Below are 214229 nucleotides of genomic sequence, written 5' to 3'. Positions count from 1 at the left end.
AGCCTGATAAGGTTGACATCGAGATAATTCATAAGAAATTGTTGACGGTGATCGGTTCAGCCGAACGCCCATTTGGATATTGGACAGCCCTAGTTCACAAAAGGTTTCGATTTTAATTCGTTCAGAATAGGTTATACTAGACAAAAGATCAGCTCCTAAAAGATGGGTTTGTGGTAAACACCATTTTAAAGGAAGCTGATCTTTTTTGTCCGAACAGCGTTCGGATTAATTTTACAATCTACCACTAAGTAATAATCAACTTGCTCGAACCCTTTTGTGACCATCAAAATATTTTTAACTAATTTTTGAACCGTCTCAACTTGATTATTATATAAAACTGTTGTAATTGAAATAGCCGTCATTTTACACCCCTAAATTAGTAAGCACTATTGGGCTTCAAGAAGACTTTAACGGTTTTCAATAATACCCAGAAGTCAAACGTGATACTTCGCTTCACTATATATTCCAAATCTAACTTAACCATCCCGTCAAAGCCCACTTCATTACGCAATGTCACTTGCCACAATCCCGTGCATCCTGGTTTAACAAATAATCGTTGCCTATCATATTCGGTATATTCTGCAACTTCTCGTGGTAATGGTGGCCGCGGTCCAACTAAGCTCATTTGTCCCAATAAAACATTCATCAGCTGCGGTAATTCATCCAAGCTGTACTTACGAATGAATCTCCCAACGTTAGTCACCCGCGGATCCCTTTTGATCTTAAACATGGCCCCATCGACTTCGTTTTGATCTGCTAACTTTTTTAATAGCTTATCAGCGTTAACAATCATCGATCTAAACTTGTACATTTTAAATGGTTGTTGTTGTTTTCCTAATCTCGTTTGCGAATAAAATACCGGACCTTTCGGATCCTCTAACTTGATTGCAATTGCCACAATCAGAAATACCGGTGATAACAAAATCAGGCCCAGCAAACTTGCTACAAAATCAAATACCCGTTTTACGACACGATACATATAACGATGCCGTTCATGATCCAAGTCAATCACAATCGACTCAGCATGATCTTCTCCATGATCCATTAGAATAACCAAAACCTCTTTTTCTTATTGAGCACCGAAATCCTAGTAAATTCCGGTTTCACAATTTCCTCCCCATTGAGGATTGCTCTAGCGTCATCATTAAACCTAATCGCAACATCTTTACCAGCCTGTTGCTCTAGTTTATTAAAGGCGTCCCCCATTAAGAATCGCCGTCCCTTAAAATTATGCGCATCCGAGGAAAAGGCAAAGCCCATACCACTGCGAATAATCTTAGCGGTTAATTTCTCGACATTATCGCCGAACACTCCAAGATAACTACTACTGGTCAGCTGCGTTAAACACCCCATCTCTACAAAATCATATAACCGGTCCGGTTCCTTCTGAAACCCATGGTTCCGTTCCGGATGGGCAATCACTGGTGTAATCCCACGCGCCTGCAACTCAAAGATCATATCTTCCGTATATTCTGGAATCCCACTGTGCGGTAATTCCAATAGTAGATACTTGCCGCCCTCATCCATAAACAGGATATCGTCGTCATCTAGTGCCCTTAGGAGCTCCCCCGTCAAGTGCACCTCTTGTCCGGGAAAGACTGTTAACGGGATCTTAGCAGCGTCTAGTGCTTCTTGAAAGGCCGTTGTTTTTCTCAATACATCTACCTTATGGTTGGTATATTCGCCATCCATATGGTGCGGTGTCAGCAGAATATGACTAATCCCTTGCGCCACCGCGTCGCGTGCCATACCAAGTGCCATCGGCAAGTCTTTCGCGCCGTCATCCACACCCGGTAAAATATGACAATGTAAATCAACTAACGTCACTTTTTATCATCCGTTCCGTAATAGCCGCCGTAATAACTGCCACCATAATAATTACCACCGTAATAACCCACTGACTTTTGGGCTGTCACACGATTCATCACTGTTCCTAAAATGTTAGCGTGAACAGTCTCCAACAGTTGCTTAGCCCGACGCACCCCATTCTTGTCAGCAATACCTTGTGGCACAACTAAAACCGTCCCATCAATTTGGCTTGCCAATAACTGTGCATCCGTCACCGTATTAACCGGTGGTGCATCAACAATCACCAAATCAAATTCAGCGGTTAGTTCACTTAACAAATTTTCAATTCGTTTACTACCCAATAACTCCGCCGGGTTAGGTGGAACTGGTCCACTTGTGATTACGCTAAGGTCCTTGACCATGGTCTCGCGAACCACTGCCGATAAGTCAGCGTTTCCTGATAGATAGTTCGTCAATCCCATCCGATTACTAACATCGAACGAGCGATGAACGGCTGGTCGCCGTAAGTCAGCATCAACGAGTACAACCTTAGTGCCCTGATCCGCCCAGGTAACTGCCATATTATTACTGATCGTTGATTTTCCTTCAGAAGGTTCCGACGATGTGAACAGAATTGATTGGAGTTGCTTATCAACCGAGGAGAATTGAATATTCGTCCGAATGGTTTTGAACTGTTCTGCAATCATCCCATTGGGCTCTGTATAGCTAACTAAACCGACACCATACTTTAAACTTGTATCATCAAGTTTTTTCTTGTTTCGCTTAAACCACGCCATTGTCGTCACCTACACCCTTCTTCGGCTACGCGCTTCTACTCTGCCATCTGCACCGGTAATTAAGACGTCTGAACTGTGACGTTCACGCGTAATCCGCTTTTTAACTTCCTTATCGTCAATTTCACTAACGATACCTAAGCTGGTCAATCCCAATTCATCCGTCAAGTAACTCTCGGAAGTAACCGTTCGATCCGTAACCTCACGCAATAATGCCAATCCAATACCGAGAATCAGCCCCACAATTAATCCGATTGCCAAATTGATGGTCTTTCTCGGACTGACCGCCGAATAGTTCGGTGTCGCTTTTGACACGATTGAAACATTATGAACGCTCATCATCTTAACAACTTGCTTTTTAAATACTTTGGCGGTTTCATTCGCAATTGTTGCCGCTGTTTTAGCATCCGTTGCCTTAACCGTAATCGAGAATACCTGCGAGTTCTGCTGGTTACTAATTGAAATAGCATTTTTCAATGCACTCATTGATCCCGGATATCCAGGGTAACCGCTGGTTGTGTTATTGACTGTCTTTAAGACAGTTGGGCTAGTAATGATATCCTTATATGTACTAATCATCTGCACGTCGGCTTGTACTTGCTGATACTGTGCCGCCTGCATACTGGCCGATAGTTTTCGATTAACCAATATTTCGGTTGTCGCCTCATATTTTGGCGTCATCACAAAAAAGGTAACAAAAATTGACGCCAAAAAAACTACTAAAGTTGTGATCCAAATTGCTTTGATGTGTTTACGCAAGATACCAAAAATTTGCATCACACTAATTGTTTGCTCAGAATCCATATTTTCCTCCAGTACGGCCTACTACCATCGCGTGTAAGTTTATTTTTCGATGATAATTTTTATCAACATTAATTTTTTTATGCTTATGATAGTATAGCGGGCTTTTTATCAAAAATAAAGGCTTTTCGGGCAAAAATCTTAACATTATAACAAATTAGGTACTTTTAGTTCGTGTTTTAACGAGTTAAACAGCATGTAAAAAAGGCTCACTTATCACATGTTACATGACAAGTGAGCCTTCATTTCGTTTAGCTTTAGTATCCGCCACCTGGCCCGCCAGTATCACCAGTCCCACTGGTTGTGTCCGTAGTTGCTGTTGAACTCGTACTATCCATTTGGGCAATCGTGCCTGTTGTTTTGTGGCTCAATCCCAGAGCTTTACGAATATAGTTGGTAACGCGTTGTAGTTCGGATTTTGAAGCAACCTCCATACTTTGGCTCTCGATTGTCTCGCTAGCTCCTTGCAAATGCGTCGTCTTAATATGTTGCGTGGCCTTACGGTAGTTGGTTGCCAGTGCCGTCAGGTCATTAAAGGTCAAATCCGTCTGAGTCTGCTTCGACAGTGAACTAATAAAGTCCTCATTTAGCAGCGATGAGATTGAATTCGACTTATTCAATAAGGCCATAATGACCTTACGTTGTCGTGTCTGTCGGCCATAATCTCCTAACGGATCATCATCACGCATTCGTGAGTAGGCCAATGCCTTTTTCCCATTCATATGGGTCTTTACACCCTTCTTGAACGTGTAGCCCCCATAGCTAAAGCTCAGCGTTGGCTTCAACGTCACGCCGCCAACCTCATCAATAATCTTTTCCATCCCGCCCATGTTGATAATGGCGTAAAAGTCGATCGGGATGTTCAGCATTTTCTGCACGGTAGTAATCGCCGTCTTAGATTTACCATAAGCGTACGCGGCGTTAATCTTCGAGACACCATAGCTGGTGTAACCCGGAATATTTACTGCGGTATCTCGTGGAATACTGGTAATCGTGGTCTTATTGGTTTGGGGATTAATCGTGACCACCATCATACTATCCGTTCGACCGGCAAATGTTCGGCCCAACGCCCCTGTATCGGTCCCCATTAAGAGAATCGACACCGGTTTCTTGGCCGATAGTACTTCATTAACATTTCGCAACTTCTTGGCTCCCGAAGCCTGATACGTGGTATCCACTGCATTTTTAATACTCTGATATTTTTTCATGCCATACGCTGTGCCCCCGGCAATTAGCACCAGGACCAACAGCAAGAAAAAATTGCGCACATGATGTTTCTTTCGGCGCGGTCGTTGCCGCTTTTCCATTTCCATGGTTTGGTTAGCCACCCTTTCAGCTCGCCTGTCACACTACCAGACGCTCATTCTTATTCCCTGTGTTTCTGTGATCGACTTAACCATTATAGAGGCCCAGCCTTAACACTTCCTAATTCCCGACCAACCTTAAGAAAAAACCAAGAGTACTCACCAATCAGCGTCATTAATCGCAGTTGATTCCACCACGTCTAAGCTTGCGGCTGTTGGGTTAGCAGTTGTACAAGCTCCGGTGCCGAAATCCGGCCAAAATACGCTGGCACATCTATCTGGTCAAAAACCTTCTGAACTGCCGCTGGCGTATACGGGATTCCCGTTAATTGCGTCGTCACCGCGGCAATTGGTAATTGACCAAAGAAATCGCCATGGATTTGGATGGCTTGAATCTGCCCTTGGACAACATCCAAGTCAAACTCAACCGTTCCGCCAGCAAAATGTTGGCGCCGCGTTAATGAATACGCCGGATCCTTACCATAAATCCAGTCCCAGTTATTAAAATACTGGTCCGCTAGCGCCTGAATTCCTGCCCGATCCGTTGAACTCAACTCATAATGTTTAGCCGCGGATAAATCGTCCACTTCCAGAATTTCTTTAGCCAAGGTATCCCGAAAGTCTTCAATCGTCAGATTCTGATAGGCCGCGTCAAAGTACGGTTTCAAGTTGGTCACCCGACTACGCACCGACTTGATCCCCTTAGAGGCCAATTTATCCGCCGGCACCCGCAACGCCCGTTCAATCTGCGTCTGATCCACGTCATACATCAAGGTACCATGAGAAAACATCCGTCCCTGTTCAGCATGCATCGCGTTACCCGAGAACTTCTTGCCATCAATCGTTAAATCATTACGTCCCGTCATGGCTGCCCCAGTTGCCCCCATCCGATGAAGGGCCTTAATCACCGGGTCCGTGAAGCGTTTAAAGTTTCCCACAGCATCTCCGTCATCACGGGTGATAAAACTAAAACTCACATTGCCTAGGTCATCATAAACTGCTCCGCCACCGGACGTTCGTCGGGTCAAAATAATCTGATGGTCCTGAACGTACTGCTGATTAATCTCCGCTAAAACATTTTGGTAACGCCCCACAATAATACACGGCGAATTAATATAGAAGTATAAGATGGGCTCCGTTAAATCGGCATGTTCCATCAAATACGTTTCAATCGCTAAATTTTGCCGAATATCTAAACTTGAACTGGCTAAATAACGCATCACGTCATCCCTCTCGCAAGAATTAAACTTAGTGTACCACGAAATGGAAACGCTACCGTGATATTTTAGCCCGTACCTGACTATGCCGATAGCCGTAGCTAACGTAGACGATTAAACCCAACACTACCCACACGCCAAAAGCCGCCCAAGTAAAGGCTTGCAGTTGCGTCATCAGGTAAACACAGGCGAGAAATGAGGCAATCGGTAAATACGGGTACCACGGCACCTTGAAAGCTGTATCCAAATTTTTAAATCGTTCATCATGCCGCAAAAAGACAATCCCCAACGAAACCATCGCAAATGCTGATAACGTGCCGATATTTACCAATTCGGCAATCTTATCAATTGGGATCAACGCTGCAAAGATACTGGCTACCATGCCAAAAATCCAGGTGTTGGCCACCGGAACGTGTGTCTTGGGGTTCAAGCGTTTCAACGCTGCCGGTAAGAGACCATCTCGACTAATAGCAAATAATAACCGCGTTCCGCCATACGACATCACGATTAACACCGTTGTCATCCCCACAATGGCCCCAAATGAAATAATTCCCGAAGCCCAGTTCTGGTGCACCAACGTTAAGGCTAAAGCCACCGGATCAGCCACGTTTAATTTCGTGTAGTGTACCACCCCGACCAACACAGCAGAAAGACTAATATACAGCACCGCCGCAACCAGCAGTGAACTAATAATCCCAATTGGCATATTACGTTTGGGATTCTTGACCTCTTCACTCGCCGTCGACACCGCATCGAAACCAATATAGGCATAAAAGGCGACCGCAGCTCCTTTAAAGATCCCGCTGGTTCCAAACGGCAGAAATGGCTTATAGTTTGCCGGTTTCACATAAAAGATGGCGATTCCGATAAATAACAAAATGACTAAAATCTTCACAACCACCATAATGTTATTAATCCGCGCCGATTCCCGAATTCCCTTGGACAATAGCCACGCTACCAGCATCGTGATGATTAAAGCAACCACATCAATTCCCCCACCTTTGACGCCAGCCGTACCGGCCGCCGCTTGGAAGAAGGCTGGTAGCTTTAGACCAAACCCCGCTAAGAGATTCTGAAAGTACGACGACCAGCTCACCGCCACCGAGGAAACTGCGAACAGGTACTCGGAGATTAACGCCCACCCTAAAATCCACGCCACAAATTCACCAAAAACCGCGTACACATAGGTATACGCACTGCCCGCTAACGGAATCGTTGAAGAAAACTCCGAATAACACAACGCCGCCATCGCACAAACGACCACGGCAATCAGGTAGGATAACATCACCCCAGGACCTGTATAATTAGCCGCAATTAATCCAGGCGTGATGAAAATCCCTGACCCAACAATTGCGCCAATTCCCATCGTGGTCAGACTAAATGCTGTTAGGGTCTTTTCCAATCCAGTTTTTCGATATAAATCCGTTTGGACTTGTTTCTTAATAAAGAGTCGTTTTGGCCATTTCAAGACGCCACCGCCTTTCACGTTAAATGAGATTTTGATTAGATTAATTACAATAGTTTAATTTGGTTTCTGCTAAAAGTCAATAGATTCTCCCACAAAACTCGGCCTTTGCAACAGTTGCGTTGCCCAATTCATCTCCCAACTTTCCCAAGATGATGCCACCAATTCCAAAAAGACTAAATCATTCTTTGATCTTTTTTTACTATATAAGGCACTTAAAACTCCCAGTCAATTTTCGATAATTCGCCATGATTTTTTAATCTTAGGGTTTACAAATCTCAAAAAGGTGCTAATATTAGTGCCACAAGATAAAAAACGGAGGAAAGACAAGTACGTTTGGTCAACCTGCCAGTGAGTTGGGACTTAGTGTAAACCCAATCAGTGTGGATCTTACGGAATAACCCTTTCTTAGTTGCTACCTGAAATGACCCGGGTCATAGTAGGGCGAGCCGTCACCGATACGTTACCATCGGGGAGTATGTTTGTACTCTGATTGAGTTGGTTTATCGTTGCATAAACAACTTGGGTGGTACCGCGAAAAGTCTTTCGTCCCTAGATATCTAGGGACGGGAGACTTTTCTTTTTGTCTTAAATTTAAATTGAAAAGGAGTAAGGACGATGCATTTAATCATTCCAGATTCATACGATCCAAAATTATCAGTCAAAGACACGCAACGGGCCATTCGCTACATTCGAGAAACTTTCCAAGATGAATTCGGTGCCCAACTGAATTTATCCCGCCTATCCGCACCTATGTTTGTCGAAAAATCAACGGGTCTCAATGATAATCTGAACGGGATTGAACAACCCGTGTCCTTTACCATGCAAGACATGGGCGATTCACAGATTGAAATCGTCCACTCCTTGGCTAAATGGAAGCGCGTCGCTTTAAAACGTTATGGTTTTAACCTCCACGAAGGCCTCTACACCAACATGAACGCCATCCGTAAAGACGAAGACCTCGATAACTTCCACTCAGCGTATGTCGATCAATGGGACTGGGAAAAGGTGATCACCAAGGAAGAACGGACGCTCGATACCCTGAAACAAACCGTTCGGCAAATCTTTAAAGTTATCAAGCACATGGAACACGAGGTTTGGTACAAGTTCCCCGAAGCCGTGCATCACTTACCTGACAAAATTCATTTCATCACGACTCAGGAACTCGAAGATCGCTTCCCTGATCTGACCCCTCGGGAACGCGAAAACGCCATCACCAAGGAATTGGGCTGTGTTTTCTTAATGCAAATTGGGGGAGCCCTCAAGAGTGGTAAGCGCCATGATGGTCGGGCTCCTGACTATGACGACTGGCAATTAAACGGCGATATTCTCTTCTGGTATGAGCCATTGAAGCAGGCCATTGAAATCTCTAGTATGGGTATTCGCGTGGATGCCGAGTCCATGCAGCGTCAATTAAAGATTGCTGACGCGGAAGATCGACTGAGCCTGCCTTACCACCAAATGGTCTTACATGAAGAAGTGCCTTTTACCATCGGTGGCGGCATTGGTCAGTCGCGGCTATGTATGCTGCTATTAGGGAAGGCGCACGTGGGCGAAGTCCAAGCCGCCTTATGGCCCCAAGCCATGATCGACCAGTGCGAAGCTGCTAATATTCATTTGCTGTAAAAACCACCAACTAATCCTTTAATAATCTGGGATTAGTCTGACAATTAAACAGAAAGCCATCTAGCTTCTCTTAGTGAGAAATTAGATGGCTTTTTAATGTGTTCCTATTATTTACTAGATCAACGTAGCTCCGATAACTGTTGCTCCACGCTTAATACTTGAAGTAGTGCCTGTGCACATTCTCGACCTTTATTTCCCCCTTTTCCACCCGCACGATTCAATGCTTGATCCATATTAGCCGTCATCAGTACACCAAACATCACCGGAATAGGTCCTGTCAACGAAGCCTGAGCCAGCCCAGCGGCGCTTTGCTGACAAACATAGGTATAGTGATCCGTTTCCCCTTGAACAACCGCACCTAGGGCAATAACACCGTCAATAACCCCCGTTTCACTCAGTCGCCGCGTCACCCGCGGTAATTCCATCGCGCCCGGTACTTGGACAACTAGAATATTTTCTTCCGGTATCCCCGCCTGTCGCAACGCCTGCTGCGCACCGGCCAGTAATCTGGTGGTTACCAAGTCATTAAAATCTGCGACAACAATTCCCACCTTAACGGGTCGCGTTATCGGTAAGCCTAAAATCTCAGTCATTATTTGTCACCTCATTTAAGATATGATGGAACTTATGCTTCTTTGTTAGTAGATAATCCCGATTTGTCCGAGTAACCCCCACTTCTAGAGGCTCACGCTGAGTAATCGTGATGCCTGCTTGGGATAATTGTTTCACCTTATCAGGATTATTGGTCAGTAGGCGAACCCGTGTCAGTCCCTGAGCGTGTAAAATAGCCGCGGCCCGTTCGTAACGTCGCGCATCGGCAGGTAAGCCAAGTTGTTCATTCGCTTCTACCGTATCGGCTCCCTGGTCTTGTAAGGTATAAGCACGTAACTTATTGATTAAGCCAATGCCACGTCCTTCCTGACGTAAATACAAAATAGCACCACGACCGGCAGCCGCAATTCGCCGCATTGACTCTTGCAGCTGGGCACCACAATCACAACGTTGCGAACCAAACACATCCCCCGTCAAGCATTCACTATGAACGCGTAATAATAAGGATTTCTGCCCCGTCACATCACCATAGGTCAGTAAGAGATCTGGTTGCTCATCGCCATTCTCAAAATCCTGTAGGCTGAACTCACCATACGCTGTCGGGAGTTTCACCCGTGAGATTGGTGAAACAGTCTGAGCTACGCGATAAGCCTTAATCTCTGAAATCGTAATAAATGGAATTTTCAGTCCTTCCGCCAATGCTTTTAGATCCTTACGACGAGCCATCTGACCATTTTTCTTGAGAATCTCGCAAATATAAGCAACTGGCGTCACCCCACATAAACGAGCCAAATCAACGGCTGCTTCCGTATGTCCCTCACGTTCTAAGACGCCATTGGCTCGTGCAATCAAAGGAAAGAGATGTCCGGGGTGATAAAAATCATCCCATGTGCTGGTTGTCACCGCTAACTGATGAATTGTTGCGGCGCGGTCAATGGCAGAAATCCCCGTGCTGGTACTCCGCGCATCTAGGCTACTCGTAAATGCCGTCTGAAAAGCATCGCTACTGTGCGGCAACATTGGTAGCAACGACAACCGTTGTGCAATTTCTGGTGCCATGGGCGCGCACAATAATCCCCGAGCATGTGTCACCATTTGATTGACCGTGTCCGGTGTAACCAATTCTGCCAATCCCACTAAGTCTCCCTCAGCTTCACGATCTTCAGCATCTGCTACGATAACTAACTGACCACGCTTTAACGCCGTCAAGGCATCCTCAACTCGACTAGTCATCAGTCATCCCCCCTAACTGGTACTGGCGAACCACGTACTTCCCCAAAATATCTGTCTCTACATTCACCTGATCACCGCACTGTAGATGACCAAGACTCGTATGTTCCAACGTATAGGGAATCAGCGCTACCTGAACCGTCTGACGAGTAACTGCCGTAACCGTTAAACTAACACCATCCAAGGCCACAGCACCCTTTTCAACCAAGTAAGGAGCTTGATCAGCTGATACATCAAAGGTCAACCGGACTGCGGTCCCTTCAGTATGACTTGCTCGTAAGGTTGCTGTGGTGTCAACGTGCCCCTGAACGATATGTCCATCCAATCCTTGATCTGCTCGTAAAGCAGCTTCCAGATTGACCTGCATACCAGTCTGCCAAGTTCCCAGTGTCGTACGCTGCAAGGTTTCAGCCATTGCAACAACGGTAAATGCTTCGTCAGTCACTGCGGTTAAAGTGAGGCAGATCCCGTTCACGGCGATGCTGTCCCCGACGTGTCGTGTCTGATGAGCCCGTGTCGTTTGAATAACGAGCTGTGCTCCCGTGGCTGTTTTATTTATTTGTCGAATGTAACCTTGATCTGTAATTATTCCTGTGAACATTTACGTTGCCTCCTAGTTGTCAGCTTGACATCATTTCCTAAAAGCGTCGTTACCGGCGGTGTGTAAGCCCGTTTGGGACTGGGCCAATCAGGGGCGTACACAGCCGGTAGTCCCGCACCACCAATTAACAACGGACTGAGATAAATGACTAATTGATCCGCCAAGTCATCTCGCACGAAAGCTGCCTGTAAATGACTGCCGCCTTCAACTAAAAGTGCTTGAATTCCTTGCTGATAACACAATGCTGTAATCGCTGCTGGTGACCACGTTGTTCGGGTAAACACGCGAACCTGCTCTGGTAATTGACACGTTGCTGGGTGGGTGGTCAACAACCAAATGGGCCCCGGCGCCTTAAACAAGGGGTGATTGGTATCGATATGTTCAATGTCATGAAGCACCACCATTCGAATTGGCACTGGTTCATCTATTGTCGCATCGCGGATGGTTAATCGCGGATGATCGATAGTTAGCGTCCGCTCACCAATCAAAATAGCTTGTTGCTGTCGTCGTAGCTGTTGACTATCAGCCATCGCAGCTGCTCCTGTCAAATAGGTTCGTTGGGCTTCCGCCTGATTAACCTTACCGTCTAGTGACATAGCATACTTTACAGTCACTTGGGGTCGATGATGCTGATAATAAAAATTGTAAGCCGGGTTCAGCGCCGTGGTTGAATCCAAAACACTCACAGAAATCCCCGCTGCACGTAGCTTAGAAATGCCGCGGCCAGCAACTAATGGATTAGGATCGCGTTGTCCAATCACTACCCGACCAACTCCCACTTCAATCAAGCGATCAGCACACGGCGGTGTTTTACCAAAATGGCTACATGGCTCCAAGGTGACATATAAGGTCGCGCCTTGCGCCTGTTGCGGTCGCTGGAGCTGGGCCAACGCATCAATCTCTGCATGCTGTTGACCATACCGATGATGATAGCCCACCGATAAGATTTGCCCATGCTTAACGAACACGGCCCCCACCAATGGATTGGTCCAAGTATGCCCAGAACCCCGGCGGGCCGCTATGACGGCTTGTTGCATAAACAATTGTTCCAACAATTCTCATTCACCTCACGAAAAAAGGGCCCCGCAGTTAAACATGCGGGGCCCCAATTTAATAGTAAGCTAAATAAGATCTCATACGAGTTCACACTTAAAAAAGTGCGCACAGAAGTACGACATTAGCGTTCGTTTCTTCTCCCATCCAGACTATACTGTCGGTCCCAGACTCACACTGGGTCAACCACGTTAAACGTGGGTCACGGACTTCAACTTTAAGTTGTCACCGTCGGTCGGGAATTTCACCCTGCCCCGAAGAAATCATATTCAGTTTTCAACAACCACTGTACACCATTTTTTAATTTGCAACAACCTTGAATCACTGGCTAAGCCATTTATTTCTTCAGTGATTCATCCAATGCTTCTACATTTTCAATCGGTCCGACCACCGTTAATACGTCATGCAACCGGACAACATCGGTGGGTTGTGGGGAGATGTTGATCTTCCCTTCATGCTGAATCGCAATTACCGTCAAATCGAACCGCTGCCGCAGGTTCAAGGCAACTAGATCTTGATCGACAAAGTGCGGGTCCGTAATCACGACTTCAGCCAACGTGTACTTATCACTGAGGTCAATAAAATTCAAAATATGATTGGACAGTAGCTTACGAACAATCCCATGCCCCATATCCCGTTCTGGATAAGTCACCTGATCGGCCCCCACGCGTTGGAGCACCCGGCCATGGTCACTGGTTTCTGCCTTAGCAATCACCTTTTTAGCCCCCAACTCCTTGGCTAACATAGTAGTCAGAATGCTGGCCTCCATATTGTTACCAATTCCTACAATCACGTAGTCAAAGGTATCGATATTTAGCCCGCGTAAGACATCTTCATCCCGCGTATCTGCGATTAATGTTTGGGTAGCGATATCCATCATTTCATTGACGGGTTCTTCTTTTACGTCCACGGCTAGCACATCTTGGTGTTCTTCTGCCAGTGTCTGAACGACGCTCTGTCCAAATCGTCCGAGACCTAAGACTGCAAAACTTTTCTTCATGAATGATACCTCCTAACCAATCAAGACATTTTCTTCAGGATAACGAATCTTATTAACTGTGGTTTGCCGCTTAGACAGTGAATATAGCGATGTGAAAATGCCTACCCGACCGATGAACATCAGTAACATAATGACCAACTTACCAATCACGGTTAGATGCGGCGTCAATCCCAGACTTAAGCCCACCGTTCCAAAGGCAGATAACACTTCAAACAGGATGTACTCCAGACCAAAGCCCTTAGGAATTTTCTCAGTTTGCGTCAGAATCAACGTGGCCACGACCATGACGATGCTGGCCAAAAAGATCAATAGTAATGCGCGGTTAATATTGCTAGCACTAAAGCGCCGCCGACTAAACTCAACGTCTTTTTTCCCGCACAATTGGGCAATGCTTTGGAGCATCAACACACCGAACGTCGTGGTCTTAATCCCACCAGCAGTAGACCCAGGCGTCCCACCAACAAACATTAAGATCATAATCAGAAAAATACTCCCTGATTGCAGACTATTCGTTGGCACGGTAATCAACCCAGCCGTCCGGGGGGTCACACTCAAAAATAGCGTATTGATCGTTCGGTTAAACCATGAAGTATGCGCAGGTAGGATCGATAGATTGCGCTCCGTAACCAGTAACAACAAAAAGCCAATAACAAACAAAGCGCCGGTGGTTGTCAATGTCAGCTTAGAATTGAGCGTTAGCCGTTTGCGTTCGTGAAATAACAGCAGATCGCGCCAGACCAAGAACCCTAATCCGCCACCAATAATCAAAATAATGGTAACTAGTAGCAGATAGGAATCATTTCGAAAGCGCATTAGACTGTCCCCAAAGACATCAAAGCCGGCGTTACAAAAGGACATGACCGCATGGTAGACCGAGATGTACAGCCCCCGCACCCAGCCATAGCGGGGCACAAAGTCAACTGCTAGTAGTAGACTCCCACCAATCTGAAATAATGCCGACAAGCCGACGACATAGGTCATTACGCTTTTAGTATCACTTAAATTTTCTAAGTTTAGCGACTCTTTAACCATCAATTGCGTTGACAGGTCCAGGTTGCGCCGCATGAGATTAAATAACAATACCGCAAAGGTCATGTACCCTAAGGCACCAATTTCAGCCAATCCTAAAATGATTACCTGACCAAAAATTGACCAGTGTTCCGCCGTATTAACGACCGTTAACCCGGTAATACAGGTCGCTGAGGTCGCCGTAAAGACTGTATCAATAAAGGAAGTCCCCCGCATGCCATTGGTCGCGACCGGTAGGCTCAAAAGCACTGTACCAATCGTAATCAAGAAGACAAAGCCCCAGACCATTTTTTTAGAAAGCGTATCGAATAATTGTGACTGCTTAATTTTTTCCATGAGTCTCCGTTCCTCTTCTATTCATCTCAATTCAGCTTAAGCCAAAGATGAACGGAACACAACACTTATCCAACTGAAAATCAGATTTTAGCCCCGGTAGAAAGCGCTTGCAATATTAGTGTGAATTTTCTACACTCAAGTTGTCAGAAGCGATTAACCAAAAAAGTTAGAGGAGATGCTTTTATGCCAGCACCCTTATTACTTCAACCCGTTTTCCACGAAAAAATCTGGGGCGGTTCTCAGCTGAGATCCCGGTTTAACTATCCCATTTTCTCCGACCACACCGGTGAGTGCTGGGGAATTAGTGGTCATCCCCACGGATTATCGACGATTAAGAACGGCCGCTATCAGGGGCAAAGCCTCGCAGCCGCTTGGCACGCTCACCCCGAACTGTTCGGCCACCGCGATACGCAACAGCCTTTTCCGTTGTTGACCAAAATCCTAGATGCCCAACAGGATCTCTCGGTTCAGGTTCACCCCGATGACTCCTATGCGCGAGTGCATGAACACGAACTAGGAAAAACTGAGTGTTGGTACGTCATTCACGCTGAGCCAGACGCCCAACTCTATTACGGTCACCATGCTCAGACGCGATCACAATTGGCAGCGTGGATTCACACGGGGAACTGGCAGGCCCTATTTCGCCGGATACCAATTAAAACCGGAGATTTCTTTTATGTTCCAGCCGGAACCGTCCATGCGTTAGGCGCTGGCACCATGGTCTTGGAAACACAGCAAAGTTCAGACACAACGTATCGGCTTTACGATTTCGATCGAGTGGACACACACACTCATCATAAACGTCGGCTCCACCTGAAACGGGCTATTGACACGATTCAAGTTCCCCACCGCGATCCCATACTGACAGTGACCACAACAAGCGACCATCATTTTATGCAGACGAATTTCGTTCAAGCTCCCGCTTTTACTGTTGTTAAATGGGACTTGAACGGAACCCATACTTTTCACCAAGCCGCAACTGACTTTACGTTAGTTTCCGTTCTAAACGGTACGGGAACCCTCACCATTGCCGAACAGCCTTACCCATTACGAGCAGGAGATCATCTCATTTTACCGTCAACCGTCACTGACTGGCAGATACACGGTGATCACCTAAGTTGTATTGCGACGTTACCTGGACCGGATATTTAAATCAATTCACAAAAAAATCCCCACCATCGCTGGTGAGGATTTTGCCAATCGTAATATCGAAATATTAACGCTTGGAGAATTGTGAAGCTTTACGGGCCTTCTTAAGACCTGGCTTCTTCCGTTCTTTCATACGAGCGTCACGGGTCAACAGACCAGCGCGCTTCAATGGGCCACGGAAATCTGGGTCAACTTCGAGCAATGCCCGAGCAATCCCATGACGAGTTGCGCCGGCTTGACCGGAGAAACCGCCACCACGCACAGTAACTAATGCATCGTAGTTACCAAGCGTTTCCGTAACGTTGAATGGTTGTAAGACAACTTCACGAATACTTGCAAATGGAATGTAGTCTTCGATTGCCTTGTTGTTCATAACAATTTTACCTGAGCCGGGTACTAAACGTACACGAGCAGAGGAGTTTTTACGACGGCCAGTGCCGCGATATTGAACTTGTGCCAATTTGGTTTCCTCCTTAGATTAGGTTAGTGATGTCTAATACTTCTGGCTTTTGAGCTTCGTGCTTGTGGTCTGCACCAGCATACACGTGAAGCTTCAATGCCATTTGGTGACCTAAGGAGTTCTTAGGAAGCATGCCTTGGACAGAAGTTTCGATCAATTTTTCTGGGTTTTCATCCCGGAAGTTACCAGCAGTCCGTGACTTCAAACCACCGGCGAAGCCAGTATGGTGGTAATAAATCTTGTTAGACGCCTTACGGCCAGTTAAAGCAACTTTTTCAGCGTTGATCACGATAACGTTATCGCCAGTGTCCACGTTAGGGGTGAACGTTGGCTTGTTCTTACCACGTAAGATTGAAGCAACGACTGAAGCAAGCCGACCTAAACTAACATCGGTTGCGTCGACGATGTACCATTTGCGGTCAACGTCGTTAGGTTTTGCCATATAAGTTGTACGCACGTTAAATTCCTCCATAAATCTGTGTTTGTCTGACACCAAGTAAACTTTCCGGGGCTTATCGTGGGGCAAACAATACCAACGACTATGATACAAAGTTTTTCCCATAAAGTCAATGATTGTTTGTCCCTTGAACTTAAATTATCGCTGATGTTGCGGTAATTTTGTCGGATGTTGCGGATCTTCCCCCTGATAATAGACGTGTTTCAAGTACAGTCCGGCCGCCGGCACCGTCCGCCGCGCCTGCTTACGATCCTTGACCTCATACAAGCGTAAAACATCATGAACCGGTCGGGTGCCCGACCCAATTTCGACTAACACGCCCACCATAATCCGGACCTGGTTGTACATAAAGCCATTCCCGTAGAATTCAAAAACTAACTCATGATTGGCCTCATCAATGTGGCAAGTGGCTTCATAGATAGTCCGCACGAACGTCCGCGTTTGGGCACCCGAGGCAACAAAACTCGTATAGTCATGTTCACCTACCAGATCAGCCAAGGCAACATTGATCTTTGCCAAATCAACTGGAAACTTCCAATGACCCGTATAGTTTCGCTTAAAGGGATTACGGAATTCGCCCATGTCCATGCGGTACTGATACTGTTTACCAGAGACATCATAACGCGCGTGGAAAGTCGGGGCGACCTCCTCAACCTTTAAGACCTCCATATCCATCGGTAACATGCTGTTTAAGCCCTTGCGCATGTTATCCGCAGGGATGAGAAAGGGAAAGTCGAAATGAACCACCTGCGCCAAAGCATGGACGCCTGCGTCAGTTCGTCCAGAACCATAGATCACAATTGCCGGATCAGGTTGTTTAGCCATTTTGTTGACCACATCGGTCAGTGTACTCTCCACAGTGCGCTTATTGGGTTGCCGCTGGAACCCAGCAAAATTGGTCCCGTCATACATTAAAGTGACTTTATAACGTTGCATTTGTTCCTCCTACCAATGACGAAAAATTAAAATCGCCACAAATCCAAGTAAAAATAATAGCCAAGTGACGGTATCACGCCGTTGCCAAGTTAAGATTCGGTACTGACTCCGGTGTTCACTATCTTGATACCCTCGCGCTTCCATCGCTGTCGACAAATCCTCAGCACGATTAAACGCACTCATAAATAAAGGCACCATTAGCGGAATTAAGGACTTGGCTTGCTTGAACAAGCCCCCTTCCCCAAAATCAACGCCTCGAGCACGCTGAGCATTCATAATCTTAGTGGCTTCGTCCATTAACGTGGGTACAAATCGCAAGGCAATCGATAACATCATCGCCAAGGTATCAACGGGCACTTTCACCCACCGTAATGGTTTCATCAATGATGCCAGCCCGGTGGCAATGTCTAGTGGCTGAGTCGATAGTGTTAATAACGTCGACATCATGATAATTAAGAGAAAGCGAACAAAAATATAGCCAGCGTTAATCAATCCATCTTGCGTGACATTAATAAAGGCCCAGTGGAAATACGTGTGTCCCCCAGCTGGACTGAATAAGAGCTGTAACACGACCGTAAAGACGATTAACCAAAGCAAGGGGCGAATTCCCTTCAAGAAGAATCCAAGGCTGATTTTAGACGACAAAATAGCGCCTACTGTAAAAGCAATGAGAATCGCATAACTCCAGATATTGTTGGCCAAGAAAACAACAATAATATAGCAAAAGCTCAGCATTAATTTCGCTCGGGGATCTAATCGATGAACCACTGAATCCAACGGTAAATACCGCCCAAAGATAAAATTAGACATGATCTGCCCCCCGCTGGGCCCACTGCTGGGCTAGATAGTCGGCTAATTGATCGGCCGTTAAGGGCTGTTTAGGAAAGGTTAATCCCCGATCACGTAATCGGCGAGCAAATTGTGCCGCTTGTGGCACATCCAACTGGTGGTCTTGGAGCCACTCACGATTACTAAACACATCAGCTGGAGTTCCAAATTTCATGAGGCGACCTTCATGCATCACCGCAACCTGCTCAGCATACTGGGCAACATCCTCCATTTGATGCGTCACTAATACAATGGTTAAGCCTTGTTCTTGATGCAATCGGGCAAATAATCGCATCATTTCCTGACGACCTTGGGGGTCCAATCCAGCGGTCGGTTCATCCAAAACCAACACTTTTGGCTGCATGGCTAAGACACCAGCAATGGCCACCCGCCGCATCTGACCACCGGATAACTCAAACGGTGACCGCTCTGCATAACTCTGATCCAACCCGACAGTCGTTAACATCTCATCAGCTAACGCCAGCGCATCGGCCTCGGCCATACCGAAGTTCTTAGGACCAAAGGCAATGTCTTGTCGGACAGTCTCTTCAAACAACTGATTTTCGGGAAATTGAAAAACCATACCAACATGCTGACGCAGTGGTTTCAAGGCCGCATTGGTTGTCTCCGGGGTAATCGTAAATTCATCAATTTTGATGGTGCCACTCGTCGGCTTTAACAAGGCATTCAGTTGCTGAATTAGGGTTGATTTACCACTACCCGTATGACCGATAATTGCGAGATAGCCGCGATCGGGAACCGTCAATGAAACGTCCGTCAACGCAGTATGGGCCATTGGCGTACCCGCTTGATAAGTATAAGTTACGTGTTCGAAAGCGATTGCCACAGCCATTCCTCCATTTCCGCCGCGGTTTGATACGTCGTCGGTGGTGTAATTCCCCGCTGACGTAAAGCCGCTTTTAATTTCTCAGTAAAGGGTAGATCTAATCCCATCTCAACGAGCTGGGTACCGCGCTCAAAGATTTGTGATGGAACTGCCTCGTCTACTAGCCGACCATCATCAATCACCAAAACCCGATCGGCACTAGCCGCCTCATCAATATCGTGAGTAATCGAAATAACCGTTAAATTCTGTTGCTGACGTAGCTGGCGCACAATTGCTAGCATTTCAATACGACCCTGAGGATCTAACATGCTCGTTGCTTCGTCTAAAATTAGAATTTTGGGCGCAATTGCCACAATCCCAGCTAATGCTACCCGTTGTTTCTGGCCCCCGGATAAAGAACTGGGTTCTCGCTGGGCAAAACTGGTCATACCTACCTGGGCTAATGCAGCTTGTACTCGCGGAACCATTTCATCACGCGAAATTTGACGATTCTCAAGTCCAAAAGCCACATCGTCCTCAACCGTGGCCCCAACGAACTGATTGTCTGGATTCTGGAAAATCATGCCAATTTGCTCCCGCACCTGCCAGACAGTTTCCGGCGTTAGCGTGATTCCGCCAACGGTCACACTGCCTTGGGTAAACGGCAATAATCCATCTAATGATTTAGCCAGCGTTGACTTACCACTCCCATTATGGCCGACAATTGCCAACCACTCGCCAGCGTGAACGGTAAAACTCACATCAGTCAATGCGGGTGCCTGATTCTCATCGTATTGATAGGTTAAGTGATCCACACTAATGATATTTTCTGTCATCTTACACCGTCTCCCTCAGCAAAGTCATCAGTAATTATACCAAAGTTTTATAAAACCGCGAACCCCCGCAATCCCCACCAGGTAAAAAAGGGTATAAAAAAATCACTAACAAACTAGCGGCGCTGAGGCTTTCGCCCCCATTCAAGCTAGACTCGGGGAATTCCCATCATCATAACGCTCTATACCACATAGTCCTAGTGATTAATTTGAAACTTATTGACCGCGTTTAGGGACGCGATTACTCCCTGTAACCAATGACTGATTAGTCAACGAATTCCAAGATAGCCATAGCAGCACCATCGCCACGACGAGGCATTGTCTTCATAATCCGCGTGTAACCACCCTTACGATCAGCATACTTAGGTGCTAATTCGCTGAAGACCTTTTGCAATGCGCTGGTAACAACCACATCATCGCCGTCTTCTTTAACATCAGCAACTACGTTACGAATGAACGCAGCAGCTTGACGCCGGGCGTGCAAGTCGCCTTGCTTACCCAAGGTAATCATTTGGTCAGCCGTCTTGCGAACTTCCTTAGCGCGTGCTTCAGTCGTTTCGATGCGGCCGTTCAAGATTAAACTAGTGGTCAAATCGCGTAACAAGGCACGACGTTGAGAACTAGTCCGTTGTAATTTACGGTAACTCATAACCAGAAACCCTCCTTTGAGTGTCTAAAATTAGTCTTCCTTCCGAAGTGACAAACCTAAGTCAGCTAACTTAGCCTTAACTTCTTCAAGGGACTTGCGACCCAAGTTACGAACCTTCATCATGTCTGCTTCGGTCTTATTGTTCAATTCTTGAACCGTGTTGATACCAGCACGCTTCAAACAGTTGTAAGAACGAACGGATAAGTCGAGCTCTTCGATGGTCATCTCAAGCATCTTTTCCTTATGCGTTTCTTCTTTTTCAACCATGATTTCTGCATTCTTAGCTTCGTCCGTCAAATCAACAAACATTGCCAGATGTTCAGTCAAGATCTTAGCAGCCAGAGCAATGGCTTCGCTTGGATTAATTGAACCGTTTGTCCAAACATCCAGGGTCAATTTATCGTAGTCAGCTCGTTGGCCAACCCGTGCATTCTCTACTTGGTAGTTAACCCGTTCGATTGGGGTGTAAATAGAATCCACAGCTAAAACGCCAATTGGCATGTCAGTGTTGCGAGTTTTGTTCTCGTCAGCAGAAACATAGCCCCGGCCCTTATCAGCTGTCATCCGCATATGGAACGTTGCACCATCCGCAACTGTTGCAATGTACAGATCTGGGTTCAAGATATCAACGTCGGCTCCGGCAACAATATCACCAGCGGTGATTTGAGCAGGACCCTTAACGTTGATCTCCATCGTTTCTTCCTGATCATCAGAGCCATTAAGCTTCAACGCAATCTTCTTAACATTTAAGATGATTTGCGTGACATCTTCAACGACACCTTCGACAGTCGAAAATTCATGCAGAACCCCGTCGATTTGAATGCTGGTAACAGCTGCACCAGGTAATGAAGAAAGTAAGATCCGCCGTAAGGAATTTCCTAGCGTTGTCCCGTAACCACGTTCCAACGGTTCGACAATAAACTTACCGTAGTTGTTACTTTCGTCAATTTTATGAATGTTAGGCTTTTCAAATTCAATCATTCTTATCGTTTACCCCTTTCAAACCGCGTTGAGCTCCTATAAGTCAATCCCATCATGAAGGTTGCCCTCATTAATGAAACGCTCACGTTAAACCCGACGGCGCTTTGGAGGACGAGTCCCATTATGAGGCACTGGGGTAACGTCACGAATAGCCGTGATTTCGATCCCAGCAGCTTGGATGGCCCGAATTGCAGATTCACGTCCTGAACCAGGACCCTTAACAGCAACTTCAACGGACTTAATTCCGTGTTCTTGTGATGCTTTAGCAGCGGCTTCAGCAGCCATTTGAGCAGCAAATGGTGTTGACTTCCGACTACCCTTGAAACCTAAGGCACCGGCTGATGACCAAGCGATCGCGTTCCCTTGAACGTCAGTAATCATGACCAAAGTGTTGTTAAACGTAGCATGGATATGTGCAACCCCGGCTTCAATGTTCTTTTTCACCCGACGTTTGCGACTAGTTTTTCTAGTAGCCATAAAGTGTTAACCCTCCTTTACTTCTTCTTCCCGGCAATCGAAACAGCTTTACCCTTCCGAGTGCGGGCGTTATTCTTGGTGTGTTGACCGCGAACAGGTAAACCGCGACGGTGACGCATTCCACGGTAAGAACCAATTTCTTGCAAGTTCTTGATGTTCAGGCTAACTTCACGACGTAAGTCACCTTCGACCTTGTACTTGTCGACTTCGGCACGAACCTTGTCTTCTTGATCGGGTGTTAAATCACGAACCCGAACGTCTTCAGGAACACCGGCATCAGCAACAATCTTGTGAGCCGTGTTAATTCCAATTCCAAAAATGTAAGTCAAACCGTAAGCGATTCGCTTATCACGTGGTAAATCCACTCCAGCAATACGTGGCATTTAGGTGCACCTCCTATAATATTGAATTACTTACCCTGGCGTTGTTTATGCTTAGGGTTAGCTGAGCAAATAACCATTACTCGGCCCTTACGCTTGATAACCTTGCAGTGTTCGCACATTGGCTTAACTGATGGTCTTACTTTCATGAATATCCCTCCTACATCTGTCCCGGCCGCTACTTAAAGCGATAAGTGATCCGGCCCTTAGACAAGTCATACGGTGACATTTCAACAGTTACTCGGTCACCAGGCAGAATCCGGATGTAGTGCATCCGAATCTTACCGGAAACGTGAGCGAGAATCTCATGACCGTTTTCTAATTCGACCCGAAACATCGCGTTAGGCAATGTTTCGGTAACTTTACCTTCGACTTCGATGACATCGCTTTTCGCCACGAAAGTACCTCCCTTTTATTTGTGTGTTAACCACACGTAAAAGCGGTAGAATCCACAATTGGACCCCACCTAGCACCTGTGAATCGCGACAGCGCGCCATTTACAGGCTAAACCTGAATAAGCTTACCATAATTCATGCTTAGACGCAAGAACTAAGCGACTTCCTACAGGTTCTTCAGGATCTTTTCGATGTCGACATAGACGTCATCAATGTCACGGTCACCATCAACCGTAAATAATAAACCCTTTTTCGTGTAGTAATCAACCAGCGGCGTATTCATTTTCAGATTAACTGCTAACCGATTCTTAACTGTTTCAGGCTTATCATCTTCACGTTGATAGAAGTCATGACTACCACAGACATCACACGTACCCGCAACTTTAGGTCGCTTGTATAACTTGTGGTAAGTTGCGCCACAGTTACGGCAAATGTAACGACCAGAAAGGCGTTCTACCAAGACTTCTGGTTCGACGTGAATATTAATCACGGCGTTGATGGTCCGGTCAAGTTCAGGTCCAAACGTATCTAACGCTTCAGCCTGAACAATTGACCGGGGGAATCCATCTAACATGAACCCATCTTTGGTATCATCTTGAGCTAACCGATCATGAACGATACCGTTCGTCACTTCGTCCGGCACCAATTCACCTTTGTCGATAAATTTCTTGGCAGCCAAGCCCATTTCAGTTTCGTTCTTCATTGCCTCACGGAAGATATCTCCCGTGGAAATATGTGGCAAATGGAACTCATTGATAATCTTTTCGGCTTGGGTACCCTTACCGGCGCCCGGTAAACCCATGAGGATTAAATTCATTGCTGTCATGTTCATGCTCCTTCTTCGAAATTTTCCCGAAAAACACAAGCAGGTGTGCCAATTAGATCAACACACCCGCTGGAAACTCATTAAGCTGGTTCTGGATCTTGGATAAAGCCAACGTATTCGCGCTTCATCATCAATCCGTCAACTTGTCGCATCGTTTCAATGGCAACCCCAACCACGATTAAGAGGCTGGTACCACCTAAACCAATTGACTCATCTAAGTTCCAAAGGTTCTGGGCTAATAACGGAATTAAAGATACGAATCCTAAGAAGAGAGCCCCAACAGTGCTGAGACGCATCAACAAACTGGAAACGTACGATTGCGTTTCGTGACCAGGCCAAACACCAGGAATATAGCTCCCCTGCTTTTGCAGGTTCTCCGCTAACTTTTCTGGGTTAACTTGCACGAACGCATAGAAGAACGTGAACACAACGATCAGAACAGTGTACAAAATAGCACCATCGAGCGTCTGCATGTTAAAGACGTCCGTCAACGTTTGGTACCATGCATCTTGAGAGTGGGTGTTTTGGAACGCCATCAGAATAGTCTGTGGCGTGGCAATAAACGAACTCGCGAAGATGACGGGGATAACCCCCGCAACATTAACCTTCAACGGTAAGTAGCTACTATCTGGCGAACCAGACACGCGGCGTGTATATTGAATAGGCACCCGGCGTTCCGCTTGTTGAACCCACGTAACGAAGGTCACAATAATTAGAACTAACACGATTAACCCAAGAATAAACAGACCACTCTTCCACCAACCGCTTGACGAAACATCGACGAAATAAGTTTGATAGAGTTGATAAACAGATTTTGGTGTCCGGGCAATGATCCCCGCAAAGATGATCATTGAAATCCCGTTACCCAAGCCCCGATCGGTGATCATATCACCCATCCAAGTGGTCAACATCGTTCCACCGGTTAAGATTAACCCGATGGAAAGATATGTCTCGACACTCGGATTTTGAACTAATTTCAGTGAACTTAAAGCACTGAAACCAGCCGTGATCCCGATGGACTGAACAAATGCTAACGCAATTGCTAAGTACCGTGTTGCTTGATTCAATTTCCGTCGACCAACGTCCCCTTGCTTACTCCACTCAACGAAGCGCGGAACGATGTCCATTTGTAGCAATTGAATAACGATTTGTGCAGTGATGTAAGGCGAAACCCCCATCGCGAAGATGGAGTAGTTTGATAACCCACCACCACTGAAGGTATCTAAAATACTAACCAATCCAGAAGACGCAACGCTTTGAAGTGCCTTTGCGTTAATGCCGGGGACGGTAATATAAGTACCCAACCGAAAGACAATCAAAACCAATAGAGTAAAGAGAATCTTATTACGAATGTCTTTAATCTTAAAGGCGTTTTTCAAGCTTGATAGCATTAAATCACCTCAGTTTTACCACCAGCAGCTTCGATAGCTTCAGCAGCTGATTTAGAGAACTTAGCGGCCTTGACCGTCAACTTCTTTGATAACTCACCGTTACCCAAGATCTTAATACCGGCTTTTTCGTTTTTAACGATGCCAGCTTCAACCAAGGCAGCTGGAGTTACTTCTGCGCCATCATCGAAGACATTCAATGCGGACAAGTTTACGACAGCAAATTCCTTACGGTTAATGTTGGTAAACCCACGCTTTGGAATCCGACGGTACAATGGCATTTGGCCACCTTCAAAGCCCAAACGAGTCTTGCTACGAGCCTTTTGACCTTTTTGGCCACGACCAGCAGTCTTACCGTTACCAGAAGAATCACCACGGCCAACTCGGTTACGAACCTTCCGTGAGCCTTCAGCAGGTTTTAGTTCATTCAACTTCATGCTATTGCGCACCTCCTTATTTAATGATATGAGACTTACTTAACTTCTTCAACCTTAATCAAATGTGCGATTTGGAAAAGCGCACCGCGGGTTGCTTCGTTATCTGGTTGTAAAACAGAGCTGTTAACTCGCTTCAAACCTAAAGCTTCCACGATCTTCCGCTGTTTAGGGAGGCGGTGAGCCGCACTATGAATTAAAGTAACTTTTAATTGAGCCATTTTAATACCCCTCCTTATTCAGCTAAGTGTTGAAGAGAGACACCACGGAGAGCGGCAACTTCTTCAGCACGCTTCAACTGAGTCAAGCCATCAAAAGTGGCCCGAACTGCGTTGACTGGCGTGTTAGAACCCAAACGCTTTGAAGTAACGTCGGCAACACCGGCTAATTCCATGACGGAACGAACGGCACCACCAGCGGTTACCCCAGAACCTTCAGCAGCTGGCTTGAGCATGATCTTGCCCCCACCAAACGTACCGAGTACTTCATGAGGAATGGTCGTTCCCACGATTGGTACTTCGATCAGGTTCTTACGAGCGGCTTCAACGGCCTTACGAATAGCTTCTGGAACTTCTTGTGCTTTACCAGTACCAAAGCCAACGTGACCGTTCTTATCGCCGACGATAACAAGTGCAGCGAACCGAAGACGACGGCCACCTTTAACAACCTTAGTAATCCGGTTGATAGCAACAACATTGTCTTCAAGTTCTAACTTGTCAGGATCAATAAATTTTGCCATGTGTGGTTATTCCTCCTTACTGTTAAAATTTAAGCCCGGCTTCGCGAGCAGCTTCTGCAAGTGCTTGAACACGGCCGTGGTATAAGTAACCGCCACGATCGAACACTACATTGGTAATTTTCTTTTCAATAGCGCGCTTAGCAATCAACTCACCAACACCTTTGGCTTGGTCAGTCTTGTTATCGCCAGCTACTTCGCTATCTAACGTCGAGGCACTAACAAGCGTGACACCCGCTACGTCATCAATGACTTGAGCGTAGATGTTTTTGTTAGAGCGGAAAACGTTTAAGCGTGGGCGTTCAGCAGTCCCAGAAATTTTGTTGCGAACACGAATATGACGCTTTTGACGTGTCTTGTTCTTATCTGGTTTCGTAATCAAAATAGTCACCTCTTTGTAAAATTATCAGCATTAAGCTGCGATGTTACTTACCAGTTTTACCTTCACGAATCCGAACATATTCGTTTTCGTAACGGATACCCTTACCCTTGTAAGGTTCTGGTGAACGAACGGCACGAACTTCAGCAGCAAAGTCACCGACTTCTTGCTTGCTAATACCGGAAATGTTGATAGTCGTGTTATCAGGAACCTTAACCTCTAAGGTTTCTGGAATCACCATTTCAACAGGGTTGGAGTAACCAACACTCAAGATCAAGGTCTTACCCTTGGCTTGAACACGGTAACCAACACCGACCAACTTCAAGGTCTTCGCAAAGCCACTGACAACACCTTCAACCATGTTGTTCAAGTTAGCCCGTTGCGTCCCATGAAGGGCCCGCGTCTTGTTGTTGTTATCTGGGCGATCAAAATCAACGGCACCGTCACTAATCTTCATTGAGATGACGGATGAGAACGTCCGGGTTAATTCACCCTTAGGACCCTTAACCGTAACTTGATCACCATCACGTTTAACTTCAACGCCGGCTGGGACGTTGACAGTTTTATAACCAATACGACTCACTTAAGGCACCTCCTATCTTCTTAAAAGTTTTACCAAACGTAGGCGAGAACTTCGCCACCGATTTTCTTGGCGCGCGCTTCTTTATCAGTAACTACCCCTTCAGAGGTGGAGATAATAGCGATACCCAAACCGTTTAATACCTTTGGTACAGCATCGGCCTTAACGTATGAACGTAAGCCGGGCTTTGAAATACGCTTCAAACCACTGATAACACGTTGGTTATCCTTACCGTACTTGAGGAATACGCGGATGATACCTTGCTTGTCATCATCGATGTATTCAACGTTGCGGATGAAACCTTCGCGCTTCAGGATTTCAGCGATGTCGCGTTTAATTTTAGATGCAGGTACTTCGAGTGATTCGTGACGCACCATGTTGGCGTTACGGATCCGCGTCAAGAAGTCTGCAATAGGATCAGTCATGGACATTAACGTTTACCCTCCCTTTGTTTAAAATTCGTTTTACCAGCTAGCCTTCTTCATACCAGGAATTTGACCCTTGTGGGCAAGTTCGCGTAGGCAGATACGGCAAAGGTGGAACTTTTGATAAACAGAGTGTGGACGTCCACAACGTTCGCAACGAGTATATGCTTGTGTAGAAAACTTCGCAGGACGCTTGTTCTTAGCAATTTGTGATTTCTTAGCCAATTGTGTGAACCTCCTTTATTAGTGTGCGAACGGCATACCGAATTGAGTCAACAATTCACGTGACTCTTCATCAGTGTTAGCCGTTGTAACGATAACAATGTCCAAACCACGAACACGGTTAACGTTATCAAAGTTAATTTCTGGGAAAATCAATTGTTCACGAACACCCAGAGTGTAGTTACCGCGACCATCAAAGGCCCGAGAACTAACACCATGGAAGTCACGAACACGTGGTAATGATACGTTGATTAATTTGTCCAGGAATTCGTACATCCGGTCACCACGGAGGGTAACCTTAGCACCGATTGACATGCCTTCACGAAGACGGAAGGTTGCGATTGACTTCTTGGCCTTAGTAACCAATGGCTTTTGACCAGAAATCAACCCAAGTTCTTCAACGGCTTCGTCAAGGTTCTTAGCGTTGGAAACAGCATCACCAACACCCATGTTCAAGACGATCTTTTCGATCTTCGGCGTTTGCATAACAGAACTGTAGCTGAACTTTTCCACCAAAGCTGGTGTAATTTCACTAACGTACTTTTCTTTTAAACGAGCTGACATGAAATGATGTTCCTCCTTTCAACGATTATTTGTCGATGGTTTCGCCGGACTTCTTAGCGAAACGCACTTTGTGACCATCTTCTACTCGAACGCCAAGCCGGGTTGGTTCGTTGTTCGAAGGATCGATGAGCATAACGTTGGATGCATGAATTGGTGCTTCAATATCGATAATGCCGCCTTGAGGATTCGTTTGCGAAGCCTTTTGGTGCTTCTTAATCATATTGACACCTTGGACGATCACACGGTTCTTGGCATTCAAGACTTTGGAAACAGTTCCTTCTTTTCCTTTGTCTTTGCCGGCGATCACGCGGACCTTGTCACCAGTTTTAATAAGCATTCCTTTGGGCACCTCCTTGTTAAACGTTTCTTGATTACAGTACTTCGGGTGCTAATGAGATGATCTTCATGTAGTCGTTGTCACGTAGTTCACGAGCAACTGGGCCAAAGATCCGAGTCCCCTGTGGGCTCTTGTCGTCTTTAATCAGCACTGCAGCATTCTCATCAAAGCTGATGTATGAACCATCGTTACGACGTACACGAGACTTCGTCCGTACGACAACGGCCTTTACAACATCACCCTTTTTGACAACGCCACCTGGTGTTGCTTGTTTGACAGTAGCAACGATAATATCACCAATTCCGGCGTAGCGACGCTTGGAGCCACCCAGAACCTTGATCGTCAGGATTTCCCGGGCGCCGGAGTTATCGGCAACCTTTAAGCGACTTTCTTGTTGGATCACAGCTAGTGTCCTCCCTTCAGTTCTAGTTCAGAATACGATAAAAACGACACCTAAATGATTACTGCTTTTTCAACAATGTCGACTAAGCGGAACCGCTTGGTTGCAGACAATGGCCGAGTTTCCATAATTTCAACAATGTCACCAGTGTGGGCTTCACCATTTTCATCATGTGCCTTGTACTTCTTGGAGTACTTGACACGCTTGCCATAGCGAGCATCAGTTTTTGTCGTTTCTACGACAACCGTAATCGTCTTGTCCATCTTATCTGAAACAACGCGACCGCGGTAGACCTTACGGTTATTACGTGCATCACTCATGTATTCGTGACCTCCTTTTTATCGTATTCTACTTGTTCAGTTCTTGTTGGCGAAGAGCGGTCTTCAACCGCGCAATGTTCTTACGAACCTGCTTCAACCGTGCGGTGTTTTCCAATTGACCAGTAGCTAATTGGAAACGCAGGTTAAATAATTCGTCCTTGTAGCTCTTTTCTTTATCGAGCATTTCAGCAGTGGTTAATTCGTTGATTTCTTTAGTCTTCATTAGATTCGCCACCTACTTCCTCTCGGGATAAAACCTTCGTGCGAACGGGAAGTTTCATGGCTGCAAGGCGTAAGGCTTCGCGAGCGACTTCTTCAGAAACGCCGCCAACTTCAAACATAACCTTACCACGCTTAACTGGGGCTACCCAGCCATCTGGCGTACCTTTACCATTACCCATCCGGACCCCAACACCTTTAGCAGTGTAGGATTTGTGAGGGAAAATCTTGATCCAAACTTTCCCACCACGCTTCATGTAACGAGTGATTGCAACACGAGCAGCTTCGATTTGACGGTTAGAGATCCAATGTGAATCTAAAGCCTGCAAACCGTAGTCGCCGAAAGCAACACTCTTGCCACCCTTGGCTTCGCCACGTAGCTTACCACGGTGGACACGACGGAACTTTACTCGCTTAGGTACCAGCATGCTATTTCCCTCCTTGTCCGTTAGATTGTTTCTTTTCAGGCAGAATTTCGCCACGGTAGATCCAAGTCTTAACACCCAGAGAACCGTAAGTTGTGTGAGCTTCTACCCATGCATAATCGATGTCAGCACGTAACGTATGCAATGGAACCGTACCTTCAGCATAGCTTTCGACACGGGACATATCAGCACCGTTCAACCGACCAGCGACTTGCGTCTTGATACCCTTGGCACCAGAACGCATTGTCCGTTGCATCGTCCCACGCATAGCGCGACGGAAAGCAACACGGCCTTCCAATTGACGAGCAATGTTTTCGCCGACCAATTTGGCATCTAAATCTGGCTTCTTGATTTCCACGATGTTGATGTGGACACGCTTGCCAGTTAAGTCGTTTAATTCCTTACGGAGATTTTCGACTTCGGAACCACCCTTACCAATAACCATCCCTGGCTTAGCAGTGTGGATTGAGATGTTGACGCGGTTTGCAGCCCGTTCAATCTCAACAGTAGATACAGAAGCGTCAACCAGACGCTTTTCGATGAATTTACGGATTTGAAGGTCTTCCTTCAGGTAAGCAGCGAAATCCTTTTCAGCATACCACTTAGCTTCCCAGTCGCGAATAATACCGACCCGTAATCCGGTTGGATTTACTTTTTGACCCACGCGTTATCCCTCCTCTTTTTCAGATACAACAACCGTAATGTGACTCGTACGCTTGTTGATTGGTGAAGCAGAACCTTTGGCACGAGGACGGAACCGCTTGAGGGTTGGTCCTTCGTTCACATAGGCTTCGCTAACAACTAGATCTTGACGATCTAAGTCAAAATTATTTTCTGCGTTTGCAACTGCAGAGTTCAATACCTTTGCCACAACCGGTGAAGCACCACGCGGTGTGAACTGCAAAATAGCTAGTGCTTCAGCGACGCTCTTGCCGCGGATAAGATCGATGACAAGGCGGACTTTGCGAGCAGCAATCCGAACTGTTTTAGCAGTCGCTTGTGCTGATGTAACTTGTTCAGCCATTAGTTAATCCTCCTTATCAACGAGTTTTTTTATCGTCGCCACCATGACCACGGAAAGTCCGGGTTGGTACGAATTCGCCAAGCTTGTGGCCTACCATGTCTTCTTGAACGTAAACTGGTACGTGCTTCCGTCCATCATAAACAGCAATGGTGTAACCAATAAAGCTAGGGAAAATAGTCGACCGACGGGACCAAGTCTTAATGACGGTCTTCTTTTCGGAATCCTTTTGCGCATCAATCTTCTTCAGCAAGTGCGCATCGGCGAAAGGTCCTTTTTTCAAACTACGACCCATTATGAAACCTCCTCTACTTGTGGCGCATCGCTAAACACGATGATCACCTGGTCTCTTGACTTCCGGATAACCGGAAGCTTACATCTTAGAACCTTTACGATGACGAACAATGAACTTCTCAGTCTTATTCTTCTTCGAACGGGTCTTCTTACCAACTGTCTTCTTACCCCATGGAGAAAGAGGAGATGGTAACCCAACAGGTGCTTTACCTTCACCACCACCATGTGGGTGATCGTTAGGGTTCATAACTGAACCACGAACGTGAGGACGTTGACCAGCCCAACGAGTACGGCCGGCTTTACCAACGTTAACCAATTCATGTTCTTCGTTACCAACAGCACCGATTGTCGCACGGTTAACGCTCAAAACCATCCGAACTTCACCGGAAGATAAACGAACTAACACGTACTTTTCATCGTTAGCTTTACCTAACAATTGAGCTGAAGTACCAGCAGAACGGACCAATTGGCCACCCTTACCAGGCTTCAATTCGATGTTGTGAATAACTGTCCCAAATGGGATGTTCTTCAATGGTAATGCATTACCAGTCTTGATATCAGCTTCGGGACCAGATTGAACCTTGTCGCCAACCTTTAAGCCCTTAGGAGCAATGATGTAAGACTTAACACCGTCAGCATAAACTAACAATGCGATGTTTGCTGTCCGGTTAGGATCATATTCGATTGCCTTAACCGTTGCAGGAACGTCATCCTTGATCCGCTTGAAATCGATGATCCGGTATTGACGCTTGTTACCACCGCCACGGTGACGGACAGTCATCTTACCAGCGTTGTTACGGCCAGCGGAATGGCTTTGTGAATCAAGCAATGACTTTTCAGGAGTCGTCTTAGTGATGACGTCTTTGTAAACCAAGCTCGTCATGTTACGACGACCATTGCTTGTTGGTTTGTATTTCTTAATCGCCACGTTATTTCCCTCCTATATCTGAGATTTTATTCTTCGTTGAATAACTTGATTTCTTTTGAGTCGGCAGATAAGCTGACAATGGCCTTACGACGCTTCTTAGTGTAGCCTTCGTAACGTCCTTGACGCTTCTTCTTACCTTTCAAATTCATAACATTGACCTTAACGACCTTAACATCAAAGATGTCTTCAATGGCATGCTTGACTTGTGTCTTGGTTGCTCGTACATCAACGTCAAAGGTGTAACGCTTGTCGTCCATAGTTGCCATCGTTGCTTCGGTAACAACTGGGCGTAAAATAATGTCACGTGATTCCATTATGCGAGCACCTCCTCTACTTGAGAAAGAGCTGGTTGGGTAATCACTAACTTGTCCGCATCAGCGATGTCAAGAACATTTAAGCCCTTGGCAGGGATAACCTTAACGTTTGTTAAGTTACGGGCTGCTAAAGCAGCAGTAACGTTGTCGTCTTCAAGGACAACCAACGTCTTCGTTGTGACGTTCAAACCAGCCAACACTGCAGCAAATTCTTTAGTCTTAGGTGCGTCGAATGCTAAACCGTCAACGACGACAAAGCTTTCGTCTAGAACCTTTTGAGAAAGAACTGACTTAAGTGCTAAACGGCTAACCTTCTTAGGAAGGCGGTAACTGTATGAGCGAGGGGTAGGGCCAAAGACGACACCACCACCAACCCATTGTGGTGAACGGATGGAACCTTGACGGGCACGACCAGTACCTTTTTGACGCCATGGCTTCTTACCACCACCACGAACAGCACTCCGGTTCTTAACGGCGTGTGTTCCTTGGCGTAAGGAAGCTCGTTGCATCAAAATCGTGTCGAATACGACATTTTCGTTAGGTTCAACGCCGAAGATATCAGCGTTCAATTCAACGTTGCCGTTTTGGCTACCATCTTGTTTGTATAATGCTACGCTTGTCATTTAATTATCCTCCCTTCCGTTTTATTTTTCAGATTGCTTAGGACGTGGTGGGCGAACAGCACTCTTAACAGTAACGAGTGACTTGTTAGCACCTGGCACGTTACCCTTGATCAACAGCACGTTGTTTTCAACGTCAGCCTTAACGATCACGAGGTTTTGGATAGTCACTTGCTTGTTACCCATCCGGCCTGGAAGCTTCATACCAGGGAATACCCGGTTAATGATGGCACCCAGAGAACCTGGACGACGGTGGTAACGAGAACCATGGGCCATAGGGCCACGGCTTTGACCATCTTTATGAATGTTACCTTGGTATCCATGACCTTTAGTGACACCAGTGACATCCACGATGTCGCCTGCTTGGAAGGTATCAACCTTAACTTCGTCTGCTACCTTGTAATCTCCCAGCTCAACATCTGTGAATTCACGAATGAAGCGCTTAGGAGTCGTGTTTGCTTTTGCTACATGACCTTGTTCGGGCTTGTTGCTGAGTACTTCACGCTTGTCTTGGTAACCAAGTTGAATGGCATTGTAACCGTCGTTTTCCATTGTCTTAACTTGCAACACAACGTTTGGCGTTGCTTCGACAACAGTCACGGGGATCAATTCGCCAGCATCAGTGAAGACTTGCGTCATCCCGACCTTTTTCCCTAAGATTCCTTTTGTGGTCATGAGTACACCTCCGATTTTAATGTATTATTTTGTTGCTAGAAATTATAACTTGATTTCGATGTCAACACCACTAGGCAAGTCAAGCTTCATTAATGAGTCGACTGTCTTTGGCGTTGGGTTAACGATATCAATTAAACGCTTGTGCGTCCGCATTTCGAATTGTTCACGTGAGTCCTTGAACTTATGTGGTGAACGCAGAACCGTGTAGATCGTCCGTTCAGTTGGTAATGGGATTGGGCCTGAGATGCCGGCACCAGTTCTCTTTGCCGTTTCAACGATCTTGTCCGCTGATTGATCGAGGATACGATGTTCGTATGCCTTCAACCGGATCCGAATTTTTTGTTTTGCCATTGTGTTCCCTCCTTCGTCTATTTTAAAAATAAGACTAACTCCGTGGAAATTTACCGCCATACCCTCGTGGCAAAGCAGCCGGGTGTGTCGCAACCTTCCACATCATCGCTTAAACTTTCGGCGCGACCCCCCTGGGCACAAAAAAACACAGGGAAATACAGCACTTGACTATCATACTAAATAAAGTGGCGCCTGACAAGGGATTTCACGGAATTCCTTGAATTTTTTTGGAAGTAGTGGACGAGATTTGACCTAAATCAATTTTAGTTCTGGCAAATAAGGTTAATTAGCGGATGATTTCCTATTTAATAGTAGCTTTGTCAGTAACCACACTAGACCACAGGTTAGAACATCCGCCACTGGTTGGGCCCAGATCACGCCATGATAGCCAAATAAATGGGCTCCTAGGACCACCATTACGTAAAAAACAACACCTTGCCGGGCGATAGACATGATAAAGGCCCCACTAGCCTTCCCCGTACTCTGAAAGACCGTTGTGTATACGAGGACGGCTCCAACAAAAGGCGTTGTTACTAGAAAAGCACGTAACATGTAAGTCCCAGTCTGAATGACTGCTGGATTATGGAGGAATAATGCCATTAGTTGCGGCGCAAAGATTATCAGAATGACGGCAAATACTAAGGCATAGACGACCTCGACCAGCAAGTCAAAGTGCAGAATTTGTTTAAACCGCGCCCTATTCTTCGCACCAAATGTGTATCCAATCAAGGGTTGTGTTCCGAATGCAAAGCCCACCATCACTAACATAATAATCATGTAGACCTTCAAAACAATCCCCATAGCAGCGACCCGGGTTGGACCGTAATCTACAAGGTAGCGATTTAAAACAGCTGTGCCAAAAGCTTGCATGAGGTTGGTAATGGCGCCTGGAATCCCGATGAATAGAACCTGACGAAGTAAGTGCCCATCAATGCGGCTTAACCGCACATCTACTGAAACAACCTGACAATAGCGCCAAGTTAAGTAGACCAAGACACCAGCGGAAATCGTATAACCGATTACTGTGGCTAAGGCTGCCCCGGCTGCTCCCATGCCAAGTGAGAAGATGAGAATTGGGTCTAGGATAATCGTTATTACAGTTCCTACCATCGTTCCGATCATCGATTGTGTGGCAAATCCTTCCGTGCGAATCAAATTACCCGGAACAATCGACACAATAATCGGCATAGCTCCCAACGCCATAATCCGATAAAACTGTGCGGCATATACGTAAGTCACCGCTGTTGCACCTAATAAATGAAGAATTGGTCGTTCAAACGCCAATAATAAGATAGTTGTCACTAGACCAAAGACCACCGCTCCATAAAGGCAAAAACTACTAACTCGTCTTCCAGTCTGAAAGGCCTTTTCACCTAGCAACCGGGATATCAACGAGCTGCCGCCCAAGCCAAAGATATCGCCAATAGCGATCAATAATGAGAACAACGGCGTACATAGCGCAACCCCTGCCACTAGATTCGTATTCTGGGTTTGCGAAACAAAAAACGTATCAGCAAGATTATAGATCATGCTGGCAACCATGCTCAGCACGACCGGCAATGCCAACTTAAAGTAGGCTCTTGGAATCGGCGCACGTTCAAATAAGTCTTCCATAGCTCACTCTCCAATCTAAATCGTGCACACCACATTTATTATACGACATTACACCACGCTCTGTTAACTCGTCATTTTTATATTACTTTTTCCTTTTTGATGCCGACAAAAAAGCGTCCTACCAAATTGGTAGGACGCTTTTACGAATGCACAAGACTCTAGTCTTCGACTGGAGTACCGCCATTCTTCTTGATAATATCAGCTTGAACACTCTTAGGCGTTGGTTCGTAGTGATCAAACGTCATGGTAAATGTCCCACGACCTTGTGATGCAGAACGTAACGTCGTTGCGTAACCAAACATTTCTGAAAGTGGTACGTAAGAGTGGATCATTTGTGCGTTACCACGTGCTTCCATACCATCGACCTTACCACGACGTGCGGTAACTTGGCCCATGATATCGCCCATGTATTCTTCAGGAACCAAGATATCAACTTTCATGATTGGTTCCAAGATAACAGGACCGGCAGACTTAACAGCATTCCGTAAAGCCAATGAAGCGGCAACCTTGAAGGCTGCTTCACTAGAATCGACATCATGGTAACTACCATCATACAGCTTAGCCTTAACGTCAACTAATGGGTAGCCAGCTAAGACACCATTTGCCATGGCTTCTTGCAAACCTTGGTCAACTGAAGGGATAAATTCACGAGGAACAACCCCACCAACGATGGCGTCTTCGAATTCGTAACCCTTACCACGTTCGTTAGGGGTGAATTCAATCCAAACATCACCATATTGACCTTTACCACCAGACTGGCGAACAAACTTACCTTGAACGCTCGTTGACTTCGTGAAGGCTTCACGGTAAGCAACTTGTGGGGCACCAATGTTGGCTTCAACCTTGAATTCACGCTTCATCCGGTCAATGATGATGTCCAAATGCAACTCACCCATCCCGGCAATCAGCGTTTCACCAGTTTCAGGGTTAGTTTCAGCCTTGAAAGTAGGATCTTCTTCAGAGAGTTTTTGTAAAGCCGTGTTCATCTTATCTTGGTCAGCCTTCGTCTTTGGTTCTACAGCAACTTGGATAACTGGATCTGGGAAGTCCATAGATTCCAAATGCAATGGGTGATCTGGGTCGGTTAATGAATCACCAGTTGTGGTGTTCTTCAAACCAATGGCCCCAGCGATATCACCGGAGAAGACTTCTGGAATTTCTTGACGGTGATTAGAATGCATTTGCAGCAAACGACCAACCCGTTCACGCTTGTCCTTCGTCGAGTTCAAGACGTAAGAACCAGCTTCCAGCGTACCGGAGTAAACCCGGATGTAAGTCAAACGACCAACGAATGGGTCAGTTGCCACCTTAAATGCCAAGGCAGCAAATGGCGCATCATCATCAGCACGTAATTGGATAGCTTCATCAGTATCAGGATCAGTAGCGTTGTATGGCTTAACATCCAATGGGGATGGTAAGTAGTCCACAACGGCATCCATCAACATCTGAACACCTTTATCCTTGAAGGCAGAACCAGCGAAGACTGGGAACAAGTCCAGCTTCAAAGTTGCCCGCCGGATAGCAGCCTTTAATTCGTCCTTGGTGATTTCTTCACCTTCAAGGTACTTTTCCATGATTTCATCGTCAACGTCAGCAACGCTTTCGATCATGGCTTCATGACGCTTTTCGGCTTCTTCCTTCATATCAGCAGGAATTTCAACCGTATCCCATGAAGAACCTAAGTCATCTTTATCATAAACGTAGGCTTTCATTTCAACTAAGTCGACAACCCCTTCGAATTCGTCTTCAGCACCAATGGCCATTTGTAAAGCCAAGGCGTTAGCTTGTAGACGTTCGTGGATAGAGTTAACTGAGAAGTCGAAGTCGGCACCCAGCTTATCCATCTTGTTAACGAACACGATACGAGGAACATCAAAATCAGAAGCTTGACGCCAAACCGTTTCAGTTTGAGGTTCAACCCCTGCTTGACCATCCAAGACGGCTACGGCACCATCAAGCACCCGTAAGGAACGTTCAACTTCAACAGTGAAGTCCACGTGTCCTGGGGTATCGATGATGTTGATCCGGTGACCCTTCCATTCAGCCGTAGTGGCAGCGGAAGTGATCGTGATCCCCCGTTCTTGTTCTTGTTCCATCCAGTCCATTTGTGAAGCCCCATCATGGGTTTCACCAATCTTGTGGATTTTACCAGTATAATACAGGATACGCTCAGTTGTCGTCGTCTTCCCGGCATCGATGTGGGCCATGATACCGATGTTACGCGTCTTCTCAAGCGGAAATTCACGAGTATTAGCCATGATTAATGTGTAACTCCTCTCAATTTGATCGTAGATTGTGGCAAAAGGTGGCTACTATCATCACACTGATTTAGTAGCCACCTCTCGATTAAAGGATTATCTCCCTTAAGCTAGAGACGAGCTGTTTGCACAGATCGCTCTAACATTTTATCACACTGCTAGTAGCGCAGGGCGATGGTTGCTCCTACCAGCGGTAGTGTGCGAAGGCACGGTTAGCATCAGCCATCCGGTGCGTATCTTCACGCTTCTTAACAGCAGCACCCGTGTTGTTAGCGGCATCCATGATTTCACGTGCAAGACGTTCAACCATCGTGTGTTCACCACGTAAACGGGAGTATTGGACTAACCAACGAAGACCTAAAGTCGTCCGACGATCTGGACGAACTTCGATTGGGACTTGGTAGTTTGATCCACCAACCCGGCGAGCCTTGACTTCCAAGACTGGCATGATGTTCTTCATTGCTTCTTCGAAAGTTTCAACTGGATCGTTACCAGTTTCATTCTTAATGATGTCGAAGGCACCATAAATGATTTTAGTTGAAGTTCCACGTTTCCCATCCATCATCGTGTGGTTGATCAGACGAGTGACCAACTTTGAATTGTAAATTGGATCAGGAAGGACTTCACGCTTTTGTACGTTTCCTTTTCTAGGCATTGTTCATATCCTCCTTGAAATGCTGTTACCAGCTAGCTGACGGCAACCGTGCAACTAGCTGAAAATAATCTTGGTCTAGCCCTTAGGCTTCTTAGTCCCATACTTGGAACGACCTTGACGACGGTCAGTAACCCCGGCAGTATCGAGCGCACCACGGATGATGTGGTAACGAACCCCAGGTAAATCCTTAACCCGGCCGCCCCGGATAAGCACAACACTATGTTCTTGTAAGTTGTGACCAATACCAGGAATGTAAGCAGTCACTTCAATTAAGTTTGACAACCGCACACGTGCATATTTCCGTAAAGCTGAGTTAGGCTTCTTTGGTGTCATGGTACCGACACGAGTAGCAACCCCACGCTTTTGAGGAGCTGGATTCTTAACTTGAGCTTTTTTGAAACTGTTATACCCGTAGTTTAAAGCTGGGGCATCTGATTTAGAACTTTTAGATTTACGACCTTTACGCACCAATTGGTTGATAGTAGGCATCTAAATAGTCCTCCTTTCCTTATACTTTCTAGAGTTTTAAGTCCACACATCCAGGTGGTTCATTTTCAAATAAAAGAAAAAGCCACCTAGACGGGCAGGTTAATTGAAGTGTCCCTCCCGCCGTCAGTCAGCATGTCCGGTAGTGTGTACCCGAGACCTGTCTGCGAAAAGCACCTTGAATAGAATACCATGCCAGAAATGCTGTGTCAATCATCCCACCGTCAATTTCTCGCAAACTTTCCGACGCTTTTCACGGAATTACCCCTGAGGTGATCACCCATGCAAATTATCTTGTTCTGCTATGGCAGTTGTCTAGGCTCTTTTGGTACCGCTTGGGCCTACCGGCGAATGCGGCAAGAGTCCCTTTTATATCCCAACTCCCACTGCGAAACGTGTCAAACACCACTGAAGCCTTGGCAATTGATCCCAATTTGGAGTTATTTAATATTACGCGGGCGCTGCACCACTTGTCAAACACCAATCATTCCGGTAACGTTCGTGGCTGAGGTATTAGGCGGCACCCTCCTCACCACACTGAATACGGCCACGTGGCTACCGATCAGTTGGTTAGCCTGCTGGGGATTAGCCGCCCTTCACGACTGGCACACGCAAACATTTCCGGCTTGGTTAAGTTGGATCGGCCTGAGTCTCGCACTCTGGGGACACTCCCCAGTCGTTTGGTTGATTGTGGTCTTCATTAATGGCTTGATGAATTGGTTATGGTCTCGTTGGTCTGTACCAACGATTGGTAATGGCGATCTCGAGTTTTTTCTTAGTTATGGTCTCATGTGGGGACTAACTGCCATGGCCCACTGGTTATTATTAGCCGCTAGTTTAGCTTTAATTATCAACCGGCGAACAACTCAACTGGCATTCATTCCCTACTTGTTAATCAGTGCATTGTTCTGGTGGCTGATGGCGTCATAACAATGCTATGTAAAAAAGGACCCTCGCCACTGACGAGAGTCCTTTTTCTTAGGCTTAGTTGTCACTAAGCTTGTGAGTCTTCTTGCATTTGCTTTTCTAAGTCGCTGATGGAATAAACACCTTCGGTTGACGTGCCGCCAACTTCTTTGGGCTTGATCTGACGGTAATCTGGCATCCCAGTCCCGGCAGGAATAATCTTCCCAATGATGACATTTTCCTTCAAACCAACTAATGGATCGTTCTTGCCCCGAATAGCAGCATCGGTCAAGACCCGAGTCGTTTCTTGGAAAGAAGCAGCTGATAAGAAACTGTTAGTTTCCAAAGCCGCCTTTGTAATCCCCAAGATAACTGGACGGGCGGTAGCCGCAATGCCACCATCGATCAACGTCTGATAGTTAGCCCGACGGAAGTCTTGGATATCCATCAAAGTCCCAGGTAAGACATCGGTATCGCCCGGATCCATGATCCGAACTTTACGTAACATCTGACGAACCATGATTTCCACGTGCTTATCACTGATGGCCACACCTTGCATCCGGTAAACCCGTTGCACTTCACCCAAGATGTACGTCTCAGTTGACAAGACATCACGAACCCGCAACAATTCCTTAGGATCAACAGACCCATAGTTCAAAGCGCCACCACGGTGAATGAAGTCTCCTTCACTGACCCGCATCCGTGCCGTAATTGGCAACGTGTAGCTCCGCGTATCAGCTTCACCCTTAATGGTGATTTCCTTAGTCCGTTCAGCTGGGTTTTCTTCGATTGATTCAACCGTCCCAGTAACTTCAGTAATCTCAGCTTTACCTTTAGGGTTCCGAGATTCAAATAATTCTTGAACCCGGGGAAGCCCTTGGGTAATATCTTCGTTCCCGGCAACACCACCGGTATGGAAGTTCCGCATGGTCAATTGAGTCCCTGGTTCACCGATAGATTGGGCAGCAACCGTTCCGACTGCTTCACCAACTTCGACTTCATCACCAGTCGCCATGTTCCGACCGTAACAGTGTTCACAAACACCATGTTCCGTGTTACAAGTGAAGGCTGAACGAATCGTCACTTCTTCAACACCAGCATCAACAATCTGTTGTGCCGTATCTTCAACGATCATTTGGTTCTTCGGTACGATGACATCGCCAGTTTGTGGATCGTAAACCGTCTTTTGAGTATAACGCCCTAGAATCCGGTCATACAATGGTTCGATCATTTCGTTACCATCAGTGATGGCCCGAATCTTCAAACCACGATCAGTTCCACAATCCTTTTCCCGAATAATAACATCTTGCGCCACATCAACCAACCGCCGCGTCAGGTAACCTGAGTTGGCAGTCTTCAAGGCTGTATCGGTCATCCCTTTACGAGCCCCATGGGTTGAAATGAACATTTCCATCACAGTCAGCCCTTCACGGAAGTTAGACGTGATTGGCAATTCCATGATATCCCCACTAGGAGCAGCCATCAGGCCACGCATCCCAGCCAATTGGGTAAAGTTAGAAATGTTCCCCCGGGCACCAGAATCACTCATCATAAAGATTGGGTTCTGTTGGTCGAAACTGTGAATCAAGGCGTTTTGAATTTCGTCCTTAGCATCGTTCCAGATACCAATAACCCGTTCGTAACGTTCATGATCCGTAATCAACCCACGCCGGAATTGCTTTGTCACTGTGCTGACTTGTTTATGAGCAGCCGCAATGATTTCTGGCTTTTCTTTCAAGTCGGTCACATCGACCATCCCAACCGTTAACCCAGACTTCGTTGACTCGTTGTAACCCAAGTCCTTAATCCGGTCCAACAGTTCGGACGTTGCCGTCACCTTGTATTGTTGGTAAACGGCCGCAATGATGTCACTCAAGAAGCCCTTCTTAAATGGTGGAATGATTTCTGCATTTTGCAGATAATCATGAATATCCTCGCCCGGTTCCAAGAAGTACTTGTCAGGGACGTAACCATTCAAGTTCGTGCTCGTTGGTTCGTTCAAGTATGGGAAAGACTTTGGCAGGATGTTGTTGAAGATTAACTTCCCAACGGTCGTCACCATAATCTTACTACGTTGTTCATCGGTAAATGGCTTATCTGGCATCGAGGTCACTTGGACACCGACCCGAGTATGCCAATGCACAATCCCGTTACGGTAAGCTAACGTTGCTTCGTCAAGATCCGTAAAGATCATGCCTTCACCTTCACGGTTAGCTTCTTCCATTGTCAGGTAGTAGTTCCCAATAACCATATCTTGAGAAGGCGCAACAACTGGCTTACCACTAGCAGGGGCCAAGATATGGTGCGCAGCAAGCATCAGCAAACGAGCTTCTGCTTGTGCTTCATCAGATAATGGCACATGGATAGCCATTTGGTCCCCATCGAAATCGGCATTGTAAGCTTCACAAGCCAATGGATGCAACCGCATTGCTTTACCACTAACCAAGACCGGTTCAAACGCTTGAATCCCTAAACGGTGAAGCGTAGGGGCCCGGTTCAACAGAACTGGGTGTTCCTTGATGACATCTTCCAATACGTTAAAGACATCATCATCTTCACGGTCAATTTGTCGCTTAGCATTCTTAATGTTAGAAGCCAAGCCACGAGCAACCAATTCCTTCATAATGAATGGCCGGAATAATTCCAAAGCCATCGGAACTGGCAGACCCATTTGGTTAAACTTCAGGGAAGGACCAACGTCAATAACGGAACGACCAGAGTAGTCAACCCGCTTCCCTAACAAGTTTTGCCGGAAACGACCTTGCTTCCCTTTCAACATGTGTGAAAGAGACTTCAGTGGCCGGTTACCTGGGCCAGCAACTGGTCGGCCACGACGACCGTTATCGATCAACGCATCAACGGCTTCTTGTAACATCCGCTTTTCGTTTTGAACGATAATACCAGGTGCATTCAAATCCAACAACCGCTTCAACCGACTGTTCCGGTTGATAACCCGCCGGTACAAGTCGTTCAGGTCAGACGTTGCGAACCGTCCACCTTCAAGTTGTACCATTGGCCGTAAGTCAGGTGGAATAACCGGAATGGCATCCATAACCATCCATTCAGGACGGTTACCCGACATCACAAAGGCTTCCAAAATGTCCAAACGACGAACGGCTCGCGTCCGTTTTTGACCAGTGGCTTCCTTCAATTCTTCTTTTAACTCTGTGACTTCTTTATCTAGGTCTACGCTCATCAATAACTTCTTGATGGCTTCCGCACCCATTTCAGCCTTAAAGGCATCACTGCCGTATTCCAGCAGCTTGTCACGGTAATCACGTTCGGAAAGCAATTGCTTCTTTTCGAGTGGCGTGTTACCTGGATCTAAGACTACGTAAGATGCAAAGTAAATAATTTCTTCCAGTGCTCGAGGGCTCATGTCGAGAACCAAGCCCATTCGACTTGGAATTCCCTTAAAGTACCAGATGTGGGTCACTGGGGCTGCGAGTTCGATATGACCCATTCGTTCACGGCGAACTTTAGAACGGGTAACTTCGACCCCACAACGGTCACAAACGACACCCTTGTAACGGATTCGCTTGTACTTTCCACAGGCACATTCCCAGTCCTTGGTAGGACCAAAGATACGTTCGTCGAACAGCCCATCTTTTTCAGGCTTTAATGTCCGGTAGTTGATGGTTTCAGGCTTTTTAACTTCCCCGTAAGACCAGCTACGGATCTTATCAGGTGAAGCCAGCCCGATCTGCATGCTTTCGAACTTATTGACATCGACCAAAGAAGCGACCTCCCTTATAAATTAGTCTTGTGTATTCGGTTGACTTTCATTTTTTGTTGCTGGCGCGGTCTTGGATTCATCAGTCTGAGCAGCGGCTTTCCGTTGTTCTTCCTGTTGTTGCGCGTACTTGCTCAACGCATCCACATTAACAACATCGTCGTCTTCGTCGTCCATATCACGGAGTTCGATTTCTTCTTTGTCGCCATTTAAGACCTTCATGTCCAGCCCTAAGGATTGGAGTTCCTTCACTAACACGCGGAAGGATTCAGGAACACCTGGCTTTGGAATTGGATCGCCCTTAACAATGGCTTCGTAGGTCTTAACCCGACCAACCACGTCATCAGACTTGTACGTCAAGATTTCTTGCAACGTATAAGCGGCACCATAAGCTTCCAAAGCCCAAACTTCCATTTCACCGAAACGCTGACCACCAAATTGCGCTTTCCCACCAAGGGGTTGTTGCGTAACCAGTGAGTAAGGTCCGATAGAACGGGCGTGCATCTTGTCATCAACCATGTGGGCCAACTTCAGGTAGTGCATGACCCCAACGGCAACCCGCTTATCAAACGGTTCACCAGTTCGACCATCATATAAGACAGTCTTGGCGTCAGCAGCCATCCCGGCTTCCTTAACAGCGTCCGCAATATCTGTATCTTGGGCACCATCAAAGACTGGGGTTGCCATGTGCACACCGAGCTTGCGAGCAGCCATCCCCAAATGCAATTCGAGCACTTGCCCGATGTTCATCCGGGAAGGCACACCCATGGGACTCAACATAATGTCGATTGGGGTACCATCTGGCATGTACGGCATATCTTCTTCAGGGATAACCACTGAAACCGTCCCCTTGTTACCGTGACGTCCAGACATCTTGTCCCCAACTTGGATCTTCCGCTTTTGCGCGATGTAGACCCGAACCATCATGTTGACACCTGGTGACAATTCGTCCCCATTTTCACGGGTAAAGATCTTCACATCTTGGATGATCCCGCCACCACCATGCGGTACCTTCAGAGAAGTATCCCGAACTTCACGGGCCTTTTCACCAAAGATGGCATGAAGGAGTCGTTCCTCAGCGGATAATTCAGTAACACCCTTAGGCGTTACCTTACCAACTAAGATATCCCCATCTTGAACTTCGGCACCAACACGGATAATCCCGTCTTCGTCCAAGTTCTTCAAGGCATCTTCCCCAACGTTAGGAATTTCACGCGTCATTTCTTCAGGTCCAAGCTTCGTATCACGCGCTTCTGATTCGTATTCTTCAATATGAATCGACGTGTAAACGTCATCGCGAACCAACCGCTCGTTGATCCCAATGGCATCTTCGAAGTTGTACCCTTGCCAAGTCATGAAGGCAACTAATGGGTTTTGACCCAAAGCCAATTCCCCATTTTCCATGGAAGGACCATCAGCCAAGACTTCATCGTTATCGACATGGTCGCCGACCTTAACGATTGGGCGTTGGTTGTAGTTCTTCCCACCGTTTGACCGGCGGAACTTCATGAGCTTGTAAGTGTCTAAGGCACCATCTTCACGCCGAACACGAATTTCACGTGCATCAACGTATTCAACAGTCCCATCATGTTGACTGATCAAAGCAACCCCTGAGTCATGGGCCGCTTTGTATTCAATCCCAGTACCAATTAATGGCGCATGTGGGTTCAACAATGGCACAGCTTGCCGTTGCATGTTGGCACCCATCAGGGCCCGGTTGGAGTCATCGTTTTCCAAGAAAGGAATACATGCCGTGGCAACCGCAACAACTTGCTTAGGCGAAACATCCATGTAGTCAATCCGGTCAGCACTGGTTTCAATGTTTTCAGATTGGGCACGGGCCATGATCGTATCCGTATTGAAGGAACCATCATCATTTAATGGCGTGTTGGCCTGAGCAACAACATAGTTATCTTCTTCATCAGCTGTCAGGTAATCGATCTTATCGGTAACCTTATGCGTATCCCAAGAAACACGACGGTATGGCGTCTCGATGAACCCATACTTGTTAACCCGGGCATAGCTGGACAAACTGTTGATCAACCCAATGTTAGGCCCTTCAGGCGTTTCAATTGGGCACATCCGACCATAATGGGTATAGTGCACGTCCCGGACTTCATAACCGGCCCGGTCACGCGTTAACCCACCAGGTCCCAAAGCAGACAGACGCCGTTTATGCGTTAATTCACCTAACGGGTTAGTCTGATCCATGAATTGAGACAACTGTGAAGACCCAAAGAATTCTTTAATTGAGGCCACGACAGGACGAATGTTAATCAATTGTTGTGGCGTTACCGTCGCAGCATCTTGAATGGACATCCGTTCACGAACAACCCGTTCCATCCGGGATAACCCGATCCGGAATTGGTTTTGGAGTAATTCACCAACGGAACGAATCCGTCGGTTCCCCAAGTGGTCAATATCATCAGTGTTACCAATCCCCAGTTGTAAGTCAAAGAAGTAGTTCATGGATGCAATAATATCGGCTGGACGAATGTGCTTCAGCTTGATATCGATGTTCCCATTCCCAATCACAGGAACTTCTTGTTCTGGATCATCTGGTGATTGTACTTTGATAATTTGTAATTTTAGTGGTTCCGTGACAACGGCTTCGTCAGAAGGTTGGAAAGTCACCATCTTGAAATCATCTTGATCCAAGAATGGTGCTAAGCTCTTCATCACGTCCTTGTCAACGACCGTTCCTTTAGCGGCAATAATTTCACCGGTATCAGGATCAGCCAACGTTTCAGCTAAGGTCAAGCCCAGCAAACGGGTCTTTAAACTCAGCTTCTTGTTAGTCTTGTAACGACCAACTGGTGCCATGTCATAGCGTTTAGGATCGAAGAACCGAGCAGTCAGCAAACTCCGTGAAGAGTCCGCCGTCTTAGGTTCACCTGGACGCAAGCGTTCGTAGATATCCTTCAAGGACTCTTCGACACGTGAGTCATCGGTGTTCTTATGGATATCCTTTTCCAACGTCTGCATCAAGCTTTCGTTGTCACCTAAGATATCTAAGATTTCATCGTCAGAACCAAACCCTAAGGCCCGAACTAATTCGGTCATTGGGATCTTCCGCGTCCGGTCAATCCGAACGTAAGAAACGTTCTTCGCATCAGTTTCAAATTCTAGCCATGCACCCCGGTTAGGGATCACAGTGGCACCGTAAACTGTCCGACCGTTCTTATCCGTATCTTCATTGAAGTAAACCCCTGGTGAACGGACTAATTGAGAAACAATAACCCGTTCCGCCCCGTTAATAATGAAGGTCCCTTGGGCCGTCATTAATGGAAAGTCACCAAAGAAGACGTCTTGTGATTTGATTTCACCCGTTTCGTGGTTGGTTAACCGCAGGGTGACGTGTAGCGGTGCCGAGTAGTTGGCATCATGTTCCCGTGCTTCATCCACGCTGTATTTGGGTTCTAGTAACTGATAATCAACAAACTCTAACGAAAGGTTTCCTTGAAAATCTTCGATTGGCATGATGTCGTCGAACATATCGCGTAAACCTTCGTCAAGGAACCAATTATAGGAATTGGTTTGAATCTCAATCAAGTTAGGTAAATCAAGAACTTCCTTGATTCGCGAATAGCTCCGGCGCGTACGGTGTTTCCCGTATTTCACTAAGTGTCCTGCCAAGTTGTTCACCTCTCCTATTTATTCTGTGACTGGCCTCACCGAAATATTACATTTTGATTACAAATGCACTTTTCTTCGGATTTTTGGCAAAAAAAATCCAAAAACAAATCACTCAATTTGCTTTTGGCTTCTTATAACAAACGTCACCGGACAATATATCGGCACGTTCAATTTCAGTTCACAGTTGCATACAAATGATATAATACTAAATCCATTACTAAATGTCAATAATTGACGCTCACTTTTTGGTAGCAACACCAAATAATATTAATTTAATCAGGGCGATAGTCTGATCATGCTGTGTGGCATCCGCTGGCCCCACGTGATGAAAGGTATTGAATAAAGGACTCAAACTCGTCAGGTAAAATGACGCCGCATCCTTAGCCGCCAACCCAGGCTGCAAGGTTACAACACCCAGTTCAAAGAAATGCTGCAACGGTTGCAGGTAATCTTGCATGAAGATCATCCCTAGTTGACGCTGATTGGCCGGTTTAAGAAACCGGAAGCTGCTGTGAATCACCGTGAAGACATCACGCGGATGTACAGCAGTCAAAACCTCCGTCACCGCCGTCAATGCTGCCACTGGGTCTTTCGTTAAATCCGTTTGCAATTGTTCATTAACTGCGGTTAATCCTTGTTGCACCTCAGAACCAACCAGCTTAATAACCTCTAAAAAAATGACTTCTTTATCACTAAAGTGATGATATAACGCCGGTTGCGTAATTCCAACAATACGGGCAATTTCTCGCGTTGACGTTGCCTGATATCCTTGCGTTAAAAATTGTTCTCTAGCAGCTTTTAAGATGGCCGCCCGTGTGTGGTTTAACTGTTCTTCTCTTCTCATATCTTTACCCTTTCATCCCGCTTATTAAAGTAAGTGTACCACAGTCACCTATCACCAGCTAGGCGGGAGTTCCACCGATAAGCGCCTTTTATTTATCCCAACTTATTTGATTTCTTCTATTATATTGGCCCTACTCGATTAACTTAATCGGCCGAATGTAGAACTTGGCATAGATTGCTCCTAGTTAACGGCACAAAAACGGGTTACCAAGAATCTGAATCATTCTTAGTAACCCGCTGTGCTTTTTATTAACTAATTGCTCGATTTTAGCAGTTAAGCATTAATAACGGCTTTAGGACCATCAGTTGTTTTAACATTAACCGTCACTTCACCTTTGGTTGCCCCAATGGTGACTTGATCACCCGTTTTAACCTCACCATTAAGTAAGGCTTCACTCAGCTTATCTTCAACCTGCGTTTGTAATGCCCGCCGAATTGGCCGCGCACCATATTCAGGATCAAAGCCAGCTTTGGCTACCACATCAATCGCTGCTGGTGTAATCTTCAGCTTGATGTTTTGTTCTGCAACCCGAGCCACAATCTGTTGTGCCATCAGCTTCACAATTGCGTGAAGTTCATCCTTTTGTAAGGAATGGAAGATAACCGTTTCATCAATCCGGTTTAGGAATTCCGGCCGGAATGATTGCTTCAACGTTTCCCGGATAGTTCCAGCCATCGCCCGATAATCATTCGCCATGTCTTCAGCACCAAATCCAACCGTCTTTTCATCCCGTAACTTAGTTGCACCCAAGTTAGAGGTCATAATCAGGATGGTATTTCGGAAATCAACCTTACGACCCTTAGAATCGGTTAAATAGCCATCGTCCAAGACTTGCAATAAAATGTTAAAGACATCTGGATGGGCCTTTTCAACTTCATCAAAGAGAACCACAGAATATGGCTTTTGCCGAACCTTTTCGGTTAACTGACCGCCTTCGTCATACCCCACGTAACCGGGAGCTGAACCAATCAGCCGACTAGTTGAGTACTTTTCCATATACTCACTCATGTCTACCCGGATCATATTATCTTCGGACCCAAACATGGCTTCAGCTAACGCCTTGGCAAGCTCGGTCTTCCCAACACCGGTTGGTCCTAAGAACATGAACGACCCAATTGGCCGATTTGGATCCTTTAAGCCTGACCGTGCTCGGCGAATTGCGCGAGACACTGCCGAAACAGCCTCGGATTGACCAATGACCCGCTGATGCAAGATCTTTTCCAGGTTAACCAATCGATCGGCATCCGTCTGCTTCAACTGTGTTACGGGAACTCCCGTCCACTCAGCAACCACATCGGCCACGTCTTCACCCGTCACGTCTAAGGCATAATGCCGAGTTTCTTCCTCACTCGCTGCTTTAGCCTTAGCCTCACGCGCAGCCACTTTTTCTCGAAGCTTCATTTCTTCCGCTCGGAGTTTAGCCGCTCGTTCAAAGTCCTGCGCCTCAATAGCGGTTTCCTTTTCCGCCGCCAGGTCTTTTAACTCTTGAACCTGCTTAGAGGCTGCAGTTGGTCGATCCATCTGATCAATCCGAACCTTGGCAGAGGCTTCGTCCATCAAATCAATCGCCTTATCTGGCAAGAAACGATCACTGATGTAGCGACCCGAAAGCTTCACCGCTTGTTCCAGAGCCGTGTCCGTAATATTCACATGGTGATGATCTTCGTAACGCGAACGCAACCCTTTCAAGATCTGTAGGGCTTCACTAGGTGTTGGTTCATTGACTTGTACCGTTGCAAATCGACGTTCCAAAGCCGCATCGGATTCAATATACTTTTGATATTCATCCAGTGTCGTTGCCCCAATGGTTTGTAGTTCACCACGGGCCAAGGCTGGCTTTAAAATGTTCGACGCATCAATGGCACCTTCAGCACCACCAGCACCAATCAAAGTGTGTAATTCATCAATAAAGAGAATAACTTGCCCATCGTTATAAATTTCTTCGATGACCTTCTTTAATCGATCTTCAAATTCACCACGATATTTCGTCCCGGCCACCAATGATCCCATGTCTAGCATCATTAATCGCTTCTGTTGCATATCTTCTGGCACATCGCCAGCTACGATACGTTGGGCTAAGCCTTCCGCAATCGCCGTTTTCCCAACACCGGGTTCGCCAATTAAGACAGGGTTGTTCTTCGTCCGTCGACTCAGAATTTGAATCACCCGTTTAACTTCTTTATCGCGGCCGACAGTTGGATCCATCCGCCCCTCTTTAGCAGCGTCCGTTAGATTTCGGGCTAATGAGTCCAGCGTTGGGGTGCCACCTTGGGGTGCTCGCCGCGTCCGGCTGTCATTACGCCGCTTGGGCGTATCCGCAATCCCGAGCTTCCGCAACACGACCTTGCGTGCATCTGGTAATTCAACGTTTAAATTCTTCAAAATACGAGAAGACAAAATGGTTTCGTCACTCAATAACGCCAATAATAGGTGTTCCGTACCAATCTTAGCAGCACCTAAGCGTTTAGCTTCATCACCAGCTAAAGCCAACAATGTCTTAGCCTTAGGCGAGTAGGGTAAATAACTATCCTTATCTGTGTTGGCTAATGTGCCGTAGCCCGTGAAACGTTCAATCTCTTCACGCACGTCGTCCTCACTAACCGAGAACTGTTGCAACACCTTATTAGCAATGCCATTCTTTTCAATTGTCAGTGCGAGTAGCAAATGTTCTGTACCAACTGCTTGGTGCTTAAAATACTTCGCTTGTTCCTGTGCCAAAACGAGCACGCTCTTAGCACTTGGGGTAAATAAATTGTCCATTGCGACTCCTCACTTTCTTAGCTCTCATAGCGCAAGTGATTCAAAATTGAAATTAAAATTTGCGCCCGTATTCGTTCATTTAGGGCGCGGTCACCGGTGTCAACAGCGGCCTTATCAATCGCCGCCAAGATAATATTGGCTTCCCGCCGATTGATCGTACCAGCTTCAAAGAGGCTACGAACCACTGCTAGGCTGTCATGACGGGTAATCTGATCACCCACCGCCGTCACTAAGGAATCGATGAAATCAAGATTATCTAATAGCTTAACCTTTTCAATTCGGATGTAGCCACCGCCACCACGTTTACTTTGAACCACATAACCGTCTTGAATCGTAAAACGGGTCTTAATCACATAATTAATCTGGGATGGGACTACATTGAATTGATCGGCAATCTCGGCCCGGCGAATCTCAACTTGCTGTGACTCAGCCAAGATTTGCTTCAAGTAAGACTCGATAATATCCGAAATATTTTGATTCTCCATTACCGTCCCCCCTTCAGCGAAACTTATTTGACTAATGCTGACTAATATTATACGAAGTTTCCATCAAAATGCAACGGATTAGACTGCACCCGGACCAAATAAGTTCTGGTAAACTATCATAACAAAAAAACGACCGACATCCAAACAATTACGTAAGGAGTCGATCGTTTCAGCACTTCTGTTGGGGACGGTCGCAATAAAAAATCGGGAAGACAAGATTTGAACTTGCGACCCCCACGTCCCGAACGTGGTGCTCTACCAAGCTGAGCTACTTCCCGAGATAGCTCGCTGACAGTTAGTCAGTTATCGGGAAGACAGGATTCGAACCTGCGACCCCCTGGTCCCAAACCAGGTGCTCTACCAAGCTGAGCTACTTCCCGATGATGTCATGAACCTAATCATGAGCAACAAAAATGCACCCAGTAGGAGTCGAACCTACAACCTTCTGATTCGTAGTCAGACACTCTATCCAGTTGCGCTATGGGTGCATAATAAATATTTAATTAAATGCCGAGGACCGGGATCGAACCGGTACGGTCATCACTGACCGCAGGATTTTAAGTCCTGTGCGTCTGCCAATTCCGCCACCCCGGCAAAAGGGCAAAGCGGAAGACGGGATTCGAACCCGCGACCCCCACCATGGCAAGGTGATGTTCTACCACTGAACTACTTCCGCATATTGGCAATTAAATTGTGTTACCATGCCGACTAGAGGATTCGAACCTCCGACCTCCTCATTACTAGTGAGATGCTCTGCCAACTGAGCTAAGTCGGCAAAATACTTTTTCAAATATTTTGCAATATTGAGTTAATGCAGGTGAAGGGACTCGAACCCCCACGTCATAAGACACTAGAACCTAAATCTAGCGCGTCTGCCAGTTCCGCCACACCTGCAACGTTGGCGAACTAACGCCAAGGACCTAAGTCCCGATGGAGGATACAGGGCTCGAACCTGTGACCCTCTGCTTGTAAGGCAGACGCTCTCCCAACTGAGCTAATCCTCCATAGTCCTTCAGAAAACGTTAACCGCTCTCGTTCGAAACAACTATTATAATTTACCATGCCGTTGAAAACTTGTCAACCAGAAATTTGAAATATTTTGAATAAATATTCGTGGACTGAATAACTACTCTCTCAACAACATTTAATATTGTAGCGTACCAGCGAAAAAAAAGCTAGTCCTTTTTTGCATTTTTTTGCAAAAAAATTTGTATATCGTGAAATTATCGATCACTCACCTTTCTTAGCACACAAAAATTGCCATGACGCAGCCTATTTAACGACGTCATGACAATTATTTTGATCCGTTTAGCTATCTTTATTACTTGGTGATCTTAGTTAAGCCACCCATATAAGGCACTAAAACATCCGGAATAGTGACGGAACCATCAGCATTTTGATAATTTTCCAAAATCGCAGCAACTGCCCGGCCAACCGCCAAACCGGAACCGTTCAACGCATGCACGTATTGTAATTTACCATTCTCATCACGATATTGAATGTGGGCGCGCCGTGCTTGGAAGTCCGTGGTGTTCGAACAACTTGAAATTTCACGATAAGTCTGTTGTTCAGGGAACCAGACTTCCAGATCGTGCGTCATCGCCGCGGTAAAGCTCATATCACTAGTCGTCAAGGTAATAACATGGTAAGCCAAGCCTAACTTCTGTAAGAGGCTCTCAGCATGCTTGGTTAAGGCCTCCAACTCAGCCCACGAATTTTCAGGTTTACAGAACTTCACCATCTCAACCTTATTGAATTGGTGCAGCCGAATTAGTCCGCGCGTATCTCGACCGGCACTACCGGCTTCAGACCGGAAAGCTGGGGTCAAGGCCGTAAACCAAACTGGCAGTTCTTCTTCAGGAATAACTTCGTCACGATAGTAGTTCACTAAGGGGACTTCGGCCGTTGGAATCAAGGTCATGGCTTCATCCTTTAATTGGTAAACATCTTCCTTGAACTTAGGAAATTGGCCCGTACCATACATCGAATCGTCATTCACGATATAAGGTGGCAGGACTTCCTTAAATCCAGCCTTGGTATTCTCATCCAAGAAAAAGTTGTACACGGCCCGTTCCAACCGCGCACCGGCACCCAGATAATACAGATACCGACTACCCGAAACTTTAGCGCCAGCTTCAAAGTCTAAGATGCCAAGATCTTCCCCAATTTCGTAGTGTGCTTTAGGCGTGAAGTCCATATTTGGCTTCTCGCCCCATTGGCGGAGTTCAACACTCCCATCCTCAGTTAATCCAACTGGAACATTATCGTTGGGAATATTAGGTAAATGCGCGGCAGCATCTTGGACTTGATCCTTTAATGTATCCAATTGCGCATCAATATCTTTGATATCAGCACTCACCTGACGCATTTCCTTAATCTTGTCGTCAGCATCTTCTTTATTCCGCTTCAATTGTGAAATTTCATCAGACACCGTGTTTCGTTGGGCTTTCATCGTTTCACTCTTAACAATTAGTTCCCGACGTTTGGCATCAAGTTCCAATAGTGCATCAATATCAGCTGGGTCAACGCCTCGAGTTGCCAACTTTTCTTTGATGAAGTCTGGTTCTTGGCGAATCAACTTTAAATCTAACATCTGAAATAACTCCTCTCTAATTTGCGGATGATACAAAAAAGGTCTCCGTCACATGGGACGAAGACCTTCGCGGTACCACCCAAGTTCGTCATTGCACGCAATGACACCCTTGAACATGATAACGGTCTGCACCGTGCGGCATTACCCGCCCACTTTTTTAGTGCTGGAATTTTCGACGTTGCGGCTTTCAGCTTTCCCCGCTTCTCTGGCCGTCTACTGGATAGGCACCTCGTGTTTATTAATTGACGTTATCATACCGCATTTTGGTAACAAAGACAACGACTAAAGTGAAGCAATCTTTTCGTCAATCAGGTGTAAGACCTGTTGCCGGGCTGCTGGATCCTCTACGAAGTCTAATTGGTCGCCATCAATTTGCATCTTAGGTGACTTATCATAGGCGTTATACCAATCAACGTATCGTTGATCCAATTGTTGGTAATATTCATACAGACTCGGATCATGATCGATCTGTTCAAAAGAACGACCCCGCTTCTTAATCCGTTCTAACATCGTTTCAAACGAAATATTGATATGGATCAACAAGTCTGGGTTCTTTTTATGCGTCGCTTCTGGCAATTCCTGCATCATATTGGCCAGCAAGGAGTCATAGATATCAACTTCCGTAGACGTTGCTCGACCCAGGTCAGCGTTCAAGTGAAACAACAAGGAGTCCTCGAAGATCGACCGATCCAAAACTGTCTCATCATCCGCATTGGCTGCCTTAATGCTATCCAACCGCTTGTTAAGAAAGTAAATTTGTAATAGAAAGGCATACTTCTGAGGGTTCTGGTAGAACAGTGGCAAGATTTTGTTGTCATCCACTGATTCATAAAAGGCTGGTTTGTGTAAATGTTCGGCTAACAACGTAGTTAGACTCGTTTTGCCGGCTCCGATAGTTCCCGATAATACAAGCATGCAATCTCTCTCCTTTAAATAACGACGCGCCGATTTCTCGGCCAAAATTTCAACACCACATATTGTACCAACCTACTTCGTAAAAGACAATATATCGTGGCCATTTTTTCATTACCCAATTCATTAAAAACGGCACCTCGTAGGCCATAAGCCTAACGAGACGCCGTTAATATTATTTCATTTTATCTGCCCACGCATTATTATTCTTAATCTTTAGTTGACGATTCCTTTAAAGTTCCGTCCTTATGAACGGGTGACACATCAACCTGATCCAATGGAATCAGCTTAGTGTGCTTCTTAAACTTGTAGCCCAAGTACAGTACCAAAACCAATGGTACGCTGATGTAAGTTACCAGTACTTGTTCCCAATGACCCGAGAAGAATGATTGTGGGTCCTGACCGACAATCACGGCCACACACAGGATCAACGCCAGAATTGGTCCAATTGGGAACCACTTTGCGTGATAGCTCAGTTCAGACAACTTATGGCCTTGCTTCATGAATGCGCGGCGGAAACGGAAGTGCGATAAGGCAATCCCGAACCATGCAATAAACCCAGTCAACCCACTTGCAGCCACCAACCACAGATAAATCTGTGGACCGGCAATACTACTGATAAAAGTCAAAGCCGCAACAATGGTTGTGGCAAATAGTGCCGGGTAAGGAATTCCATTCTTTCCTGTCCGTTCAAACAACTTCGGTGCATAACCTTCCTTAGACAAGGAATACAGCATCCGAGTTGAAGCATACATCCCCGAATTAGCGGCTGAAAGCACTGAGGTCAAAATGACCGCGTTCATAACACCCGCAGCGGCTGCCAAACCAGCCCGCTGGAAAACTAATGTAAAGGGACTAATGGCAACATCACTCGCAGAAGAACCGAGTAAGTCAGGGCTGGTGTAAGGCAAAACGGCGGCAATAACAAAGATAGCTAAAATGTAGAATAGAATAATCCGCCAGAATACCTGATTAATCGCCTTAGGCACACTGTGAGCTGGGTCTTTTGACTCGCCAGCTGTGATTCCTACCAGTTCAGTTCCTTGAAAGGAGAACCCAGCAACTACGAAAACACTCAAGATAGCCGGAAAACCACCAACAAATGGGGCCTTTTTGTACGTAAAGTTCTCAAGGCCAGTTGCATGACCACCCATGATACCGACAATCGTCATCAAGCCAACTGCCAAGAAGACAAAAATGGTGACAACTTTAATCAATGACATCCAGAATTCAGTTTCCCCAAACGCCTGAACCGATAGGGCATTAATCACGAAAATAATTACTAGCGCAATCAAGCTCCAAATCCAGCCGGGAATTCCTGGTAACCAGAACTTCATCACCAGAGCTGCCGTAGAAATATCAACTGCAACCGTAATCGCCCAGTTGAACCAATAGTTCCAGCCCATGGCAAACCCTAACGCAGGATCAACATACTTGGCGGAATAAGCTGCAAATGACCCGGAGATTGGCATATTAGTTGCCATTTCTCCTAGACTGGTCATTAAGAAATACACCATTAATCCCATCGCCACATATGCGACGAGTGCACCGCCAGGTCCGGCGGTTGAGATTGCTGACCCACTGGCGACGAAAAGGCCAGTTCCAATACACCCACCTAAAGCAATCATCGAAACATGACGGGTCTTTAACCCCCGCTTTACCTGATCAGATGCTTCACTGGTCGTGGCATTTGTCGTACTTTGTTCCATATTGTTTCCTCCTTCTTGATTAGAAGGACCTTCTCGAAACGACTTGCAATAAAAAACTCTCTTCCACAAAAGTTGCTTTGCGAAAGAGAGTTGGACAGATTACTATTCCAAGTCAATATCGTTGAAAGCGCCCCGCAGCCGATTATTTGACTGCGACAGTCCCTGACTTGTTCAACCAGGACCCAACCCACGCATCCGGTCAAAATGCGTAAATTTCGGCGACCGCCCCTTTAACCTTCCATCAGCAATGTGACCCATCTCCGGAAAGCGACTCTTGTTGGTCGCGCCTCTTCTATTCGATAGTTTGTAGTATACCATCCCTGTGTGACATTGCAAGATGAAATAACGATTAGAATTCACTTTTTTCATTTCCTGGCAAATCCAAGCGCCACAATAGTTCCGGTTGTGCCGCCTCACCTGGTAGTCCCACTGGAACAAAGGGAGCCGTCACCGTTTGGAAGCCCAATTTGGTCAACACCCCTTGTGAACGCCGATTAGTTACCAAACACGTGGCCCACACCGTCTGTGTCACCACCGTTGCCCGTTCTACAAGATGCAAGCTAGATTTTAGGGCTTCCGGCATGATACCTTGCCCCCAATCAACTGGATCAAGGAAATAGCCGACGTCGTACTGCGGATTGCCACTTTTCTCCTCAGGATCGTCATGCCGATAGAATAAAATGACTCCCATAAACCGGGCTGTGGTTAAGTCAGTTACTGCAAACGCAAAGGGGCTCTGCCGATCTGCCGCAAACCAGCGCGCCATCACAGCACGATCTACATCGCTGGGCGACCCATTAGCCGCAGCAACCGCTGGCAAGGCTAATAGCCGTCGATAATCTTCAAAATCACTTTCCGTTAATGGCCGCACACGTAAACGCGACGTTGTTGCTATTCTTTCCATACGTTACCTGCTTTCCGATCGACCAAACGATGCGTTATAATTGATTGTATCCTTATCATGACTTATTTTAGGAGGTTTCGCAATTGAAAATATTGACCCAGTCACTACCTAACAGTTCCGCAGCTTATCTACAAGGCTACTTGCGGGAAAATACCGATTCCTCGGTAACTTACCCGACCGTAATCATCGTCCCTGGCGGTTCCTATACCCACATTCCAGAGCAACAGGCTGAGGATTTGGCCTTGGCATGGGTCGCTCGCGGCTATCAAGCATTCTTCCTCCGTTACAGCTTCATTAGTGAAAAGACGCCCCTCTTGCCCAATCCCGTGATTGAATTGGCACAAAGTGTTGCCGCTATTCACGCCCACGCTACTACCTGGCATGTGGACCTTCGCCGACTGGCGGTCGCCGGTTTTTCCGTTGGTGGCCACATCACCGCTCTCTTTAATGACTGGTGGTCTGAAGCTGACTTTAATCAACAGGCTCACACCACTCCAGAACAATTAAAGGTTCAGGCTGTTATTCTCGGCTACCCGGTCATTTCACCCGACTTAGGTTTTCCAACTGATGCAGCCACGTTAGCGACATGGTCCACTACTCCGAAAAAAATTGCTGCAGACCAACACGTTACCGCCGCAAATGCACCGACATTTATTTGGGTAACGGCCAATGACCCACTGGTGCCCGTTCAAAACGCATTAGCTTATGCCCAAGCCTCACTTACCCACGGAGTAGATACTGAACTACACGTTTTCCACAATGGCCCCCACGGCCTAGCATTAGCCAATTCGGTGACAGCTTGGAAACCTGGTACTGATTTGCCCCACGTAGCACATTGGCTAGACCTAGCGACAGAATGGTTACAAGACCTTAAATAAGCCTCAAAACCATCTTACCTTTTAGATGATTTAACCGCAAAAAATAGAGCTGTCCGGAATCATTCAGATTCTGGGCAGCTCTATTGGTGTTTAATTCTATACTTTAAATTTCAGACTTCTTTAGCAACGGCCATTTTTTCATAACAGGTGCTAACCGAATATACAACCCTTCAGCAACCTGTAACCACAAATAGGCTAACAGCGCTGCACCAATCGTATCTGTTGGGAAATGGGCATTCAAGTAAACCCGGGAAATCATGACCAGTAACAACCAAATGATCAGGACAATGCGTACCAACCACGCTTTCCAGCTCGTCGAAATCATTGGGATTAAAATCACCCAAATCATCGCTACTAACAAAAAGGTGCCAAATACATGTCCGCTGGGAAAACTATAACCATCGTCAATTGCTAAGTGAGCCGTGGGCCGGCTGCGTTGAACAACATTTTTAACGAGGCTAGCAATGACATCGCCACCCGCCAACGTTGCTAAACACCACAGTGCTGGCACCTTGAACTTAAAGCCCCACAGTAAAAATGCCAAGATGAACACCCAAACAATATCTAGCTTTGGTTCTGCCAAGCTCGTCACACCGCGATAAAACAGTGTCTTCCACCCCGGTTGGTTTTTTTGAATGACATCAACGATCGATGAATCTAAAAATTCAACGTAAGCATTCTGTGCCTTTATGTAAACAGCCACGATCAGAAACAATACGGTTGCCAGCGTGAATTTCCACGGCCGGTCCCGATCCCGATTAAATAACATCATGTGCAACTATTCCTTTCATCCTACCTGATTCTGGGAAACCCCTAGCAATGAGTATACCACCCCACCACTAGATTTCTAGGCTAGACCGTTTTATTAAGAATTTCCTAATCGCTAACGGTGATGCCGAAGCAGTCGTTGCTGAACCCGATTAACCAACTCCGACAGCAAAAAGCCAAACGCAATGGCGCCCGAAATCATCACAACCTGCAGTAGAAAGCTTACCGCCGTGTCGTTATGTCCCAAAGCAAAATTCTTAATCATTTGGTAGGCTTGACCGCCGGGAACCAGCGGCACCAACGCTGGAATGTTAAAGAGAATCATCGGCATCTTCTTCAATCGGGCAGCTTGTAGCGAGGCCACCCCGATCGCCACAGCCCCTAATAAGTTACCAATGACATAACCGCCACCAGCCAGCACCGTGAACCGGTATAGGAGATAGCCCAATACGCCAATCCAACCGCCAAAATTCAATGCGCGCCGGGGAATATTAATCAAAATACCAAAAGCGATCGTGGCGACATACGTTCCCACTACTTCAATAACGAATTGAACAACCGTCATGGGGCACCCTCCTGACTTACAAGAATTGTAAAACCATTGCAATACCAAATCCAATTGCTGCGGCACTCACCAAAGCCTCTACGCCCCGCGCCGGTCCACTCACTAAATTGCCTGCTAAAATATCCCGTACCGAATTGGTAATAGGAACACCGGGAACTAACGGCATCACGCTACCAATAATAATGTCGTCAACGCTGTTACCCAATCCCAAATGCACCACCAAAACAGCTAACAGACCAATTGCTGCTGATGCCGTAAACTCGGATAAAAATCGAATTTGAATAAATTTATTTAGTACATAATAAACCCACCAGCCTAGCAACCCGACCACACAGGTAATCCAGAAGTCCGGCAGGTTGTGCCGAAAGACCACCTCTAAAGGCCCGCTGACCAACGCAGCCGCCAGTAACTGTAACCAAAACGGGAAGTAACGACTAATGCTATCGAGATGATCTAGTTGATCGGCAAATTGTTGAAGGGTAATGCGGCGATCAGCAAATCGCCGCGACAGGTCGTTTACGACGGCAATCTTTTCCAAGTCAAATGTTCGCCGTTTAACCGGTTCAATCTGTGCGCCAACCTCACCATTGATTGCCATCAAAATTCCCGTGATCATCACAAAAAGTTGACTAGTTTGTGCGCCTGCGTTTCTGGCAATGCGCGTCATCGTGTCTTCGACTCGTTCAATCTCAGAGCCATTTTCAATCATGATGCGTCCAGCCGTCAAGGCCGTATGCAAGATTAACTGATCTCGTTTCTTTTGACTAGCCACTGCCATCCCAACCTTCCTCATACGATTTATATTATACGGCACACCGAGTGGTTGCGAAATAAAAAGTTCACCATCGATGACCGGCTAAATTGACAGCAAAAAAGCCTGAACACCGTCAGGCTTTTAAAAGTTATTTAACAAAAATGTAGTGCGCCGCTTTATAGCTAACGATCAGTTCGGCATTATCCGTTAAATTTTGCACGGTCACGGGTCCCTCAAAAGGATCATGCTTTAACACCTTAAGCTGATCACCAATGTCCAGCTTCAGGTCTCCCAAATACGTTAACAGATCATGATTGTCAATGAAACGATCAACGGTCACAATCTCACCATCGGCAGCATCGTTTAAAACGGTATGACTGTCTTCATGATAATGCCCCTGTCGATCTGGAATAACCCCACCATGCGGACAATGCGTGGGATTCCCCAACATGTCGTCTAAGGCATCGATCAACTTAGGACTCGTGACGTGTTCCAAGACCTCAGCTTCATCATGAACGTCTGGCAAGGCATAGCCCAGCTTCTCCACCAAAAAGTCTTCCCAAATCCGATGCTTGCGGACCAAGTCTTCAGCTAACCGAATGCCTCGGTTCGTCAAGGAAATACCAGCGTAAGGCGTATGTTCTGCCAAGCCCTCAGCCGCCATCTTATTAACCATTTCCGTTACAGAACCTGCCGCAATATTCAAACTAATCGCAATTTGCTTATTGGACACCTTTTTCTGGCGACCGCCTAGCTCAAAAATAATTTTTAAATAATCCTCCTTCATCGGAGTCATCATTGTTCACCTCATCTAGATAGTGTTTCCTTTATACCGCGAAACAGCTTGGCATGCAAGTCTATTCGTGCCGCCAGTCATTTTGATCATAAAATAACGACTCGTCTTTTCCCCGTCGACACTCCGCTTGGATCGTCACGTGGTTTACCCCATATTTACGACAGAGCAAGGCCTCGATTTGCCGATAAATCGGCTCAATATTTGATAGCGGCAAGTTTTCCATATTGATGTGAACGGAAAAAACCACGTTGTTTTCATCAATTAACCAAGCGTGCAAATGATGGACACCGTCCACCTCTGGTAACTGACAAATATCTTGGGCAATCGCTTCATAGTCCAAATCTGGTGACCCTTCCATTAAGATATCAAATGTTTGCTTAATGATCGGCCAAGACTCATAAATAATGTAGAGGGCCACTAAAACCGTAATTAAGGGGTCCACCCAACTGATCTGCCAAATGGTAATCAAAATAGCCCCAATGATCACCCCAACTGACGCCAGCGCGTCACTCAGTAAATGTAGATAAGTGGCCCGAATATTTAAGTTATGCTGAGCCCCGTGATTCAGTAAGATCGTTGAAAACAGGTTGGCCAGGAAACTGACGACCGCGACCAACAACATAATGTCGCCCTTCACGGGTTCTGGGTGAAGTAGTCGGCGAACCGCTTCGACCGCCAATAACAAAGAGACTAAGATGAGTACGGCTGCATTCAGTAACGCCGCCAAAATTTCTGCTCGCCGATACCCAAATGTATTTTGCCGTGTCTGTTGCCGGCCGCCGACTCGATGAGCCACGTAACTCATCACAACGGACAGGGCATCCCCCAAATTATGAAAGGCATCTGATAGCAGTGATAGACTTCCAGACAACAGGCCACCTAACAATTCAAAAATCGTAATAACGACGTTCAAGATGGTGACGAGTAAAAATCGGCCACCAGTCAAACTCTTTTCCAACTAAACCGCCCCCCATGACTTACTACCTTCTATTATCGCAGAATTTAGGTCAAAAGAACAGGCTCGTTTCGGCTCCCCTCACAAAAGGTTTATGAGTTGATTCCACAAAAAAGGGCTTAGTCAGCACGCCAACTAAGCCCTAGTTATATCTAATAATATAGGAAGCCTTTATTTACTTGACTGTAGCGGTTGCCACCACGTGCGCTGGGTTAGCGTTGACCGTCAACCGTTCGTACGCAAAGTCTTTTGTTCCTGGCAAGCCAGCCGCTGTTAAATCAATTGTCCCTGTTTCACTAAAACCATTCTTTTTAATAACGTGTTGCATGGCCATGTTCTGGGGATGTGTATCAATCCGAACACTTTCAATGTTTGCGGCATGATCAATTTGATCGAATAACCGTTGGAACAATTCACCGGCTAAGCCACGACCATGATGGTGACTAGATACTGCTACGCGATGAATTGCCAAGTATGGCGCTTGCTTGGTCAGCCACTGACCTTCAATTTCCTGATAGGTGGGATCTTCTCCCGGAATAATGGCCGCGGTCCCCAAAATTTCGTTGTTTTCTTCCAAGACAACCGTCCACCCTTGGTGGATGTCGTCAACTAAGATTGACGTGTTGGGATATGAGCCCTGCCATTGATCAATCGCTTGGGCCGCCAATAACTCACGGCCATCACGGATAATCGATTCAATTTGTGGTAAGTCAGCCATCGTCGCTTGTCGTAACAGCATGTATAACACCATCCTTCTGGTTTTTGTTTTTTGCGATTTTGTTATCTTAACACGTTGGCTTCAAAATACAATGAAATAGATAACTTTTTTGCCCCTAAATTTTCATTGGTGGCCTAAAAACTGAATTACCAGTCTTTTTAGTCGATCAATCTTCTAATTTTTTCTTCATTTTCTTAAATATTTTTCATAAAATAGTGCACAAAAAAAACCGTTCAAGAACTTTCAAAACTTGAACGGTTCACGGAAGCAGTGACTGGCGAGAGAAAAATCAAAGAACTTAATTTTCCAAAAACACGTCGTTTTAGGTTTACGATCGCTTACGCTGACATTTGGTCAACGTAGTCCATGCGCAAGATAACGCGCTACTACTCATGGTTATTCGCCTGGTTTCACAACACGTCAACAACATGATTAAACCACCAATCCAGCCAGAAGATCGATTGGTCTCGAAAGTTTTTGTCTGCCAACCACAACTTGCTCTTCCGTAACTTCAGATTACCATTGTTACCCCTGAGAAACAAATAAACCGTCCTATTCTAAAGGAACCAATCGAAACTGCCAGTGATCTCCAACCTGATCTGCCACTAGTCGTTGATCTGGTTGTGGATCAAATACCCCTAAATCAATCTCAACTGCATCATCGGCCAATTCCAAATGTTCAAAGCGACTGGTAAAAAAGTCTCGTAGTTTGTCAAAATAATCGCGCCGCCGCTTGGCCTGTTTAACGGCCCCAACCAATGTATAACCATCATCCAGGAAGAATTTTATCTGCTGAACCTGAATCAGTGTCTTATAGGTAAACTTTCGATTACCACCATCATTGACTGCCTGACTTTGAATGTAGCCTTTGCGTTCCCAATAACGTAATTGGCTTTGAGAGACGCCTGTTGCTGCCGCAACGTCACCAATTCCGAGAACTAAACTATCTGTCGGCAGCTTCTTAAATAGTTTCTTTTGTTCATCATCCACTTACTAGCACCTGCCTTAGATTCTATCGGTCATCCCGATAGTAATCGCGATGGCCATAACAATGAAAGCGTTTGTGAAAAATATAAAATTATTTTAGAAACATGTTCGCTTTTCTCTAAACAGTATATATATTCTAAAAAGTATGTCAAGCTAGTTGACAAAGAGGTTCAATGTGCGTATATTTATTCCAGAAATAATTTTTGAGTAAAAGAGGGAATTAACTTTGGGAAATGCTATTGATACCAACGGTAAGTCCTATAATCGCGGATTGCTCGTTGCACTTCTGCTGATTGGGACCTTTTGTACCGTTCTGAACCAAACTATTTTAAGTACTGCCTTTCCAACATTGATGAAGGCTTTCGATGTTTCCACATCAACTGTTCAGTGGCTAACCACTGGTTTCTTACTGGTTAACGGGATCATGATCCCCATCAGTGCTTGGCTGATCACGACCATCAGTTCCAAGGTACTTTACATGTCTGCTATGAGTATCTTCTTAATTGGGACTGTTATCTGCTGGTCGGCAGTAAACTTCCCGATGCTATTAATCGGGCGGCTAATCCAAGCCGTTGGGGTTGGGGTCTCCATGCCATTACTTCAGACCATGATGCTCACCATCTTCCCTGCTAACAAACGGGGAACGGCCATGGGGCTAGCCGGTATCGTTATCGGTTTAGCACCAGCCATTGGTCCCACGCTGTCAGGGTGGGTCATTGATAACCTAACTTGGCGGGATTTGTTCGGCATGATTATTCCAATTGTTGCCATCGTCATCATCGCCAGTTTTTGGGTCATGCGTAGCGTGCTCGAGACTAAGAAAGCACCGCTGGACATCTGGTCCGTACTGCTTTCAACGATTGGTTTCGGGAGCATGCTTTACGGCTTCTCTTCTGTTGGTGATGATGGTTGGGGCAGTGCCAAAGTGCTATCAACCTTAATCATTGGCTTTGTCTTTGTGGCGCTCTTTGTTTGGCGTCAATTAACGATGGACGATCCATTCCTGAACTTCCGGGTTTACAAGTCTAAAGAGTTTACGGTTTCTGCGATCTTAAGTTCTGTCGTTATGATGGCCATGGTGGGCGTTGAAATGGTCATTCCTTTATACCTGCAAATCGTCAAGGGCATGTCCGCGTTTCACTCTGGCTTAACCCTACTGGCCGGTGCTCTGATGATGGGGGTTATGAGCCCGATCACTGGACGGGCATTTGACCGTTTTGGTGCTAAGCGCTTAGCAATCATGGGGATGTTCCTCTTAACCATTGGTACTTTACCATTCGCTTGGATTACTAAGGATACCTCGACGTTATACATCGTCATCTTGTATGCGGTTCGGATGTTCGGGATTGCCATGGTCATGATGCCAGCCACAACTGCTGGGATGAATGCCTTACCAATGAATCTGATTAGTCACGGGACTGCTGTTAACAACACCCAACGACAAGTTGCTAGTTCCGTTGGGACCGCCATTCTAGTGAGTGTCTTGACCAACGTCACTAAGAATAATATCCCTGCCAAACACGTCTTAACCACTAACCCATTAAGCTACGCGGATAAGGCCATTAATGCCACGCTAACCGGTTATCATGCCGCTTTCTGGGTGGCTATCGGCTTTAGTTTCGTTGCTTTAATCGTGGCTTTCTTCTTAAAGGGGAGCAACCGTTCAACGCACGTAACCGATCAAAGTACCGATGAAGCTGCAACTAAGGGAGGTGCCGCCTAATGATTATCGTTACACTTGTCATTTGCGCGATTCTCGCATTTTACTTCTATGTTTATCTCAGTAACCGCGTGGTTGCGAATACCTTGACTATTCTGGCAGTCGCAGGGGTTGTGGCTAGTATCTTCTTCATTGTTAAGAACGACCATGACCACTACGGTATGCACAACGTCACTGAAACTAAAACGCAACGGATTTACTCAGCCTCACCATCCAAGAATCTACCGATGATGCTGTATCAATCGATTGGAACAGCCGATAAGCACCGCGTTTACGTCTACAAGACTAGCGCTTCGGCTAAGAAAACGAATCATACTCGAGCTAAGGTCACGACCAGTAACACGGTCAAACGGACAACGGGTCATAACCGAATTGTCACGATTAAGACCTATCGCGAATACAAAAATAGTACAGCGAAGTTCTGGTTTGGTTTGGCTGACAACGGCCACCAATACGTGAAGGAACACAATATCATTTACATCAACAAGAACTGGACCGTATTAAGTGCCCCACAAGCTAAGAAATTGCAGAAGCTAGCTAGTTCTAAGAGTTATCAAGCCAAACAAAAGGCCGCTGCAACCGCTTATGTTAAAAAAGCCGTAATGGCAGCGATGATGAAGAACCCATCAATGACTGCTGCGCAACAGAAACAAGTTACCCAGCAAGCCGCCGCTGCTTATCAAGCACAAGCCATGCAACAACTGATTAAACAAGTTAAAGCAGAATAGACTAAAAGGCCGATCGAGGATTTCTTCTCGACCGGCCTTTTTAGTTATCCCACAGTACGCATACAAAAAACGACCGGGACTCATCATCACCGGCCGTTCTCTTCACCCATTTTACTCATTCATTACCTTAATTACTGTACCTGGGTTAACTGCGATTGGCCCTTGCGGCATCGTGGCATTAATCCGGATAAGTCGTCTAAAGACGTCCCATTATCCTGAAAACATTGAATCATGTCGATCCAGTATAAATCTGAATCATCGAACTCCGTCGTCGAATGTTCCTTACCTAATAGCCCACTCTTTACGTAGTCCTCAATGCGGCTAGCATCAACGTGTGCTGAAGCTGCTAGTTCAGTTAAGTTCATCTTCATCGCCCATACCCTCACTTTCGTTCGTTATCAATGAAAGTATCATACAACCCTCTTTACCGAAATGCAACCTTTTCCCTCAACTTTTTTCAGCCAGCATATTTACAAATAAATTACAGGTTTACAGGGCCCGGAGACACGGCTAAACTAAAGGTTAGACTTTAATTAGAAAACGGAAATAAGGCTTATTTATGGGTCCAGACCTAACCTTTCGAGCGGGCATTCGTGACGTTCTTCCCACTGTCTTTGGCTACATTGGTGTGGGCTTAGCGTTCGGAATTGTTGCCCACACGAGTCACTTGAGTTTACTGATGGTTGCTGGCCTGTCATTTATTGTGTACGCTGGCTCCGCCCAATTCATCATCACCAGCATGCTCTTAATTCATGACCCCCTGTCAGCAATCTTCATTTCTACCTTCCTTGTGAATTCACGGATGATCCTGATGAGTACCAGCTTGGCCCAGTATTTTCGCCATGAATCCTTAATTCGTAATGTACTGATTGGTACGCTGGTAACTAATGAAACCTTTGCTTTAGCCATGAATAAACAAAATAAAACCCATGGACAATTAAGCTTTGCTTGGCAATCGGCAGCTAATCTTGTTGCCTATTTAGTCTGGGGACTAGCAACCCTAGTTGGGGCTATTCTAGGCGGACTCATTGCCAATCCAAGCCGCTTTGGGTTTGACTTCGCCTTGACGGCTATGTTTATTGGTCTCGTCTATCTCCAGTTGATTAGTGACAAACACCTAGGAATACGCCTGCAATTATTCGTCATGGGGGTTGTTGCTCTCATTTATTACTTGATGATTGGACTCATGAGCGCCAACTTTGCCCTATTAGTCGCCACAGTTGCCGGATGTCTATTTGGAATGGAGATGAAAAAATGTCAATCAGCCTAACCGAATTGTGGGTGATCCTGGGATGCGGACTCGTCACGATTCTTTCGCGAACGCTCCCCTTTATTTTTGTCAAACAACTGACGATGCCGGGCTGGCTGGTGAGCTTTTTGTCATTTGTTCCCATCACGATCATGACGGCCCTATGCTGTCAAAGCCTGTTCATCGCCCACACTGGTCAGTTAGCCACGCTAAATGTTGCCAACTGCTTAGCCGCCATTCCCGCGACCATCGCTGGAGTCCTCACCAAGAGCTTACTCATGGTCGTCGTCATTGGCATCATGGCAATGGCCCTTCTCCGCTATTGGCAAATTGGCTAATTCCAATATCCGAAAAGTCCCCGCACAGTAGCGAGGACTTTTTTTATTTGTGAGCTGCTTGGGGCAATACTAGATTTAAGATAATGCCTAAGACAGCCGCCACGGCTAGGCCTGAAAATTGATATTGACCGATTTTGAGGTAAGCGTCCCCAATCCCAATGACCAAAATTGCCGAGGCAATCATCAGATTACGTTTTTGATTAAAATCGACCTGTTTCTCAATCAGAATTCGCAGACCACTTGACGCAATAACACCAAATAGAAGAAAGCTAATTCCCCCAATTACCGGATTAGGAATACTTTCGATCAAGGCACTCAACTTGCCAACAAAACTGAAGATGACGGCAAACGTCGCCGCGCCAATCAGGACATACACACTGTGTACGCGGGTGATGGCAAGGACACCCACATTTTCGCCATATGACGTGACAGGCGGCCCACCAACAAAACTCGCAATAATTGAAGCCACACCGTCGCCAGCTAACGTGTGTGTCAACCCAGGATCACGGAAGAAGTTACGATGGGTCAACTCGTTAAGCACGGTAATGTGGCCAATATGTTCCGTCATGGTGACAAAGGCAATGGGCGCCAAACTTAGCACCGCACCCCAATAAAAATGTAAGGAATAGCTGACCCCCGGAATTTCAAATTTAGGTAACTGAAACCACTCTGCCTGCAACACTGGTGTAAAGTTTACTAGGCCAAATGCCACTGCCACCAGGTAGCCACACACAATCCCTAGCAGAATGGGGACTAAAGCTAAAAATCCCCGCAAGAATAAGTTAAACCCAATCGTCAGGAGCAAGGTGATGATGGCAACCGCAAAGAACTGCCAATGATACGTGCCTTGACTATCAACCGTAGCCTTTTGCGCTGCACTCCCGGCTAGTGATAGTCCGATGACCATCACCATCGGGCCAACGACAATCGGTGGTAGAACGCGATCAATCCAGTCCGGACCGACAGCCGCCACGACTAAAGCAACGATCAGATAAACTAGTCCCACCGCCAACGTTCCCTGAGCAATCCCCGGATAACCCGTGTTTTTCATCAGGGCAATCATGGGCATGATAAACGAAAAACTAGAGCCCATGTACGCTGGAATCTTTCCTCGCGTAATTAAGATATACATGAGGGTGCCCACCCCTGAGCTAAACAGCGCAATGCCTGGATTTAACCCCACCAAAATGGGCACCAACACGGTGGAACCAAACATTGAAAATAAATGTTGCAGTGATAGTCCCAACCATTGGCCCCATCCGGGCCGCTCGTCGATATCAATCAACGCATCGGGATTACGATAATGTGACGGCTGCTGCATAATCAATTCCTCCTTGTCCATGAAAAAAGCGCACCCGTCCCGTAAGGAAACGTGTACGCCAATTAAGCCCAGCTTGCGCCAGAAACGTCGTACCTTCATTGCCTCACGGGACAATGTTAAAGGACTATATTAATAGAGATTATAGCGAGACTCACGCCTGCTTGTCAAGACCATTTAATAATCATCGTGACCGCCGGGCAAGCCGTTGATAGCCTTGATAAATGCCCACTAAACCGATTAGGAAACAACTACCGACTAACAGTAAGGTCGCATTCCCCAACTCATCCGTCACAAACCCAAAAATAAAACTGCCCAAGGGTTGAAACGCATCCATTGCTAAAAATAAAAGGCCAAACATTCGACCCAAGTAAGCCGGATCAGTTAGCTCCTGTGTAATCGTCAACGCTCGGATATCAAAACACGTATAGCAAAAGCCAATGACCACACTACTTCCCAGTAACATCCAATAATTAGGAAAAGCACCAGCCAGTAAGAGCATGCCAGCTAACAGGCCCAAATCCCCATAATTCTGCTGGTGTCGCGGTAATCGTTTAGCTAAAGTCAACCGCAGGCCACCTAAAATTCCGCCCACCGCCATGGCAATCAATAAATAACTGTAACGGGCTGACTGTCCCCCATAGATGTGTTGAACATCATACGGGAGCACGAGTTTAAAGGCCGCGTACATCACATTTAACAACCCACCCAGAGCAATCGTTTCAATTAGAATTGGCCGTTGCCAGACATACCGCCAACCGGTCAGCAGGCTCGCTTTAATTCCCAGTGTCGCCTGCGTTGAGTGGTGCGGAGGATAACGAATACTGAGATATAACCCCAATGATAGGAGAAAAGATAGGCCATTAATAAGTAAAAAGCCCCGCAAATTTAACCAGTGGAGGGTCAGTAAAAAGCCACCTAATAACGGGGCCAAAATATTGGCAAGGTCAAGTAAGGTATTACTAATGGCATTAAATCGCTGGCGAGCGGCTAGAACGATCAATTCGGGAATCATTGACTTAGCTGCTGGCAGGCTAAAGGCTAATCCAATATCTAAAATAACCGTTAGCGTTAGTAATGGGCCGGCAGTTAGATGAAGAGGGTCTAACCAGAGGGCCACCCCAATGCAGCCCAACACACTCACGAGTTCGGCCAATACCACGACCCATTTACGATTAAAGTTATCTACGACGACGCCACAGAAGAGATCGCCTAAAAATAAGACAACCCCGCCAACCGCTTGAATAATGCCCAGCAAAGCCGCATTACCAGTGGCCTGTACGACAAACCAATTTAATCCAAATAAGTAGAGGGCATCGCCCATTCGTGAAATAAACGGTGCCAGTAACAGGGGGACGTTTATCTTTTTCGTACTCACTACCGTATCGCCCCCTCATGTTGAAAGTATGTTAGTCTTCAACCATCCGCCAGTTACCTTCGTCAGCTCGCGAAATATCATTTAGAAACTTCAACACGCGTTTTGCCCGATCTGGTTGGTGTTCAAATAAGGTATTGACCCCAGCACCCGTGACCATGGGTCCACTCAAGCGAAAGTCACCATCCGCTTGTTCACCCGTGGCAAAGGTAACGACCGTTTCACCTGACGCTAATTTTGTTGTCAAGAAGAACATCGTAAACTCGTCGTCGGCCGTCATGTAAGCTGGCATTGCCCAAATATCGGGAGCAATCTCTTGCATCTCACCATCTAAGAATTTGAACTCTTTATGGTTAGCCTGAGTAACGGGCTCTTTCAATACCAATAGCATTTGATTGAATTCTGCGTCACCTAATTGTAAATTATCTTTCACGTTGGTTAGCCTCCTAAAATTGTCATAGCTCACATTATACCAGCGTCTTACGCAAAATTAAATCACGCTGAGTGGAATGTCCTAACTGGAAAACATGCTCACCAACAACGACAAATCCCATCTGTTGATAAAAAGCACGGGCCGAATCATTATGTTCCCAGACGCCCAGCCAAATCGCCGTTTTTCCCAATTGCTCGGCCGTTTGCCGCGCTAATTGGAACAATTGACGGCCCAATCCTTGTCGCTTAAACGCAGGGAGTACGTAAATCCGTTGAATTTCGAGACAGTCATCCCCCTGCGCTTCTGACTGTGTCGCTCCCCAATTTAATTTTAAATACCCCGCCAGCTGCTCATCTTGATAAATAAAGGTAAACGTACTGGTCGGCTCAGCCAGTTCGCGGGCTAATTGCGGTAAGTTATAGGCCCACTCTAAATAATCTGCCAAATCGGCGGCCGTATTCACCGCCCCAAACGTGTCACTAAAAGTTGTTCGACTAAGTTGCTGTAAGGCTGGCAAATCAGCTTCAGTAACGGCTCTTAATTTTGTCGCCATCAGGTCACCCTCCTCGCTCATAACTGATTAAGTTCTAGCATAAGCTCGTTTAAGTGTATTTGCAACAATAAATTTCAAAACGGCCGTATGCGCTGAAAGTCCGCTAATTTGCAATCGTGACCACTAAAAAAGGAGTTCAGGACACACACCCCAAACTCCACATTATTATTGTTTAGTTAGTCACACGAACTGGATCACCAATCTCCAGTTGCATGTGGTAGTACTCATGGTCCCCAATCATTTGGGTCCCCGTCACCTCGTAGCCCATGCGTTCATATAAACGCATGGCCCCCGGGTTCTCTAAGTCGACGTTTAACCCAATCACGGCTTGCTGATCACGACGTGCATAAACCGGTAAGGCCCGCAACAACTGGCGACCGATTCCCTGCCCTTGATGATCCGGCGAGACCGCCAGTGAATCCAAATACCATTCGCCAGCCGCTGTCTCGGATTCTAAATCAAATGGTTCATCAAACGCATCGCTTTTCGCTGCTAATCGCGTCATCACATCATCGACAATGTCTTCCCTTTCGCCGGGATAACCAAACGCTACCCCAACCACTTGGCCATTGGCCTCGGCCACCACCGTAGTTGCCGCACCGGATAAATACGTCCTGGTGCGGTAAGCTGCCGTGATGACCTTCAGTAAGTCGGGGCCTGGAACGTCTTCCAGGTCAGTTAAAGCCATTTCATCGTAGATCAAGTTCATCAACGGGGCTATCTGAGGCGCATCCGTTGGTCGAGCTTCACGAATTATCACAAAAAATCCTCCATTTCTAGTTCTTTAACCAGACTAACGGAGGATTACAGGTTTGTCAAAGGATTTGCCGGGCACTCTATGAATGAACCCGTCCAGCTACCCGCTGACCAAAGATGAGGCCAACGAGGAACAAGACACTAGCGGTGATCCATGTCCTCATGGTGAGACTCCCTTCGTGTCGCTGTGGTTGCGGCCGATTTTTCTGTCCGCAACTCAGCGAGTTCTTGGCGAATTTCGCCTAAAATTTCCAGTTGAAATCTTTCGACTTCCATGGTGTGCGGCACCTGATTCTGCGCTAGATGATCAACCTTAGCATGCAGTAACCGCAACTCATGTTCAGATTTCAGGTTCACGTGATAGTCATTCTCAGCCATCATGCGATCCCGGTCAGCAGACCGGTTCTGACTCATCATGATGATGGGTGCCTGAATCGCCGCGACACAACTCAGAACTAAATTTAACAGAATAAAGGGGTAATTGTCAAAGTCGACACCAAATAAATGCAGCCCATTGACGATCATCCATCCCAGTAAAACAAACATAAAAATGAAAATGAAGCCCCAAGACCCGCCAAAGCGCGCAACTTCATCCGACACCTTCTGACCAAACGTTAAGCTATTAGTGAGACTTTCGTTAACATCGATGATGTCATAGTCGTCACTTTGCAGGGCTTTAGTCAATTTATGATTGATCTTCTTCGTTTGCTTTAAATCGGCATTGATCATGGCATCAACGTGATCCAACCGATATTTTAGAAGATGGTGACCACAGATATAATCTGTCACCTTACTTTGGGGATAGTCACGCTTAATGCGATTCCGCAATCCCGCTTCCAACTCTGCTAACTGTAGACTCGTTTCCAGTGAGATTGGCTCACCATCCACTAAACACGTCACCTGTTCTTTTTCTGTCATTCCTGTGTCACTCCTCCGATAACTGGTGTATTAGGGCATGCCAATCTGCCGGTAATTCACTGGTAAAATGCCGCTGTTCATCTGTAAAAGGATCTTTGAACGTCAGTGAAAGAGCCTGCAATGCTTGACGGTTGATACCAGTCACAGGCCCATCGTATAAGGCATCGCCAAGTAAGGGATGGCCTAATGACGCAAAATGAGCCCGAATCTGATGGGTTCTACCTGTATGTAATTTAACAGCCACCACGGTTGCCGTTGCAAAACGCTGTTGTACCCAATACTCGGTCCGTGCCGGCTTACCAGTCGGTGACACCATCTGATTATAACCAGTCGGATCACTCGCTAGTGGCGCATCAATCACCGCATGATCTGCTTCAAGTCGTCCACTGACAACCGCCAAGTAGCGTTTATCAATTTGATGAGCCGCCTGTAATTGACTAGCTAGACTGTTGGCTAACCGGTGCCGAGCAACCCACACAACACCACTGGTAAATCGATCTAAGCGCGTTAAAATATGAGGCACTAAATTCTCGGCGTGTTCCGCTTCCCAGTATCCTTTGATCCGATTAACCAAGGTATCTGTTCGATTGGCTGGTCCTGGTACCACGTTTAACCCAGCTGGTTTATCCACCACGAGCCAATCTCGATTTTCAAACAGAACGGTAATCGGCTCGTGACTGACAGCAACCGCCTCATCGGCAGTCTCCGGCGGAAACGTCACCGCAACGTGATCGCCCACTGCCAAAGTGACTGCCGGTGTGGTCACCTGCCCATTAACACGAATTGTTCCCTGTTGTTTCAAATCGCTAAAGACCCGATGACTAATGCCCTGATTAGTCAAAAATTGCTTCAAACTGGTTACGGGTTCTTTCACCTGCCAGTCGAGTTCCATAGGCTGTTATCTCCTTTTCTATTCATCAATTAATTCGAGTAACCAGGCAATTGAATCATCCCGATGATTCAATTGTTCAGGTTGCTGATTCAGCTGAGTATTCAGTTTTGTCACGCGTCCACTAAAGGGTAAGCGTAACGTCAAAGATTCCTGTTCACCGCGAATAATCATAAATGGCGTTCCCAATTTAACTGGACCTAGCGCAATCAGCCACTCAATTGCCGTCACCGGTCCCACCAATTGACGCCCGTTATCGGCAAACCCAATTTTCATGGCACCAGTCTCATCCGGTGTGACCCATAGGGCATCTGCACTAGCTTCAATTCGATCAATCATTTCGGTCACCTCTCACATTATCTTAACGGTCTAATTAGATTATATTTTACCATAGCACCCGAATCCACGGGAATTATTTCCCCTTTCACCACAAAACTGGTTATAATAAAGTTGTAAAGGGGGAGATATAAATGTTCACTGGTACAGAATTAACGGGGATCTTAATTCTCGCAACCGGAATCGCCTTGATTCTATTGATGTTGGTCAAATTTTGGCCACGAATTAAGCAACTGGATACGGATACCTCAACACTCGTCGGTATTTTCACGCTGCTGGCCATTGGCCTGTTGGGACTAGGCGGCTGGCTGAGTTTTAGTGGCCTGCTCCACTAATCATTCGGCAATCAACCTGTACACGAAAAAGTTGTGACCCTTTAAGGGTGGTCACAACTTTTTAATTTCCACCATTATTAAACTGCCAATTCGAGTGTTTGAGGTGCTTAACTTGCTAAAGTCTAGTGCTAAGCATGCCCCATGGCCGTACATAGCTTATACTGTTGTCATTCTCATAGCCAGATCACACTGATTCAATGAGGAGAACAACAACGATGACCGTCTATAAACCTATCTTGCCCACCAAACATCCCACACCGTCGGCTCCCAAGCCCAAGCTAAACGTCGTCATCCCTCCGCACCATCAAGCGGCATTTTTACGAAAGCACGCCCAACGACCTGCGCCACATGCACGTCGATGGCACTCTTTTAGAAACACTTATTGATTATTCAAAAGGCCTAACCACTTCAGTACCTCATACGCTGAAGTGGCTAGGTCTTTCTTAATGTCCGTATTCGTTTACCCTTACTTTAATGGCTTAATGACCCGCGCGGGATTGCCGCCCAACACAACGTTACTCCCAAATGACTTCGTCACAACCGCACCAGCGGCCACAATGACGTTATCTCCCAAAGTTACGCCGGGACAAATAATGGCACCACCACCGACCCACACATCGTCACCTAAAGTCACCGGTTTGCCGATTCCCATCGCGCCATTTCGGCGCAGTTCCGGTTCAGCGGGATGGTTAACTGAATAGATTTGCACCTTGGGACCCAATAAGCAATGCTTGCCAATCCGAATGGGAGCAACATCTAATATCGTACAATCGTAGTTGGCAAAAAAATTTTCTCCTACATAAATGTTATAACCATAGTCACAGCGAAACGTTGCGTGAACCTCAACCTGATCGCCGGTTGCCCCAAATAGGCGTTTAACCAGTTGCTGACTTTTTTCGGGGTCCTGTTCACCCAATTCATTTAAGGCTTCAACCTGTTGTCGAGCCGCTCCCCGCTCTGCAACTAACTCAGGGTCGTAGACGTTAAATAGCTCGCCAGTAATCATCTTTTCTTTTTCACTCTTGTCCATTTTAGTTAAACCACCTTTCGTTAAAAAAATGGCTGTGATTGCTCGCCGGCAACCACAACCATTTTAAATGTTTAGCTTACTTGATGAACGCCTTTGTCATACCAACCATGGTAGCAAAGTCTTCCATTTGTTCTTCCGTTAAGGAGAAGGAAAGCATGGTGTGGTGACCACCGCCGGCCTTCATCCATTCCAAGGCACCAGTCTTCAAACCAACCTTAGGTGTCCAAAGTTGCTTAGCAACTGGCAAATTAGGTGTTTCGCCTTCAGGCTTGTTCGCATCAACAGCATAGCCAATCATCTTGAAGCCATCACGGAAGTCCGCAACGGTGACGTCAATGGCGTCGCCTTCAGAACCAGTGAAGACCAAACGAGCTGGGTCAGCTTTACCACCAATATCCAATGGGTGAACTTCAACCCGTGGCTTGTCGGAAGCAATCGTTGGGTCGACTTCCAACATGTGAGAACCAAGAATAGCTTCGTGGCCCTTACGTAGATCCAAGGTGTAGTCTTCCATGAAGGCTGTCCGATCATTGTGAGACATGATCTTCATCACACGGCCCAAGGCAGCGGTCTTCCAATCACCTTCAGCACCGAAGCCGTAACCGTCACGAATTAATAATTGAGCGGCCAAGCCAGGTAATTGTTCCATTCCCCAGAGATCTTCGAAGTTCGTGGTGAAGGCAGTGTAACCACCCTTTTCCAAGAAACGCTTGATTCCAAGGTATTGTTGTAATTGAACGCGAACGGAATGCTTATAAGTTTCAGCATCATTGTCCCCTTGAACCATAGTGTACTTGGATTCAAGATCGGCATATTCTTTATCAACGTCGGCATCAGAAACCTTGTTGATTTCTTCAACTAAATCGCCGATACCGTAGTAATCAACTGTCCAGCCCATCTTGATTTGTGCTTCAACTTTGTCACCTTCAGTAACGGCAACATTACGCATGGTATCACCAAAACGAGCAACTTTAACTTTAAAGCTTTCGTTGTAAGCAACCGCAACATCTTCCCAACGTGCGATTTGGTCTTGAACGTCTTCATCACCCCAGTAGCCGTAAACAATCTTGTTGTTGACGTTTAGACGGGCATTGATGTAAGCATATTCACGGTCACCATGAGCACTTTGGTTCAAGTTCATGTAATCAAAGTCAATGTCAGCATAAGGAATGTTGTTCAAGTATTGCGTTGCCAAGTGCAGCAATGGCTTTTGCAATAATTCTGTCCCACGAATCCAGTTCTTGGCTGGGGAGAACGTGTGCATCCACGTAATCACACCGGCAACATTGTCGTTATAGTTAACTTCTTTCATGAAGTTAGTGATGCTTTCGGCCGTTGTCATAACATCCTTGAAGACAACTTTGTAAGGCAACTTGCCGCTGGCGTTTAACTTGTCAGCAATATCTTGGGCGTCCTTAGCAACGGACTTTAATTGTTCTTCACCATAAAGGTGTTGTGAACCGGTAACAAACCAAAATTCATAATCTGGAACTGATAACATAATTGAGCACTCCTTTAGTATAATTTGGTTTTAAAATGGATAACAAATTTATTGACGGGCCGCGTGATCTTGGGAATGGGCATTATTTTGACCATAATAAGCGTTGGCCCCATGCTTACGCAGATAATGCTTGTCCAACAGATACTGTGGCAATTCCCGATTAGCACGCGTCATTTGAGCGGTGTGATAGTCTTCTTCGGCAACCACTTCCAAAACCTTGGCGTTGTAAACTGCTTTGGCTGGAGTTGGCCCCCAAGCGAAGGGACCGTGTTGACTAACCAAAGAAGCGGGAACGGCTTCGTAATCAATGCCGCGTTCCTTGAAGGTCTTCACGATAGTCTTACCCGTGTTGCCTTCGTAATCTTCTTCAATTTCTTCCTTAGTCAAAGCATCAGCAGCTGGTACATCGCCATAGAATGTGTCCGCATGCGTCGTGTTCATTGCGGGAATATCCATCTTAGCAGCGGCAAATGACACTGCCCAAGGTGAATGCGTATGAACAATTCCCCCAATATTAGGGAATTCATTGTAAAGTACTGTATGCGTTGGGGTGTCACTGGAAGGATTCATGTCCCCTTCAACAACTTCACCCTTTAAGTTAACAACAACCATGTCGCTAGGCTTCAAGTCATTGTAATCAACCCCAGAAGGTTTGATGACAAACAGGCCTTTGTCCCGATCAATACCGGAAACGTTACCCCAAGTAAAGGTAACCAATCCCAATTCAGGCAACTGCATGTTGGCGTCGTAGACTTCTTGCTTTAAATCTTCTAACATTCAATTAACCTCTCTTCTCTTAATCGCTAATAGCTTCGCCAGCGGCAGCTTCCACTGGCAAGCCAGCTTGATAATTCTTGATAAACTCTTGATAACCAGCAACCCCAGCAGGTTCAGGACTCAACGTCATACTTTCAGGATTCTTGAAGACCTCTTGATCCAAGAAGTCTTCAAGGTTCTCACTCGTTTGACGTTGGGCATAAGCCGCCAAGACAGCCATCCCCCAAGGGCCACCCTCACCAGCCGTACTCATAACCGTAATGGGGATATTTAAAGCGTTAGCCAGTACTTGTTGACCAATTACTGGTGTCCGGAATAAACCACCCTGCGCAATCATCACGTCAGTTTGTACGTGTTCTTCGTTGACCAAAATATCCATCCCGATTTGCAGTGGTGCAAACGCAGCATAGAGCTGAGTCAGCATAAAGTTTGGCAGAGAAAACTTGCTGTTAGGTGTTCGAACAAATAATGGCCGGCCGGCTTGAATCTTAGTAATGTTTTCACCAGATTGATAACTATAATTGACCAATCCACCCGCATTGGCATCTGCTTTAGTTGATTCCAAGAAAAGCGTTTCATACAGTCGATCCGGTTTCAGATCAACACCTAGCCGAGCAGCAAATTCACTGAAAATGCTTGCCCAAGCGTTAATATCAGATGAACAGTTGTTAACGTGGACCATGGCAACTGGTGAACCATCTGGGGTCATCACGATATCAATATCGCGATAAACCTTCGACAATGGTTTATCCAAGACATTCATGGAGAAAGCTGATGTCCCAACGGAAATATTACCAGTCCGCTTACGAACACTGTTCGTTCCAACCATCCCTGTACCAGCATCCCCTTCAGGTGGTGCCATAACACTACCTGCTTCAAGGTTGCCACTGGCATCCAATAAGCTAGCCCCTCCAGCGGTTAGCTTACCAGCAATTTTACCGGCTGGTAAGATGTTGGGTAGAATATTCTCAATCTGCCATGGATACCGCTTAACATTATCTAAACTGCTAAACTTATCTAGCATTGCTTGGTCATAACTACCAGTTTTTTCATCAATTGGGAAGACACCTGAAGCGTCTCCAACACCCAAGACTTTCTCGCCAGACAATTTCCAAGTAACATAACCGGCTAACGTCGTAATGAAATCAACCTTGGCAACATGGTCCTCATCATTCAAGACTGCTTGGTATAAGTGAGCAATACTCCACCGTTGTGGAATATTGAAATCAAAGAGCTTGGTTAATTCATCAGCCGATTGGCCCGTAATATTGTTCCGCCAAGTTCGGAAAGGCACTAACAACTCATTGTTCTTATCGAACGCCAAGTAGCCGTGCATCATTGCACTAACACCAATCGCATTAATATGCTTCAAGCTAGCATGATATTTGCTTTGAACATCCGCCGCCATTTGTGTATAGCTCTGCTGGATACCGGACCAAACCTCTTCAAGTGGATAGGTCCAAACACCATCCTCAAACCGATTTTCCCAAACGTAACTACCGGAAGCAATCGTATTGAAGTCATCGGTGACTAATACCGCTTTAATTCGAGTTGAGCCTAATTCAATCCCTAAGGAAACCTGCCCCGCCTCAATGGCTTGCGCCGTTTCGACTAAGTTCATTTCGTTATGCCTCCTAAATCATTCAAAAATACTAGTTGTTTTGCGCCGTTTCAGCTTTCTTACCACGGTTAGTACCAGCAGCTTCGATTTCTTCAAGTGAGTGACCACGGGTTTCTGGAACACAGAAACGAACGAAGAGCACACCCAAGACACAGATAACACCGAAGACAGCAAACACCGCTTCTTGTGACATTGAAGCCGTCATGATTGGGAAGAGCAACCCAACGGCCCATGAACCAATCCAGTTAAAGGATGATGCTAAACCAGATGCCCGGCCCCGAACGGCCAACGGGAAGACTTCACCAACCAGCACCCAAGTTAATGGCGCCCAAGTGAAGGAGTAAAAGGCCACGTAAATTGATAAGAAGACCACAATCATCATTGGACTTGCATTTGGTACCAAACTGTTAATTACAGCTGGTAGCAGGAAGGATAAAGCCATCACTGTACCACCTAAAGTCAACAAGGTCCGCCGATTGAATTTTTCAGCAATCCAGATATATAAGAGTGAACCAAGAACTAACAGAACCCCTTGAACAATTGGCCACATCAATGCAGAACTAGCAGCACTACCAGTTGCCTTTTCAACAATTAATGGAATATAGTAGAAGATTGCGTTGGCGCCTTGGAATTGCTGGAAAGCTGCCACACCAACCCCAGCAATAACTAAGTAACGATATTTGCTATTGAATAAGGTTGCCCATGATGTTTTAGCCATGTTACTTGATTCATTTTGTGCCGTTGCTTGAATTGACTTAACTTCAGGTTCAACTTCTTCTGGTTTACGAACAAATGATAAAACCTGCCGTGCTTCATCTAAACGGTTAGCCTTGATTAAGAAGCGAGGTGATTCAGGCAGCTTAAGAACCCCAGCAAATAAGATAATTGCAGGAACAGCAGCTAGCCCTAACATTAAACGCCAAGAAATATTTTCTGGTAAATCCTTTAAAACAAAGTCAATAATGTATGAGATCAACATCCCAGAGACAATCATCGTTTGATTAATCCCAGACAAACTCCCACGTAATCGTGCCGGTGCCATTTCTGACATATAGGCTGGTACCAAAGCAGAGGCCGCACCAACAGCCAGTCCTAAAAATATTCTCATGCCAATCAGGTAAAACGTCCCGTTGTTAGGTGAAAATCCACATAGAATTGAACCAATAGCGAAAACCAAAGACGACATTAGAATCATTCGTCGCCGACCAAGTCGATCAGCTAGCTGCCCAGCAATTGCAGCACCAAAGATGGCACCGAACATCACAGCAGAAGTAACCCAACCAACTAATGACGCATTTGTTAAATTCCAGTCAGTCTTCAGAAAAGGTAGTGCTCCGGTCATAACACCAATGTCATAACCGAACAAGATACCACCAAATGAACCGAAGAAGAAAATAAACTTACTGGAAACATTCTTTTTCTTATCCAATTTTATTCCTCCTAAATTAAGGGGTTTATCAAAAATAATTGCTTACCCAAGTATTCATCATCTATCGAAAGCCCTTTCAATAATTCGTGACTCCCTGCGCCGGCATGCTTTAGGAATCACAATCTTATGAACCGCTTTCATTTATTGAACAAATACAGTTTATAATATTTGTACGCATAAATCAACTTGTTTTTTTGTTGTTCGGACTAATTAATTCGTTAGATGCTGTTATCTCGGCGTTTATTTGGTATATTTTTTTGTAAGCGATACCGTTATTCCTATCACTTATGTTTGAATCCTTAGTATGCGCACACAAAAAGGAGCCTGTACACTGCGTTTCTACAGTGTATAGGCTCCTTTAATTAATTATCCTAATAATTTTGGAGATGCAACAGATTCCCGTACAATTAGCTGAGGATCGTACATAATTGATGTGACAGGCTTCTTTTGTAAAAGATTGAGCATCATCTTCCCAGTATCTTCCCCCATAACTTCCTTTTCGTGATTTAAGGTTGTGATTCCTGGACTCATATATTGTGCCATTTGATAGTTATCAAAACCCACAACAGAAATATCCTGTGGTACTAGAAATCCATTACTCTTCAAATAATCTAAGACTTGGATCGCTAATTGATCATTATAGCAGGCAATTGCCGTTGGCCGATCCGGTGTTTCTAACGCCGACGCTACCCGCTGAGTAATCTTATCAAAACTATCTCCTGATTGATACATCACCAAATTACCTTTATAGGAAATCTCTGGATGCTGTTGATATGCCTTAACGAATCCATCCATCCGATGAACCCCCTGCATGTCATCAACCTGAAAAATCCCCAGAATACTCTCATGGCCCATGTCTAGTAAATAATCAATTATTTTACGCTCTGCGCCAGCATCATCAGTCGTCACTGTTGGAAACTCCAACTCCGGGTAACTAGCATTGATAAACAATACTGGAATTTCATCATCTTTAATCTCTTGATAAAGATCCATATTAGGATTTGGTAGCGCACTTTGTGTCGGTTCAATAATCAGCCCGGCCACCTTACTATTCAGCATGTTGATAAGGTTTTTCCGTTCTTTTTGATGATTATTGTGCGTATTGCCCAGCAGTAGCGAATATCCCCCCTCAGAGATCATCTGATCAATGCCATAAATGATTTGAGGAAAAATATAGTCCGCAATATGAGTCGTGATGACGCCTATCATTTTACTATCGCTATCGATTGACCAGTCTTTATGCCAATCCTGAACAAACATGCCACCACCCTGAATTCGGTAAATATAATGTTCTGATTCTAAGTCCCCGACGGCCCGACGAATCGTGTACCGTGAAACGTTAAATTGATTCATTAATTCCGTTTCGGTTGGCAATTTTTCATCAATCGGATACTTACCTGAAAGAATAGCTTCTTTCAAGGTATCTTTGACTCTTTGATATTTATTTTCCATAACTTTCTCCAATTATATTTCGTAACCTGAATTACCCCACGGTTGCTTATATTTATAACGTCTACCCTATAGGATAGCAAATTTAAGTGTTCCTTACCAATCATAACAGGTACTTGGTAAAACGTTATTTTTAACTAGAGTAAGTTAACAATTTAATATCCCATTTTTTGCCGATGGTATGTTTCTCCTTATCCTTTTAAGTGCTTGATCACTCGGGCCGGATTTCCCGCAATTACGACATTATGGCCAAAGGACTTCGTGACGACGGCACCGCCGCCAACAATAACATTATTTCCCAAATGCACACCTGGTAAAACAACAGCATTGCCCCCTAGCCAACAATTATTGCCAATTGAAACTGCCTTGCCACAACCCAGCCATGATGTGCGTTTCTGTATGTCCAAAGGATGTGCGGCTGTATAAATTTGCACACGCGGTGCTAACAAAACATTATCACCAATTGTAATTGGGCAAGTATCTAATAAAATACAATCAAAATTGGCAAAAAAATTATTACCAACGTGGATATTATAACCATAATCGCAAATAAACCGCGGCCGTACTTCACTTCCCGTCCCAACTGTTCCAAACAACTGTTTAATCAATTGCTGTAACTTTTCTTTATCATGAAAGGAAGTTTGATTAAGTGTTTCATATAAATCCCGCGCATGTGAACGATCATCAACCAGTTGACGGTCATTCACATCATATAAGTTTTCTGCCATCATTTTATCGTATTCCGTTTGTGCCATCTACTCTCAGTCCATTCTTCTAGTTTAGAACTCATATTAGCATGTTAAGTAAGCGATTTCAAAAAATATCCGAATAACTCTTTTAGTATAAAAGTTATTCGGATATTTCTATCAACTGTAGTAGGCTAGCAACTCGATATTTTGATCATGATTACCAAATCCTTGTCCAAAGATTGTGCAACCTCCAGCCTTTTCGGCCTCTTCTTTAACTTCGAATCGTACTGTCCAGGTCTCATGGTCAGTTGGCAAATCTTGCAAACAAATATCCGTAAATGGTTGCCCGTCTAAATAAGTACCGTGATCTGTCACCCGTAACGTTTTCAACACGCCATATTGGTTAACATTATCTGGTACCCATTTAGGCGTGTATTTCCCGCGAATATCAGAAAAATCGCCTAGACTACGCCATGTCCCAATTTCTTTACCGTTGATGAAAAAAGTAATATCCGATGGCCATGTGTTATTTGAAAAAGGAAATTCTGAACCGAGTTCCGCCGTCAAATCCAACATCTCTAAGTGTTCATGTCCTTGAAGAAAGTTAGGCGTCTGATACTCAACATAACCGTTATTAAACCAAATCATTCCGGCATTCATCCGTTCTGGCGACATAAAATATCGGGGATTGTCCACTTTACCAATATAGCCATTCTTTCCTGCCAAGCCACATGACGGCTGTACGCGGTATTCTGTGTAATGTCCAACCGGAATACTTGTTTGATGCACTTGAAACGTCGGATAGATTTCGCGCGGAAACTTTACCTCAATCGTATCAACCCGAAGCTCCGTCATTTTTGACCGTCCCACTCGTTTACTCGTGACTAACTCGGCGGCGGCCAATTTATCTAAATGTTTCGTCACAATTGCACTACTTAAGCCCAATTCTTGCGCTAACTCCTTAACACTCATCGGCTTTTCCGAAATCAATCGAATAATGTGCAGACGAACCTCACTACTTAATGCTTCATAAACTGGCAACGAAGCACTGCTCATATCTAATTGCATGTTGTCGCCTTCTTTTCATTAACTTTTATATTAATTAAGATTAACCATGCTTTTATATTACCACTTAATGATTAACTTTTATATTAATTCAGACGATTTTTCGAAAATAAATTAGCAAAAATATTAATTTTAATGTTGACAGCGTTTTCAACCGGCTGTATATTTCAAGTGTACTAATTTATTAGGACTTATTTTCTTAAAGCAATTTAAGTCCTTACAAATTTCAAAAGGAGAGATTGACTAATGGTCCAAGCTCAAGACTATATCAACCCACTGATTGTCCAGCGGGCTGACCCCTATATTTATAAACATACTGATGGCTATTATTATTTCACAGCCTCCGTACCGGCGTACAACTTAATTGAAATTCGTCGGGCCAAGACCTTAAATGGATTGGCTAATGCTGCTCCTCGAACCATCTGGCGTAAGCATCCCGATGGTAGCGGTGCCATGAGCCAACTCATCTGGGCACCAGAGCTTCATTACATTGATGGCAAATGGTTCATCTACTTTGCCGCTTCACATACCAAAGAGTTCGACCATAATGGGATGTTCCAACACCGGATGTACTGCATTGAGTGTGACAACCCCGATCCCATGCGCGATGAAGCCGATTGGACTGAACACGGCCAAATTGAAACACCATTAGACACATTTGCCTTAGATGCGACAGTTTTCGAAGCACAAAACAAATTGTACTATGTTTGGGCCCAAAAGGATCCCGCTATCAAGGGTAATTCCAACATCTACATCGCGGAAATGGCTAATCCATGGACGTTAAAGACCAAGCCGGTCATGCTAACAAAACCAGAATACGATTGGGAAACCAAAATTTTCTGGGTAAATGAAGGTCCGGCCGTCTTACACCGAAATGGTCGCTTCTTCTTGACCTATTCTGCAAGCGCTACCGACGAGAACTATGCCATGGGGATGCTAACCGTTGCCGAAGATGCCGACCTCTTAGATCCCGCTAGTTGGTCCAAATCTGAAACACCCGTTTTCCAAAGCAACATGCCAATCAAACAATTCGGTCCTGGTCATAACTCATTTACAGTTGCCGAAGACGGTGAAACTGACATGCTGGTTTACCACTGCCGGAATTACACCGATATCAAAGGTGATCCATTATATGATCCTAACCGTCACACAATGGTGCAACCGTTTACTTGGAATGACGATGGTACGCCTAACTTTGGCAAGCCGGTTCCTTACAATTATAAATAGAGGCGAATAAATCATGGATAGTGCAAAAACTGAATCGAAACATTTCTGGGGATTTCCCCTATCTCACTTTAGCTACTTCTTCATTTGGGCCGTTGTTAACGGTTATTTAACCCTCTGGATGGAACAAGTTGCCCACTTAAACGGGACCGAATCTGGTGCCGTCTTCTCAATGATGGCGGGTATTTCCTTGATCTTCCAACCTATCTTTGGGGTTGTTTCTGATAAATTACTCTTCAAGAAAAACTTAATCTTAACGATTGCGATCGTCGGGATCTTCATCGGTCCTTACTTCCAATGGGTCTTCATGCCCATCTTACACATTAGCGCCTTCTTAGTAGCCATCGTTACTGGGACTTTTCTGAGTTTCATCCTAAACGGTGGGGTGTCCGTCATTGAACAATACGTACAGCGGGCTAGTTTGGCTAACGGCTTCGAATATGCCCACTCCCGGGTCGGTGGTTCCGTCGCCGGTGTCGTTGCTTCATTAGTTGCCGGGCGAATCTTCCTCTGGAAGCCTAACTCCATCTTCTGGGCATGTACCATTGCCGCTATTATCTTAACTTTCTTATTACTCTTCTCTGACAAGGTTAACTTAGATAACGCTGCCGCTGCTGGTGACACGTCCGATTCACTTGATATGAAGACGGTTCTGTCTGTCTTCAAACTTAAGAACCTCTGGGTTTTAGCTATTTTCTACATGGGCGCTTCTGCCTTATTCGATGTATTTGATCAACAGTTTATCATCTTCTTTAAGACTTTCTTTGATACCGCTGCTCAGGGGACCCTGGTTTACTCTTACATGAGTTCTGCTCAAACAGCTATCGAATTTTGTTTAATGTTCCCAATGCCATGGATTATCAACAAAATTGGTTCTCGTAATGGTTTGTTAATTTACGGTTTCATTACCTGCATCCGGATCTTAGGTTCTGCTTTATCTCCTAACTGGATCTGGGTTGTTGGTTTCCGTTTGTTAGCTGGTTTGGAAATGCCATTGCTATTAACTTCCATCATGAAATACATTGCTGGTGCCTTTGATATTCGGTTATACGCCACGGTTTACGCATTGGCGTCAAACTTTGCTAAACAGGTATCCGTCTTCATCTTCTCCACAGTTGCTGGTCGGATGTATGACGTTATCGGGTATCAACACACGTACATCATCATGGGGATCGTGGTCTTCTTCATTACCTTGTTTGCCGTCTTCTTCCTGAAGAAAGAAGATCCGATTCAAGCCGGTGAAGTCGAGGATCCTAATGTTAAAGCTAAAGTGGAAGCGGCTTCTTCAACTGATAGTCGTGAATGAGTGAATTGCGACACTCATTAAGGAGTCCTCTCAGTAGGGCTCCTTTTTCTAAAGGAGGAAAAATCATGCAAGGAAAACTAACCGTTGACCCAGCCAGCCAAATCGCCAAAATTGATGACCGTGTTTACAGTGCGCTCATCGAGCATCTCGGTCGATCCGTCTATGATGGTCTCTATCAACCCAATCATCCCCAGTCAGACCAGGACGGCTTTCGTCAGGACGTTATCGACGCCGTTAAATCGCTAAATATCGACCTCATCCGATATCCTGGTGGTAACTTTGTCTCTGGTTTTAATTGGGAAGACAGTATTGGGCCTAAAAGCACCCGCCCCACTCGTTTGGATCTGGCATGGCGGAGCATTGAAACTAATCAATTTGGTCTTCATGAATTTATGAAATGGACGCAAAAAACTGGCACACGGCCTGACATGGCTGTTAACCTTGGTAGTCGAGGGATCGATGCTGCTCGTAATTTAGTCGAATACTGTAACTTTTCCGGCGGCACTTACTGGAGTGACCTGCGAAAACAAAATGGCGCTGAGGAACCCTTTAATATCAAAACCTGGTGTCTGGGCAATGAAATGGATGGCGATTGGCAAATTGGTCATAAAACAGCCGATGAATACGGCCGTCTAGCCCACGAAACAGCCAAAGTCATGCGACTCGTTGATCCCAGCATTGATCTAGTTATCAGTGGCAGTTCCACTCGTGAAATGGCTACCTTTGGCAGTTGGGAAGAAACGGTGCTGGACCATACCTACGACGATGTCGACTACCTTTCCCTTCACCGTTACTATGACAATGAAGAAAATGATCTCGCTAACTTTTTAGCCAAATCCATTGATTTTGACGAGTTCATCAGTGGAATTGTCGCAGTCTGTGATGCTGTCAAAGCACGCAAACACAGCCACAAAACCCTCAATTTAGCCCTAGATGAATGGAATGTCTGGTACCATTCTCACAAACAAGATGATGAGACGGCTCCCTGGCAACAGGCCCCACACTTGCTAGAAGACCACTATAACTTTGAAGATGCCTTGATGGTCGGCACCATGCTAATCACACTACTCAAACATGCTGATCGCGTCAAGATTGCTTGCCTTGCCCAACTAGTCAACGTGATTGCGCCAATTATGACGGACGAGCATGGTATCTGGCTGCAATCCATTTTCTTCCCCTTCCTGCAAATTTCCAAATACGGCCGGGGAATTGCGCTTACGCCACAGCAAACCGCTACAACCTACGATAGCAAAGATTTTAAAGATGTCCCTTACTTGGATAGCCTAGCCGTTTACAATTCCGAAAACCACGAAATCGTAATTTTTGCCGAAAATAAAGGTAACACGACGATGGACTTTCAAACTGATCTGCACGATCTCAACGCCCAAACGGTGATTGAGGCCACGCAATTCTGTGGTTATGACATCAAGCAAACCAATGAGAACCAACAAATGGCGTTGCATCCCAATTCAAACGTTCATTTGTCCGACAACACCCTAACGGCGTCACTACAACCACTATCCTGGAACATGTTTCGTTTACACGTTACTCATTAATTCAAAACACGCGACCGACTATCGATCGCGTGTTTTTTAGTCCATATCTTGATTCTCTCGAATCACCGCCATAAATGCTTCCCCATAACGGTCCAGCTTACTCTGTCCGACACCTTTCACTGCAAGAAAACTCTCATCGTCTGTTGGTAAGGCTTCACACATCGCGTGTAAGGCCTTATCCGAAAAAATCACAAATGGTGGCACATGCTGTTCCTCTGCCAATTCACGCCGCAAATCGCGTAGCTTGCCAAACAACGCCGTATCTTCCGGTACCAATCGCTTCACCCGTTGCGCCATCTTGCGGTGGACCTGTTCTTGCCCCTTTAACACAGCGACACCATTAGCCGTCACCTGCAGCGTCGGGTATTGACCACCCACGCTCTGCAAATAACCAGCTGCCGTTAAGAAGTCAATGAGTTCACCCACGGTCTTTTGCTTTTGATTAGCCATCAAACCATAGGTTGGCAACATCGTCAGATTGTTTTCACGGATCCGTTGATTTCGTGCCCCCGTCAACACCTGCGCGACCACGCCCTTACCAAATCGTGACCGCAACCGCACGACACACGACAACACCTGTTGGGCCGCTGTCGTAACATCTTGGGATTCCCGTTCGTCCAAGCAATTACTACACCGACCACACGCCGGTGATACTTCCCCAAAATATTGGAGAATAAACTGCTGCAAACATCCCTCCGTATTCGCATAATGATTCATCACCTGTAGCTTTTGATAGGCACGTTGCCGATGCTCTTCGTCCATTTCCGATTGATCAATGAAAAACCGTTGAATCTGTAAGTCCTGAGCGTGATAGACCAAGATTGCTTCACACGGCAACCCATCTCGACCTGCTCGCCCGGCTTCTTGATAGTAGGCCTCTAATGTTCCCGGTACCTGCGCATGGATCACAAACCGGACATTACTCTTATCAATACCCATTCCAAACGCATTCGTCGCCACCATGACCTGAATCCGATCATATAAGAAATCTTCTTGATTTTGCTGTCGCTGTTCGTCACTCAAGCCCGCGTGATAGGCCGCTGCAGTGACGTGCTGTTTCGTAAGTAATTTTGTCAGTCGTTCGACTTCCTTACGGGTACTGGCGTAAATAATGCCCGCCTCCCCTTGATTGACTTGCAAATAATCCAAAATATAGCGATCCGTATCTTGATCCTTGACGACCGTTAGATTCAAATTATCCCGAGCAAATCCAGTATTCACTTCATTTTGCGGATCAATCCATAACTGCTGACAGATATCATGAGCAACTTGGGTGGTTGCCGTCGCCGTCAGTGCCAACACCTGTGGCTGACTTGGTAACTGTTCAATGGCATGACTCAACGTCAAATAGCTCGGTCGAAAATCGTGGCCCCATTGGGAAATACAGTGGGCCTCATCAACCGCCAACAGATCAATTGGCAACCGGGCCAATGCTTGAACAAAGGCTTCTGAATCTAACCGTTCTGGCGCAATATACACCAATTTGTAGTCCCCATTGTGCAGTGCTGCTAACCGTTGTTGAATTTCCGGCCAGTCCACCGAACTGTTAATGAAGGTTGCTGGAATCCCACTATCATTTAGCGCATCAACCTGATCTTTCATTAATGAGATGAGTGGGGATACCACCACCGTGATACCAGAAAATAACATAGCCGGTATTTGATAGCAAAGTGATTTTCCCCCGCCCGTTGGCATAATCGCCAAGCTACTATCGCCCGCCAGCACGTGTTCAATGACGGCCTTTTGACCTGGTCGAAACTCGTCGTATCCGAAGACTGTTTTTAACACCTGTTGTGCTGCCGCCAAATCCATTCTATTTACCCCTCACTTATTCAATGCTTCCATTCTACTGGCATTTCGTTCCGGACACAACCAAACATCCCTTTTCAGCGATCATTAACGTCGTAAGTCGGATATTCTCTGACTTACGGGGTCTCGCGTTTCAACACCACATATTTGAAGACATGAAAAGGAGTCTGGGAGTTTTATCCCCGACTCCGTTCTTCACATATTTGGTAGCGAAATCCGCTGACTGCCCGCCATTTGCACCACTTACCTAACGATCATTTTGTAACGCAATATCAGCTAGGATATCTTGCAGGGTAATGCGCGCCATTCGGTCCTCAGCCGCAGCTTGGATTTCCGCATAGTAGCGGTTTAATGCCACCGGAACCGCCGCCCCCACTGGACAGTCTTCGTTTGTTTTGGTATCAACATTTAACAATGGCCCCCGATCTGGTAATGTTCGATAGATATCTCGCATCGTGATCTCTGCGGCTGGTTTTGCTAAGCTGACGTGGGTGGTTGCCTGCCCCGGACAAACTAGTCCTCCTCGTTTCAAATTCGCTAGAATCTTCCGCACTAGACTAGGTGATGTCTGTAAGCTGCTCGCCATCGCCTGACTCGTAATCTTCTGATCCTTAAAGTAGGCAATGTACGTCAATACGTGAATTGTATCACTGAGCCGCGTGTTGGCCATCTTACTCACTCCCTTTTTGTATTTGATTATAAGACAAAATATTATAATAAACAATCAAATGATTTAATTTGACAGAATCGCAGAAACAGGTTAAAGTATATTTGTACTTAAAAAAAGAACAAGTTTTGGAGGGATTTATGATGGCAGCAATTACAATTTTTGGAAATGGTAATATGGGACAGGCTTTGGACAGTGTCTTTACCGCTGGTGGCAACACCGTGACGCACATCGATCGTGACGATGCAGTGGAAAATCTGGGTGATATCGTGGTTTTGGCTGTGCCTTATCCAGTAGCCGTGTCAATCGCTAAAGCACAAGCCGCTCAGTTGGCCGGAAAGGTTGTCATCGACATCAGCAACCCCTTGAATTTCGATACTTGGGATGAACTGGTTGTCCCCGCCGACAGTTCCGCAACCGCTGAACTGGCTAAGTTGTTGCCCGACAGCCAAGTCATCAAAGCTTTCAATACGACGTTCGCCGCTACTTTGGCTAGCAAACAAGTTAGTGGCAAAGAAGTCACTACAGTTCTAGCTGCCGGCGATGACGCCGCTGCTAAACAAATGCTAGCAGATGCGCTTAAAACCAGTGGCGTGAAAGTCATTGATGCCGGCGCGCTTAAGTGGGCTCGTGAATTAGAGGCCATGGGCTTCTTACAAATGACGTTAGCGGCCAGTGAAAAGATTGGCTGGACCGGTGGCTTTGCGATTCTCAACTAAACGCACATTTAAAATCCCCAAGACCCGGTTCTTTTAGCAAGCATTCCTGTTAAAGGGAGCGGGTTTTTATTTAGTCATCTGCTCAAGACACTACCACTAGTCGCTGATATCTCGTTTTTGCGGCTGATAATCCCTTCAACTTCTCTAGCCATCAATGCTATAATACGGGATAAAAGGAGTGCTGCATTTATGACAAAACGTATTAAAGGTTCTTGTACCACTATTCTTGTAGGTAAGAAGGCCTCGTTGGACGGCTCCACCATTATTTCTCGAAACGATGATGGTCACGAAGCGCTCGACCCCGAAAAATTCGTCGTCGTTAATCCTGCCGACCAGCCCACTGATTACCAAGCCGTTATCAGTGGCGTCAACATTAAATTACCTGATAACCCGCTCCGGTATACGTCGATTCCCAACTCTATCTTGACAAACGGAATCTGGCCCGCTGCCGGTATTAACAGTGACAATGTAGCCATGTCCGCCACAGAAACCATCACGACGAATGCTCGGGTCTTGGGTATCGATCCATACGTTGCCGGTGGCATTGGTGAAGAAGATTTGGTCACTCTCGTTCTCCCTTATATTCACAGTGCTCGTGAAGGGGTTGAACGCCTCGGTCAGTTACTGGCAGAATTTGGGACGTACGAACCCAACGGGATTGCCTTTTCTGATAACGATGAAATCTGGTGGTTGGAAACCATTGGCGGTCATCATTGGGCTGCCAAGCGGATTCCAGACGACGCTTACGTCGTTGCCCCCAACCGAATGAACATTGACGACTTTGATTTTGCTGCCGATGATACCATGGCCTCCGCTGATTTGGCTGACCTCATTGAAACGTATCATTTGAATCCTGATTTCGATCGAATAAACCTCCGCCACATCTTCGGTAGCGCAACGGATAAGGATACCGTCTATAACAATCCTCGGGCTTGGTTTGGTCAAAAGTACTTTACACCAGACGTTGACCAAGACCCTCAAGGCCAAGACCTACCCTTCATCTGCCATGCTAACCGCAAGATTTCCATTGAAGATGTTAAGTACGTCTTGAGCTCACACTACCAAAACACCCAATACGATGTTTATGGTGATGGGACTGAAAGTGACAAGACCAAGTTCCGCCCAATCGGTATCAACCGGAATCACGACGTACACATCCTCCAAATTCGTAACGATGTCCCCGCCAGCATTGCCGGGATTCACTGGCTAGCCTTTGGCGCGAATACGTTCAATACGGTCGTTCCGTTCTACGCGAATGTCGACGACACCCCCGCCGCTTATAAAGATGCTGATGGTACCTTTAACCTGAATCATATGTACTGGTTAAGCTGCACCACGGCATTACTTGGTGACACGGACTTCGACTTATATGAAGACTTCCGTAATACCTTCGCTTTAGAAGCCATGGGAGCCTACCGGAAGATTCAAAACGATACTGACGCAGCCATCAAGAACGGCGCCGATGTGTCAATTTTGAAATCTGCTAACGAACAGCTTTCCAATGAATCCTTCACGCGTCAAACCAAATTATTGGGTGACATGGTGACCTTTGGTTCTGAACACATGAAGTTACGCTACAATTTAAACGACTAATGCTCTAGTCAACTCTATTTTAAATACAAAGCGTCCAGGACTTATGCCCTGGGCGCTTTGTATTTTCGTGTATTTGGTACGTACTTTTTCCTAAATCACTAATTTTCCCGCAATGACTAACCCAATCGCTACAAGTGCACAGATGACGACACTCGCCACGTACAGCCGTTCTAATGGCGACTGGAACCACCGTCGCTCACTTTCTTTGCGCGCCATCAGATATAAAATACTTCCTGGAATGTAGGCAATCGTGCAGAGAATAAGGTACTTGAACCCGGAAAAGTAAATGGCGGTTCCTTCAAATAACAGCGCCCCAATCCCAATGGCTAACTGCCAACGACTACCGGACTCACGCAAATGTTGCCATGAGTACTTAATCTGGTAAGCCGCCACTAAAATATAACAAATTGTCACGGCCGCCGTACACATCGAATAGGCAATTTGATAAGCCTGATCCGTAAAAATCAGCGTGACCAAAAAGAACTGAACCAAGACACTACTGGTAACCAACGAGACCGTGGGCGCTCCCTGCTTATTTTTTCGACTAAAGACCCGTGGTAATAGTTTCTGGTCAGCCATCAACCGAATCGTTTCCGCCGGTAACATGGTCCATGATAGCCAAGACCCCAACGTTGAAATGATTAAACCCAGGCTAATCAAGGCCCCACCCCATGGCCCGACCATCTCTTTAAATAGGTAAACCATCGCCGGTTGATGAATAGTTGCTAATGCCTGACGACTGAAGTAACCATAGGGCAAGACTGACGCCAAAACATAAATCGTTAATAAACCAACTAAACCAATCAGTGTCGCTTTCCCCGCATCGGCGGTCTTTTTGGCCCGTGACGACAGCATGGTGGCCCCTTCAATTCCGACAAACACCCACATCATAATAATGAAGCACCGTTTGATTTGGCTCGCAATTGTTTCAGTCCCTTGTAAATTACTACCAACATTGGTCCAAAAATGAGCCGTAAAAACTTGGCCCTTAAATAGGAAAATGGCAAAAACAATAAAGACAAAGAGTGGAATTAACTTGCAAACCGTAATCATCGCGTTTAGGAGCGCGGCACTTTCAATCCCATGATTCACTAATAAGGTTAGTAACCACAGGATCACACTGGCAACAATAACCGAGGGAATTTGACTGCGACCATTAAATACCGGGAGAAAATAGCCCACAGCACTCATCATCACCGTCGCAAATGCCACATTTCCCATCCACGCCGAGATCCAGTATCCCCACCCACTGATAAAGCCGGTATACTTGCCAAAACCCTCTTCTGCATAGGAAAAGATTCCCTCCAAGTCAGGCCGCTTGAGGACTAAATTGTTCAACGATAAGGCTAACATCAGGGTTCCCAACCCCACGATGCCCCAAGCAATCAGCGCGGGACCAGGTGACGCTGCAATCGCTAAATCTGAGGTGAGGGCAAAAATTCCCCCACCAATTGATGACGTAATAACTGTTGAAATCAGTGCCAACAACCCGAGGCCGTGACTTTTATCAGGTGATGAAGTGGCCTTTTTCATGAGTAAAGATCCTTTCGAGCAACGTCAATTTTAAAGCGCTTTGGATGATAGACAGATTGGCAAACAATATAAGCGCTTACATGTTCAAATAAAATAACCATTGGCACACTACTGCCAGCCAACACATCCGTCAATATGTCAGAATTATACACCCTCACACGATAAATATACATGAACTTTTTCGCATTTTATTGACCAACAAACCATAGCAATCACAACTTATACGCTGATTTTGCACTGAACGAATGTGTATAAAATAACAGCTGGGAATTCAGACTATTTATGCATTTTAACTTTTTTGTTCAGTTTTTCGCAAATGAAACGCAAAAAAGAACCTAGACCATCGTCTAGGTTCTTCGTCACTTACATAAATTATTGGACGACTTGTGCCACCGCAGCATTCACTGCGGCTTTTTCATCTTCAACTAAGGCCACGCGACTTGCGATAACCTTGGTATCCATCTTGATTTCACGTCCTAAACCAGGCGTCGGAATCTTTGGTTCAAAGAATTCCTTGAACTCAGCTAACCGTTCAGGTGTGTGGAAGATCGCCGCAGTTACCGTAATAAATGTGGTGAATTCCATATCACCACCCACAGTTGCTTCCAACCAAGCCCAGTCTTGACGGATCCAGTCCCAAGCTGCCTGCTGCCCCTTGGCATTGGCCAAGACACCACGGTACCAAGCCCGTAAGTCTTGTGGTTTAACCGTGGCTGCGTCTTCAAAGACTGCGATCAACTTCGCAATCAACTTGGCATCTGGTGTGGTCGTCAATGCGGCACACAGATCAGCCTTGTAGCTGGCATCCGTTGCTTGCCGGTAATCTGTCAGCAACTGATCAAAGACCGTTGCGTCACTAAAGTTCGTGACTTCGTTTGCCAAAACATAGTAACGCGTTGCAGCTGGCAAGCCTGCTAAATTGTCGCGATTGGCCGTGAACAGTTCATGCGCAGCGGCGACCGATTGGGCATTTTTAGCATAAAGGGCCGCGCTTAATACATATGGCCGGGTTAACTGGTCATCATTAGATTCGCCAGCTTTGGGGGTCCACCCCAACCGGTCAACTTGTGCCGCACTTAACCGATCAAAGAATTGTTGCAGTTGCTTTTCGGCATCAGAATCTGGCGTGACGAACTTCTTCAAGTTACCAGCGACCTGATACAACGCATCGTTAACCACCGTAGCTTCACTAGCCGCAAATCGTGGCAACAAGGCGACGACATCCGCATAAGAAATCTGCCGACCTTCAGCCAATAGTCGTTGATCTTGTAGCAATTGGAGTTGATCAATCGCTGTTAACTCAGTGATGTGATCTAAAATATCTGCTAGTAAGGTATCATCGTACTTCACAATCGCATGTGAATTATTGCCGACATTTAGCCGGAACGGCTGTCCATTAGCCTGCCGTAAATCCGCATAAGTTCCTAACGTCACTTGTGGCGCCGTCAACAATTCTGGGACTTCAGCATAGTTACTGCTCAATGGCACTTGCCATTGACGTTTGGCGTCTGTGCCATCGCCAATAAAGAATTGTTGCTGGGTCACTGTCAACTGACCATCGACCACCGCAGCCGTTAATACTGGGTAACCAGGTTGTTCCAGCCACGAATTCATTACGCTCTTCAAATCCATATTGGCAGCAGTCCCTAAAGCAGACCACAAGTCAGCCCCAGTTGCATTGCCAAACTTATGGGCGTCAAAGTAAGCCTTTAGGCCCGTTCGCAGAGCATCATCGCCAATTAAAGCCCGCACCATGACTAACATCCGGGCACCCTTGGCGTAAACAATGGCACTATCAAAGAGCGCATCAATTTCAGCTGGATCTTCTACTTGCACGTGGACAGATTGTACACCGTCCGTTGCGTCCCGTTGTAAGGCCATTGGGGCTTCAGTTGTTTGGAAGACTTCCCAAATGTGCCAGTCAGGTTCGATGGCATCAATGGCAACGTATTCCATCATGTTGGCAAAACTTTCGTTCAACCAAAGATCATCCCACCACTTCATCGTAACCAAATCACCAAACCATTGGTGGGCCAGTTCATGAGCAATGACGGTGGCAACCCGTTGCTTCGTTTCAAACGACGTATTGTCGGGGTCCAAAACGAGGTAAGCTTCCCGGTAAGTAACCAATCCCCAGTTTTCCATGGCACCAGCGGAAAAGTCAGGTAAGGCTAACTGCCAGGAATGTGGTAGTGGATAAGGTGTCTGATAGAAGTCTTCGTAAAATTCAATTGAGCGCTTGGCAATGTCTAACGCAAAGTCCAATTCATTGGCTTGATGCGCCTTGGTAGCAAACACCCCAACCTGAACCCCACTCTTAGTAGTCGTCATCTTACTTTGCAAATCACCAAAGGCAAAGGCAATCAGGTACGTGGACATCTTAACCGTGGTGTCAAAGTAGTGCACGCCGGCTTCGACCTTGGTCTCAGGCATGTTACTGATAACCGTTTCACCAGGCTGTTCATCGAACTTAATCGCTAGGTCAAAGGTTGCTTTGGCCTCCGGTTCATCGATACTTGGGAAAGCTTGGCGCGCAGCGGTCGTTTCAAACTGGGTTCCAATGATTTGCTTTTGTTCGCCGTTAACGTCGTAGTAGGATGGGTAAATCCCCATCATGCTATCAGTTAATGGCGCCGTGTAATCAATGGCTAACGTCACGTTACCCGTCTGTGGGACCGGAATCCGAATGGCTTCGGCCGCAGGATCATCCGTAACCGTCACGGCTTTGCCGTCAACCGTTACCTGTTGGATCTTTAAGAACTTCTGGTGAATGCCAATCGTCGTAGCTAAAGCGTCACCGGTAATGGTCGTCTTCCCGCTAATTTGCTTCGTTTCGCGGTTAATGTCGAGATAAATATCGTAGTGTGCCGGGTGGAACAGGTCATACAAGTGCGTTGATTCTGTCATGAGTTCCCCTCCAGATTAAATAGAATATCTACATTATACGACAAACTAGGGTAAATATGAGAATGGTTTGCCATTTTCTCATATTTACCCTAGTTTGGTAGCTTATTTTAAAAATTGTATCATTATTCTCACTCTATGGAGCGTATCAAAAAGACTTTTAACATCCACCATTACTTAGCTTAACCCCAGCCTGAAAAGCAGCTAGAACATCGGCCCCCTTAACCAGCTGAACAGTGCCATCCAACATCATATGGGCATCATCAGTAATGGCAATGCTTCCGTGACGATAGTCTAACTTTAACCCCGTTCCACAGAAAACCAGATCATAGTTAGAGGTCCAGAGCCGGACACCTTGCGTATTCGTCAGCAAAATGGGGTAGTCAGCGTCTGGCTCATCAACGTCAATGATGCTAAAGTTCGTGCCAATACTACAAGCACCGCCTTGTAGCGAGTACTTGCCGCCACCATCATCCACTAATAAAATCAGGTTGTGGTCCGTCAGGTGTTTTTGCTGAAGATAGTGGTAAAAATCGGGTGTTAGGGTAATTTCGGGCATAGTGGGAACCTCCTTGGGTTAGCTGTGATATTCTTACTAATTGTAAGGATATCACATTTTCAATAAATTCTCGCCTAAATTGCCGTCACCACAAACAACTGGGTATAAAAGTCTTTAGACTCTTGGCCGTCCGCCAAAATGGTTGGGACAAAATAACCAGCATTCATTAATTCATCCCCATAATAGGTTGATGGGTCATCATTAATTTGATAGCGCTGATTAGGACGTAATCCCTTGAAATAGAAGCGGGTATAAGGCGCATTGGGATGATTCAACAGTTGGTACCGGGCGGCAATCGCTTGTTTCTGGTCGTCACTCACAACCTGCCAACTAGTGACATTGCCGTCCTCCACAAAGGGACTGTCGATTCGGTAAAACTTTCCAAATTGGAAAAGCTGGCGATAACATTTATAAAAGGCCACTTGTTTTTTGACTTGGTCCAATTCCGTTGGCGCCATCTTGGTAATATCGAGTTCATACCCCAAATCACCGAAGAACGCTACGGCCCCTCTGGTCTTTAGCGACGTGATCCGCCCCATCTGGTCATTTGGAACCGCAGAGACGTGGGCTCCCATCATGGCTTGTGGATACCCATAGGACGTCCCGAATTGAATCAGCAGGCGTTCTGCCGCATCAGTATCATCACTCGTCCACGCTTGCGGCGCATAATACATCATCCCCAGATCGAACCGGCCCCCACCGGACGCACAGGATTCAAACAAAACATTCGGATAGGCCTGCGTTAATCGGGCATACAACTGATAAACGCCTAGAATATATCGATGCGGCAGTTCTAATTGCTGATCACTAGTTAACCTTGAACTAAACATTTCCGTCGCATAGCGGTTCATATCCCACTTGATGTAGTCCAAGTTCGCCGATTCAATCATCTGACTCATCAGCTTAAATAGGTAATCGACCACTTCTGGCCGCGCCATATCCAAAACGAACTGGTGGCGACCAGGCGTTGGCGTCGATTTGGGTGCATGAATCAACCAGTCGGGATGCTGTTGGTAAAGGTCACTATCAACAGAAACCATTTCCGGTTCAAACCACAAACCAAACTTCATCCCTTGCTGATGAACTGCTTGACTGAAGTGTTCGATGCCATCCGGAAACTTCCTCTGATCGACAAACCAGTCCCCTAAGGAGGTGGTGTCGCCATCCCGGTGGCCAAACCAGCCATCATCCAGCACAAACATCTCAATTCCCAGTCGCTTAGCCTGGTTAACAATCGTCATCAACTTCGCTTCGTTAAAGTCAAAGTAAGTGGCCTCCCAATTATTAATCAGCACCGGCCGTTCCTCATGAGCAAATCGCGGATTAACCAAATGCTGCTGATAAAAACTGGCCATTTGCTGTGACAGTTGGTTCATTCCGGCTGAGGTATAACTCAAAATTGCCTCGGGAGTCTGAAATGTCGCTTGCGGGGCCAGATTCCAACCAAATTCGTCTGGATTGATTCCGGTCAGAATCCGGCTGGTACTGTATTGGTCAACTTCAATGGCATCCAAAAAATTACCGGAATAAACTAAATTGAAGCCAAAGACCGCCCCTTGCTCGTCGGTCGTCTGTGGGCGGGCCAACATCATGAAGGGGTTTTGTTGGTGACTTGAGGCCATCCGTAGGCTACTAATACTCTGCATTCCCGGTCGTAATGGATGACGGTACAGATGCCGTTCACGCGCCCACGTACCAGAAAATTGGATTAGGTCATAATTGGCATCCGGCAAATCTAACTGAGAACTGAGCGCCCGATTCAGAACTAATTTTTCGGAACTTGGATTGGTAAACTTCGCACTTTTTACAATGACATCTTGGTGTGGAAAAATACTGTAATTAAGGTCAAGTGCCAACCCGGTAATCCGATCGTTAAAGGACACGACTAATGTTTGGGCATCGTCATCGGTATCATCAAACGTTGATGGCAAGTTGGCTAATCGCTGTTTCCCTGTTAGTAGTTGGTAATGATCATAAGTCAACTCGGTAATCCGGCTCCCATTTGCTTGGGTCACTTGAAAAGCCGGTTGCCGGAAATCGCCCTTGCCCAAGCTCGCATACTCGGCCTTGATCGTAGCTGGCTGAAAATTCGGGTTTTCTTCGTTCAATGACGGTGTCGCGTCACGCCATTCCTGTGACATGAGATTTTGATAGGTCGGTTGCACGTGGATTCTTGGTCCATAATAAATCTGACCAGCCTCGCCATTTTTCATAATTTGAAAAATATAACTCGTGTGATCGGTTTGTAGATGAAACGTAAGATTAGCTTCATTGACATGGATTGACATAGCATCGATTCCTTTCAAAAATGATATCGATTACATTGTTTATCATACAACAGTTACATTCGGGATTCATCGAGATAGCTCAACTGTTGGCATTTGTATAGTTGGTTAACGCCGCATACTACAAAAAAAGCCACCTAAACTAAATTGCTTAGATGGCTTCTTTACATGAATTCTACTAACCATTATTCCCACTCAATAGTCGAAGGCGGCTTACTCGTCACATCATATAAGATGCGGTTAACATGTTCCACTTCATTAACAATCCGCACAGAAATATCTTGCAAGACATCCCATGGAATATGCGCGAAGTCAGCCGTCATACCATCAATCGAAGTGACAGCGCGAATACCCACGGCGTAATCATACGTCCGGCCATCGCCCATTACCCCGACACTCTTGATGTTGGGCAGCACCGTAAAGTATTGCCAAATGTCTCGGTCGAGACCGGCCTTCTTGATTTCCTCACGGAGAATCAAATCGCTATCGCGGACAATTTGGAGCTTTTCTGGTGTAATTTCACCCAATACCCGAATCCCTAAACCAGGACCAGGAAATGGTTGCCGCCACACTAACTCGCTTGGCATTCCCAGCTTTTCACCCAATTCACGGGCTTCATCCTTGAACAGCGAACGTAAGGGTTCAATCAATTGGAAATGCATATCTTCTGGCAAGCCACCAACGTTATGGTGTGACTTGATTGTTTGGGCCGTATCCGTCCCACTTTCAATCACGTCAGTGTACAGCGTTCCTTGGGCTAAGAAGTCGATACCATCCAGCTTCTGGGCCTCATCATTGAAGACTTGAATAAACTCATTTCCAATAATCTTACGTTTCTTTTCGGGTTCCGTAACGCCTGCCAACTTACTCAAGAAGCGATCTTGCGCGTTGACCTGCACGATGTTCAACCCAAATTTACCTTCTAGGCTGTCCATTACTTGCTTGGCTTCACCCTTACGTAATAGACCATGATCGACGAAGATACTGGTCAATTGTGAGCCGATTGCTTTATGCAATAACACGCCCACAACGGATGAATCAACCCCACCAGACAGACCCAACAGGACCTTCTTGTCGCCAACGGTTTCCCGAATTTGAGCAATTTGTAAATCAATGAAATCATCCATTGACCAGTTAGCCTGTGCTTGGCAGACATCAAAAGCAAAGTGCTTTAAGATATCGTTACCGTATTCTGTGTTCCGGACTTCCGCATGGAATTGAATCCCATAGAAATTACGGGTCGTATCCTGCATCGCTGAAATTGGACAGTTTTCACTGGTTGCTACCCGTTCAAAACCATCAGGCACTTGAGTGACTAAGTCCCCATGGCTCATCCACACCGTTTGTTCCTTAGGGGTGTCGTGGAATAGCTTTGCGTCGTCGCTCAGAACCGTAATATCGGCCCGACCGTATTCTCGGTTATCAGCGGATTCAACCTTGCCACCCGTCAAACTGTGGGCCATCAGTTGCATCCCGTAACAAATTCCTAAAATTGGAATACCGAGGTTAAAAATCTCTGGGTCCACATTAAATGCACTACTGTCGTAGACACTATTTGGTCCACCAGAGAAGATAATTCCCTTGGGGCCCCAAGCCTTAATCTCAGCCGCAGTCATCGTATGGGCCTTTAATTCGGAGTAAACTCCGAGGTCACGAATCCGGCGGGTGATCAATTGGTTGTATTGACTCCCAAAGTCTAAGACGATGATCTTGTCGAATTTAGACATATCAACGTTTGCCAAGCCATTCACCCTTTCTTCTTTTTCAACATTGCTTATATCATACCGATTTCTGAAACGCGGGTCAATCTAAAACAACGTTCAATCTATCACGAATTAGTTTATCCGGTAACGCAGATGAAGGTATGGTTGCCGATCCAAGCGCCGGCGTTCGGTGGTCACACACCCAAACATGGCTGCTAGCTGGGCCAAACGACTCCCGGGCCGCACATCTAATCCCAAGAAGGCCTGACCACTCAAACGGGCCTGATGAATGGCATCCCCAAATAACCACTCGTCAAACCACTTTTGTTGATAAGTTTTGTGTTGCGAACGGTTACGTACCGTGAGCAAGTCCAAGTACCACTCATCAGGCAACGCGCGCGGTGAGACCACTGACTGCTGCGGTGGTGTCACCTGCAAGCGTTCAAACAGGGGCGTCCACTCATTATCCAATGTCATTTCAACGGCTGCTGGGTACCCGTAAGCTACCCCGACGGCCACGCCCTGATTTTGATAAACGCGCGCTTGTGGAAAACCATATCGAAACGCTGACTGGTGATACCCGACAAACAATAGCTGCGATAATTGCTCTTTACTAAGGCGCCGCAATCGGCGTAACTGGCGGCGTTCCAGTTCGTGTAAGACCAACATGCTCACCGCATCCGCATCAACAATGGTCGCATCACGTAGCACTCCCATCGCCCCCTAATATTTCCGTAACAGCAATCGATCAATCCGGTGGCCGAATGTTTTATGAATAATCATATCGGCCCGGTTGCGAGTTGGTAAAATATACTCTTCCAGGTTTTTTAAATCAATATCACGCCACACCCGTTTACTCTTAGCAATGGCTTCATCATGATCGCCAATCGCGTAAGGATAATAGTAATTGGTCGGGTCCTGAAAAGCCGTCGCTAGCAGCAATTCAAACCGTTCCAAGAACCAGCTTTCAATCAGCGTGGGGTCGGCATCTACATAAATTGAAAAATCGGTGAAATCACTGACATAAATTTGCTCGTTAGTCGGCAACTGTAAGGTGTTGATGCCTTCAACGATCAGCACATCTGGATGCATGATGTAGTCAAACTGATCGGGAACGATGTCATACACTTTGTGCGAATAGACTGGGGCCTTAATCAGTTCCTTTCCCGCCTTAACGTCATTGAGAAATTGAATCAGTGCCGTCATATCATAGCTTTCTGGAAACCCTTTACGTGCCATTAAATTACGTTTTTTAAGTTCCTCATTGCTATATAAAAAACCATCGGTCGTAATAAGCTGAATCCGTTGATCCGTAAAATAGTGATTAAGCAACACTTCCAATAACCGCGCAGCCGTACTCTTGCCCACCGCCACGCTACCGGCAATTCCAATAATAAATGGAACTCGCTGTTGTGGTTGCTTTAAAAAGGTTGCTTTATCGCGTTGTAACTGCCGATAATGATCAAACTCCAAGTGTACCAAGTGCACTAGTGGAATATAAATATCCTGCACATCTTGCAACGAAATACGGTCGTTGAACGCCTTAATCTGCCGCAAGCTTTCTTGCGTTAGCGGTAAGGTAGCGTCCGCCGAGAATTGTTGCCACTGCTCACGGGTAAACGCGTTGTAATTAATGGGATCACGCAATCGAGACACCTCAACTTCTACAAAATAATTACTGCCTATTATACCGCAGAACTTGGTCAGGCTGACAATATTCTCGGTGAAAATCCAGCAGCCACGTCCTGGCTTTATCCCGCTGCCAGACATGTATGCTACTACCCTGCCTTCCAGGCGCGTGTCTCATGTAAGTCGCTATGGGCCCGACTTCGAGCCTTGCAAGCTCACAAGTCTCGAAGCTAGGCTTGTTCAAGCTGGATTTAACCAAGTGGTATCAAGCCACACAACACTAGCCCGGCGGGAAGCGGCAAATGGGCTCAGTATCGTCGTTATTCTTAGGGCGCGTCCTTGGCGCTCTTAGGATAAGACCGAGCTTTAAGACAAGTGCCTTGCTTGGCTTAAAGTCGTGTCCGGTACGTTCCAGCCCATTTGCTGCGACCAGAGGGCGGGCAGTAGCCGACCGTATGACCACGCCACAACACATTTGTTGCGACCCAAAGGCAGGCAGCCTCGAAAAATGTTGCTTTAATAAAAAACTAGGATAGCCAGAACACAAACCGTTCTGATTACCCTAGTTTTAATCACCTAAATCACTGTATATTCTTCGGCTGGCACGTCACTTAATAAGGGTGAGACTTCCCCCACCGCCACTAAGCTTAGACAGTGCATCGCTCGTGAGCAAATCGTGTAAAGCAACTGCCGTTCATCTTCAGCCGCATAACGACTAGCTGAAGCCTGCCAAACAATTATGGCATCAAACTCTAGGCCCTTTGCCAAGAAAGACGGTACCACAATGGTCCCCGGCGCTAGCCGCTGATTTTCTGACTGAATCAAAGTCACACTAGCACCCGCTGCTTTGAGTTGATCGGTTAAAGCTCGGCAATCAGCTAAGTCTTTTCCAATGATCGCCGTCGTTTCTTGATCCGCTTCATTTTTCTGGACCTGCGCAATCACTTTCTTTAGCGCACCGGCTTCATCATTAGCCACCGTCACCGTTGGCAATTCCCCTTCACGGGCAAATGCTGTGACCGCCTCCCCATTTTTGAGGATATGCTTGGTAAAGTCCGTGACCTGCTGCGTCGACCGATACGACTGCGTCAATTGAACAACCCGGGTCTTATCGGGATCGAACATCGTACTCAGCTCTTGTAACAATGTCCGACTGTTTTCTTTGGTGAAAATCGCTTGGTTTAAGTCCCCCAGCATTGTGAACCGCGCTCGTGGAAAGCTAAACTTCAAAAAGGCTAACTGGAAGGCATTATAATCTTGAATTTCATCAATGAAGACGTACCGCATGTCTCTCTCACCGTCTTTACCCGTCATTTTGTCATACAAGTACAGGTACGGTGTGGTATCAACCAGCTGCATACGATGATCCTTCAACTTAGTAATAGACTCTTCCACGCTGGCCTGCCAATCAGCCATCGAGATACCATAATCACGTAGTTCCAAACGATTGGGTATATCCCGTAGCATGTGGACATACTGGTTATTGATACTCAAGAAACGCGCCCGCACAATCGCCTTACGAATTGGTTCAAAGGCCTTCATCACCACTTTACGTGATAAGAACTGCATTTCCTTTTCAGAGGATTCGAACTCTCGTGGCTCATCGCCATACAGCGAATCTAGCTCCTGCTTGCTCAAATCCTGAATGGTTTCTTCAACCCACTTTGTCTTCATTTCACTAGAAATCCGGCGATTCAAAATGCGAATCAAGGCTTCCTTAGTCGCTTGCAGTCGATTCCCTAAATGATAATTACGATTGAAACTGTAATAAATATCTTGGATTTTTGCTTTATCAATGAACACTTGGCCCTTAAACTTGATGTTTCTAAAGACCATGTCGGCACTTTCCAAATGATCGGCATACCCCGTCACAGCATCGAAAAAGGCCAGGCTCCCCTTTAGCTGATTAATCTTCTTTTGGGCGGGCGTATTACTTTCATCAAATCGTTGGGCCAAAGTCTCCACATCAATCTTAGGCAACCGTCTGCCAGCATATTGGTAATAGGTCATCTGCACCATATTGTGCTCCCCTAATTCTGGCAACACCTGATCAATGTAATCATTAAAGAGTTGGTTTGGCGAGAACAACATGACTTGTCCCGCATTCAAATGGCCCCGGTACCGATACAACAGGAACGCCACGCGTTGTAAAATGGCGGCCGTTTTCCCGGACCCGGCCGCCCCTTGGACGAACAACAGATCTGATTTGGTATCCCGGATAATTTGGTTTTGTTCCTTTTGAATGGTCGTCACAATGCTCTTCATCTTGGTATCTGAGTGTTCACTCAGCGCCGATAACAGCATCTGATCCGTCACCGTTTGATCAGTGTCGTAGAGTGTGACAATCGTTCCATCTTCAATCTGAAATTGTCGTTTTAACTGAACGTTGACGGTCTGTTCCCCATCCGGCGTTTGATAGCTGACATCGCCCAGTTCACCATCGTAATAGATACTGGAAATTGGAGCCCGCCAATCATAAATCAAAAAATGATCCGGCGTGTCCGAAAACGAGCCTAATCCAATATAAATTGACTCAGTCTTAGCGGTCGGCCCTTCTTGAAAATCGATTCGGGCAAAATAGGCCTTTTTCTCAAGCCGCTGTAACGTGCTCAACTCAGTTGTGGCATGTTGCCAACTGTTCTGACGTTCTGCCAACATTTGCTGCTGTTGCCGCACAGACAGTGCCGTTTCCAACAAGCCCTCATAACTATCCGTTTTAATCCGTAAGTCATTAACAAAATTTTTGCGGATACCGGCTTCATCATTTTCCGCAACATCAATTCGTTGCTTGGCGTCTTCTTCTGCCACCTTAACCTTGGCGACCACGTCATCCAAATGTTTTTGCTCGTAAGCTTTAATTGAATCTGGCAAGCCGATCCCTCCTCAGTGAACTGGATTGTTAAAATAAACTAATAATTCGCCTAACTATTCTACACGTCTTCCGGGTATAAATAAAGCAAACTGACCGCTACGGAATCCGTTAGCTTTTCACACTCCTACTCGTCTAACCATCAGTCTTGACCGATAGTTTTCTGCTAAACTGGGGCACCTTCAAACTAACACTATCCAACTTTTCTGCAGTAGAGACCATAATTGGCTTAAAGTCGTGTCCGGTACGTTCCAGCCCATTTACCGCGACCAGAGGGCGAACAACCCCTAATCAGACCAGTTTTGCTATAATGAAAGTTGTGTACCATAACTTCTGGGGGTGACTTTATGGATCAACTTTCCTTATTAATCATTTTAGCCGCTGCACTGATTACCCCGCTCACTATGGCTTGGTTTCGGTTAACTGCCTTACCAACTGCCGTCGTGGAAATTCTCGTGGGTATCTTGCTCGGTCCGAGTGTCTTCAATCTCGTACAATCTAATAGTACGTTGACACTGTTGTCCAATACTGGGGTCATTTTCCTGCTATTTCTTAGCGGGATGGAAATTGATTTCAGTCTGTTCAATCGACGCAAACAGCCACAGACGCCACTAGCCGCTAAAGTTGCCGGCAGCGCGCCCCGCTATTCACCCGTCTTCTTAGCCATTAGTGCCTACGTTGGTGTAGTTGTCAGCTCACTTTTCTTGGGATTTTTATGTCAGTGGACCGGTCTCTTCAAGGACCCATGGCTAGCAGCCATTATCTTCATGACCATTTCCTTAGGGATTGTCATCGCAACACTAAAAGAAAAGGAATTGCTCAGCAAACCATTTGGTCAAACTATCCTACTGATTGCTGCGCTCGGTGAAATTGTCCCACTCTTTGCGCTTACGCTATATGCCTCAGTCTTTGGCAACAACAGTCAGTCCTTATGGCTGTTACTACTAGTTTTCTTTGCCGCAGCTCTACTCTTCTTACGATTTAAGCCCTTCTTTAATTTCTACGAACGGATTAATAAGTCCACGACCCAGCTGGATATTCGCTTGGCCTTCTTCTTAATCTTTAGTCTCGTGATTGTGGCGGAATCGGTTGGCGCAGAAGGGATTCTGGGCGCCTTTGTGGCCGGTATCGTTATGAAACTTCTTCAACCACATGAAGACACTCGCGTTCGTCTTGATGCCATCGGGTATGGCTTCTTCATCCCCATTTTCTTTATGATGAGTGGCATCAATCTCAATTTGCGCACGCTATTAGCCGATCCAGCAACCCTATTGCTAATCCCCGCCTTTTTTGCCGCTTACTTATTCTCTAAAGCCATTATTTATGGTATCTTACGTCTCCGTTTCAAACGGGGCAACGCCTTTGCTGGTACTGCTATCTCCGCAGCCACCATTACGATGGTCTTAGCCGTTCTACAAGTTGCGAAAACCATGAAGGTGGTTACGTCCCAACAATCCGGCGCTTTCCTATTAGCGGCCATTCTAACGTGTGTCTTGGGTCCCTTGTTGTTCAACACGAGCTACTCAGCCGAAGCCGAAGACCTTAAGAAGACCACCGTACATTTCATTGGGACTAATCTGCTGACCGTTCCCGTTGCCCAACAATTAGCTGGCTGGTATGACATTTCAATGTATACCGACAAGGCCGCTAACTATAAAACATACAATTCAGAAGTTAATGTTCACTTACTGGACTCTTTAGAAACGACTTACGTGCGGGAACAAGGCGTGTTCGATGCGGATACCGTGGTTCTCGGTCATTTTAACGCGACTAAAAACTATGAACTCGCTAAGGCTGCTAAGGCGTACGGGGTTAGCCGGGTAATCGTCAGGTTTGAAGACCGCAATGTATTAGACGAACGAGAAGACGAGCTCACCAGTCTTGGTATTGAGGTCTACGACACGCCTAACGTCAATATTGCTATGCTTCGTAGCCTAATTGAGGCGCCCACGACGCTACGTCTACTCACCTCATCAACGACTGCCGTCTATGAAGTTGCCCTCAAAAACCGGCGATACACAGACCAAGAAATTCGTAGTCTCCCCTTCGTGGGCGATATTACCATCAGTCAGGTTTTCCGTGATGGTCAGTTCATTCGGCCCACAGGTACGACACTCTTAAAACTTAACGACCGGTTGATCTTTACCAGCAGTCCCGACACCGCTCGTGAAATTCGGCGCGAACTAGGCATTCTCAATTAGAACTGTTAAACTAATAGCAGTCAATGCTAAAGGAGAGAGTAAGAGATGGCAGTTGAACTTTATTTGGTGCGGCACGGCCAAACCTATTTAAACAAGTACCACCGGATTCAAGGATGGTCCGACTCACCACTGACGGACAAGGGAATCGCAGATGCCAAGCGCGCCGGTCAACGACTGGCACAAGTGACATTTGCGGCCGCCTATGCGAGTGACACCACCCGGGCACAGAATACGGCTAAGCGGATTCTAGCCGCTAATGCGCAACCCGTCACACTGACGACGGAGCCCGCCTTCCGTGAAGAAAACTTTGGTTACTTTGAAGGCCTAGATACAGGTCTCACGTGGCACACCTTGGGAACACCACTAGGGTTAGATTCCTTTGATGCCATGATTGCCAACCTCACCATCGAAAAAACTAAGGACATGTTCCACGCTCAAGATCCCTTCGGTGACGCTGAAGACAATGCGCGTTTCTGGGATCGCGTACAGCCTGGCTTAGATCACGCCATTGCAGCAGCGAACGATGGTGATCGTTTATTGATTGCCACTCACAGCACAACGATTCGTAGTATTGTTTCAAAATACTCGGACATTGATGTTTCCGTACCCGTCGATAACGGCAGTATCACCAAGCTATCAGTCAATGATGGTCATTACCACGTTGACTACTACAACAACACTGATGGTAAAATTTAATTCTAGCCGCCATTAACTCGCCTAATTCTTGACGGTTGGTTGTGAGCAAATAAAAACAGTCATTGCCCAATCGGACGATGACTGTTTTTGGATTACTTCTTAATCAATGACGCCTCATGAGCTCGCTGCGTGTACATATCAATTTCATCATCAGCTGCTCGTACCCAGTGACGCGGTGAAATTTCAACCAAATGACGTTCCTTACCATCATTTTCGCCGCTACCATCATAGGCAATCTCTTGCCGGGCCCGTTCAAACTCAGGATCAGGAACCGGCACAGCCGACAACAGACTCTTCGTGTAATCATGTAATGGGTGGGCATAGATTTCGTCAGAATCAGCGATCTCTAACATCCGCCCGTAATGCATAACCCCAATTCGATCGGAGATGTACTTCACCATCGACAAGTCATGGGCAATGAACAGGTACGTTAAGCCCTGTTCGCGTTGGAGCTTCTTCATCAAGTTAACCACTTGGGCTTGAATTGACACATCCAACGCAGAAATTGGTTCATCAGCAATGACAAACTTAGGGTCCACGGCTAATGCCCGGGCAATCCCAATCCGTTGCCGCTGGCCACCAGAGAATTCGTGCGGATAACGGCTAGAATGGTCCTTGTTCAACCCCACGGTCTCCAATAGATCTTCGACCTTTTTCGTCCGGTCAGCATCGTCTTTCGCCAAGTGATTGATGTCAATCCCTTCAGCCACGATGTCTTTAACTTTCATCCGTGGATTCAGTGACGCGTAAGGGTCTTGGAAAATCATCTGCATATCCTGACGAAATTCACGTTGATCAGCTTTACTGGTAAAACTATCCACGTTCTTACCGTCAAACAAGATTTCTCCAGAGGTGGGCTCATACAAGTGAATAATGGCCCGCCCGGTCGTTGTTTTCCCTGAACCGGATTCACCAACTAAGCCAAAGGTTTCACCTTTATAGATGTCAAAGGAAATATCATCCACGGCCCGAACTTCATCAGCCTTACCCACATTGAAGTATTGTTTGAGGTGTTTAACCTCGAGGATTTTTTCGGCATTTTCGTAATCCATTATTGCTGTTCCTCCTCTTCTTCAACTGGACCGGCAGTCCGTTGCTTGGCTAACAGTTCCTGATTCATTTCAGCATATTGCTGTTGCCGCGCCACGATTTGTGCTGGTGGCGTAACCTTAGGGGCATCCGGATGCAGCAACCAGGTTGCCGCATAATGCGTATCAGAAATCTTAAAGAACGGTGGTTCCTGTTGCGTATCAATCTTTAGTGCATAGGCATTCCGGGCAGCAAAGGCGTCCCCAGTTGGTGGATCCAATAAATCTGGTGGCGTACCGGGAATCGATGGTAATTCATCACCACCGGTATCCAAGGTTGGCATTGAGCTAAGCAACCCCCACGTATAAGGGTGCTTTGGATTATAGAAGATTTCATCAACCGTGCCGTACTCAACGATTTTACCCGCGTACATCACGGCAACTCGATCAGCCATACCAGCCACCACACCCAAATCATGGGTGATAAAGATAATTGAGGTTGAAATCTTATCCTGCAATTCCTTCATTAAATTCAGAATTTGGGCTTGAATGGTCACATCCAACGCCGTGGTTGGTTCATCAGCAATTAAAACGTCTGGATAGTTAATCAGCGCAATCGCAATCACAATCCGTTGCCGCATCCCACCAGAAAATTGGTGAGGGTAGTCGTTAATCCGATTTTCAGCGTCGGTAATCCCAACTAACTTCATCATTTCCAAAGCTTGCGCCCAAGCCTTGTCTTTCTTCATCCCCTTGTGCACCATGAGGGGTTCAGCAATTTGCCGACCAATCTTCATCGTTGGGTCAAGGGAGGTCATTGGGTCCTGGAAGATTTCAGCGATATCTTGGCCCCGAATGGCTTCCATATCTTTATCGCTCTTCTTTAGAAGATCCTCGCCCTTGTACATAATCGAACCACTGGCAATATCGGCGTTGCGGGCATTTAGGCCCATGATGGTCCGCGTCGTAACGGACTTACCGGAACCAGATTCCCCAACAATTGCCAAGGTTTCGCCTTTTCGCAAATCGAAGCTAACGTTTCTGATGGCCTTCACGTCACCAGCATAGGTTTTGAAGTTAACTTGGAGATTGCGTACTTCTAACACATTATTTTCATTTTCCATACTGTCCGGTCACCTACTCTTTCGTCCGCGGATCAAAGGCATCCCGCAAGCCATCACCCAAAAGGTTAAAGGCTAACATGATGATACATAGGACCAGTGCTGGCCACCACATCTGGTATGGCAGGAACTGGAAGTTCTTTTGCCCATCATTTAGCAATGTCCCCAAAGAAGCTTGTGGTGAAGAAATCCCGATCCCAATATAGGACAAGGTTGCTTCAAAGAAGATGGCGTTGGGAATTGTGAACATCGTATTGATGATAATGACACTGGATAAGTTAGGTAACAAATGCTTGAAGGCAATCTTCAACGGACTCTCACCCAGTGTTTTCGCAGCTAGAATAAATTCTTGCTCCTTTAATTCCAACGTCTGCGCTCGAACCAGCCGGGCCATATTGGTCCATGAGGTTAACGCAATCGCAATAATAATTGAGGTCATCCCGGGTTTCAGAATCAAAATCAACAGCACGATCACAACCAAGTTTGGAATTGACAGGATAATTTCGATGACCCGTTGCATGAAGGTATCAATACGGCCACCTTTCCACCCCGAGAACATCCCATAAGTTACCCCGATCGTTAAATCAAATAGCGTGGCAACCAAAGCAATAATCAAGGAAATCCGTGTTCCGTAAAGGACCCGTGAGAACAAGTCCCGACCTAAATAGTCAGTTCCCATGATGTAGGCCTTACCAGAAGCCCCGGCTTGTTGATAAGCATCAATTCGTTGGCCCGCTTGAACCAGCGTTCCATTGAATCCGTTAATCCCCACACCGGGAATCTTTGACGGTAAGTTCGCATACGATGGGTGCACCGCATTGGGATCATGAGGTGACACGAAGAGTGAACCAAAGGCCATGATGAAAATAATCGCCAAGATAATCAGGGACACCCAAGCCCCTTTATTTTTCTTTAACCGCCGCCAAGCATCTTGGGTAAACGTCAAGGATGGCGCGGCAATCTTTTCACTGTCAAGCGATGCCCGGTCATCGGCCGTCATCGGTTTAAAGCTATCTTCAGGGAGTTTTACTGTATCTGCCATTTATTTACCTCCTAGTTAGCCTTTCCTGTGAGCCGAATCCGTGGATCAACAACACCATATAAGATGTCAGTGAACAACAGAACCACACACAACATGAATGAGTACACGATGGTCAAGCCCATAATCGTTGGGTAATCATTGGTCAAGACGGACTTAACAAATTGTTCCCCAATACCAGGAATGGAGAAGATGTTTTCCACCACCATCGACCCAGTCATAATGTTCACGGCTAATGGACCCACAATCGTAATCAACGGAATCAAACTGTTCCGCAGCGCATGGTGGTAAATAACCCCCGTACGACTTAATCCCTTGGCCTTAGCTAGCTCAATATAATCCGAACTCAGCACATCGACCATTTCGGTTCGCACAAACCGAGCGGACTCGGCTAATGGTGTTGCGGCCAGCGCTAAGGTTGGTAGCACCGTATAACTAAAACCACCCCATTCAGCAATTGGGAACCAGCCCAGCTTCAGTCCTAAGTAATACTGAAGTAACACCGCTAAAACGAAAGACGGGATTGAAATTCCCAGAATCGAAACGATCGTTGAGGTCGTATCAACCCAAGAGTTTTGTCGCATCGCACCAAAGGCACCGATGATAACACCTACGAGCACGCCAAGGATGATGGCTTGCAGCCCAATCTGCAAGGATGGTGCAATACGACTTGAAATCAAGTAGGAAACGGGTTGATCACTAAACTGGAACGAGGTCCCAAAGTTTCCTTTAACCGCCCCAGCAATGTACAACAGGTACTGTTGCCATACAGGCTTATCCAAACCATATTGCTGATAAATCAACGCAATTTGGCTCTTGGATAGCTTAGCTTGGTTGGTCAGTGGCGTCCCAGGTAATAACTTCATTAGGAAGAACGTCACGGTAATCACAATGAATAAAGTCAGGATCAGGTAGAAGATCCGCTTTGCTAGGTACTTTGCCATTTGTTTACCTCTCAATCAGTAGACTTATTCGTTACCGTTAAGTTACGAAACTTAACAAGAACTCCACGAAAACAACAAGATGATAAAAAGCCTGCAATAACATCGAAAAGTAAGGACCAACTCCCGTTAATCCTTACTCCCCGGTAAGACTTATTTAGTCGGTCACCCGACGAAAACAATTACTTAAGTGATGAGCTTACTTGGAAATATATGCTGTACTGAAGTCCCAGTTAGCGCCAGTTGGGAAGTAAGTCAATCCCTTGACGTTTGACTTAACCAATTGTGCTTTCCCTTGTTGGTAAATTGGGATAATTCCTTGGTCATTCAGGATCGTCTTTTGTGCGTTAACCATGTCACTCCAACGAGCGGCCGTGTTGTTGGCATCCTTACCAGTTGCGGCTGCGATATACTTATCGTATGCCTTAGATGACCAACGACCATTGTTGTACGAATTACCAGAAGTGAACAGTGACAAGAAGGAAATTGGATCTGGGAAGTCAGCACCCCAAGCAGAGACCACAGCATCGAAGTCACCACTTTGAGAACGAGCTAACCGGGTCTTAAATGGTAAGTTACTGTTTGTCACCTTCAAGCCAGGTAACTTAGCCCATTGACTTTGAACGAATTCAGTAATGTTCTTACCAGCTGGTGTATCATCAGCCATTAAGGTTAATGAGTAGCTTGAACGGCCCGTTTCCTTTAAGGCTTCCTTCCATAGCTTCTTAGCCTTCGTTAAGTCTTGGCTCGTCGCTGATGGAACCGCAGCATCCGTGTTGAAGTCCTTACCCTTGTAAGAAGCTAAACCAGTTGAAACTAGACCCTTAGCAGTGGTTGAACCATCTTGTAAGACCTTGTTCACAAATTGGTTCCGGTTAACTGCCAATGATAAGGCTTGACGAGCCTTCTTGTTCTTCATCATTGAATCTTTCTTTTCGTTCAATTCAATGTAGAAGGTTGAAGCACTCTTCCGTTCAATATATTGCTTACTGTTCTTGTAGTTCTTAGGTTGTTGCCCACTCAAGTAAGTCGCATCCAACTTACCGCTCTGGTATTGACTCAAAGCCGTTTGCGGATCTTTCATCGTCTTGAAGTTAATCTTCTTTAGTTTAACATTCTTGGCGTTCCAGTAGCTAGAGTTTTTGCTCATGCTCCAATTATCAGACGTCCCGGTCCAGTACGTTAACTTAAATGGTCCATTATAGACGTTGTCTTGAGCATTAGTGGCGTACTTCTTGCCGTACTTTTGAACCACTGACTTGTTTTGTGGGAAGAACATTGGACTAGCAGCCAATGAAGGGAAGTAACTAGTGGCCTTAGTTAAGGTGACGACCACCTTATAGTTGCCCTCTGCCTTAATCCCTAATGTCGAAACAGCCTTCTTCTTATTGATGATGGCGTTAGCGTTCTTCACTGGCGCATACATGTAAGCGTATTGTGAAGCAGTCTTGGGATTAACTGTCCGTTGCCAGGCATAAACGAAATCTTTAGCTGTAACTTGGTCCCCGTTACTCCACTTAGACTTCCGTAAATTGAAGGTGTAAGTTTTCCCATCCTTGGAAACCTTGTAGCTCTTGGCAACCCCAGGATACGTCTTACTGTTCTTGCCAATTCGTAAGAGACCTTCACCAGTGTTGTTAATGGTTTCCCCGGAAACGACATCGGTGGCGGTGGAAGCATCCATCGACGGTAATGCTGAATTTTCCATCCAGTTTAACGTCTGCTTGCTGGCGGTGCTAGAACTGCCGTTTGATCCACACGCTGCCAGTAGCACAGCAGCGAAAGTTGCAACTGTTCCCAGTTTAACTGCCGAATTGATTTTCATTATAATTCCAACCCCTCTTAGTTGTGTGTGAAATAAATTGACAACCTCAAATTTGATGTTTCCAATTGTATATTAGAAAACAATTAAAATCAATGGTAAAAGCTAATTTTATTTAAAAAAGTTTCAACAATCCTTATATATCAAGGAATTAAAATGAAAAATTAAAATTCGATGTCACATTTTTCTGAGGATAAACATGCTTTTTTTGTATACCATATACAGAAAAATGGCGAACATTCACCTTATCCACTCATTTTCTATTCAGACAGACATCGTCATTAATAAAAAGATCCGAGACACCTTGTCTCGAATCTTTTTATCAGCGCTTCGTTGAACGTGCCCACACGTTTGTTACCCATCAACGAACACAATTTACTTAGCAATGTAAGCTTTACTGAAGTCCCAATTTGAACTAACCGGGAAGTAAACGACGCCCTTAACCTTAGATTTCATCAATTGAGGTTTGCCTGCTTGGTAGACTGGAATAATCCCTTGATCGTTTAATAGGATCTTCTGCGCATCGATTAGATTCTGCCACCGGGCCGCCGGTTTGTTCGCGTTAGTGGTGGTCGCGGCCTTAATTAACTGATCATACTGCTTGTTGGACCACTTACCATTATTGTATGAGTTATCTGATGTAAATAGCGATAGATCCGTAATTGGATCTGGGAAGTCCGCACCCCAGAGTGTCACAACTGCATCAAATTGGCCTGCTGCGGATCGCGCTAATCGCGTCTTGTAAGGTAGATTTGAATTAGTCACCTTGAAATTGGGTAACTTGGACCACTGGCTCTGAACATATTCAGTCGTACTCTTGCCTTCAGGAGTATCGTCAGCCATTAAGGTCAACGAGTAGCTGGAACGACCCGTTTCCTTTAGGGCTTCTTTCCATAGCTTCTTCGCCTTAGCAATATTGTGCTCCGTTGCGCTAGCCGTGCTAGCTTCACTCGCAAAGTCCTTACCATTACGGATTGCCAGTCCACTTGTAACAATCCCATTAGCGATCTTAGAACCATTATCTAAAACTTTATTGACAAATTGCTTACGGTCAATAATCAATGATAAGGCCTGACGCGCCTTTTTATTACGTAACATTGAGTCCTTCTTTTGATTCAATTCAAGATAAGCCACTCGTGACCCATTCCGAGCGTGGTAATCCTTACTGTTCTTGTAGTTCTTGGGTTGTTGTCCACTCAAGTAAATGGCATCTAGCTTGCCACTCTGGTACTGACTCAACGCCGTCTGCGGATCCTTTACCGCACTAAACTTAACGTGCTTTAATTTGACAGACTTGGCATTCCAATAACTTGGATTCTTAGTCAGCGTCCAATTATCAGATGTTCCTGTCCAATAAGTGAGCTTGAAAGCTCCGTTATAGACATTGTCCTTAGCATTTGTGGCATACTTCTTGCCGTACTTTTCAACAACAGATTTATTTTGTGGGAAGAAGGCTGTTTGGGCAACCAAAGTTGGGAAATAACTAACCGCGTGGGTTAACGTTACAACCACTTTGTACTTGCCAACTGCCTTGATGCCTAGCGTTGAAACCGGCTTTTTCCCTTTCATAATGGCATTGGCATTCTTGACATCAGCATACAGGTAAGCGTATTGCGAGCCGGTCTTCGGGTTCACTGTCCGTTGCCAACCATAGACAAAGTCTTTGGCCGTTACTTGATCCCCGTTACTCCACTTGGACTTCCGGAGATTAAACGTATAGGTCTTCCCATCCTTCGACTTACTGTAGCTTTTGGCTACCCCCGGATGGGTACTACTATTCTTTCCAAACTTCAACAAGCCCTCACCTGTGTTATTCAGGGTCTCGCCAGAAACAACATCCGTTGCCAACGAATTATCCATGGTTGGTAGCGACGACGTCTCCATCCACGTTAAGGTTTGATTCTGTGACTGCTTAGATGACGTGCCACACGCCGCTAACGAAATCGCCGTTAGCGCGGCCACCGTGCCTAACTTGATCATTGCTCTAACCTGCATACTCATTCCAACTCCTCAGTGGTTCTTGTGTATGCAGTCTACTATAAATTAAAATTAGATTAGAATCAATACCGAATTTTAATTTAAGGCATTTATTCTATCTGCTCCCCTGTTTAATACTGATTAAAGCTAGATTTTGGGCTTCCACCGCTAATCCTTACTGGAATCCCATTCGGCATGGTATACTCAACACATAGACATTTATAAGGAGGGTGATCTCTTGGAAGAAACCCCACGAACACCGGTCATCACAATTGGGTTAAATGCTGGTCAAGCGACATTTGATTACGCAATGGCTGAATTAAAGAACCTGGTGGAAGCAAATCACATGACCGTCGTTGAAGAGGTGCAGCAGGCCCTGTCACGGCCTCAACCCGGGACATACTTTGGTACCGGAAAAGTTGAAGAGCTGGCAACGATTGTCGCTGACGATGGCGTCGATACCGTTGTGGTTAACGATGAACTTACGCCTAGTCAGATCCGTAATTTGGAAAAGGTAACCAAAGCTCGGATCATCGACCGCACTGGCCTCATTTTGGAAATTTTTGCCAATCGAGCCCAGTCTCGCGAAGCCAAACTTCAAGTACAACTGGCAAAATTACAGTACCAGCTACCGCGGCTACACACCAGTGCTTCACAACGTCTGGATCAACAGACTGGGAGTGGCGGCGGTGGGGGCTTTACCAACCGTGGTGCTGGTGAATCACAGACTGAAATCAGTCGACGAACCCTGCAACGCGCCATCACCCACGTTAATCATGAGCTAAAAGAAATTAATCAAGCGGCAGCGACGCAACGGCAACAACGTGAGCGTAACCAACTGCCTTCCGTGGCTTTGGTTGGTTACACCAACGCCGGCAAATCAACGCTCATGAATGCATTAGTTCGTGAATTTGGTAAAAGTGACGAAAAACAAGTCTTCGTTAAAAATATGCTATTCGCAACGTTGGATACTAGCGTCCGGCAGCTAACGTTCCCCGATCAAAAGAAACTGCTCTTAAGTGATACGGTTGGGTTTGTCAGTCAATTACCCACACAATTGGTCAAAGCCTTCCGCTCAACACTGGCCGAAGCCGCCAATGCCGATCTTTTGGTTCAAGTTGTTGACTACGCCGATCCTAACAAGGAAGCTATGATGGCTACAACCGAACAAACCTTGCACGACATTGGGGTTACCGATGTGCCCATGGTCACGGTCTTCAATAAGGCTGATTTGACTGAAGCCACCTATCCCAGTCGAGCGGGTGACCAGTTAATCCTTTCGGCACAAGATCCCGCCTCAATTGCATTACTGGTTCAGACGCTCAAAGAAAAGGTCTTTCACAACTATGTCACAGCAGATTTCTTAATTCCCTTCGCTGATGGTGATGTGGTCGCCTACTTGAACGATCACGCTAATGTCTTATCAACGGGTTATGAAGCGACAGGAACCGCCCTAAAAGTGGAACTCCAAGATACCGACTTCAATCGATTCAAGCAGTATGTTGTCACCCCTTAGCCCCAACGAAAAAGCACGTCAGAAATTAACTTCTGACGTGCTTTTTGTCTTAAACCAATTCAACTTAAGCTTGGCGCTTTTCTAAGTACCGAGCTAGTACTGATAACAAGTAACAAACGATAAAGTACATAACCGCAATGGCCACAAACATTGGAATAATGTAGTTGGTATTTTGCCCATAGATAATCTGGGAGCGGAAGAGCATTTCTGGCAGCAAGATAATCGTTGCCAATGACGTATCCTTAACCAGGGAAATAAATTGACTCACTAGCGCTGGAATCATCTTAACTAGCGCTTGTGGCAGAACAATGTACCACAGTGCTTGCCAATACGTTAACCCGTTAGCCCGGGCCCCTTCCATCTGGCCTGGATCAACCGCTTGAATCCCGGAACGCACAATCTCGGCTAACATCGTTGATTCAAAGATGGTCATGGCCAAAATCGCTGCCGGAATGACATCGGGCTTCACCCCTAAGTTGGGGAGTCCAAAGTACGTAAAGAACAGAATCAAAATCAATGGCAGGTTCCGAATCACATCAATGATAAACCCAACGATGGCTGATACATACTTGATTTTGACATAACGAATGACCCCTAGAATCGAGCCGATAATAAAACTACCGATAATTGAAATCACCGATACTAAAATGGTAATGCCTAGTCCACCGAACAGGTAGCGTAAGTTATCCGGAGAGTAAGCCGCGATAAAGTTTTGCAACATAATATGTCCCCTCCCCTTAAGCTAAGCGCTTTTCTAAGTAGCGCATGTAGTAACTGATCGGCATCGTGATCACCAGGTAAAGCACCCCAACGGCTGAATACGCCGCGATAGTCTCTAGAGAACTCGAGGCAATGACATTCCCTTGGTACATCAGATCAAACCCACCCACAAAGGCTAAGGTTGATGAGTTTTTAACCAAGTTCACGAATTGATTTCCCAGTGGTGGAATCACGTAACGGAAAGCCTGCGGTAAAACAATGTAGCGCATAGCTTGCCAGAAAGATAGCCCGTTAGCCCGGGCCCCTTCCATCTGGCCTGGATCAACTGATTGAATCCCAGCCCGCACCGTTTCAGCAATAAAGGCTGACGTGTACAGGGTCAAACCAATCGTCCCAGCTGTAAATCCGTTCATTTTGATCACATACAGCGGGAAAACCACGTAAAAGAACATGGTGATAACCAGTAGCGGAATATTCCGGAAAATTTCAATATAAACTCGTGCAACACCACGGCCAAATTTGCTAGGTGATTCTTCCAGCAAGGCAAAGAATGTCCCAATAATCAAGCTAAAGATGAGTGCTAACAGGCTACATAACAACGTCTGACCTAAACCATAAAGGAGTGTGCCTCCATATGTTTGAAAGATATGAATCATTCTTTAGCCGCCTCCTCATAGTCAAAGCCCTTCACGTTGTGGAACCACTTGTGAAGAAGTTTGTTGTATTCGCCGTTATCCCGAACTTCCTTTAAAGCCTGATTGACGGCTGCTTCAAATTGTTGTTGGTTCTTATCCATAGCAATCCCATAAGGTTCAGAGACGAAGGTACCACCGGTGACTACATAGCCCGGGTTCTGTACTGACATCCCGTAAAGGATCCCATTATCAGTCGTCAACGCTTGCCCTTGACCAGACTTCAATGCAGTCATTGCTTGCGCATAGTCGGTTAACTGCAAGACCGTTGCATTTGGCGCAACCTTTTGAACATTTTCAACGGAATCCGATCCAACAACCCCTAGAACCGTTCCCTTTTGCTTGTTCAGATCTTTGACATTCTTAATGCTGCTGCCTTGCTTTACCAATAATGACTGGCCGGCATAGAAATAAGTATTCGAGAAATCAACTTGTTTGCGTCGTTCTGCTGTATTGGTCATCGTGGCAATAATGGCATCGATATTGCCGTTTTTAAGCATCGGCATCCGCGTCGAACTGGTTACTTGGATAAACTTGGCCTTGGCATTTTTCCCCAGCATCTGCTTGGTTAATGCTTTAGCTAAATCTACTTCAAATCCCTTGATTTTACCGTCCTTGGTGTCTAGCAACCCGAATAATCGCGTATCCGCTTTAACCCCCCAAGTAATGGTTTTCGACTTTTGATCCGTCTTCCAAACATTTCGTGAAGACAACGCCGTACTCCCACACCCACTAATAACGGCCGTTAAAGCAACCAATGACAGTAGGAGGCTCAAACTACGAATCCATTTTTTCATACGAGCTTTCCTCCCCTGATTAGTGTGTAATAATCTTGCTTAAGAATTGACGAGCCCGTTCATTACTTGGTTCACCGTCGAAGAACTTCTCTTTGGAATCATCTTCCAAGATCCGTCCATCCGCCATGAAGATTACTCGGTTAGCCACTTCTCGAGCGAAGCCCATTTCGTGAGTAACGACAAGCGACGTCATACTGGAGTCTTGCGCAATCGTCTTCATAACATTCAGCACATCATCAATCATTTCGGGATCAAGCGCACTGGTTGGCTCATCGAATAACAGACACTTAGGCTTCATTGCCAGTGAGCGGGCAATCGCAATACGTTGCTGTTGGCCCCCAGAAAGTTGTGATGGCATCTTCGGTGCTTGGTCAGCTAAGCCAACCCGATCTAACATTTCCATCGCAACTTTTTTATTCTCTTCTTCACCACGGTGCAAAACAATTCGTGGTGACAACATGATGTTTTCCAGAATTGTCTTGTTAGCGTATAAATTAAAGTGTTGGAATACCATTCCCACGTTCTTACGAATCCGGTTCATATCCGTCTTGGGGTTGGCAAGATCCTGACCATTGACAATCAATTGCCCATGCCGAATTTCTTCCAAACCATTAACTGTTCGAATTAACGTTGACTTCCCAGAACCAGAAGGACCGATTAGAACAACCGTCTCCCCTGCCTCAATTGTTAAATTAATATTGTGTAGCGCGTGAAAATCACCGTAATACTTTTCCACGTTGTGAAATTCAATCATTGACATAAGTATTCCCTCCACTAGTTAAAGTTTACCGTTCGGTCGGTGGACTAGCGCTCCATACCAATCCCGTAGGACTGGTTTTTAGTTGCTAAATTAAAGTTTAAACCAAAAAAATTACCCGGTCAAAGTAAACAACCTTAAGATACAACTCACTACTGATGTTTTGAGGGGGTAAAAGTTAGGTATACCACGGACTTAACACCTTTCAAAAAAAATTATGTTCAAGAAAGCACCTGACAGTTTAATGTTATAAATTCTAACACTTATTATTTTTGACGCTGTTCCCAGCAAAAAAGGCCGAGAACTAAGTCTCAGCCTTTCTGTATTATTCAAGTATTGAAATTCTGGATCGGCAAATCACTGCTTGCCATTAATCGCAGAATGCCTTAATGATGATACCGAGACGTCCGTGTCATCGGTTCATCAGTCGCTGATGATTCAGTGCTATCGGTCGAATAACGGGCCCGACGCCTGCCTTCACCAGCTGTCGACTTCCGATCGCCTGTGGCGCGATCCCGCTGATGCTTATACGCCAACTGAACGGCCACTTCAAAATCGTTAGCCTGTTCAATCATTGATGTCCGGCCTAACACCTTAAAGGGACCACCTACTAACGTCGCGTTAGCTAGGTACAATTCAAATTGATCACGCACATCGGCCACGCTCTGCAATCCCACCGTGCTGACCGTACCAACCCGCTGCTTATCAGCTTGATTGATTCCGGCATAAACCACCAATTGGTTACCTTCCGGCTGCATCTCAAAGTAAGGAATCAGTGTTCCCGGTCCTGACGCATAAACCGGCTTGCCCGTTTTAGTCGTTTGCTCCATAATCTCACGATCACCCAAGCCAGAATAATCCAGCTTTAAGAGCCGAGCTTGTTGCAATTGCGTAGCCAAATTTTGAATATTTTGCACATCACTTGGCGTTGACGCTAATTTTCCTGGCAAGATTTTCTTTTCATCAAAGTAGCCATTAGCCGGGATATTCCGGCCATGAATAGTCTGCTGCCCGGTTGTCTCCTCTTCTTTAGGCTTAATGTGCAGCCATTTTTCAATTTTCGGAGAAATATCGAAGGGCGCCTTTTTTTCTGTGAAGTAATACATGCCATTCAAGTACACAAAGTACAAGAGCAGTAAGGCCACCAGCAAGATTAGTAACCCCCAAAATGGATGACCATTTTGCAGATAACGAATGGCGATATAAAACAAATAGAGGTCACCCAAGGCCCCTAGAATCACATAAACCCGATTCTTAATCTTGGCATTCACATTGATATAACCTAAGTAATGGTTGACCATATCAAGAAAGCTTAGCATTACCGATCCCCCTTTCGTTATTATTGATCAGTCGTATTGGTGCCATTAGTCGTTGCACTATACGTATTGTGGCTGTACGTACCCGATCCAGTATCATCAGTCGTATCATTCGTTGTATTATCAGTCGTATCGTCCGTTGTATCATTCGTCGTCCCATCTGATGAACTAGCCGCACTGGATGACGTCTTCTTTTTGGACGTGGTTCCCGTAGATCCAGTATTCCCAGTCGTCCCATTAGAAGACTCCTTCTCAGAAGTCGTATTAGCCGATGAGCTTTGTGTATCCGTCGTCGATGACTCACTACTACTGTCTTTTGAAGAGGAGTCACTACTATCTGAAGATTTCTTTGATGAATCTGAATCCTTTTTCTTGCTGTCATCGCTGGCTTTTTTCTTCGAATCATTAGATGACATGCCGCTGACCAGAGACGAGCTAGTAGAAGAAACGCGTGCGGCCCCTTCATTCGTCTTGGTCACCGTATTGGTTACCACATTCGTTGCCCCGAGCGCTAGTGCCATCGAGACAATGGCAAATGGCGTGATAAAGGGTGGTGTTCGATACGCCATACACAATTCCTCCTTACGATTTACCTACTTCTATTATTGTGCCACAAGAAGCTCAAGTTTTTTTCAAAATTACCTTAATTTTTAACTAAAGTGGTCTCTTTTACGCCTGCCGCCTGACAGGTTCCACAAATCCCATAAAGTTCAAAGCTGTGTCCCGTTATCTTGCAGTCTGGTAATTGAGCCGTAAAAAAGTCCATGGGACACATCTGTAATTCAATCACCTTGCCACAATTTTGGCAGATGAAATGATGGTGATGCTGATGATGAAAGTCACACTGATACTTCACGCGAGTCCGTTCCTGTTCGGTATTCTGTTCAACGATTCCCACTTCTTCGAACTCTTTCAAGTTACGATAAACCGTATTGTGACTCATCCCAGGAAATTCCGTTCGCATGTAAGCATCAACTGTAACCACATCCGTGTAATGTGCCTGATTCGTTAATAGGAACTCTAGTAAGGCGTGACGCTGCTTGGTTATTTTTAATTTATTCTGCCGTAAAATCGTCATTGCGGCGGTTAGCGATTCTGCCATTTTTGGGTGCCTCCTTGTTAGACCTAACCCTGTCGGTAACCCGTTCGGTTGAAACCCGAATTCCTTGTTAGTTTAGCATATTTATCGCGAAACTCAACTATCAACTGCTTGGTCTTGCTCAAGCGTCGTCATGAGCGCATCCAACTTGAGTTGTGTCTGTTGCCAATGATCATTGTTTAGTTGAACAGCCCGGCCCTTTAAGGCTAAGGGCATCTTTAAATCACGGCGATACTCTGGACTAGCCAACCGCTGAGCCATCATCGATTTGTCATCACCCCGTTGGCTTAATCGACCCGCTAACTGCTCTGAATCACTAACTGTTAGGAAAATAATCACGGCCTGATCGCCTAACTCTTGGGCGTAAGTGATCGCGCCTTTGGTATCCAAAACAATCGCAGCAAACGGCGCCCGTTCAAATCCTGCCGCAATTCCTTCGCGCGACGACCCGTAATGATAACCGGCATATACGACCGATTCCAAGTAGTGCTTTTGTTGGAAGCTTACCTCATCTTCAAAGTAATAATCGACACCATCAACTTCTCCCTGACGTGGTGGCCGGGTTGTATGGGTCACAATTTTTGTCACAGGGTAGTTTTTAACCAAGTAATCTTGGACGGTGGTTTTTCCCGTTCCCGTTGCGCCGGTAATCACCAGTACCTTATGCATGATGATAATCCTCCAAATAGGTATTAGCTTGATCCAGCAAGCCCTTTAAGTTGTCGTAACTCAGTGTGTCACGTGCCGTCGCGTAATCAAACCAGTCAAACGCACTGATTTCAACTGTTTGTCGCTCAATGACACTGTCCGCTGGCACTAACGCTGTATACAAGACCACATGCTTATGGTGGCCATTAACCATGTCATAATCCAAATCTGCATGAAAGTCTGGATTGATGGCTACATCTAATTGGGTTTCTTCCCTTATCTCACGTACGGCCGTTTGCAGATCACTTTCGTCCCCTTCGACATGGCCTTTAGGGAAACCCCAGAAATTACTGGTGGCACTTTTTAACAATAAATATTCAAGCCGCCCATCTACCAGCCGGTACACGACAGCCCCACTTGCTCTTTCGGTAATCATGCGTCATTGCCTCCTCAGAATTGACTAAACTCCTTTCATTTTAAATCGAAATGGTCTGTAATGGGAGTCCTTTACCTGACTTTTGTTAAAACAAGTCCCAACTCTCATTGACTTTTAATTTAACTCTAGGGTACACTATCCGAGATATCACCATTTATTAAGGAGGGTTTTTATGGGACTTGCGCGCATCTTTCGCCGCGAAAATTTAGATAATTACTTAAAAAGTGACCAGCATTTTGCCAAGACCATGTCAGCAAAAGATTTGATGTCACTCGGGATTGGTGCCGTGATTGGTACTGGGATTTTCATTCTTCCGGGGACAATTGCTGCCCAGTATAGTGGCCCCGGGATCGTTTTATCCTTTCTCCTAGCCGCTGTGGTCTGTTCAACGGCCGCCATGTGTTACGCCGAATTCGCTTCGGTTTTACCAGTGGCCGGATCGGCTTACTCTTACGGTAATCTCGTCTTCGGGGAAATCATCGGTTGGATTCTTGGTTGGGCACTGATTTTGGAATATGTGCTAGCTGTGGCAGCCGTGGCCAACGCTTTTGGCGCTTACTTTAAATCTTTTCTAGCTGGGTTTGGGGTCAACCTACCGACTGCCATCACAGGACCTTATGATCCCAGTCATGGCACCTATGGCAATATCATTGCCATTTTAGTCGTCTTCCTCATCAGCTGGCTACTGAATCGTGGTATGCGCGAATCCATGCGGATTAACAACGCGATTGTCATTGTTAAAATTGCTATTATTATTTTATTTGTGGTGGTCGGCATTTTTTATGTTAAACCCGCTAATTGGCAACCATTTGCGCCATTCGGTTCCAAGGGAATTCTTCGGGGGGCCTCGACCGTTTTCTTCGCATATCTCGGTTTTGACGTCGTCTCAGCTTCAGCTGCCGAAGTCAAGAACCCCAAGCGAAACATGCCCATCGGGATTATCGGAACATTGATTGTCGCTACCGTCCTCTACATGATGGTGGCCATCGTTTTAACCGGTATGGTGCATTACACCAAGCTTAACGTTGCCGATCCCGTAGCCCTTGCCCTAACGCTGGTTCATCAAAACTGGACTTCCGGCATTATCTCATTGGGTGCGCTGGCCGGCATGTTTACCATGATGGTCACCATGATCTATAGTTCTTCACGGCTCATCTATTCCGTTGGTCGCGATGGCTTATTGCCTAAGTTCTTGGGAAAAATCGATCACCAAACCGGAACACCTAAACACAGTTTAGCCGTCATTACCGTGGTCATCGCTGTTTTAGGTGGCTTCGTCCCCTTAGCTCAATTGACCAATCTGGTTAATATTGGGACGTTGGTTGCTTTCCTCTTTGTTTCCTTTGGGATTATCCGGCTCCGACATCTCGATAACTTGCCGCATAATACGGGATTCCAAGTTCCCTTTTATCCCGTTTTACCCATTGTCTCTGGACTCTTATGTTTCTACATGATGCTCCAGCTTCCCGCGGAAACGTGGATTGCCTCTAGTATTTGGTTTGCATTAGGACTCATTATTTACTTTAGTTATGGTCTGCGCCACAGTCGTTTAAACGACCAGGCCTAGTCACTCGTTTCTAACTTAAAAGGTAGGCGAAGATTTATGCGCAATCAACAATTTGCAATTCGACCAACCACGCTGGATCAAGCGCGCGTGGAACTTCAACAGATTCACTTCTTAGATGACACCAATCTGTCATTTACGACGCCAAGCGACCTTCTACGGGATTTCTACGACCGGAGTTGGCCCGAGTACACCACCAGCAGCGTGGTTGCTCAACAGCTCAGTAACCTCATGGCAACGCCTGAAACTGATGGCCTAACCTATTTGACCACCCATGAGCAGGTCCCGGTTGATGTCTTCTATAATCTGGCCCTGCAACGACTCGGCTTTGCGGTAGATTTAGACTTTCAGCTCACCGATCCATTAGCAGCCATGACTAAGATTCAATTACCCGTGGCTGACCATGAAGGAACGACCTTTACTTTAAATGAATTAATGAATGCGTGGTACGTCTTACTCACCACGCACAACAAAACTGGTCAGACTTTCTTAGATCAATTGACCACACACGGTTATTTTGCACCACTCATTCATGATAACAGCGTGCCTAAGCCCCTCATCTTCAATGGTAAGGCCCAGGCCGTCTTTGATACGACCCAATTAATTCATGAAGTGGTTTACGTTGAAAGCCCGCAGGATACGGATCATGACGGCCACCGTGACTTGCTCAAAGCCGAAGTCATCCGACCTGCTGAAACGGCTAACGGACTCAAGGTTCCGGTCCTGTATACGGCTAGTCCTTACAATCAGGGGACTAACGACGAGGCAGGAGAAGCCCTGACACACAACGTCAACGTTCCGCTCACTGCCAAGCAGCCAGCGGCCACAACCTTAGCCGACGTCACGGCTGAGCCAGTGACCACCCCGCTGCCAGATGCACGGCCAGTGACAGCGACAACCCACACTGCGGCAGAAACGTTTGCTCGTGAGCAATCATACACCCTCAACGACTATTTCTTACCCCGGGGGTTTGCCGTCGTCTACGCGGCCGGTATTGGAACCAAAGACTCAGACGGGTTACGGACCACTGGCGATCCGGAAGAGACCACCTCAACAATTGCCATCATTGAATGGCTAGCTGGCAACCGCACTGCCTTTACTACCCGCAATGCAACTCAGGCCATTCCGGCTTGGTGGAGTAACCATCAAGTTGCCATGACCGGCCGGTCGTACCTTGGCACCTTAGCAACGGCAGCCGCAACAACTGGGGTAGCTGGTCTTAAAACCGTTATCAGTGAAGCAGCCATTTCCAACTGGTACGATTATTACCGTGATGGCGGTTTGGTCGTTGCCCCAGGGGGCTTTCCCGGTGAAGACGCCGACGTGTTGGCCGAAGAAACCTTTAGTCGGCAACTTCTAGCCGGTGATTATCACCGGATTCAAGAAAAATGGCAACATCAGTTAGCCGCCATCACTCAGAATCAAGACCGAGTGACCGGCAATTACAACCGCTTCTGGGATGCCCGCAACTATCTCAAAAATGCCAAAAATATTAAAGCTGATCTGTTGCTCGTCCACGGGTTAAACGACTGGAATGTAAAACCACGAAATGTCAATAATCTTTGGCGGGCTGTGCGCGACTTGCCCGTGACTAAGAAACTGATCTTGCATCAAGGCCAGCATATTTATATCAATGCCTTTCGGTCGATTGACTACACGGATATCGTAAACCTATGGCTGACGCATGAACTGTTAGGCGTTGACAATCACGCTGAAACTTTATTGCCTAATGTCATCATCCAAGATAATGTGACGCCAGAAACCTGGCAAGCGTACCCTGATTGGGATGCCCCTAGCAATCCGGTTCAGCACTTTAACCTTCAAGCTGACGAGTTAGTCGCCCCCAGTGATCACACCCCTGCGGCGGCCACCAGCTTTAACGATCAATTACCAGTCGATCAATTTAATCATTACACGCACCACATTGACGAGTGGCAAGCCGATTTACTCGGCGATAAACATAACGCGATGTTTAAGCACCGGCTGCTGTTCAAATCGGCCGTTTTGACCGACGACTTGGTCTTAGACGGTCGGCCCACCATTGACTTGCAAGTCGCGGTTAACCAGCCACTGGGACTGCTCAGTTTCCAATTAGTCGATTATGGTGATGCTAAACGATTAGGCGTCAGTCCAACACCTTTACGGATCCGCTTGGATGAAGGCTATCGCTGGCGTGAAGACAATCTGCGCGAATTTACTGTGGCTGCAACCACGCCATGGAAAATGATTACCAAAGGTCACCGGAATCTGCAAAATCGAACCAACGCCTATCAAGTGGATGAACTCAAACCCAATACCTTCTATGATTTGAGTGTCACCTTACAGCCCACCCACTACCGGTTACTAGCCGGTCATCAATTGGGGCTCGTTATTTATGCGACCGACTTTGGGATGACCGTCCGTGGTAATCAGGATTTGCAGTACTCCATTCAGTTAGGCCAGTCGGCGCTTCACGTACCATTCATCACCGATTAAGCCACCACAGTTTGGAATTCACGCGAATAGTGATAGACTAATAATTAACTTCATTGACAGAAACGGAGGAATTTTTCATGAAACAAGGGACCACAATTATCACACTTGATAACGGCTACCATCTTTGGACCAATACCCAAGGCACTGGCGACATTCATTTACTCGCTTTACACGGTGGCCCTGGTGGCAACCATGAATACTGGGAAGACACGGCTAAGCAGTTGGCCGCCCAAGGATTGAACGTTCAAGTTCACATGTACGATCAATTAGGTTCTTGGTATTCTGATCAACCTGACTACAGTGACCCAGAAATTGCTAAGAAGTATCTCACGTATGATTACTACTTGGACGAAGTTGAAGAAGTTCGGCAAAAGCTGGGCATTGATGACTTCTATCTGATTGGTCAATCATGGGGTGGCGCACTGGTTCAAATGTACGCAGCTAAGTATGGTCAACACTTAAAGGGCGCCATTATTTCCTCCATGGTCGATAACATTGACGAATACGTGGAAAGTATTAACCATATTCGGGAAACGGCTTTAACGGCAGACCAAGTCGCTTACATGAAACAAATCGAGGCTGAAGGTAACTACGACGATGCCAAGTACCAGAGCTATGTTGACATCTTAAATGACGGTTACGTTGACCGGAAAAAGCCAGCCGCTATTTCTCACCTCATCAGTACGATGGCAACTGACGTCTATGGTGCCTTCCAAGGTGACAATGAATTTGTCATCAAGGGAAAGCTGGCTGAATGGAACTTCCGTGATCATTTGAAGGATATTCAAGTGCCAACCCTCTTGACGTTTGGGGAACATGAAACCATGCCATTGGCAACTGGTCAGAAAATGGCAGAGCTTATCCCTCACTCTCGCTTTGTGACTACCCCTGAAGGTGGCCACCACCACATGATCGATAATGCCCCTGTGTATTACGATCACTTGGCAACGTTTATTCGCGACGTGGAAGCCAATAATTTTAACGATTAATCTAAAAAGCCAACCGACGCTGAAAGGCGATGGTTGGCTTTTTATTTTTGACACAATTTAAGGTTTAAGCTTAACAATCCTTTTTTAGTTACTTATAGTAAAAAAATCGCCACAACTTTCGCTGTAGCGATCCCGCTGATTTCTAATCGTGAATAACAACTTTCATCCCATAAGGGACGTGATTATAAACCCATTTGGCATCGGCAACTGACAGGCGCACGCATCCATGAGAAGCGGCAGTCTTCCCTAGTTCCTCAGCCTCTTTCTTGATGTAATTACCGTCGGCATCCGTTGGCACGCTGTGGAACAAGTAAATTCCATGGTCTTTCCAAGAGACCCAATAACGGGCCCCTTCACCAGAACCTTGGTTATAGAAGAACTTGCCGCGTTCCGCTTGAATATGGTACGTTCCATGCGGCGTCTTGTTCTTACCAACCCCCGTTGAGCAATACATCGTGTATAGAATCTGTTGGCCATCCCGAATATAGACCCGTTGTTTGCTGGTATTAACATCCAGCCAAGCATCCGGATGTTGCTTCAAGTTCGGATAGGCTTTGTTTTCTGACGGCTGACGCCAGTTAATGGTCTTAGCCTTCGTGGTGGTTGTTTTTTTCTTGGTCGTGGGTTGTGCGGTCGACTGGGTCGCATCATCCGCCGAACTCTTTTGAATCACACGATTAATCCCCGCTGCCACAGCAACAATTAATACGACAATTACCAATAACCGTCTAAAACGTCTCATGCTCTTCCGTCCTTTATCGATTTTTTCATCTCTAGCGTTAACTCTAACGGATTTTTCTGAAAAAGGGAATGCTTTTTACCAAAACGTAATCTCAGTGACATCTAGTTGGTTGAGCCATTACGCAAACTCAACTTTTCCACGTTTAAAATCTTATCGACTAACCCGGTATAGAAGCTGGCCTCATGGCTAACAATGATGGCATTGCCAGGAAAGTCATTAATCGCCTGTTTTAAAGCTTGCTTCGTTTCATCGTCCAAATGGTTAGTCGGTTCATCCATAATCAGGAAGTTGGCTGGCTCAAATTCCATTAAGGCCAATTTAACCTTGGTCTGTTCGCCCCCTGAGAGCTCACCAATGGGTTTCATCGCGTTAGCGGAATCCAAACCACATTTGGATAACTTCGTGCGAATCGCCTTTTGAGGTAACTTCTCGTATTTGGCTTGGATAATTTGTAGCGGTGTTTGCTGGTTATTATCCCACACTAAATCTTGGCTGAAGTAGCTAATCCGTGCGGACGGTGAGAAGTGCGCCTCGCCACCCTTAGCTTTGATAATCCCCAGAATTGACTTAATCAATGTCGACTTCCCGACACCATTAAATCCGGTCAACCCGACCTTTTGATCGGTCGTGACGGAGAAGGTTACCGGTTTAAGTAATGGTCGATCATATCCCACGGATAACTCGTCAACGACTAAAGCATTTTGCGAACCCGTTTCTTGATAAGGAAAATCAAAATGGGCTTGCACATTGGTCGAAGGTGGATCGACCCGGTCCAATCGATTAAGCATCTTTTCCCGCGATTTGGCCATTGTTGATTTTGAACCAGCCTTATTCTTTCGAATAAAGCGTTCCGCCTTTTCGATCACAACCTGTTGCTTATCAAACTCCCGTTGCTGGGCCTTTTCACGTTCACCCCGTTGGCGCATGGCTTGCTTAAAGCTGCCCCGATACTTGGTAATTTGGCCGAAAGCCACGTTGATGATACAATTCGTCACATTCTGTAAAAAATCATAATCATGAGAAATGATGAGTGCTGCTCCGTCAAAATTATTCAGATAATCTTCCAACCACGCAATGTGGGCCACATCTAAGTAGTTGGTCGGTTCATCAAGTAAAATAACGTCAGGATTTTCCAATAATAACTTAGCCAAAATAATCTTCGACCGCTGGCCCCCAGACATCTTAGCGACGGCGTGATCCCGACCAATATCGTCCAGGCCCAACCCTGAGATCACCCGTTCGATCTCAGTTTCAACGTCATAGAAATTCCGGGCGTCTAGTTCTTCTTGAATCCGGCCCGCGCGTTCTAAGAGCTTGTCGTTCATCGTTTCAGCGTATTCCGTATACATGGCCGTCATGCGGTCATTCATGGCATACAAATCAGCATAGGCCGTATGAAGAAAATCAATTAATGTCATTCCATCAGGAATATCGGCATACTGGTCCAAATAACCAATGTGCGTCTTTTTTTGCCATCTAACTGTCCCAGTTAGGGGGAGTTCCTGTTCCGTAATAATCTTAATTAAGGTTGACTTTCCAACCCCGTTTTGCCCGACGACACCCATGTGTTCGCCCTTTTCGAGGGTAAAACTGGCATTCTCGTAGAGTTTCTTATCAGCGAAGCTCATACTGAGATCGTCAACTTCTAATAGTGGCACGTGTATCCTTCCCTTCTTCTCTTACGCAGAAAAAAGCCCGACAGCGTCAGGCTTTAATCCTAAAACTTATATAGGTAGTAACTTACCACGAAATACGGGGGTTCGTCAACTTCATGGCCTAGGAGGCTACCTATCATCTGTGATATAATAGGTGAAATTTACTGCTTAAGGACTGACTGACTATGAATATTCGTAATATTGACCATTTAACCCTGACCGTGAGTGATATTGAACGGTCTATTCGCTGGTACCATGAAGTCTTTGACCTCCCCATCATTGAATTTGACGATGGTCGTCAAGGCGTTAAGGTGGGTAAACAAAAGCTTAACTTCCAACAAAGCGATACTCCGCATCTCCCCGTGGCTAATCATCCCACGATTGGCGCAGCTGACTTTGCCATTATTGCCACCGATCCGCTAGCTAATATCTTATCGCATTTAACCAATTATGCCGTTGAAATCGTGGACGGTCCGGTTACGAAACAGGGGGCTCTGGGACCCATGACCTCAGTCTACGTCCGTGATCCTGATGAAAACCTCATCGAAATCGGCAAATACGAGAAATAGGAGGCTTCGCCGTGAATCGTTTCAACCAAATCTTTGATTGGATTGCCCGTTGCTTCAGATGGGTGGGCTTCTTGTTGATTTATCTCGTGGACTCTGCCCTCTTAACGTTTGCAACGATGCAAGTTAACCACCCCACCGTGGTGAACCGTTCGATTGGGCTGATGCTGATCTATTCAGCCTTTGTCTTGGCTTTCATTACCTGGCGGTACCAAAAACAATTACAAAGTAACAATCCCCGCCATTTCGGTCGTACCAAATTAACGGGGACCCGGTTTGGCCAGCTGATGGCATTCTTCTTTCTCATGTATGGTATTCAAATGGTGTGGAGCCTTTTGATTAGCGCGCATATTTTGGGAACACCCGCTAACCAGACGGCCGTCAATAGCCAGATTGTTCAATTACCATTCTGGAATCTGGCCTATTCGATTCTTTTTGCACCGGTGATTGAGGAACTGATCTTTCGCGGCATTTTTCTGAATTACTTTTTTCGGCAAAATTCTCGCGTCATGAATGTCTTAGGCGTTCTGTTCTCTGGCATGATCTTCGGCTACATGCATGTTACCAGTCTGTCTACCACGTGGATCATGTATTCATTACTCGGTTGCATCTTAGGTTGGGCTTATCTTCATTTCCGGGATATTCGATACAACACAACCTTACATTTTATGAATAACGCGTTGTCGTTATTAGCATATATCTGAAAAAAGTCGCTTAGAAAATCACATGCTGATTTTCTAAGCGACTTTTATATTTAATTAATCCTTTGATGTTAGGCGCCAGGTTCTCCCTAATCAGTTGCCGTAAATAACGTCAGCAAATCCTCCGCACGTAGATTGGCTTTCTCCGCGCCGCGGACGTCCAATTTAATCTGACCGTCTTGAACCATCACCAACCGGTTACCATAAGTTAATGCGTCACTCATCTTATGCGTAATCATCATGGTTGTTAGGTGATGACTCGTCACGATCTTTTGCGTCAAGTCCATCACTTTTTGACTGGTCTGCGGGTCTAAAGCGGCCGTGTGCTCATCCAACAATAATAATTCTGGCTGACTGAGGGTTGCCATCAGCAACGATAATGCTTGGCGTTGCCCCCCCGACAGATATTTAACTTGCGTCGTCAAGCGATCCTCTAAGCCCATTTCAAGTGGCCGCAAAAGTTCCTGATAAGCCGCCAGCTGGTCTGCCCGACGGTAACGTCGTAAGCTCATACTCCCCGTGTGCTCTTGTGCTAACGTGAGATTCTGGGCCACGCTGAGCTCACCAGCCGTCCCCATCTTGGGATCTTGGAACACACGCGATAACCATTTAGCCCGATAAGCCACTGACTTCTTGGTGACCCGATGGCCGGCTAATGTCATCTCACCCGCATCGACTGGCAAGGTGCCAGCAATCGTATTCAACAGTGTCGACTTGCCCGCCCCATTGTTACCAATGACAGCAACAAAGTCTCCGGGCGTAATCTCTAAGCTAACGTTTTTTAACACATGACGCTCATTTGCTGTCCCGGGAAAGAAGACCTTCTGGAGATGCTTGACGCTTAAGACTGCTGGTTGTTGCATGTTCATCGACTCCAATCTGTTTGAGATAACGGTTCAACTGTTGCCGGGTCCGGTACTTATTACGAAGAATCGGCAGGCAAATGACCACGACTAAGATTCCTGCAGATAAAATTTTGAGATCATCGACTGGGAATCCAAGTCCCATCGCTACGGTCAATAAATAACGATAAATCACAGCGCCCAACGCCATCGCGGTTAATCGTAACCACATCTGGCGACCGTGTAGGAAGATTTCACCCACTAAGACAGAGGCTAATCCAATAACGATCGTGCCAATTCCCATACCAATATCCGCGTAACCATTGCTTTGAGCAATCAGCGCTCCGGACAAGGCGATACACCCGTTGGAGACCATGTAACCAATAATCACCATTCGGTCAGTATGAATCCCATTGGCCGCACTCATCGCCGGATTATCACCAGTTGCCATCAACGATAATCCCAGTCGCGTCTTGAATAACCAGATGAGTAGCACAATGACTAATCCCGTCACCACTGCTCCAATAACAATCGTTTGCAGGTCTAATGACCAACTCGCCGGTAAAACATTCATCAATACTTTTTGATTTAATAGTGGCACGTTGGATTTTCCCATGATGTGCATGTTCACCGAATATAATCCGGTCATCGTCAGAATACCGGCGAGTAAGGAAGGCATATGAAGCTTCGTATCCAAGACCCCCGTCACCCAGCCAGCGATACACCCTGCCAAGAAACCCAACAGACTGGCAACGATAGCTGACTGCCCACTTAACATCGCGCTAACCGTTACTGCCGCCCCCAAGGGGAAGCTTCCTTCAGTGGTTAAATCAGGAATATCTAAAATTCTAAATGTGATAAAGACCCCGATGACAAGCGGCGTCCAGAGGAGACCTTGACCGATACTGGTGATTAACATAGAACCGAACCCCTTTCTTAAGGTTGCTTGATTTGATTTGTGGCTAATCCAATGGATTTAGCATTAGCTTTATTGACGTACAGATGTAGCTTCTTAGAGGTTTCAACCGCCATAGATTGTGGCTTCTTGTGGTTAACTAAGACATCATAAGCCATCTTCCCGGTTTGCTTGCCCAAATCGTAGTAGTTAATCCCATAGGTTGCCGTCCCACCATCTTCGGCCATTTCAATTGACCCGGTAACAACGGGAAGCTTGGCGGTCTTAGCCTTTTGACCAATTGTCTTCATGGCACTAGCCATCAAATTATCCGTTGGCAGATACAGCCCTGAAACTTTCCCGGTTAATCCGGCCAATACACTCGTCACATCGTTGGTGCTCGTCGCACTGACCACCTTTAGCTTTAAGTTATGTTTCTTCGCATAGGCCTTAGCCAAGTTTACTTGCAAGACAGAATTTCTTCAGATGAGTTGTACATAATTCCCAATGGTTTGTTGCCTTTGGACATGCTAGCCAACAGTTTTAATTGCAAGCCAACCGGCGTTAAATCACTCGTCCCACTGACATTCGTATTGGGCTGTTGATTAGACTTTACCAGTCCGGCTGATTTCAAATCAGTCACAGCAGTCACCAGCGTTGGCGTCGTGGTCGTCTTCTTAGCCAATGCTTGCGCAGCTGGCGTGGCAATTCCAACCAACAGGTCATTCTTTTGCTGGACCAACTGTTGGCTCATGGTGTTCAAGTTAGCTTGATCGCCCTGCGCATTTAAGTAGTGATACGTGACCTTGGTTGATTTATCGTGGGCTTTCAATTGCTGATTCAGGCCAGCCTTGAATCCTTGCCGTGCCTCATCGAGTGAGCCATGTTGCACCACCTGTAAGATACCAACTGACAATGATTTACTGTTAGACGATGATGAATAACTGGAACAACCGGCTAAGACTAATCCTAAGAGTGCGATGCTACTGATTAATAATTTTTTCATAATGAGACCCCTCAATTTTAATTTAATAAACAAAAACACCAGATAGATTCAAAGTAGAATCTACCTGGTGTTTTTATCGGGCCCGATATTATTTCTCCAGATAGATTATACCCGTATCTATCTGGCGCTAAGTCATGTTGAAAAACTTTAGCTAATCGATAGATACAAACGCAGTTGTGCGGTGCGTTCGTATCCAGCGAGCTGAACACAAACGCTATCTAAAGAAAAAGCTAAAGGCAAATTGGCTATTTAAATGTTGGAGGTATGATGATTGCATAATGGCAAGTTCCCTTTCATTTATCAATTTACAAGTATTAGTAAACCATTTAAAAATGAGGCTGTCAACCCCAACTTTTAATTTACTTCTCATTTTCAACGGATATTAGACTCTGATAATCTTGGCTCCAGGCCAACCCCATGGCACCATCACCAACATGTACCCCAAAGCTTGGCCCAATTTCAGCGACATCAAATTTAACCGACGGAAACCGTTTCTGAGCAGTTGCTAACCACTGTGCCGTCGTTTCTGGCTGATCGGCATTCAGAATAGTCGCTTTTACTGGGACTGCTTCGGCCAATGCCGCCGCCAAATCATCCAAGAAGTCACTCATTGCACCCTTTAACCGCAACGCACTACCGGCAACCCGCATTTTCCCAGAGGATTCAAAAACTAGGATTGGCTTTCCGGGCAATAGTGGTGCATTGCCCGGACCATGCCCATTCACTTCACCCGTTCGCAAAAGTGGTTTGATGGAATCCACGACAAAGGCACTATGGGTCGTGTCCCGTAATCGTTTCAGTTGTTCAAGAATCTCTCTTGGGGTGGTCCCTTGCACAGCTAGCATTGCCGCTAATCGCGCCTGGTCACCCATAGTTGTCAGAATGCCGCGAGAATCCCACGGCCATACGTGGAGACTGGTAATATTCTCAGCATAGGCCGCTAACGTATTCACAAATCCAGAAATACCTAGTGACGGTCCAATTACAATCACATCAGTAACCCCCGTAGCCGCTAGCTCATCACAGGTCTGGTGCACCATCTTCATTGAAATCTGTGGAGCGGTTGGTACCAACTTTTTAGACTTAGCCAGTCGCAATAACCGATAATAATCGGCCGTCGGCAAATCTTGATATTCATGATATTGCCGATTACCAAACATAATCGGTGCAGCCAATAGGGTTATTTGCTGTTGCTTAGCTTCGACAAATTCAATCCCAGCTGACGTATCCGTTAACACTGCAACTTTCATATCACAACCTCCTTCAAACTATTCTTCAATTAGATTCATTTTCAAACGGAAATGGGACAAGACCATCCTCCCGCCGTGGGTTCTTACTGACCTTGGCGCGCGTTTTTAGCGCGCTTAGGATAAGACCGAGCTTTAAGACAAGTGGGTTGCTTGGCTTAAAGCCGTGTCCGGTACAATTTACCGCGACCAGAGGGCGGGCTTAGCCTCACGGACAGGCTTAGTTACGCTCAAGTATACCAAAAAACTACAAAAGATGGTTGACGGTTTTTCAGCAATGCCGTACACTATATCTATTCGAAACGGAAAGGAAGGAAAGTGAAATGCAAATGTCTGCCTTTGAACTTAATGGACGTTGGCAAAGCCGGTAATCAAGTCGTCATCATGTAGATGCGACTTGAGCTCCCAGAGCGATTTTCGCATCTGCGCCGGCTAACTTTCTGATGGGCCTGCACGGATGTTTTATCCGGTGTTGCGGGTCCTTTTTCTTTGGGGCACCCAGCCGGTCTGGGTGCCCTTTTTGTCGCGATAAGCAAAAAATCAAGTGAGGTTGATGCGCTATGAAACGCCTGTATGGATTAATTGGAATTATTGTTATTTTTCTCTGTTTTGCCTTTGTTCAAGAGAGCCGTCCCCAGTCAGCTACCCGGCAAAAGGTCCCCACAGTTGGCATCTTACAGCTGCTATCTCACCCTGCCCTTGACACAATTCATAAGGGGATTATTCATGGCTTGGCTGAGGAAGGCTACCATGTGGGTAAAAACATCAAAATTGATTATCAAAATGCCCAAAATGACCAAAGTAATCTAAAAACGATGAGTGCCCGGTTCGTCAATGAAGACGCCGATGCCATGATTGGTATTGCGACACCAGCTGCGCAAGCGTTAGCGAACGCTAGCAGCAAAACCCCCATCGTCTTAGGAGCTATCACTGATCCCAAAGGAGCAGACTTGGTCAAGAGTAACCGTCACCCCGGAAATAATGTTACGGGGGTCTCTGATCAAGCACCACTCAAATCACAGTTACACCTGATCAAAAAAATTATGCCGAAGATGAAGACGCTGGGAATTATCTACACGTCATCTGATTCTTCCGCCACCGCGCAATACCATCAATTCGTTGCTTTATGTAAGAAAGAACACGTTCGCTTAAAGTCCTATTCAATCGCTAATACCAACGACTTGAATCAGGTTGCCGAAGAAATGGTCACCCAAGTTGATGCTGTCTACGTGCCAACTGATAATACCATTGCCAGTGCGATGCAAACATTAGTTGCGGCTGCCAATGCTCAGAAGGTGCCTGTCTTTCCGGCCGTAGATACCATGGTTAAGTCTGGTGGCCTTGCAACTCTCAGCGTTAACCAGTACCAATTGGGAGTTGAAACGGGTAAAATGACGGCCGCCATTTTACGAGGTAAGAACCCGGCAACCATGCCAATCAAGTTTGAACGCCAAGGTGAAATGGCGATTAACTTATCAGCAGCTAAAAAGCTGGGTATCACCTTACCAACATCTGTCGTTAAAGAAGCGCAAACCCACGGGGAGGTTTTTAAATGAGTTTAATGGTATCTGCAATCGGACAAGGCCTCCTTTGGGCCGTCCTCGGGGTAGGATTATTCCTGACCTTTAGAATTTTAGACTTTGCCGATATGACGGTTGAGGGCACTTTCCCATTAGGTGCCGCCACCGCCGTCGCGGCTATTAGTAACGGCATGAATCCAATTCTGGCAACCTTGCTGGCGTTTATCGCCGGGGCCGCAGCCGGGTTAATTACCGGATTGCTCTATACGAAAGGGCATATTCCCATTCTATTAGCGGGAATCTTAGTGATGACCGCCTGCTACTCAGTCAATTTACGAGTTATGAGCGGTCGTTCTAACGTCTCACTCTTAGGAAAAGAAACGTTGTTTAAATCCCACTTTCTAGCCTCTCTACCACACTACTTCGATAGCGTCGTCCTCGGCGCCGGTGTCATGATTATCGTCACCACTCTCGTCATTTATTTCTTACAAACCGAACTGGGGCAAGGCTTCATTGCCACTGGCGATAATCAAACCATGGCTCGCTCTTTGGGAATCAATACCGATAACATGAAGATCATGGGATTAATGGTCTCTAACGGTCTGATTGCTTTTGGCGGCGCCTTAGTCGCGCAGAACAACGGTTATGCCGATGTTAACATGGGCATTGGGATCATCGTTATTGCTCTAGCTTCCATCATTATTGGTGAAGTGGCCTTTGGTGATTTAACATTAAATCAACGGCTCGTGGCTGTAACTTTAGGTAGTATCCTCTACCGATTCGTCTTGTTAATCGTGCTAAAACTAGGCTTCAACGCCACCGATTTGAACTTGGTTTCTTCGGTCGTCTTAGCACTCTGCATGATGTTGCCCGTCTTCAAGAACGTTCTCAACTTCAAGCATATTTTGAAACGGGGGTTAGATACCAATGACTAAACCACTCCTTGAATTAAAAGACGTTGTCCTCAAGGTCAACCGGAACACACCCGAAGAAATCATGATTTTAGATCATCTCAACCTGACCATTAACGCCGGAGATTTCATCACCGTGCTGGGTTCTAATGGTGCTGGGAAATCAACCTTATTTAACGCCATCGGTGGTGATCTCAGTATTGATAGCGGTCAAATCCTCCTCAATGGCAAGGACATTGCCCACGAATCTGTCGAGAAACGTACGCGTTTTTTAGCCCGGGTTTTTCAGGATCCAAAATTAGGCACGGCTCCCCGAATGAACGTGGCCGAGAATCTGCTATTAGCTGAGCGCCGCGGGCAGCACCGCGGATTACGGCCCCGGCACCTTAATAAACAACTCGACCGCTACCGTGAACTAACTGCTACCATGCATAATGGTCTTGATAGTCGCTTAACTACGGCTACGGGGAACTTGTCTGGTGGTCAACGTCAGGCCTTAAGCTTTCTGATGGCAACGCTCAAACGCCCGGAAATCCTACTGCTGGATGAGCATACAGCCGCCTTAGATCCACAGACCAGTCAAGATCTCATGCACTTGACGAATGAACGGGTTCAACAAGAGAAGCTAACTTGTTTAATGATCACCCATCACTTGGAGGATGCCCTAACCTATGGTAATCGCCTCATTGTCTTACATCACGGGCAGGTAACTTTCGACGTAGCCGGAGAAGCCAAAGCTGCTTTGACCACCGAAAAGCTTTATAGTTTCTTTGCTGATATTGAATAAGCCCTTCAAAAAATGCATGTCTCGCCACCAATTGGCAAGACACGCATTTTTAACTGTTTTGATTTCACTTATCGACCTTCGCACGAACCAGTGAGGTTAATAGACTAACTGTCCCTAGAGACACTAGCAAAATACGCCAAGTGCCCTGCCATAATGGTTCATTTGGTTCTAACCACAACATTCTTGTGGCTGGTAATACTAACGCCCAGCCTAACCAAAACGTCGCCATTCGATAGAAATGTCGTTCAAATTTTGCTGGCATCATCATCCCCCTTTAGGAGGAATTGTATTATACCCGCGATCCCTACGTTAAGCGACCGATTTGCCCCACATTCTATCAATCACCAACACCTTAATGTTGTTCATAAGTCTTGATTAACCCCTGAGTGCCATCATTACCCAAATCATAGTCATCCACCATGGCTTCATACAGTAGCTTTGCTTGTTTCGTTGCTGGCAAATCTAGGCCCATTCGATCAGCTTCCTGTAAGGCAATCCGTAAATCCTTTAAGAAGTGCTTAGCAAAAAAGCCTGGCGTGTAATCGCCCTTTAAGATTCGTGGCACGTAGTTATCCATACTCCAGTTATCAGCGCCACCACTGCTAAGCGTTGCTAACACATCTGACAAATTAAGGCCGGCTGCTTTCGCATAAACCAACATCTCGGTTAACCCGGTCATTGTCCCGGCAATCATAATTTGATTGGCCATCTTCGTATGTTGCCCTTTCCCAGCGTCACCAAAATAATGTACACGTTGCCCCAACTGCTGAAAGACTGGTAAGACACGCTCGTAGGCATCCTGGTCACCACCAACCATGATCGTCAGTGTCGCCTGCTTGGCCCCAACATCGCCACCTGACACGGGCGCATCTAAGTCCAGCAATTGATGATCGTGCGCCAATTGTGCCAATTTAACAGCCAACGCCGGTGTACTTGTTGTCATATCCACGACGATACTTCCTGGTCGAGCCCCCGCAAAGATACCGTCCTCTCGGGTATAGACGTCTTCAACATCTTGCGGATAGCCAACCATGGTCATGATGATATCCGCTTTAGCAGCGACCGCTTGTGGTGTTTCCGCCCAAGTAGCACCCGCATCCAGAACGGCCTGAGCATGCGCTTTGGTTCGGTTATACACAACAACCTTTTGTCCGGCATTCAACAAGTTCCCGACAATCCCTGTTCCCATAACACCCGTTCCAATAAATCCGATTTGCATAAGCACTGCCTCCCGTTTTTGATTGCCTCCATCATACCATGAACCGGCCACTAACTCGTTACCGGGACGACGAAAAAATGGACTACGAACAACTCGTAGTCCATCAGTTTAATTTTTTTTAGTTGTTGTGCGCCGGCGGATAACATGAATAATCAGGGTCACAATAATTGCCCCCACTACCAGCAACCCAAACAAGGTGGCTGGAATCTCAATATCAATCGCTGGAATTGAAATAAAGAGCTTCACAGCAATCAAGGCAATTAAGATGTAGGCCATTGGTTCCAACTCCGGAATCTTCTGCATGAGGCGCATAATAACTTCGGCGACTCCCCGCATGGCTAGAATACCAATCAATCCCCCGATTAGCACAATGACTGGATTAGACGAAATAGCTAACGATGCTAAGACTGAATCCACCGAGAAAATAATATCCATCATTTCAATTTGAAGCACGACGGCCCAAAACAAGGGCAACCATCGGTGCTTCTTCTCTGAAGCTAACTTACGGGTATGCTTGACTCGGGTCCGGGTAAAGAATTGAAAGACCAAGTACAATAGGTATAATGCACCAATGACTTTAATTTCCCAGAAATGAATCAAATACGTTCCCAATCCAATGATAACAAACCGGAAAAAATAAGCCCCCCAAATACCGTAGAACAACGACTTTTCCTGCTGCTCACGAGTAGGTAACGACTGTGTCTGTGCGGCTAGAACCACGGCATTATCAACTGACAAAAGGCACTCAATTAAGACCAATGAAAAAATAATCAGCCAATCGTCGCCTGAGGTAATCACAGTTTCCCAATTATGGAGATCAAAGAACGGTCCGTACAATTGACCCAAAAAGTGTAACAATGCTTGCTTCAGCTCCTTCAGATATTAATTTTTGCTGGATTTAGTGTACCATATTCCCCATTAACTTGCGATTGATTCTACTAATTTTCCGTAAGTCAGGCGCGGGGCAGTCGGTGTTATTTCACACCATTTTTCCCAAGTTATTAAAAAAGTTACCAAAACGCTACGCTTCTGTTACCTGTTCGCAACTAAGCCGCGTTACCATGAGGACATTAAAAAGAGGGAAAGGGATTTTATGAAGAAGCTATGGTTTATTTTAGGCGGGCTCTGTGTTGCTGGTGGTCTATTATCCACCCAACCGGCCGAAGCCAAAAGTTATTTGACAATTACCAGTACGCAAAACACCAGCTACAATGCGCGATTTAACAACCAAGGAACGCGTAATGATGGGATCTATTACTATGCGCCCTATTATACCCAACGTTCAGCCAAGACCCGCGACGCTAGTGGAAAGGATTGGCAACATCGTTTCGTTAAAGTCACTAAGGTGGCCAAGCTCTCCAATGGCTCAAGCTTTGCGCAGTTCTCTTGGTATGGCAAAGCAATTGGGTGGGTCGATCAAGCGGCCCTGCAAAAATATAGTCGTTCCCAAAACGCCGCTGCCTTGCTGAAAAAGTCACATTTTCAAGGTAACGCCATGCTATTTAACAACTACGCCACCGGGGCAAGCCACGTTAGTGTGGGCAGTGCCGATGCAACGGCCAAGCTTGCCAATACTAACACGACACTCTTCCCATTGGCTTCTTTACAAAAAGTCATGACAGGGGCCATCATTGAACAATTGGCTGCCAGCAAAAAATTGTCACTAAATGACAAGCTGAGTCGTTACTACCCGAGTGTCACCAATAGTAAAAACATTACGCTACGCCAGTTATTGAATCATCGTTCTGGCATTGACATGGATGAAACCGCGCCGTCTGCCGTACTCAACACACAATCGGCTGAGCTCAACTACACCTTGGCCCAGTTGAAAGTTTCTGGCGATACCTCTTTCACGTATACCAATGCCAATTACACATTATTGGCCGCCGTAGCCTCGAAGGTTACCGGACAAAACTATGACACGCTGATTCAAAATCGGATCATTAAACCCTTAAAGTTAACCCATACGTACGCTTGGAATAAGCTCCCCAGTACCAGTACCGTTGCCAACGGCTATCGTTACAGCAATGGTCAGGATAATGTCGCCCAAAACGTTTCCCAAAAATTGATGTCATCCCTATTAGGAGCCGGTAATTATTACGCCACGCCGAGTGACTATTACACCATCCAAAAAGGCCTACGCAATGGTAAGATTCTAACTAAGTCACAGTACTACGACTTGGCGAATGACTACAAACTCAGTTATGCCGGCGGGCTGTATCATTACAGTGGTGGTATCAAGCGGGTTCGCGGCGCCTTATCTGGTGCCGGTTATAACAACATTCTTTATGGTTCAGAAGGCAACAAAACCGGTGTCATCTTATTCGCTAACCAAAGTCCTACCCGCTCCATTGATTCTTTAGCCAAAACCCTCTATGATTTGGCACGCTACTACAACGAAAACTAACATTGGTTGTCTTCAAGTCGAGTGAGCGTTACTCTCAATTTCTCAGAATTACCTAGCGACAAATAACCCCCAGCTCGCTGATTAGTCTAGCGAGCTGGGGGTTTGTGTTTATGTGTCATACTGATTTAGGTTATAGGTTGCAATCACATTTTCCAGCTTTTTGGCATACTTGGGATCTGTCGCATAACCATTACTTTGTAAGAGTTTAGCTGCCGTTTTATAATCCGTAACGGTCTGCTTAAAATAACTCTTCTTCAACAACGCATCATGATCCAAAATGGCCGCCGTTAGATTTGGATAGTTACGAAAATTAGCCTGAACTGTAATTTTTTTACCATTTACGTATTCTGTTGTTGGGAAGGACTTCGAGCTTCCTTGATAGGCGCCCTTCACCCCAAACGGATTATTGGCTTGTAAGAATAGTCCCGACGTTCCCCAGCTAGATTCTAGGATTGCCTGAGCAATCACGATGCTGGGTAATACCTGGCCATTTTGCTGATAAACGCGGACTGCAGGGGCTGCCATTTTCTTAATAAACTTTTGTTGGGCCGCCGTTTCACCATCAGTAGTTTGGCTACTGGTCTGATTAATTCGTGTTGATTGAATCTCTGTTTTTATTTTTCCCCGAATCAATAAGCCACCGCCTAGCACCAACAGGACAATAACAAAAATCCACGTGGCCGTGACGGGGCTGTTGGTTTTTTTACGTGACTTTCTTCGATGTTTAGGCACCCAAGTCCCTCCGTTTTCCGTTATAATAGACTTATTATACCGAGTTTCTGACCGCATAGGTTCAATTGATGAAACTCTCAAAAAAACTTAACTTTTATGAAAGGAGGACCCGACATGCTGATTAGTGCGAGTCTATTCTTACTCTGCCTCTCAATTCTGCTGACCTTTTGGCAACCACGCGGACTAACTAGTGCCGTAGTCACGTGTCTCAGTGGTGGATTGCTAATCCTACTAGCCAGTTTCTCTCATCATGCAGCGTGGCAATGGGTGGCCCACATCGGCTGGGTCCTCATTGGTGTCGTTGCTTTCAGTGGGCTAGACCTGTTGCTGTTGATTTTACTGGCTCCACAGAAAGTTCTTCGCAAACGCGAACGCCTCACGCCCATTTTACTAGGTGGCATCTGGTTATGGCTACTCCTAGACCTTGGCTGGATAATTGCCCTTCTTCGGGAATCAAACTTCGCCGACAGCTTTTGGCCCTGGCTCAGCTTCATCCCCATTTTCAGCATTTACCTGGGTATTCTTTTTGGCGCAAGTATTATTGGCTATTTACGAGCAAATGTTTGGCGTGCACGGCGGGCTGACACAATCGTCATTCTCGGTGCCGGCCTTCGCCACGGCAGTCAGATTGGCCGTACGTTAGCCAACCGACTAGATGCGGCACTAAAATTAGCGCACCGCCAGTCAACGCCCACTACGCTAATTGTCACCGGCGGTCAGGGGCCCGATGAACACCTTACCGAAGCTGAAGCAATGACCACCTACTTAGTTAACCACGGTTGGCCACAGGAGCGTATTATTCAGGAAAATCACGCAACCAGTACGTTAACTAACTTACTTTACAGTCAACGTTTATGGAGTCAACTCCCCCACCAAGGTGGCCGGGTCGTCATTGTCACCAATAATTACCATCTCTTCCGTGCGGAGCACCTAGCAAGTCAGTTGGGCTTACGCTTGGGTGGCTATCCGGCCCCAACGCGCCGGGGCTACCTGCCGGCTGCATGGGCACGCGAGTTTTTGGCAATTATCATGCTTCATCCACGCCTACATCGCGGGATACTAGTCGGCTTAATCACGGCCAACATTCTCTGGTACTTGCTTTAATTTAGGACTGTCGTCTGTAAGTCATTGGCAACTGGATAAAATTTAGGGGCCGTCCACGATAACATTTCCGGCGTTAAAGTCAACTGAACCAGATCTAACCGATTATAAGGTTGAAAATAATACGTCAGCGATTCACAAACGGTCGCTGCTCGGTACACGGAATACGTCGGTCGATACTGATGACTCTGTGGCACCGTCACACTATCTAACAAATGCCACGCGCTGATAATTCCGGTCGTTTCATCAACCGGAATGTCGGCGCGTTCTTTGTAGTAGGCTGCGCGAACAAACCGCCCGCCCGGGGTAAAGGAACCGGATGGTACTGGCTTACCAGAGAACTTTCCTGTAGTCACGCGTGGCGTATTAAGGGGGACCTTTCCCTGTTTAAACGCCTCGGTAAAGTTAACGTATTGTCCCAAACGCTCTAACTGTAAATCAAAATCTTTACTATTAGTAACAACCCCCAAGGGATTCTCCCGTACCCGTAGTGGAAAATGCGTGGGTTCAATCACAACTGTACGACCCGTTCGATCGACCACCGCAAAGTGTAACTCAGCGTGACCAATGTCGTTAACGGCGTACCGGTTGGTCATCAATTGAATCTCATCCAAATGCCCTTCAATATCTGCCACTGACGCGTAATGACCCAGTAAATAGAAAGAAAATTCATAGGGCGCCAACTGAACTCGCCCCGGTGTCGGCTCGTCCACCAACTGTGATCCATTGGCAAAGGTTAACTTCTGGACGCTCAGTCCCATCTCATTAACCCCATCGGACACGTCAATCTCATGATGGTGGGCCCCACCGCCACCAATCATGGCATAACGGTTTGTGTGCACCCGATTATCATACACACTCTCCCATTGGTAGCCACGCGGTACAAACAGTGGTTGCACCGCCAAGACGTGCCAATCCATCGTGCGCGCCAAAATATGACTCCCATCTTTGGCTATTTGTAAAATACTTGTACACACAGTTACCATCCTCCTAGGTTAACGTAAAAGTCAAAAGAGCGGGCACCGCATCGCGATGACCGCCCCGATCTTTATCCGGTTAATCTATTCTAAGCGAAATTAATCCCACCATCAACAATGATGGCTTGTCCGGTGATGTAATCAGACTTCTTGTCAGCTAAGAATGACACTAAATTGGCAACGTCAGCAGGTTCTTCACCTCGTCCTAACGCAATGCTGTCAATATTCTTCTGCAAGGTTTCCCCTTCTGGCACATTGTAAATTTTCGCCATCTTTTGGTCAATTTCGTCCCACATTGGGGTCAAGACAATCCCTGGACAATAAGCATTCACAGTAATGTGATCTTTGGCTAGTTCTTTAGCTGCCGCCTGCGTTAATCCTCGAACCGCAAACTTGGTTGCTGAATAAGCCCCCAACATTTCAAAGCCTTCGTGGCCGGCAATCGACGATGCACTGATAATCTTACCGCCCGTTCCTTGGGCTTTGAATTGCGCTGCCGCTGCTTGAATCCCAAAGAAAGCCCCCTTAACATTAACGTCCAGAATCTGACTAAGATCTTCTTCCGTGGTTTCAGTAACCGGTGCAATCTTGGCAATCCCAGCATTGTTGACCATCACATCCAAGTGGCCCATATCCGCCACAACGGCCTTAACTAAATCAAAGACCGTTTGCTTTTTAGAAACGTCGACAAAATACCCTTGGGCACCATTACCAACTTCCTCAGCCACTTGTTTCGCGTGTTCTTCATTCAAATCAGCGACAGCAACCTGTAACCCATCTGCTGCTAATTGCTTAACGATACCTGCGCCAATTCCTTGGCCACCACCTGTAACGATTGCAACTCTGGTCATCTTAACCACTCCTTTGATTAGATCGGAAACATCAAGAACAGCTCCATTAAACCATATAAATGTAAGCGTTTCAACAGTTAATGATTAGCGGCTTGGGCATCCGTTAAAAAAGCCTGAAAGCGGCGGTCAATTTCTTTTTGTCGTGGTAACACTGGTAATGTCGTCGGAACAGCCGCGGTTATCTGTAAGTAACCAAACATAATTTGACTTGGATCTAGGCCCGTTTGGTCGGCCAACTGATTCGCAAAGGCGTAACGTTGTTCAGTTAACATTGCTGCGTAGGGACTATGATAACGCTGATGATGCTTTGCCATTTTGGTTCTCTCCCTTTTTGTGGAATACAAATAAGTTCTACTGTAGCAGTTTCAGCATTTATGGCAACTAAAGAGTTTCTTAAACTTTCTTAAATCGGGCACAAAACGGCCCCAAGTCGCCTCAATATGGTAGAATTGAGAGTGGATTGTACCCTGCTTGCACGGCGGGAGATTTGATACATAGAGAGGACTCAGATTACTTATGCGAGAACGGATTAGTAAGCTTCACCATAATCGAATTTTTGCACTCGTATTCTGGTTGATCGTGATTTTTGCGGCGATTGTAACCTTACCAAACGTCAACACTATCATTCAATACGATAGTCAACCACAATTGGCGAATACGAGTCAACCCGTTAAAGCATCCCAAATTCGCAACACTTGGGGTCACAATTTAAACGGAACGTACACGGTCAACGCGGTCTATAACAACCCTGACGGTGCCTTAACCAACAAACAGTTGGCGGCCATTAATAAGTCAGTGGCCCAATTGCAGAAACGCTCCAGCTATTATGGGATTCAAAAGATCACCACGATGACTAACACGCCCACCAGCAAACCGCAATTATTTTCTAAGGACAAATCAACCGAGATTGTCCAGTTAGCTGTTAGCCATAACCAAGGTACAGTGCGGCAAATTACGTCTCAATTGAAAGATCAGATTGCGACAATTGGACTAAACACTTACGTTACCAGTCCAGAAATTGTGAGTGATGCAGCTAACGAGCACATTTCGTCATTTACTTTAATCGTCATTCTAATGACGCTACTCGTTGCTTTAGTTGCCATGGGCATTTTATTTGCCTCAATCATCGCGCCAATTATTACCTTCTTAGCCATCTTAATTAGTTATATCTCTACATTGAGTTTGGCAACTAACTTAGCCTATCACTGGAATTTTGCGTACTCTGAGTACACCCCCATTTTCCTATTATTAGGGATTAGCCTCTTTACCTTGCTGACCAGTTTCTGGTTCTATCGTGACTTACGTAATCACATCGATGATGGAATGGAAAGTCAGGCGGCAACGAGTCAGGTTATCCAAAATCTAGGCTATCGGGTGCTCATTAGTACGTTGAGCCTGACTCTCGCCTTTGGTAGTCTCATGCTCTTTGATTTCTCCACGATTCGGGCTTACGGGCTATTGGGAATTGGCTTTGCCATCACTGGGATTGCCAGTGTCACTTTAGTTCCCGTCTTTGCCGGTATGCTGGGTAATAGCCTCTTCTGGCCCAAGAAAACACGGCCACAGTTGCGTGATCACAAGATGTGGCATACACTGGCCCGCTTCGGGATGTGGCAACCATGGGTCGCTATCTTGGTAGTTGCTTACTTGATTGGCCCATTTGCCTATAGTTATCGTAGCCAACTCAGCTATGATAATGCGACCGATATTTCAAATAACCAAGCCGTGCAGGGTGCTCGGGTTCTCAGTGCTCATTTTGGTCAAGGTAAAGCGACACCTGTGACACTTTATCTTCAGACTAGTCAACGTTTAGATAATCAAAACCAACTGTTCCAGTTGGATAATTTAACCAAGAAACTGCGGGCACAACCGGGAGTTGCTTCGGTAACTTCTGTCACCCAGCCTGGTGGTCAACCCATCACGCAATACTATGTCTCCAGCCAACTCAGTTCGATTGATAATGAACTGACCGGTGTGTCTGGTCAGTTACAGACTGTCCGTAATGACTTGAAGTCTGATAGTGTTAATCTTCGTCAAAAAGCACTTAAGGCCGAAATTAAACGACTCCAGAAATTGACGAGCAAGACTAATAGTCTGGTAAGCGATAGCAGCACATTACAAAGCTCGATTCAAAGTGCTTCTAGTAAATCATCAGCTTCTGGTTCCAGTTCATCCAAGGCAGCCAAGAGTTACATTAAACAGTTAAATCAAGTGAACACCGAATTGTCCACCGCACTCAGTACGTTAACCAGCCTATCTAATGGTATTGATACAGCGAATACGAGTGCTACCGCGGCACATTCCAACTTGAGTAACTACGCGACTGGCTTGAAGGCAGTTAACGATAGCCTCAACAACTCACGTAAGCAAGTCATCAACATGCAAAAAACCACGAATAAGATCTACTTGTATTTAGATGGCTTACAAAGTTCTGAAGCAGCGAAGTCACTCTACCTCTCACCGACCCAAATTGCTAGCGGCGATTTCCAACAATCCCTGACTAACTTCACGGATGAGAAGGTTAAGTCCACTTACCTGACCATTACGCTCAAGCAAGCCCCTAATGCACAAACAACGGCTAAGACCTTGACGCAACTACGCCAAGTGGCCAAGGCTCAACTGCGGGGAACCGTCCTAAAGAATGCAACGCTAACCTTTGCCGGTCAACCCGTTGTCACTGCCACTATTCAAAACCAGTATCAACATGACTTACCACGCGTCTTATTGCTAGTCTTTGGCATCACGCTGCTACTGGTCATCCTCTTCAGCCGTTCGCTTCTCCAGGCTGGCTACTGGTTCTTGACCTTCCTAGCTTCGGTTGCCGCTAGTTACCAATTAACTCACCTCATCATGAAATGGTTAACTGGAAACGGCGACTTCAACTGGCAGGTGCCCCTGTTGGCCTTTGTTCCGGTTACCGTTCTCGGTGTCGTTGAACTCACGCAATTAGCCCTGAGTTTCCGTCTGAATGAAGCACCGTTAATGGACTGGTTATTGCCTGGCTTGAAGGATGTTGGTCAAACGATGCGCCACTCTCTCTTCATTATCATTGCTGGCGTATTGGGCCTGTTAGCTGCTGAATCCCAAACGTTAACCGCCGTCACGTTGATTACCATCTTCACGGCAATCATCTTTAATTTGACGTTACCAATCATGGCCGCGGCTTTCGGCAAGCTGTCCGTTGTTATTCCGGCGCAAAAGCCTTATCGCTTCCGCCGTCAACGTCGTGCTGATCGTTCATTGAAATCAACTGATGACACGACACATGATGAAAAATAATAGGTAAAAAGATCCCGATTCGACAATATCTCGAATCGGGATCTTTTTTGTGTCCATTAAGCTTGAGTTGCGTGCTTTAAGAGCCGCCACCCAGTGATTATCGTGGCTACTAAACAGATACTTAGCGAGACTAAAAAGGCCACGTGCATCCCGGTAATAAAAATGGCCGGGTGAGCTGGTAAATAAGCTGTCACTTGGCGCTTAGCAGCCCGGCTCATCGCCGCAAACAAAACGGTGGTTGCCACCGAAATACCGATCACCATTCCGAGCTCGCGCGCTAATGCATTCACCCCACCAGCCACGCCTAAATCCTTAACAGGAACCGAACTCATAACAATCGAATTGTTGGGGGCCATGAAGATACCATTGCCCAACCCCACGAGTCCAATAAAGAACATGAAAAGCCACAAAGGAGTCGCTAATGTCGTCAACATATAGCCCACCTGACTGATCGCAATCAAGATTAATCCCATAAAGGTAAGCAACTCCGGACCAATCTTATCGGAAATACTCCCAGCGATTGGTGCGACCACAACTTGGACAATGGGAAATGTCATTAATGCATAGCCCGCATAGTTAGCTGCCATCCCCCGCGCATTTTCTAAGTAAAATGGTGCGATAACATTAAAAAAGAAGTTAACCACAAAAATCAGAAAGGCACAGAGTACACTGACACTAAACCGGGTATTCTTGAACAAATGTAAGGCCAATATGGGGTCGCTCACCTGCAACTCTAAGCGAATAAAGCTAACCATTGTGACAATACCAACCACAAATAATCCCCAAATAATCGGTCGGTTGAATCCAATCTCTTGACCCATGAAAACCGCGGCAAAGAGGCTCACCATCATCACTGCAAACAGACTGGCACCAGCAATATCAACGGAAGCATGTGTCAGCGTAATATCCTGCGGTAAGATCCGTTGACCAACCATGAATGCCACAATACCGACGGGCACATTAATCCAGAAGATATATCCCCAGCTTAGATGGGCTAAAATTAATCCACCGATTCCGGGACCAGCAATGCTCCCCAAGGCCACGAAAGATCCGATCGTACCCAATGCTCGCCCTCGTTCATTGAATGGAAAAACCTCCGTAATGATACCGTTACTAGTCGCCATCGTCATCGCCGCACCAACAGCCTGAACTGAGCGGGCGACCAGAAGTAACGGCAAGCCTACACTAAAACCACATAACAATGATCCCAATATAAACAAGACTGAGCCTATTTTGAAGATTCGAATTTTGCCCCGGGTATCCCCTAATTTACCGAACAAAAGTAACAGGGCACAGATAACAATTAAATAAATGGAAACGATCCATTCGGCTTGATTCATAGGTATTCTCAAATCCGTACTCATAACGGGTAACGCAATATTAACAATACTGGCATCTAACGTTGACATGAACGTAAAGAGACAGACTGCCACTAGAATCCACCACCGTCGTTTTTGAATCCGTGGATCATCTGCAAAGGTTTTAGGTGCCATGTTCATTCCTCCTCAGTTAGCTGTGCCAGTTGCTCAGCAATCCAATCATCCTGAACTTGAGCTCGCATCAACTGCAACGTATTAAGCCGGTCAGCATCAATCACGTCTTCCGCCACCATTCGGGGACTATCCGTTAAGTAGCGCTGTGTTTCTTCTAAATTTGCCAATTGAAATTGGCTAAACTGTTGAAAGTCTTTCAATACGCGTTGCTGCTCATCACCCGTTAATAAATGTAAAAAACGGCATTTGATTTGAAAAGTGAGCTGTGTCTGCTTATTAATGGTCACGGGCTCTAAGACCAAATCGTGGAACTGTTGTCGCCCGGCCGCTGTGATTTCTGCTTGTTTCTGGGATCGAGTTGCATTAGCTGTTGCATTTTGCTTAATTAGCTGCTGCTGTTTTAACTTATCTAGTAGCGGATACAAAACACCGTAGCTAACCGTCTGCTCTTCCCCAACAATAAATTTTAAGGCCTTGCGTAGCTGATAGCCTGTCATTGGCTGATCCATTAGCTGACCTAGTACAAAAAGTTCATACATCCTGACCCCTCCTTACGACATTAACCAGTCTAATGTATCTAACAGATATATTCAAGCAAAATTTATCACAATTGTACGAAACGTTATTCAAAGCTCTGACCAACATAAAAGCGAGACAAGCCGTTTGCTTATCTCGCTTACTCATAGCATTCAGTTAGGTGCCGCCTGCGTCATTCGTTGCGCCTCATCATTGGGAAAGAGGCGATATTGCGTGGGTCCTGATTCCGGCAAGATAGCCATCAGCGTCTGGTCTGCGTCAAATGCTCCCAGGTTAATGGCCATTTGCCCATCAACTGTTGCAAACCCTTGTAAGCCTGATGAAATAAATCGATGAATGTACTTCATCCGATCTTGGCGACTCCGTGCTTGGTGGCTGGCCGCTTCCAGCGTATACCCTTCATCTAGGAAATATTTAATCATCGACACCTGCACAAACGTTTTAAACGTATATACGCGAGCCTGCTGGCCATCTTCGCGCGCCTGAGACGCAATCAACCCCTTCTTCTCCCAGTAGCGTAACTGTCGTGCGGATACATCCGTCATTGCTGACAGTTCCCCGATACGAAAAACTAGGCGTTGAATATCAAAGAATTTTCGCATTTCATTTGTAAATTCAGCCATGGTCGTCTCCCCCTCCAATCACTTATTTGTTAACTAAGTTACCAACTATGTTAGATAATAGCAATTATTCTACCCCACATGCAAGACATTGGGCAAAAGTAACGTTTTGTTTAAGACATTTAACGCCATTGAAACTGGCTTGTTACACTTTTGTCATATTACATTGGTACGCTAGTACTTGTAAAATTCATGAGGGGTGTTTATTAGGATGAAGAAAGTTAGTAAAGTAATCGCATCGATGATTTTAGTTTTTGTTGGGTTTATCGCATTTAACGCTAGCAACACAACCACTGCTTCAGCTGCCAGCACAACATCATTTAGCTCTGTATACAAGGTTGCTAAATCTCATTTAGGTGCTAGCTATGTGTATGGCGCAACTGGTCCTTACGCTTTTGACTGTTCTGGTTTTACCGGCTACATCTACAAGAAAGGTGCTAGCGTTAGCCTTCCTCGTACTGCCCAAGCACAATACAATGCTTTAGATCATGTTAGCTACAAGAACATCAAGAAGGGTGACTTAGTCTTCTTTGGTGGTAGCAAAGCGTCCATCTCTCACGTTGGTATGTACATTGGTAACGGTAAAATGATCGATGCCCAAAACCGCGGTGTTGTTCGCGAAGCCGTTCACGCACCTTGGTGGCATGCTGTTGGTTATGCACGGGTTGCTGACGCTGACTAATTATGACATCGTTCAGTTAACACCTCATGAATTCATCTGAACGTTAAAATTAATCCGTTGCGGATAAGCATAGTGGCTTATCGTAACGGATTTTCTTTTGTCTCCAAATATTCTAAAAAAGGTGATCCCGGAATTATAACAATTCTGAGATCACCTTTTTTAGAATTGACTCTTTGATCATACTTACCCGCGATATTCAACGGTTCTATGCTGAATACCAGCTTCTTCAAAGGGTTCACCCACCGGGACAAAACCCAGTTCTTGATAAAACGGGAGCGCCGTCAACTGCGCATCCAACTCGATATGGGCCACTTCAGAACGCTGACCATCCGCAATGATACTTTTAATCAGCTCACCGGCATAGCCATGCTGTCGAGCACTCGCGACGGTTGCCACCCGTTGAATTTTGACCCGGTTGCCTGCCAGCATATCAATCCGGGCGGTCGTTACTGGCTGGCCATCTACGTAGCCAACGTAATGCATCTTATCTTCATCCGTCCCATCAAGCTCCAGGCGCGGATCAATCCCTTGCTCGCCAATAAAGACTGCCTTACGAATTGCCAAGGCGTCCTCATAGCATGCATCTTTCTTACCCCAAGTCCATTTAATATCCATCAACATTTCCTCGTCTCTAATCTTTTTGATTGTAGCGAACAACCTGAATATCATCCGGTGTCAGCAACAATTGGGTCAAACTACCATTGGCTGGTCGTTCGCTCAAATCATATTTCCCTTGGCCATAGCGTTCCATTAAGCTAAGTAAGGTATTGCCATGACTAACCATTAAGACATTATCCCCATCTTGCAACGCCGGATTTTGACGAATCAGATCAAACCCTTGGTCCACCCGTTGCCAATACTCAGCATTGTTTTCAGCTTGGTGAAAGGGATCGGCTTCCTTTAAGAAATCCTTCGCCTTACCAATCGAATACCGGGCCTCAATGGCCTTAAAAGTTGGCACCCCATGTGGCGCGCCAGCAACGTACCAAGCCTGAGCCATATCCGTTCCCTCATAGTACCCATAAAATTCTTCTCGAAAGAACGGGGCCGTAACCAACTGTGGTGCCGGTTGGGTCTGGGCCGCCAAAATTGTTTTAGCCGTTTGTTCGGCACGGGTGGTATCACTACAATAAGCCGCGGCAAACGGAATCGCTTTTAGTCGTTCCCCCGCCGCTTGGGCATCTGCAATTCCAGCTTCTGTCAGTGGTGAGTTACTCCATCCTTGTAATTTATTATAAATGTTAAAATACGTTTGACCATGACGCACCACATATAAGTTCAGTTGCTTTGCCATTGCTTGTCACACCTTTCTCATCTAAATTACCTCTAGTGTACCAAAGTTTCAGTGGATAGCGGTTACAATTCGCTATCGGGCCTTAAAGTTTTCCTAAACTTGTCAGTCTCTAACGCTGACGCGCCCTGAGTTTGTTAGGATAGATAGCATGTTATTATGATGGACTAGTCGGTTTCTAGTAAAACACTATGGTAAAATGAGACTACTTAACCGTATATGAAGGAGCGAAAACACGTGGAACGTTTCAAAAAATTATGGGCGCGGACCGGGACCCGAATGGGCTTTGTCATGCTTATGGTCTTTTTATTCTGGGCCAAAACGCTGGTCGCCTATTTCGTCGACTTCAATCTAAATCTCAGTGACCCGTTTCAATTCTTGATTATTCTCATCAATCCGATTGCGACGACGTTATTGTTATTTGGATTGGCGTTATATTTCAAACGGGCCCGGTTCTTTTACCCGTTCCTGTTTCTCATTGATATTCTTAATACCTTACTCCTCTACATAAATGTCATTTATTTCCGGGAGTTTACTGACTTTATGACCGTCAGCACGGTGCTCGGCTATTCCAAGGTTGATCAGGGCCTCTCTGGTAGTTCACTCGCCTTAACGTCGCCACACGATATCTTATACTGGTTGGACTTAGTGATCGTGTTAATTCTGATGGCGACTCGTCGTATCTACATTGATCCTCGTCCAGTTAATAAACGGGTTGGCTTTGCGGTCACCTCATCAGCCTTACTCCTATTCACCGTTAACTTGACTATGGGCGAGATGGATCGGCCCCAGTTGCTGACTCGGACCTTTGACCGGACCTATGTCGTCAAATACTTAGGCCTAGACGCCTTTACCGTTTACGATGGGATTAAGTCCCAGCACACCAGTGAATTGCGCTCTCACGCCAAAAAATCAGAGTTAAGCGGTATTCTCAAATATGTCCACAAGAACTATGCCGCCCCGAACAAACAACTCTTCGGCGTTGCTAAAAAGAAAAATGTCATTGTCATTCACTTGGAAAGTTTCCAACAGTTCCTGATTAACAAAAAGGTCAACGGTCAAGAAGTCACACCTTTCCTAAATAAACTCTATAAGAGTAAGGCCACCTACAGCTTCGATAACTTCTTCCATGAAGTTGGTCAGGGGAAGACCTCGGATGCTGAAACCATGCTTGAAACGGGCACCTATGGTCTCTCACAAGGTTCATTATTTACCCAACTGGGAAATGACAATACCTTCCAAGCGGCCCCCGCAATCTTCGATCAATCTGGATACACGACCGCTGTCTTCCACGGAAATGTCGCGAGTTTCTGGAATCGGAGTAACACTTACAAAAACCTGGGTTATCAGTACTTCTTCGACGCCAGTTACTTCGATACATCAGGCGACAAAGCTTTGGGTTACGGGCTAAAAGACAAGCTACTATTTAGTGATTCCGTCAAATACCTGCAACATCTCCAGCAGCCATTCTACGTGAAGTATTTAACGGTCACCAACCATTTCCCGTTTACTTTAGATAAGGAAGATTCCAGCTTTAAAACACCGAATACTGGTGATAAGACGGTTGATAATTACTTTAAGACCGCTCATTACTTGGATCAATCCATCAAGGAATTCTACCACTATCTTGATAAATCCGGCCTCGCCAAGAATTCTTTAGTCATGATTTATGGGGATCATTATGGGATCTCTAACTCATCAAATAAGAGTTTAGCAAAGTTGCTGGGTGTCAATCCCGATGATTGGAATGATTATGATAACGCCCAACTTCAACGCGTGCCACTGATGTTCAATATGCCTGGCTATACGAAGGGTAAAGTTGAGCATACCTATGGTGGCGAGATCGACGTGTTACCAACACTGCTCCATCTGATGGGCATTAATTCCAAGAAGTACATTCAATTTGGAACTGATCTTTTCTCCAGCGAACATAATCCCGTAGTTGCCTTTCGAAATCGGGATTGGGTCAGCCCGGGCTATACGTCCATTGATGACACCATTTACAGTAATCGCACCAAACAAGAGATTCACCCGACTGGAAAACTAGCAAAGAAGATCGCGGCTATTCAGAAACACGTTAACCAAGGTCTCAACGATTCCGATTCACTGAACCAAAAGAATCTGCTACGATTCTACCATCCTAGTGGCTTCAAAACCGTAGATGCCTCAGATTATAACTACTCTGACGGCCTACAAAAAGCCGAAAAATTGGAGAAAAAGTTGGGACTAAAGTCAACTAGTCTGTTCTCCCGTAATGGTGATAAATCAACACAGTCTCTTTACCAAACTGATGCGCCAGAATTGAATCATAAAGAAACGGATTCCAACCGGATCAAGATTACCAATCAAGACGATACCAGTGGCAAATAGACATGACCATTAATAAAGAAGCTGTTCGCTCGATCTCATGATCTGGCGAACAGCTTCTTTGAGTTTTTAACACTTTGTTTTATGATTGAGGTGTCAGCGACGTACTGTGCATGGGTCCCCGCCGATCTGGGAAGAACTGTGTCATAATTGACTGAACGGCCACTGGCGCTTCGCCATAGCCCGTCGCAATTAAGGGTTGCTTACCAGGATAGGTGACGCCATCCCCAATTGCATAAATGCCGGGAACGCTGGTCTCCATGGTTTGTGACACATTAATCAGGTTACGGGTTTCCGCTAAGTCAATATCCCAGCCAGCTAAGGCGTGATGATCTGACGTATAGCCATAGCTCACGACAAGCTTATCCACAATTTGTTCGGCGGTGGCTGTCTGTGAACCAACCTCCTTCAAGGTCACCTTGAGTTGCCCCGTCGCCGTTGGTGCGACCTCACGAATCAAGTATGGTGTTTTAACTGCTACCGTCGAGGCGTACAATAAATCTACCATATGTGCCAATCCTCGAAATTGGGCACGACGATGGAGTAACGTCACCGACTTGGCGACCGGTTCCAGCATCAAGGCCTGATCAATCGCCGCATCACCACCACCGGCAATCATCACCGTCTGATCTTGAAAATCGGCCAGTCGGGGAACGCTGTAGACCAATTGTTTTCCCGTTGCGGCTTCGGCACCGGGAACAGTTAAGGGACGTGGTGCAAATGCGCCATTACCAATGGCCACAATAATCGCTGTAGTCTGCGTGGTCCCGGCATCTGTGGTCACGGTAAATCCGACCTCATTAGCGGTCACATTAGTTACTTCCTGCCCCGTCTTAATTGTCAGGGGGAACTGGGTCAGTTGTTCACGCTGAGCCTTAATCAAATCGCGTCCATTGATAGCCGGTAGCCCCGCCACATCTAAAATTGTCTTCTCTGGATAGAGGGCATTAACCTGCCCGCCCAGTTCACTTAGGCTTTCTAACAGTTGGGTCTTGGCGTTATGCATGCCCGCGTAAAAGGCCGCAAACATTCCCGCTGGGCCGCCACCAATAATGGTTATATCGTATGTTTCTGTCATTCTCATTTACTCCATTCTATTCTGTCCTTAAGGAGGTGTTTGCCATGGCTCATCGACGTCGCTTAACGGTTCTCTTGACCACCATCGTAGTTCTCTTAGGTCTCTGTACTTGGTGGAACCACCGTTGGTCGGTCTTAACTCACGTTCGCGTTCCCCAAACCACCACCGCAACAATTTTTTTACCCGGAAGCAGTGGCAGATGGCTGTCACTTCGGAGCATGGTCACCAGTCTTAACCGGCCTCATCTGGCCACCTTTGCGCTCACAGCCCACGTTTCTTTTGCCGGCCGCGTCTCTTGGCAACAACGGCACGCTATTCGGGCAAATAATCCATTGGTTCCGATCATCTTTAAAGATAACACACATCCCCAACGACAAGCGCGCCAGTTGCTCGTTGTCTTAAACCAACTCCACCGCCGTTATGGGATTAATCACATTAACGTTGTCGGTCACTCTTCGGGCGGCACCATTATCTATGACTATCTCAATAACCGGTCACAAGCCCCGGTAACCGTTCGCCGAATTGTGACAATTGGCGCTGACTTTCCGGAGCGAACACCTTTACGCCGCGTTACCCCTAGCTGTAATTGGCTTAATCTAGCCGGCACGATTGGTGCTTTGGATAATGATAGCGAGGTTCCTGTAGCGACCGTGACCCCACTTGCACACTTGGTTGCCCAACGCGGCGTCCATTACCATTTCCGGCGTTATGCCGGTCCCGTTTGGAACACACAACATTCCCTGCTACATGAGAATCCCGCGTTAGACGCACTGATTATTCGGGCCCTTTACCCACCTAACTGAGTATTCTTTAAAATCCGCTGGCCTTGTAAAGTGCGTGCTTCCCGTAACCCCGCATTGACCAACACAAAGATGGCCATCCAGCCAATAGCAATTAATACCCATTGCTGGAGATAAAGAATATCTAACAAGGCAAAGGGGGCATTCCAATCCCAAATAGCATGCAGTGCGACCGCCAATAAATAGAAACGTAAAAATTTCGGTGCCACCATGTTGCTCCCCGTGACGGGCTGATGCCGATCTTTGGCCAAAATAATTGCAGCACCCATAATGGCGGACCAAATCGTGTGAGTCCCTATTGCTTGCCAGCTGCGCATTAATAGTGTCACTAGTCCGTATTGACCCGTGTAGCCGGCCGTTTCAAATACGGCAAAACCTGCGCCAATTGCGGCGCCGACTAATAATCCATTAAAAATATAATTCAAATGAAATTGATTGATAAAATAAGCAATTACTAACATTTTGGCAGTTTCTTCAATAAAGCCCACAATTAGGGCCGATTCCCATGAAACGCCATTGCCAGAGGGAATTAATGAGTACAAAATCATCGTCGCAACCAGCGATAAGATCCCACCGACCAAAAATACGGTCATCAGTTGGTAAACCGAAATATTCTGGAAAACATTCATTTCGAAAAACATGACCAGTAACGAAAATGGCACAGTTAATGAGCCAATGAAAATCATCCCTGGAACCGCATTATTACTCCGAAAGACTAAGAAGAGCATCGCTAGTAAGAAGAAACTAGCACCCAACAATGCAAACACACGGGAAAATAGCCATGGCTTGACTGGTGCAGCCGATACTGCCTCTAAAGACGGCGTCGTTTCTCGAGTTCCAACAATGAAAAGCGCTTCAGCCTCGTCATGATCGTGGTGCTTAAAGACGGATGAGAACATCTGGAATAGGTGGATTTCAACCACCTTATTCTCCCCGGTCCACTCATTCATCTCTTTGGTGGCATCGTCTAATAAGTGGTTATGGTAGTGAAATCGTTTTTTTAGTGGTTTAATGGCTTCCTTATCGGTCATGGTGTCGTCCCTTTCCTGCTATCAACGGATTAATTCGGTTCCTATCTTACCCTGAACGGTCAAATGCTTCAACTTGGTGACGGGGTGAGCTTGCTAAATGTAACCCGTTACATTATAGTAGAGAGAGGCTTTTAACTAATTCTGGATTAAAGGGGAGACAAGATTATCATGGCAAAACGCAAAATGATTTTAGACTTAGATACTGGGATTGACGATTCTCTCGCAATCGCTTACGCACTGGGTGCACCTGATGTAGATTTGATTGGGATTATCGGTTCTTACGGTAACGTGGTTATCGAAGAAGGTGGCAAGAACGCACTAAAGATTTTGGAACTGTTAGGTCACACTGACATCCCCGTCTATCTAGGTGAAAGTCATTCTTCAACCTCCGATCATTTTGATCGGATGGAAGTCAGTGCCAACATTCACGGTCAAAATGGGATTGGTGAAGTTGACCTGCCTGAACCAACGCGTGCTATCGAAAGTGAATCCGGTGTTGACTTCTTAATCGATGCCGTTCACCAATATGGTAAAGACCTAACGTTGGTTCCAACCGGCCCAATGACTAACTTAGCTGCTGCTTTGAAGAAGGCCCCAGAAATTGCCACAGAAATGGGCAACATGACCTTCATGGGCGGCGCTTTAACCATGCCAGGTAACGTAACCCGTTTCGCCGAAGCAAACATTAACCAAGATGCCGAAGCCGCTAACGCCGTCCTCACTAGCCCACTCCACTCAACGATGGTTGGCCTAGATGTTACGCTACGGACTTTGTTGACTAAGAAAGAAACCCAACAATGGCGTGATTTAGGTACGACGTCTGGTGAAAAGTTTGCTGACATCGTGGACTACTACATCGAAGCCTACAAGCAATTTAACGACAACTTGGGTGGCTGTGCACTGCACGATCCATTAGCCGTTGGGGTAGCGTTAGACCCTAGCTTTGTGACAACGATTGATCTCAATATGGTCGTCAACACCAATAAGGAAACTTATGGCCGAACTATCGGTGATGACAACCGTTTGAACGAACCAACTAACGTCAAGGTCGCTGTAATGGTCGACAAAGATCGTTACCTGAAAGTCTTCATGGACTACCTGACCAACTTATTCAAAGAAAACTAACTCATTATCAAAAACCATTGCTCTGCTATTTAAAGTCGAGCAATGGTTTTTAATATTCTGTCAGTCTAATCGTTTTTCTTTACGCCCACGCTGAAATCCCGTAAACTTAACTTATTAACTTTACGCAAGGGGGGACCACTATGCAACCACAAGTTCAGTCCGAACATCGGGTCATCAATGGTTTAAGTTATTTGAGCGTTATCTTTATGCCAGTCGGCTTTCCATTATTGGTGTTAATCACGGCAGCTTTCACCCAATTGGCACCCGACGTGACCCGCTCAGCACGGCACGCATTGATCTTGCAATTACTGCCATTCATTTGTTTCATCGTCTTAGCCTTTAGCATCGGTGGCATATCACTCTTCACCTCTGTTAACGGTCGCTTCTTAGCCGGTAGCGGCTTAATCATTGGCGCGGCTTTGGTGCTACTATCTGTCGTGCTCTATCTATATAACATTTACCGAGCAATTCGTATTTTTGCCGCTTAGGCCCACTAAAAAACACGACCCGTTAAAGGTCGTGTTTTTATTATGCCTTGTAATTGAAATTACTAATCATCGTTTTTACAGCCGTGTTAGTATACTCAGTTGCATAGGCCTTCTTTTGTGCTGCCGTTAATGTTGAAGCACTGTTAAAAGCCTCCGTGTACTTCTTCAACATTACTGGCTTCACATACTTCTTAGCATAGGCAGAAGCTGGACTCGTCTTAGTCTTGGTATACGTATAGCTCTTACCCGATGTCGCTAATCGACGGTTAAGCTTCGTGCCATAAACCTTCGTACTAAACGTCGTACTGGTCTTCTTGGCCAACTTAAACGTATAGTTTTTCTTAGACAAGGACGTCGTTGTCTTATTATCTTTTGTTTTAAATTCAATCAGCTTGTACTTAGTCGTTAACGTCCGCTTATTTTTACTTAATTTAATAGAACTTGGCACGCCATACTTCACATTCGCGTTAGCACCATTAAAATCGCCGAAGATCAACAATGTCCCGGTCTTGCCAGATGACTTGTAGGTCTTAAAGTAAAAAGCGGTCTTCGATTTGGCGCTCTTGTAATAACGCTTTAAATCGGTATTGGTAAACGTTGGTTTGGCTTTTGTCTTAGCACTAGCAACACTTGGTGCGGCAATTCCTCCCAAAGTTCCTGCTGCCAGTACCAATAATCCCATCTTCACCATTAAACGTTTCATGACCATAATCCTCCTTAAGATTCATGCTGTACACTTTTTATACTAGCATTTCACAAGCCTAATTACCAGCTCTATCCCAGTAATTCTGGAAACACGTGTTGTAAATAAGCCGCCACACCAGCGTGATTATTATCCACTGGTGTCTGATGGTTAGCTGCCGCCTTCACTGCTGGTTGACCATTTTGCATCGCCACACCATCACCGGCTGCCTTAATCATGCCCAGATCATTTTCAGCATCGCCAAACGCCATTAAATCGCTGAAATCCCAGCCAAAATGCGTTAATAACTGGCCCAATCCAACGGCCTTATCCATATCCGCAGCCAAAAATTCCAAAATCTTGGGTTGTGACCGGACAACGTGGTAAAGCTTTGTAAGCTCTGGTGTCAACTTAGCCACGACCTGATCCAAGATGGCAGCATCGGTCGCCATCACGGCTTTACTAAATAATTGGTCTGGCAAATCAGCAAAGGCCGTTGGGATAAACTTCATTGGCGCTTTAAGCATTTGCTCATAAACCGATGGTGTTAGATCCGCAATCGGATAAACCTGATCAAAATCAAGCACATCCATCGGATAATGGTTAGCCGCGGCAAAAGCATGCAACGGTTCAAAATCATTCCGGCTCAGTCCACTTTGTGCCAACGCTTCTTTAGTTGAATTCTGAATCACTAACGCTCCGTTAAACGTGATTGTGTAGTCATCGTCTGTTGTCAATCCCAGCTGCTCCAAGTAATGCCAAATCGCATTGATGGGCCGGCCGGTGCACAAAACAATTTTAATACCGGCCTCATGCAATTGGCGCAAGGCGGTTGCATTTTCTTCGCTGATCGTCTTATCCGTATTGAGTAGCGTCTCATCTAAATCGAGCGCAATCATTTTTATCATTCGTCAACGTCCTCCGTTTTATTCCCTAATACCCTCAGTTTACACGTTATGCCGCTCGAAATAAACCTTCAGTTACGTCAGGAGGTCTTGGCGAATGAGGCCGACAATTTGTTTGTTCTCAGGCAGATCTGCATGATTGGCGTTAGCGCCCGTCACCGTGATCTGCGTAAAGTTTTTCACGCGCCCCTGAAAAATAAATTTTCCACGGTTCACGCTATCAAACGGCACAATGCCATCGCCAGCAAAGGTTTGACTACCCGCAATCGAGTAGACCAATAGGCGCTTGGGGAGCTGGTCACGCTTAGCCACCAATTGTTTAAATAACGGTGTATCAACTTCTGCATCGGACTCCTCTAAATTGAATGGCGAGGCAATCGTCATTAACCGGTCGGCCTTAGCCTTAGTCGCCGCTAGGTCTTGTTCCATAAATAGCGTCAAAATCAACCCACCATTAGAATGCCCCATCGCCGAAAAGTGATTAAATTGATACGTTTTCTGCAGTTCCTTAAAGGCGATCGTAAACCATTGCGCTTGCTTTAAAATATTGGCATACCCGTCATGATGATTTTCAAACCCCACCACAATAAAGGGACAATTATCACCGTGGCGCAAATGACCACTATAGTGTAAATGCCCATTCGTTAATACTTCCACGCGAATCAGGCTATGGGGCTTAGGCGTTTCGTGATTCAGTTCTTTCACTAAGGCGTTGAATCGATTCTGCGTGGCACTCGATCCCGGTACCAAGAACACGGGGGCTAAGGCACTTTGGTAATGCGCACGGACACTCGCTGCTTGGTGAGGTTGCCACCAAAAGCCTGGTATGCACAATAGGACCAACAACCCAACGATTAGAAGAACGGGTGACCCCTGCAATCGTCGCTTCATTTCTCATCGCCTCCCTGTGCTTCAGCCAGCCATAACCATTTCAAGAAAGGCCAATAGATGGCGGTACTAATCGCCAAATCGACTAATGCTAACGCGAACGCTCGCCAATTACCACCGGTCCCTAAATAGGCTAACAGTGGTGCCGGTGTCCCAGCAGCCAATGGATAAGCAACTGCCGGAACCCAGTTTAAACGTAAACATATCCAGCTCACTGTAATCGTCGCTAATGGTGCTAATAAAAAAGGAATGCCTAATAATGGATCTAAAATTACCGGTAGCCCCGTCATCAATGGTGCATTTAAATTGCCTAACGTCGGCAACACACTTAACCAGCCAATTCGCCGTTGTGCTCGCGGCGGCCGCGTCAGGAACAAAGCCAATAATAACCCTAGCACCATCCCTGAACCGCCAAAATTCGCATAAACACTGATTACCATATGGACTGTCAGTGGATAAGGCAGCTGCCAACCATGATGTAATAACACCGCCGCCAAATTTTGGGCCGTCTCAACGGTTTGACCGGTGGTCGCTAATGGCCCCAGCATGCCTAACCACGCAAACACTCCGGTAAGGGCACTGAACCCCCACAGTCCAACAATAAAATGTGACAGTCTAAAAGGCCAACGCAGTAATCCGATAAGGGTCGCATTAAAACTCACCGTCTGCGCACTAACCCACAACAATCCCACCGCGGCCGTTCCTAGGGTCCAAATACTGGTTAGCCACAACGACTGGGTTAACGGTTCTTCTTGCGTGGTCCGCCGTTGAACCACCCAACGAAAACTATTGCCGACTAAGACCCCCATTAAGATTCCCAATAAAATCCCCGATAAGCCTAAGTTGTTAGCCGACCACTTGATGGATTGTACCTGTAAGACGGTTCCGCGATCGACATTAAAAAATTTCATCCCAATCACCGCCGTCACCCCGGCTAATAACCGGTCAGTCGAATGCGCCGTTTTGTCTGCGACTAAATAATAGCTGACCGCAAACGCCACCATGATTCCTGAAAACCCTAAGGTACCCGCACTAACTAGCCGAACATAACGCTTCAATAACGTTAATTGCAACAACCAATGATTAACGTGAAGGGTTTGATAATAGTAGCCCGTTGTTTGTAGCCACGCCTGGTCAATGAACGTGGCAAGACTCCCCAAGAAAACGAGTGGAAAGGTTAATCGTAACGCGTGCCGAATTGCCCGAACTTGTTGGTGTCGTTGCCAAGCCAGCTCAAATTTTACAAGCCGCTGGCCCCAAACTGTTAAACTTGGCATGACTCTCGCCCCCTATTTCCCACCATTGTAAGCCCAACGGCCACCAGAACAGGTCTAAACTATTCGGTTGGAAAGACCATTGCTCAAACCAGCCAAGTGGCAATCTGTGTCAAAACGCCACTCATCATATCTACCGGCATCATCTAGCAGTGTTCCATCCAAATCAATCGCAAGTAGTTGTAGTATCACTTGCCATCCCCCACTCTGCTTAACTGGTCTCATCATACTTGGCGTCACTTAGACAGACAACGAATTTGACTTACAAATTTTTAAATGAAAAATGTTTATTTTATAGAGACACTAAAAAAATAATGTTGACTGTTTCAGTAAACAAATGTACACTGTTGCTATTGGAGGTTATCCCATGACGCAAATTGATCTAACACTTACCGAATTAGAGCAAGGCTGGCATCAATCAGCCGACTACTTTAGCTGTAATTACTGCGATGCGCACTTTGCTTGCGATCAAGTCTTTCCAGTAGACGACGCTTTTTATCCAGCTGAGCGGATGATTCAACACCACTTACAAACGGCCCATCCTGATGCTACTCATTTATTAATCCAAACTAAAAGTAAATATAACACCCTCACGGCCAAACAACAGGATTTACTTGCGGCATTCAGTCAAGGAACCAAAGATGCTGAGATTGCCAAACAAATGGGAGTCGCCGCTGCAACCATCCGCCATCAAAAATTTACATTTCGCGAAAAGGCTAAACAGGCCAAACTTTATCTGGCCATTTACAACCGTGTCTTCCAGACGACACCCGCTGCAGAGACGTTTATTTCTTTACCTGAACAGACCGGGGCAGTCGATGATCGTTTTGCCATCACGACTCGGGACTACCAACAACTAACTGCCAAATATTTCACCAGTACGACCCCCTTACGACTGGCCCGTTGGCCTAAGCAACAAAAAGCCATTTTAGTAGTTCTAAAGCAAGTTGCCACGATCTTACCTGCCGATCAACACTTCGATGAGACTACATTAACCCAATATCTCAAGCCAATCTATACCGATTTTCCGCGCTTGCGCCGCTATCTTGTGGACTATGGCTTCCTAAACCGCACAGCCGATGGTCGTGACTACTGGCGCAACCCCAACTATAAGGAGCTCTCATGAACAAAAAGGATCTCATTCAACAATACAAACTAACGCCAACATTCTATGGCGTGATTCAAATTAAAAATGACCAAACTGGTCAACTATTTATCGATGCCGTTCCCAATATTCACAATCGTTGGGGGTATTATCAGACGAACTTGAACAATCATTTTTATCATGATACCGCCCCGCAAGCTGATTGGGATCGTTTAGGTGCTGATGCTTTTAGTTACCGTGTTCTCTGGAAAAAGGACGCCACTGATGTCATCAACCTGCGCCATAAACTCAAAGATTTAAAACAAGAATGGTTGGAAAAATGCCATCCCGCTTATAACCAAAATTAGGAGAATAAAATGACTGAATTAAATACCCACGCCACACCAATTGATCAAACAACTTGGGCTCGGCGTGAATACTTTTACTACTTTACAAAAATGATGCCCACTGGCTTTACTCTAAATGTCGACATGGATATTACCGCTACTAAAGCGTGGCTCACGAAACACGACCGCAAATTTAACCCGGCCTACTTATATCTGGTCACTAAACTGATAACCAAACATCCCGAATTTCGGGTGGGACAGGTGGACGGTCAACTAGTCGAATACGATGTTTTGCATCCGTCGTATTCAACTTTCCATGGTGATGATTTAACCATCTCTAACTTATGGACAGCCTATGATCCTAGCTTCGAGCAGTTTCATCAAAACTACCTCGCTGATCAGGCAACTTATGGCGACCAACATACCCCCATGCCCAAGGCCCCACAAGGTGCCAACACCTACATGATTGGGAGCATTCCGTGGACGCATTTTAACAGCTACACGCCACTGCCCTTTACGCCATTGAATACATTTTTTCCCGTGATTCAAGCTGGACGTTTTACCTTTAAGGATGGTCAATGGCTCATGCCCCTATCCTTTACCATTCACCACGCGGTAGCAGACGGCTATCACGTCAGTCAGTTTTTTAACGAACTTCAGCGGGTCTTTGACCACCCTGAATTGTGGTTGACTGCTTAAGGCTAAGTAAAAAGGCTCGCCGCTTAATTGCGACGAGCCTTTTACTTAGTTGTTCATACTGCTGTAAGTGTACGCGTGATTCATTAATGAACGGGTTTCCGTGAATTCATTAATATCATGTAAGACCACCGTGATGACCCGATGCTTACCTGACTTTTGCCCAGTCCCGACGAAGCAGTACCCGGCTAGTGGCGTATAACCGGTCTTCAAACCATCAACCTTCAAGGATGACTGATAGTACTTCCGGCCCTTCAACAGGTTATTGTAGTTATAGCATAGCTGACCGTCCACGTTCTTAGAACCAACGGCACCATCAGTCAGAATTCGAGGATAATCCTTGATCAAATGGCGGGCAATCAAGGCAACATCTTTAGCCGATACCATGTTGGCATTTTTACTCCCGTAGGCGTAGCCGAACGCTTTTAGATCATCATTTTCGAGTCCGGACGCCGAAACAAAGCTGGCCTTACCTAAGTTCCAACTCTTAGCCTGCGCATTCATCTGCTTAATAAATTTCGCATTACTACCGGCTACCCACTTACCCAATGCAATGGCCGCGTTATTTGAGGAGTCTAGCAAGGCGGCATCATAAAGTTCCTTGACCGTGTACTTGTGTCCGGTCTTAAACAGGAAGCCACCACAAGCTGAACTCTTGCCCATCGCAATTAAGCCCTTACTACTGGTATCAACGACCTGATTCCATTTCGTAGCGCTCCCATCAACCTTCTTCAATACGAGGTATAGCGTCATCAGCTTTGAAACGGACGCAATTGGTCGCACAGTATTCGCGCTCTTTGACCACACGGCTTTACCCGTTGTATAATCCAACGCAATCGCATTCTTCGCATACTTCAACCCAAATGGCGCTTTCCCCTTTTTCAGGTAGCCATGCCAAATCCAGCCCTTGACCGAGCCTGACTTATTCTTAACGTAATAGTAAATGCCCTTTGAGTTACTATGCTTTAATGTCGCTTGCTTGGTCGCATACCAGGTGGTGTTGGGGTAAGTTTTTAGTGCGGCCACCTTCTTGGTATGTGTCTGATTATAAAGCGCACCAGCCGTACTCTTTTTGTGATAAGCGGTCTTCGTCAACGTCTTCGTGGAAACTGTTTTGTATGCCGTTGCCGCCTGTGCCGTAGCTTGTGTGCCAACCAACACGCCACTACCAATCGCCGCCGTCAATGCCACCGCCATGATTGCGCGTTTGGCTTTCTTCAATCCCATAATTACATTGTCCTCTTTTCTCAGATTAAATCTTCCAAGGATTACCCTAACACGGACAACAATGACCAAACAAGGATAGCCATCGTTTTGTAACTTGCTTGTTGGGGACGTAACGGTATCGTAATCCATCGTTTCTAGGCTTAACTAACTTGCTGACGAAGGACAATTTCCACAAAAAAAGACGCCACTAACCCGTATTCGTTAGTGACGACCTCGATTCATTAAGCATCCATACCGGCTAACTGATAGGCATAATTCATCAGAGAACGCGTCTCCGTAAATTCATCCTCATCATGCAAGACAACTGTGATGATCCAGTGTTTACCCGCCATCTGACCGGTTCCAACAAAACAGTAACCGGCTAATGGTGTATAACCGGTTTTCAAGCCATCCACATTCAAGCTAGCCTGATAATACTTCCGGCCGGCCAAGAGGTTGTTGTAGTTGTAACACAACTGACCATCAACCTTTTTCGATCCTGCTTGTCCATCCGTTAAAACCCGGGGATAGTCCGTGATTAAGTGCCGGGCAATCAACGCGACATCCTTGGCAGAAACCATATTGGCATTCGCCGTACCATAGCGATAACCGTAATATTGCAAGTCGCTATTTTCAAGACCCGAGGCAGAAACAAAATGGGCTTTCCCCAATTTCCACGCTTTAGCTTGGGCGTTCATTTTCTTAATGAACTTCGCATTGCTGCCACTAACCCATTGACCTAAAGCGATCGCGGCATTATTCGATGAATCTAAGAAAGCTGCATCATACAACTGTTTAACCGTGTATTTATGACCCAGCTTAAACTTAAATCCGCCGCAGGCTGCACTTCGGCTCATTGAGACCAACCCGCGGCTAGTGATCTTAACCTTATGGTTCCAGTTACTTTGCTTCCCATTAACCTTAGCTAAGGTTAGATAAAGGGTCATAATCTTGCTCACAGAGGCAATCGGTCGGGCCGTATTTCCAGCCTTAGACCACACCACTTTCCCCGTATCTGCATTCATGGCAACTGCTGCTTTGGCCTTAGCCAATTTAAACGTTGCTGCGTGTGCCTGTACTGGCGCAGTAACCGCAGTTGTCACACCGCTTAGTGAGATCGCCGCCATCACCAGCAGGCCCCACCGTTTTAACTTCATTTTTTTCATTCCGCCGCTTCTTTCTACATAATTAAAATAACCTATGAATTTTAGCATAGGTGATCCCCACTGGTCAAAATTATCTGGTTACTGATTAACCCGTCTTTCCCCTGAATGGTTGTGCCCCGTGACCGGTCATCCTTTGGTTACGATTATTCTCGGTAACGGTTGCAATTTCTGAACAAATTGGTTAGGCTAAAGTTAATCACATATGACTGGGGTGCCACTATGGCTGAGATTAAACCCATTGAACCTGCTCTGGTTAGGACCAGCGAAGGGAACGCGTCTAATTTAGACTTATCAATGAACCCCACTAGGCATGACTTAGTGGGGATTTTTTTGTCATTTGGTCGCCACAGTTAATGAATTTTTAGGAGGTTTCATCTCATGAAAAACTGGCATTTACGCGATATTATCTTGGTTACCATTCTGGCAATCTTTATGGGCGTTATTTTCTGGGCCCTGAACCCGGTCTATACCCTGTTAGCAGCAGCATTGGCCCCCCTTGGCTTACAACCGCTCGCCAATGAAATCCTACTGGGAGTTTGGGTGATGGCCGGTCCCTTAGCGGGGTTCATCATTCGAATTCCTGGTGCCGCAACCCTTGGGGAATTTCTCGGCGCCGTCGTCGAAATGTTTCTCGGCGGCATCTGGGGAGCTAGTACGTTAATTTCCGGAGCGATCCAGGGACTTGGGGCTGAAATTGGCTTTGCAGCGACTGGTTATAAGCGTTTTGGTTGGGGAACATTAGCCCTCAGTACTTTAACCACCACCATCGTTACTTTCGCTTGGGACTTACTACGTAGTGGTTATGCCACTTATCACCTTAACTTCTTATTGCTATTATTTGTCGTTCGCTTGCTATCCGTCTTCTTCTTTGGCGGTGTCTTAACCAAGCTGATTGCCAATTTATTAATCCGGGCCCACGTCTTACCTACAACTAACCGTTAACCTTAACTGTTTGGAGGAATTTGCTTGACCACCGCTATTCGCAATTTAACTTTTACCTATCCCAACCAAGAGCACCCGGTCTTAGCTGACTTGTCAGCGACTTTTCCCGATGGCAGTTTTAACTTACTAACCGGACCCTCCGGTGGTGGAAAATCAACGTTATTAAAACTCATTGCTGGACTGTTGCCTTTGCCAACCGGTTCCCAGATAACACTCGCCGGCCAAGCATTACAGGAGTTACCAGCTACCCAACGTGCCAGTCAAGTCGCTATGCTATTTCAGGAACCCAGTACGCAATTTACCATGGATACCGTCCTTGACGAACTGCGCTTTGCTTTAGAAAATCAGCAGATTCCGGCAGCCGAGATGCCAGCTAAAATAGCGGCTGCCTTGGACTTTGTGGGCATTACCAGCCTTAAGAATCGCCATCTCACGCACCTCTCCGGTGGTGAACAACAAAAAGTTGCCTTGGCTGTGATTGTGGCAATGGATAGTAAGGTGATTCTATTGGATGAACCCTTTGCTAGCATTGATCCGGCTGCTCGTTTGGACCTATTGCAGAACTTGGTTCAGCTCAGTCAGGCTCATAGTAAAACGATCATTCTAGCAGACCATGACCTGAGCTTTTATGAGCGGTGGATTGATCATCTCTCCGTCCTTGAAGCCGGTCATCTGACCACGTTGTCTCCAGAAGCGACTCAACAACGCTTGGCGATCTTTAGCGCACCACAACGCCAACTGACTCACGTTACCTTACCCGACCGTCAGCTCCCCGTTATTCTCCAGGGACAAGACCTCGGCTTACGACAAGGCACGCGACAACTCATCAATCCGCAAGATTTAAGTCTCTTTGCCCATCAAATAACCTTGATTACGGGCCCTAATGGGAGTGGCAAATCCACTCTCTTACGCGCGCTCGTCCGGCTAACCGATTATCAAGGCACCCTGACTTATGACGGCATTAACATTCAAAAACGCCGGCGCAAAGCTTATGCGCGCCAAGTTGCCCTCATGTTTCAATCGGCCAGTGCACAATTTCTCAACGTTACCGTTGCTGAAGAGATTGCTTTATCCCATAAGTACGGTCGGCAGACGTACTTTACGCCTGAACGTGTGGATCAGTTACTCGCGCAACTTAACCTTACCCAACAGCGTGATCAAATTATTTACACGCTGAGTGGCGGTCAACAAAAAAAGGTCCAGCTCCTGTGTATGCTAATGATGGCTCCGCAAGTCTTACTGTTAGATGAGCCTCTAAAAGGCTTAGATTATGACTCAATCCAAACTGTGCTGTCGATTCTCAAAACCGTTCAGCACGACTTGCAGTTAACGTTAATCATGATTAGTCACCAACTCAGTGGTCTCGATGGGTTCGTTACCCTACATTTGCAGTTAGCCGATTGCCAATTACGTTATCAGGAGGCCGATCAATGAATCCCACGATAAAGCTCAGTCTCGTTATTCTAATTGCTTTTGAAATTTCATTTACACAGGTGTGGACGGTCAATCTGGCCTTATTGATCGTGAGCTTGCTATTAATGATTTATGCCCATGTCTCTCTCAAGCGATTGCTTTGGCTGACGGCAGTACCACTCTTTTTCGCCAGTGCCTTAGTCTGGTCACTAAAACTCCAGGGAAGCACCACACCCCACTTCTTAGGCGTCATTTTCACGCGAATCTTTGTGTACGTCTACCTTGGTGGCTGGTTTAGCCAGACCACACAACCACTCGCTCTCGCACGTTCGTTAGAACAAAACGCTAAGTTACCGGCTAAATTTGCTTATGGTTTTCTAGCCGCCTTCAACCTCATGCCCAAAATTCAAGCGGAAGTTGCAACTATCAAAGCGGCGGCCTTAATGCGCGGCCAAGTACTCCATATTTGGTCACCCCAGCTTTATTTTAAAGTTATCCTTGCCGCTATGAACTGGTCAGACCAGTTGGCCGCTGCCATGACGTCTCACGGTTTCGTAGAAGGGGCCCCACGAACTTATGCCACCACTATTCCACTCCGCCACCGCGACTGGTGGTTACTTGGGCTTAGCCTACTGCTAGTCCAATTGGGACTGTTCTGTGGGTTGCCTTAGCTCAATTTGAAGGGAGTTTCACTGATGTTCACCGATCAAGCACACACAGCCACTCAAAAAAGTTGGGCGGCCTCTAAACACCATCCATTTATCCAACAGCTCCAAGCGGGAACTCTTCCGTTAGCAACATTCCGTTACTACCTGATTCAGGATCACTATTATTTACAAGAATTCGCTAAAGTTCATGACCTCGCCGCCGATCAAAGTCAACAACCCCAAGTCATTGCGCAACTACGGGCTAACGCTGCACAACTACGAGCCGGTGAGATGGCTGTCCGGCAAGGGTTCTTTCAAGAATTAGCCATTACCGATGACGATCTTGCGGCAACCCCCATGGCGCCTAGTGCTTATGCTTATACGAGCCATCTATATCGTGCACTGATGACGGCAGGATCAGCCGGTGCCATTGCTGGTTTACTCCCCTGCTATTGGCTATATGCTGAGATTGGGGCAATGCTGGCACAGGTTGGTTCACCCGTTCCGATTTACCAGGCTTGGATTGATAGCTATAACGCCGATGATTATACCGACGAAATGACCGATCAACTGGCCCTCGCTAATCTGGTGGCCACGCCACAAAACACGTCTGAGCTGTTAGCCATCTTCAAAAAAAGCAGCTGGTATGAACTTAATTTCTGGCAAATGGCATTAGACCACGAAGATTGGTCTGTCAACTAACGCGGCCAGTGATCACTTCTCCAATGCTAGTGTTGTGCGTTATAATAAGGCTAGTATTTGGGGAAAGTAGGTGGCAAGATGCAACGAATACAACGCTTGACGTTTGTCCAATTTTTTGGCTGGTTAGCCTTGGCGCTAGGTCTGCTGATTGAGGGGTATGCCCTATGGGGGAATTTTGGTAGTCGTGCTAGTGGCGATGACATGTTTGGTGGCGCCGTTGTTTTAGCGCTGGCCGCTATCTTCATTCACAGCCAACACTTATTGATTAGCCTTGCCGTCATTTTATTAAGCACTTTAGGTTTTGCCTATTTTACCTTTATCTATACCCAAAGTTGGTTCTGGACAGGAATCATCGCTATCGCCCTGATTGCCTTTCTAATTGCCATTTTGGGGATTCGGACTGATATTCATGACCGCAAGAGTGACTGGCACCATGTTCATTAATCTTTATTAGAGTCCGGGGCTTGTGCCTCGGACTCTTTGTGTTTTAGTTAACTGAAATAGACGCCAATGGATACGGGCCCACACTTTTGGCAAAAAGAAACGGGCCAACCCGAAGGCCGACCCGTTTCCCTGCTTGATAAACTACAAGTGACTGTAGTCATGTAATCATTATGATTACCGTTGATTAAAGTGAAACAACTGGGCAAACCCAGCTTCGGGGCGAACATCCTCATCCTGTTCGCAGTTATTTAAGCGTCGTACGAAAAGCGCGCACACGCGAGGAATCAACCATTGCTGGTTGCGACCTTACTTGAGTGGTTGTCCGCTTTCCCATCATAAACCAGGAAAGCCCACTAACAAGTGCCAACACAACCACTGCCGTGATGAGCCAATAGATTGTTCGTCTTAAGTTCATCAGGTCACCTCACTAGTCGCCGTCTATGACTATCCACCGACTAGCTTAATCAAGAAGTGTTGCAAGACTGTGACGGCCATGCAAAAATCCGCTAACAAATCAGTAACACATCCCATTAGCATGTTAAGAAACATCGTATTGGGTATAAGTTTACGCAATTTTGCGCCGTTCATCAAGTAGAATCCAAAAAAATTTCCAGATATTGAGACTTATCCTGCCGCTTTTGCCAAACTTTAGTATAATGAACCTAAGCAGTCATTACGATTATCATTTGGAGGGGTTATGAATGAGTCAAGAATTAACCGATTTGGCCGAAGCAATCATCACCTACCAAAAGAAATACGATAAAACAGATGGTGAAATGGCTTTCGGCTCAAGAATTTCAGTCGAACGGTTCCATGCTATTAAGACTGGCGAACTACAACCGACTAGCGATGAACAGCGTTCTTTGCAAAGTTTCATCACAACTAAGCCATAGTTAGCTTACTTTTTGAACTTAAAGCTAAAAGATCCGCGTCAGCTTAACTTAACTGACACGGATCTTTTTTTGCCATTAATTTATTTGGACCATGGCCAATGCCACTTTCTGGGCTTATCCGGCGTCACTTCTCGCTTACGTAACCGTTTCATTCCCTCACGGTAAGGATTGGCATATAGCGCGCCCAGATTCAGCTTCTGTGACGACGCCACTGGATCATTCGTTCGATAGGGACGCAGATCCGTCTGACACTTCGGGCAACTATCATCTGTAGCTGTCACCGGAGCGCCACAATGCGGACAAAACTTTAAATCAGCTGCCATTCAACTGCCTCCCCTCTACTCGTGACGGCGCTGCTGGTGAGCCTGATTACGCGCCAAATTGCGTTGACGAGCAACCGCCGCCTCTTTAGCCGCCAACGCTTGTTGTTCTTGTCGCTGTTGTTGACGCTTCTCAGCGGCCGCTTTCTTCTGTGCCTCCGCCAATTGACGTTTTTGCTGACTCCGGTAACTGAAAAAACTCCAGACGCCCACCGCTAGAAAGGCGACGACAATCTGTAAGGGCACTAACGCCCAATTAACGTGCTTAGCGAAAAAGGCATCGTAAATCACTAATAACACCGACATCGCTACAACGACTGAAATTGTATCGCGTAGCCAACGCGGAATTTGTTTCCATTTCATCCTAAAAACTCCTTATGTAGCGCAACGGGAGATAACCCTCCCGTTCCGTAATCGTTACAGATCGCCTTCTACTCGCAATTGGCGCTCTACCAGATACGCATCCAAGTAGCCAAAGGCCACCTCATCGACATCGGCTAACCGATAAACTTGACCAACTTGGTCGACCTGCTGGTCATCAATCTCATGGAAGATAAATCGTTGACCACCTACCTGGCTTGGGAAACCGAGCAAATCCGTGCCATCATGCAGTTTTAAACGAATAATCGTGCGAAAGGCGGCTGCCTGGCTAATTCGGGCACCAAACTGGTCAACCGTAGCATCGAAGAGTCGCTCATCATTAAGCACCGGCTGAATCGGTTGTTGCCGCGCACGATTGAGTAACGCAAACAACCGCATAGTTTGCAAATAATCAGACTTCAAAACAATCTCGTGTAGCTCGCTAAGTCGCATCAGTGTATAGCCGCCAAATTGGCCGGTCATATCTAGTAGATTCATGATCACCCCATCAGCGGTCACCGTATTAATTCGTCCTACGAAGAATAGCTCGCGATTATGCTTTGGTACCAAGGCCACCAACGGTTCTTTACCGACTAGCTGTTGCAAGGTCGGCGCAAACTGATCAGCATCAGTAACCGTCGTTGGCGCAACGTGACTTAACTTTTGCAGATGCGGTAACGCGATCCCTTGCAAGGTCAACTCTTGTCCCTGAAATTCAATGACCTCAATGTCTTTGGGCGTCAGCGTTAATAACGGTTGATCCGTATAGTCAAACTTGTTAAGCAACTGTAAGCTCACCTGTTCGGCGGCAACGCTGGTCACGATTCCCTCGTAAAAGTGTTCGTCATCTTTCAACACCAACATCAACACGAGATGGTCCACCCACGCATGACTGAGTACCTGCCGTTTCAAGTCCCGGTGCCCGTCAAATTGTAGGGTCAACCCACCAGCTTGAACAAACTGCTCATCTTGAGCCGTTTGAATTCGAAAGGCCATATTATCTAAATCATCACTTGAAAACTCAACTTCATCAATGGCGGTTAAGTCCAGGAACACCGCACCATCTGGAATCCCATAATCATCATAGGTTGCCAGAATAATCCCAGTGTCACTGACTGTCGTCACGTAGCCGGTATAAACGACCTCTTGATTCGTTTGGTAAACGTTGACCAGCAGGTGCTGGGCCAAGGCCCGGTTTAAATCATTCACAATTGAATTCACATGACGACCCCCTTGTCTATTTATTTGAAAATCTTACCATATATTGCCTAAAATAGCCCGTCAAGTCGGTTGCCATTTTACTTAAGAAACGGCTGTGCTTAAAAACTGACGGAGTGCGTCACCTTGCAAACCAGCGCTCAAACCAACTAATAGCTTAATGCGGGCCTTTTGTCCGTTTAGGCCTTGACACAGCGTTAAGCCCATCTTGCGTAGTTCAATACCGCCGCCTTGATAATCGTAAATATCCTCGGCGACCCCATTGTAACACCGTGAGACTAAGACAATTGGAATCTTGCGGTCGAGTAGTCGTTGAATTGCCGGTAACGTTTGGGGTGGTAAATTACCGGCGCCTAACCCTTCGATGACTAGACCAGCCGTCTCATCGTTATCAAGGAAGTCAAACAAACTACCGTCCATCCCCGCGTACGCTTTAATCAAGTAAACGTGATCGACTACATGGTCAATATCACACGTATCTTGGCGAATGAGCTTTTGGAAGTAAGCTGCATGATCCTTAGCAACAATCCCAATTGGACCAAAGGTTGGTGTCCGGAAAGTGGCCACATTGGTCGTGTGCGTCTTGGTCACATAACGGGCCGTATGAATCTCATCATTCATCACGACCATCGCCCCATTCCCTCGTGAGGCATCATCTGCGGCTACTTCAATCGCCGATTGGAAATTATACAAGCCATCAGATCCTACTTCGTTAGAGGACCGCATCGCGCCAGTAACGACGACTGGAATGGTGCTGGGTAATGTCAGGTCTAGGAAGTAGGCAGTCTCTTCTAACGTATCCGTCCCATGAGTAATCACGACACCATCAATTCCGTCTCGTTCGGCCTGATCAATTCGTTGCTTAATTTGTAACATTTGAACCGGTGTCATGTGGGGTGAAGGCAGGTTAAACATTTCATCCGTAAACAACTCCACTCGTCCGGCCAAAATAGTTTCTTGTTGGGCAATTGGATTCTGCGCGTTAGGGACCACTTCCCCCTTGTCATTTTGCGACATGGAAATCGTGCCGCCAGTGTGGATGGCTAAAATCTTCTTCACTCGTGTCAACTTCTTTCGAAAAATATTGGTATCCACATTGTACCCTACTTGCAGTAAAATTAAGTTAGAATTCGGAGAGGATGATCATCAAATGGCGAAAAAAGATGAAACTGATCCATACTACCACCCGGGGCCACACGTCCATCCCAAAAAGTATAGTTCTTCGGGTGGTTTAGCTGATTGGGGGCCGTTGTTGAGCTGGTTCAGTGACGGTATCAAAAAACTCTGGCATCGTTTCAAAAAATGACTTGTCGTGTTGTTTTTTTCATTTTGCCGTGGTAAAGTAAGGAACATTCAACCAATTAAAATAAGTGATTGCCTATATAATGCCATAATAAGGTTGGCGAGTTTCTACCCAGGACCGTAAATTCTGGACTATAAGCAAATTGAGATGAACTCTTTTTGCCGATGAAAAGTGTTCATCGGTCTAAGTTTTCAGTGGCTCTCTTTTTGCAAGGGAGCTTTTTTGTTTTCAAAAAAACCTATTAGGCGGCGTATGGACAATCGCGAGAAGGAGGAACTTTTCTTGCAGTCCACAAAATCCGCAACATCTTCGTCTTCAGAAAATGGTCAATCACTTTCCACTTGGAAAGCCGCCATTCTAGGTTTTCAACACTTACTAGCCATGTATTCTGGTGACGTCTTAGTCCCCTTACTGATCGGGGGCGCTTTACATTTCAATGCCATGCAAATGGCTTACTTAATCAGCGCGGATATCTTTATGTGTGGGATTGCAACGCTCCTACAATTGAAACGCACCCCACTGACTGGAATCGGCCTCCCCGTCGTCTTGGGATGTGCTGTTCAGGCTGTTACCCCGCTCGAAGCCATCGGTAGTAACTATGGTGTCGGGGCCATGTACGGGGCCATCATTAGTGCCGGAATCTTTGTTTTTCTCAGCGCCGGCTGGTTTTCTCGGATTAAGAACTTCTTTCCGCCAGTAGTCACGGGGTCGCTCATCACCATTATCGGGTTCACCTTAATTCCCGTGGGCTTTCAAGACCTCGGTGGTGGGAGTGCCACGGCTAAAAATTTTGGGGATCCCAAATTCCTGTTAATTGGGTTTTTGACCATGGCCATCATTCTCGGTCTAAATGCATTTGCCAAAGGGTTCATGAAATCCCTCGCTATTTTAGCGGGTATTCTGATCGGTACCTTGATTGCTGGTGGGATGGGAATGGTCTCACTGGCTCCCGTTGCTCAAGCTAGTTGGTTCCACTTACCACAGTTCTTCTACTTCGGCACACCCAAGTTTGAATGGTCATCAATTCTCACCATGATTCTGGTATCCCTTACGACAATGGTCGAATCAACTGGCGTATTCTTCGCCTTGGCCGATATCACGGGTAAAAAGTTAGAAGAAAATGATCTGAAGCGCGGCTACCGGGCAGAAGGTATTGCCGTTATCTTAGGCGGGCTATTTAACACCTTCCCCTATTCGACATTTTCTGAAAACGTTGGGGTTGTCCAACTATCCGGTGTTAAAACTCGTAAACCACTGTACTTTTCCGCAGCATTTCTGATCTTATTGGGTATGTTACCTAAAATTGGCGCATTAGCGACTGTTATTCCCAACCCCGTATTAGGTGGCGCGATGATCGTAATGTTTGGAATGGTCGGCGTTCAAGGCATCCGGATGCTTCAACAAGTCGATTTTAAAGATAATAATAACTTATTGGTCTCCGCCATTTCGATTGGTTTAGGGCTAGGCGTTACCGTTTACCCTCAAATCTTCCAAGCATTTCCCCAATCGCTCCAAATTATTTTAAACAATGGCGTTGTTATTGGGAGCTTCTCCGCTGTGATCTTGAACATCATCTTCAATATGCGGCCACATCGGGCTATTTCACCAGCTCAGGCCCAAGTCAACAGTAACGCGCAATCGCAGAATAGAAATTAAATTCATCAACCAACCGCGAGTTATCAGGTTCCTTTGCCTTGATAACTCGCGATTTTTTTGGCTTCAACGCGTGCTTCGCGTATAATAAAGTCATCAATTTATAGGGGAGCGTACATGATGCTTAGCATTCAGCACATTAGCAAGGTTTTTGGCCCCGTCAAAGCGCTAAATGACATTTCATTTGACGTCCCACAAGGCCAAATTTTGGGCCTCATCGGGTAAAACGGTGCCGGTAAGTCCACAACCTTTCACAGCATTTTAAACTTCATTCACTACGAGGGACAGATTCAGTGGCAGGGTCACGCCATCACAGCGACCGACTTCGATCAAATTGGCTATCTACCCGAAGAACGCAGTCTGATGACCAAGCTCACCATCGAACAGCAGATACTTTACTTGGCCCGTCTCAAAGGTCAATCTGCCAAAATCATTCGGCCACAGATTGATGACTGGTTGGCCCGCTTCGCCGTTAAGGGTACCCGGCGTAGTAAAATTAAAGACCTGTCTAAGGGGAATCAACAAAAGGTGCAGTTAATCTGTACCTTGATCCATCACCCCCAACTGCTAATCTTGGATGAGCCCTTCAGTGGGTTAGATCCCGTCAACGCTGATTTATTAAAACAGGCGATTCTCACCGCCAAACAGGCTGGCGCAGCGATTATTTTCTCTAGCCACGATATGGAAAATGTCACGGCTCTATGTGATCAATTGGTGATGTTACGTAAGGGCAATATCGTCTTGCATGGAACGCTAGAAGACGTCCGTAACCAATTCGGCAAGACCGAACTGTATGTCACGACGGACTGGACCTCTGAACGTTTAGCAACACTCCCACACGTTACACAGGTCACTTCACGACACGCCAACCACTATCTTCTACATCTAGATGACGCTAATGCTGGCCCCGCCATCTTTGACGCTTTGACACAAGGTCATTATATTGAAGAATTTAGCCAACAGCCGCCAACCCTTGATGAAATTTTCCGTTTGAAAGTGGGGGAAGATCAATGAAAAAGACATGGATTGTGACCCTCGAAACCTACTTACGCCAAATTAAATCCTGGAGCTTTTTCTTCATGGTAATTAGCCCCTTCTTGATGATCGCTCTAACGGTAGGCATTAGCTACGTCAGTGCCGATAGCGCTGCCAGCAGTAAGCAAATCGCTGTGATTAGTGATTCGGCTACCCTACGTCAGAGTTACTTGAAGCAGCATGCCACTGGCGTCAACCGTAAAATCACCCAACCAACGCAGGCAAAAAAAGCCATGCGGGAAAATCATTTGGCGGGTTACTTGACCCTTTCCACTACTACTGATCGGATTCGCGCCGACTACCACGGCAACAATTCTCTTTCCAGTGGGACACAAGCTCAAGTACAAAACTTTCTCAGTCAGTACCAACAGGCGCAAAACTATCAAGATGCCAAATTGACGGCCAAGCAACAACGTTTGTTAGCTCGAACACCTGTCTTTAAGCAACATATTGCCACTAAGGCTGGCACGACTAACTTAACTCGAACCATCTCTTTTTGGATTTTAATTACCATGATCTACATCATCCTTATCACCTATTCGTCGATCACGGCCCAGGAGATTGCTTCCGAAAAAGGTACGAAGATTATGGAAATCATCTTCTCCAGCACCACGGCAACGAGTTATTTTGTGGGTAAAATTGCTGGGATCATGTTGGTGATTTTGACCCAAATTGGCATCTACCTACTAGGTGGTTGGGCCGGCTATTCCATTGCCGTGAACAATGCCGCATTGAAGCCACTGTTGGCCGATAACCAGGCCCTCATTAACGGCGTTATCCATAACCTCTTTAATATCAACCTGCTCTTCTTGTTCTTAGGCGTTGTGATTTATACCATTCTCGCCGCTTATAGTGGCGCACTGGTCGCCAAAGCAGAAGATGCTTCCAAGGCTGCCCAACCGGTCGTTATGCTGAGTATGCTAGCTTTCTTTGCAGCCTTCCCTTTTCAAAATAACTTGGACGCCTTGGCGGTTAAGATTCTGTCGTACATTCCTTTCTTTTCGTCCTATTTCATGCCCATGCGGATTATTAACAACACGGCCAATTGGGGCGAACAATTCATTTCACTGACTATCTTATTGGCTACGATCGGTCTCTTTGCCTTGTACGTGGGCCGTCAATATCAACGGCTCATGCTGCAAACGGATAGTCAAAATTTATGGCAACACTTACTCAAGCGACTTCGGCATCAGTAAGCTGCCGATTTACCCATTAACATTTAGCAGTAAAGTGCTATACTTAATGGGTAAGTTTTGGGCCCTTAGCTCAGTTGGGAGAGCGCCTGCTTCGCATGCAGGAGGTCGTCGGTTCAAATCCGGTAGGGTCCATTGGTGATATATCATAGAATAAGCCTATCAAATCAATTTTTTTATTTTTCTCACACAAGGCCATAAAATGACTTTTACTTTGGGTTCAAAAATAAATAGCGGTGATGGCATTGAACTGTTAGCTTTCTGGCTAGCAGTTTTTATTTTATCTTTTTCCTCACAAAAAGGGACGCCTATAATAGACATCCCTTGATGATTGAACTATTTTTTTGCTATTAATATTCTAGTGCAGGGAAATATCTTTGACTGAATATCAAAAACATTCCTTTAAGTAGCATAAGCCCTTTTGCTATACCAATCTTAATCAAAGTGGCGCCACTCGCGATCCAAAATAGCACGTGCGACAAACAAGCCAATTGGCAAAAACATAATAATCAATCCGGCCTTCGTTAGCCATAAGGCTCCCGTTCCAATTTCGTTGATGCCGATATTATAGATACCGCGATAGATATATAATCCTGGCACCATAATCACAATTGAAGGCACCGTCAAGGTTATTCGGGGAAACCCATTGTAGTGATTGACCACTGAAGCAATCAGGCCGGCTAGCAGCGCGCCAAAGAAAGCTGCCGCGGCTGGTGGCATCGTCGTTAACTGTACCAGTTCAAGTCGCAAGGTGTTAGCAACCGCCCCAATACAGCCGGCAACAATCGCCATTTTCTGTGAACTATTAAACATCAACGAGAAGCCATATACCCCACAAAAGCTAGCGGGTAATCGTAATAATAACAGTAATAATGGCGATAATCCCAACGGAATGAAATTCTCAGGGTGATAATTGAAGAGTAACGCAACGAGCCAGCCGACTAAAGTCGCAACCGTGGTAATCGTTATCGCATAAGCTAGCCGCTCCAGCCCTGAGCGCATATCTAGCTTAGAAATATCCAACATGCTGGTGATAAAGGGAAAGCCTGGAATAACGAAGAGCATGGCACCAATATATCCAGCTTCATGTTGGGCCGAAACTTGAAAAGCCACCTCTAAGATCCTAAAGCACGCCATGTACGTTAAACAAGCAATGGCGACCCCCACAGCAGTACTGGCCAGTGTCGTGATTTTTTGTTTGCCCATTTTGGCCCGAGTGAAGTTACCCAAGCCTGCGCCAACAAACGAGCATATCATCTCCGGCCAACCCCCGCCTAAGAGAAAAATAAAGGCGCCACAGGCCAATGCCGCAGCTGCGCCAGAAACAAAGGCCGAGTATTTTTTCGGTCGACTCTCAATCTTATCAATCAACTCATAGATCTCATCGACGGTTAGAAAGGAAAAGTCTTTTTGAAAGTTCCCAACTAATTCTTCTAAAATATTTAATTTATCTGTATTAACCCCCGTATTGGGTAGCGACAAGACCTGCGAATAACTGCCTTGCCGGCTAAAACACGTAAAGGATAGTGAAATCAGACCTATATCGGCGGAACACGTTAAATTTAAACTCCGCGACACCTTATCCATCGCATCACGAACTCGCCAAGCACCGGTTCCACATGAGAGCATGAGAATACCAATTCTTCCCACAATTGAGGCACGATCCTGCAAGGATGCCTCTCGCGCTGGGACCTGTTCATCTTTTACAAATGCCTCCCAAGGAATCTTCATATGATGTTGATTCGATAAATGAAAATCTAGGGCTTTTTCATCATTTTTCGTCATCTATGCCTTCTCCATTCGTTAAATATACCAAATATAGATTTATTATAGCCCAATTTTTATAGGCTAACCGAAGCTCATCTTGATTACTAGAATTATCTGAGCCTATTGCCGCGGTGTCTTTCCCATAGTGAAGACGCCTAAGCAACCATAACCAGTATGACTCGCAATTGTTGGCCCAATTGGCGTCACCATGAGTTTAAGTTTGGGAGAGGCCCCCTGAATTTGCTTTCGGACCATCTCGGCGGCTTCCCAGTCCCCACTGGTTGAGATTAGAACCGTCTGATCATCGGCCTGAATATCCGCTAGAATCATATCGGCTAATGTTTTAACCGCCCGAGAACTCGTTCTGACTTTCTTAATCACGCGTAGTTTGCCCTGGGCATCCACATCTAAAATAGGTTTTATATGCAACATATCACCCAAGATGGCATCCCGCTTAGATAGGCGCCCGCCTTGATACAAGAATTTAAGATTGGCCACCGTAAAGAAATGGTGCACCTGCAAGCGACAAGCATTGAGCTGGGTCACCGCCTCGTCTAGTGACATCCCCGCCTGACGCAATTGGACGGCTTTAATGACTAATAAACCTTCCCCAGCACAAGCTGCCAAAGTATCCACTATCATTAACTTAGCATCCGGATACTTTTCTAACAGAATATCTCGAGCTTGATTGGCACTATTAAATGACCCACTTAACCCCTTCGACATGCCGATAAAGATAATCGGTGTGTGCTGTGCAATAATATTCTCAAAAGCCGCGACGTACTCGCCGATGCTGACTTGTGACGTAATCGGATGCTCCCCGCGCTTTAACGTGTCGTAAAAGGCCGCCATATTCTGTTGATTATAAAAATAGTCGCCAAACTGGTGGTCTTCCAGCTGCACAAAAGATCTGACAACCCCCACCTCATGCTGATTTAAAAAGGCCTTCGGTAATCCGCATTCAGAATCCGTCATAATTTTATACATATCGCTCGCCTTCCTATCTGCTAGTGACGCCCAGCGTCCCCTAGCTTTCAATATCCTTATTTAGTACGCAGGGCTTCTTAACTAAAACTATACACCCTCCCCCTAACTATTCGCCACCTCTTCACAATGAAGCACCATCCATGAAACTCCCGGCGCACTGGTGTATCATGAACTTATGTCATGGAATTCAAAATATTGAAAGAGCGAGGTAATTACATGGAAACGACACAATTAAGCAACGGCGTTACCATCCCAATGTTAGGCTTCGGTACTTACTTAATTGACAGCAAGGACGTTCCAGCAGCAATAAAGACGGCCTTAGATGCCGGCTACCGGCATCTCGATTGCGCACACATTTACGGCAATGAACCAGCTGTTGGTGAAGCAATCAAGGCCTCTGGGATTGACCGATCTGATCTGTTTATCACCTCCAAAGTTTGGAATGCCGATCAAGGATACGATAAGACCCTAGCCGCTTTTGACCAAACACTTAGCGACTTACAATTGGACTATCTGGACTTATACCTGATTCACTGGCCAAATGAAGACGACTTCGAGTTAACTTTAGATACGTGGCGGGCGCTAGAAACTCTGTATCAACAAAAGAAAGTTCGCGCTATCGGTGTCTCTAACTTCTCTGAAGATCAACTAAAACAGGTCTTTGAGATGGCAACCGTCAAACCTATGGTCAATCAAATCGAACGTCACCCATACAAAGTTCAGGCTGATTTAGGTCAATTTGATACGGATAACGATATCGTTAACGAGGGGTACTCACCAATTGGTCACGGTCATTTAATCCTCGAAGATCCCGTGATTACTAAGCTCGCAGAAAAGTACGGTAAGTCACCGGCACAAATTGTTTTGCGGTGGCAAATTGATACCGGGTTTGTCGTTTTTCCTAAGTCCTCAAAACCAGCTCGCGTTAAGGAAAACTTCGAAATCTCCGGCTTTAGCTTAACCGCTGATGAAATTGCTGAAATTAACGGTCTAGATCAAGATAAACATTTAAACTACGATTAAAGTTGATCGGCATTAACCGCAACTAAAACTAGCAAGGACTTCCGATTAATTGGTTCGGAAGTCCTTATTTTGATATCACCAGTTGGGGGCTTTTCTTCAGTTGCAGAGTCGCTAACTTCCCCCAACTATGATTTAATACAACTAGCCATTTAACTGAGGAGATGACGGCCATTGACAACCTGGCAAACCACTTGGGCGATCAATAAATATTGGCTGATGGCTCGATCACAGCATCTATATAATCAAGGCCGAGCCTTAGCTAAAAATAACGCTTGGAACGCCGATAAACAACAGGCGTTCTCGCAATTGCTTGCGACTGCTAACACATTAACGCCCACAAAACAGACGCTGACCACGGCCTACCAACATGTCTGGGGGTATTTCAAGAAACGCTGTACCCCAGCAGAACGGGCCACCTATCTCCAATTACTTGCAACTTTAACACCTGATAACGACCAGTTAGGGCCCTTTCTGAAACAACTTGCGCACACCTACCAAGTTGACTACCTGTTAAACTCTCGACTCATTCAAGAACTCTAAGGAGGCCGACTATGCGTCTGTGGCATGAATACTTAATTCCCCAATTACCGCGCCAACAACTATTGGGGCAACACCGTGAACTCGCAGCATTGCGCGGCAATGGTTGGGGCCGGAAACACGCGACCGTCGATTACGTCTTCGACCACTCTCCCTACAAATTATATCAATTTCACTTACTCGTCTTGCATACCATGCAAGAACGCGGCTATACCCCAGATCATCACTGGTTTGATCCCACCTATCGCGGCAAACACTGTGCACCGTACACCGATCTTACTCCGATCCCCTTGACTACCCCCATTTATCCAGAACACGATGACGCCTACCTCCAAGTCTGCCGCTCTAATTTACAGGCTAAAGGCATCATCCTTTAATAGCTTAATGCCTGACTAATTAATCGCCAATCGATTTACCCCCATTGCCAACCATGCTATACTCGCTCTAAAGAAAGGGTGACTGACTATGGCTATGTTGTATGGAAAACACACGCATGAAACAGATGAGACGCTCAAACCAATCTTCGGGGCCAGCGCTGAACGCCACGACCTCCCCAAATATAAATTGGCAAAGCACGCGCTCGAGCCCCGTGAAGCCGATCGATTGGTTCGCGATCAACTATTGGATGAAGGAAACTCGCGGCTGAATCTCGCCACGTTCTGTCAGACTTACATGGAACCGGAAGCGGTTGAACTCATGAAAGATACACTGGAGAAAAACGCCATCGATAAATCCGAGTATCCTCGGACCGCTGAAATTGAAAATCGTTGCGTTAATATCATTGCCAACCTCTGGCATGCTCCAGAAGCTGAGTCGTTCACTGGCACCTCGACGATTGGTTCCTCCGAGGCCTGCATGCTGGCCGGTTTGGCGATGAAGTTTGCTTGGCGTAAGCGCGCCAAAGCGAACGGTCTTGACTTAACTGCCCATCAACCTAATATTGTCATCTCAGCCGGTTATCAAGTTTGTTGGGAAAAATTCTGTGTCTATTGGGACATCGACATGCATGTCGTTCCCATGGACGATGACCACATGTCCTTGAATGTCGATCACGTGTTAGATTACGTGGATGACTACACCATTGGTATCGTTGGCATTATGGGCATCACTTATACTGGACAATACGACGATTTAGCCCGATTAGATGCCGTTGTAGAGCGGTACAATCGGACGACTAAGTTCCCGGTATATATCCATGTCGATGCCGCTTCCGGCGGATTTTACACGCCGTTTATTGAACCCGAGCTCAAGTGGGACTTCCGTTTAAACAACGTGATTTCCATCAATGCCTCCGGCCACAAATATGGCTTGGTTTATCCCGGAGTCGGCTGGGTAATCTGGCGTGACCAACAGTATCTACCAAAAGAGCTGGTCTTTAAGGTCAGCTACTTGGGTGGTGAACTACCTACGATGGCCATCAACTTCTCCCACAGTGCCTCCCAATTAATCGGTCAGTATTACAACTTTATTCGCTTTGGTTTTGATGGCTATCGTGAAATTCAAGAAAAAACTCACGACGTTGCCCGCTATCTCGCGAAATCGCTCACTAAATTAGGGGGCTTTTCCCTCATTAATGACGGCCACGAGTTACCGCTGATCTGTTATGAACTCACTGCCGATTCTGATCGCGAATGGACCCTCTACGATTTATCCGATCGGTTATTAATGAAGGGCTGGCAGGTTCCCACCTATCCCTTACCAAAAAACATGACGGACCGCGTTATTCAACGGATCGTGGTTCGGGCTGACTTTGGTATGAGTATGGCCCACGACTTTATTGATGATCTAACCCAAGCCATTCACGATCTCGACCAAGCACACATCGTTTTCCATAGTGATCCGCAACCTAAAAAATACGGGTTCACGCACTAATCATCAATCGTTCATTTCATCACAAAAAAGGCTACCGTAACCATCCATGTCAATCGACGTGAATGGTTGTGGTAGCTTTTTTTACCAAAATTAATAGGCAATGTAGTCGTCTAATTTTTTCATATTGGTAATGATAATTCGGCGTTTGCCATCATTGCTCATGCCAAAGTCAATGATATCTTCAAGCTTAAGTTTACGCATCATACGGCTAACACTGGTTTGATTAGCAATGCCACAGAACCCAGCAATATCTTCATTCGTCACGTTAAAGTCAATCAACACGCCGGCCTCATCGGGAAGATCCCGACCAAACTTCTCAGCAATGTCATGTAAGAAATTAGCCAGTGCCCCCATCTTACCGTTCATGGTGAGTCGTTGAATCCGGGCAAAGGTTTCTGATAATCGGTGTCGATAATACTGTTTAACGTAGTTCTGTAACTCTGACTTGGCATTCACGTACTGCCAAAATTCTACCCGATTAACCTGATAAAAGGTCGCCGTCTCCGATTCAATGCGGACGTTAAAAGGTTGCTCATCATATTGCAAAGCTTCGTCATGTAACAGTGAAATAACGTCAGGTTGGTTGATATAAGAAATGTTAAATTCACGTCCGTCTTGCAAGATAACGGACGTCTTAATGATGCCTTCTTTCAAAATAAAGACATTAGCGGCCTTCAGACCGTGGAAGGTTAAATAACTGTGATACTTCTTCGTAATCGTCGAAATCTGTTTGTCCTTTAAGAAGCGGACCAGATCATCAATATCTTTATTCGGCAAAAGCGGTACTCCTTCCAAAATTAATTATCGTTAGCAAAGTCCTATCTTAGCGAAAAAGGATACCCCTTCGCCTTAACATTTGGTAATGACACTGGCTATTGATATCCGATTATTCACTTTCATAGTGAGGATTGTCAATGAAAACGAAAATGAAACGTTTATGATTGCTAACTGTACCTTTGAAAGAAAGAAGATTGATTAGATTATGGCAGACATTAAGCTCCCTTATGACCACGGATCGGTTACGGCACACATCAACGATGCCAACCTAGCCGGCACCTTGGTATCCAAAGCAGCGACCTATCAAGCCAGCCTCTCTGAAAAAGACTTGGTTGAACAGTCGTTAGACAACCCTATCGGTAGTCCTTCCCTAGAAGAATTGGCTACGGGAAAGAAAAATATTGTGATTATCAGCTCTGATCACACCCGGCCCGTTCCTTCACACATCATCACGCCAATCTTACTTCGGCGCTTGCGCTCAGTAGCACCAGAGGCGCGGATTCGCATTCTCGTAGCAACTGGATTCCACCGACCTTCAACGCATGCCGAATTAATCGCCAAATATGGCGAAGAGATTGTGGCCAACGAAGAAATTGTTATGCATAAATCTCAAGTTGATGAAGACATGGTGAAAATTGGTAAGCTTCCTTCTGGCGGTGACCTCATTATCAACAAGGTGGCCGAAGAAGCCGATCTATTGATCTCCGAAGGCTTCATTGAATCCCACTTTTTCGCTGGGTTCTCTGGTGGGCGCAAGTCCGTCTTGCCGGGTATTTCTTCTTACAAGACGATCATGGCTAACCACTCCGGTGAGTTTATCAACGACAAGCACTCTCGAACCGGGAACCTTCACCACAACATGGTGCACCATGATATGGTCTACGCCGCCAGAAAAGCAGGTTTACAGTTTATTTTGAACGTGGTTTTGGATGAAGACAAGCACATCATTGGCTCCTTTGCCGGCGACCTTGAAGCGGCTCATAAACAGGGAACGGATTTTGTTGGTGAGTTAGCTGGTGTTAAGGCCATTAAGAGCGACATTGCCATCACCACTAATGGTGGTTATCCACTCGATCAAAATATCTATCAAGCAGTTAAGGGCATGACGGCCGCTGAAGCCACTAATAAGCAAAACGGGACGATTATCATCGTAGCTGGCTGTCGTGATGGTCATGGTGGTGACGGCTTTTACCACAACATTGCTGACGTCGCCGATCCCCAAGAATTCTTGGATAAGGCGATTAACACACCGCGCTTAGAAACGGTACCGGACCAATGGACTTCACAAATTCTGGCCCGGATCTTGGTTAACCACCACGTGATTGTGGTTTCTGACTTGGTTGAACCCAGTCTCATCACAAACATGCATATGGAACTGGCAACCTCAATCGATGACGCACTCGCCAGCGCCTTCAACCGTGAAGGAACTGCGGCCCGAGTGACGGTCATTCCCGATGGTCTTGGCGTAATCGTAAAGGATGAATAATAATGGCATCAACTGATTTATTAACTTGTCTCCAACAAGTTGCTAACCACCAACTCACACCGCAGCAAGCTGCCAAACAGGTCAGCGATACCGGGTTTGATGACCTAGCCTACGCCAAGATTGATACGGCGCGGACACAACGAACTGGTTACCCTGAAGTGATCTATGGCGCTGGCAAAACCGCGCAACAGATTGTGGGCATTGTTCAAGCTATGGAGAAACGCCAACAACCCATCCTCGTGACACGAGTCGATCTTGAAAAGTCAGCGGCGGTCCAAGAAATACTACCTGAATTGGCCTATGACCAAACCTCACAGACGTTAGTCCGAACCGCCCACGCCTTACCTGCGGTCGGAAATATTGCCATTGTCACGGCCGGCACTTCCGACATGCGAGTGGCTGAAGAAGCTGCTGTGACTGCAGAACTTTTCGGCAACCAGGTAACACGTGTCTATGATGTTGGCGTAGCCGGAATTCATCGGTTATTTGCCAAATTACCCCTCATTCGCCAAGCCAACGTTGTGATCGTCATCGCCGGCATGGAGGGCGCTTTAACTAGTGTCGTCGGTGGCCTAGTCGATCGGCCAGTGATTGCCGTGCCAACCAGTGTCGGTTATGGCACCCATCTGAACGGTCTCACACCACTTTTGTCAATGCTCAATAGCTGTTCGGCTGGTATCAGTGTTGTTAACATCGATAATGGCTTCGGCGCGGCTTACAATGCCAGTATGATTAACCATCTCGTGAAGGAGGAGCGGCCATGAAAACATTAGTGTTAGATGCTTTTTCGGGCATCAGTGGTGACATGTTCCTAGGGGCGCTATTTGATCTCGGATTATCTCAAACAGACTTTGAAACCGAATTGAAGAAACTACCAGTGACCGGTTACCATTTGACCGTCACCCCTAGTAGCCGCTCAAGCATTCAAGGCACTGACTTCGATGTCATCTTAGACGACCACCAGGTTAAAGACAATGGCATTACAGAACATGGTCACCATCACGGCCGGAGCTTTGCAACAATCAAGCAGCTCATTGCGCAAAGTACATTAACCCCCGCCGTTAAACGGCGGGCCACTGCGCTGTTTGAGCAGGTCGCAATTGCTGAAGGCCACGTTCACCATAAGTCTTTAGAAGACGTTCATTTTCATGAGGTGGGCGCTATTGATTCCATCGTCGATATGGTCGGCGCGGCGATCGCCTTGGAATTGATGGGCATTGACCGCGTCATTGTGAATAATCTAGCTGACGGGAGCGGCACCATCAAGATTGCTCACGGCACCGTTCCCGTCCCAGTACCGGCTGTCATGCAGATGCGGATTGGAACTGCCATTCCGATTCATCAACGTTTCGATGCGCATACGGAGCTGATTACCCCCACCGGCATGGCCATTGTCAAATGCTGTGCCACGGCCTTTGACACGACCAGTGACGGCGTTATTGAACGGACCGGCTACGGTTTTGGTAAACGTGAGACTGGCAGCCTAAATGCGTTACGGGCCACACTGGTAAATTCCCAGTTAAGCCAGCAAACGGTCAATCAAGAACAGGATCACGTCACGCTGTTAGCAACTAACCTTGACGATATCACCGGCCAACAACTAGCCGATACGATTGCGGGACTGTTAGATCGCGGTGCAAAGGATGCTTGGAGTGAACCCATTGTCATGAAAAAAGGACGCCCGGCTTACAAACTTTGTTGTTTGATTACTCCCCAACAACAAGCCGCCATTGTGACCTATCTGCTAACAACCACCCCAGCGATCGGAATTCGTTACCACCACGTTCACCGTGCCATCATGAATCGCCAGATCAAGTTAGTCACGACTAGCTACGGACCGATTCATGTCAAATATCTGCGCTACCATAACACAACCAAGCGTACCTTAGAACATGATGATTTGCGACAATTGGCAACCACTCATCAACTGACTATGGCTGACTTACAGGCCAAGATTTTAAATGAACTTACCACTATGGAACAGAAAGGATAATCAATTATGATGACTTTAGCTGATAAAGAAACAACTTTACAAAATACCTTAAAAACTTACAACCGGGTCGTAGTCGGTTTCTCTGGCGGAATTGACTCGACCGTTGTTTTGAAAGAGGCTTTAGATGTTTTAGGCCGCGATAATGTCCTCGCAGTCGTTGCCAACTCCGAACTCTTCTTAGATGCAGAATACGAAATGGCTGGTCAACTAGCCAAGGGCATGGGCGCACAAGTTACCGGTATTCAATTAGACTACTTGGCTAATGATCAGATCAAGCACAACACCCCTGAATCTTGGTACGCCATGAAGCAGATGTTCTACCAAGCCATGACACAAGTAGCGACCCAATTCAATGCTGATGCCGTATTAGATGGCATGATTATGGATGATAATGCTGACTTCCGGCCCGGTCTGCGTGCACGTGACGAAGCCGGTGCCGTCTCCGTACTTCAAACAGCCGACCTCTATAAACGCGAGGTTCGCGAATTGGCTCAAAGCTTAGGACTAACTAATTGGAACAAAGTAGCCTCTTGCTCTGTTTCTTCTCGCTTCCCATACAACACAGACTTAACGAGTGAAAAGCTCCAACGCGTCATGGCCGCTGAAACTTATTTACGTAGCTTAGGCTTTGCTACCGTTCGGGTTCGGGTCCACGATCAAATTGCCCGTATTGAAGTCCCAGTTAACCAACTTTCACAATTAGTTGCTCAAAATGAAAAAGTTTCTGAAAACTTGCGCCAGTTGGGGTATGATTATATTACTGTTGATTTACAAGGGTTCTCCAGTGGTCGGATGAATCAAACGCTTTCGGCAGCACAAAAAGAGAAAGTTTTAGTGGGGTAGAATTTACATGCATTATTCTTTATTGGTTCGTTGTATCGCAGAATTTATTGGGACGGCTATCATGGTTGCCTTGGGTAACGGTTCCGTCGCTAACGTTGAGTTAAAGGGTACCAAAGGTTATCACGGTGGTTGGGTCTTAATTGGCTTTGGCTACGGTATTGGGGTCATGATCCCTGCCTTAATGTTTGCCACCGTATCGGGTGCGCAAATTAATCCTGCCATGACGCTGGCTATGGCCGTTACGGGTAATTTCCCTTGGGGCGAAGTAGCGCCCTACATCGTGGCACAAGTCTTGGGGGCCATCATTGGTCAACTCACTTTGGTATTGGCTTACAAGCCTTACTACGACAAAACAACCGACGCAGAAGCCATCCTGGGAACCTTTTCCACGATTGATGCCGCTGACAGCAAGTTAAATGGGTTCATTAACGAATTTATTGGAACCTTTTTACTTGTGTTGGGGGCCATCAGTATGACGGCAGATAAACTTGATCCACGGGCGGATTTTATCGGCTTAGGCTTCTTAGTCATGTGTTTAGTCATTTCCTTTGGGGGGCCAACTGGTCCAGCGTTGAACCCCGCCAGAGATATTGGCCCACGGTTACTCCACGCCATTTGGCCATTTGCGCATAAAGGCAGCTCCCAATTTGGGTATAGCTGGGTGCCAATCGTCGCGCCAATTGCTGGTGCGATTGCGGCAGCCGTCCTCTATCAGGGCGTCTTCCAATAAGCTCTAACTCGTTATTTTTGAAAAAGTAGGTCGCCCGGCTTTATCAGGCAACCTGCTTTTTATTTTTAGAAAGGACGTTTCTTTCAATGAAAAAGCTGATCTTTACCGCAGCGCTTCCCTACTATCTTCTCTCTTTTTTGCTACATGCCATCGCGCTTCTTTGTCTTTGGCTCGCCGCTAGCCAACAGCCAACTTTCTGGGGACTCGGCTTACTGGCTTACACACTGGGCCTCCGTCACGCCTTTGACGCCGATCACATTGCCGCCATTGACAATACCGTTCGCAAGCTGGTGAATCAGCGCCAACCCGCAACGGGAGTGGGCTTTTACTTCTCGCTGGGCCATTCCACGGTAGTGTGTCTCTTAATCTTAGTCGTCAGCATCTCGATGCCTTTAGTTAAACAACACCTACCGATTTTAGAAAGTCTGGGCGGTCGAATCGGTGGCTTGGTATCTGGGAGCTTTTTGTTAATCTTAGCTTTTGCGAACTTGTTAATCTTTATCAACTTGTATCGAACAACTCGTCAATCAGCTACCACCACGGACGAGCTCTTACAACAACGGGGCTTCCTAACGCGAATTTTAGCGCCACTCCTTCGCTTGATTAATCATAGCTGGCAAATGTATCCGATTGGCTTTCTTTTTGGCCTCGGCTTTGATACGGCCACGGAGATTGCCTTGATTGCCCTCTCGGCAGGCCATGCGCAAACGGCGGTTGGTTGGGGCGTGGCTGCCTTTCCGCTGCTCTTCGCTGCCGGAATGAACCTCATGGATACCACGGACTCTGTTATGATGACTGGTGCTTACCAGTGGGCATTTGCCACACCGGAACGCAAACGACATTATAACTTGACCGTTACCGCGATTTCGGTCATTGCCGCCTTTATGATTGGCAATATTGAATTGCTCCAAGTGGGCGTCAGCCTCATGAAGAAAGCCAGTGGGATGTGGCTATGGCTGGGAAACTTGGAATTCAGTCAGGTGGGCTATTATCTGGTCGCCCTACTGCTGATCGTGTGGGCCGCAGCCTACTTGAATTGGCATCGTAAAACGCATAAACTAGCAGAATAGAACTGGAAGACGCCACTCGGTAAGTTAAGATTGGGTGGCGTTTTTTGGTATTTTCAACTATAAAATAAATGTCATTTAGACTAACTTCGGTTATGCTGATCCTATTCATACAGCTCGTCCAATTAAGAAAGGATCTTGAATATGGAGTTTAACGTCCAACGTGACGGTCTCACTTTGGCTGGCATTTACGAACCGGCTACTCAGCCTAATGGCACCATTGCTATCTTAATGCATGGGTTTACTGGGAATCGCGGCTATGCCCCAACATCCTTGTTAAATCAATTGGCTAACCGGCTACAAACCGTGGGGATTAGCACCGTACGGTTTGACTTTAACGGTCATGGTCAAAGCGATGGGGACTTTGCGCATATGACCGTTCTCAACGAAATCGCCGATGCCCAAGCCGTGCTCACCGCGGTTCACCACCGATTAGAACCTAAGCACATTGACTTACTAGGCCACTCTTAGGGCGGCGTAGTGGCAAGCATGCTCGTTGGGTACTATCCTGACTGGATTCATCGACTGGTATTGTTAGCACCAGCAGCTACGCTTAAAACCGACGCTTTAGCTGGTCAAACGCGTGGCCTCGCCTACGATCCCGATCATATCCCGGAAAAACTGCCATTAGATACCACCCACGTGCTCGGCGGATTCTATCTGCGTACGGCACAGGCCTTACCGATTTACGAAACGGCCCAACGATTCACCGGTCCCGTTTGTCTGATTCACGGGACTAATGATTAAGTTGTCAGTGATACTGCCACTAAACGTTATCATGCTAGTTATTCACAAAGCGACTTACATTTGATTCCTGGTGCTAGTCACGGCTTAGACGGCGCTGCTCGTCAATCGGTGTTGGCACTAACGACGAAATTTCTATTGGAATAAAGCACAACGATCATCCTAGCTTACAATAGCCGTCACGTTTCCTCATCTTATTTTAATTTTTTGTTGTTTCATCTGTAACCCGCGTGTATACTAGGGCATCAAAGAGATGATAGCTGATGACAAAAAAACGTTTTGATCCTTTCTGCTGAGTTAATGCCAAGGAAAGGTTAAAATAAAATGATAAAATACACGCAATCACGTCCCACCGAAGTAACGAATGATGACCTCCTAGCACTTTACCGAAGTGTCGGTTGGTCGGCTTATCTACAACACCCAGCCAATACCTTAGCGGCCTTTGACCATTCGACTGTCCTCTGGGCGACCGAACAAGGTCACTTAATCGGGCTGATTCGCGGAATCACTGATAATCACACCATTCTTTACATTCAAGATATTCTGGTGATGCCGGCTAAACAGCGCCAACAAGTTGGTACGACCCTAGTTCACCGTTTCTTAAACCAACATGCAGCGATTGGTCAAACCGTACTAATCACTGATTCTGAACCACGAACACAGGCTTTCTATGCGTCATTAGGTTTTCGAGAAGTCCTACCGCAAGATTACGGACGCGCATTTGTCTTGGATCGCCGTTATTAACTGACTAGTAAAAAGGACGAGAAAATCGGATTTTCTCGTCCTTTTATATGGCATTATTCACCCCACCTAGTCATGAACGCTACCAATTAACGTGCTGAAGGCTTGGCCACCAACCGTATATCGACTATAGTATTCAATTGGCATATCATCATCCGTTTTCTCGGAAAAGATGAACGGTTTGTGCTGGTTGACGATGCTTTTCCTGAATACCACAGTTGCTACCAGACTGGTGGCAAACAATTCTTTACCAAGATTAACCTTCTCGAATTGTAGCAGGCTACACTCAACCATCATTACCTATTATAAAAATGGACGCGGCCCTCATACCAGGACCGTGTCCATTTTTAATTGATACGCTCTTCTTACTCTTCCGATTTCTAAACGTATCCGGCACATTGTCTATTTCTTTAGCGCTACTTGATTTTCTATAATTGGGCCGTTTGCCATGCCCCTTAATTATCTCGATCCTTAGCATCTTTTTTCGTTCCTTTTTCCCGGTAAACCCGCTATAATCAGTAGGGTTATCATCGTTTCATCCCACACTATTTAATCATCTAAAGGAGGCGCCTGATGACTCAACCAATCATTGAACTTCATCAAGTTACAAAACGTTATGCTGACAACACCATTTTGAGTAACATTAATCTAACGCTCGAATCTGGTAAATTTTATACGTTGCTTGGGCCGTCGGGCTGTGGTAAAACCACCATTCTACGGACCATCGCCGGCTTCACTGATGCGACCACCGGTGACATTTTATTTGCCGGGAAACGAATCAATGATGTACCTGCGAACAAGCGCAATGTCAATACGGTCTTTCAAGACTACGCCCTCTTTCCGCACATGACTGTCGCCGAAAATGTGGCCTTTGGACTCACCTTACAGAAACGGCCCAAATCAGAGATTGCCGAACGGGTTAATCAGGCACTCCGTCTCGTCCAACTGGCCGACTATGGAGATCGCACTATTAGTGCACTGTCTGGCGGCCAGCAGCAGCGAATTGCCATTGCCCGAGCCATTGTCATGCAGCCACAGGTTCTGTTGCTTGACGAACCCCTGTCTGCTCTGGATGCTAAATTGCGGCGGCAAATGCAATATGAACTCCGCGACCTTCAGCAACGACTGGGTATTACCTTTCTCTTCGTCACCCACGACCAAGAGGAAGCGCTCGCGATGAGTGATGAAATCTTTGTCATGAATCAGGGCGAAATCCTCCAAAGTGGCTCGCCAGTGGATATTTATGACGAACCCATCAATCACTTTGTGGCAGACTTCATTGGTGAGAGTAACATCTTACCCGGTAAAATGATTGATGACTTTCAAGTTGCCTTTGGAGGCCATCAGTTTGAATGCGCGGATGCCGGAATTCCGGTCAATGAACCCGTCGAGATTGTCATTCGACCAGAGGACTTAACTCTGACGGACTTGGCCCACGCCAAGTTGACGGTAACCATCAATACCCAGCTTTTCCGTGGGGACTACTATGAAATTGCCGCTACCGATGGCCTAGGAAATGATTGGCTCATTCATTCAGTCAATCCCGCCGAAGACGGCGACCAAATCGGCCTAACCTTCCGACCACAAGACCTCCATGTCATGCGCTTTGGTGAAAAGGAAGCTGAGTTTGATGCCCGACTTGAGACTTATGAAGGAACGGAGGATGATCGCTTTGACGAAACGTAAAACCTGGCTGTATTTCATCCCCTACGATCTGTGGCTGGCGCTCTTTGTGATTGCGCCAGTCGCGTTAATCATTTACCAGTCTTTCTTTGATCTGGGTCATCACTTCACTCTAGCCAATTACAGCACTTATTTTGCTTCAGCGACTTATCTTAAAATGACGGTGAATTCAGTCTGGTACGCCCTGCTAATTACCCTATTTACTGGTCTCATTAGCTATCCAACTGCCTATTTTCTCCATCAATTAAAACACCGCCAATTCTGGTTATTATTGGTTATCTTGCCCACTTGGATTAACATCTTGCTCAAGGCCTATGCGTTTATCGGTATTTTTAGCCAAGCTGGATTAGCCAATCAATTTCTAACCTTCATCGGCATTGGCCCGCAACAGATTCTGTTTACCAATGCCAGCTTTATCTTTGTGGCAACTTACATTCAGATCCCGTTCATGATTCTGCCCATTTTTAATGCCTTAGATGACCTCAACCCCGCGTTTATCAACGCCAGTCGGGACCTCGGCGCCAGCAACTGGCAAACTTTCCGACGTGTGATTTTTCCATTAACACTGCCAGGGGTCAAAGCTGGCGTTCAGGCTGTCTTTATTCCCTCTTTATCACTTTTCATGTTGACAAGATTAATCGGCGGCAATAAAGTCATTACGCTCGGAACAGCGATTGAAGAACATTTTCTAACCACGATGAACTGGGGAATGGGCTCAACGATTGGGGTCGTCTTAATTATTGCCATGATTATCGTCATGACAATAACTGGTGATCAGAAGCCGAAAGGGGGCGCTCCCCGATGAAACAAAAATTCACCCGACTTTACCTCATCGTGGTCTTTGCCATTTTGTATGCCCCCATCGTCTTCTTAATCGCCTACTCCTTTAGCCAAGGCGATACCATGACCAACTATCACGGCTTTACGTGGCGACACTATCAAACGTTATTTAGCGATTCCCGAATGCTAGCAATTGTTGCCAACACCTTACTAGTCGCTCTGCTCTCCTCGCTAATTGCGACGTTAATTGGAACGCTGGGCGCCCTGGGGATCAACCGCACCACCAAACGGGTTACTCGTGAATCTCTACTGACCCTCAACAACGTCCTCATGGTCTCTCCCGATGTTATTATTGGGGCTAGTTTCTTAATCTTCTTCACGATGCTTAAGATTCCATTGGGGTTTGGGTCGGTACTGCTAAGCCATATCGCCTTTGAAATTCCCATTGTTGTCCTAATGGTCTTGCCGCGTCTCAGAGAAATGTCCGCCTCGATGCTTGATGCCGCTCAGGACCTTGGCGCAACGACCCGCCAATTACTTTCACAGGTCATCATTCCCTTTATTTCTCCCGGAATTTTTGCCGGATTCTTTATGGCACTAACTTATTCACTAGATGATTTTGCCGTGACCTTCTTTGTCACGGGCAATGGCTTTTCCACCCTATCAGTTGAAATCTATTCCCGTGCCCGTCAAGGCATTAACTTGGAAATCAATGCCTTATCGGGCGTTATGTTTCTCTTTTCTCTGCTACTTGTCGGTGGTTATTACTGGATGCAGCAGGTCAGTCAAAAGCGCAAACAACGTAAACGGGGGGCGATCTCATGAAACGACTACTCAGTTTAGCAATTGCCCTAATCGCCATTTGTGGTCTGCTCGCCTATTCGAGTCAGTCGTTGGAACGCTCTAGTGGGAGCACTGGAAGTAAGGTGCTTAATCTTTATAATTGGGGCGACTACATTGATCCCAGCCTACTGACAAAGTTCCAAAAGGAAACTGGCTACCACGTCAATGTCGAAACCTTTGATAGTAACGAAGCAATGTACACTAAGATTCAACAGGGCGGCACGCATTATGATCTGGCCGTCCCTAGTGAATACATGGTTGCTAAGATGAAACGCGCTCATCTTCTTCGACCATTGGATAAGTCGAAACTCACCGGGTGGGCAAACTACGATCAACGCTTTTTAAATCAGTCATTTGACCGCGGTAACCGTTACTCCATCCCCTACTTCTGGGGCACATTAGGCATTATCTACAATGATAAGTACGTCAAGGCTAGCGAGGTGCAACACTGGCAAGATTTGTGGTCACCCAAGTGGAAAAAACAAATTATGTTAATTGATTCAGCACGCGATATCATGGGGATGGCTCTAGTCACACTGGGAAAGTCCATGAACTCGACCAATCCACAAACATTGCTAGCGGCTCAAAAAAAATTGGATCAATTATCACCTAACGTCAAAGCCATTGTCGCCGATGAAATTAAAATGTACATGATTCAAGATGAAGCACCACTGGCCGTCGACTGGTCCGGTGAAGCAGCCGAAATGCTGGCCGGTAATTCACATTTACACTACGTGGTCCCACGTGAAGGCAGCAATTTGTGGTTTGACAATCTAGTTATTCCCAAGACGGCCCAACACACTAAGGCCATCTACGCATTCTTAAACTTTATGAGCCAACCGGATAATGCCGCCCAAAACGCGACCTATATTGGTTACGCGACACCGAACAAGCGGGCTAAAGCACGCTTACCACGGGCCATTCGCAATGACCGCCAATTTTATCCCGACGAGCAAACACTCCGACACCTACAAGTCTATCGTGATCTGTCACCCACTAAGGTTGAGTTATATAACGATCGCTATCTTGAATTTAAAATGCATCATTAAATACACGAAAAAGGCTGTGGGCGCTGCCCACAGCCTTTTTGACTAACCAAAACTTCCAGCCACGTAATCCTGTGTTACTGGAATCTGTGGATTACTAAACATCGTTGTCGTCGGTGCGTATTCCATGACGTGTCCCAAGTGGAAGAACGCACACTGGCTACTAATTCGCGATGCTTGCTGCATGTTGTGCGTCACAATCACAATCGAGTATTTTTTCTGCAACTCTAATAGTGTCTCTTCAACTTTAACGGTTGAAATCGGATCTAACGCGCTACACGGTTCATCTAGGAGTAAAACATCCGGCGCCATCGCAATCGAGCGGGCGATACACAACCGCTGTTGCTGCCCACCAGATAGCGACAGGGCACTCTTGTCCAGATTATCCTTAACCTCATCCCACAAAGCGGCCCCACGCAAGCTTTGTTCAACCCGCTCATTCAATTCGGCCTTACGCTTAATCCCGTTGGCCCGTAGTGCATACACAATGTTCTCACGAATTGACTTAGCAAACGGGTTCGGCCGCTGGAAGACCATCCCAATGTGTCGCCGTATCTCATAAATGTTCACATCTGGTTCGTTGATATCAACGCCATGGTACCAAATCTTTCCAGTGACCGTCGCAATTCCATCGTTCATCCGATTCAGTGACCGTAAATAAGTTGACTTCCCCGAACCAGAAGCCCCAATCAATGCCGTAATCTGATTTTTAGGAAAAGCCAGATCCGCGTCGTGCATGGCATGGTTGGCACCATAGAACACCTGTAAATCTTCGGTTCGTAATGCTAACGGTGTGTTGGCCGCAAAGGATTGAACCGCCGTTTTTTCAAATGAATACTGTTTTAACATTGCCGTCCCCTCCTACTTATTGCTAGCCGTCACACGCCGATATAGATACGTTCCCAGCACCCGCGCCCCCAGATTAAAGATCAGTACCGCAATAATCAGTACTGCTGAGGCTGCTGCCGATAACTGTGCGGCATTGCTGGCTAAACCTTCTGTGTTCACCTTCCAGATATGGACGGCTAACGTTTCGGCTGGTCGTAATGGATTCAATGGACTAGCTGCATCCATTGGATTCCAATCCGCAAAATTCGTAACGGGTGCACTTTGCCCCGCTGTATAAATCAAAGCCGCGGCTTCACCAAAGACCCGGCCGGCACTCAATACCACACCAGTAACAATTCCCGGTAGTGCTACTGGTAAAATAATCCCAATCTCAGTCTTCCACTTAGATAATCCTAGTGAAAGCCCGGCCTCACGTTGACTACGAGACACCGCACTCAACGACTCTTCAATGTTTCGGGTGAGCAATGGTAGATTGAAAAAGGTCAACGCAATCGCCCCTGAAATCACTGAGAAACCAATCTTGAATTGCACAACGAATAGCAGAAAGCCAAACAGCCCGACGACAACTGAAGGCAACGAGCTTAACACTTCAATGGCTGACCGAATCAGACTCGTTCGCCAATTATCTTTCGCATACTCGGCCAGATAGATTCCGGCTCCTAATGAAATGGGGATAGAAATAACCATGGTTAAGACCAATAGATAAAAGGAATTAAACAGTTGGACCCCAATTCCGCCAGCACCACTAAACGCATCTGTCGTTCCAGTTAAGAATGACCAACTAACGTGTGGCAAGCCAGAAATCAAGATATAGGCCAATAGGAAGACCAAAATCCCAACGACAACCGCTACAATCAAATTAATCATAATCGTAGCCAGAAAGTCTTTCCGTTTAGCGTTCATGCTTTAACTGCCCCCTTTTAGCAATGATCCGAACTAATGCATTAAAGACCAATGACATCAGTAATAAAATAAGTGCTAACGACCATAAGGCGTTGTTAGGTAAGGTTCCATCAATCGTATCGCCAATTCCAGAAGTCAACTGACTGGTCAGTGTAGACGCCGGTGAAATTAAATTCTTAGGCATGATGGCTGCATTACCAATGACCATTTGAACGGCCAAGGCTTCCCCAAAAGCCCGCGCCATTCCAAAAATCACCGCCGTTAAGATTCCTGGTGTCGCTGACCGGAGAATTACCCGCGAAACAGTTTGCCAGCGGGTCGCTCCCAGTGCCAGTGACGCTTCCTTGTAATAGCGCGGTACTGACCGTAAACTATCAACGGTCATCGACGTAATGGTTGGTAAGACCATGACGAATAAGACGAAAGTCGCTGAGATAATCCCAAATCCTGAACCGCCGACTAAATGGCGCATAAAGGGCACTACCACCGCTAAGCCAATGAAGCCATAAACGACGGAGGGAATCCCCACCAACAGCTCAATGACTGGTTGCAATAATTTTCGTCCTCGATTTGGTGAAATTTCAGTCATAAAAATGGCGGTTCCTACTGCAAACGGTGTCGCCACGAGTGCGGCGGCAAAGGTCACCGCAAACGAGCCGACAATCATGGGCAGCGCGCCGATTTGACCTTGGTCAGGCGCCCAGTTCGTTCCCGTTAAAAACTTGCCTAAGCTGACGTGATTTTGCGTGAACGTTGCAATCCCCTTAGATGTAATGAACCAGAGCATTGACGCCACCACCAAAATAATCACGCCAATACATAAGTAACTAATGGCTTTCCCCAACCAATCTTCCCGAGTTGCCCGGGTGGCATGGTGTAAGCGCACAGCCCATTCGTTAGGCTGGGCATCTGGTTTACGTAATTGTGAATGTGTTTGTTCCATCAGGTTGACCCCCCTTTAAAAAAAGTGAAGATGCGCTAATTGCACCTCCACCCGTTGCCTACTAGAAAATTAGTTTTGGGTAACAACACCCTTGGCGTTCTTAGTTACTTTCATGTCATGAATACTAATGTAACCCATGTCTTTAACTAAGCCATTTTGCACCGTCTTGGAATTCATGTAAGACAAGAATGCGGCGGTTGCTTTGTCCGGTGTTCCCTTGGTATACATGTGTTCGTATGACCAAACTTTCCATTTGTTCGTTTCAACATTGTTGTCCGTTGGCGTCACGTTATCAATCGAAACGGCTTGTAGCTTGTTGGTGAAGTATGAAAAAGCAAGGTAGCTAATGGCGCCTGGTGTCGTTGCCACAATCTTTTGAACGGCTCCGTTAGAATCTTGTTCTTGGGATTTAACGGCGGTAGCGCCCTTCAAGACAGCATTTTCAAAAGTTGCCCGGGTGCCACTACCTTGCGCGCGGTTGATGATGACAATCTTTTGGTTCTTACCACCGACTTCTTTCCAGTTAGTAATCTTCCCCATGAAGATCTGCTTTAACTGCGCCATCTTCAAGTTCTTAACACCCGTATCTTTGTTCACGACAGGTGCCATCCCCACAACAGCGACCTTATGATCCGTTAGCTTGTCGGCCTTGATACCGTCTTTTTCCTCAGCGAAGATATCAGAGTTACCGATTGATACCGCGCCAGATTGCACTTGGCTCAATCCCGTACCTGAGCCGCCCCCCTGGACTGTCAGATTAACTTTGCCGTTCTTAGTCATAAAGTTCGACCCCGCTTTAGCTGCTAGTGGTTGTAAAGCGGTCGACCCCACTGCGGTAACTTTCCCCGAGAGTGCTGCACTGCTACTCTTACTACTCGTGGAGCTCGTAGCTTTCCCACAACCTACTAATAACAAACTAATTGCTGCAATCCCCATTGCTAACTTTGATCCCTTATTCATCTCTGTCACTCCATGTCTTTTAAAATAGTTGAACCACCACAATGTAAGCTAAGTGCTAGGCTCGTGGTGCTTCCCCTTAACTTACAATCCCGATTCTAAGGGATGAATATGTATTCTTCGTCGCATTCGTGTAAATTTTCGGTAAATGTTACCAAAATGGCAAAATACGGATTGATCCCTAGTTAGTTAATCTCCAAACACGATTATTTTATAAACGGTCGGTCGATTAATTGCGTCATTTGCCGAAAGTGGCTAGAATGAAACTAAGGAGTGACTAATTATGGCAAAGAAGAATGAACGCGCGGCTCGCCACGCAATTATTGTTGATATGAATGACTTTCTGATGGATTATGCGGCAGCTAAATTGGGGGCTCAACCTGATCTCGCCCAACAAGTAGTCGCGGCTGCCCAACCCGATTTAACGGGATTAGACACCTTATTAAAAGACGATGGCGTTGGTCGTCGCACCAAATATCTCGATGTTGCCGCCGGCTTTTTACGTGATGAAGCGGATGCTGATGAGGCGGATACCCCCCATGACTTCACTGCTGCTAGTGAAGCATTGGCTCACGAAGCAATAACGTACCTCGCCCAACATGCCAAAGACTTCGATCGGTGGGAAGAAGCTTAACAGACAAACACAAAAAAGACGTGAGGGCAGCCCTCACGTCTTTTTCGTTTCACTATTTATTGCCACTGCCACAAATCGGCTTTCATTTGAGTTGCAATAATTTTGGCCAACAAATCAACAAACTGATCCGGCATATATTTGCTCGTATCAAAGGTTGTCGATTGTTGGTTAATCTTAGTAATAATCAGGCCGTCATGCGCTAACGTTAACCCATATTTCGGCGCGATAGCGCACAATCGGGCAACCTGCTCTTCATTCATCTACGTTGCGCCTCCCCACTAGTTTCTCATTAAGTCGAGCATAGCGAACTAGTTGAAAAGCGTCAAGCAGCTAATAACAATACTTATCTTTCACAAGTTGTTGGTGAATGGCTGCTACCAATTGCGCCTCATCTGGGCCGTCAGCCACGATTCGGATAAAGTCGCCCCCGTGCTCACCTAATTGGGCAACCTCGGCCGCCAACTGCGGATTCAGTTCAGTATCACGCACAACAATCTTAGCCGTTCCCGTATAGCGTTGACAGATCTGCTGCAGTGCATTTGTCTCATCAATCTTCGGGGTTGTACCATATAAGGGAATACCAATCGTCTTCATCTAAATCACCTCTGGCTTCATTGTAAGCGATTACACAAGCTTTGCCAATCCCTAACAACCACTTTGCCAAAATTGGCTAACTTCGAACACGCGTTCAATCTCCTAATGAAATATGGTATGATATTGCCATAATATGGAGGCGTTAGTGGCTTATGACAATTAAACTTGGGGTCCGTGAGTTAGTCGAATTTACTCTACGTACCGGCGATCTCAGTGCCACATCTGGCAGTCAAAATACGGCTCAACTAGGGGCCCGGATTCATCGACGACTACAAAAGCAGCGAGACAGTAACTATCAAAAAGAATACTATCTTGAGCTGCCCTTGACCCTCAACAATCAAGACTATCTCCTTCATGGTCGCGCAGATGGCGTTACTTTAAGCGACACGCACGCCACCATCGAAGAAATTAAAACATCCGAAACGGTCTTTGACCAACTTAAGGACAATACGTTGACCTTGTACTGGGCCCAAGTAAAGCTCTATGCCCACCTCTTAATGCAAAAGTTCCCAGCGCTAAAACAAGTGACCTTGACGTTAACTTATTTTCAAACCAACACGGAGACCACAACACAAACAGAACAGGTCCTCACCAAAGAAGCTGCTAAGACCTTCTTTGACGAAGTCATTGCTGAGTACGTCACTTGGTTAAAATTTCGTGCCGATCTACAAGAACGCCGCGACCCGACCATTCGACAACTCACCTTTCCCTTCGATCACTACCGTCCCGGGCAGCGCGAACTAGCCGTCGCTGTCTACAAAACCATCGTTACTAGTAAACGGCTCTTTGCCGAAGCCCCAACTGGCACGGGAAAAACCATCTCCACGCTTTTCCCCACCATTAAAGCAATCGGCGAAGGCCTGATCCAACGGATTTTTTATTTAACTGCCAAACAAAGTACGCGGCGGGTGGCCGAAGAAGCTATTACACTTATGGCTTCTCAGGGCCTCAAACTGAAAAGTATTACGCTCACCGCCAAGGATAAAATCAAGTTTCCCGAAGAAGCAGACCTAGCACCCGAAGATAACCCCTACATGCTGGGTTATTATGACCGTTTAAAGCCGGCATTGCTCGATTTATTGGAACATCATGACCAACTAACACGACCGGTTATTGAGCAAGTCGCCCGCAAACATACCTTAGACCCCTTTGAATTTCAGCTCGATGCCAGTCTGTTCTGTGATGTTATCATTGGGGACTACAACTACTTGTTCGATCCCCAAGTTCATTTGCAACGGTTCTTTGCCACTAGAGATCCCGATAATTTCTTCTTAATTGACGAAGCCCACAACTTGGTCAGTCGATCACGTGACATGTACTCCGCTGCGATGAGTAGTCATCCCTTAGATCATCTCATCACCCTCAGTCGTGATACTGATCAGGCTACGCCTAAGCTTCGTCGCCGGTTGCAGGACTTACGGGCAACATTTGACGATATTTGTGCGCCCTTAATTGACGCCGGCCAAACCGACAGTACTTTCATGACCCCACCCGAAAATTTTGAACACGATCTGGGACGGCTAGTTGAAGCCGTCCACGACTGGTTAGTGGACCAACCACAGACACCGTTCACGCAAGCCATTCTCGACTACTACTTCATGGCCATTAGCTATCAACGGATTGCCGATTATTATGATGACACCTACCGCATGCGCCTAACCATTGATGACGGTCAAATCACCTTAAAACAGCTCTGTCTAGACCCCAGTGCTTTTTTAGCTGATAGTCTGGCTCTAGGACACGGTGCCGTCTTGTTTTCAGCGACCTTATCACCACTTGATTATTACCAAACCGTTCTGGGTGGTGACCAGGATAGTCTGGCCTATCAATTACGATCACCATTTAAGCCGACCAATCAAGCAATTCTTGTCACGAACTATATTCAAACCACCTACAATAAACGCGATGCCAATTTGGCTAACATTCTATTAGCGATCAAAACATTGGTCGATGGCAAGACAGGCAACTACCTCATCTTTTTGCCATCTTACAGCTATCTCCTCACTGTCAGCCAAGCCTTTCAATTGGCCTACCCCCAAATTCAAACCGTTTGTCAGCAAGCTCAAATGGCCGAAGCAGATCGCAGTCGTTTTCTCGCTAGCTTTACGGCCAACCCGACAACCACACTGGTGGGCTTTGCTTTACTGGGGGGCATTTTTTCCGAAGGGATCGATCTAAAAGCTGACCGGCTAATCGGCGTCGGCATCGTCAGTGTTGGCCTTCCCGGCATCAATCCGGAAACCAACCTCTTGCGTGATTACTTTGATGAACGCTCACATCAGGGCTTTGCCTTTGCTTATCAACTTCCGGGACTCAATAACGTCTTTCAAGCTGCTGGACGACTGATTCGTGGATCACACGACGTCGGCGTTATCTTACTTATGGATCAACGCTTTGCGAGTCCCCGCTACACCCAGCTTTATCCAAGTCACTGGCAGCACTTCCAGCGGCTCTATCGTCCTGAACAATTAAGCTCTGCTATCCATGATTTCTGGCACCAGGAGGCCCTATCTGAATGAAAACCAAACTAACGCTGGCTTTAGAACGTACCCTTTACGATTACTGTCGTGAGGCTGGTACGATGGCCGTCGAAGAGGTCACCATGCCTAACGATGCTGGTATTGTCGACACCCTCAGTTATCAAGAACTACCTAGCGGCGATATCGAGTGGCGCTGTTACGAACTGAAAGTGACCAAAAGCGACTTTCATTCTAAAGCCAAACTCTCCTTTGTTGGCCACTATAATTACTTCGTCTTGCCCTTAAAGCTGTATCAAGCTGTTGCCACTGAAATTCCCGCGGGGATCGGTGTGCTGATCTATCGGCCGTTTACCAAAGAATTGCTAGCGACTGCGACTGAAACACCCACGGCACCGGGCTATCTAACCGTTATGCGGCCACCACGTCGTCGCGAACTGTCAGTACCAGCTAGTCAACTCACCACCCGGTTCATTGCAGCACAAGCTCGAGAAGTCCACAAGGCCAAGCAGATGGCAACTGGGCTCAAAACGTTCAGTACTGAACGCTTGTATCAGGAACTCAAAAAACGCCATCAACACTATGACGTCTATGATCCAGAAGCCAATTTTTATGACCAGTTTATTGCGGACACCCAAACAACAGCAGTAACCGCCCTGCAAGACGAATTAGACGCCCTTAATCTAGAACACCACCAGTTACTTGAACAGTTAAGGAGTCAGCGCTCATGATGTATTTTCCTTATTTTCGCGGCCGTCAGTACGATTTACTCGCCCTCAAAGACATTGCTGAACAACGCTGCCTACCGCCTAATATTATTCCCATCATTGAGCCTGTCCGAGATATTCGGGCATTGCCGCAAACCGTTGCGGCTTTCATGGCAGCTAACCATCCGCTCGTTGTCATCGCCAACCCGACCGTTAGCGACTATGCCTTAACCCAACAAAAGCTCCACGACTGGCATGAGTGGGCCAATGATCCCCACTTGATTGTCGGACATATTCTCACGCCCACAACCCTTCCTGACGATGTCACGCCTAGTCCTGATCAACCAACCTTGCTTATCGCACACCACTATGATGAACTAGTCGCCGTGCAACATGCTGGGTGGCTGGAATCCCCCACCTATCTGCTGGTTCCGCCCGAGGCTCGCGTACGTCAGTTAGTATCCCGGTCGAGTATCAGCCTCTTCGATCATGCGTGGTTACCCGATCATGACCAAACCTACGCGAACCTCGTTGATGGCTTCTTCAGTGATGACTGGGTTCTCGCGGATCTTTTGGCCTATCAAGGGGTCAGTGACTACACCATTGGCGGTCACTATTATAGTGAACATGGCTATCCCGCTAAAGCCGTCACCTTACATCTCACTTACTTTGCCGGTGAACAACTACGTATCCATCGGTTTGTGTCTGACGACCGCACTGATTTTAGCCACCCCAAGGAAAAATTCTTTCAGGCTGTTGCGAAACTCGCCGCTTGGCTACCGCAACAGCCAACAGCCGTTCAAACACCGGCGGCAAAGCAACTAGCAGCTTATCACGAACAACAACATTTTCCGGGTCTCGGCGTCGTTAAACGTCTAAGTCTCGTTCATCATTTACAAACGATGGCGGCCTATTTTAGCCAGCATTATCCCACTTAAACAACAAAACATGATTCACCAACGCACAACGGCATCCCATGTGAACCACTAAGCCACTTTAGAGCTAACCGGTAAGGCGGATAACTTCCAGATTCTGACCTTGATTAAACGATTATTTACGTGTTTTACGCTTCCTCATCACACATAACAATACAGAGATCTCAGCCGATATTTGCAAATACGTTAAATTCTGATCCGTGGCGACTTACATTGAGTCTTTAGCCTTTAAAATCTTTAACTAAATCTGACTCAAGTCGATACATTTATCAAATCTTTTCGCTGTATCGCTATCAATATGATGGGCGACTTCAATGAGAGAATAGGCCCCCCAAAGTAATAAATCGTGAATACTTAAACTTGTCTTTTCATCTAAGGCACTAGTTACTTCGTCAGCTAGCAAAACGGGACGTTTCCTTATCAGTGCCCTAGCAATTTCTATTCGCTGGGCTTGACCACCGGAAATATTGGCGCCATTTTCTCCGACAATGTAGTCAAGACCCTTTTGTGTTACAAGCGTCGTCAGTTTAGCTTCGTGTACGACTTCTTCAATCAATTCCTGCGAGAAACGCTGTCCGAGTGTAATATTAAAAATAATCGTATCGTTAAAAATAAAGGGGTTCTGGTGAACGAATCCAAAATATTGTTTCAATTCGACTTTGCTTATTTGACTAACAGAAAGATCATTCAATCGGTATTCTCCTGAATGTACCGATACATCGCCAATTAGTGCTCTTAATAGCGTTGTTTTCCCAAATCCAGATGGTGCCTTTATTAGTATCTTTTCACCTGAAGTTAGGTCCAATGAAATATCATTCAATATTGTTTTTTGATTAATCTGTATGCTAACCTCTTTGAGCGCTAATGATTTAAAAGCTTTGCGTTTGTCATTAATTAAGACTACCCGCCCTGATTCAGTGATGGGTAATTCATCCAATCTATTTTTGATGCTACGTGTTGTTTGAATGACGTTTCCTTCTGAAATCATGCTTATAAGTGGATTGCTAATGCTATTGGAAATTTGGACAATGCCCATAAATGCGGCTAAGGTTAGCACGCCTGTAATCGTCTGATATATCCCAAACCCAAAGGGAATTGTTACTCCAAAAATCAAAGCTGCTAGAGTTGTATAGACGTTAGCATGGCCTGTTGTGTTATTCATTCTATTTAGCGCATATTCCAAACTTTCGGCAGATTTATCCGCTCTGTTAAGCGCCTCGCGCTTGGCTAAATACAGTCTAATGGTATCACTTCCAGAGAATATATCTTTCAAAAACTGTGTGTACGTTGTGTTATTCCTTGACCAGTTTTGAGAAGACCTCTGTATACCAGATTGGGAAAACCTGGATATTAGAACCGGAATTAAACTTCCCAGCACGAATATAAAAGTCGTTAAGAAATTAAAATATATTCCGCCAATAACAGCAGCGACAACTGTAAATGCCTGCTCGATCATCAGTAGTTCATTGGAAATGCCGTTTGTTTCTAGCATTTTTAAATCACCCGTCATAGTCGCTATCCCATTAGCAGAATCAACTCTATTAATTCCATCAATGATGTTTTTGGTAAAGATGTGCTTTATTGGTAGATTGCAAATTTAATCCGAATTTTTGGACAAATTTGTCAGCATAACCTGATACGGTGTTTGCCAGTCGAGTATTTTAAGCGGTCGCTGGTTAATTTGGAGTAACGTCGTCGTTAAATCTTGAGCACTAATGTGCTCAAAACGAGTCCCTTTAGGATAAAAATA

General features: G+C 46.1%; 214 protein-coding genes, 9 tRNA genes, 4 pseudogenes and 4 riboswitches. Of the genes and pseudogenes, 67 read left to right on the top strand and 160 right to left on the bottom strand.

The genetic code is table 11. The features are described from left to right. The 8 genes from ACP4IT_RS03575 to ACP4IT_RS03540 all read right to left on the bottom strand — a co-directional run. Positions 1–144 (bottom strand): helix-turn-helix domain-containing protein (locus ACP4IT_RS03575; protein WP_141707575.1); only part of this gene is annotated, 144 nt, incomplete at its 3' end. A 232-nt stretch (positions 145–376) separates the two neighbouring features. Next, the gene (locus ACP4IT_RS03570) at positions 377–1045 is read right to left on the bottom strand and encodes a sugar transferase (RefSeq protein ID WP_323373110.1); all 669 of its coding nucleotides are present in this window, start codon (positions 1043–1045) and stop codon (positions 377–379) included. Then, positions 1045–1827 (bottom strand): tyrosine-protein phosphatase, encoded by a 783-nt coding sequence (locus tag ACP4IT_RS03565; protein WP_407337163.1) that lies wholly within the window; start codon positions 1825–1827, stop codon positions 1045–1047. Before ACP4IT_RS03565 ends, ACP4IT_RS03570 begins: the two co-directional genes overlap by 1 nt. Continuing rightward, entirely contained in the window at positions 1824–2585 is a 762-nt protein-coding gene (locus ACP4IT_RS03560) for a CpsD/CapB family tyrosine-protein kinase (RefSeq protein ID WP_179136654.1), read from the bottom strand. Before ACP4IT_RS03560 ends, ACP4IT_RS03565 begins: the two co-directional genes overlap by 4 nt. Positions 2586–2594: 9 nt before the next feature. Next, positions 2595–3386 carry a YveK family protein gene (locus ACP4IT_RS03555; protein WP_015474013.1) on the bottom strand — a complete coding sequence of 264 codons (792 nt, stop codon included), beginning with the start codon at positions 3384–3386 and terminating at the stop codon, positions 2595–2597. Positions 3387–3640: 254 nt separating this feature from the next. Further along, positions 3641–4696, bottom strand: a complete 1056-nt coding sequence (locus ACP4IT_RS03550; RefSeq protein ID WP_267160837.1) for an LCP family protein — start codon at positions 4694–4696, stop codon at positions 3641–3643. A gap of 191 nt (positions 4697–4887) precedes the next feature. Further along, positions 4888–5907: a lipoate--protein ligase gene (locus ACP4IT_RS03545; RefSeq protein ID WP_128491971.1), complete on the bottom strand. Its 1020-nt coding sequence runs from the start codon at positions 5905–5907 to the stop codon at positions 4888–4890. Positions 5908–5959: 52 nt separating this feature from the next. Then, positions 5960–7372: an APC family permease gene (locus tag ACP4IT_RS03540; RefSeq protein WP_024855526.1), complete on the bottom strand. Its 1413-nt coding sequence runs from the start codon at positions 7370–7372 to the stop codon at positions 5960–5962. 615 nt (positions 7373–7987) lie between these two features. Between ACP4IT_RS03540 and asnA the strand changes: the two genes are divergently transcribed. Next, positions 7988–8995, top strand: a complete 1008-nt coding sequence (asnA, locus tag ACP4IT_RS03535; RefSeq protein WP_011668348.1) for an aspartate--ammonia ligase — start codon at positions 7988–7990, stop codon at positions 8993–8995. A 119-nt stretch (positions 8996–9114) separates the two neighbouring features. On the opposite strand, the gene ribH is transcribed toward asnA, so the two are convergent. The 6 genes from ribH to ACP4IT_RS03505 all read right to left on the bottom strand — a co-directional run bounded on the left by ribH (position 9115) and on the right by ACP4IT_RS03505 (position 14796). Next, positions 9115–9588, bottom strand: coding sequence for a 6,7-dimethyl-8-ribityllumazine synthase (ribH, locus tag ACP4IT_RS03530; protein WP_011668349.1), 474 nt, complete (start codon positions 9586–9588; stop codon positions 9115–9117). Then, entirely contained in the window at positions 9581–10780 is a 1200-nt protein-coding gene (gene ribA / locus ACP4IT_RS03525; protein WP_086231667.1) for a GTP cyclohydrolase II, read from the bottom strand. Before ribA ends, ribH begins: the two co-directional genes overlap by 8 nt. Continuing rightward, positions 10773–11378 (bottom strand): riboflavin synthase, encoded by a 606-nt coding sequence (locus ACP4IT_RS03520; protein ID WP_226769660.1) that lies wholly within the window; start codon positions 11376–11378, stop codon positions 10773–10775. Before ACP4IT_RS03520 ends, ribA begins: the two co-directional genes overlap by 8 nt. Then, on the bottom strand, positions 11363–12433 hold the full coding sequence (gene ribD, locus ACP4IT_RS03515) for a bifunctional diaminohydroxyphosphoribosylaminopyrimidine deaminase/5-amino-6-(5-phosphoribosylamino)uracil reductase RibD (protein ID WP_024855524.1): 1071 nt from the start codon (positions 12431–12433) through the stop codon (positions 11363–11365). The genes ACP4IT_RS03520 and ribD overlap by 16 nt, the downstream gene beginning before the upstream one ends. Before the next feature lie 129 nt (positions 12434–12562). Further along, positions 12563–12697: riboswitch (FMN riboswitch) on the bottom strand. 71 nt (positions 12698–12768) lie between these two features. Next, complete coding sequence (locus ACP4IT_RS03510; RefSeq protein WP_015474022.1) at positions 12769–13431, bottom strand: potassium channel family protein; 663 nt, start codon at positions 13429–13431, stop codon at positions 12769–12771. Between the two features lie 12 nt (positions 13432–13443). After that, positions 13444–14796 (bottom strand): TrkH family potassium uptake protein, encoded by a 1353-nt coding sequence (locus ACP4IT_RS03505; RefSeq protein WP_226769661.1) that lies wholly within the window; start codon positions 14794–14796, stop codon positions 13444–13446. A 183-nt stretch (positions 14797–14979) separates the two neighbouring features. On the opposite strand from ACP4IT_RS03505, the gene manA reads away from it, so the two are divergent. Continuing rightward, positions 14980–15948, top strand: coding sequence for a mannose-6-phosphate isomerase, class I (manA, locus tag ACP4IT_RS03500; protein WP_011668465.1), 969 nt, complete (start codon positions 14980–14982; stop codon positions 15946–15948). Between the two features lie 64 nt (positions 15949–16012). Here the strand turns inward: manA and rpsI are convergent, their stop codons facing one another. The 39 genes from rpsI to rpsL all read right to left on the bottom strand — a co-directional run bounded on the left by rpsI (position 16013) and on the right by rpsL (position 39641). Further along, entirely contained in the window at positions 16013–16405 is a 393-nt protein-coding gene (rpsI, locus tag ACP4IT_RS03495) for a 30S ribosomal protein S9 (protein WP_011668466.1), read from the bottom strand. 13 nt (positions 16406–16418) lie between these two features. Continuing rightward, a complete protein-coding gene (gene rplM / locus ACP4IT_RS03490) occupies positions 16419–16862 on the bottom strand; it encodes a 50S ribosomal protein L13 (RefSeq protein ID WP_011668467.1) in 444 nt (147 codons plus the stop codon). A 138-nt stretch (positions 16863–17000) separates the two neighbouring features. Continuing rightward, on the bottom strand, positions 17001–17798 hold the full coding sequence (gene truA / locus ACP4IT_RS03485; RefSeq protein ID WP_011668468.1) for a tRNA pseudouridine(38-40) synthase TruA: 798 nt from the start codon (positions 17796–17798) through the stop codon (positions 17001–17003). 9 nt (positions 17799–17807) lie between these two features. Then, complete coding sequence (locus ACP4IT_RS03480; RefSeq protein WP_011668469.1) at positions 17808–18608, bottom strand: energy-coupling factor transporter transmembrane component T family protein; 801 nt, start codon at positions 18606–18608, stop codon at positions 17808–17810. Beyond that, positions 18601–19473 (bottom strand): energy-coupling factor ABC transporter ATP-binding protein, encoded by an 873-nt coding sequence (locus tag ACP4IT_RS03475; protein WP_024526565.1) that lies wholly within the window; start codon positions 19471–19473, stop codon positions 18601–18603. The genes ACP4IT_RS03480 and ACP4IT_RS03475 overlap by 8 nt, the downstream gene beginning before the upstream one ends. Beyond that, complete coding sequence (locus ACP4IT_RS03470) at positions 19449–20288, bottom strand: energy-coupling factor ABC transporter ATP-binding protein (RefSeq protein ID WP_011668471.1); 840 nt, start codon at positions 20286–20288, stop codon at positions 19449–19451. Before ACP4IT_RS03470 ends, ACP4IT_RS03475 begins: the two co-directional genes overlap by 25 nt. Positions 20289–20550: 262 nt before the next feature. Continuing rightward, entirely contained in the window at positions 20551–20934 is a 384-nt protein-coding gene (gene rplQ / locus ACP4IT_RS03465) for a 50S ribosomal protein L17 (RefSeq protein WP_011668472.1), read from the bottom strand. Between the two features lie 30 nt (positions 20935–20964). Further along, entirely contained in the window at positions 20965–21915 is a 951-nt protein-coding gene (locus tag ACP4IT_RS03460; RefSeq protein ID WP_011668473.1) for a DNA-directed RNA polymerase subunit alpha, read from the bottom strand. A gap of 87 nt (positions 21916–22002) precedes the next feature. Continuing rightward, positions 22003–22392 carry a 30S ribosomal protein S11 gene (rpsK, locus tag ACP4IT_RS03455; RefSeq protein WP_011668474.1) on the bottom strand — a complete coding sequence of 130 codons (390 nt, stop codon included), beginning with the start codon at positions 22390–22392 and terminating at the stop codon, positions 22003–22005. Between the two features lie 17 nt (positions 22393–22409). Then, positions 22410–22775 (bottom strand): 30S ribosomal protein S13, encoded by a 366-nt coding sequence (rpsM, locus tag ACP4IT_RS03450; protein ID WP_011668475.1) that lies wholly within the window; start codon positions 22773–22775, stop codon positions 22410–22412. Positions 22776–22801: 26 nt separating this feature from the next. Further along, positions 22802–22921 carry a 50S ribosomal protein L36 gene (rpmJ, locus tag ACP4IT_RS03445; protein WP_011668476.1) on the bottom strand — a complete coding sequence of 40 codons (120 nt, stop codon included), beginning with the start codon at positions 22919–22921 and terminating at the stop codon, positions 22802–22804. Positions 22922–22950: 29 nt separating this feature from the next. Continuing rightward, entirely contained in the window at positions 22951–23169 is a 219-nt protein-coding gene (gene infA / locus ACP4IT_RS03440) for a translation initiation factor IF-1 (protein ID WP_011668477.1), read from the bottom strand. A 164-nt stretch (positions 23170–23333) separates the two neighbouring features. Then, positions 23334–23993, bottom strand: coding sequence for an adenylate kinase (locus ACP4IT_RS03435; RefSeq protein ID WP_011668478.1), 660 nt, complete (start codon positions 23991–23993; stop codon positions 23334–23336). An 80-nt stretch (positions 23994–24073) separates the two neighbouring features. Next, positions 24074–25384, bottom strand: a complete 1311-nt coding sequence (secY, locus tag ACP4IT_RS03430) for a preprotein translocase subunit SecY (RefSeq protein WP_011668479.1) — start codon at positions 25382–25384, stop codon at positions 24074–24076. After that, positions 25384–25818, bottom strand: coding sequence for a 50S ribosomal protein L15 (rplO, locus tag ACP4IT_RS03425; protein ID WP_011668480.1), 435 nt, complete (start codon positions 25816–25818; stop codon positions 25384–25386). Before rplO ends, secY begins: the two co-directional genes overlap by 1 nt. Positions 25819–25853: 35 nt before the next feature. Then, positions 25854–26036 carry a 50S ribosomal protein L30 gene (rpmD, locus tag ACP4IT_RS03420; RefSeq protein ID WP_011668481.1) on the bottom strand — a complete coding sequence of 61 codons (183 nt, stop codon included), beginning with the start codon at positions 26034–26036 and terminating at the stop codon, positions 25854–25856. A 14-nt stretch (positions 26037–26050) separates the two neighbouring features. Then, complete coding sequence (rpsE, locus tag ACP4IT_RS03415; RefSeq protein ID WP_011668482.1) at positions 26051–26554, bottom strand: 30S ribosomal protein S5; 504 nt, start codon at positions 26552–26554, stop codon at positions 26051–26053. 22 nt (positions 26555–26576) lie between these two features. Then, positions 26577–26942, bottom strand: a complete 366-nt coding sequence (gene rplR / locus ACP4IT_RS03410; protein WP_015474029.1) for a 50S ribosomal protein L18 — start codon at positions 26940–26942, stop codon at positions 26577–26579. A 34-nt stretch (positions 26943–26976) separates the two neighbouring features. After that, positions 26977–27513, bottom strand: coding sequence for a 50S ribosomal protein L6 (gene rplF / locus ACP4IT_RS03405; RefSeq protein ID WP_087128898.1), 537 nt, complete (start codon positions 27511–27513; stop codon positions 26977–26979). A 29-nt stretch (positions 27514–27542) separates the two neighbouring features. Continuing rightward, a complete protein-coding gene (rpsH, locus tag ACP4IT_RS03400; protein WP_011668485.1) occupies positions 27543–27941 on the bottom strand; it encodes a 30S ribosomal protein S8 in 399 nt (132 codons plus the stop codon). 33 nt (positions 27942–27974) lie between these two features. Continuing rightward, a complete protein-coding gene (locus ACP4IT_RS03395) occupies positions 27975–28160 on the bottom strand; it encodes a type Z 30S ribosomal protein S14 (RefSeq protein WP_011668486.1) in 186 nt (61 codons plus the stop codon). An 18-nt stretch (positions 28161–28178) separates the two neighbouring features. Next, positions 28179–28721 carry a 50S ribosomal protein L5 gene (gene rplE / locus ACP4IT_RS03390; RefSeq protein WP_011668487.1) on the bottom strand — a complete coding sequence of 181 codons (543 nt, stop codon included), beginning with the start codon at positions 28719–28721 and terminating at the stop codon, positions 28179–28181. A 25-nt stretch (positions 28722–28746) separates the two neighbouring features. Next, entirely contained in the window at positions 28747–29058 is a 312-nt protein-coding gene (gene rplX / locus ACP4IT_RS03385; RefSeq protein WP_011668488.1) for a 50S ribosomal protein L24, read from the bottom strand. A gap of 34 nt (positions 29059–29092) precedes the next feature. Then, the gene (gene rplN / locus ACP4IT_RS03380; protein ID WP_011668489.1) at positions 29093–29461 is read right to left on the bottom strand and encodes a 50S ribosomal protein L14; all 369 of its coding nucleotides are present in this window, start codon (positions 29459–29461) and stop codon (positions 29093–29095) included. 50 nt (positions 29462–29511) lie between these two features. After that, the gene (gene rpsQ / locus ACP4IT_RS03375; protein WP_011668490.1) at positions 29512–29778 is read right to left on the bottom strand and encodes a 30S ribosomal protein S17; all 267 of its coding nucleotides are present in this window, start codon (positions 29776–29778) and stop codon (positions 29512–29514) included. A gap of 28 nt (positions 29779–29806) precedes the next feature. Then, complete coding sequence (gene rpmC, locus ACP4IT_RS03370) at positions 29807–30001, bottom strand: 50S ribosomal protein L29 (protein ID WP_011668491.1); 195 nt, start codon at positions 29999–30001, stop codon at positions 29807–29809. Then, positions 29991–30425: a 50S ribosomal protein L16 gene (gene rplP, locus ACP4IT_RS03365; protein ID WP_011668492.1), complete on the bottom strand. Its 435-nt coding sequence runs from the start codon at positions 30423–30425 to the stop codon at positions 29991–29993. The genes rpmC and rplP overlap by 11 nt, the downstream gene beginning before the upstream one ends. Before the next feature lies 1 nt (position 30426). Then, positions 30427–31086, bottom strand: a complete 660-nt coding sequence (rpsC, locus tag ACP4IT_RS03360; protein ID WP_011668493.1) for a 30S ribosomal protein S3 — start codon at positions 31084–31086, stop codon at positions 30427–30429. A 3-nt stretch (positions 31087–31089) separates the two neighbouring features. After that, positions 31090–31446: a 50S ribosomal protein L22 gene (gene rplV / locus ACP4IT_RS03355; RefSeq protein ID WP_011668494.1), complete on the bottom strand. Its 357-nt coding sequence runs from the start codon at positions 31444–31446 to the stop codon at positions 31090–31092. A gap of 16 nt (positions 31447–31462) precedes the next feature. After that, on the bottom strand, positions 31463–31738 hold the full coding sequence (rpsS, locus tag ACP4IT_RS03350) for a 30S ribosomal protein S19 (protein ID WP_011668495.1): 276 nt from the start codon (positions 31736–31738) through the stop codon (positions 31463–31465). Positions 31739–31816: 78 nt separating this feature from the next. Then, a complete protein-coding gene (rplB, locus tag ACP4IT_RS03345) occupies positions 31817–32665 on the bottom strand; it encodes a 50S ribosomal protein L2 (RefSeq protein WP_011668496.1) in 849 nt (282 codons plus the stop codon). Between the two features lie 26 nt (positions 32666–32691). Then, positions 32692–32979: a 50S ribosomal protein L23 gene (gene rplW, locus ACP4IT_RS03340; RefSeq protein ID WP_011668497.1), complete on the bottom strand. Its 288-nt coding sequence runs from the start codon at positions 32977–32979 to the stop codon at positions 32692–32694. Then, on the bottom strand, positions 32979–33602 hold the full coding sequence (rplD, locus tag ACP4IT_RS03335) for a 50S ribosomal protein L4 (RefSeq protein ID WP_011668498.1): 624 nt from the start codon (positions 33600–33602) through the stop codon (positions 32979–32981). The genes rplW and rplD overlap by 1 nt, the downstream gene beginning before the upstream one ends. A 21-nt stretch (positions 33603–33623) precedes the next feature. Beyond that, positions 33624–34274: a 50S ribosomal protein L3 gene (rplC, locus tag ACP4IT_RS03330; RefSeq protein ID WP_011668499.1), complete on the bottom strand. Its 651-nt coding sequence runs from the start codon at positions 34272–34274 to the stop codon at positions 33624–33626. Positions 34275–34316: 42 nt separating this feature from the next. Beyond that, a complete protein-coding gene (gene rpsJ / locus ACP4IT_RS03325) occupies positions 34317–34625 on the bottom strand; it encodes a 30S ribosomal protein S10 (RefSeq protein ID WP_011668500.1) in 309 nt (102 codons plus the stop codon). 282 nt (positions 34626–34907) lie between these two features. Continuing rightward, on the bottom strand, positions 34908–36239 hold the full coding sequence (locus tag ACP4IT_RS03320) for an MATE family efflux transporter (RefSeq protein ID WP_226769662.1): 1332 nt from the start codon (positions 36237–36239) through the stop codon (positions 34908–34910). 158 nt (positions 36240–36397) lie between these two features. Next, the gene (gene fusA, locus ACP4IT_RS03315; protein ID WP_043022653.1) at positions 36398–38497 is read right to left on the bottom strand and encodes an elongation factor G; all 2100 of its coding nucleotides are present in this window, start codon (positions 38495–38497) and stop codon (positions 36398–36400) included. 184 nt (positions 38498–38681) lie between these two features. Continuing rightward, positions 38682–39152, bottom strand: a complete 471-nt coding sequence (gene rpsG, locus ACP4IT_RS03310; protein ID WP_021742677.1) for a 30S ribosomal protein S7 — start codon at positions 39150–39152, stop codon at positions 38682–38684. A gap of 75 nt (positions 39153–39227) precedes the next feature. Further along, complete coding sequence (rpsL, locus tag ACP4IT_RS03305; protein ID WP_011668504.1) at positions 39228–39641, bottom strand: 30S ribosomal protein S12; 414 nt, start codon at positions 39639–39641, stop codon at positions 39228–39230. Between the two features lie 279 nt (positions 39642–39920). Between rpsL and ACP4IT_RS03300 the strand changes: the two genes are divergently transcribed. Then, a complete protein-coding gene (locus ACP4IT_RS03300; protein ID WP_011668505.1) occupies positions 39921–40568 on the top strand; it encodes a prepilin peptidase in 648 nt (215 codons plus the stop codon). A 64-nt stretch (positions 40569–40632) separates the two neighbouring features. Here the strand turns inward: ACP4IT_RS03300 and rpoC are convergent, their stop codons facing one another. The 17 genes from rpoC to ACP4IT_RS03215 form a co-directional block, all read right to left on the bottom strand. Next, on the bottom strand, positions 40633–44280 hold the full coding sequence (gene rpoC, locus ACP4IT_RS03295) for a DNA-directed RNA polymerase subunit beta' (RefSeq protein WP_011668506.1): 3648 nt from the start codon (positions 44278–44280) through the stop codon (positions 40633–40635). Between the two features lie 21 nt (positions 44281–44301). Further along, a complete protein-coding gene (locus ACP4IT_RS03290) occupies positions 44302–47913 on the bottom strand; it encodes a DNA-directed RNA polymerase subunit beta (RefSeq protein ID WP_011668507.1) in 3612 nt (1203 codons plus the stop codon). Between the two features lie 238 nt (positions 47914–48151). After that, complete coding sequence (locus ACP4IT_RS03285; RefSeq protein WP_015474034.1) at positions 48152–48757, bottom strand: TetR/AcrR family transcriptional regulator; 606 nt, start codon at positions 48755–48757, stop codon at positions 48152–48154. A gap of 273 nt (positions 48758–49030) precedes the next feature. Next, entirely contained in the window at positions 49031–51517 is a 2487-nt protein-coding gene (locus ACP4IT_RS03280; protein ID WP_011668509.1) for an ATP-dependent Clp protease ATP-binding subunit, read from the bottom strand. 17 nt (positions 51518–51534) lie between these two features. Then, a complete protein-coding gene (locus ACP4IT_RS03275) occupies positions 51535–52002 on the bottom strand; it encodes a CtsR family transcriptional regulator (RefSeq protein ID WP_011668510.1) in 468 nt (155 codons plus the stop codon). Between the two features lie 204 nt (positions 52003–52206). Next, a tRNA-Pro gene (locus ACP4IT_RS03270) sits at positions 52207–52280 on the bottom strand. Positions 52281–52308: 28 nt separating this feature from the next. Next, a tRNA-Pro gene (locus ACP4IT_RS03265) sits at positions 52309–52382 on the bottom strand. Between the two features lie 34 nt (positions 52383–52416). Next, positions 52417–52490 (bottom strand) — tRNA-Arg (locus ACP4IT_RS03260). Positions 52491–52510: 20 nt separating this feature from the next. Next, a tRNA-Leu gene (locus ACP4IT_RS03255) sits at positions 52511–52596 on the bottom strand. Between the two features lie 10 nt (positions 52597–52606). Next, positions 52607–52678, bottom strand: a tRNA-Gly gene (locus ACP4IT_RS03250). 26 nt (positions 52679–52704) lie between these two features. After that, a tRNA-Thr gene (locus tag ACP4IT_RS03245) sits at positions 52705–52777 on the bottom strand. A 37-nt stretch (positions 52778–52814) separates the two neighbouring features. Beyond that, positions 52815–52896 (bottom strand) — tRNA-Leu (locus tag ACP4IT_RS03240). Between the two features lie 37 nt (positions 52897–52933). Continuing rightward, positions 52934–53006: transfer RNA gene (locus ACP4IT_RS03235), tRNA-Val, on the bottom strand. A 317-nt stretch (positions 53007–53323) separates the two neighbouring features. Continuing rightward, complete coding sequence (gene serS / locus ACP4IT_RS03230) at positions 53324–54595, bottom strand: serine--tRNA ligase (RefSeq protein ID WP_011668511.1); 1272 nt, start codon at positions 54593–54595, stop codon at positions 53324–53326. Between the two features lie 282 nt (positions 54596–54877). Next, a complete protein-coding gene (locus ACP4IT_RS03225; protein ID WP_011668512.1) occupies positions 54878–55510 on the bottom strand; it encodes a deoxynucleoside kinase in 633 nt (210 codons plus the stop codon). Positions 55511–55716: 206 nt separating this feature from the next. Then, complete coding sequence (locus tag ACP4IT_RS03220) at positions 55717–57216, bottom strand: amino acid permease (protein ID WP_011668513.1); 1500 nt, start codon at positions 57214–57216, stop codon at positions 55717–55719. A 117-nt stretch (positions 57217–57333) separates the two neighbouring features. Next, positions 57334–57516: riboswitch (Lysine riboswitch) on the bottom strand. Positions 57517–57565: 49 nt separating this feature from the next. Beyond that, the gene (locus ACP4IT_RS03215) at positions 57566–58120 is read right to left on the bottom strand and encodes a GNAT family N-acetyltransferase (RefSeq protein ID WP_226769663.1); all 555 of its coding nucleotides are present in this window, start codon (positions 58118–58120) and stop codon (positions 57566–57568) included. Between the two features lie 83 nt (positions 58121–58203). Between ACP4IT_RS03215 and ACP4IT_RS03210 the strand changes: the two genes are divergently transcribed. Continuing rightward, positions 58204–58998, top strand: coding sequence for an alpha/beta hydrolase (locus tag ACP4IT_RS03210; RefSeq protein WP_042254877.1), 795 nt, complete (start codon positions 58204–58206; stop codon positions 58996–58998). 103 nt (positions 58999–59101) lie between these two features. Here the strand turns inward: ACP4IT_RS03210 and ACP4IT_RS03205 are convergent, their stop codons facing one another. From ACP4IT_RS03205 to ACP4IT_RS03175, 7 genes are all read right to left on the bottom strand, one after another. Further along, a complete protein-coding gene (locus ACP4IT_RS03205; protein ID WP_035465418.1) occupies positions 59102–59770 on the bottom strand; it encodes a phosphatase PAP2 family protein in 669 nt (222 codons plus the stop codon). 111 nt (positions 59771–59881) lie between these two features. Next, positions 59882–60331: a threonine/serine exporter family protein gene (locus tag ACP4IT_RS03200; RefSeq protein WP_021741305.1), complete on the bottom strand. Its 450-nt coding sequence runs from the start codon at positions 60329–60331 to the stop codon at positions 59882–59884. Positions 60332–60347: 16 nt separating this feature from the next. Further along, on the bottom strand, positions 60348–61109 hold the full coding sequence (locus ACP4IT_RS03195; protein WP_226769664.1) for a threonine/serine exporter family protein: 762 nt from the start codon (positions 61107–61109) through the stop codon (positions 60348–60350). Positions 61110–61233: 124 nt separating this feature from the next. After that, the gene (locus ACP4IT_RS03190) at positions 61234–61881 is read right to left on the bottom strand and encodes a metal-dependent transcriptional regulator (RefSeq protein ID WP_011668519.1); all 648 of its coding nucleotides are present in this window, start codon (positions 61879–61881) and stop codon (positions 61234–61236) included. 61 nt (positions 61882–61942) lie between these two features. Further along, entirely contained in the window at positions 61943–62839 is an 897-nt protein-coding gene (locus ACP4IT_RS03185; RefSeq protein WP_128491896.1) for a cation diffusion facilitator family transporter, read from the bottom strand. Between the two features lie 172 nt (positions 62840–63011). Further along, the gene (locus tag ACP4IT_RS03180) at positions 63012–63575 is read right to left on the bottom strand and encodes a GNAT family N-acetyltransferase (protein ID WP_011668521.1); all 564 of its coding nucleotides are present in this window, start codon (positions 63573–63575) and stop codon (positions 63012–63014) included. Between the two features lie 531 nt (positions 63576–64106). Continuing rightward, on the bottom strand, positions 64107–64544 hold the full coding sequence (locus ACP4IT_RS03175) for a MerR family transcriptional regulator (protein WP_011668526.1): 438 nt from the start codon (positions 64542–64544) through the stop codon (positions 64107–64109). Between the two features lie 223 nt (positions 64545–64767). Between ACP4IT_RS03175 and ACP4IT_RS03170 the strand changes: the two genes are divergently transcribed. After that, positions 64768–66264 carry an MDR family MFS transporter gene (locus tag ACP4IT_RS03170; protein WP_086231671.1) on the top strand — a complete coding sequence of 499 codons (1497 nt, stop codon included), beginning with the start codon at positions 64768–64770 and terminating at the stop codon, positions 66262–66264. Beyond that, complete coding sequence (locus ACP4IT_RS03165) at positions 66264–66989, top strand: DUF4811 domain-containing protein (protein WP_172757520.1); 726 nt, start codon at positions 66264–66266, stop codon at positions 66987–66989. Before ACP4IT_RS03170 ends, ACP4IT_RS03165 begins: the two co-directional genes overlap by 1 nt. A gap of 131 nt (positions 66990–67120) precedes the next feature. Here the strand turns inward: ACP4IT_RS03165 and ACP4IT_RS03160 are convergent, their stop codons facing one another. Continuing rightward, positions 67121–67360: a helix-turn-helix domain-containing protein gene (locus ACP4IT_RS03160; protein ID WP_021741297.1), complete on the bottom strand. Its 240-nt coding sequence runs from the start codon at positions 67358–67360 to the stop codon at positions 67121–67123. Between the two features lie 188 nt (positions 67361–67548). On the opposite strand from ACP4IT_RS03160, the gene ACP4IT_RS03155 reads away from it, so the two are divergent. Together ACP4IT_RS03155 and ACP4IT_RS03150 are read left to right on the top strand one after the other, a co-directional pair. Further along, entirely contained in the window at positions 67549–68259 is a 711-nt protein-coding gene (locus ACP4IT_RS03155; RefSeq protein ID WP_172757519.1) for an AzlC family ABC transporter permease, read from the top strand. Continuing rightward, positions 68244–68576, top strand: a complete 333-nt coding sequence (locus tag ACP4IT_RS03150) for an AzlD domain-containing protein (protein WP_021741295.1) — start codon at positions 68244–68246, stop codon at positions 68574–68576. The genes ACP4IT_RS03155 and ACP4IT_RS03150 overlap by 16 nt, the downstream gene beginning before the upstream one ends. Before the next feature lie 43 nt (positions 68577–68619). Here ACP4IT_RS03150 and ACP4IT_RS03145 read toward each other — a convergent pair whose 3' ends face one another. The 8 genes from ACP4IT_RS03145 to ACP4IT_RS03110 form a co-directional block, all read right to left on the bottom strand. Further along, a complete protein-coding gene (locus ACP4IT_RS03145) occupies positions 68620–69897 on the bottom strand; it encodes a uracil-xanthine permease family protein (RefSeq protein ID WP_143453519.1) in 1278 nt (425 codons plus the stop codon). Between the two features lie 181 nt (positions 69898–70078). After that, a complete protein-coding gene (locus ACP4IT_RS03140) occupies positions 70079–71272 on the bottom strand; it encodes an MFS transporter (RefSeq protein ID WP_226769665.1) in 1194 nt (397 codons plus the stop codon). Positions 71273–71303: 31 nt separating this feature from the next. Further along, positions 71304–71702: a hypothetical protein gene (locus ACP4IT_RS03135; RefSeq protein WP_226769666.1), complete on the bottom strand. Its 399-nt coding sequence runs from the start codon at positions 71700–71702 to the stop codon at positions 71304–71306. 34 nt (positions 71703–71736) lie between these two features. Then, a complete protein-coding gene (locus tag ACP4IT_RS03130) occupies positions 71737–72255 on the bottom strand; it encodes a GNAT family N-acetyltransferase (protein WP_226769667.1) in 519 nt (172 codons plus the stop codon). A 172-nt stretch (positions 72256–72427) separates the two neighbouring features. Next, the gene (locus ACP4IT_RS03125; RefSeq protein ID WP_021741289.1) at positions 72428–73015 is read right to left on the bottom strand and encodes a GNAT family N-acetyltransferase; all 588 of its coding nucleotides are present in this window, start codon (positions 73013–73015) and stop codon (positions 72428–72430) included. A 137-nt stretch (positions 73016–73152) separates the two neighbouring features. Continuing rightward, positions 73153–73929: a DUF1003 domain-containing protein gene (locus tag ACP4IT_RS03120; protein WP_087612911.1), complete on the bottom strand. Its 777-nt coding sequence runs from the start codon at positions 73927–73929 to the stop codon at positions 73153–73155. Positions 73930–73936: 7 nt separating this feature from the next. Next, complete coding sequence (locus tag ACP4IT_RS03115; RefSeq protein ID WP_226769668.1) at positions 73937–74821, bottom strand: RluA family pseudouridine synthase; 885 nt, start codon at positions 74819–74821, stop codon at positions 73937–73939. Between the two features lie 18 nt (positions 74822–74839). Beyond that, positions 74840–75157 carry a glycine cleavage system protein H (lipoate-binding) gene (locus tag ACP4IT_RS03110; protein WP_011668356.1) on the bottom strand — a complete coding sequence of 106 codons (318 nt, stop codon included), beginning with the start codon at positions 75155–75157 and terminating at the stop codon, positions 74840–74842. 131 nt (positions 75158–75288) lie between these two features. Between ACP4IT_RS03110 and ACP4IT_RS03105 the strand changes: the two genes are divergently transcribed. Continuing rightward, on the top strand, positions 75289–75489 hold the full coding sequence (locus ACP4IT_RS03105) for a hypothetical protein (RefSeq protein WP_011668357.1): 201 nt from the start codon (positions 75289–75291) through the stop codon (positions 75487–75489). 466 nt (positions 75490–75955) lie between these two features. Here ACP4IT_RS03105 and ACP4IT_RS03100 read toward each other — a convergent pair whose 3' ends face one another. The 8 genes from ACP4IT_RS03100 to ACP4IT_RS03065 all read right to left on the bottom strand — a co-directional run bounded on the left by ACP4IT_RS03100 (position 75956) and on the right by ACP4IT_RS03065 (position 85053). After that, the gene (locus tag ACP4IT_RS03100) at positions 75956–76519 is read right to left on the bottom strand and encodes a sugar O-acetyltransferase (protein ID WP_011668358.1); all 564 of its coding nucleotides are present in this window, start codon (positions 76517–76519) and stop codon (positions 75956–75958) included. 76 nt (positions 76520–76595) lie between these two features. Beyond that, positions 76596–78020: an L-arabinose isomerase gene (gene araA, locus ACP4IT_RS03095; protein WP_011668359.1), complete on the bottom strand. Its 1425-nt coding sequence runs from the start codon at positions 78018–78020 to the stop codon at positions 76596–76598. A 48-nt stretch (positions 78021–78068) separates the two neighbouring features. Further along, complete coding sequence (locus tag ACP4IT_RS03090) at positions 78069–78797, bottom strand: L-ribulose-5-phosphate 4-epimerase (RefSeq protein WP_011668360.1); 729 nt, start codon at positions 78795–78797, stop codon at positions 78069–78071. 19 nt (positions 78798–78816) lie between these two features. Beyond that, the gene (locus tag ACP4IT_RS03085; RefSeq protein WP_015474062.1) at positions 78817–80418 is read right to left on the bottom strand and encodes a xylulokinase; all 1602 of its coding nucleotides are present in this window, start codon (positions 80416–80418) and stop codon (positions 78817–78819) included. A gap of 31 nt (positions 80419–80449) precedes the next feature. Next, positions 80450–81847 carry a sugar porter family MFS transporter gene (locus ACP4IT_RS03080; RefSeq protein ID WP_015474063.1) on the bottom strand — a complete coding sequence of 466 codons (1398 nt, stop codon included), beginning with the start codon at positions 81845–81847 and terminating at the stop codon, positions 80450–80452. A 366-nt stretch (positions 81848–82213) separates the two neighbouring features. Continuing rightward, on the bottom strand, positions 82214–83299 hold the full coding sequence (locus ACP4IT_RS03075) for a GntR family transcriptional regulator (RefSeq protein WP_041815476.1): 1086 nt from the start codon (positions 83297–83299) through the stop codon (positions 82214–82216). Positions 83300–83487: 188 nt separating this feature from the next. Beyond that, positions 83488–84051 (bottom strand): sugar O-acetyltransferase, encoded by a 564-nt coding sequence (locus ACP4IT_RS03070; protein ID WP_015474066.1) that lies wholly within the window; start codon positions 84049–84051, stop codon positions 83488–83490. A 111-nt stretch (positions 84052–84162) separates the two neighbouring features. Continuing rightward, entirely contained in the window at positions 84163–85053 is an 891-nt protein-coding gene (locus ACP4IT_RS03065; RefSeq protein WP_011668365.1) for an ArsR/SmtB family transcription factor, read from the bottom strand. A 243-nt stretch (positions 85054–85296) separates the two neighbouring features. On the opposite strand from ACP4IT_RS03065, the gene ACP4IT_RS03060 reads away from it, so the two are divergent. The 3 genes from ACP4IT_RS03060 (at position 85297) to ACP4IT_RS03050 (ending at position 89136) form a co-directional block, all read left to right on the top strand. Further along, complete coding sequence (locus ACP4IT_RS03060) at positions 85297–86277, top strand: glycoside hydrolase family 43 protein (RefSeq protein WP_011668366.1); 981 nt, start codon at positions 85297–85299, stop codon at positions 86275–86277. 13 nt (positions 86278–86290) lie between these two features. Continuing rightward, the gene (locus ACP4IT_RS03055) at positions 86291–87580 is read left to right on the top strand and encodes an oligosaccharide MFS transporter (RefSeq protein WP_011668367.1); all 1290 of its coding nucleotides are present in this window, start codon (positions 86291–86293) and stop codon (positions 87578–87580) included. Positions 87581–87645: 65 nt separating this feature from the next. Then, positions 87646–89136, top strand: coding sequence for an alpha-N-arabinofuranosidase (locus ACP4IT_RS03050; protein ID WP_426855165.1), 1491 nt, complete (start codon positions 87646–87648; stop codon positions 89134–89136). A gap of 36 nt (positions 89137–89172) precedes the next feature. Here the strand turns inward: ACP4IT_RS03050 and recQ are convergent, their stop codons facing one another. Continuing rightward, positions 89173–90948, bottom strand: coding sequence for a DNA helicase RecQ (gene recQ, locus ACP4IT_RS03045; RefSeq protein ID WP_015474071.1), 1776 nt, complete (start codon positions 90946–90948; stop codon positions 89173–89175). A 244-nt stretch (positions 90949–91192) separates the two neighbouring features. After that, complete coding sequence (locus ACP4IT_RS03040) at positions 91193–91615, bottom strand: Rrf2 family transcriptional regulator (protein WP_011668370.1); 423 nt, start codon at positions 91613–91615, stop codon at positions 91193–91195. 140 nt (positions 91616–91755) lie between these two features. Here ACP4IT_RS03040 and ACP4IT_RS03035 point away from each other — a divergent pair, with 140 nt between their 5' ends. Further along, positions 91756–92331 carry an NADPH-dependent F420 reductase gene (locus ACP4IT_RS03035; protein WP_087609558.1) on the top strand — a complete coding sequence of 192 codons (576 nt, stop codon included), beginning with the start codon at positions 91756–91758 and terminating at the stop codon, positions 92329–92331. Positions 92332–92520: 189 nt separating this feature from the next. Continuing rightward, positions 92521–93924 carry a C69 family dipeptidase gene (locus ACP4IT_RS03030; protein WP_087609559.1) on the top strand — a complete coding sequence of 468 codons (1404 nt, stop codon included), beginning with the start codon at positions 92521–92523 and terminating at the stop codon, positions 93922–93924. 90 nt (positions 93925–94014) lie between these two features. Here ACP4IT_RS03030 and arcD read toward each other — a convergent pair whose 3' ends face one another. The 8 genes from arcD to helD all read right to left on the bottom strand — a co-directional run bounded on the left by arcD (position 94015) and on the right by helD (position 107408). Continuing rightward, positions 94015–95457, bottom strand: coding sequence for an arginine-ornithine antiporter (gene arcD, locus ACP4IT_RS03025; protein ID WP_011668373.1), 1443 nt, complete (start codon positions 95455–95457; stop codon positions 94015–94017). 372 nt (positions 95458–95829) lie between these two features. Further along, complete coding sequence (locus ACP4IT_RS03020; RefSeq protein WP_011668374.1) at positions 95830–98364, bottom strand: M1 family metallopeptidase; 2535 nt, start codon at positions 98362–98364, stop codon at positions 95830–95832. 157 nt (positions 98365–98521) lie between these two features. Beyond that, the gene (locus ACP4IT_RS03015) at positions 98522–98920 is read right to left on the bottom strand and encodes an iron-sulfur cluster biosynthesis family protein (protein ID WP_011668375.1); all 399 of its coding nucleotides are present in this window, start codon (positions 98918–98920) and stop codon (positions 98522–98524) included. A 74-nt stretch (positions 98921–98994) separates the two neighbouring features. Next, complete coding sequence (locus ACP4IT_RS03010) at positions 98995–101208, bottom strand: alpha-galactosidase (RefSeq protein WP_156646297.1); 2214 nt, start codon at positions 101206–101208, stop codon at positions 98995–98997. A gap of 182 nt (positions 101209–101390) precedes the next feature. Beyond that, entirely contained in the window at positions 101391–102932 is a 1542-nt protein-coding gene (gene guaA, locus ACP4IT_RS03005; RefSeq protein ID WP_172757523.1) for a glutamine-hydrolyzing GMP synthase, read from the bottom strand. Positions 102933–103040: 108 nt separating this feature from the next. Next, positions 103041–103625 (bottom strand): hypothetical protein, encoded by a 585-nt coding sequence (locus tag ACP4IT_RS03000; protein ID WP_035465414.1) that lies wholly within the window; start codon positions 103623–103625, stop codon positions 103041–103043. Between the two features lie 6 nt (positions 103626–103631). Beyond that, on the bottom strand, positions 103632–104555 hold the full coding sequence (gene coaA / locus ACP4IT_RS02995; RefSeq protein ID WP_011668379.1) for a type I pantothenate kinase: 924 nt from the start codon (positions 104553–104555) through the stop codon (positions 103632–103634). Between the two features lie 558 nt (positions 104556–105113). After that, the gene (gene helD, locus ACP4IT_RS02990; protein ID WP_426855164.1) at positions 105114–107408 is read right to left on the bottom strand and encodes an RNA polymerase recycling motor HelD; all 2295 of its coding nucleotides are present in this window, start codon (positions 107406–107408) and stop codon (positions 105114–105116) included. A 345-nt stretch (positions 107409–107753) separates the two neighbouring features. Here helD and ACP4IT_RS02985 point away from each other — a divergent pair, with 345 nt between their 5' ends. Both ACP4IT_RS02985 and ACP4IT_RS02980 read left to right on the top strand, forming a co-directional pair. Continuing rightward, positions 107754–109607, top strand: coding sequence for a cation:proton antiporter (locus tag ACP4IT_RS02985; protein WP_114684522.1), 1854 nt, complete (start codon positions 107754–107756; stop codon positions 109605–109607). Positions 109608–109652: 45 nt separating this feature from the next. Then, positions 109653–110303, top strand: coding sequence for a histidine phosphatase family protein (locus ACP4IT_RS02980; RefSeq protein WP_011668381.1), 651 nt, complete (start codon positions 109653–109655; stop codon positions 110301–110303). Between the two features lie 92 nt (positions 110304–110395). Here the strand turns inward: ACP4IT_RS02980 and ACP4IT_RS02975 are convergent, their stop codons facing one another. The 6 genes from ACP4IT_RS02975 to ACP4IT_RS02950 form a co-directional block, all read right to left on the bottom strand. Continuing rightward, a complete protein-coding gene (locus ACP4IT_RS02975) occupies positions 110396–111355 on the bottom strand; it encodes an ABC transporter ATP-binding protein (protein ID WP_011668382.1) in 960 nt (319 codons plus the stop codon). Continuing rightward, a complete protein-coding gene (locus tag ACP4IT_RS02970) occupies positions 111355–112455 on the bottom strand; it encodes an ABC transporter ATP-binding protein (protein WP_011668383.1) in 1101 nt (366 codons plus the stop codon). Before ACP4IT_RS02970 ends, ACP4IT_RS02975 begins: the two co-directional genes overlap by 1 nt. Positions 112456–112468: 13 nt before the next feature. After that, entirely contained in the window at positions 112469–113494 is a 1026-nt protein-coding gene (locus tag ACP4IT_RS02965; RefSeq protein WP_011668384.1) for an ABC transporter permease, read from the bottom strand. A gap of 11 nt (positions 113495–113505) precedes the next feature. Next, entirely contained in the window at positions 113506–114435 is a 930-nt protein-coding gene (gene opp3b, locus ACP4IT_RS02960; RefSeq protein WP_011668385.1) for an oligopeptide ABC transporter permease, read from the bottom strand. 196 nt (positions 114436–114631) lie between these two features. Beyond that, positions 114632–116257: a peptide ABC transporter substrate-binding protein gene (locus ACP4IT_RS02955; RefSeq protein ID WP_011668386.1), complete on the bottom strand. Its 1626-nt coding sequence runs from the start codon at positions 116255–116257 to the stop codon at positions 114632–114634. 372 nt (positions 116258–116629) lie between these two features. After that, positions 116630–118249 (bottom strand): peptide ABC transporter substrate-binding protein, encoded by a 1620-nt coding sequence (locus tag ACP4IT_RS02950; protein ID WP_011668387.1) that lies wholly within the window; start codon positions 118247–118249, stop codon positions 116630–116632. A 220-nt stretch (positions 118250–118469) separates the two neighbouring features. On the opposite strand from ACP4IT_RS02950, the gene hflX reads away from it, so the two are divergent. Further along, on the top strand, positions 118470–119747 hold the full coding sequence (hflX, locus tag ACP4IT_RS02945) for a GTPase HflX (protein ID WP_085762919.1): 1278 nt from the start codon (positions 118470–118472) through the stop codon (positions 119745–119747). Between the two features lie 64 nt (positions 119748–119811). On the opposite strand, the gene ACP4IT_RS02940 is transcribed toward hflX, so the two are convergent. The 9 genes from ACP4IT_RS02940 to ACP4IT_RS02900 form a co-directional block, all read right to left on the bottom strand. Next, a complete protein-coding gene (locus ACP4IT_RS02940) occupies positions 119812–120465 on the bottom strand; it encodes an amino acid ABC transporter permease (RefSeq protein WP_024526509.1) in 654 nt (217 codons plus the stop codon). Between the two features lie 19 nt (positions 120466–120484). Beyond that, entirely contained in the window at positions 120485–121123 is a 639-nt protein-coding gene (locus tag ACP4IT_RS02935; protein ID WP_011668390.1) for an amino acid ABC transporter permease, read from the bottom strand. After that, the gene (locus ACP4IT_RS02930; protein WP_128491905.1) at positions 121120–121956 is read right to left on the bottom strand and encodes a transporter substrate-binding domain-containing protein; all 837 of its coding nucleotides are present in this window, start codon (positions 121954–121956) and stop codon (positions 121120–121122) included. The genes ACP4IT_RS02935 and ACP4IT_RS02930 overlap by 4 nt, the downstream gene beginning before the upstream one ends. A 19-nt stretch (positions 121957–121975) precedes the next feature. Then, entirely contained in the window at positions 121976–122716 is a 741-nt protein-coding gene (locus ACP4IT_RS02925; protein WP_011668392.1) for an amino acid ABC transporter ATP-binding protein, read from the bottom strand. Between the two features lie 383 nt (positions 122717–123099). Then, on the bottom strand, positions 123100–124032 hold the full coding sequence (locus ACP4IT_RS02920) for a DUF6681 family protein (protein ID WP_087612919.1): 933 nt from the start codon (positions 124030–124032) through the stop codon (positions 123100–123102). 20 nt (positions 124033–124052) lie between these two features. Beyond that, the gene (locus ACP4IT_RS02915) at positions 124053–124598 is read right to left on the bottom strand and encodes a hypothetical protein (RefSeq protein ID WP_011668394.1); all 546 of its coding nucleotides are present in this window, start codon (positions 124596–124598) and stop codon (positions 124053–124055) included. A gap of 74 nt (positions 124599–124672) precedes the next feature. After that, on the bottom strand, positions 124673–125131 hold the full coding sequence (locus ACP4IT_RS02910) for a Fur family transcriptional regulator (protein ID WP_011668395.1): 459 nt from the start codon (positions 125129–125131) through the stop codon (positions 124673–124675). Between the two features lie 93 nt (positions 125132–125224). Beyond that, positions 125225–125797 carry a guanylate kinase gene (locus tag ACP4IT_RS02905; RefSeq protein WP_015474139.1) on the bottom strand — a complete coding sequence of 191 codons (573 nt, stop codon included), beginning with the start codon at positions 125795–125797 and terminating at the stop codon, positions 125225–125227. Continuing rightward, positions 125790–126212 carry a bis(5'-nucleosyl)-tetraphosphatase gene (locus ACP4IT_RS02900; RefSeq protein ID WP_015474140.1) on the bottom strand — a complete coding sequence of 141 codons (423 nt, stop codon included), beginning with the start codon at positions 126210–126212 and terminating at the stop codon, positions 125790–125792. Before ACP4IT_RS02900 ends, ACP4IT_RS02905 begins: the two co-directional genes overlap by 8 nt. Before the next feature lie 172 nt (positions 126213–126384). Between ACP4IT_RS02900 and ACP4IT_RS02895 the strand changes: the two genes are divergently transcribed. The 3 genes from ACP4IT_RS02895 (at position 126385) to ACP4IT_RS02885 (ending at position 131240) form a co-directional block, all read left to right on the top strand. Continuing rightward, positions 126385–127779 carry an APC family permease gene (locus ACP4IT_RS02895; RefSeq protein ID WP_011668397.1) on the top strand — a complete coding sequence of 465 codons (1395 nt, stop codon included), beginning with the start codon at positions 126385–126387 and terminating at the stop codon, positions 127777–127779. 36 nt (positions 127780–127815) lie between these two features. Continuing rightward, on the top strand, positions 127816–130251 hold the full coding sequence (locus ACP4IT_RS02890; protein ID WP_087609564.1) for a Xaa-Pro dipeptidyl-peptidase: 2436 nt from the start codon (positions 127816–127818) through the stop codon (positions 130249–130251). Positions 130252–130328: 77 nt separating this feature from the next. Beyond that, positions 130329–131240, top strand: a complete 912-nt coding sequence (locus ACP4IT_RS02885; protein ID WP_021741567.1) for a proline-specific peptidase family protein — start codon at positions 130329–130331, stop codon at positions 131238–131240. A gap of 142 nt (positions 131241–131382) precedes the next feature. On the opposite strand, the gene ACP4IT_RS02880 is transcribed toward ACP4IT_RS02885, so the two are convergent. Continuing rightward, entirely contained in the window at positions 131383–131982 is a 600-nt protein-coding gene (locus ACP4IT_RS02880) for a L,D-transpeptidase (RefSeq protein WP_011668400.1), read from the bottom strand. A 101-nt stretch (positions 131983–132083) separates the two neighbouring features. Further along, a complete protein-coding gene (locus tag ACP4IT_RS02875) occupies positions 132084–133610 on the bottom strand; it encodes an ABC-F family ATP-binding cassette domain-containing protein (RefSeq protein WP_041815913.1) in 1527 nt (508 codons plus the stop codon). A gap of 212 nt (positions 133611–133822) precedes the next feature. On the opposite strand from ACP4IT_RS02875, the gene ACP4IT_RS02870 reads away from it, so the two are divergent. Both ACP4IT_RS02870 and ACP4IT_RS02865 read left to right on the top strand, forming a co-directional pair. Next, positions 133823–134206, top strand: a complete 384-nt coding sequence (locus tag ACP4IT_RS02870; RefSeq protein ID WP_011668402.1) for a VOC family protein — start codon at positions 133823–133825, stop codon at positions 134204–134206. An 11-nt stretch (positions 134207–134217) separates the two neighbouring features. Continuing rightward, on the top strand, positions 134218–134907 hold the full coding sequence (locus ACP4IT_RS02865; protein WP_082265373.1) for a CPBP family intramembrane glutamic endopeptidase: 690 nt from the start codon (positions 134218–134220) through the stop codon (positions 134905–134907). An 86-nt stretch (positions 134908–134993) separates the two neighbouring features. Here ACP4IT_RS02865 and ACP4IT_RS02860 read toward each other — a convergent pair whose 3' ends face one another. The 4 genes and pseudogenes from ACP4IT_RS02860 to ACP4IT_RS02845 all read right to left on the bottom strand — a co-directional run bounded on the left by ACP4IT_RS02860 (position 134994) and on the right by ACP4IT_RS02845 (position 138897). Further along, the gene (locus ACP4IT_RS02860) at positions 134994–135767 is read right to left on the bottom strand and encodes an ABC transporter ATP-binding protein (protein WP_024526500.1); all 774 of its coding nucleotides are present in this window, start codon (positions 135765–135767) and stop codon (positions 134994–134996) included. Further along, entirely contained in the window at positions 135700–136665 is a 966-nt protein-coding gene (locus ACP4IT_RS02855; RefSeq protein ID WP_015474145.1) for an ABC transporter permease, read from the bottom strand. The genes ACP4IT_RS02860 and ACP4IT_RS02855 overlap by 68 nt, the downstream gene beginning before the upstream one ends. Before the next feature lie 17 nt (positions 136666–136682). After that, positions 136683–137647: pseudogene (locus ACP4IT_RS02850) on the bottom strand (ABC transporter substrate binding protein). 359 nt (positions 137648–138006) lie between these two features. Next, positions 138007–138897, bottom strand: a complete 891-nt coding sequence (locus ACP4IT_RS02845; protein ID WP_015474147.1) for a DegV family protein — start codon at positions 138895–138897, stop codon at positions 138007–138009. A gap of 557 nt (positions 138898–139454) precedes the next feature. On the opposite strand from ACP4IT_RS02845, the gene trpX reads away from it, so the two are divergent. The 3 genes from trpX to ACP4IT_RS02830 are packed head-to-tail and all read left to right on the top strand — an operon-like array spanning position 139455 to position 142112. Beyond that, positions 139455–140450 (top strand): tryptophan ABC transporter substrate-binding protein, encoded by a 996-nt coding sequence (gene trpX / locus ACP4IT_RS02840; protein WP_015474148.1) that lies wholly within the window; start codon positions 139455–139457, stop codon positions 140448–140450. After that, positions 140447–141349 (top strand): ABC transporter permease, encoded by a 903-nt coding sequence (locus tag ACP4IT_RS02835; RefSeq protein ID WP_011668409.1) that lies wholly within the window; start codon positions 140447–140449, stop codon positions 141347–141349. The genes trpX and ACP4IT_RS02835 overlap by 4 nt, the downstream gene beginning before the upstream one ends. Continuing rightward, on the top strand, positions 141342–142112 hold the full coding sequence (locus tag ACP4IT_RS02830; protein WP_011668410.1) for an ABC transporter ATP-binding protein: 771 nt from the start codon (positions 141342–141344) through the stop codon (positions 142110–142112). The genes ACP4IT_RS02835 and ACP4IT_RS02830 overlap by 8 nt, the downstream gene beginning before the upstream one ends. Positions 142113–142176: 64 nt before the next feature. Here ACP4IT_RS02830 and ACP4IT_RS02825 read toward each other — a convergent pair whose 3' ends face one another. The 3 genes from ACP4IT_RS02825 to ACP4IT_RS02815 form a co-directional block, all read right to left on the bottom strand. After that, positions 142177–142374 (bottom strand): hypothetical protein, encoded by a 198-nt coding sequence (locus ACP4IT_RS02825; RefSeq protein ID WP_011668411.1) that lies wholly within the window; start codon positions 142372–142374, stop codon positions 142177–142179. Positions 142375–142464: 90 nt separating this feature from the next. Further along, a complete protein-coding gene (locus ACP4IT_RS02820) occupies positions 142465–143382 on the bottom strand; it encodes an NAD(P)-dependent oxidoreductase (protein WP_015474150.1) in 918 nt (305 codons plus the stop codon). A gap of 57 nt (positions 143383–143439) precedes the next feature. Further along, a complete protein-coding gene (locus ACP4IT_RS02815) occupies positions 143440–144189 on the bottom strand; it encodes a TerC family protein (RefSeq protein ID WP_015474151.1) in 750 nt (249 codons plus the stop codon). A 235-nt stretch (positions 144190–144424) separates the two neighbouring features. Between ACP4IT_RS02815 and ACP4IT_RS02810 the strand changes: the two genes are divergently transcribed. After that, a complete protein-coding gene (locus ACP4IT_RS02810) occupies positions 144425–145738 on the top strand; it encodes a serine hydrolase (protein ID WP_015474152.1) in 1314 nt (437 codons plus the stop codon). Positions 145739–145846: 108 nt separating this feature from the next. Here the strand turns inward: ACP4IT_RS02810 and ACP4IT_RS02805 are convergent, their stop codons facing one another. Further along, positions 145847–146470 carry a glycoside hydrolase family 73 protein gene (locus ACP4IT_RS02805; RefSeq protein WP_011668415.1) on the bottom strand — a complete coding sequence of 208 codons (624 nt, stop codon included), beginning with the start codon at positions 146468–146470 and terminating at the stop codon, positions 145847–145849. A 114-nt stretch (positions 146471–146584) separates the two neighbouring features. Here ACP4IT_RS02805 and ACP4IT_RS02800 point away from each other — a divergent pair, with 114 nt between their 5' ends. Then, a complete protein-coding gene (locus ACP4IT_RS02800; RefSeq protein ID WP_181406912.1) occupies positions 146585–147574 on the top strand; it encodes a YdcF family protein in 990 nt (329 codons plus the stop codon). On the opposite strand, the gene ACP4IT_RS02795 is transcribed toward ACP4IT_RS02800, so the two are convergent. The 3 genes from ACP4IT_RS02795 to ACP4IT_RS02785 form a co-directional block, all read right to left on the bottom strand. Then, entirely contained in the window at positions 147571–148548 is a 978-nt protein-coding gene (locus ACP4IT_RS02795) for a linear amide C-N hydrolase (RefSeq protein WP_141268054.1), read from the bottom strand. The two genes, ACP4IT_RS02800 and ACP4IT_RS02795, sit on opposite strands and share 4 nt — an antisense overlap. An 89-nt stretch (positions 148549–148637) precedes the next feature. Further along, a complete protein-coding gene (locus ACP4IT_RS02790; RefSeq protein ID WP_011668418.1) occupies positions 148638–149399 on the bottom strand; it encodes an acetoin reductase in 762 nt (253 codons plus the stop codon). 77 nt (positions 149400–149476) lie between these two features. Then, entirely contained in the window at positions 149477–149713 is a 237-nt protein-coding gene (locus ACP4IT_RS02785; RefSeq protein WP_011668419.1) for a hypothetical protein, read from the bottom strand. A gap of 202 nt (positions 149714–149915) precedes the next feature. Here ACP4IT_RS02785 and ACP4IT_RS02780 point away from each other — a divergent pair, with 202 nt between their 5' ends. Further along, complete coding sequence (locus tag ACP4IT_RS02780; RefSeq protein WP_426855163.1) at positions 149916–152678, top strand: MMPL family transporter; 2763 nt, start codon at positions 149916–149918, stop codon at positions 152676–152678. Between the two features lie 56 nt (positions 152679–152734). Here the strand turns inward: ACP4IT_RS02780 and ACP4IT_RS02775 are convergent, their stop codons facing one another. The 3 genes from ACP4IT_RS02775 to ACP4IT_RS02765 all read right to left on the bottom strand — a co-directional run bounded on the left by ACP4IT_RS02775 (position 152735) and on the right by ACP4IT_RS02765 (position 155331). Continuing rightward, the gene (locus tag ACP4IT_RS02775) at positions 152735–154171 is read right to left on the bottom strand and encodes an MFS transporter (protein ID WP_426855162.1); all 1437 of its coding nucleotides are present in this window, start codon (positions 154169–154171) and stop codon (positions 152735–152737) included. Between the two features lie 2 nt (positions 154172–154173). Then, positions 154174–154710, bottom strand: coding sequence for a PadR family transcriptional regulator (locus ACP4IT_RS02770; protein WP_011668423.1), 537 nt, complete (start codon positions 154708–154710; stop codon positions 154174–154176). Positions 154711–154860: 150 nt separating this feature from the next. Then, a complete protein-coding gene (locus ACP4IT_RS02765) occupies positions 154861–155331 on the bottom strand; it encodes a MerR family transcriptional regulator (RefSeq protein WP_011668424.1) in 471 nt (156 codons plus the stop codon). A 208-nt stretch (positions 155332–155539) separates the two neighbouring features. Between ACP4IT_RS02765 and ACP4IT_RS02760 the strand changes: the two genes are divergently transcribed. Further along, positions 155540–156010 (top strand): C40 family peptidase, encoded by a 471-nt coding sequence (locus tag ACP4IT_RS02760; protein WP_011668425.1) that lies wholly within the window; start codon positions 155540–155542, stop codon positions 156008–156010. Positions 156011–156193: 183 nt separating this feature from the next. Here ACP4IT_RS02760 and ACP4IT_RS02755 read toward each other — a convergent pair whose 3' ends face one another. Both ACP4IT_RS02755 and ACP4IT_RS02750 read right to left on the bottom strand, forming a co-directional pair. Next, on the bottom strand, positions 156194–156625 hold the full coding sequence (locus ACP4IT_RS02755; RefSeq protein ID WP_011668426.1) for a GNAT family N-acetyltransferase: 432 nt from the start codon (positions 156623–156625) through the stop codon (positions 156194–156196). Between the two features lie 16 nt (positions 156626–156641). Next, positions 156642–157304 (bottom strand): histidine phosphatase family protein, encoded by a 663-nt coding sequence (locus ACP4IT_RS02750; protein WP_011668427.1) that lies wholly within the window; start codon positions 157302–157304, stop codon positions 156642–156644. Between the two features lie 276 nt (positions 157305–157580). Here ACP4IT_RS02750 and ACP4IT_RS02745 point away from each other — a divergent pair, with 276 nt between their 5' ends. After that, positions 157581–159671, top strand: coding sequence for an LTA synthase family protein (locus ACP4IT_RS02745; protein ID WP_286012387.1), 2091 nt, complete (start codon positions 157581–157583; stop codon positions 159669–159671). Between the two features lie 79 nt (positions 159672–159750). On the opposite strand, the gene ACP4IT_RS02740 is transcribed toward ACP4IT_RS02745, so the two are convergent. Next, entirely contained in the window at positions 159751–160746 is a 996-nt protein-coding gene (locus tag ACP4IT_RS02740) for an NAD(P)/FAD-dependent oxidoreductase (RefSeq protein ID WP_156646289.1), read from the bottom strand. Positions 160747–160790: 44 nt separating this feature from the next. Between ACP4IT_RS02740 and ACP4IT_RS02735 the strand changes: the two genes are divergently transcribed. After that, positions 160791–161549 (top strand): alpha/beta hydrolase, encoded by a 759-nt coding sequence (locus ACP4IT_RS02735; protein ID WP_011668430.1) that lies wholly within the window; start codon positions 160791–160793, stop codon positions 161547–161549. Here ACP4IT_RS02735 and ACP4IT_RS02730 read toward each other — a convergent pair. Further along, positions 161534–162577, bottom strand: coding sequence for a PrsW family intramembrane metalloprotease (locus tag ACP4IT_RS02730; RefSeq protein ID WP_011668431.1), 1044 nt, complete (start codon positions 162575–162577; stop codon positions 161534–161536). The genes ACP4IT_RS02735 and ACP4IT_RS02730 overlap by 16 nt on opposite strands. Positions 162578–162745: 168 nt before the next feature. On the opposite strand from ACP4IT_RS02730, the gene ACP4IT_RS02725 reads away from it, so the two are divergent. Together ACP4IT_RS02725 and ACP4IT_RS02720 are read left to right on the top strand one after the other, a co-directional pair. Next, a complete protein-coding gene (locus ACP4IT_RS02725; RefSeq protein ID WP_021741534.1) occupies positions 162746–163702 on the top strand; it encodes a nucleoside hydrolase in 957 nt (318 codons plus the stop codon). 140 nt (positions 163703–163842) lie between these two features. Beyond that, on the top strand, positions 163843–164190 hold the full coding sequence (locus ACP4IT_RS02720) for a hypothetical protein (RefSeq protein ID WP_011668433.1): 348 nt from the start codon (positions 163843–163845) through the stop codon (positions 164188–164190). Positions 164191–164230: 40 nt separating this feature from the next. Here the strand turns inward: ACP4IT_RS02720 and ACP4IT_RS02715 are convergent, their stop codons facing one another. The 4 genes from ACP4IT_RS02715 to ACP4IT_RS02700 form a co-directional block, all read right to left on the bottom strand. Then, the gene (locus ACP4IT_RS02715) at positions 164231–164893 is read right to left on the bottom strand and encodes a hypothetical protein (RefSeq protein ID WP_047020926.1); all 663 of its coding nucleotides are present in this window, start codon (positions 164891–164893) and stop codon (positions 164231–164233) included. Between the two features lie 71 nt (positions 164894–164964). Then, positions 164965–165780: a Cof-type HAD-IIB family hydrolase gene (locus ACP4IT_RS02710; protein WP_011668435.1), complete on the bottom strand. Its 816-nt coding sequence runs from the start codon at positions 165778–165780 to the stop codon at positions 164965–164967. 72 nt (positions 165781–165852) lie between these two features. Next, positions 165853–166668, bottom strand: a complete 816-nt coding sequence (locus ACP4IT_RS02705) for an alpha/beta hydrolase (RefSeq protein WP_015474170.1) — start codon at positions 166666–166668, stop codon at positions 165853–165855. Then, positions 166665–167942: a PTS transporter subunit EIIC gene (locus ACP4IT_RS02700; protein ID WP_011668437.1), complete on the bottom strand. Its 1278-nt coding sequence runs from the start codon at positions 167940–167942 to the stop codon at positions 166665–166667. The genes ACP4IT_RS02705 and ACP4IT_RS02700 overlap by 4 nt, the downstream gene beginning before the upstream one ends. Positions 167943–168306: 364 nt before the next feature. Here ACP4IT_RS02700 and ACP4IT_RS02695 point away from each other — a divergent pair, with 364 nt between their 5' ends. The 3 genes from ACP4IT_RS02695 to ACP4IT_RS02685 are packed head-to-tail and all read left to right on the top strand — an operon-like array spanning position 168307 to position 170069. Beyond that, entirely contained in the window at positions 168307–169065 is a 759-nt protein-coding gene (locus tag ACP4IT_RS02695; protein ID WP_011668438.1) for a DUF2087 domain-containing protein, read from the top strand. Beyond that, positions 169062–169391 (top strand): GIY-YIG nuclease family protein, encoded by a 330-nt coding sequence (locus ACP4IT_RS02690; protein ID WP_015474172.1) that lies wholly within the window; start codon positions 169062–169064, stop codon positions 169389–169391. Before ACP4IT_RS02695 ends, ACP4IT_RS02690 begins: the two co-directional genes overlap by 4 nt. Positions 169392–169400: 9 nt before the next feature. Continuing rightward, positions 169401–170069, top strand: a complete 669-nt coding sequence (locus ACP4IT_RS02685; RefSeq protein ID WP_011668440.1) for a chloramphenicol acetyltransferase — start codon at positions 169401–169403, stop codon at positions 170067–170069. 45 nt (positions 170070–170114) lie between these two features. Here the strand turns inward: ACP4IT_RS02685 and ACP4IT_RS02680 are convergent, their stop codons facing one another. Both ACP4IT_RS02680 and ACP4IT_RS02675 read right to left on the bottom strand, forming a co-directional pair. Then, entirely contained in the window at positions 170115–171293 is a 1179-nt protein-coding gene (locus ACP4IT_RS02680) for a serine hydrolase (RefSeq protein ID WP_011668441.1), read from the bottom strand. A gap of 221 nt (positions 171294–171514) precedes the next feature. Then, positions 171515–172438, bottom strand: coding sequence for a serine hydrolase (locus tag ACP4IT_RS02675; protein WP_426855161.1), 924 nt, complete (start codon positions 172436–172438; stop codon positions 171515–171517). A 197-nt stretch (positions 172439–172635) separates the two neighbouring features. Next, a riboswitch (TPP riboswitch) is annotated at positions 172636–172727 on the top strand. 89 nt (positions 172728–172816) lie between these two features. Between ACP4IT_RS02675 and ACP4IT_RS02670 the strand changes: the two genes are divergently transcribed. The 6 genes from ACP4IT_RS02670 (at position 172817) to ACP4IT_RS02645 (ending at position 177479) form a co-directional block, all read left to right on the top strand. Further along, a complete protein-coding gene (locus ACP4IT_RS02670) occupies positions 172817–173380 on the top strand; it encodes an ECF transporter S component (RefSeq protein ID WP_011668443.1) in 564 nt (187 codons plus the stop codon). Between the two features lie 24 nt (positions 173381–173404). Next, on the top strand, positions 173405–174814 hold the full coding sequence (locus tag ACP4IT_RS02665; protein ID WP_011668444.1) for an ABC transporter ATP-binding protein: 1410 nt from the start codon (positions 173405–173407) through the stop codon (positions 174812–174814). After that, positions 174811–175464 (top strand): energy-coupling factor transporter transmembrane component T family protein, encoded by a 654-nt coding sequence (locus tag ACP4IT_RS02660; RefSeq protein WP_011668445.1) that lies wholly within the window; start codon positions 174811–174813, stop codon positions 175462–175464. The genes ACP4IT_RS02665 and ACP4IT_RS02660 overlap by 4 nt, the downstream gene beginning before the upstream one ends. Before the next feature lie 24 nt (positions 175465–175488). Beyond that, entirely contained in the window at positions 175489–176142 is a 654-nt protein-coding gene (gene tenA, locus ACP4IT_RS02655; protein ID WP_047020930.1) for a thiaminase II, read from the top strand. Between the two features lie 78 nt (positions 176143–176220). Further along, positions 176221–176586, top strand: coding sequence for a hypothetical protein (locus tag ACP4IT_RS02650; protein ID WP_011668447.1), 366 nt, complete (start codon positions 176221–176223; stop codon positions 176584–176586). Between the two features lie 701 nt (positions 176587–177287). Next, a complete protein-coding gene (locus ACP4IT_RS02645; RefSeq protein ID WP_011668448.1) occupies positions 177288–177479 on the top strand; it encodes an LBP_cg2779 family protein in 192 nt (63 codons plus the stop codon). An 80-nt stretch (positions 177480–177559) separates the two neighbouring features. On the opposite strand, the gene ACP4IT_RS02640 is transcribed toward ACP4IT_RS02645, so the two are convergent. The 4 genes from ACP4IT_RS02640 to ACP4IT_RS02625 all read right to left on the bottom strand — a co-directional run bounded on the left by ACP4IT_RS02640 (position 177560) and on the right by ACP4IT_RS02625 (position 180445). Beyond that, on the bottom strand, positions 177560–177802 hold the full coding sequence (locus ACP4IT_RS02640; RefSeq protein WP_024855481.1) for a zinc-ribbon domain-containing protein: 243 nt from the start codon (positions 177800–177802) through the stop codon (positions 177560–177562). A gap of 15 nt (positions 177803–177817) precedes the next feature. Next, positions 177818–178162, bottom strand: coding sequence for a hypothetical protein (locus ACP4IT_RS02635; protein ID WP_024855480.1), 345 nt, complete (start codon positions 178160–178162; stop codon positions 177818–177820). Positions 178163–178216: 54 nt separating this feature from the next. Further along, positions 178217–179380, bottom strand: coding sequence for a hypothetical protein (locus tag ACP4IT_RS02630; protein WP_035464402.1), 1164 nt, complete (start codon positions 179378–179380; stop codon positions 178217–178219). Between the two features lie 81 nt (positions 179381–179461). After that, on the bottom strand, positions 179462–180445 hold the full coding sequence (locus ACP4IT_RS02625; RefSeq protein ID WP_191991399.1) for an asparaginase: 984 nt from the start codon (positions 180443–180445) through the stop codon (positions 179462–179464). An 82-nt stretch (positions 180446–180527) separates the two neighbouring features. On the opposite strand from ACP4IT_RS02625, the gene ACP4IT_RS02620 reads away from it, so the two are divergent. The 5 genes and pseudogenes from ACP4IT_RS02620 (at position 180528) to ACP4IT_RS02600 (ending at position 184696) form a co-directional block, all read left to right on the top strand. After that, entirely contained in the window at positions 180528–180683 is a 156-nt protein-coding gene (locus ACP4IT_RS02620) for a hypothetical protein (RefSeq protein ID WP_011668452.1), read from the top strand. Between the two features lie 52 nt (positions 180684–180735). Continuing rightward, positions 180736–180834, top strand: a riboswitch (purine riboswitch). Between the two features lie 200 nt (positions 180835–181034). Further along, positions 181035–182336, top strand: a complete 1302-nt coding sequence (locus ACP4IT_RS02615; protein WP_087609695.1) for a nucleobase:cation symporter-2 family protein — start codon at positions 181035–181037, stop codon at positions 182334–182336. Between the two features lie 117 nt (positions 182337–182453). Continuing rightward, a pseudogene (locus tag ACP4IT_RS02610) lies at positions 182454–183347 on the top strand (ABC transporter ATP-binding protein). Next, positions 183344–184564: an ABC transporter permease gene (locus ACP4IT_RS02605; protein ID WP_024855478.1), complete on the top strand. Its 1221-nt coding sequence runs from the start codon at positions 183344–183346 to the stop codon at positions 184562–184564. Before ACP4IT_RS02610 ends, ACP4IT_RS02605 begins: the two are co-directional and overlap by 4 nt. Positions 184565–184623: 59 nt before the next feature. Beyond that, positions 184624–184696 (top strand) — tRNA-Ala (locus ACP4IT_RS02600). 300 nt (positions 184697–184996) lie between these two features. Here the strand turns inward: ACP4IT_RS02600 and ACP4IT_RS02595 are convergent. Then, positions 184997–186346: a threonine/serine ThrE exporter family protein gene (locus ACP4IT_RS02595; RefSeq protein ID WP_024855477.1), complete on the bottom strand. Its 1350-nt coding sequence runs from the start codon at positions 186344–186346 to the stop codon at positions 184997–184999. Between the two features lie 102 nt (positions 186347–186448). Continuing rightward, a complete protein-coding gene (locus ACP4IT_RS02590) occupies positions 186449–187315 on the bottom strand; it encodes a DegV family protein (protein WP_011668457.1) in 867 nt (288 codons plus the stop codon). Positions 187316–187531: 216 nt separating this feature from the next. Here ACP4IT_RS02590 and ACP4IT_RS02585 point away from each other — a divergent pair, with 216 nt between their 5' ends. From ACP4IT_RS02585 to ACP4IT_RS02570, 4 genes are all read left to right on the top strand, one after another. Then, positions 187532–188338, top strand: a complete 807-nt coding sequence (locus ACP4IT_RS02585) for an aldo/keto reductase (RefSeq protein ID WP_024526463.1) — start codon at positions 187532–187534, stop codon at positions 188336–188338. Between the two features lie 171 nt (positions 188339–188509). Continuing rightward, the gene (locus ACP4IT_RS02580) at positions 188510–188878 is read left to right on the top strand and encodes a YbgA family protein (protein ID WP_011668459.1); all 369 of its coding nucleotides are present in this window, start codon (positions 188510–188512) and stop codon (positions 188876–188878) included. An 11-nt stretch (positions 188879–188889) separates the two neighbouring features. After that, positions 188890–189252 (top strand): TIGR02328 family protein, encoded by a 363-nt coding sequence (locus tag ACP4IT_RS02575; RefSeq protein WP_024855476.1) that lies wholly within the window; start codon positions 188890–188892, stop codon positions 189250–189252. Positions 189253–189346: 94 nt separating this feature from the next. Further along, positions 189347–190747, top strand: a complete 1401-nt coding sequence (locus tag ACP4IT_RS02570) for a glutamate decarboxylase (protein WP_024855475.1) — start codon at positions 189347–189349, stop codon at positions 190745–190747. A gap of 90 nt (positions 190748–190837) precedes the next feature. Here the strand turns inward: ACP4IT_RS02570 and ACP4IT_RS02565 are convergent, their stop codons facing one another. After that, positions 190838–191524 carry a Crp/Fnr family transcriptional regulator gene (locus ACP4IT_RS02565; protein WP_011668533.1) on the bottom strand — a complete coding sequence of 229 codons (687 nt, stop codon included), beginning with the start codon at positions 191522–191524 and terminating at the stop codon, positions 190838–190840. A 205-nt stretch (positions 191525–191729) separates the two neighbouring features. Here ACP4IT_RS02565 and larA point away from each other — a divergent pair, with 205 nt between their 5' ends. From larA to ACP4IT_RS02505, 12 genes and pseudogenes are all read left to right on the top strand, one after another. Then, complete coding sequence (gene larA, locus ACP4IT_RS02560) at positions 191730–193010, top strand: nickel-dependent lactate racemase (RefSeq protein ID WP_141267978.1); 1281 nt, start codon at positions 191730–191732, stop codon at positions 193008–193010. A gap of 2 nt (positions 193011–193012) precedes the next feature. Continuing rightward, a complete protein-coding gene (larB, locus tag ACP4IT_RS02555) occupies positions 193013–193774 on the top strand; it encodes a nickel pincer cofactor biosynthesis protein LarB (RefSeq protein WP_011668535.1) in 762 nt (253 codons plus the stop codon). Next, entirely contained in the window at positions 193771–195003 is a 1233-nt protein-coding gene (gene larC, locus ACP4IT_RS02550) for a nickel pincer cofactor biosynthesis protein LarC (protein ID WP_011668536.1), read from the top strand. The genes larB and larC overlap by 4 nt, the downstream gene beginning before the upstream one ends. 6 nt (positions 195004–195009) lie before the next feature. Beyond that, the gene (larE, locus tag ACP4IT_RS02545; protein ID WP_011668537.1) at positions 195010–195846 is read left to right on the top strand and encodes an ATP-dependent sacrificial sulfur transferase LarE; all 837 of its coding nucleotides are present in this window, start codon (positions 195010–195012) and stop codon (positions 195844–195846) included. Between the two features lie 7 nt (positions 195847–195853). Next, positions 195854–196576, top strand: a complete 723-nt coding sequence (locus ACP4IT_RS02540; RefSeq protein WP_011668538.1) for an MIP/aquaporin family protein — start codon at positions 195854–195856, stop codon at positions 196574–196576. An 86-nt stretch (positions 196577–196662) separates the two neighbouring features. Continuing rightward, on the top strand, positions 196663–197646 hold the full coding sequence (locus ACP4IT_RS02535) for a HoxN/HupN/NixA family nickel/cobalt transporter (RefSeq protein WP_024855473.1): 984 nt from the start codon (positions 196663–196665) through the stop codon (positions 197644–197646). A gap of 141 nt (positions 197647–197787) precedes the next feature. After that, positions 197788–198534, top strand: a pseudogene (locus ACP4IT_RS02530) (alpha/beta hydrolase). 177 nt (positions 198535–198711) lie between these two features. Beyond that, a complete protein-coding gene (locus tag ACP4IT_RS02525; protein WP_024855472.1) occupies positions 198712–199131 on the top strand; it encodes a GNAT family N-acetyltransferase in 420 nt (139 codons plus the stop codon). A 570-nt stretch (positions 199132–199701) separates the two neighbouring features. Further along, on the top strand, positions 199702–200814 hold the full coding sequence (locus ACP4IT_RS02520; RefSeq protein WP_024855469.1) for an ABC transporter ATP-binding protein: 1113 nt from the start codon (positions 199702–199704) through the stop codon (positions 200812–200814). Beyond that, the gene (locus ACP4IT_RS02515; protein WP_035465409.1) at positions 200792–201616 is read left to right on the top strand and encodes an ABC transporter permease; all 825 of its coding nucleotides are present in this window, start codon (positions 200792–200794) and stop codon (positions 201614–201616) included. Before ACP4IT_RS02520 ends, ACP4IT_RS02515 begins: the two co-directional genes overlap by 23 nt. Further along, complete coding sequence (locus ACP4IT_RS02510; RefSeq protein WP_047021637.1) at positions 201613–202416, top strand: ABC transporter permease; 804 nt, start codon at positions 201613–201615, stop codon at positions 202414–202416. Before ACP4IT_RS02515 ends, ACP4IT_RS02510 begins: the two co-directional genes overlap by 4 nt. After that, positions 202413–203483, top strand: a complete 1071-nt coding sequence (locus ACP4IT_RS02505; RefSeq protein WP_086231684.1) for an ABC transporter substrate-binding protein — start codon at positions 202413–202415, stop codon at positions 203481–203483. The genes ACP4IT_RS02510 and ACP4IT_RS02505 overlap by 4 nt, the downstream gene beginning before the upstream one ends. Before the next feature lie 42 nt (positions 203484–203525). On the opposite strand, the gene pstB is transcribed toward ACP4IT_RS02505, so the two are convergent. The 4 genes from pstB to ACP4IT_RS02485 all read right to left on the bottom strand — a co-directional run bounded on the left by pstB (position 203526) and on the right by ACP4IT_RS02485 (position 207135). After that, the gene (gene pstB, locus ACP4IT_RS02500) at positions 203526–204329 is read right to left on the bottom strand and encodes a phosphate ABC transporter ATP-binding protein PstB (RefSeq protein ID WP_011668546.1); all 804 of its coding nucleotides are present in this window, start codon (positions 204327–204329) and stop codon (positions 203526–203528) included. A 12-nt stretch (positions 204330–204341) separates the two neighbouring features. Continuing rightward, positions 204342–205232, bottom strand: a complete 891-nt coding sequence (gene pstA, locus ACP4IT_RS02495) for a phosphate ABC transporter permease PstA (RefSeq protein WP_011668547.1) — start codon at positions 205230–205232, stop codon at positions 204342–204344. Next, complete coding sequence (gene pstC, locus ACP4IT_RS02490) at positions 205222–206175, bottom strand: phosphate ABC transporter permease subunit PstC (protein ID WP_011668548.1); 954 nt, start codon at positions 206173–206175, stop codon at positions 205222–205224. Before pstC ends, pstA begins: the two co-directional genes overlap by 11 nt. A 69-nt stretch (positions 206176–206244) precedes the next feature. Beyond that, positions 206245–207135: a phosphate ABC transporter substrate-binding protein PstS family protein gene (locus tag ACP4IT_RS02485; RefSeq protein ID WP_011668549.1), complete on the bottom strand. Its 891-nt coding sequence runs from the start codon at positions 207133–207135 to the stop codon at positions 206245–206247. A 280-nt stretch (positions 207136–207415) separates the two neighbouring features. On the opposite strand from ACP4IT_RS02485, the gene ACP4IT_RS02480 reads away from it, so the two are divergent. Then, on the top strand, positions 207416–207766 hold the full coding sequence (locus ACP4IT_RS02480; RefSeq protein ID WP_011668550.1) for a hypothetical protein: 351 nt from the start codon (positions 207416–207418) through the stop codon (positions 207764–207766). 56 nt (positions 207767–207822) lie between these two features. Here ACP4IT_RS02480 and ACP4IT_RS02475 read toward each other — a convergent pair whose 3' ends face one another. Both ACP4IT_RS02475 and ACP4IT_RS02470 read right to left on the bottom strand, forming a co-directional pair. Further along, positions 207823–208026 (bottom strand): hypothetical protein, encoded by a 204-nt coding sequence (locus ACP4IT_RS02475; RefSeq protein ID WP_011668551.1) that lies wholly within the window; start codon positions 208024–208026, stop codon positions 207823–207825. Positions 208027–208096: 70 nt separating this feature from the next. Next, positions 208097–208360 (bottom strand): HPr family phosphocarrier protein, encoded by a 264-nt coding sequence (locus ACP4IT_RS02470; protein WP_011668552.1) that lies wholly within the window; start codon positions 208358–208360, stop codon positions 208097–208099. A gap of 152 nt (positions 208361–208512) precedes the next feature. Between ACP4IT_RS02470 and ACP4IT_RS02465 the strand changes: the two genes are divergently transcribed. From ACP4IT_RS02465 to ACP4IT_RS02455, 3 genes are read left to right on the top strand one after another with little or no spacing between them, the layout of a single operon-like run. Next, the gene (locus ACP4IT_RS02465) at positions 208513–210879 is read left to right on the top strand and encodes an ATP-dependent DNA helicase (protein WP_047021635.1); all 2367 of its coding nucleotides are present in this window, start codon (positions 208513–208515) and stop codon (positions 210877–210879) included. Next, a complete protein-coding gene (locus ACP4IT_RS02460; protein WP_172757514.1) occupies positions 210876–211568 on the top strand; it encodes a hypothetical protein in 693 nt (230 codons plus the stop codon). Before ACP4IT_RS02465 ends, ACP4IT_RS02460 begins: the two co-directional genes overlap by 4 nt. After that, complete coding sequence (locus ACP4IT_RS02455) at positions 211565–212482, top strand: sce7725 family protein (protein WP_011668555.1); 918 nt, start codon at positions 211565–211567, stop codon at positions 212480–212482. Before ACP4IT_RS02460 ends, ACP4IT_RS02455 begins: the two co-directional genes overlap by 4 nt. 238 nt (positions 212483–212720) lie before the next feature. Here the strand turns inward: ACP4IT_RS02455 and ACP4IT_RS02450 are convergent, their stop codons facing one another. Together ACP4IT_RS02450 and ACP4IT_RS02445 are read right to left on the bottom strand one after the other, a co-directional pair. Beyond that, positions 212721–213989, bottom strand: a complete 1269-nt coding sequence (locus ACP4IT_RS02450) for an ATP-binding cassette domain-containing protein (protein WP_426855160.1) — start codon at positions 213987–213989, stop codon at positions 212721–212723. Positions 213990–214076: 87 nt separating this feature from the next. Next, positions 214077–214229 (bottom strand): annotated as a pseudogene (locus ACP4IT_RS02445) (IS30 family transposase); the annotation flags it as partial.

The sequence above is a fragment of the Levilactobacillus sp. LN180102 genome, from assembly GCF_050106635.1.
GTDB lineage: Bacteria > Bacillota > Bacilli > Lactobacillales > Lactobacillaceae > Levilactobacillus > Levilactobacillus brevis.
The sequence above is the reverse complement of the archived record's forward strand: the minus strand, read 5'-3'. Positions and strand labels throughout refer to the sequence as shown.

What these genes read in the sequence shown, in the direction of transcription:
- ACP4IT_RS03060 (WP_011668366.1), top strand. Translation starts at nt 85,297, where the DNA reads ATGGTCCAAGCTCAAGACTATATCAACCCACTGATTGTCCAGCGGGCT.
- ACP4IT_RS03560 (WP_179136654.1), bottom strand. Translation starts at nt 2,585, where the DNA reads ATGGCGTGGTTTAAGCGAAACAAGAAAAAACTTGATGATACAAGTTTA.
- ACP4IT_RS03190 (WP_011668519.1), bottom strand. Translation starts at nt 61,881, where the DNA reads ATGACTCCGATGAAGGAGGATTATTTAAAAATTATTTTTGAGCTAGGC.
- ACP4IT_RS02755 (WP_011668426.1), bottom strand. Translation starts at nt 156,625, where the DNA reads ATGGATATTAAATGGACTTGGGGTAAGAAAGATGCATGCTATGAGGAC.
- ACP4IT_RS02480 (WP_011668550.1), top strand. Translation starts at nt 207,416, where the DNA reads ATGGCAAAGAAGAATGAACGCGCGGCTCGCCACGCAATTATTGTTGAT.
- ACP4IT_RS02465 (WP_047021635.1), top strand. Translation starts at nt 208,513, where the DNA reads ATGACAATTAAACTTGGGGTCCGTGAGTTAGTCGAATTTACTCTACGT.
- ACP4IT_RS02640 (WP_024855481.1), bottom strand. Translation starts at nt 177,802, where the DNA reads ATGGCAGCTGATTTAAAGTTTTGTCCGCATTGTGGCGCTCCGGTGACA.
- ACP4IT_RS03200 (WP_021741305.1), bottom strand. Translation starts at nt 60,331, where the DNA reads ATGACGGTTGTTCAATTCGTTATTGAAGTAGTGGGAACGTATGTCGCC.
- rplP (WP_011668492.1), bottom strand. Translation starts at nt 30,425, where the DNA reads ATGCTGGTACCTAAGCGAGTAAAGTTCCGTCGTGTCCACCGTGGTAAG.
- ACP4IT_RS03035 (WP_087609558.1), top strand. Translation starts at nt 91,756, where the DNA reads ATGGCAGCAATTACAATTTTTGGAAATGGTAATATGGGACAGGCTTTG.
- ACP4IT_RS03030 (WP_087609559.1), top strand. Translation starts at nt 92,521, where the DNA reads ATGACAAAACGTATTAAAGGTTCTTGTACCACTATTCTTGTAGGTAAG.
- ACP4IT_RS02675 (WP_426855161.1), bottom strand. Translation starts at nt 172,438, where the DNA reads ATGAAAAAAATGAAGTTAAAACGGTGGGGCCTGCTGGTGATGGCGGCG.
- ACP4IT_RS02455 (WP_011668555.1), top strand. Translation starts at nt 211,565, where the DNA reads ATGATGTATTTTCCTTATTTTCGCGGCCGTCAGTACGATTTACTCGCC.
- ACP4IT_RS03545 (WP_128491971.1), bottom strand. Translation starts at nt 5,907, where the DNA reads ATGCGTTATTTAGCCAGTTCAAGTTTAGATATTCGGCAAAATTTAGCG.
- ACP4IT_RS03550 (WP_267160837.1), bottom strand. Translation starts at nt 4,696, where the DNA reads ATGGAAATGGAAAAGCGGCAACGACCGCGCCGAAAGAAACATCATGTG.
- ACP4IT_RS02705 (WP_015474170.1), bottom strand. Translation starts at nt 166,668, where the DNA reads ATGAAGCGACGATTGCAGGGGTCACCCGTTCTTCTAATCGTTGGGTTG.
- ACP4IT_RS02935 (WP_011668390.1), bottom strand. Translation starts at nt 121,123, where the DNA reads ATGATTCATATCTTTCAAACATATGGAGGCACACTCCTTTATGGTTTA.
- ACP4IT_RS03015 (WP_011668375.1), bottom strand. Translation starts at nt 98,920, where the DNA reads ATGCCCGAAATTACCCTAACACCCGATTTTTACCACTATCTTCAGCAA.
- ribH (WP_011668349.1), bottom strand. Translation starts at nt 9,588, where the DNA reads ATGACTGAGATTTTAGGCTTACCGATAACGCGACCCGTTAAGGTGGGA.
- ACP4IT_RS02650 (WP_011668447.1), top strand. Translation starts at nt 176,221, where the DNA reads ATGCAACGAATACAACGCTTGACGTTTGTCCAATTTTTTGGCTGGTTA.
- ACP4IT_RS03555 (WP_015474013.1), bottom strand. Translation starts at nt 3,386, where the DNA reads ATGGATTCTGAGCAAACAATTAGTGTGATGCAAATTTTTGGTATCTTG.
- ACP4IT_RS02785 (WP_011668419.1), bottom strand. Translation starts at nt 149,713, where the DNA reads ATGGCAAAGCATCATCAGCGTTATCATAGTCCCTACGCAGCAATGTTA.
- ACP4IT_RS03470 (WP_011668471.1), bottom strand. Translation starts at nt 20,288, where the DNA reads ATGACAGAAAATATCATTAGTGTGGATCACTTAACCTATCAATACGAT.
- secY (WP_011668479.1), bottom strand. Translation starts at nt 25,384, where the DNA reads ATGCTATCAAGCTTGAAAAACGCCTTTAAGATTAAAGACATTCGTAAT.
- ACP4IT_RS02870 (WP_011668402.1), top strand. Translation starts at nt 133,823, where the DNA reads ATGAATATTCGTAATATTGACCATTTAACCCTGACCGTGAGTGATATT.
- ACP4IT_RS02715 (WP_047020926.1), bottom strand. Translation starts at nt 164,893, where the DNA reads ATGAAACGTTTAATGGTGAAGATGGGATTATTGGTACTGGCAGCAGGA.
- larB (WP_011668535.1), top strand. Translation starts at nt 193,013, where the DNA reads ATGGCATCAACTGATTTATTAACTTGTCTCCAACAAGTTGCTAACCAC.
- ACP4IT_RS03070 (WP_015474066.1), bottom strand. Translation starts at nt 84,051, where the DNA reads ATGGCACAAACGGAATACGATAAAATGATGGCAGAAAACTTATATGAT.
- ACP4IT_RS02745 (WP_286012387.1), top strand. Translation starts at nt 157,581, where the DNA reads ATGGGCTTTGTCATGCTTATGGTCTTTTTATTCTGGGCCAAAACGCTG.
- larA (WP_141267978.1), top strand. Translation starts at nt 191,730, where the DNA reads ATGGCAGACATTAAGCTCCCTTATGACCACGGATCGGTTACGGCACAC.
- ACP4IT_RS02670 (WP_011668443.1), top strand. Translation starts at nt 172,817, where the DNA reads ATGAAAAACTGGCATTTACGCGATATTATCTTGGTTACCATTCTGGCA.
- ACP4IT_RS03110 (WP_011668356.1), bottom strand. Translation starts at nt 75,157, where the DNA reads ATGATTGATCGAATTGAAGCTAGTGCAGATGCCCTATGGGTCACACCG.
- rpsK (WP_011668474.1), bottom strand. Translation starts at nt 22,392, where the DNA reads ATGGCTACTAGAAAAACTAGTCGCAAACGTCGGGTGAAAAAGAACATT.
- ACP4IT_RS02450 (WP_426855160.1), bottom strand. Translation starts at nt 213,989, where the DNA reads ATGACGGGTGATTTAAAAATGCTAGAAACAAACGGCATTTCCAATGAA.
- ACP4IT_RS03100 (WP_011668358.1), bottom strand. Translation starts at nt 76,519, where the DNA reads ATGGACAAGAGTGAAAAAGAAAAGATGATTACTGGCGAGCTATTTAAC.
- asnA (WP_011668348.1), top strand. Translation starts at nt 7,988, where the DNA reads ATGCATTTAATCATTCCAGATTCATACGATCCAAAATTATCAGTCAAA.
- ACP4IT_RS02910 (WP_011668395.1), bottom strand. Translation starts at nt 125,131, where the DNA reads ATGGCAGAATCGCTAACCGCCGCAATGACGATTTTACGGCAGAATAAA.
- ACP4IT_RS02570 (WP_024855475.1), top strand. Translation starts at nt 189,347, where the DNA reads ATGTTGTATGGAAAACACACGCATGAAACAGATGAGACGCTCAAACCA.
- ACP4IT_RS03055 (WP_011668367.1), top strand. Translation starts at nt 86,291, where the DNA reads ATGGATAGTGCAAAAACTGAATCGAAACATTTCTGGGGATTTCCCCTA.
- ACP4IT_RS03205 (WP_035465418.1), bottom strand. Translation starts at nt 59,770, where the DNA reads ATGATGTTATTTAATCGGGATCGGGACCGGCCGTGGAAATTCACGCTG.
- ACP4IT_RS03520 (WP_226769660.1), bottom strand. Translation starts at nt 11,378, where the DNA reads ATGTTCACAGGAATAATTACAGATCAAGGTTACATTCGACAAATAAAT.
- ACP4IT_RS02460 (WP_172757514.1), top strand. Translation starts at nt 210,876, where the DNA reads ATGAAAACCAAACTAACGCTGGCTTTAGAACGTACCCTTTACGATTAC.
- ACP4IT_RS02525 (WP_024855472.1), top strand. Translation starts at nt 198,712, where the DNA reads ATGATAAAATACACGCAATCACGTCCCACCGAAGTAACGAATGATGAC.
- ACP4IT_RS02470 (WP_011668552.1), bottom strand. Translation starts at nt 208,360, where the DNA reads ATGAAGACGATTGGTATTCCCTTATATGGTACAACCCCGAAGATTGAT.
- rplO (WP_011668480.1), bottom strand. Translation starts at nt 25,818, where the DNA reads ATGAAGTTGAATGAACTAAAACCTGCTGAAGGCTCACGGAAGGTTCGT.
- ribA (WP_086231667.1), bottom strand. Translation starts at nt 10,780, where the DNA reads ATGACTAGTCGAGTTGAGGATGCCTTGACGGCGTTAAAGCGTGGTCAG.
- ACP4IT_RS03180 (WP_011668521.1), bottom strand. Translation starts at nt 63,575, where the DNA reads ATGCTGTTACGACAAGCGACGATGGCTGACTTACCACAAATTGAATCG.
- ACP4IT_RS02730 (WP_011668431.1), bottom strand. Translation starts at nt 162,577, where the DNA reads ATGACCGATAAGGAAGCCATTAAACCACTAAAAAAACGATTTCACTAC.
- ACP4IT_RS02710 (WP_011668435.1), bottom strand. Translation starts at nt 165,780, where the DNA reads ATGATAAAAATGATTGCGCTCGATTTAGATGAGACGCTACTCAATACG.
- arcD (WP_011668373.1), bottom strand. Translation starts at nt 95,457, where the DNA reads ATGAAAAAGGCCACTTCATCACCTGATAAAAGTCACGGCCTCGGGTTG.
- ACP4IT_RS02520 (WP_024855469.1), top strand. Translation starts at nt 199,702, where the DNA reads ATGACTCAACCAATCATTGAACTTCATCAAGTTACAAAACGTTATGCT.
- rpsL (WP_011668504.1), bottom strand. Translation starts at nt 39,641, where the DNA reads ATGCCTACTATCAACCAATTGGTGCGTAAAGGTCGTAAATCTAAAAGT.
- pstA (WP_011668547.1), bottom strand. Translation starts at nt 205,232, where the DNA reads ATGAACGCTAAACGGAAAGACTTTCTGGCTACGATTATGATTAATTTG.
- pstC (WP_011668548.1), bottom strand. Translation starts at nt 206,175, where the DNA reads ATGGAACAAACACATTCACAATTACGTAAACCAGATGCCCAGCCTAAC.
- ACP4IT_RS02890 (WP_087609564.1), top strand. Translation starts at nt 127,816, where the DNA reads ATGCGCAATCAACAATTTGCAATTCGACCAACCACGCTGGATCAAGCG.
- rplV (WP_011668494.1), bottom strand. Translation starts at nt 31,446, where the DNA reads ATGGCTGAACAAGTTACATCAGCACAAGCGACTGCTAAAACAGTTCGG.
- pstB (WP_011668546.1), bottom strand. Translation starts at nt 204,329, where the DNA reads ATGTTAAAACAGTATTCATTTGAAAAAACGGCGGTTCAATCCTTTGCG.
- ACP4IT_RS03145 (WP_143453519.1), bottom strand. Translation starts at nt 69,897, where the DNA reads ATGCAGCAGCCGTCACATTATCGTAATCCCGATGCGTTGATTGATATC.
- ACP4IT_RS02725 (WP_021741534.1), top strand. Translation starts at nt 162,746, where the DNA reads ATGGCAAAACGCAAAATGATTTTAGACTTAGATACTGGGATTGACGAT.
- ACP4IT_RS02740 (WP_156646289.1), bottom strand. Translation starts at nt 160,746, where the DNA reads ATGACAGAAACATACGATATAACCATTATTGGTGGCGGCCCAGCGGGA.
- ACP4IT_RS02770 (WP_011668423.1), bottom strand. Translation starts at nt 154,710, where the DNA reads ATGTATGAACTTTTTGTACTAGGTCAGCTAATGGATCAGCCAATGACA.
- ACP4IT_RS02790 (WP_011668418.1), bottom strand. Translation starts at nt 149,399, where the DNA reads ATGACCAGAGTTGCAATCGTTACAGGTGGTGGCCAAGGAATTGGCGCA.
- ACP4IT_RS03225 (WP_011668512.1), bottom strand. Translation starts at nt 55,510, where the DNA reads ATGCTTGTATTATCGGGAACTATCGGAGCCGGCAAAACGAGTCTAACT.
- rpsQ (WP_011668490.1), bottom strand. Translation starts at nt 29,778, where the DNA reads ATGAGTGATGCACGTAATAACCGTAAGGTCTACCGCGGTCGCGTTGTT.
- ACP4IT_RS02680 (WP_011668441.1), bottom strand. Translation starts at nt 171,293, where the DNA reads ATGGGATTGAAGAAAGCCAAACGCGCAATCATGGCGGTGGCATTGACG.
- ACP4IT_RS03195 (WP_226769664.1), bottom strand. Translation starts at nt 61,109, where the DNA reads ATGGCAGTGGCTAGTCAAAAGAAACGAGATCAGTTAATCTTGCATACG.
- ACP4IT_RS03155 (WP_172757519.1), top strand. Translation starts at nt 67,549, where the DNA reads ATGGGTCCAGACCTAACCTTTCGAGCGGGCATTCGTGACGTTCTTCCC.
- tenA (WP_047020930.1), top strand. Translation starts at nt 175,489, where the DNA reads ATGTTCACCGATCAAGCACACACAGCCACTCAAAAAAGTTGGGCGGCC.
- guaA (WP_172757523.1), bottom strand. Translation starts at nt 102,932, where the DNA reads ATGTCTAAATTCGACAAGATCATCGTCTTAGACTTTGGGAGTCAATAC.
- ACP4IT_RS03150 (WP_021741295.1), top strand. Translation starts at nt 68,244, where the DNA reads ATGTCAATCAGCCTAACCGAATTGTGGGTGATCCTGGGATGCGGACTC.
- rpsS (WP_011668495.1), bottom strand. Translation starts at nt 31,738, where the DNA reads ATGGGTCGTAGTTTGAAAAAAGGACCTTTCGCCGATGCGCACTTGCTG.
- ACP4IT_RS02895 (WP_011668397.1), top strand. Translation starts at nt 126,385, where the DNA reads ATGGGACTTGCGCGCATCTTTCGCCGCGAAAATTTAGATAATTACTTA.
- ACP4IT_RS02735 (WP_011668430.1), top strand. Translation starts at nt 160,791, where the DNA reads ATGGCTCATCGACGTCGCTTAACGGTTCTCTTGACCACCATCGTAGTT.
- ACP4IT_RS02540 (WP_011668538.1), top strand. Translation starts at nt 195,854, where the DNA reads ATGCATTATTCTTTATTGGTTCGTTGTATCGCAGAATTTATTGGGACG.
- ACP4IT_RS02985 (WP_114684522.1), top strand. Translation starts at nt 107,754, where the DNA reads ATGGATCAACTTTCCTTATTAATCATTTTAGCCGCTGCACTGATTACC.
- rplW (WP_011668497.1), bottom strand. Translation starts at nt 32,979, where the DNA reads ATGGAATCACGTGACATTATTTTACGCCCAGTTGTTACCGAAGCAACG.
- ACP4IT_RS03010 (WP_156646297.1), bottom strand. Translation starts at nt 101,208, where the DNA reads ATGTCAATCCATGTCAATGAAGCTAATCTTACGTTTCATCTACAAACC.
- larC (WP_011668536.1), top strand. Translation starts at nt 193,771, where the DNA reads ATGAAAACATTAGTGTTAGATGCTTTTTCGGGCATCAGTGGTGACATG.
- ACP4IT_RS02690 (WP_015474172.1), top strand. Translation starts at nt 169,062, where the DNA reads ATGAACAAAAAGGATCTCATTCAACAATACAAACTAACGCCAACATTC.
- ACP4IT_RS03000 (WP_035465414.1), bottom strand. Translation starts at nt 103,625, where the DNA reads ATGGGAGTGCTACGTGATGCGACCATTGTTGATGCGGATGCGGTGAGC.
- rpmC (WP_011668491.1), bottom strand. Translation starts at nt 30,001, where the DNA reads ATGAAGACTAAAGAAATCAACGAATTAACCACTGCTGAAATGCTCGAT.
- ACP4IT_RS03040 (WP_011668370.1), bottom strand. Translation starts at nt 91,615, where the DNA reads ATGGCCAACACGCGGCTCAGTGATACAATTCACGTATTGACGTACATT.
- ACP4IT_RS03020 (WP_011668374.1), bottom strand. Translation starts at nt 98,364, where the DNA reads ATGACAGAATCAACGCACTTGTATGACCTGTTCCACCCGGCACACTAC.
- ACP4IT_RS02695 (WP_011668438.1), top strand. Translation starts at nt 168,307, where the DNA reads ATGACGCAAATTGATCTAACACTTACCGAATTAGAGCAAGGCTGGCAT.
- serS (WP_011668511.1), bottom strand. Translation starts at nt 54,595, where the DNA reads ATGTTAGATTTAAAGTTGATTCGCCAAGAACCAGACTTCATCAAAGAA.
- ACP4IT_RS02965 (WP_011668384.1), bottom strand. Translation starts at nt 113,494, where the DNA reads ATGGCAGATACAGTAAAACTCCCTGAAGATAGCTTTAAACCGATGACG.
- ACP4IT_RS02860 (WP_024526500.1), bottom strand. Translation starts at nt 135,767, where the DNA reads ATGCAACAACCAGCAGTCTTAAGCGTCAAGCATCTCCAGAAGGTCTTC.
- ACP4IT_RS02845 (WP_015474147.1), bottom strand. Translation starts at nt 138,897, where the DNA reads ATGAAAGTTGCAGTGTTAACGGATACGTCAGCTGGGATTGAATTTGTC.
- ACP4IT_RS03505 (WP_226769661.1), bottom strand. Translation starts at nt 14,796, where the DNA reads ATGGAAAAAATTAAGCAGTCACAATTATTCGATACGCTTTCTAAAAAA.
- ACP4IT_RS03120 (WP_087612911.1), bottom strand. Translation starts at nt 73,929, where the DNA reads ATGACAGAAAAAGAACAGGTGACGTGTTTAGTGGATGGTGAGCCAATC.
- ACP4IT_RS02765 (WP_011668424.1), bottom strand. Translation starts at nt 155,331, where the DNA reads ATGGCTGAATTTACAAATGAAATGCGAAAATTCTTTGATATTCAACGC.
- ACP4IT_RS03075 (WP_041815476.1), bottom strand. Translation starts at nt 83,299, where the DNA reads ATGGAAAATAAATATCAAAGAGTCAAAGATACCTTGAAAGAAGCTATT.
- ACP4IT_RS02535 (WP_024855473.1), top strand. Translation starts at nt 196,663, where the DNA reads ATGAAAAAGCTGATCTTTACCGCAGCGCTTCCCTACTATCTTCTCTCT.
- ACP4IT_RS02950 (WP_011668387.1), bottom strand. Translation starts at nt 118,249, where the DNA reads ATGCAGGTTAGAGCAATGATCAAGTTAGGCACGGTGGCCGCGCTAACG.
- opp3b (WP_011668385.1), bottom strand. Translation starts at nt 114,435, where the DNA reads ATGGCAAAGTACCTAGCAAAGCGGATCTTCTACCTGATCCTGACTTTA.
- ACP4IT_RS02660 (WP_011668445.1), top strand. Translation starts at nt 174,811, where the DNA reads ATGAATCCCACGATAAAGCTCAGTCTCGTTATTCTAATTGCTTTTGAA.
- ACP4IT_RS02930 (WP_128491905.1), bottom strand. Translation starts at nt 121,956, where the DNA reads ATGAAAAAATGGATTCGTAGTTTGAGCCTCCTACTGTCATTGGTTGCT.
- larE (WP_011668537.1), top strand. Translation starts at nt 195,010, where the DNA reads ATGATGACTTTAGCTGATAAAGAAACAACTTTACAAAATACCTTAAAA.
- rpsE (WP_011668482.1), bottom strand. Translation starts at nt 26,554, where the DNA reads ATGGCAAAATTTATTGATCCTGACAAGTTAGAACTTGAAGACAATGTT.
- ACP4IT_RS03215 (WP_226769663.1), bottom strand. Translation starts at nt 58,120, where the DNA reads ATGGAAAGAATAGCAACAACGTCGCGTTTACGTGTGCGGCCATTAACG.
- ACP4IT_RS03280 (WP_011668509.1), bottom strand. Translation starts at nt 51,517, where the DNA reads ATGGACAATTTATTTACCCCAAGTGCTAAGAGCGTGCTCGTTTTGGCA.
- ACP4IT_RS02970 (WP_011668383.1), bottom strand. Translation starts at nt 112,455, where the DNA reads ATGGAAAATGAAAATAATGTGTTAGAAGTACGCAATCTCCAAGTTAAC.
- ACP4IT_RS03285 (WP_015474034.1), bottom strand. Translation starts at nt 48,757, where the DNA reads ATGAGAAGAGAAGAACAGTTAAACCACACACGGGCGGCCATCTTAAAA.
- ACP4IT_RS02620 (WP_011668452.1), top strand. Translation starts at nt 180,528, where the DNA reads ATGGCGAAAAAAGATGAAACTGATCCATACTACCACCCGGGGCCACAC.
- ACP4IT_RS02760 (WP_011668425.1), top strand. Translation starts at nt 155,540, where the DNA reads ATGAAGAAAGTTAGTAAAGTAATCGCATCGATGATTTTAGTTTTTGTT.
- ACP4IT_RS02605 (WP_024855478.1), top strand. Translation starts at nt 183,344, where the DNA reads ATGAAAAAGACATGGATTGTGACCCTCGAAACCTACTTACGCCAAATT.
- ACP4IT_RS02645 (WP_011668448.1), top strand. Translation starts at nt 177,288, where the DNA reads ATGAGTCAAGAATTAACCGATTTGGCCGAAGCAATCATCACCTACCAA.
- ACP4IT_RS02810 (WP_015474152.1), top strand. Translation starts at nt 144,425, where the DNA reads ATGAAGAAGCTATGGTTTATTTTAGGCGGGCTCTGTGTTGCTGGTGGT.
- ACP4IT_RS02590 (WP_011668457.1), bottom strand. Translation starts at nt 187,315, where the DNA reads ATGTATAAAATTATGACGGATTCTGAATGCGGATTACCGAAGGCCTTT.
- rpsM (WP_011668475.1), bottom strand. Translation starts at nt 22,775, where the DNA reads ATGCCACGTATTGCTGGAGTGGATTTACCACGTGATAAGCGAATCGCT.
- ACP4IT_RS02720 (WP_011668433.1), top strand. Translation starts at nt 163,843, where the DNA reads ATGCAACCACAAGTTCAGTCCGAACATCGGGTCATCAATGGTTTAAGT.
- ACP4IT_RS02880 (WP_011668400.1), bottom strand. Translation starts at nt 131,982, where the DNA reads ATGAGACGTTTTAGACGGTTATTGGTAATTGTCGTATTAATTGTTGCT.
- ACP4IT_RS03300 (WP_011668505.1), top strand. Translation starts at nt 39,921, where the DNA reads ATGCAAATTATCTTGTTCTGCTATGGCAGTTGTCTAGGCTCTTTTGGT.
- rpsJ (WP_011668500.1), bottom strand. Translation starts at nt 34,625, where the DNA reads ATGGCAAAACAAAAAATTCGGATCCGGTTGAAGGCATACGAACATCGT.
- ACP4IT_RS03065 (WP_011668365.1), bottom strand. Translation starts at nt 85,053, where the DNA reads ATGCAATTAGATATGAGCAGTGCTTCGTTGCCAGTTTATGAAGCATTA.
- ACP4IT_RS03320 (WP_226769662.1), bottom strand. Translation starts at nt 36,239, where the DNA reads ATGGAAGACTTATTTGAACGTGCGCCGATTCCAAGAGCCTACTTTAAG.
- ACP4IT_RS03510 (WP_015474022.1), bottom strand. Translation starts at nt 13,431, where the DNA reads ATGAAGAAAAGTTTTGCAGTCTTAGGTCTCGGACGATTTGGACAGAGC.
- rplX (WP_011668488.1), bottom strand. Translation starts at nt 29,058, where the DNA reads ATGCTTATTAAAACTGGTGACAAGGTCCGCGTGATCGCCGGCAAAGAC.
- truA (WP_011668468.1), bottom strand. Translation starts at nt 17,798, where the DNA reads ATGCAACGTTATAAAGTCACTTTAATGTATGACGGGACCAATTTTGCT.
- ACP4IT_RS03570 (WP_323373110.1), bottom strand. Translation starts at nt 1,045, where the DNA reads ATGGATCATGGAGAAGATCATGCTGAGTCGATTGTGATTGACTTGGAT.
- ACP4IT_RS02575 (WP_024855476.1), top strand. Translation starts at nt 188,890, where the DNA reads ATGCGTCTGTGGCATGAATACTTAATTCCCCAATTACCGCGCCAACAA.
- ACP4IT_RS02700 (WP_011668437.1), bottom strand. Translation starts at nt 167,942, where the DNA reads ATGCCAAGTTTAACAGTTTGGGGCCAGCGGCTTGTAAAATTTGAGCTG.
- ACP4IT_RS03160 (WP_021741297.1), bottom strand. Translation starts at nt 67,360, where the DNA reads ATGAAGATGAACTTAACTGAACTAGCAGCTTCAGCACACGTTGATGCT.
- rpsG (WP_021742677.1), bottom strand. Translation starts at nt 39,152, where the DNA reads ATGCCTAGAAAAGGAAACGTACAAAAGCGTGAAGTCCTTCCTGATCCA.
- ACP4IT_RS02485 (WP_011668549.1), bottom strand. Translation starts at nt 207,135, where the DNA reads ATGAATAAGGGATCAAAGTTAGCAATGGGGATTGCAGCAATTAGTTTG.
- ACP4IT_RS02475 (WP_011668551.1), bottom strand. Translation starts at nt 208,026, where the DNA reads ATGAATGAAGAGCAGGTTGCCCGATTGTGCGCTATCGCGCCGAAATAT.
- ACP4IT_RS02750 (WP_011668427.1), bottom strand. Translation starts at nt 157,304, where the DNA reads ATGGCAAAGCAACTGAACTTATATGTGGTGCGTCATGGTCAAACGTAT.
- ACP4IT_RS02835 (WP_011668409.1), top strand. Translation starts at nt 140,447, where the DNA reads ATGAGTTTAATGGTATCTGCAATCGGACAAGGCCTCCTTTGGGCCGTC.
- ACP4IT_RS03480 (WP_011668469.1), bottom strand. Translation starts at nt 18,608, where the DNA reads ATGTCTAATTTTATCTTTGGGCGGTATTTACCGTTGGATTCAGTGGTT.
- ACP4IT_RS02830 (WP_011668410.1), top strand. Translation starts at nt 141,342, where the DNA reads ATGACTAAACCACTCCTTGAATTAAAAGACGTTGTCCTCAAGGTCAAC.
- rpmJ (WP_011668476.1), bottom strand. Translation starts at nt 22,921, where the DNA reads ATGAAAGTAAGACCATCAGTTAAGCCAATGTGCGAACACTGCAAGGTT.
- ACP4IT_RS03115 (WP_226769668.1), bottom strand. Translation starts at nt 74,821, where the DNA reads ATGGAACTCGACTGGCAGGTGAAAGAACCCGTAACCAGTTTGAAGCAA.
- fusA (WP_043022653.1), bottom strand. Translation starts at nt 38,497, where the DNA reads ATGGCTAATACTCGTGAATTTCCGCTTGAGAAGACGCGTAACATCGGT.
- ACP4IT_RS02685 (WP_011668440.1), top strand. Translation starts at nt 169,401, where the DNA reads ATGACTGAATTAAATACCCACGCCACACCAATTGATCAAACAACTTGG.
- manA (WP_011668465.1), top strand. Translation starts at nt 14,980, where the DNA reads ATGCCAGCACCCTTATTACTTCAACCCGTTTTCCACGAAAAAATCTGG.
- ACP4IT_RS02905 (WP_015474139.1), bottom strand. Translation starts at nt 125,797, where the DNA reads ATGCATAAGGTACTGGTGATTACCGGCGCAACGGGAACGGGAAAAACC.
- ACP4IT_RS02780 (WP_426855163.1), top strand. Translation starts at nt 149,916, where the DNA reads ATGCGAGAACGGATTAGTAAGCTTCACCATAATCGAATTTTTGCACTC.
- ACP4IT_RS03130 (WP_226769667.1), bottom strand. Translation starts at nt 72,255, where the DNA reads ATGGCGACAAAATTAAGAGCCGTTACTGAAGCTGATTTGCCAGCCTTA.
- ACP4IT_RS02980 (WP_011668381.1), top strand. Translation starts at nt 109,653, where the DNA reads ATGGCAGTTGAACTTTATTTGGTGCGGCACGGCCAAACCTATTTAAAC.
- ACP4IT_RS02825 (WP_011668411.1), bottom strand. Translation starts at nt 142,374, where the DNA reads ATGCCAGCAAAATTTGAACGACATTTCTATCGAATGGCGACGTTTTGG.
- araA (WP_011668359.1), bottom strand. Translation starts at nt 78,020, where the DNA reads ATGTTATCAGTTCCAGATTATGAATTTTGGTTTGTTACCGGTTCACAA.
- ACP4IT_RS02915 (WP_011668394.1), bottom strand. Translation starts at nt 124,598, where the DNA reads ATGGCGTATCGAACACCACCCTTTATCACGCCATTTGCCATTGTCTCG.
- ACP4IT_RS02775 (WP_426855162.1), bottom strand. Translation starts at nt 154,171, where the DNA reads ATGGCACCTAAAACCTTTGCAGATGATCCACGGATTCAAAAACGACGG.
- ACP4IT_RS02505 (WP_086231684.1), top strand. Translation starts at nt 202,413, where the DNA reads ATGAAACGACTACTCAGTTTAGCAATTGCCCTAATCGCCATTTGTGGT.
- ACP4IT_RS02595 (WP_024855477.1), bottom strand. Translation starts at nt 186,346, where the DNA reads ATGACGAAAAATGATGAAAAAGCCCTAGATTTTCATTTATCGAATCAA.
- ACP4IT_RS02955 (WP_011668386.1), bottom strand. Translation starts at nt 116,257, where the DNA reads ATGAAAATCAATTCGGCAGTTAAACTGGGAACAGTTGCAACTTTCGCT.
- ACP4IT_RS02885 (WP_021741567.1), top strand. Translation starts at nt 130,329, where the DNA reads ATGAAACAAGGGACCACAATTATCACACTTGATAACGGCTACCATCTT.
- ACP4IT_RS03085 (WP_015474062.1), bottom strand. Translation starts at nt 80,418, where the DNA reads ATGAACTTAGTCGAAACGGCGCAAGCCATTGAGGCGGGGCAGGTTTCC.
- ACP4IT_RS03435 (WP_011668478.1), bottom strand. Translation starts at nt 23,993, where the DNA reads ATGACAGCAATGAATTTAATCCTCATGGGTTTACCGGGCGCCGGTAAG.
- ACP4IT_RS02515 (WP_035465409.1), top strand. Translation starts at nt 200,792, where the DNA reads ATGATCGCTTTGACGAAACGTAAAACCTGGCTGTATTTCATCCCCTAC.
- ACP4IT_RS02635 (WP_024855480.1), bottom strand. Translation starts at nt 178,162, where the DNA reads ATGAAATGGAAACAAATTCCGCGTTGGCTACGCGATACAATTTCAGTC.
- ACP4IT_RS02975 (WP_011668382.1), bottom strand. Translation starts at nt 111,355, where the DNA reads ATGGATTACGAAAATGCCGAAAAAATCCTCGAGGTTAAACACCTCAAA.
- rplD (WP_011668498.1), bottom strand. Translation starts at nt 33,602, where the DNA reads ATGACAAGCGTAGCATTATACAAACAAGATGGTAGCCAAAACGGCAAC.
- ACP4IT_RS02900 (WP_015474140.1), bottom strand. Translation starts at nt 126,212, where the DNA reads ATGATTACCGAAAGAGCAAGTGGGGCTGTCGTGTACCGGCTGGTAGAT.
- ACP4IT_RS03275 (WP_011668510.1), bottom strand. Translation starts at nt 52,002, where the DNA reads ATGGAGAATCAAAATATTTCGGATATTATCGAGTCTTACTTGAAGCAA.
- ACP4IT_RS02920 (WP_087612919.1), bottom strand. Translation starts at nt 124,032, where the DNA reads ATGCTAAGCTTTCTTGATATGGTCAACCATTACTTAGGTTATATCAAT.
- ACP4IT_RS03220 (WP_011668513.1), bottom strand. Translation starts at nt 57,216, where the DNA reads ATGGAACAAAGTACGACAAATGCCACGACCAGTGAAGCATCTGATCAG.
- ACP4IT_RS02510 (WP_047021637.1), top strand. Translation starts at nt 201,613, where the DNA reads ATGAAACAAAAATTCACCCGACTTTACCTCATCGTGGTCTTTGCCATT.
- rplC (WP_011668499.1), bottom strand. Translation starts at nt 34,274, where the DNA reads ATGACCACAAAAGGAATCTTAGGGAAAAAGGTCGGGATGACGCAAGTC.
- ACP4IT_RS03090 (WP_011668360.1), bottom strand. Translation starts at nt 78,797, where the DNA reads ATGTTAGAAGATTTAAAGCAAGAAGTCTACGACGCCAACATGCAGTTG.
- ACP4IT_RS02800 (WP_181406912.1), top strand. Translation starts at nt 146,585, where the DNA reads ATGCTGATTAGTGCGAGTCTATTCTTACTCTGCCTCTCAATTCTGCTG.
- rplQ (WP_011668472.1), bottom strand. Translation starts at nt 20,934, where the DNA reads ATGAGTTACCGTAAATTACAACGGACTAGTTCTCAACGTCGTGCCTTG.
- ACP4IT_RS02585 (WP_024526463.1), top strand. Translation starts at nt 187,532, where the DNA reads ATGGAAACGACACAATTAAGCAACGGCGTTACCATCCCAATGTTAGGC.
- trpX (WP_015474148.1), top strand. Translation starts at nt 139,455, where the DNA reads ATGAAACGCCTGTATGGATTAATTGGAATTATTGTTATTTTTCTCTGT.
- ACP4IT_RS02925 (WP_011668392.1), bottom strand. Translation starts at nt 122,716, where the DNA reads ATGTCAATGATTGAATTTCACAACGTGGAAAAGTATTACGGTGATTTT.
- rpmD (WP_011668481.1), bottom strand. Translation starts at nt 26,036, where the DNA reads ATGGCTCAATTAAAAGTTACTTTAATTCATAGTGCGGCTCACCGCCTC.
- rpsH (WP_011668485.1), bottom strand. Translation starts at nt 27,941, where the DNA reads ATGTCCATGACTGATCCTATTGCAGACTTCTTGACGCGGATCCGTAAC.
- rplE (WP_011668487.1), bottom strand. Translation starts at nt 28,721, where the DNA reads ATGTCAGCTCGTTTAAAAGAAAAGTACGTTAGTGAAATTACACCAGCT.
- ACP4IT_RS02855 (WP_015474145.1), bottom strand. Translation starts at nt 136,665, where the DNA reads ATGTTAATCACCAGTATCGGTCAAGGTCTCCTCTGGACGCCGCTTGTC.
- ACP4IT_RS03105 (WP_011668357.1), top strand. Translation starts at nt 75,289, where the DNA reads ATGTTCACTGGTACAGAATTAACGGGGATCTTAATTCTCGCAACCGGA.
- ACP4IT_RS02875 (WP_041815913.1), bottom strand. Translation starts at nt 133,610, where the DNA reads ATGAGCTTCGCTGATAAGAAACTCTACGAGAATGCCAGTTTTACCCTC.
- recQ (WP_015474071.1), bottom strand. Translation starts at nt 90,948, where the DNA reads ATGGATTTGGCGGCAGCACAACAGGTGTTAAAAACAGTCTTCGGATAC.
- ACP4IT_RS03050 (WP_426855165.1), top strand. Translation starts at nt 87,646, where the DNA reads ATGCAAGGAAAACTAACCGTTGACCCAGCCAGCCAAATCGCCAAAATT.
- ACP4IT_RS03460 (WP_011668473.1), bottom strand. Translation starts at nt 21,915, where the DNA reads ATGATTGAATTTGAAAAGCCTAACATTCATAAAATTGACGAAAGTAAC.
- ACP4IT_RS03165 (WP_172757520.1), top strand. Translation starts at nt 66,264, where the DNA reads ATGATTATCGTTACACTTGTCATTTGCGCGATTCTCGCATTTTACTTC.